We start from the raw sequence: 223,915 nt of genomic DNA on the forward strand, positions 1-223,915 counted from the left end.
CGCCGTGCGCCGGGAGGCTGCCGTCGCGCTGCGGAGGATTGGCCACCCCGATGCAGTCGCGCCCCTCATCCTGCTCCTCGGCGACGAGTCGGGCTTCGTCCGCATCGCCGCGGCAGAGGCGCTCTGTTCCCTCGGGGAGGTCGCGGTCGGCCCCCTCATCTCCGCTCTCGCCCATTCCAACCCCGAGATCCGCCAGCGGGCCGGACTCGCCCTCGCCGCGATCGGGACTCCCGCGGTCGAGCCCTTGATCGCGGCCCTCGGGCACGATGACCCGCTCGTCCGGCAGGGGGCGGCAGGCGTGCTCGGGAGGATCGGGGACCCCCGCGCGATCCCGGGCCTCATCCGGATCCTCGGCGACCCCGTGAGGCGGGTCCGGCAGGAGGGCGTAAAGGCCCTCTCGTCCCTCGGACCCCCCGCGGTACCCCCGCTCGTCACCGCGTTCCGCGAGGGCGACACGGTCGTGCGGAACTGCGCGATGGAGGCACTCTGGCTCGTCGGCGCCCCCGCCATCCGGCCCCTCCTCGAGCTCCTCGAGAGTCATAATCCGGACGTGCGGAAGAGGACGGCGGTCCTCCTCGGCGAGATGGGGGATCCCGCGGCGATCGACGCCCTCGCCCGCGTCCTCGCGGATCCCGTCCCGGCCGTGAGGAGGGAGGCCTTCGAGGCGCTCGAGAAGATCCGCAGGAGGCAGCAGGGGCCGCAGGCCCCTGCCCAGAGGGCCGAGAAGCCTGCCGCGGGAACTCCCGGCGAGGCCCAGGGCGGGAAGAAGAGGGGAGAGGACCTGTAAGGTCCCATCCCACCCGTCACGAGAGCGAGAAGACCGCGTCGGGTGCGACGTTCTTAATCCCGACCGCCCGGACGCGCACGAGGTACTCCCCCTCGTCCCAGCCCGTGGTGTCAAACGCGAACGAGAACGACCCGCGTGCGGCCCCCTTCTCCCACGCGACGGGGACTGTGCCGGAGATCCCGGAGGCCGGGAGTCCCGGCCCTCCCTTTCGCGTCGGATGGAACGGGACGGGCGTGACCTCGACGAGGAGGCGGGTTCCGGGCGAGAGGATCGTCTCCCCCGAGACGACGATGATATCGCCCCGCCGGTACGTCTTCCCGGGGACGAGGGGGTATGCCGCGCGCGCCTCCCCCCCTCTCTCCCCCGACGCGGTCCCGTTCGCGAGGTTATCCACGGGCCGCAGGGATTCCCCGGCGGGCGTGAGCGGCACCGGCACTCCCTCCCCCACCCCTCCCGGCTGCTCGCGCGCCGTGCAGCCCGAGAGGGCGAGCGCGAGGACCGCGAGGAGACAGGGGAGGACCCAAGGGGACCGGGAGTCTGCCATACACGCGGTGGGTGGGACCCAAAGCCCGATAATGTTTCCTCCCCGCCGGCCGGCGATACCCATAAGCCCGACGAAGTCCATATGGAGAGGAAGGCGCGGCCATGACGAGACATGAGGAGACGTCGCCGAGGGAGGAGATCGTCCTTTCCCTGAACGCGAAGTTCCCGGTCATGAAGAGGCTCTACGGCGTGAAGAAGGTGGGGATATTCGGCTCCCTCGCCCGCGGCGACATGGGGCCCGGAAGCGACGTGGACATCGAGGTCGAGTTCGAGCCGGGGATGGACACCTACGCAAACTACATCGGGCTCGCCCTGTACCTCGAGGAACTCCTCGGCAGGCGCGTGGACCTCGTCCTCTCCCGCGTCCTCGAGCAGTACCTCCGGCCCGAGCTCGGCGCAACGTACGCCGCGCTGAGCAGGGACAAGGTCTACCTCGGCAGGATCCTCGAGGAGATGGCGTTCCTCTCGCACCGGACGCGGGGCGTCGCACCGCGCGAATTCCAAAAAGACGAGACGCTGCGCCGCGCGGTCGCAAGGAGCCTCGAGGTCATCGGGGAGTCTGCAGCGAGGGTCTCGGAGCAGACGCGGCAGGACGCGCCGAAGGTACCATGGAGGGAACTTGAGGGTTTACGGTCGCACCTCATCCACCCGTACTTCTCGGTGGACTGGGGCATCGTCTGGAACGTCCTGAACGTGTACCTCCCCACGGTCGAGCCCCTCGTCCGGGCAGCGCACTCGCGCATCTCGTGACGCGGTGCGATCCCGCGCGGAAGCTCCCGGGCACCCCGGCCCTGCATCGTTTATTAATCCGCGGAGACGAACCTCTCTCCACGTAGGGATCCCGAGGGCACGCCCGCCGGCGGTGCCCGGGGGATACCATCCACGTGTCGGATGATCACCTCGTACAACCTGTCCCCGGTCCTGCGCGAGCTCCTGGAGTTCACGGAGAGGACGCTCGGCATCGAGGTCCAGCTCGTGAGGAGGACGGACGTTCCGCCGCAGGGCCTCCTCATCGACGAGTACACGTACGGGAAGGGGAAGAACGTCATCGCCTTCTCGAGCGCCCTCCTCGGCACGCTCAAGGACTACACGATATGCCGGAACTGCATCGAGCTCCTCGCCCGCGGCTGCGCGGCGCGCCGGGGGAACTACAGGCTCCTCTCCTTCACGCGGGAGAGCGCCCTTGCCGGCTGCCGCCAGATATACCTCGACATCCTGAAGGACGAGGGGACGCGGCACATGCCCGTCTGGCGGAAGAAACAGCTCGTCTTCCTCCTCTACATGCTCTTCCACGAGGTCTTCTCCGAGATGCCCCAGAGGCTCCTCGCCGACCTCGTCATCTCCCACCGGTTCCCCCTCTTCCGGAACGCCCAGGTCTACTTCCTCCTCAAGGAGAGTATGCGGGACATGCACGACCTCGTCCCGGTCAAGGAGTTCCTCCCCCAGCGGTACTTCGTGATGCACAACAGCATCTACTACGCCCGGGACATGCTCCTCGCCTACGTCCTCTCCGAGTACAAGCTCAACCCCGTGATCAACATCCCCGAGCTCCAGCGGTTCCGGAACCTCGACATCAAGGAGATGATGACGCACCGGTGGAGCAGGTCCCCGTGGTACCACACGAAGGTCGTCGGGGACGCCCTCTCCAACATGCTGAAGCGGACCATCACGATGGACTTCTCGATCGTCTTCTCCGAGGATTACTTCACCAGCCTCTACATCCTCTCGACCGACATTCCCCTCCGGTGGTGGGTGATGATGGGGATGCAGGACTGGTTCACGTGGGATACCCCCGAGGCGAGGAGGGAAGTCCTCGCGGCGCAGGCATCCATCGAGAAATACGTGAAGGAGGAGATATTCGGGCCCGACTGAATGGCACCGGGTCGCGGAATTCCCTGGAAAGACAGATTATCCCGCGACTCCCATACGTACTGGATTTCACATGAGGATCCCTGTAAGGGAGGTCACTCCCGACTGCGGGAGGGCCGAGGTCTGGGGATTCGTCCACGAGGTGCGCGACCTCGGCGGTCTCGTCTTCCTCCTCGTGAGGGACCGCACGGGCATCGTCCAGGTGACGGTCCCCAAGAAGAAGGTCGCACCGGAGATCCTCGAGGCGGCAAGGGGCGTCCCCCGCGAGTCCGTCGTCCGGGTGGCGGGAACCGTGAGGGCGATAGACAAGGCCCCCGGCGGCCGGGAGATCGTCCCCGACCTCTTCGAGGTCATCAGCAGGAGCGAGTCCCCCCTCCCCCTCGACGTGGCCGAGAAGGTCCCGGCGGAACTCGACACGCGCCTCGACGCGCGTTTCCTCGATGCCCGGAGGCCGCGCGTCGCCGCCGTGTTCCACGTGAGGAGCGCGGTCACGCGGGCCGTGCAGGAGTACCTCTACTCCGCCGGCTTCGTGAACATCACGACGCCCAAGATCGTCGCCGCGGCGACGGAGGGCGGGACGGAACTCTTCCCGATCGCGTACTTCGAGAAGGAGGCGTTCCTCAACCAGAGCCCCCAGCTCTACAAGCAGATGATGATCGGGGCGGGGTTCGAGAAGGTCTTCGAGATCGGGCCGATCTTCCGGGCCGAGGAGCACAACACGACGAAGCACCTCAACGAGGCGACGTCCGTCGACGTGGAGGTGGCGTACGCCGACCACCACGCCGTGATGGACCTCCTCGAGGACCTCGTGGTCACCGCCTACAGGACCGTCGAGAGGGAGTGCGGGCAGTTCCTCGAGGCGATGGAACTCGACTCCTTCACCGTCCCAAAAAAGCCGTTCCCGAGGATCTCCTACGAGGAGGCGATCGAGATCGCGAACAGGAGGTCGGGGGAGCCTGTCCGGTTCGGGGACGACATCGGGACGGCCGCGGAGAAGGCGATCGGCGAGGAGATCGGGGGACACTACTTCATCGTGGACTGGCCGACGGCGATCAAGCCCTACTACGCGATGCCCCACGAGGATGACCCGGCCCTCTGCAAGGCGTTCGACCTCATGCACCCGCGGATGGAGCTCTCCTCGGGGGCCCAGCGCATCCACGTGCAAGACCTGCTCGTCGCCCAGATAAGGGCAAAGGGGCTCAACCCCGAGAGTTTCTCGTTCTACCTCGCGCCGTTCCGCTACGGGATGCCGCCCCACGCGGGGTGGGGCCTAGGGATGGAGAGGCTCGTGATGACGATGCTCGACCTCCAAAACATCCGCGAGGCCGTCCTCTTCCCGCGGGACAGGCACCGCCTCGTCCCCTGACAATGCCCGACCCCTTCTCCCTCCTCCCCGTGCTCCCCACGACCGTCGTCGGGAGTTTCCCGGTCGCGGGGGGGAAGGGTATCCTCGGGTACCTCGCTCCCGCCCGGCAGGCGCTGCGCGTTGCCGTCGGTGCCCAGATCCGGGCGGGGATCGACATCATCTCGGACGGGCAGGTGAGGGGCGACATGGTCCGGTCGTTCACGTCCCGGATACCCGGGATCCGGGGATCCGACGTGGTGGGCCCGGTCCTCCCCCCGGACGGACCGATCACCGTGCCGGACGTCCGGTATGCCCTCTCGCGCCACAGGTTCGTGAAGGGCATCCTCACGGGCCCCACCACGCTCGCCTTCGGCCTTCGGATCGCGACGCCGGCCTACAGGGACAGGGCGGACCTCGCGATGGACCTCGCGAAGGTCCTCGCGGGCGAAGCCCGGGCGCTCGAGAGGGCGGGGGTCTGCATGATCCAGGTGGACGAGCCCGTCCTCTCGACCGGTGCCGCAGATCCCGCGGAGGCGCAGCGCGCGTTCTCGGTGGTCGCGGCGGGCGCTTCCGTCCCCGTCGCCCTCCACGTCTGCGGGGACCTCTCGTCCGTCATCGACGACCTATGGAAGTTCCCTGCCGACGTCCTCGATATCGAGTGCGCGAGGAGTCCCGGCAACCTCTCCCTCGTCTCGCCGGGGGACCTCGGGGGGCGGAGGGTCGCGGTGGGGTGCGTGGACTCTGCCGATCCCCGCGTCGAGGGGGTGGACGAGATAGAGGGGAGGATCCGGGCAGCGGTCGAGAGGCTCGGCGCGGACCGGCTCCTCATCGACCCCGACTGCGGCCTGCGGATGCTCCCGGTCGAGTCGGCAGAGGGAAAACTCGTGCACATGGTCCGGGCGGCAAGGAAGGTCAGGGAGGAACTCGAAGAGTGAGTCACTCGGGAGAGTGAGGTGCGGTCCCTGCCTAGATCACGCGGGACGTGGTCGAGAGCTCGATTCCCTTCTCCGTGATGTTGTAGGGGATGAGGCGCTTGGGGACCTGCGCGTTGCGGACCTTGTGGACGGCAAGCTGCCTCTCGATCTCGTTCATGATGATGATCTCCTTCAGCTCGATGATCACGTCCGCGGCCCGCATGATCCTGATCTCCTCCGCGACCGGGTGGAGGTCGCTGTAGAGGATGAAGAGGGCGTTTGCCTTCCGCTCCGAAACGTCCCTCTTCGCCCTCGAGAGGAGGGACAGGGCGGCATCGATCCCGTTCCTCGCGATGATCGTCGAGAGGGAGTCGAGGACCACCCTCTCCCCCTTCATCAGGGCCGGCAGTCCCTCGGGCGGGACGTCCCGCGCATCCGTCATCCCCGGTTCAGGGTCGGCGTCGATCATCAGGTACGTGCCGGGCGTGCCGTCCGCGGACCAGAACTGGCGGGCGAGGAGGTCGATCCCGGTGAGGGGGGAGCCCTGAACCACGATGATGCTCCCCGCGGGGAACCCCCCCTCCATCGCGAGGTCGAGACCCGAGATGCCCGTCGACCGCCTGTTCTCCCTGCCCACGGGAAATAACCTCGGAAGTAACTATTTCCTGTTCCCTCTCTTATATCCTTCCAGAAATCCGGCGCGCGTGACCCGGACTTCACCCGGGATACTGCTCCCGCAGGATCCGCCTGAGGAGCTTCCACCCGTGGACCCGGGGGAGCGCCCCGACCCTCACGAACCTGCGCGGGACCTTGTACCCCGCGAGCCTCTCGCGGCAGAATCCCGCGATCTCCTCGTCGCTCGCCTCCGCGCCCTCCCGGAGGACGATCGCTGCCGCGGGAATCTCCCCCCGCCTCTCGTCGGGGATGCCGAAGACCGCGGCGTCCGCGACCGCGGGGTGCTGGAGGATCACGTTCTCCACCTCGGTCGGGTAGATCTTCCACCCCGACATGTTGATCATGTCCTTCTTGCGGTCCGTGATGAAGAGGACTCCCCCCTCGTCCAGGTACCCGACGTCCCCCGTGAGGAACCACCCGTCCGGGAGGAACGCTTCACGGGTCTCCTCCTCCCTCCTCCAGTACCCGAGGGCGACCGAGGGGCCCCTCACCGCGACCTCGCCCTGCTCCCCCGGGGGGAGCACGACAGAGGGATCCCCGGTGTCCACGATCTTCACCTCCGTGTACCCCACGGGGACCCCGACGCTCCTGTAGCCCCGCGCGAGTTCCGGCCTCCCGGGGAGGGTCGCGGTGCCCGACCCGACCACGATCGTCTCGGAGAGCCCGTAGCAGTTCGCGATAGGTATCCCGTACCGCCTGTCGAACGCCTCCCAGACGGACGGGAGGAGCTGCCCCCCGCCGCTGATCATCACCCGGACGGAAGCGAGCGCCTCCTCTGTTCCGGGCGGCGCAGAGACGAGCCCGTGGATGACGGGGGGCATCGAGGAGAGGACCGTGATCGCATGTTCTCTCGCGAGCCTGAGGTACCCGGGCTCCGAGAACCGCTCCATGATCACCCACGTCCCCCCGGCCCGCAGGACAGCGATCCCCCACGAGACGCCGATGTGGCCCATGGGGTAGATCCCGAGGTACCTGTCGCCCGGGACGAGCGAGAGGACCTCGCGTTCCGCTTCGAGCGCGGCGAGCCAGTTCCCGTGCGTGAGGACCGCGCCCTTGGGCTTCCCGGTCGTCCCCGAGGTGTACTGGAGCTGGCAGGGATCGTCATGGCGGCAGGGGACCGGGGCCTCGCCGGGGCCGGGGTCCCTTTCCGCCATCCTCTCGAAGGAGAGGAGCCCTCGTGGAGGCTTCCCGGTGCACACGACGAGCGGGGGGAACGACGGCCAGTCGGAGAGCCGCCCCGCGATCTCCCACTCGCGCTCGCCGCAGATGAGGGCGCTTGCCCCCGAGTCCGAGATGACGTGGGCGAGTTCCTGCTCCCGGAGCGCCGCGTTCGCCGGGACGGCGATCCCCCCCGCCCGCCAGACGGCGAGGTAGCTCTCGAGGAACTCCGGGCACGAATCCATGTAGATGCAGACCCTGTCACCCTTCCCGACACCCTCCGCGCGGAGCGAGGAGGAGAGCGCGCGCACCCTCGAGGAGAGCTCGCCGTAGGTGTACCGCGCCCCGCCCGAGGGCCAGACGAGCGCGCACTTCCCGGGATCGCGCGCCCGATTCTCGAGGAAACACGAGATGTTGAACACCTGATAATCCCTCCCCGCGCGATTGCGGCCCGCGCCCGCGGCCCTCTCCTTTCCCCCCTCACTGGTACTCCGGGAGCTGGACCTCCCGCGGGAGTCCTCCCTTGAAGGACTGGCGGATCCGCTCGTAGTATTCCTTCAGGTGGGGGTTCATGGTGGGGTGGACCTTCGAGAGGCTCGCCTCGAAGTGGCGTTTCCCGACGGCAGAAACCCCCTCCCTCATCGCGAACACGCCCGCCTCCCTGCAGAGCGCCTCGATGTCGGATCCCACGTACCCCTCGGTGCGGGCTGCGAGCTCGGCGATGAGCGCGTCTACGGCCGGGTCCACCACGCGGAGCTTCCGGGCAGAGAGCTGCTCCACGAAGTACCGCCTGCACTCCGCCCGGGAGAGAGGCGGTTTCCCGGAGGGCTTCACCTTCTCGGAGACGTAGATGACCTCTCCCGGCGTCACCTCGCGGTCGCGCCCGAGTTCCTCGCAGACCGCGTCGATCCCCTCCTCTCCGAGGGGCCGGAGCCGCTCGACGAGGTCCCCCATCGCGGAGCCCTCGATCGGCATCCCCCTCATGTGGATGGCGAGGATCTTCTTCCTGTCCGCGAGGTTCGGTTCCCCGATGTAGACGAGCCGGTCGAACCTCCCGGGCCGGAGGAGCGCCGGGTCGACGAGGAGGGGCTGGTTCGTCGCCCCGAGGACGACCACGTCCTTCAGCTCCTGCAGGCCGTCGATCTCCGTCAGGATCTGGTTGAGGACGCTCTCCATGACGTGCGTGCCGACGTCGCTCCCGCGGGTCGGGGCGAGGGCATCCAGCTCGTCGAAGAAGATGATCGCGGGCGCCACCTGCCGGGCCTTCTTGAATATCTCCCGGACCGCCCTCTCGCTCTCGCCCACCCACTTGGAGAGGAGCTGCGGCCCTCTGATCGCGATGAAGTTCGCGCCACTCTCGTTCGCGACAGCCTTCGCGATCAGGGTCTTGCCCGTCCCCGGCGGGCCGTAGAGGAGGACGCCGCGGGGCGGCCGGATCCCGAGTTCCTCGTAGCGCTCTCGCTGCGTGAGGGGGTACTCGACCGCCTCCCGTATCTCCTGCTTCGCCTCGTCGAGGCCCCCGACGTCCTGCCACGTGACGTGCGAGACCTCGAGCATCACCTCCCTCATGGCACTCGGGCTCACGTCCCGCAGGGCGTCCCTGAAGTCCGCGGCCGTCACCACCATGGTCTCGAGGACCGACGCGGGAATCTCCTCCTCTTCGAGGTCGATCTCGGGGAGGTACCTCCGGAGGGCACGGATTCCCGCCTCCCTCGCGAGTGCCGCGAGGTCCGCGCCCACGAACCCGTGGGTCTGCTTGGCGAGCGCTTCAAGGTTCACGTCGGGCGCGAGCGGCATCCCCCGCGTGTGGATTTTCAGGATCTCCACCCTGTCAGGCTCCGTGGGGACGCCGATCTCGATCTCCCTGTCGAACCTTCCCGGTCTCCGGAGGGCCGGGTCTATCGCGTCGACCCTGTTCGTGGCGCCGATCACGACGACCTGTCCCCTCTCCTCGAGGCCGTCCATCATCGTGAGGAGCTGGGCGACGACCCTCCTCTCCACCTCCCCCGTCACCTCCTCGCGGCGCGGCGTGATGGAGTCGAGCTCGTCGATGAAAATGATAGAGGGCGCGTTCTGCTCCGCCTCGTCGAAGATCTCGCGGAGCTTCTGCTCGCTCTCGCCGTAGTACTTCGAGATGACCTCGGGGCCCGCGATCGAGATGAAGTGGGCCCCGCTCTCGCTCGCGACCGCCTTTGCGATCAGCGTCTTGCCCGTCCCCGGCGGGCCGTAGAGGAGGACCCCCTTTGGGGGCTCGATGCCGAGCCTCTGGAAGAGCTCGGGGTGCCGCATCGGGAGCTCGATCATCTCGCGCACCCGCTGGAGCTCGTCCTTCAGTCCCCCGATGTCCTCGTAGGATATCCTCTTTGCCCCCTCGACACCGGGTGCGGGTTTCTCAGAGAATTCGACCTTCGTGTTCTTCGTGATGATGACGGCATCCTCGGGTTCGATCTCCACGACCTTGAACGGGATGAACTGGGTCTGGAGGAAAGGAAGCCCGCTCGCGATCGGGACGATGTCGTTCTTCACCACGGGGAAGTCGATCAGCGAGTTGAGGACGTGGGGGGTGATATTGATGGGCACGTTCCTCGGGAGGTCCTCGGGGGGTGCGAGGACGACGCGTTTTGCCTCCACCTCGTCCTGTATCTTGGATATCTTGACCGTGTCCCCTATGCTCACGCCGGCGTTCATCCGCGTGAAGTTGTCGATCCGCACCTTGTTCTGGTTCCAGTCCTCCACGAGGGACCGCCAGACCTTTGCGACCGTTCTCCTCTTGCCTTCCACCGCGACGATATCCCCGGGAGATATCTTCAAGTAGAGCATCGTCTCGGGATCGAGCCTCGCCTTCCCGCCGCCCTGGTCCCCGGGATATGCACTGTCGACCTTCAGATGGATTTCAGGCATTAATTTAAAGGTGCATTACGCTGGGATTTATAAGTACGTATGCGTGTTCTCCTCTTCGATCCCATCCGCGGGGCTGCCGGTGACATGGTGTGCGGGGCGCTCCTTGACCTCGGCGCGGACGCGGGGACGGTGACGGCAGCCATGCGGTCCGTCGTCGGGGAACCCTCGATCCGCGTCGTGGAGAGGGCGGGTGTGAGGGCACTCTCGGTCGACACGCGGGCGACGGCGGAGAGCCGCACGCTGGACGAGGTCATCTCCCGCGTCAGGTCCGCCGAGGCCCCGCGGGCGGCGATCGAGATGGCGTGCAGGGTCTTTGCGCGCATCGCGGCAGCCGAGGAGGAGATCCACGGGAAGACCCCCCACTTCCACGAGGTGGGGGCCGACGACGCGGTCGCGGAGGTCGTCGGCGCGTGCACTGCCCTCGCGACCCTCGCGGTCGACGCGGTGGGGACGCTCCCGGTCCCCCTCGGCGGCGGGACGGTCGGGACCCACCACGGGACGTACCCCGTTCCCGCTCCCGCGACCCTCTCAATCCTCGAGGCCGCGGGGATCCCGGTCATCTACGGCCCGCCGGGCGAGGGGGAACTCTGCACCCCGACCGGCGCCGCCCTCCTCGCCGAGATGGTCACCCTTCCCGCCGGCTCCGTCCCCCGGGGGAGGGTCGTCTCGTCCGGTTACGGGGCCGGGGACAGGGACACCCCCTCGTGCCCGAACGTCCTGCGTGCCGTCCTCATCGAGGATCTCCCCGGCCCCCGCGACGACGCGGTCGACATCCTCGAGACGAACGTCGACGACGTGACCGCGGAGGAGATGGGGGCGTGCGCGGAGGCCCTGATGGCCGGGGGAGCCCGCGACGTCTCCATCGTCCCCTGCACCATGAAGAAGGGGAGGCCCGGCTGGCTCGTGCGCGTGGTCAGCGCGCCGTGGGACTCGGAGAGGCTCGCCGGGATCCTCGCCCGGGAGACGGGGACCCTCGGGGTGAGGTGCATCCCGAGCGCCCACCGCTTCGTGGCGGGGAGGGAGGAGAGGTCGGTCTCGATCTCCGTCGGCGGGAGGACGTATGAGATCCCGGTGAAGTGCGCCGTGCGGGAGGGGACCGTCTACTCCTGCAAGGCCGAGTTCGCGCGTGTCCACGAGGTGTCCCGGGCCACCTCGGTCCCCGTGCGGGAGATCGCCCGGCTCGCGGAAGGGGAGGCGTGGAGGCAGCTAGGCCGGAAGATCCCATGAGAGAGGCGGCCCGCGGGACAGGATCGGAAGTGCTCGACGCCCTCCTCGGGGGAGGACTCTCCCCCGGCATCCTCACGCAGGTCTACGGGGAGCCCGCGTCGGGGAAGAGCACGATCTGCGTGATGGCGGCCGTTACGTGCCTCCGCGAGGGGGGCCGGGTCATCTTCCTCGACAGCGAGGGGTTCTCCGCGGAGAGGTTCCGGCAGATCGCGGGGGACGACGCGGTCGCCCTCGCGGAGAACATCTTCCTCTTCGAGCCCGAGGACTTCTCGCAGCAGGCAGCGATGATCCGGAACTTCGAGCCGCTCCTCAGGGAGGGCGCGGGCCTCCTCGTCGTCGACTCCCTCACCGGGCTCTACAGGAGCCAGCTCGAGAGGGGGAGGGACGCGATGCAGAGGCTGACGGGGCAGGCCCTCCTCCTGCTCGGGTACGCCCGGAAGTACGCGGTGCCGGTCCTCGTCTCGAACCAGGTGTACATGGACCCCGAGAGGAACACGTTCGTAGGGCTCGGGGGGACGGCACTCGAGCACCTCTCCAAGGTGATCGTCCGGCTGGAGAGGAGGGGGCAGTTCCGGCGCGCGACGCTCGTCAAGCACAGGTCGAGGCCCGCCGGGGCATACTTCGACTTCGAGATCACGCGGCAGGGGATCCGGCCCCTCGGCCCCCTGCAGGAGGCAGGGAGTGGTGAAGGTGTCTAGGCGGGACACACGGAGGGATGCAGGCACGGGGGGACCCCACGTTTCCCGGTCCCTTCCCGCGTGGCTGGTCCTCCCCGTCCTCCTCGGCGTGCTGCTCCTCGCGGGGTGCCTCTCGGTCGCGCCCGGCGCGGGGGAGGCAAAGCCCGTGCCCCTCGGGGAGGGCGAGGAGTGGAAGACATTTCCCCTAAAGGACGTCCGCACGGGGGAGGTCATCTCCGTCGACGCGTTCGCCGGCAAGACGGTCGTCATCCACACGTTCACGGTCGCGTGCCCCGTCTGCACCCTGCAGCAGAGGGAGATCTCCACCGTGAAGGGCGCGCTCGGAGACGGGATCGTGGTGGTCGGGCTCGACATCGACCCGGGTGAGGACCCTGGAGTCCTCGCGGACCACGCCCGGAGGAACGGGTTCCACGGCTACTACGCCATCGCGCCGCCCCGCGTCACGCGGTCCCTCGTGGACCGGTTCGGCCCGGCGGTCGTTGCGCCGGCAACCGCCCCCGTGATCCTCGTCTGTCCCTCCGGCGAGGCGACGATACTCGAGAATGGCATTAAGTCCGCGGCCCGGCTCTCGGACGCGATCAGGACGGTGTGCTGACCGGTGGACGCACTCTCCGCGTGGACGATGGCGTTCCTCGCGGGGACCTCTGCCCCGCTCGCCTCCCCCTGCATGCTCCCCCTCTACCCCGGTTTCCTCTCCTACCTCGCGTCGAAGGGCGGCGGGGGATCCCGCGGGGTCCCGGTCCCCCTCCTCGGGGCCGCGGTCGCGGCGGGCGTCATCGCTTCCCTCCTCTCGTTCGGGGCCGCCTACACCCTCGTCCTCCGCGTGCCCCTCTCCCGGATCGTCCCCGTCCTCTCGCCTGTCGCCTTCGGCCTCCTCGCCGTCTTCTCCGTCCTCCTCGTCCTCGATGCCGATCTCTCCCGGTGGACCGGCGGGATCCCCATCCCCCGCGTCGGCCTGCCCGTCCCCGACGCGTTCCTCCTCGGGCTCTTCCTCGGCATCGTCATCCTCCCCTGCAACGCCGCGGCTGTCGTGGCCCTCCTCGCCATCGGGACGACCCTCGGGGACCTCCTGCTCAACACCGTCTCGTTCCTCTCGTTCGGGGCAGGGATGTCGCTCCCCCTCCTCGCCTTCGCCGCACTCCCCCCGCCCGTGACCGTCGGGATCGTGGGGTGGCTCGCCCGTCACAGGAGGGCCGTTCGCGCCGCCGCGGGTGTCCTCATGCTCGGGATAGCGGTGTATTCCCTCCTCGGTCTCGCCGGGGTCCCGGCAGCGTGAGGGAGAGAGGGGGGAAAAAGTGTCGCGGGAGCAGGCCTAGAACGTGATCTTCCCCGAAAAGACGGTGGTCGCGGGGCCTTCCATCCACGTCTCCCCGCCGAGGAGGATCGTGAGGGGGCCGCCCTCCGTCTCGACCTCCACGCGGTTCCCTGTCCGCCCGATGTGGTGGGCGACCGCCGCCGCGGCCGTCGCCCCCGTCCCGCACGAGAGCGTCTCGCCCTCCACGCCGCGCTCGTACGTCCTCACCCGGAGCGCGTTCTCCCCGGTCTGCGCGACGAAGTTGACGTTCGCCCCGCGGGGGAACGTCTGGTGGTACCGGATGGGCGGGGCGAGTTTCTGCACGTCGATCCCGTCGAGGTCCTCGACGAATACGACCGCGTGCGGGACACCCGTGTTGACGGCGTACACCGTGAACCCCCCGATCTCCTCCCGGTACTCGCCCTCCCCCGTCGCGGGGATCCGGGGCCTCTCGAACGAGGGGTCCGGCATCCTGATGTTCGCGTAGAACGTGTCGTCCCTGTACCCGCATTTCACGGGGATGGTCCCCGCGAGGGTCTCCACCGTGCACTCCTTCCGGATGTACCCCGTGTCGTAGGCGTGCTTCACGAGGCAACGGATGCCGTTCCCGCACATCTCGGCCTCGCTCCTGTCCGGCTGGAGGATGCGCATCCCGAGGTCGGCCTCCTTTCCCCGGGAGAGGTAGAGGACGCCGTCGCCCCCTATCCCGAAACGCCTGTGGCAGTAGATCTCGGCGAACTCCGCCTTCATGTCGTCGGGAATCACGATCCCCTCGTACTCGTCGATGAGGATGAAATCGTTCCCGTTCCCGTGCAGTTTCACGAAGTGGATCTCCAATCTCCTCACTCTCCTGGGGAGTGCCGCCCCCCCTCTCCCTTCCGGAAAGGGTGGGCGTGCGCGAAGTCCCCGACTTCCCACCCGAGGACGTCCCTGATGATGATGTACGCCATCTGCGGGGGGATCGCCCCCACCTCGGTCACGATGAGGTCGACGTACTCGGCGGGGGTGACGTCGAATGCGGGGTTCCTCGCCCGCACGTGCCGGAACTTCCCGGCGATCTCGGCCGGGAGGACCTCGGATGGGTCCCTCTCCTCGATCTGGATGTACTCCCCGAGGATCGTCCGGGGGGCGAACTTGTAGGTCTCCGCGGCGACCATCACCCTCGTCCTCGCCTCGTGGGCCGCGAGGGCGATCTGGGACGTCCCGATCTTGTTCACGACCGCGCCGTTGACCGCGATCGCGTCCGCCCCCACGACGACGAGGTCGACCTCGTGCATGAAGTGGCGGGCGGCGGAGTCGACGATGTAGTTCGTGGGTATCCCCGCCTCGTCGAGCGTCGCGATCGTGAGGAGGCCCTGGTTGCGCGGGCGCACCTCCGTCGCGAAGACCGAGATGTCCCTGCCGACCCTCCACGCCTCGAGGATGCACGCGAGTGCAGCCTCGGAGTTGCAGTGGGTGAGGAGGACGTCGCCGTCCCTGATGTGGCGGGCCCCGATCTCCCCTATCCTCGCGACGGCCTCCCCCGACGATGCGATGAATGACTCGCACGCCCCGACGAAAGCCTCCCTCGCCTCCCCCACGGACGAGTGCCCGGCCCGCAGTGCCGCCATGACCGTGTGGATCGCGTTCGGGAGCGAGACCGCCGTCGGCCTCGTGGAGAGGAGGATGGACGCGGCCTCCTCGAGCTTCTCCCTGAACTCGGCGACGGAGCGTGCCTGCACGGACGACGCGTGCTCCCGGAGGGCTGCGACGGCTGCCCGGGCGATCCGGCCCGCCCCCCTTATCTCCATGCTCTTTATCTTCTCCGCGGTCTCAGTGAGCATCGGTAGTACTCGAGTACTTCAGTGCCCACGGGCGTAAATAATTATGGACATCGCGGGGTGCCGTGCCATCCCATGTCGGTTGCCGTGGTCTTTGACAGTGCGGGGACACTCCTGCACACCTACAGGGTCGCAAAGAACGTGCTCACCGGGGAACTCCTCCCCGGCGTCGAGACCGTGAGCCTCACGTTCGAGTCCCCCGACCGCGTCCTCGTCGTCCTCCACGTCCGCAGCCGCGACGTGGTCGCGGCACCCGACGACGTCTCCCTCTCGGGGTTCCTGCGCGAGCAGAAGGTGGGGTTCGGGATCAGCTGCACGCGCGGGGTCATCGACGCCGACGACGTCGCCGGCATCCTCTACCATTCCCCCCACGGGAAGGTCGGGGACCTCAAGGACTGCATCCGGAACGTCTGGCAGGTCTGCAGGGAAGAGTCTGTCGTCACGCTGAACAGCGGGGTGATCCTGAACGTCTCGCTCCCGGGCATCGAGTTCGCGGTCACGACCGGCGGCCGCCCGTTCGAGGGTGCCCGCGAGACGATCAGCGCCCTCCACAGGATGGGGATCCCCGCCTTCATCGCGTCGGGCGACCGCGTCGAGAAACTCGAGAAGATGGCAGACCACCTCGGGATTCCCCGCGACAGGGTCTTTGGCGTCGCGACCCCCACCGTGAAGGCACGGATCGTCGAGGACCTCCGCGGGACGTACGACTGCGTCGTGATGGTCGGGGACGGGATCAATGACCTCCCCGCCATGAGGGCAGCAGACGTCGCGATCCTCTCGGTCGAGCAGCCGGGCGAGAGGCACCCGGACCTCTACGCGGCTGCCGACCACGTGGTGAAGAACGTGAGGGAGGTCGCGGGAATCGTCGGGAGACTCCGCGATTTGCGCGGGCCGTGCCGGGAGATTGGGTGATGCATGAAAAGAAATATGCACCCCGCGCCACATTCTCTAGTAAGAGGACTGTAAATGAAGCCCCTGATCACCGTGAAAGATCTTCGCATGGACTTCGACGGGAAGAAAGTCCTGAAGAATATCTCTTTTGAGATCTATGAAGGTGAGGTCCTGGGGATCATCGGGCGCAGCGGGGCAGGAAAGACCGTACTCATGCACCTTCTCAGGGGCGTGGAGCAACCACCCACCTCGGGGCATATCATCTACCATGTCGCCGTCTGCGACTCCTGCCCGTACATCGGGGTAGGGAGCATGGCAGGCGAGGCGTGTCCCACGTGCGGCGGGGTGCTCTCGGCACGGGACATCGACCTCTGGAACGAGGAGGACGAGGGGCTCCGTCGCCGGCTGATGCGGAGGACGGCGATCATGTTCCAGAGGACGTTTGCCCTGTACGGCAACGACAGGGTGATCGAGAACGTGCTCCACGCCCTCGACGACATCGACTATCCCCAGGACAAGGCGATCAACAGGGCAGCCGACCTCCTCGACCAGGTGAGGCTCTCGCACAGGATGATGCACATCGCCCGCGACCTCTCCGGCGGGGAGAAGCAGCGGGTCGTGCTCGCGAGGCAACTTGCAAAGGAGCCGTTCCTCCTCTTCGCGGACGAACCGACGGGGACCCTCGATCCCGAGACCGCCGACCTCGTCCACCGGATGCTGATCGAGGCGTGCGAGAGGAACCACATGGGAATGGTCGTCACGTCCCACTTCTCCCAGGTGATAAAGTCGGTCGCGGACAGGGCCATGCTCCTCGTGGACGGGTCCATCGCGATGCTCGGCTCGCCCGAGGAGGTCATCTCGAGGTTCATGGCGGACCTCTCCGACACGGAGACCTACCACGTCCCGGAGTTCGGCAAGGAGATCCTGATCGCGCGGGACGTGTACAAGCGCTACATCTCGGTCGACAGGGGGGTCGTGCGGGCGGTCAACGGTGTCTCGTTCGACGTCCGCGAGAAGGAGATATTCGGGATTATCGGCAAGAGCGGTGCGGGGAAGACGACGCTCTCGCGCATCATGGCGGGCGTCATCGAGCCCACGGCAGGGGAGATGATCATCAGGATCGGGGACGACGCCGTGGACATGACGAAGCCCGGCATCGAGAACAGGGGGAGGGCGAAGGGGTACATCGGGCTCCTCCACCAGGAATACGACCTCTACCCCCACAGGACCGTGCTCGACAACCTCACGGACGCGATCGGCCTCGAGTTCCCCAAGGAGCTCGCGATGAGGAAGGCCATCCTCACGCTCCGGATGGCAGGGTTCTCCGAGGAGAAGAGCAGGGAGATCCTCGACAGGTACCCGGGGCAGCTCTCCGAGGGGGAGCGCCACAGGGTCGCCCTCGCCCAGGTCCTCATCCGCGAGCCCCGCATGGTCATCCTCGACGAGCCGACGGGGACCATGGACCCCCTCACCAAGGTGGACGTGAAGCACTCGATCCTGCACGCGAGGGACGAGATGGAGGAGACGTTCATCGTGGTCTCCCACGACATCGACTTCGTGAGGGACATCTGCGACCGGCTCGCCCTCATGAGGGGGGGCAAGATCGTCGCCATCGGGAAGACCGCGGACGTCCTCTCGACCCTCACCGCGGAAGAACGGGAGGTCATGGGCCGGGCCGCGCCTGCGTGAGGGGCTGAGGACCGGATGATTACCCTCCTCGTCGACGGGGAGAGACGCCTCGCGAACGAAGGGGCGACGCTGCGAGACGTCCTCCCCGGGTGGGACTGGTCCTGTTCCGTCGGGGTGATCCGGGCAGGTGCGCGGGAATCGACCGAGACCGGGAGCATGAGGCTGGTCACCTCGGCAGGCGAGGTCGTCGTCGAGCTCCTGCCGGAGGGGCGCGCGCTCCTGCAGTCCCCCGATCTCCAGCTCCCGCTCCCGCTCCACTGGTCCGACAGGTACGCCGCGGCATTCGGCCCGTTCCCCTCCCGCTTCGTGCCCGCCCGGAAACCCCACCTCTACGAGCGCGGCGACCTCGTCCTCGGGTGCGGTGGCTACGACGCCGGCCGTTCCTACCTCGTCTTCTCCCGGCTCCGCCACGCCGCGGACCACGGGGCTGCCGCCGGCGGGGGGGTGATAGGGAGGGTCGTGTACGGGAGGGGGCTCATCGACAGGTGGACCTCCGGCGACCGGATCGAGCAGGTCGTCCCCGTCCTCAACTGGGCCGACACGAGCAGGTCTTTCTCGACGAACGACGGCTCCCTCCCCCTCGAGGACGGGATGGAGATCGTGACCCACGTCCGGGTCACGGCACACGGTTACGCGGGGGGGCGGGTCCACGCCACGGATGCCGCCGAGTCGGTGGAACACGTGCTCCTCGCCCTCGCGGGAAACAGGTTCGTCGTCGGGAGGGCGTCGAGCACCTACATAGAGGACGAGAGGATGGCGGGGACGCCCGTGCCGTTCGAGGTGAGGGCGCCCCGGCGCGAGGGGCACCTGATGGTCCGCACGAGGGGGAGGTCGTCCGGGGCACTCTACATCTACACGCGGGACGTCCCCGCGTCGGCTTCCCACACGCTCGCCGGCCAGGTCACCCACGGGATCGAGCTCGCGCGCCTCGCCCGCGCCGGGGAGACGATCCGGATCGAGGTCGAACCACCGCGCTTCGACCTCGTGGGTCTCTTCCTCTCCGAGGCAGAGGGGGTTGCTGCTTTCAGGGGGGTCGCTGTCACCGCCCGGGGAGAGGGCAAGGACCTCGTCGTGGTGGACCAGCAGCCCGCGACCACCCTCGAGGCACTCGCGGCGGGTTCCGTCACGCTCGAGGCTGTCCCCCTGGAGAAGATAATCGACATCGCCCTCGACGACGCCCACGCGCCGGAATCCTGCGCGGTCTTCCGGAAGCTCACGGGCCTTGACAGGCATAGGGTGGGCAGGATCCCCTTCTTCTTCCAGTTCGAGGATGTCTACCTCTTCAGGCCGCGTATTCCCCCCGGGACGCACATCATCCCCGAGAACCTCCCGGTCGACCGCGTGCTCCCCGGCACGCTCGCCATCACGAACGACTCGCGGAAGGGGGCGGGTCTCGTGGGCGTGAGGACCTCGGAGAACAGGGAGTTTGGTCCCACGTCCGAACCCTTCGAGGCAACGAACCTCATCGGGCGGGTCCTCGACCTTGGGAAGCTTTCCGCACTGAAGGAGAACGAGATCGCATTCATCAGGGAAGTGAGACCATGAAGGTGTATTCCCCCCGCTATACCGGCACCGTGACAAAGTACATCTTTGTCGAAACCCCCGAGATGACACCATCGGACCTTGCCATCCGGGCGTACGAGATCTCCCGGGGGGTGATGATCAAGGAGACGTGCTTCGGCCTCCAGGTGACCGGCAAGGAGGAGGATGTCGACCGCCTCGTCGCCGCTCTCCGGGCGATAGACCCCCTCCACATCTTCGTGAAGGACAGGGGTTTTCCCCCGGGGGACCCGCGCAGGTGCAGGGCGAACCTCGGCGGTGCCCGCCCCGGCTTCTTTGGCCACGAGTTCGAGCTGGGCCTCCTCCGGTTCATCTCGAGGGGGCTTGCCGCGCTCCCTTCCCGGGATCCCGGAGCGGTCCCCCGCCCGCCGGTTCCCCGGCGCGGCGAGAAGCTGGGTGCGTCACGCCTGAAGGAGATCATCGAGTCGTGGGGGTCCTGAAACGATGGCACGCGTCTTCATCTATCCCACGACGAGCCTCATCCTCTCCGACCTCGTCGCGAGGTTCGGCCACACCCCCCTCTCCGCCGCGATGCAGGTGCGGGAGATTGTCCAGACGCCCGGGCTCGAGTCGCCCCCCCTCCAGATCACGCCCGAGGACCCGAAAAAAGGCCTCCGGTGGGCCGCGGTCGAGGTCCCGTCCGGTGTCCGGGGGCGGATGGCAATCTACGGGCCGCTCCTCGAGAAAGCCGAGGCTGCCATCATCGTGAACAACGCGGACTTCTCGTTCGGCTGCATGGGGTGCGCGAGGACGAACGAGCTCCTCGCCTTCCTCATCCGGCGGAAGGGGATCCCGGTCCTCGACCTCGAGTACCCCTCCTCCGAGGAGGAGGGCATCGAGTTCGTGGCCGCGATCAAGAGGTTCCTCGACTCCCTGCCCGGGGGTGCGGGATGACGCGCGTCCGGATCGCCCAGCTCTCCTGCGGCCCCGAGTACAGCGGGGTTCAGAAGGAGATCGCGGATGCAGCAGCGGCCGTAGACGCAGAGGTCTTCTTCCCCGACATCAAGCTTTCCGATATAAGGAAATCGTTTGACGAGTTCGGCCTCATCGTGAGGAGCCCCGACCTCAAGCTCGCCATCGCGCGTGCCGTTGCGCTCGTCGAGGGGAAGGTGGAGGCAGACGCGGTCTTCATCGCGACCTGTTTCCGGTGCGCCGAGGCCGCGATCGTGCGCAACGAGCTCCGGCGGTACATCCACGAGAACTCGGACCTGCCCGTGGTGAGCTACTCCTTCACCGAGAGGACGACCGCCGGCACCCTCCTCACGCGGATGGAGGCGCTCACGACGATCGCTCGCAGGAGGGCACTCCTCGCCCGTGAGGTGCAGGAGGGCCTCACGATGGGCGTCGACTCGGGATCGAGCACCACGAAGGCCGTCGTGATGCGGGACAACAAGATCATCGGGACGGGGTGGGTCCCGACGACCGGCGTGATCAAGAGCGCAGAGGCGGCAGTCGAGGAGGCGCTCTCCACAGCGGGCGTCTCGCGGGACGAGATCCAGGCGGTCGGGACGACGGGGTACGGCAGGTTCCTCGTGGGCGAGCACCTCAAGGCCGATCTTATCCAGGAGGAACTCACGGTGAACTCCAAGGGCGCCGTCTTCCTCGCGGACTGCCAGCACGGTCCCTCGACCGTGATCGACATAGGGGGGATGGACAACAAGGCGATCAGCGTCCAGGACGGGATCCCGGGGACGTTCACGATGGGGGGTATCTGCGCGGGCGCGAGCGGCAGGTTCCTCGAGATGACGGCAAAAAGGCTCGGGGTGGACATCACGGAACTCGGTCCCCTCGCGATGAGGGGACTCTCCCGGAACGTCCCGATGAACAGCTACTGCATCGTCTTCGGGACGCAGAGCCTCGTCAACGCGCTCGCCGCGGGGAGCTCGCCCGAAGATGTCGCGGCCGCCGCCTGCCACAGCGTGGCCGAGCAGGTCTTCGAGCAGCAGCTGCAGGAAGTCGACATCAAGGAACCCGTCATCATGGTGGGCGGGACGTCGCTCATCCAGGGACTCGTCCGCGCCATGGGCGACCTCCTCCAGGTACCGATCACCGTCCCCCCGCACTCCCAGTACATCGGTGCCGTGGGCTCTGCCCTCCTCGCCTCGGGCTTCATCCGGAGGGAGTGATGGAGGCAGTCGAGTACTTCGAGGTGGAATGCCCCGAGCCCGCGGGGAGGGAGTACTACAGGAAGATCGCCGAGGTCGTCCTCCTCGACCACAACCTCCTGCGGGTCATCCACAAGCTCCACATCCTCATCGACCCGAGGGTCCCGATATTCATCGCGGCCGGCACCACGAGGAAACTCCCCGGCGTCGTGCGGGTGAGGGACTTCTCCGACGTGAGCGTGAAGGACGCGGACGTGACCATCTCGATCGCGGACGAGACGTACCTCGCGCCGCTCCTCCGCGTCCTCTGGGAGAAGTTCGGGAAGGACCGCGTGGACCAGCCCGACAGGTTCACGGTCGTCGTCACCCGCGGGGAGGGCGGGGAGGAGGCCGCGATCCCCGAGCTCGAGGTCTATGACCCGAGCGAGTCCATCTACAAGGACCTCATCTACGCCCTGCAGGTCATCCAGCCCGAGGGCTTCAAGGTGCGGAGGCATTACTACGGGAGGAACAGGTTCTCCCTCGTCGCGAGCGAGGACACGCTCCCCGAGGACATCGAGCGGACCGTTGCGGAGAAGTTCGCGCTGATGGGGGTGGAGGAGTGACGCACGTCCCCGTGACCTACAAGGGCGGCATTTACAGGCACGACGAGATCGTCGACCTGATCGAGGACCTCGGCGGGTACATCATCCAGAAACACGTCATCGCGCAGGAGGTCGTCCTCCAGGCCCTCGTCCCCCGCGAGGACATCGACCTCATCAGGAGGATAGGAAAGCCCCTCACCGGCGAGGTCACCCCCTCGCCCCTCGTGGGCACCGAGATCGCGGTCGTCTCCCCCTCGCTCGAGATCCACCACCTCCCCCACGCCTCCTGCGACGTCGCCGAGTACATCCGCCGGTTCGGGGCGAAGACCAACATGGTGGGGCTCGCGAGGGGGTTTGGCAAGAGGATCGCGCAGCTGAACGACGAGGAGAGGGACATCATCAACGAGCACGACCTCGCCGTCTACCTCCTCGGCGACTTCGAGGCCTGCATCGAGAGGAAGTTCCCGGTCCTCCGGAGGGGCATCGACGTCCCGATCGTCCTCTGCGGCGGCCCCCCCACGGAGGCACTCCGGAGAATAGTCGACCCCCCCGTCGAGGGGTACGTGGGGGGCATCGGGCGGTTCATGCACAGGACAAAGGAATCTGCGGAGATAGAGAAGCTCGAGGAGGTCGTCGCGGAGGTCACGCGCGTCCTCGACCGCCGGCGCGACGAGCTCGCGCGGGACCCGCTCTCGATCTCGCCCGCGCGCCTGATGGATATCATCGCGGAGAACGTGGAGGAGATCCATTCCGTCCTCTCACCTACCCCCCTCACCGTCCAGATGAGGGGGCTCCGGGTGAAGCTCCCCTACGACACGTTCGCACCGGTCATCCGGGGGATCGAGGTCGACTCGGGGGTCACTGTCGGAGACATCGCCGTGGTATCTCCCTCCCGCATGAGGGACTACATCCTCGTGCGCGTGAAACCGTTCTCCGAGACGAACCTCGTGCTCTGATCCCCGCCGGCCTGTGCCACCCTTCTCACGCAGTGAATATCTCCGCGAGCTCGTAGTGGTGGTAGTCCCTCGCGGGGAACGGCTGCGTCGCGAACTTCCACGTCTTCTGGGGGGCAAGGGAGTTCACGCTCGCGTAGGTGTTCCCGACGAGCTGGCCGTTCGCGTTGTAGAGGTTGAACTGGACGGTGATATGTCCGATCGTGGCCGGCTCGTCGTTCTTTATCTTCCCCGCGAGGATCTTCTCCCCGTCCCCGACCGTCTCCTCCCGCACCTCGATGATCGAGATCCGGGTGCGTGGTGATGGGCGGGTGAGGACGTACCCGTAAGGTGTCGCCACGAGGTGACGGGGAGCCTCTTCCCCGGCCCCGTAACCGGTCTCCACGAGGGGGACGGTTCGCCCGGAATCGGCCTGCGGGGGAGTCGTCGGCGCGGGCGACGGGATGCCGGGCGGCGGGGGCTCGGGAACGAGGTCCCTTGCCGATATGCACCCCGAAAGAGCGGCGGCCGCGAAAAGGATGAGCACGGTCACCGCGAGCGTTCCCATCCCCGGCGTCCCGGTGCGATTTCCCATGGAATATCTCCTCACCATGGATCTGGCTGGGGGATATATATAAACTCGGCCGCATTGCGGGGGGACCCCCGCGGGTCCCCGGGAGCGGGACGCGCACCCTTAAAGTAGGGCCCGGGCGGATATGTATCCCGGGCGAGCCATGACACGCGATGACCTTTTCGTATTCGAGCAGACACTGAAGGAGATCGTCTCGCGGGGCGGGGAAGAGACGGCACGCGAGTGGATGGAGAACATCGAGGCGGAGTACGGCCACGCCCCCCTCATATTCAAGCGGATGGCCGAGAGGCCCGAGGTCCTCATCTCGCACCTCCTCTACAAGGGAGCCGTGACGCGGACGAGCTCGCTCGACCCGAAATACGTCGAGCTGATCAGCATGGCCGTCGGCGCGGCGCTGCGGTGCCGGCACTGCACGAGCTACCACATGCAGGCAGCCGCGAAGAAGGGTGCGACGCGCGAGGAGATCCTCGAGGTCATCCTCCTCGCGGGGCTCATCTCGAACTCTTCCGTCCTCGCGAACGCGTACAGGATCTTCGACGAGAAGATGGCGGGATGCCTCCCGTGCCACTCGGAGGGGATCGAGGAGCGCGGTCGCTAGGCTCCCGCGCCAAAAACCTCTCTTTCCCGTTCCCGGCCACGAGGCACTTCTCGCTTTGCCCTACGAGGTCTCCCCTCCCGGCCGCGAGGAGGGCCTCCCGGACGAGCGCCCTGTTCCTTGGGTCCCAGTACTGGAGGAGGGCCCTCTGGATCCTCTTCTCCCTCCCGCGGGGAACGTGGACAGGCTCCATCGTGAACGGGTCGAGACCCGTGTGGTACATGCACGTGGAGACCGTCATCGGCGTCGGTGTGAAGTCCTGGACCTGCTCGACCCGGATGCGGTGGTCCCGCGCGAACTCCGCGAGGGCGATCATGTCGGCGACGGTGCAGCCGGGGTGTCCCGACATGAAGTAGGGGAGGATGTAGCTCTTCTTCCCCTTCCCCTCCTGCAGTCTCCCGAATTCCCCGCAGAACTCGAGGAACACGCCGATGCCGGGCTTCCCCATGAGGGAGAGCACGCGCGGCGAGACGTGCTCGGGGGCCACCTTGAGATGCCCCGGGACGTGGTACTCGCAGAGGTCCCGGAGGATGGAGTACCCGTCCGCGGCGAGGAGGTCGTGGCGGACCCCGGAGCTCACGAGGACCTTCCTCACCCCGGGGACCGCCGAGAGCCGGGAGAGGAGTTGCCGGAACGGCGCGTGCGAGGTGTGCAGGCGCGGGCAGGCGGGCGTGCACCTCCTCTCCGCGCAGGTCCCTTCTTTCTCCCACCTGTCGCACCTCATCCCGTACATGTTCGCGGTCGGTCCGCCCACGTCGGAGATCACCCCTGAGAAACCGCGGAGAGAGGCGAGGCGGCTTGCTTCCCGGACGAGCGACTCGATGCTCCTGCTCTGGATGATCCGCCCCTGGTGGTGCGCGATCGCGCAGAACGAGCAGCCGCCGAAGCATCCCCGGTGGCTGACGAGCGAGAAACGGACAGGCTCGAGCGCGGGGATGGGGAGGTCGTAGGAGGGGTGGGCCTCCCTCGCGAACGGGAGCTCGTAGATCGCGTCGAGGGCCTGCGGGGAGAGCGGCTTTGCGGGGGGATTCTGGACGATCACGCACTTAGGGTGCCTCTGGGCGACGGGCCTCCCGCGGAACGGGTCCTGTTCCCCGTAGTGGACGGCAAACGCGCGCGCGTACTCGCGGGGATCCTCCGCGACGACGGTGTACGGGGGGATCTCCACGAGGCCGGGATACCTCTCCTCCTCGAATTCCGCGGGGGAGACTTTCTCGACCGTCCCGGGAATCGGGCGGCCATCGCCGGGGAGGAGCCCTGCGGAGATCCTCCTTGCGATCTCCACGACCTGCGCCTCCCCCATCCCGAAGACGAGGATGTCTGCGGGCGCGTCCGCGAGCACCGACTGGCGGACCCTGTCCGACCAGTAGTCGTAGTGGGCAAACCGCCGCAGCGACGCTTCTATCCCCCCGAGGACGACCGGGACCTCCGGGAAGAGCGCGTGGAGCTTGTCCGCGTACACGAGTGCCGCACGGTCTGGCCGCGACGGTCTCCCCCCGGGGGAATACACGTCCGTCGAGCGCCTCTTCTTCGCCGGGGTGTAGTTGTTCACCATGGAATCGCAGGCGCCGGGCGCGACCGCGAAGAAGAGGCGGGGGGTACCGAGGGCGAGGAAGTCCGTGCTCCCCCGCCAGTCCGGCTGGGGGATGATCCCCACGGAGAACCCCGCGTCCCAGAGGACGCGGCCGATGACCGCCGCGGGGAAGGAGGGGTGGTCGACGTAGGCATCGCCGCTCACGATGACGACGTCGAACTCGTCGATGCCGAGTCTTCTTGCCTCCTCCATGCTGACGGGGAGGAAACGCGGCTGTTTCTTCCTCACCCTATCACCCGGGCCCTCCCGGGACGTGGCGGGGGAGGGAGAGCCCGGTGAGGGGATCGGGGACCCTTTCCGTCTCGATCCCCGCGACCTCGAGTATCACCGCCTCGACGACGACGTACACCTCGGCCGCGTCCCTCACGCACCCTGTCACCGCGCGCGTGCCCCGCCCGGCCCCCGCGTGGAGGTGGACGCGGGGTCTCCCCCCTTCCCACGAGATGGTCCCAAAGCCGACGATCTCCCAGCCGTCTCCGATCTCCTCGCGGTGGGGGACCGGCGGGAGGACCGGTTCCTCGGGCCCGGTCACGAGGCGGGCAGAACGGACTGCACCGAGGACGTGGACGAGGCCGCTGCGGATCTCCTTCTCTGCGATGCACGCTTCCAGCGCCGCGAGCAGGTCCTCGCCGTGGTCGACGCGGAGGAGGAAGACGCGCCCGACCCGGCCCTCAGCGATCTGCACGCGAATCCCTCCCGCGGCAGGTGGGGGGCACGGTCACCTCCCCCCCACGCCCCCGCCGCCGAAACCTCCTCCCCCGCCGAACGACCCGCCGCCGAAACCGCCGGCGCCCCCACCCCTCGAAGGAGGAGAGAACGCGAGCACGGGGACGAACGCCGCGGATAGGCCGCTCGCGAGCGGGACGCCTGCCTCGGGGAGAGGGACGTGCAGTTCCCTCATGGCCCGCTCGACCCTGTCCCCGACGCCGAGCGCGGTGCCGTACACGAGCCACTCCCCCCACATGGAGAGGTCCGCGGGGGCGTACTGCCTGATGAGGGCAAGGTCGGAGAGGAACCGCGCGAATGCATCCCACTCGAGCTTCTCCCTGTACCTGTCGTCCTTCCAGTGTCCAAAGAGGGTGGAGGGGAACGCGAGTGCGATCCCCGCCTGCACGACCGAGGCCCCGAAGAGGACCGCGGCCGGGACGAGGAGGTGGGCGAGGACGGGCACGGCGACGAGGACAACGACCGAGACCGCGCAGAGCGCGATCGCGACGAGGAGGAGGGGGATGACGTGGTCCCTCCCGTCGACGACGTACGCCGCGATGAGGCGGGGGTCGGTCTTCCGCGTCACCATCGTGAGGTCGCGCTGGTACTTGAGGAGGAGCTTCTCGACCGATGGGTCCCTCGTCGCCCTCCCCGCAAGCTCCCGCACGAATTCCGTGTCCACCTTCCCACCCACCCCGACCTCCTTGAGGAACGAGAGAACCTTCTGCTCGTACTCGTCGGCACCGGCCTTCGAGTGCACCGAGATCTCGATGTCCTTCCCGCCCGGTTTCTCCTTTACCGTGATGAACCCTCTCCTGTGGAGGTCGAGGAGTGTCGCGTAGAACCCGTCCTGGTCGAACGTCATGGGGTCCCCCTTGAAGAGGAGGTTGACTGCCCACGGTTTCATCCCCGGGTTCGGCGTGAAGCTCAGGTACTCCGGGACAGTGAACTCTCTCTCCCTCCCGTACCGGGCGTAGAGGAGGACGAGGACGACCGGCATCGCGACGACCGAAAGTACGCTCAGCGCGCGCAGCGTGGTTGCCGCGAGGAGGGGAATGATATCATAGGCAGGGTTTGCTGCCCGGATCTTCCCCGCGACGTCGTCCACAGGCACGGGAAAGCCGGGGATCCCGCCCATCTCCCCCGCCGGGAAGAGGACCTCTATCCCGAGGACCTCGTCGCCCGCGACGCTCCCCGCGACGACGACTGCCCCGCCATCCCGGGAGACGGACAGCCCCGGCGGGTGGGGGAAGACCTCGCGCGCGTACCGGGCGGGGACCCGGACCTCGACGTTGCGGAACGGGACGTGGCGGTCGACGAGGCGGAGGTTCAGGTGGGCATCGCGCGCGTCATGCTCCACGGGCGGGCTGAGGACGTACCGGTAAGTGACGGTGTAGGTCCCCCGCGGGAAGTAGGAAGGGTTGTAGATCCCCACCTCGTTCCGTTCTGCCCTCTCCCCGACGAACATCGCGTGGGCAGGGTTCCCGGAGCCGTGGAGGGTTACCTCCCCGAGCCTGTCCTTCACGTACCCCACGGTCCCGGCGGGGACGTCCATCCCGGTGAGCCTCACGTGCGGCACATCGAGAGGCGCGGTGGAGAGGGGGGCGTCCCAGTAACGGTAGAGCATCCGGTACTTCCCGCCCGCCTTCACCTCGTACGAGAAGACCTCGACGAAGGTTCCGTCCTCGTGGAGTGTCGCCCGGTAATCCGCGACCACGAGGTCCCCCTCGAGGAGGGCCGGGACGAGGAGCGAGATCCCGATTGCCACGCCGCCCACGACGGCTGCGATGGCCACGAGGAGGGCGAGGTCCCTCTTCTCGCTGTCGAGCACCATTGGTCGGGTCGGCTAGAACGCGATCCTCGGGGGGGTCTGGATCGCTTCCTCGAACTCGAGGTACTCGAGTTTCTGCAGGCCGAGGATGCGGGCGACGATGTTTGACGGGATGACGTCGCGGAGGGTGTTGTACTGCTGGGAGATGTTGTTGTAGGTGTACCTCTGCCGCGCGATTTCGTCCTCGACGCCCCTCACGGCCTCCATCAGGTTCATGACCGTGCTGTTCGTCTTGAGGTCGGGGTAGTTCTCGGCCACGGCAAAGAGCCTCCCGAGGAGCGACCGGGACTCCCTCTCGATCTGGTTGAGGTCTCCCGGCCCGGCCGTGCCGACGCTCGCCCGCATCGCCGTGACCTTCTCGAATGTCTCCCGCTCGAACGCCGCGTAGCTCTTAACCGCGCCGAGGAGCTGCTCGATCATGTCGAGACGTTTCTTCATCGCGACGCGTATCTGGCCGAGCGTGGCCTCCGAGGCGTTCTTCAGGGAGAAGAACCTGTTGTAGATCCCGACGAAGTAGAGGATGATTCCCACCACGACGAGGATTGCGACGAGCGCGATGATCCATGGGATGAGAGCGCCGAGTAGCATACCACACCTTTCGCCCCGCCGCATCATTAACCTCCCCTCCGGGGCGGCCGCAGGGCGAGGGGAATCGAGAATGGCGCCCGGGAGGAGAATGGGGGACGCGCCCCCGGTCACTCCGGGACGATCCTCCCCACCACGCGGAGCTTGCCCCCCTCGAGGTAGTGGATGAGGACCGGGGACCCGGGGGGGTAGACGAGGTCCCTTTCCGACCGGAACGTCACCTCGGGTCTCCTCCAGTCCCCGCTGTTGTTCACGTACGCGACCCTCGCGGGGACGAACTGCATCCAGTGGCCGAGGTGGACGACCATCTGCTCCCTCAGCGGGGCGGGCCAGTAGCGGACGAGTTCTGCCCTCCCGTGGTGGATCCCCGAGACCACGAGGGAGGGATCGTTCGAGAGGACGTCGCCGCGGTCGATTCCGTCCGCCTCGATGCCCTTGAGGGCGAGTCCGACCCTGTCCCCCGCGGACGCGGAAGGCACGTCGTCGTCGTGCTTCTGGATGGAGCGGACGTGCGCGGCCCTGTTTGCCGGGAGCACCCGGAGCTCGTCGTGGACCCTGACAGTACCCCTCGCGACGGTGCCGAGCACGACGGTTCCCACCCCTTTCACGGGGAAGCAGTGGTCGACCGGGACCGCCCCGTGCTTCCCTTCCCCGCCGGGGGCCCCCCTCGCGCCCGCGATCTCGAGGAAGGTCTCCCGGAGGAGGTTGTGGTCGTCGGGCTGGAGCGCGTAGTTCCCGACCACCGTGTCCCTGACGAGGGGGACGACCTGGTCCGGCGAGAGGTAATTCCGCAGGACGAGGACCCCCTCGCGCACGCCCGCGGCATGGAGCATGAGGACGCACTCCCCGAACGCGGGGGTGATCTCGTCGACGACGAGCAGGGCCATGTCCGCCATCGAGACAGCGTAGAAGAGCGACGAGATCCTCTCCGGGTACCTGCTCGGCTCGACGTAGGTGACCGTTGTCTGGTCGCGCTTCTGGTTGTAGAAGGTGATGTCGGATACCGTGCCCTTCTTCCCGAGGTGACCGGCGTACCCGGCAGGACCGATGACCGCGACGGTGAGGTTCGGCATGTGCGATACACTATGGAGGGGGAGACGACATCATGGTTTTTCCGCCGCGGGCACCGTGTTCTTCCCTGGGGAGCGCGGGGGAGGGGGGGAGAGGTACCCCTCGATGGTTCTCCTCTTCAGGAAGAGGGCGAGCAAGGCGAGGAGACCGGCGAGCGTGCACGCTTGAGCGACCCTGTAATCGAGGGGTTCAAACGTGAATTCGACCCTGTCCGTCTCCTCCCCGAGTGTGCCCGAGACCATGTTCCCGGCCGGTTCCGCGTCCCTGCCGTTGACCTTCCACCCGGGGTAGTAAGCGGTCTTCAGGACGGCAATGTCGCCTTTATTGAAATGCCCCCTCAGCACCACCCTGTCGGGCGCAAATTCGTCGATGCACCCCTCGACGAGAACCCCGCCCCTCAGCACGAAGGCGTTCGGCAGGACATGCTCCATCCTGTAGAGGGGGACGCCTGCGACGACCATGGGGGTTCCCGGAAGCTGGACCGGGGAGCCCTCGAGCGCCGCCGTGTCGACGACCCAGTCCACCGTCGCGTAGGTGACGTTCCCTACCCGGTAACTCACTCCCGGTGTCCCCTCCAGAAAGTACGCGTAGTAAGCCCGGACGGGGTGGAGGCCATTCTGTACGTACCAGTAGGTGAAATCGATGTGCTGGAACGGCCAGCCCGTGTCGAGGACCCAGACCTGCCCCTGTCTCTCCGACATCTCCGCGATCGCCGACGCAACTGTCTTTCCCGGGCTCTCCCCGAGCCGCGGGTCAGAGTCTGCGAGGAAGCCCGTGCAGCCCCAGAGGGTCACGAAAAACCCGGCGAGGAGGATGACGCAGAGGGGACTTTTCGCGAAGGCCCTGAACCCCTCGCGGTCGGCACCGTACATTACGAGGACGAAAACTCCCGCCATCACGAGGATCTTCGCGACGTTCAGGGGCTGGAGGACCGGGAAATTCTCCACGAGGACCACTGCCTCGATGAGGAGGGCGGAAGCGAGAAAGAGGATAAGGTTCCTCTGCGTTGCCCTACCCGAATAGAGCAGCGCGAGGAATCCCCCCACGAGGACGAGCGAGAGGATCGCCTCGGCAGGCGGGACCGTCTGGAATGGCAGTTCGAGCAGCTTCACGAGGAGGACTGTGGCAACCCCAAAGAGAACCCTCTTCTTGGCCGCGATGTCGGGAACGATCGCCCCGGACTGCCGGAAGGATGCACTCGCCTTCAGGAATCCTTCCACCGCGAGGAGGATGACGATGGGGACTACCGCGGCGAATATCCTCCCGGGGCAACGGAGGGACGCAAGGCCGGGGAGGAAGTGGATGAAGGAGAGGAGCGTGTTTCCCCCGTCTGCCCACAAGAAGGCGAGCACGATCGCGAAGAAACCGGGGACCGCGAGCGAACGGCGCCCGAGTACGAGCCCGAGAAGCGCGAAAATGCACAGGACCGCCCCGACGAGGACGATGCTCTCGTGCAGGCCGTAACGGGAATTGATCGTCGTTCCGAAGATGAAGGAACTCAGGTTCCGCTCGAGGAGACCGCCGCCCGAGAGGGGGTCGATCGGGTCGATCCTCACGATGGAGCCTGACACGAGGAGGGAGGGGATCCACTTAATCGCCGATAAAAGCCCGGCGAGCGCGATTCCCGCAAAGATGCAGAAAGATGCCTTCCTGTCGACCGTCTTTTCCCACAGGCCAAACAGGAAGAAGATTCCAAGGACCATCGCCGCGAAGATGACGTAGTACGTCGTCCCCGTGAAGACCAACAGCGTGGCGACAACAGCGAAACACGCGATATTTTTTATTTTGAGGTCCCGGAACAACGCCATTTTGAGAGAACAGGAGTAGAGGAGGGGCAGCCACGCGAGGGCAAAGAGGATGACTGTCTGGCCGAGCCTCGCGAGGACCGCCCCGGAGAACGCGTAGGAGAGGGAGAAGACGAGGAGTACCCTCTCGTCCCGGGTGACGAGGGTCCCGAGGGAGCGGAAAGAGAAGAACGCGATGACGACGTGGAGGAGGAGGACGAAGTTCATCACCGTGATGTCGCGGGTGACGAGGAAAAAGGGGAAAGAGAGCGGGTAGTAGAGATCGAGGATGGGCCCCGCGTAGTCGGGGAACCCCGTGATCCACATGTTGTTCCACAGGGCGCCGGGGTTTGCAGCGTGGAAATGGTAGGGCATGGAAAGCTGGAGGATGTCGTGGAACTGCGCGATGAAAGCCCTGCTCAGCACGAAGACCTGAGGGAAAAGGATGAATGCGAAGATGACGGGGATGACCAAATAAGGGAATTTCTCTAAATGGAGAGATCCGGGTCTATAAAATTTCAAGTCCATACCGGAGTCTTCACGCCGGTCACCGAGATAAGAATTCCCTTTTCGCCGGGCGATACGGGGATTTCGCGTGCGAGGTGTAAATGTCCATCGCAGAACCATTTCCGTACCCGCCTCTCTTCGGCGTGGACGGAAAAACACCTCGTTTCTCCCCCGGGAGGTATTCGTCGTTGGTATCCGGACTATATACCTGGGTCGGTGAGGAACCAATATATGTGGTACAAATCGGATAATAATATGGAATAGAGACGGTTTTTCTCATGGGAAGCGACCGCGCAGGAAAGATTATCCATTTTGTCCAGATTGGCCTTGCCATCGCGATCATTCTCGCGATCTTCTCGTTTATCTCTGCGTCTGAATTCCTCGCAATTATCGCCTCGATAGACCTCCGGTTCTTCCTCCTCGCGCTCGCCTGCTACTTCTGCAACAATCTCCTCATGGCCCTCAGGCTCAAGCGGCTCCTCGCGCACCAGGGGAGAAAAATCAGGTTTAAATTCGCGTTCTGGGCCCACATGGCAGGAATGGCCCTCTCTGATTTCACTCCCCTACGGAGTGGCTACCTCTATACTGCCGTGGTACTTGACAAGAGAGGAGTCCCCCTCGAGACAGGCACGGCAACGATCACGTCGACGTACATCTACGATCTCCTCTTCAAAATCTCGATCGCGCTCCTCGGACTATGGTACCTCTACGCGACCCTCATCTCCCCCGGACTGTTCGCGGTCACCGTGGTGTTTGTCACGTCCATCGCCGTGATCCTCGCCTTTTACTTCCTCGCGCTCTATCCCCCGCGAATGGTGCGCCATTTCGCCGAGAAGTGGCGGTTGGGTTCCAAATTGCTCGCGATAGGCGAGGAAGGCCGCAAAATCCAACAATTCGTTCCCTTCATCCTCTGCATCGCCCTGCTCGGCTGGCTCCTCCGCGGCCTGCAGTGGTTCTTCGTGGGCATGTCGCTCCACGTGGTATTCCGGGCCCCCTACGACGCATTCTTCCTCTCGCCGCTGCTCACACTCTTTTCCCTCGTCCCGCTCACTCCCGCAGGACTCGGCATCCAGGAAACAGCGATCATCACGTTCTTCTCTCTCATCGGGATACCGATTGCACTCTCGGCGACGTTCGCACTGGTGGTCCGGGGAGGCGAGATCCTCGTTGATGCGTGCGGGATTAAGGGATTTTTTGTCCGGTCACAGGATGAATCGGCATTGAAAGCCCATTACCAGGCATTCCCGGGCGATATTGACGAGAAGGCATACAATTCCAACCTCCTCGTCCAGCGTTATTTTCAACGCAGGAAGACCGAGATGATAGAAAAATCCCTCGATTCCCGTGGCGGGGTCCTCCTCGACCTCGGCTGTGGCAGCGGAGTCCAGATTGCCGCGGTGCGGAGAGAGTACAAGGGGGAGGTAATCGGAATCGACTTGAACAGGAATGCCTTGCTCTACGCGCGGGGGAAAAACATCCCGGGGGCATCCTTCATCCTCGCGAATGTCCACCATCTCCCAATCCGCGAGGGCTCCGTGAACCAGGTCATCTGCTCGGAGCTAATCGAGCACCTCCCGAGACCTGAAGCAGTCATAGGAGAGATCCGCAGGGTCCTCGTCCCCGGTGGGGAAGTCGTGATCACGACACCGAACGAGCGCTCGATCTGGGGTCTTTACGAGCTCTTGTGGGACGTTTTCGGGCACGGGAGGAACTACGGGGAAACCCACCTCCGATTCTTCTCGGTCCCCGAGTTGTCTTCGCTCTTCTCGGATTTTACCTCTCGTTCCTCCCGCACGATCTTCTTCCTCTCCCCCGTCTTCGCACTCACGAATTCCCCTGCCTTCCTCCGCGCGGGACTGAAAATCGACGAGTTCTTCGAGAGATGGGGATGGGGTGTCTCGATCGTCTTCCACGCGAGGAAATGAGGGAGGACTGGATCCCGGCCACGGCGAGGAGCACCCAACCTATAAATTTCGACGACGCGAAGGGAATGAGAGGATCATGAATTCCCGCGGGAGCATGAGAAGCGAGATACACGGTTTTTTAGCGAATCCGGGTAAATCGGGTGGACCCTGCGACTTGACGGTTCTCGTGCCGACATACAACGAGAGAGAGAACGTGGAATCGATTATTAGCGCGGTCAACCAAGTCTTCGCCCGGTCTGGCATCCGGGGCCATATCCTCGTCGTCGATGACAATTCGTCGGACGGGACGATCGACATCGTCAAGTCCCTCATCCCCCGCTACCGGAACTTAAGTCTCCTCGTGAGGCACGAGAACCACGGCCTCTCCCCGTCCCTCTACGATGGTTTCTCCCTCTCCCCGTCAGACTACATCCAGTGTATCGATTGCGACTTCTCGCACCCCCCCGAGCTCATCCCTGAGTTTTACCGGTGTCTCAAAGAAGAGAATAGGGATATCGTCATCGGAAGCCGCTATATCCCGGGCGGTGGATCGGTGAACTGGCCGCTCATCCGCAGGATCCTCTCATACGGTGCGGCAGTCCTCGGGCGGTTCGTCATCCCCGTTGTCCACGACTCGGGGAGCGGTTTTTTTGCCATCAACCGGAGGGTTCTGGAGGGTGCTTCCCTTGCCCCCCGGGGCTTCAGGATGGGATTCGAGATCCTCGGGAAAGGAAACTGGAATTCTGTCAAGGAGATCCCCTTCATCTTCCGGAACCGAAATCAGGGAAAGAGCAAGCTGAAGCCCCGGATCATCCTCCAATTCCTCATCCAGATAGTGGGCATCCTCCACTACAATTTCATCCTGGAGAGAAGCGGGAACATCGTCAGGGCGTGGAAGATGCACCTTTCTCGATCCCCCGCGCATCGTGAGCACGGGGATCTCCCGGGAGGGATTCCGCCGGGAGAGAAAAAGTAATGGGTATGACCCGGGCATACTCTGGTGATTTAAATGGGACGAAAGAGTAAATCAAGAGCATTTGAGAAGCCTGAACAATCTCCTTCGCGCGATGCCGTTGATGTCCCGGGAAGCTCTGTACAGGGGACAATAAAAATAATTTTCGCGGATTTTTGGCTCCCTGTACTTGCCGCACTCACGTTGGCCGGTGCAACACTCCGCTTCTATAAACTCGATTTCAATTCCCTGTGGCTCGACGAGGCCTTCACCTACAACGCTGCGAAGGGTTCGCTCGCGGAGATATGGAACACGATGGAGGTGGGGGATTTCCACCCGCCCCTCTTCCACTGGATCGAGCACTTCATGCTCGCACTCGGGAACTCCGAGTTCATCCTCCGACTCGTTCCCGCGATCGCGGGGATATGCACGATCCCGGTCTTCTACCTTGTGGGAAAGGAACTCGCGGACGAGAGGGTCGGCGTGATCGCGGCAGCACTGCTCGCATTCTCCCCCTTCCACATCTACTATTCACAGGAGGCATACTCCTACTCACTGGTGCTCCTCGTCTTTTCCATCCTCCTGTATTCCTACCTGCGCGTCCTCCGCACGGGTGAACGCCGGTTCTATATAGCGGTCGGGATACTCTCCGCCCTCGCGTTCTGGATCCATTTCTACACCGCGATTCCCGTCTCCTTCGTGTACATTCACGCCGTTCTCCACGCGTACTGGACGAGGGGATCCTTGAGCCTCGAATCACTGAAGGACGTGTTTTACTCGGGTCTTACCTTCGTCGTTCTCATCTCTCCCCTCATCCCTGTCGTCATCCAGCGCTATTTCACGCTGACCGCGAGGCCCCCGACGTACGGCGTGCTGGGACTCCCCCTGATAAGCGAGACGTTCACCAGGTTCTCGTCGTTTTCCCCCATTCTCGCCATCCTGTTCGTTGTCACCTTCGCGGCGGGGGCGTTATTCCTCTACCGCGAGAACAAGTCCACCTTCGTGCTCTGGGTGATCCTCATCTCCCTCCCCCTCCTCCTCTCCGTCGTGCTCTCTTCGAAGATGACGATGAACCCGCGGTACCTCATCTTCCTGCTCGCCGTGTTCTACCCCGGCATGGCATGCGCGTACCAGTGGACGAGAAGGTTTTCCACGAAAAAATGGGTCGTATTCTCCTTCATCGTGCTGTTTGCACTGTGCTATACTCCTACCCTGGTCTCGTACTACAGCGGGTACACGAAGGAGAACTGGCGTGACCTTGCCAAGATAATGGAGCAAAAGACTTATCCCGGCGACATCATCGTGCTCGTGCCGTCGTACCTCGAGCTGCCATTCAAATATTACTACAAGAATGAAACGGACGAGACCGTCCTCCTCGGCGCGAGCAGTGTGCGGGAACTGGAAAGGATAACCTATTTGCGGGGAAACAGAACGGTCTACTACATCATGACGGGAGATGTATGGGCAGCGAATCCGGAGGGCGATGTCGTGAGGTGGCTAGAGAAGAATGCAACCTACAAGGGGACACTCACCCAGATTCATGTCTTCTCTTCCCCCTGAATCATTTTTGGCCCCCTCAGCACCCGCAGCAGTTCCCGTTCGTCCCTGACGACCCGCGACGGGACCTCAAGCATCAGGTTCACGTGCTCATGTGGCCCCGCCCTCCTGAAGTCCGTCCGCAGTGCGACGACAGGGATTCCCCTCGCGCAGGCGTACCCCATCTCCCACGCTGTTCCCGAGTCCGCGTCCGCCCCGTCGATGATCGCGACGAGGACGTCGCTCCTCTCGATCTCGGCGCAGCACCGCGAGAATATCTCTCGCATCCCGTGCACGTCGCGGTGGCCACTGTCGTCGCCTGCCTCCTGAGGGAGGAAGACCGAGAAATAATGGGACACGAGGAGGTCCCGGATGTACGCATTGTACCGCCTCTCCGCGGCCGAGAAGAGCGGCGCGGCGAGGTACACGCGGTACCGGGAGAAGTCGGTGACGTCGATCGCCGGGATGTCGGAAAACATCCGGAGGAACACGCCCCTCCCCTCCCGGAGGGCGGGACCCGTCCCGTCCTCCCCGTAGTACGTCGTGTCCACGCCGCAGGTCGGCGACGAGTTGACCCCGACGATGCAGAGCGGGGGCCCGCGGGTCCTCACAATCTCCCTCACTTCCGCCGCGAGCCTCCCGAGGAGGGCGAGGAATTCCTCCCTGTTGAGCCTCTCGAGGAAAGTCCCCGGTTCCCTCTCCCTCCCGAGGAAGAGCGTTTCAGGGCAGGGCAAGTCGACGATCTCTATCCCGAACTCGCGGCACCTCTCCCGCGCCCGCTCGAATGCCCGCAGGTCGGATTCCCGCGTGATTCCCCTCGCCCTCAGGCCCGGGTCGCTGATGCAGGGGCAGGCCAGCACATACATTGATACAATGTGGCCCCGCAGGGATACATAGATGATCCGGATCCTCGCGTTCCGGGACGACAGCTGCGATCCGCGGAAATGCACCGTAAAAAGGCTCGAACGGGCTGGCCTCGCCACGGTCGTCCCGAGGATCTCCCGCCTGCCGCGAAACACCCTCCTCCTCGACCCCACCGCCGGAAAGGCCCTCTCCCCCGCCGACAGGGACAGGAGGACCCTCTCTGTCCTCGACTGCTCGTGGGAGGTGATCGACGGCATCGGGCTCTCCTCGTTCCGGTACCGGAGGGCCCTCCCATACCTCGTCGCGGCAAATCCCGTCAACTTCGGCAGGCCGTGGAAGCTCTCCTCCGTCGAGGCCATCGCCGCGGCGCTCGTCATCCTCGGCGAGAGGGAGCAGGCAGAGACAATCCTCAAGGTCATCCCGTGGGGTCCCCGCTTCCTCGAGCTGAACGCTGAGCCCCTCGCGCTCTACGCGAAGGCGCGTGACAGCAGCGAGATCATCGAAATACAGAGCCTCTTCTTCTGACGCGAAAGAGAATCCGTCCCGCAGGGTTCCCCTCGACAGGCGAACCACCCGCACCGCTCATTCCGTTCGGTCCGGCGCTGCCCTACCGCGTGGTGCCCTGCACCGCGAGCGATTCCCTCGCCCTCTTCCACCCCGAGATGTCCCTGAAAGACTCTATCGCCCCGACGATGTTTCCCTCCCCGTCGAAGAGGGGGGATGCCTTTGCCCAGATGTACCTCTCCGTGCCCCCCGCCGACCCCGGGATCGTTGCCTCGGCGTAGAGGCTGTCCCCGAACTTCCTCACGGACGGGTGGTTCCTCGCGAGCTCGTGCGCCGGCAGGCCGAGGATGTCGACGAGGACGGGCATCGTGCCCTTCAGGAACGAGAGGGCTTCCCTGTACCTGTCGGAGCCGAGCACTTCCTCCTTCCTCACACCCGAGAGGACTTCCATCGCCCGGTTCCACGCGATGACCCTCCTGTCCCTCCCGAGGATGAAGGTCGGGTCCGGCATGAATTCCGCGGCCTCCTGGATCTTCTCGTACGTCGTCCTGAGGGCCTTCTCCATGGCCTTCTGGGCAGTGATCTCCATGAAAACGCCGATGTAAGAGGCAGGCATGCCTGCCTCGTCCCTGACGAGCGTGAGGGACGACTGGAAGAACCGTGACTTCCCGTCCCCTACCCTGATGCGTATCTCGCCGTTCCACGCCCCAGAGCGGCTCACCTCCCGCCTTATCTCAGCGAGGGATGGCGTGAAATACCTCGTGAGGTTCCAGAACTCGCCCATGTGGTTCTCCTGCATGTCGCGCAGGTCCCTCGCACCGAAGAGGGAGAGGAAGACCTTGTTTGCGTACACGAGCCGATCGTCGGGGTCGAAGATCACGATGGCATTCGTCGCGGACTCTATCGCGGCGTTCCTGATGCGTATCTCGCGTTCGGCCTCGATCCTCTCGCTGATGTCCGTGAAGGAGGCCATCATCGCGATGGGATTCCCCTCCGCGTCCCGGACGAGGTTTGCGGTGTGGAACGCGTGGACGGTCCGCCCGTCGCCCCGCGGGATCAGGACTTCCCCGTTCCACTCGCCCCTCTCCAAAAGGAGCCTCGGGGCACCTTCCAACCTTTCGCCCGCTGTCCCGGCCGGAAAGAGCGTCCTGAGGGGCTGCCCGATGACCGCGTCGCCCAAGGGATCCCCAATCATTTTGAGGAACGCCGCATTCGCGTACGTGATGCGCCCGTCGAGGGTCGCGATGACGACGCCATTGACGGACGACGAGACGGCCATGTCGAGGACGCGGAGCCTCTCCTCGGAGAGCCTCTTTTCCGTGATGTCCCTCCCCACCCCCTGGTACTCGACGATCCTCCCGCTGCCGTCGAGAATTGCCCTGTGCGTCCAGAGATGCCACCTCGTCTCGCCCCCGGGGCAGACGACCCTGTGCTCGTGGGTCTCCACGTCCCGCCCGGGTCCGAGGGAGAGGATCCTTTCCCTCACCATCTCCCTGTCCTCGGGGTGGACGTACTCCAGTATGTCCTTCCCGGGTACCTCGCCGGCCACCCATCCCATGTACTTGCACAGCGCGCCGTTGGCGAAGGTGAGGCGGAAATCGGGGTCGAACCTGCAGATGAACTCTGTCTGATCCTCGACGATCGCCCTGTACCTCTCCTCGCTCATCCTGAGTCTCCTCTCGTATTCCCGCGGGAGGGTGACGTCCTCGAATATCAGGGTATACCCCCTCCTCCCGTCTTCAAAGACCGTGGGGACGACCTTGTACGCGAGCGTGCACTCCCTGCCCCGGATTTCGAACGATATCTCCTGCTTCTTCCCGGATGAGGAGTCGGCTGTCTGGATAGTCGCGGAGATCTCCCCAAGAGCGGGGATAACAAGCTCCCCGATGGCTGATCCCAGCACGTCCTCCCTCCTCGCCGAGAAGAAAGAGAGGAAGTTCTCGTTGACGTCGGTGACCCGCAGGTCCGCGTCGAGGATGAGGATGAGCTCGGTCGTGAACCGCAGGACGGAGGAGATAGGGACGCGCTGGGCGAGTGTGTAGACCTTCGCGTTCCCGTACACCCTCACTTCCACCTCGCCCGTGATGAGGAGGATCTCGAGGTACTTCGCCACGGAATTCCTGTTCATTTTCAGGGTGTGCGCGATGTCAGAGATCGTGAGGCCTTTGGGGCGGCTCTTCAGCAGCCTCTTGATTCTCGAGATCTTCTCCCGGTCGAGGATCATGGCAATGGTGTGATCGCACGCTGCCCCCTATAAATATATGCCCGCATTCCGTGCGGGACCCTGCCTCTCTCACGCGCCGGAAAAAGGCCGTGACACTTTTGGTCTCCGCGGGAGAACTTGTTCCCGGGAAATGACCGGGGGAGGCCTCCATCAAAAGGTATTTGCCACCCCGCGGGACATTCCTATCGATGGCGAGTCCCCCGCCGGCCGCAGAGATCCTCCTCGTCGAAGACAACCCCAACGACGTCGAACTCATCCTCCACGTCTTCCAGTGGTGCAACCTCTCTAACAGGGTCCACGTCGCGTGGAACGGGGAGGAGGCCCTCGACTACATCTTCGGGACAGGACCGTACGCGGGGAGGGATACCTGTCACCACCCGCAGGTCATTCTCCTCGACCTGAAACTCCCCAGAGTCGACGGGATCGAGGTGCTCAGGAGGCTGAAGAATGACCCGCGGACCCGGACGATTCCTGTCGTCGTCCTGACCTCTTCGAGGGAGGAGAGGGATATCGTGAGGAGCTACGACCTCGGCGTGAACAGCTACATCGTTAAGCCCGTGAAATTCGACGATTTTGTCTGCGTGATAAGGGAACTAGGGCTCTACTGGAAGACGATCAACCAGCCGCCTGTCGAGGAGAGGGGAGAGTGAAACACCCCCTCCTCTCAGTCCCCCCTCTTTCCCGCGAGTGGTCTGCCCGAGGGTCCGGCCCTCCCGGCGTGCTGGTCAGCAAAGAGGAGGTAGTATGCCGCAAGGCCCTTCCAGTCGCCCCACCTCCGGGCAAACTCCCTCGCCTGGCCGGGGGTGATGAGGTCCCCGAGGGAGTAGAACCGGGCAATCGCGCGCCGGATGCCGAGGTCGCCCGCCGGGATTACGTCCAGACGGTGCAAACCCCGGAGGAGGACGAACTCCGCCGTCCACCTCCCTATCCCCCTGATGCGGCACAGCTCGTCGATGACCACTCCCGGGTCATTCGGCCCCCTGTAGGCCTCTAGGTCGATCTCCCCCTCCCTCGCCGCCCGCGCGATCTCGAGGATATACCCCGCTTTCCGGAAGGAGAGCCCGCATTCCCGGAGATCCCGGGGAGATGCATCCGCAAAGTCCTCCGGGCGGGGGTACGCGTAGAACGTCCCCTGCGCCGTCCGCACCTCCTCCCCAAAACGCCTCACCACGCGGGACTCGACCTGCCTCGCGACCGGGGTCGCGATCTGCTGCTCGATGATTGAAGTCACGACGGCCTCAAAGACCGTCTCGGAGGAGATCATCCTCAGCCCGGAGAGGGCCTCTGTGAGCCTCGAGAGGACAGGGTCGCCAGCGACGGCACGGGAGAACGCGTCCAGGTCGTCACCGGTGTTCAGGAGGCGGGTCACGCACTCTTGGAGTTCCGCTTCGGATACCAGGGTGTCCCCTCCCGTGCCGAGGACATCCACCGCGAGGACGGCCTCCCCGTCCTGCCCAACGTCCCGTACCCTGATCGCAACAGGGGTTTCCCCCACCCGGACAACCTGCGAGAGGATACCACCGTGGTATTTCCGGACCGCCGGGTCCCCGGCGGAGAACACGCTGCAGATCAAGGCAAAATCGTAGGGGAGCTTGGGGTGGATGGAGAGGGGCATTCCAGGGTTGTACGGTGGATTGGGGGGGAGAAAAAGGTGCGGGATTCCCCGCGGGCCGTTTTGGGAACCTTTAATGCTCCCGGTTCCCACCCATCACGCATGATCAAAGTTGCCATCAATGGCTACGGGACGATAGGAAAGCGCGTCGCCGACGCCGTTGCTGCCCAGCCGGACATGGAGGTCATCGGCGTCTCGAAGACGAGGCCGAGCCACGAGGCCTTCATCGCGAGGGAGAAAGGGTACCCGCTCTACATCGCCGACATCTCGAAGAAGGCCGCGTTCGAGAAGGCCGGCCTCCCGGTCGCGGGGAGCGTGGAGGACATGCTCGCGCGCGCAGATATCGTCGTGGACGCGACACCGGGGGGGGTCGGCGAGAAGAACAAGCCACTCTACGAGAAGGCAGGGATCAAGGCCATCTGGCAGGGGGGAGAGGAGCACGAAGTCGCGGGTTTCTCCTTCAACGCCGACTGCAACTACGCCGACGCGATCGGGCGGCAGTTCGCCCGCGTCGTCTCGTGCAACACGACGGGGCTCTGCCGGATCATCAACGCGATGGACAGGAACTTCGGCGTGGAGAGGGTGAGGGCGGTGATGGTCCGCCGCGGCGGCGACCCCGCGGACATCAAGAGGGGGCCCATCGACGCGATCGTCCTCAACCCGGTCACGATCCCGAGCCACCACGGGCCCGACGTGCAGAGCGTCCTGCCCCACATCAACATCGTCACGCTCGCGATGGTCGTCCCGGTGACGATGATGCACATGCACGTCGTCCAGATGGACCTGAAAGAGGAGGCAACGCGCGAGGAGGTCATCAGGATCATCGAGCAGAATCCACGCCTCGGGCTGATCCGGAAGGCGACCGGGATCACGAGCACCGCCGAGCTGAAGGAGTACGCGATGGACCTCGGGAGGCCCCGGTCGGACCTCTGGGAGAACGGCATCTTCGAGGAGTCGATCTCCTGCATGGGCAGGGAACTCTACCTCTTCCAGGCGATCCACCAGGAGGCAGACGTCGTCGTCGAGAACATCGACTGCATCAGGGCGATGACGGGGACCGAGAAGGACCCGGCAAAGTCCATCGCGATGACGAACGAGGCACTGAACTTCCGCCCCATAAGGTAAAATTTTTCCCCGCGAGGGGGGGCTGGGGGACTCCCCCCGGGGTTTCACCAGGGGGTTGACCGGTGCGTCCCCCGATGGTCGCCGCGCCGTGGCCCCGGGGATCCAAGCGCCGGCTCCGCGCGGGAGGGCGGCCCCCGCACCGGCGTGCACGGGGGCGTGCCACACAAGCATTAACACCACGCGTTCCCCATTTTATGTGAATGGACGCGTACGCTCTGGCGACGAGGAACACCGTGGAGGTGGTCACGACCGACGAGCTTGTCGCCCTCCTCGGGAAGGAGAGAAAGAGGGTGTATGCCGGGTACGAGCCGAGCGGGGAGATCCACCTCGGCCACCTCGTGACGGTCAACAAGCTCATGGACCTAAAGGAGGCCGGGTTCGAGGTCACGGTCCTCCTCGCCGACCTCCACGCGTTCCTCAACAGGAAGGGGACGATGGAGGAGGTGAGCGCACTCGCCGAGTACAACAGGAAGTGCTTCGAGGCGCTCGGCCTCTCGGGCGTCCGCTACGTGAAGGGCTCCGACATCCAGCTCGACCGGGACTACGAGCTCCTGGTCCTCCGCCTCTCCCAGCAGATCACGCTGAACAGGGCGACGCGGAGCATGGACGAGGTGGGCAGGCAGATGGACAACCCCACGGTCTCCCAGATGATCTACCCGATCATGCAGATGGTGGACATCGCGAGGCTCGGCGTGGACGCGGCCGTGGGGGGGATCGACCAGAGGAAGATCCACATGCTCGCGAGGGAGTACCTCCCGTCCGTCGGGTACCCCGCACCGGTCTGCATCCACACGCCCATCCTCTGCGGCCTCGACGGGAAGAAGATGTCGTCGTCGAGCCACAACTACATCTCGGTCGCGGATTCCGCCGACGCGATTGAGAAGAAGTGCAGCAAGGCATTCTGCCCGCCGGAGTGCGAGGGCAACCCCATCCTCCAGATCATGCAGTACCACATCTTCCCGCGCGTCCCCCGCGTCGAGGTCCGCCGGCCTGAGAAGTTCGGCGGAGACCGGGAGTTCGAGAGCTACGCCGCCCTCGAGGAGGCGTACAGGAAGGGGGAGATCCACCCCCTCGACCTCAAGAAGACCGCTGCACGGTACCTCTCCGAGTTGCTCGCCGGGGTGCGGGACCGCATCGCGTAGGCCGGGGGGGGGGTGCGCACGTGAGCCTCGAGCGAATCCAGGACAGGTTCGACCGGAAGATCGCGGAACTCGGTGTCCGCGTCAAGGACGTCGACCAGCTGAAGGTGCGGGAGGACGTCTTTGACGAGATCACCCTGCTCTCCCTCTACCGCCTCGTCCACAAGGGCTGGCTCACCGCGATCGGGGGGTCCATCTCGACGGGGAAGGAGGCGAACGTCTTCTTCGGGGAGAGGGACGGGACCGACCTCGCGATCAAGATCTACCGGATTCGGACCGCGAATTTCAACGCGATGAGCGAGTACATCATCGGGGACAGGAGGTTTGCGGGGATACGCAGGACGCGCAAGGACATCGTCTTTGCGTGGACGAGGAAAGAGTACTCGAACCTCCTGCGGGCCCACGAGGCCGGTCTCTCCGTCCCGCGGCCGCTCGTGTGGGACAGGAACATCCTCGTCATGGAGTTCCTCGGGGAGGACGAGCGTCCCTACCCGCAGCTCCGCCTCGCGGACCTCGAGGATCCCGCGGGAGCATACCGGGAGATCCTCGACTTTATCCGCGTCCTCTACAGGGATGCAGGCCTCGTCCACGCAGACCTCTCCGAGTACAACATCCTCGCGGGCGACCGCCTCTACTTCATCGACATGGGCCAGGCAGTCACGCGGGATCATCCCCGGGCCCTGTCGTTCCTCGCCCGGGACATCGCCCAAATCAACAGGTTTTTCCGCTCGAAGTGCCCTCTCCGTGATGAGAGGGAGATATTCTCCGAAGTGACCGGAATCGTGCCGCAAGGAGAGGGGGCCGGGGACGCGGAGGGGGGAGATGCATGATCCAGGAACTGAAGGTGGCCCAGAACCGCATCGGGGTCCTGATAGGGAAAGGGGGGCAGGTGAAGAGGGAACTCGAGGAGAAGACGGGGACCAGGATCCAGATCGACAGCCAGGAAGGGACCGTGACCGTGGAAGGGGAGGATGCCCTCCCCTTCCTCAGGGCAGTCGAGGTCATCAACGCGATCAACAGGGGATTCTCGCCCGAGAGGGCATTCTGCCTCCTCGAGGACGAGGACCTCCTCCTCGAGGTGATCGACCTCTCGGGTGTCGCGGACACCCCGCGCCAGCTCGACAGGATCAGGGGGAGGATCATCGGCCGCGACGGCAGGGCGAGGGAGCAGATAGAGCACATGACGGACACGAAGGTCTCGGTCTTCGGCAAGACGATCGCGCTCATCGGGCTGCCCGAGAACCTGAAGGTCGCCCGCACGGCAATCGACATGCTGATCGAGGGTGCACCGCACGAGGCAGTCTTTGCATACCTCGAGAAGAAGCGACAGGAATCGAGGCAGAACCTCGTCGATTACTACTACTGATGGGCAGGGAGACCGCCCCCCCCCCACGGGCTGCAGTGCGCGGCGCGGGAGCATTTCCACTGGAGTGCAAGTCAGCGTTATACAGGGTGAATCGCGTGGGACTGGATTACATGGCATTCTTGGAGTGGAAATGAAGGGGTTCGCGATGAGGGTAGGAGACCTCCCCATCCCCGGGTACCTCCGCGAGATCTACGCCCGCCGCGGTATCGACGAGCTCTATCCCCCCCAGGCGGAATGCATCAGGAAGGGTCTCCTCGAGGGGAGGAACATCCTCCTCTCCGTGCCCACCGCGAGCGGAAAGACGCTCGTCGCCGAGATAGCGATGCACCACCACATCTCCCGCGGGGGAAAGTGCCTCTACATCGTCCCCCTGAAAGCCCTCGCGAGCGAGAAGTACGAGGAATTCTCGGGGAAGAATGTGAGGGTAGGGATCTCCACGGGGGACTTTGACCGGAGGGACGAGTACCTCGGGCGCAACGACATCATCGTGGCGACGAGCGAGAAAGTGGATTCACTCATCAGGAACAGGGCCCACTGGATCCCCTCCGTCACCCTCCTCGTCGTCGACGAGGTCCACCTCATCGACGAGCCGCGCAGGGGCCCGACGCTCGAGATGGTCATCGCGAAGATGAGGGCAAAGAACGCGAATCTCCAGATCATCGCCCTCTCGGCGACTATCGGGAACCCCGGGACCCTCGCCGGATGGCTCGGCGCAGAGGTGGTGTCCGGCACGTGGCGGCCCGTCGAGCTACGGCAGGGTATCTACTGTGACGGCAGGATACGCTTTGGGGAAGGGTGCAGGGAAGTCCCCGCCGTTTCACGGAACGAGGACGTGAACCTCGTGCTCGACACGGTCTCCTCGGGGGGGCAGTGCCTCGTCTTCGTCTCCTCGCGCAGGAATGCCGAGGCATTCGCAAAGAGGGCGGCCAGCGCCCTGAAATGCGCGGATGCCGCCCTAGGCGCGCTCGGGGACCAGATAAAGGGTGCGGCGGCGACAGCCGACGAGGAAGTCCTCGCGAGCTGCGTCGCGAGGGGTGCTGCGTTCCACCACGCGGGCCTCTCCCGCGAGGCACGCGCGCTCGTCGAGGACGGGTTCAGGAGGGGGCTCATCAAGTGCATCGCGTGCACCCCGACGCTCGCCGCGGGACTGAATCTCCCCGCGAGGCGCGTCATCGTCCGGGATTTCCGCAGGTACGAGGCCGGCCTCGGGATGGTCCCCATCCCCGCGCGCGAGTACCACCAGATGGCAGGCAGGGCGGGGAGACCGGGACTCGACCCCTACGGCGAGGCAATCCTCATCGCGGGCGACGAGGCAGAGGCAGGGCAGCTGAGGGAATACTACATTGAGTCCCCGCCGGAGAACGTGAACTCCCGGTGCGACAACGACTCCGTGCTCACGGCGCAGATCCTCTCGCTCGTCGCCTCGGGCTTTGCGCGGACACACGCCGACCTGTTGCAGTTCCTCTCCGGGACTTTCTACCACTACCAGCACGGGAAGAGACGCACGATGGGCGGCCTCGCAGAGAGGGCACTGCAATTCCTCGAGCGGGCGGGGATGATCACGAGGCTTGAAGACCACCTCGCCGCAACGGAGTATGGGAACCTCGTCTCCCTCCTCTACATCGACCCCCGCGGGGCGGAGGCGATCGTCTCGGGGATGTCCCGCGCGCGGGAATACTCGGACGTGGCCCTGCTCCAGCTCATCTGCACGACGCCGGATATGTTCTGCCTCTACGTCGGCCAGAGGGACCTGCCCCCCCTCGAGAGGTACCTGCTCGAATCCGGGGACGACCTGTGGGCGACGCTCGAGCCCGGGGAAGAGGAGACCTTCTTTAGGGCCCTCAAGACTGCCCTCGTGCTCGAGGATTGGATAGAGGAAAAGCCCCTCGACCTCATCTGCGAGAGGTTCTCGATCGGGGCCGGCGATCTCCACGCGCTCGTCGAGAGCAGCAACTGGCTCCTCCACGCCGCGGCGAGACTCTCTGCGCTCTACGCGCCGCGGTTCACGCGGGAGGTGCAGGTCCTCGAGACCCGCGTGAAGCACGGCGTGAAGCGCGAGCTCGTCCCCCTCGTCCAGGTACGCAACATCGGGAGGGTGAGGGCAAGGAGCCTCTACACCCACGGGATAAGGTCGCCGGAGGAGATCCTCGCCGCCGACCCGCGGGTCCTCGCGTCCATCCTCGGCCGGGGAGTTGCCCAGTCGGTCCTCCGTGAGCTCTCGGACGCCGGGCAGGGCAGGGAGGATGGCCCGGCGGAGGCCGGGGAGGCGGCCGGGGAATCCCCCGCGCAGTCCCGGCTCGATGCATTCCACGGGGGGACGTGACGTGGGAGACGGGGGAGACTGCGTTGTCCGGCAGGTGAGGGTCCTCGTCCGGGACGTCGGCGAATTCCTCGATGCCGTGGGGGAGATCGCGAACCGCACGGGGACGCACATCGTCTTCTTCGACGCGGACAAGGTGGCCGGGAGGGCCCACGTGGAATCTGCCCTCCGCCACGCATTCAGGGCGAGGGAGACAGGGTCGATGATCTCCTCGAGGGTCGAGGTGGAGGCCCTCCTCTACGCCGCAGGGACGCGCCAGATCGTCGAGGCGGTCAGGTTCGGGCTCCACGAGGGCGCAAACAGGGCATACCTCGCGCTCTGCCCCGGAAACGACGACGCGTGGCGGGAAATCGCGCCCCTCGTCTCCCCCGCCGACGACGAGGACTGGGATGCCCTCCCGCCGGAAAAGGTCGATCTCCTCTGCACCCTCTTCTCGATCTCCCCCCGCGAGCTCGAGGTGTGCGGGGCCGGGAAGGTGAGAGAACTCGTCCTCGAGAGGGTGGCACTCCTCGACGTGTACAAGTAGGTCCCCGCCGGGGAACAGGGCAAGGTGCTCCTCCTCGCCGGCCCCGTCTCTCCGCCGTCCCGCGACAGGGGGACAGCCCCTTGGCCCCGCTGCCGCGCGGGAACGGTGCATGTCTCCGCGGTGAGGAGCCCCGCGATCTCCCTCTCCCGGTTGCCGCCCGGGAAAGGTACCGGCGAGGGCCTTTTCGTGCCGGCAAAAATACTTTCGCCCGGGCGGGGCACCCGGGCAGCCGGGGAACCGGGAGGATTCAGCCGGGCTGGCCGCCCTCGCCCCTCCTGCGCGCGTGCGAGAGGAGGTGGCGGAGCTCGGGCAGGATGATCTCCCTCACGGCGAGTGTCACGGCAGCCGGTGAACCCGGGAGGCAGAAGACGACCCTCTCCCCGCACGTCCCGGCAAGGGCCCTCGAGAGGATCGCGGACGTCCCCACCTCCGCGGCGCTCTTCTGCCTGAAGAGCTCGCCGAAACCGTCGATGACCTTGTCGAGGAGCGGCGCGATTGCCTCGATTGTGCAGTCGTCGGGGGAGATCCCCGTTCCCCCGTTGAGGATGATGCAGTTGCAGTCGCCGATCGCGGCGTGGAATTCGCGCCTGATGGCAACGATGTCGTCCTTCACGATCGCGTAGTGGGCGACCGGGATGCCCTTTTCCGAGAGGAGCGAGAGGATCGCTCCCCCGCTCCTGTCCGTCTCGCGGGTCCGGGAACTGGAGACCGTGATCACCGCGGCCCTCGCATCCACCGGTCTTTCGTGTTCTCTCTTCATCGCTCACTGGATCGTCTCCCCGGATGGATAAACGATTTTCCCCCTCCCCCTGCACGGCGCCCGCGTGCCCGGCCAGTTCTCCCCCCCCCGCATGCTGGGGAGATCCGCCCCACGGGGGTGGAGAGGCCATCGCCACCAAGCCAGTTTTGCCCTCCCCCTCGCGAACCCCTTCGTTTCCACTGGAAGGCAGCAGCCCCCGGTTCCCCCCGCGTGTGGTGCCCTCTCCGAGTGGAGACTTCCAGTGGAAACCCGCCGCCGCGTCATTCCCCAACGAACGGTTCTCCTCGCTGGACTCAATTCCCGTGACCCCGCGGTGTGCACCGGTGATTGGCCCGATGGCGATATCCTCCGCCCCGCGGGAATCGCCGGTGGTGCTCGGCCATTTGCTGAACGCACGTGTCTAAGAGGTGTATCGGTTCTGCACGGTGGTAGACGAGTGGGCGCGTTGCCCCGCTCCACGGGGCGGCACCCCTTCGTTTCCACTGGAGATGGGAACACGGGTCTCCCGCCAGTCGCCTGGGAATATTGGATACTATAGATGGTAGTACTCGGTGCAATGATTCCCACGGAGAACGGGTGGATCCTATGGGACCGCATGGCTCTGCCCATAAAATTTAGACAGGTTATTATACCATGAAATTGTTAGCTCCCGCTGAATAGTTCACTGAAAATGAACTTCACGACGTGAAGTTCATCCCATTTTCCAGTGGAAACAAGGGGGTCTCCCCCCCGCGCATCCCGGTGGCCTCTGTGATCATGGGAGAATACCCGCGCTCGCGGGACAGAATGGCAAATGAACTGCATTTCCAGGGGAAAAGGGAAGTTTATCACCGTTCCAAACAGGTGATTTTTTGAGGGTTGACGGGATATGATGATATCCCGGGGCATGGGATGTCTGACGACGCGAGCGCACCACTGGGTCTTTTCAAGAAATACCTCGAGACAAACAGGATCTTCAAGAACCGCGAGGTCCTCCGGCACTCTTACCGGCCCCAGTTTCTCCCGCACAGGCGTCCCCAGATAGACCAGGTCGCCGCGATCCTCGCCCCCGCACTCCGGCACGAGACGCCCTCAAACATCCTCATCTACGGCAAGACGGGCACGGGCAAGACCGCCGTCGTCCGGTACGTGGGGGCCGAGCTCGAGGCCGCCGGGGCGCACATGGGCACGGTCTGCAGGGTCGTCCACCTCAACTGCGAGGTCATCGACACCCAGTACAGGGTCCTCGCGCAGATCTCCAAGACGCTCCTTGGGGAGGACGAGACCGGGAGCGACAGGACGAGGCCCCACATCCCCATGACAGGGTGGCCGACGGACCAGGTCTACACCGAGCTCAAGAACCAGCTTGAGAACATGGGGGGCGTCCTCGTGATCGTCCTCGACGAGATCGACAAGCTCGTCAAGAAGAGCGGCGACGAGACGCTCTACAACCTCTCCCGGATCAACTCCGACCTGAAGAGGTCGAAGGTGAGCATGATAGGGATCTCAAACGACCTCTCCTTCAAGGACTTCCTCGACCCCCGCGTCCTCTCCTCGCTCTCCGAGGAGGAACTCGTCTTTCCCCCCTACAATGCCCCCCAGCTCTGCGACATCCTCACGCAGCGCGCGGAGATGGCGTTCAACGACGGGGTCCTCGATGAAGGCGTCATCCCCCTCTGCGCCGCGCTCGCCGCGCAGGAACACGGGGACGCGCGCAGGGCGCTTGACCTCCTGCGGGTCTCCGGCGAGATCGCCGAGAGGGAGGAGGCCGACAGGGTGACCGAGGCCCACGTGAAGATGGCGCAGGCAAAGATAGAGACGGACTCGATGCTCGAGTGCATCGCCACGCTCCCGATGCAGAGCAAGGTCGTGCTCTACGCGATGCTCCTCCTCGACCAGATGGGCCACACGATCTTCACGAGCGGCGAGGTGAGCAGGATCTACAAGGAGATCGCCCCCGAGCTCGACCTCGACGTCCTCACGCACCGGAGGATCACCGACCTCATCTCGGAGCTGAACATGCTCGGTGTCATCAACACCCGCGTGGTGAGCCGGGGGAGGTACGGGAGGACAAAGGAGATGTGGTTCGATACGAATACACGGAAACTGTGGGAAGTGATCACCTCGGATGCCCGCCTCGACGCCCACCGGTTCACAAAGAAGAACATCCATTGGTCACAAAACCTCTTTAGGTGAACCACCCATGGACGAGAAAGACCTCCTCCTCCTCCAGCTCCTCGAGGAGAACAGCCGCCTGACCACCGAGGACCTCGCCGTCATGGCCGAGATGGCCCCGGAGGAGGTGGCGGCACGGGTCGAGAACCTCGAGAAGTCGGGGGTGATCCTGAGCTACACCGCGGTGATCGACTGGGAGAAGGCCGGGAACGGCGGGGTGTCTGCCATCATCGACCTGAAGGTGAACCCCGAGCGCGACTTCGGGTACGATCGGATCGCCCAGCGCATCGCCCGTTTCCGGCAGGTGCGGTCGCTTCGGCTCATCACGGGGGCGTACGACCTCCAGCTCATCGTGACGGGCAAGACCATGCAGGAGGTCGCCCGGTTCGTGTCCGAGTACATCGCCCCGATGGACAGGATCCGGGAGACCGCGACGCACATCATCATGAAGAGCTACAAGGAGAACGGCCGGACCTTCTCCGGGAAGGAAGAGGGCGAACGCATCCCCTACTCCCTGTGAGGCAACGATGAGGGACTTTGTCTCGAGGAGGGCGAGGGAGATACCCCCTTCCGGGATCCGCAGGTTCTTTGACCTCGCCCTCACCATGGAGGAGGTCATCTCGCTCGGGGTGGGGGAACCCGACTTCTCCACGCCGTGGAACATCTGCGAGGCGAGCATCTACTCCATCGAGCAGGGGAACACGTCCTACACCCCGAACCGCGGGATAAAGCCGCTGCGCGAGGCGCTCTCGCGCTGGCTCGCGGACCACTACCAGCTCTCGTACGACCCGGAGACCGAGATGATCATCACGACGGGCGTCTCGGAGGGACTCGACATCGCGATCAGGGCGGTCGTGGACCCGGGCGACGAGGTCCTCGTCGCGGAGCCCTGCTACGTCTCCTACTCCCCGTGCGTGACGCTCGCGGGGGGGCGCCCGGTTCCCGTCCCGTGCGTGGAGGAGGACGGGTTTAAACTCAACCCTGACAGGCTCGTGGAGAAGGTCTCCGCGAAGAGCAAGGCCCTCGTGATGAACTTCCCGAATAACCCGACGGGCGCCGTGATGCGGAGGGAGGATCTCAAGGGTGTCGCGGACGTCGTCTGCGACCACGACCTCCTCCTCATCAGCGACGAGGTGTACTCCGAGCTCACGTACACCGGAACGCACGTCGCGGCGGCGACCGTGGGGGACCTCGCGGAGCGGACCATCACCCTGAACGGGTTCTCGAAGGCGTACGCGATGACGGGCTGGAGGATAGGCTACCTGTGCGCGCCGGAGCCCATCTGCGACGCTGCGCTGAAGATCCACCAGTACGTGATGCTCTGCGCCCCGGTCATGGGGCAGGTCGCCGCGCTCGAGGGGATACGGAGGGGAGAGGAGGAGAAGGACAGGATGGTCCGGGAGTACAGGGTGCGCAGGAACCTCTTCGTCGAGGGCCTCAACCGCATCGGCCTGCGGTGTCACCGCCCCGAGGGCGCATTCTACGCGTTCCCCTCGGTCGAGGATACCGGGCTCTCGGACCAGGAATTCGCCGAGCAGCTCCTGCTCGAGGAACACGTGGCAGTCGTCCCGGGCAACGTCTTTGGGACCGGCGGGGAAGGACACGTCCGGTGCGCGTACGCGGTCTCGCGCGAGAACCTCGCGCAGGCCCTCCAGCGGATGGAGAGGTTCGTCTCGGGGAGGGAGTGGGAGGCCCGCCCTCCCCTCGCCCGCGCGGCCGGCCGGGTGCCGGGCCGCCACTAGGTGCGGTCGTCCCTGCACAGGGGAGAGGACCCCGCGGGCCGGGACCCGCGGGTCCACGATAGGATTTTATCCGGTCTCCGGGGTTATAGTACATGGTTGTACCATGAGCTGCACCATAGTCGTGGGCGGTTTTTTTGGTGACGAGGGGAAGGGAAAGATAGTCGCGCACCTCGCGTACCGCGACCACCCCACCATCATCTCGCGGGGAGGGGTGGGGCCGAACGCGGGGCACACGGTGAAGGTGGGCGAGAAGGAGTACGGCGTGCGGATGGTCCCCTCCGGGTTCGTGTACCCGGGCGCACGCCTCATGATCGGGACGGGTGTCCTCGTCGACCCGGCGGTCTTCTCGCGCGAGGTGGAGATGCTCGGCGTCTCGGGGAGGATATTCGTGGACAACAGGTGCGCCATCATCGAGCAGGGCCACGTGGAGAGGGACAGGTCAAGCGCCCATCTCGCGAAGACCATCGGGAGCACGGGGAGCGGGTGTGGCCCGGCGAATGCAGACCGCGTCCTCCGCGTGGCGAAGCTCGCGAGGGACGTCCCCGAGCTCGCCCCGTACCTCGCGGACGTCCCCTACGAGATCAATACCGCCCTCGACCGTGGTGAGAACGTCCTCCTCGAGGGGACGCAGGGATTCGGGATCTCGCTCTACTACGGGACGTACCCGTACGTGACGAGCAAGGACACGTCGGCGTCGCAGGTCGCCGCGGACAACGGCGTCGGGCCCACCCGCGTGGACGAGGTCGTCGTCGTCTTCAAGGCCTACCCGACGAGGGTGGGGGAGGGGCCGTTCTCGACCGAGATGGACCGCGAGGTCTCCGACCGCCTCGGGATAAGGGAGTTTGGGACCGTGACGCACAGGCAGAGGAGGATCGGCCAGTGGGACGGGAAGATGGCACGGTACTCCGCGATGGTGAACGGCTGCACGCAGGCGGCGATCACGGGGATAGACCGGGTGGACAGGGAGTGTTTCGGGGTGACGGAGTACGGGAAGCTCACGAAAAAGGCCCGCGACTTCATCGAGCAGGCAGAGCAGGACATCGGGCGCCCGATCACGCTCATCTCGACCGGCCCGGACGTCTCGCAGGTCATCGACATCAGGGGTGAAGTGTGAGGCGCTCGCTCCTCCCGATCCTCTGCTGCCCTGTCTGCAAGGGGGACCTCACGCTCCACGTCAGGGTCGAGGACGAGAACGAGATCCTCGAGGGGGTCCTCCACTGTCCCGCCTGTTCCGTGGATTACCCGATAGAGGACGGGATCCCCGACCTCCTCCCGAGGGAAGGGAAGTCCTGACCGGGCAACCGCGCCGTGTCCCGGCCCGGGATGATCGCGCGCCGCCGCGTGCCGCAAGAGGGTCTGTCCTGAGGTTTCCCCGCCGATTCCGCCCATGCTCCTTTCGCGCGCCGCCACGATCCCGCTCGCCCTCCTCGTCGACAGGGTGACCGGCGACCCCCGCTCGCGGTTCCACCCCGTCGCCCTCCTCGGGAGGTTCATCGCGCTGTGGGGGGATCCCCGCCACTATCCCCGCGGATTCCAGAGGGCCGCGGGGGCCGCCATGTGGGGGGTGACGGCAGCGCTCTTCTCCGCACCGTTCCTCCTCGCCGAGGTCCTCCTCCCGGGGCTCTCCGTCCTGCTCGTCTCCCCCTTCCTCCTCAAGGTCTGCCTCGCGTGGCGTTCGCTCGAGGAGCATGCCGGGGAAGTGGAGCGGGCGCTCTCCGCGGGCATCGAGAGGGGGAGGGAGCAGGTGAGGTACATGGTGAGCAGGGAGACGCGCGACCTCACGGAGGAGCAGGTCAGGTCGGCCGCCTACGAGTCGCTCGCGGAGAACGTCGTGGACAGCGTCGTATCCCCCCTCTTCTACTACGCCCTCCTCGGCCTCCCGGGCGCCGCGGTCTACCGCGCGGCAAACACGATGGACGCGATGCTCGGCTACCGCGACGAGAGGGAAAGGATCGGCTGGTTTTCGGCGCGGGCCGACGACGTCCTGAATTACGTCCCTGCCCGCCTCGCGGCTGCAGTCCTCCTCGCGTACTTCGCGGCGAGGGGACGGTTCCGGCCGGCGTGGGAGTGCCTCCGGCGCGACGGGAAGAAGCGTCCCGGCTTCAACGGGGGCCTGCCCATGGCGGCCATCGCGGGGGGGTGCGGCATCCGCTTCGAGAAGCCCGGAGCGTACACGATCGGGCCGGGGGGGAGGCCTCTCGTAGAGGCCTCGGCCGATATCATCGCCGCGTCACGCGCCTGCATCGCGGGGAGCGCCCTCCTCGCGGTGGCGATACCAATATTTTTGGGTCTCGCGGTCCAATTCATATAGACATATGAAGCTCGAGGAATTGAGGCACGGCACCGAGCTCCTGAAACGCGGCTTCGCATCCATGCAGAAGGGAGGGGTGATCATGGATGTGGTCAACGCGGAACAGGCGCGCATCGCCGAGGAGGCCGGGGCCGTCGCGGTCATGGCACTCGAACGCGTCCCCGCGGACATCAGGAAGGCGGGGGGCGTTGCCCGCATGGCAGACCCTGCCATCATCCTCGAGATCATGGACGCGGTCTCCATCCCCGTGATGGCGAAGGTCCGGATCGGCCACTTCGTCGAGGCCCAGATCCTCGAGGCGATCGGCGTCGACATGATCGACGAGAGCGAGGTCCTGACCCCGGCAGACGAGGAGTACCACATCGACAAGAAGGCATTCTCGGTCCCCTTCGTCTGCGGGGCGCGTGACCTCGGCGAGGCGCTCCGCCGGATCCACGAGGGCGCGGCGATGATACGGACGAAGGGGGAGGCGGGGACCGGCAACGTCGTCGAGGCCGTCCGCCACATGCGCAACATCATGGGCGAGATACGGGCGCTGCAGGGCAAGACCCCGCAGGAGATCGTGGCGAGGGCAAGGGAGCTCGAGGCACCCCCCGACCTCCTCCTCGAGACGGTGAGGATGGGCCGGCTGCCGGTCGTCAACTTCTCCGCGGGCGGGATCGCGACGCCTGCGGACGCCGCCCTGATGATGCAGATGGGGGCAGACGGCGTCTTCGTGGGGTCAGGGATATTCCACTCGAGCAACCCGGAGAGGATGGCGCGCGCGATCGTCGAGGCGGTCACCCACTACGACGACCCGGTGGTGCTCGCCGAGGTGAGCAAGGGGCTGGGCCAGCCCATGAAGGGGATCGACGTCCATACCCTCCGCGAGGAAGAGGTGCTCCAGTACCGTGGGCGTTAGACTCGGGGTGCTGGCCCTCCAGGGGGACGTGAGCGAGCACATCCGGGGGTTCGAACGGGCACTCCGGGACGCGGGTATCCCGGACGGGACCGTCGTTCCCGTGCGGAGGCCCAGCGACCTCGGGGGGCTCTGCGGCATCGCGATCCCGGGCGGGGAGTCCACGACCATCTCCCGGCTCATCGAGAAGAACGGGCTCTTCGACCCCCTCGCCCACTTCGACGGCGGGGTGTTCGCGACGTGCGCCGGGATGGTGCTCGCCGCGACGCGGGTGGACGACCCCCGCGTGAGGCCGCTCGGCCTCATCGAGATGACGGTGAGGCGGAACGCCTTCGGCCGCCAGAGGGAGTCATTCGAGGCCGATATCCCGGTCAGCGGGCTCGACCGCCCCTACCGCGCGTACTTCATCAGGGCACCGGTGGCAACCGGCGTCGGCCCCGGCGTCGAGGTCCTCGCGCGGGTCGACGAGGGGATCGTCGCCGTGAGGAAGGGCAAGCACGTCGCGCTCTCGTTCCACCCCGAGCTCGGGGAGGACACGAGGGTCCACGGGATTTTCCTCGAGGGCCTCGGGATACTGGAGTGACTCCCGGTCGCTGGAAATCCGCTCATTTTCTGGTTTCCATCGTCTGGTCGATGATCGTGTAGCTCTCCCCGGAGAGGGAGGTGACCGTCACGACGACGCGGTCTTCTCTTCTCCTTTATTGTGTTTTTCACCGCGTGGAGGGTGAGAGCTTGGGAAATCTCGGTATTGCCTGATTCGAAAAGAGTTCCCTCGCCCGGGAAAAAAAGATGTTTACCCGATGAACAACGGCGCGAAGACCACCGAGACGATGGCCATCAGCTTGAGGAGGATGTTGAGGGCAGGTCCCGCCGTGTCCTTGAACGGGTCGCCGACCGTGTCCCCGGTGACCGCCGCCTTGTGCGCGGCAGAGCCCTTCCCGCCGAGATGGCCCTGCTCGATGTACTTCTTCGCGTTGTCCCACGCGCCGCCCGTGTTTGCCATCATCACGGCCACGATGAAGCCGCTCGCGATCGACCCGACGAGCAGGCCGGCAAGCGCGTGCGTGCCGAGGACGAGGCCGACGAGGAGCGGCGCGGCGATCGCGAGCATTCCCGGGGCGACCATCTGCCGGAGGGCGGCATTCGTGGAGATCGTGATGCAGGCCCCGTAGTCAGGGTCCGCCTTCCTCTCCATGAGGCCGGGGATCTCCTTGAACTGGCGCCGGACCTCCTGGACAATGAATCCCGCGGCCTTCCCCACGGCCGTCATCGCGAAGGAGCAGAAAAGGAACGGGAGCATGGCGCCGATCAGGACGCCGACGAAGACGACCGGCTCGAGCATGTTCACGATCTCGAGCTTCACCGCCTGCGAGTACGCCGCGAAGAGTCCCAGCGCGGTGAGCGCGGCCCCGCCGATCGCGAAGCCCTTCCCTATAGCGGCTGTGGTGTTCCCGACGGCGTCCAGCGTGTCGGTGATCCCGCGCACCTCCTTGGGCTGGTGGGACATCTCGGCGATCCCTCCCGCGTTGTCCGCGACGGGCCCGTACGCGTCGACCGAGAGCGTGATCCCGAGGGTCGCGAGCATCCCGACACCGGCGATCGCGACGCCGTAGAGCCCTGCCTGCTGGGCCGCGACCAGGATGGCGGTGACCACGATCACGACGGGGAAGAGAGTGCTCTCGAACCCGACGGCAAGGCCGGTGATGATGTTCGTCGCGGCACCGGTCTCGCTCGCCCGCGCGATCCGCTGGGTGGGCGACCGCTCGTACGACGTGTAGAACTCGGTCACGAGCCCTATGAGGAATCCCGCGACGAGACCGGCGACGGTCGCGACGAACACGCCGAGGTACTGGGGCCCGAGGAGCGTCGTCACGAGGTAGTACACGGCCGCCACGGTGAGGAGGAGGCTCACGAATGTCCCGGTATTGAATGCCTTGTGGATCGCGCCGCTCTCGTTCTTCTCGCTCCGCACGAAGAAGCTCCCGATGATGGACGCGATGATCCCGAGGGCCGCGATCATCATCGGCAGGAGGATGAGGTTGAGGGATTCGACTCCCACGAACCGGGCTGCCGCGACTGCAGAAACCCCCATCAGCATCGTCGCGACGATCGACCCCACGTAGGACTCGTAGAGGTCGGCGCCCATCCCCGCGATGTCCCCCACGTTGTCCCCCACGTTGTCCGCGATGACCGCCGGGTTCCTCGGGTCGTCCTCCGGGATGCCCGCCTCTATCTTCCCGACGAGGTCGGCACCGACGTCCGCGGCCTTCGTGAATATTCCGCCGCCGACGCGTGCGAAGAGGGCGATGGAACTCGCACCGAGCGAGAAGCCGGAGAGGATGCTGACGATCTCGGGGAGGTCGAGGGGCGTGAGGGCAGAGAGGCCAAGGAAGAGGACGGAGAGCCCGAGGAGTCCGAGCCCAACGACTGTCAGTCCCATCACGGTCCCGGAGGCATAAGAGACCCGGAATGCCCGCGCCATCCCCTCGCGCGCGGCGTTCGTCGTCCGGACGTTGGCCATCGTGGCCGCCGACATCCCGATGAACCCCGCGGTCGCGGAGAGGGTCGCACCCACGACGAACGCGAGTGAAGTGAGGGGGTGGATCCCGGGGATGAGGTACAGCACGAGGGCGAGGGCAGTCACGAAGACAGCGATCGCCTTGTACTGGTTCTTCAGGTACACCATCGACCCCAGCCGGATCGCACCGGCGATCTTCTGCATCAGCTCTGTCCCTGTGCCCTCCCGCTTCATGAGGAAGAACGAGTACCCGGCAAAGACGAGGCCGAGAATGGCACAGGCAGGAACAATCAGGATCATATCCATACAGTCGAACCTCCGGAAAATTCTCGTGAATCTCTACGCACTCTCTCGTTGCGCCTGAGATCAATTGGTCGCCGGGGATAAAAAGCAGGCTGATATCAGGTGAAGTCGAGGAGCCGGTACCCGAGCGTCTGGAGGTCGAGGAGGACTGCCTTCCCGGGCGTGGGAGTGATGTTCACCTGTTTCTGGAACGTCGTCTGGCCCTGCCACGTCCCGGCGTTGACGCAGAGGACCCCCCTGTACTCCGCGACGCCCGCGATGTGGATGTGGCCGCAGTGGAGAACCTCGGGGATAGGGTCGATGACGAGCGCGTCCTCCCTCCCCGGCGCGAGCGGGGTCCTCTTCCCGTAGGTGGGCGCGAGGTGGCGCCTCTGGAGCATGCCGACCATGACGGGCGCGGCATTCTCGTAGCTCGCCCCCGGGAGCATGCCGATGTAATCATCGAGCGACCTCCCGTGGTACATGAGGACCCTCACCCCCTGGAGGCTGACCATCGCGGGGTTCTCGACGAGGATGCAGTTTTTCGGGAATTTCGCGGCGAATTCGGGGGGGATCGCGGGCTGCGGCTCTGCCTGCCGGACGACGTCGTGGTTGCCGGGGGAGACGACGATCTTCATCCTCCGGGGGAGGTCCCGGAGCATCGACCCGAGGACCTCGTACTGCTCGTGGATGTTCTTGATCGTGAGTTCCCGCTCCTGGTTCGGGTAGACCCCGATCCCGTCGACGAGGTCCCCCGCGACGAGGAGGTACGAGACCTCCGCGTCCGCGAGCCAGTCGGCGAAGCGGTTCCAGGTCTCCTCGAGGAAGGTGTTGCTCCCCACGTGGATGTCCGAGATCAGGACCGCCTGGCCCGGCCTCTCGCTCCTGAACGGCGCGTGCGAGAGGGGGATATCGGGCCGGAAGAGCTGCTCGGCGAAGAAGAGGCGGCCGTCGGAGGAGAGCGTCCCCCGGACACCGATCACCTCGTCGGGGACGAGCGTCTCGGCATCGGCATACTGGGGCCTGTCCTTGTGGAAGAGGACCTGGATGGAGGACGTCGGGTCCTCCACCTCCACCATCCGGTGGCCGTTCGCCGTCTGCCTGTTCTCGACGACGAGGCCCATGATGGAGCAGACCTCCTGCCGGTACCGGGCACCCTTCTTCAGCGCCTCTATGGGCATCGGGGCCATCCTCGCGCGGATGCACTCGCCGAGGCGCATGTACCGGTCGCGGAAGTACGCGGCGTAATCCGCGACTCCCGCGGCACCGCGGGATGTCCCCGCCGCGCCCCTGATTACCTCGCACTCCGGGTCGGTGAGGAACCGGTTCCCGTCGCGCTCCTGGGAGAAACCGGGGATGTGCCGGACGGAGACCACGACGGTATCGCCGGGCACGTTCGCGATGATCCGGTCGATGAGGCCGGGGTCGTCCTTCTCCGCGATGTAGCGCACGACCTCCGGGTGGACCTGGAGTTTCGTCTGGAGGAAGCGCTGGACGATCGTCGCCGCATCGAGCATCGATCATATATCGGCAAACCCCGATATTGGGTTTTCCTCTCCCCCGGCCGCGGGATACGGGGCCCCTTCCAATCCATTATCATGGGGCGGGGAGAAACATCTCAGGGTCCTTGGGATGCCGCGACAGGGAGAGTCCGGGGAGGAACCCGGCTGGATCCAGAAGTTTCTCTCGAGCGAGAACCCGTGGATCTCGCTCGCCCGCGAGCTCGCGTGGGTGGCCGGAGTCGTGGGAGGGATTGCCCTCGCCCTCTTCCTCGTCTCGGGCACGTGGCCGGCGGTCGTCACGATCGAGTCAGAGAGCATGGTCCCCCACATGCACGTGGGGGACCTCGTCTTCGTGGTGAGTGCCGACCGGTTCGGCGAACTCCAGACGTGGGAGACCGGGAAGGCAACGGGGTACACGAAGTTCGGCGACTACGGGGACATCCTCATCTACCGGCCGAACGACGCCCCCAACCCGCCGGTCTCCATCCCGTTCGTCACGCGGGGGGTCCACCCGATCATCCACAGGGCGATGGAGAGGGTCGAGGAGGGCGAGCCCATCCCGAAGTACTTCAACCTCTACCGCGGCCAGGCGACCCCCGCCGAGTACGTCCCCGCGACCATCCGGAATAACAGCCTCGTCCTTTCGGACGGAACGGTGGTCACCCGCGAGAACGCGGATCCCCGCGTGGGGTACGTCGTCTCGACGGGCCTGAAGAGCCCCCACGCCGGGTACATCACGAAGGGGGACAACAACCTCGTGAGCGACCAGGCAGGGTTCCTCTCCTCCGTCTCGGGCGAGGTCATCATGCCCGTCCGGGATGACTGGGTCGTGGGAAAGGCCCTCTTCTCGGTCCCCCTCCTCGGGTACCTCCCCCTCCACATCGTCCCTGTCGCAATCATCCTCATCGCGCTCATGGTCATCTGGGAGTACTACGCGAGGAAGAAGGAGGGGGAGCCCGGCAGGGCCCAGGGGAAACCGCGGGGGAAGAAGAGGGGGTGAGGGGGCCCCGGGACCTCCGGGCGGGACACGGGGGTATCACTCCCGTCCCGCGGGAAAATCCTGGCTTGCGGGTACAATCCGGGTGGGGATTTTTTCCAAGCCGCAGCGGTCCCCCGCGCCGCGACTTCCCTTCACGAGAGGATGTCGAGGGCCTCTTTCCCGGTCATCCCCTCCCGGACTCCCAGCCTCCGGGCGCTTTCGTTCGCCTCCTTCACGATCCCGGCGAGGAGGTCGCCGACCGAAGAGATCGACGGCCCGGAGGATGGCCGGACACGCGCCGCGGGGTACCCGAACCTGTCGAGCGCCGCGACGTCCACGGCGCCGCACCCGACCATCCCTTTCTTCGCGACCACGCCGACGAGGTTCACGGGCCCGAGGGGGATCACGAAACCCTCGCCCGCCGAGTTCCTCAAGGGGACACGCTCCGTCTCCATGTCCAGTTGTAGGGAAGGCGAACAGAAGAATCCCTCGTGGTGGGTTTTATATACTGCACGTTCCCAGTCTGTTGAGAAGGGATGTCCCCCGATAGCATGCCCGTCCCCCGGCACCTCGAGGGGAGGGAGCTTGCGACCCTCCTCGACGACGTGCTCGGCGGGTACAGGCTCTCCGTCGGAGAGGCGGCAGCCCTCTTCCGGGTGACGGGGAGGGACGTCTGGCGGGTCGCGGAGGCCGCCGACGAGAAGAGGTCCCGCGTGGTGGGCGACGTCGTCACGTACGTGCGGAACCAGAACATCAACGTCACCAACCTCTGCGTCAACTCCTGCGGGTTCTGCGGTTTCTCGCGGAAACCGGGGGACCCGGACGCCTACTTCTACTCCCTCGAGACCGTTAGGAGGAAGGCTGCAGAGGCCCTCGCGCGGAACGTGACGGAGATCTGCACGGTCTCCGGCCTCCACCCCGATTTTGACGCGGGGTCCTACGTGGCTATCCTCTCGGCCATCAGGGAGGGGGCGCCCGGCGTGCACATCCACGCGAGCAACCCGATGGAGGTCGCGTACGGGGCGAGGAAGAGCGGGATATCGACCGCGGAGATGCTCAGGATGATGAAGGACGCGGGCCTCGGCTCCCTCTGCGGGACGGCCGCGGAGATCCTCGTCGACGAGGTGCGGAAGGTCATCTGCCCGGGGAAGATCCCGAGCGCGGAGTGGGAGAGGATCATCAGGGAGGCGCACGGCCTCGGGATCCCATCCACGGCGACGATCATGTACGGGCACTGCGAGACCGAGGAGGACAGGGCCCGGCACCTCGGGATCCTGCGCAGGATACAGGACGAGACGGGGGGGTTCACGGAGTTCGTCCCCTTGAGTTACATCCACCACAAGACGCCCCTCTACAGGGGGGGCCTCGCGCGTGCGGGCGCGACGGGGCGGGAGGACATCCTCATGATCGCGGTGGGCCGCCTCTTCCTCGACAACATCCCGCACGTGCAGGTCTCGTGGGTGAAGCTCGGCGTGAAGATGGCAGAGCTCGGCCTCCTCTCGGGGGGAGACGACCTCGGGGGCACGATGTTTGAGGAGAGCATCTCGAAGGGGGCGGGGGCGAGCGGCACGGATTACCTCGACCCCGCCGAAATGCGGCGGATCGCGGAGGATGCCGGGCGGACGCTCCGGCAGAGGACGACCCTCTACGCGACACTCCCGGACAGGTAAGGGACAGGGAGAGTCCCCGGACCCGCGGCTGGCCGTGGGAAAAAATACGGGATTTTTCAATCGGGAGGCTTGAGGAGCTGCACTATCTTCTCCCCGAGTTCGTGCGCCCGCTTGAGCCCCCGTTTGTCCTTCTCGATGTCCCCCTCGAGGTAGCCCCTGCCCTTCACCCACCCGAGGTACGAGAACTCGTGGGAGTTGAGGAACCCCTCGAGCGTCTCGATGGTCCTGTCACCCCCCTTGTTCGCGCAGACCGCGACCGCGACCGCCTTCCGGCCGGCAAGCTTCCTCTTGTGGTAGAGGGAGTAGCTCCTGTCGATGAAGTTCTTGAGGTGCCCGGAGACGTCGTAGTAGTACGTGGGGGAGCCGATGACGAGGACCTCGCATTCGAGGACCTTCTCCATGATCCCGCTCCAGTCGTCGTTCTTCACGACGCACCAGTCGTGCTCCTTGCACTTCTCGCACCCAAGGCAGGGCTTTATCTCCTTCCCGGCGAGCGAGATGAACTCGGTCTCTATCCCCGCCCTCTCGCACGGCTCGAGCACGGCCCTTATCAGGCGCGCGGTGTTCCCGTTCTTCCGCATGCTCCCCGAGAGTCCAAGGACACTCATGGTCTAACTGTCACCCTTCGGGGTTTTGATGTTTTTGCTCAGGACGGGGAGGGAGAGCGCGCGCGCGGCCTTGCCGATCGATTCCCCGGGATCGGCGGGCGAGAAGAAGAGGTGGGACCGGCACCTGCAGTCGCTGCACCCGAATCCCGGGACCGGCTCGCCGGGGAGGAGGGATGCGATGCGGCACTCCGCGCGGACGCGGGCCGGAAAGCAGTACACCGCCCGCAGCGAGAACGAGGGGCTGCAGAGGAGGTAATCGATGTGCCACCGCGTGCGCCCCTCCCCCCTCTCCGCGAGCCTCACGTGCCGGGCCACCCGCGAGAGTCCCGCCGGGCCGAGCGCCGAGCCGACGTACACGTAGTACCCCGCCGGGAACAGGACCTCCCCGAGGGCACCCACCCTCACCGTGCAGCCGTCGCAGGAGAGGACGAGGCAGTAGGTCCCCTCACTCGCGTGTGACGCGGAGGAGTTCCCGCGCGGCAAGGACGTGCCGCCTCCCGCCCCTCTCCACGGGGGACCCGTGGCCCGGGTAGAGCCCCTCGACGTCGAGCGCGGAGAGTTTCTCGAGAGAGCTCTCGAGCGCCGCCCTGCTCCCGCCGGGGAAGTCGTACCTCCCGAAACCGCCGTCCGCAAAGACGGTGTCCCCCGAGATGAGTGCGCCCTCCTCCTCGTGGAGGAGGCAGATGCTGCCCGGCGTGTGCCCGGGCGTGTGGATGACGAGGAGGTCGCCGACGCGGTCCCCCTCCGAGAGGACGCGGTCCGGGGGGCGCATCGGTGCCCGCGCACCGAAGTGGAGCGAGAGGGAGAGGGCATCGCTCGTGAGTCCGGGGGCATCCTCCCGGTGGATGTGCACGCGGGCCCTGCACATCCGCGCGATCGCGTCGACGTGCGCGATGTGGTCGTAGTGGCAGTGGGTGAGGACGATGTCGTGGATGGACGCCCTGTACTTCTCGAGCGCTGTCGGGAGGACGCCGGCATCCACGAGGACGTGGCCGACGAGGTACGAGTTGCCGAGGAACCCCCCGCCGGGAATCCACCGGACTGGCATGGTAGAATAATTAGGGTCTCCCACCAAGATGTCTGTTATGCCCAGTCTCATCCGCGAGTGCCTCTCGGGGGTCCCCGGGCTGGTGGAGGAGGTGGCGAGGAGGGAGGGGATCAACCCCCGTGTCGCCGCCCGGTCCGTGGCGAGGGGGAGACTGGTGATCCCGGCGAATCCCTCCCGCGAGCACAGGGTGTGCGGGATCGGCGAGGGGTGCAGGGTGAAGGTGAACGTGAACGTCGGGACCTCGGGGCCCGTGTGCGACATCGGGCTCGAGGAGGCGAAGGCGAGGGCAGCCATCGAGAACGGCGCCGACACCCTGATGGACCTCTCGACCGGGGGCGACCTTCGCGCAGTCCGCAGGATGGTCCTCTCCCTCGGCGTCCCGGTCGGGACCGTCCCCATCTACGAGGCCGTCCGCCGCGCGGGGAACGCCGCCGACGTGGACGCAGACCTCCTCTTCTCGGTGATAAGGGAGCACTGCAGGGACGGGGTGGACTTCATGACCCTCCACTGCGGGGTGAACAGGGAGGCACTCGCCGCGCTCCGGTCCGACCCGCGGATCATGCCCGTCGTCTCGAGGGGCGGGGCGTTCCACGTCGCGATGATGGTCCAGACCGGGGAGGAGAACCCCCTGTACGCCGAGTTCGACTACCTCCTCGAGATCCTCCTCGAGCACGGCGTCGTCGCGAGCCTTGGGGACGGGATGCGGCCGGGATGCCTCCAGGACGCGGAGAGGCACGCGAAGACCGTCGAGTACCTGACCCTCGGGAGGCTTGCCGCTCGCGCCCTCGAGGCGGGCGTGCAGCGGATGATCGAGGGCCCGGGGCACATCCCGCTCCCCCAGGTCCCCTGCAACGTCCGCACCATCAAGGAGCTCTCGGACGACGCACCACTTTACCTGCTCGGGCCCATCGTGACGGACATCGCCCCGGGGTACGACCACGTCGTCTCAGCGATCGGCGGCGCGGTTGCCGCGATGCACGGCGCGGACTTCCTCTGCATGGTCTCGCCGAGCGAGCACCTCGCGCTGCCCAAGGTGGAGGACATCGTCGAGGGGACGAGGGTCGCGCGGATCGCGGCGCACGTCGGGGACATCTCGAGGCACAGGGAGGGTTTCAAGGCGGCGAGGGAACTCCAGATGGCCGAGGCGAGGCAGAGGCTCGACTGGGAGTCCATGTTCTCCCTCGCCCTCTTCGGCGACCACGCGCGGGAGATCCACGGCCGCGACGGCGAGATCGAGACCTGCACGATATGCGGGGAGCTCTGCGCCGTGCGGCTCGTGAGGGAGCTGTTCGGGAAGAAGGGAGGGTAGGACCCCCGGCCGAGCATTTCGCCCGCGGGGACCGGGGCCCTCCTCACCCCGGGGACCGGCGTTCCCCGAGGAGCGAGAGGATACGGATCGCGAGGAGGGCCGCGTTCTCCCCGTTGTCCACGCCGACGCACGCGACCGGGACGCCCTTTGGCATCTGGACGATCGAGAGGAGGGCATCCAGCCCCCCGAGGAGCTTCCCGCTCACGGGGACCCCGATGACGGGCCGCTTCGTCCGGGCCGCGACGGCGCCGGGGAGGGCAGCGGAGAGCCCGGCGACCGCGATGAAGACCTTGCAGTCGCAGCCGCGGACGTACTCGTCGAGGAGCTCGGGGTCCCTGTGGGCCGAGATGACGCGGGCCTCCCACGAGATGCCGTGCGCGTTGAGGACCTCCGTGACCTTCTGGACGACCGCCGCGTCAGAGGCCGACCCGGAGAGAATCGAGACGTCGACCATGGGAATTCGCCATCCACACTTATATGCCCGGGTTGTAAAAATACTAGTGGGCTGGTTTTATGGAAAAAGAACCTCTCCTGATGCTCCCGGGACCCGTGCCCGTTCCGGAGCGGGTCCGCGCGGCGATGGTCAGGCAGGCCATCAACCACCGGGGACCGGAGTTCTCGGCCGCGTACGCGGACTGCGTGCGCATCCTCAAGTCGGCTTTCGGGACGGCAAACGACCTCTTCGTGATAAGCGGGTCGGGGACGGCGGCGATGGAGGCCGCGGTGGGCAATTTCGCGAGGGGGAGGAAGATCGCCTGCCTCGTGAACGGGAAATTCGGGGAACGGCTCCAGAAGATCGCGCAGCGGTACGGGACCGTGACCGAGATCGCGTCCCCGTGGGGAACCCCCCTCGACCTCGGGCGGCTTGAAGAGGCCCTCGGCGCGGGCGCGGAGGTCGTCACACTCGTCCACAACGAGACATCGGCGGGCATCAAGAACCCCGCCGAGAAGGTCGGGAGGCTCTGCAGGAGGCACGACGCCCTCCTCGTCATGGACGGCATCACGTCGGTCGGGGGGGACGAGGTGAGGGCGGACGAGTGGGGCGTGGACGTCCTCGTGACGGGGTCCCAGAAGTGCCTCGCGGCGCCGGCAGGCCTCTCCGCGATCTCGGTGAGCGCGAGGGCGTGGGAGAGGATGACCGAGCCGCGGCCGTTCTACCTTGACCTCGCGGCGTACAGGAAGAGCGCGGCGGGGAAGATCATGGAGACGCCGTACACCCCGGCCGTCCCCCTCTTCCTCGCCCTCCGCGAGGCCTGCCTCCTCATCGAGGAGGAGGGGCTCGCCGCCCGCATCGCCCGGCACAGGCGCCTCGCGGACGCCGTGAGGGCCGCGGCGAGGGCGTGGGGCATCTCCCTCTTCCCGAGGCTGGACGCGGACCACGCGTACTCGAACACCGTGACCGCCCTCTCCTACCCGCCGGGCGTGGATGACAGCGCGTTCCGCGCGGCGGTCAAGAAGATGGGGATAGAGGTCGCGGGCGGGCAGGACCACCTCAAGGGGAAGATCTTCCGGATCGGGACGATGGGCGCGGTGGGCGCGCCCGAGATCCTCGCGACGCTCGCGGCGGTCCAGTTCGCCCTCCGCAGGAATGGTTTTGCACCCGAGGGCGACGGGGTGATGGCGGCGGCAGAGGTCCTCGGATGAAGATCGGGATCGCGGACACGACATTTGCCCGGGTGAACATGGGGAGCATCGCGATCGACGAGATCCGCCGCCACGCGAGCGTCGCCGTCGAGCGGGTCACGGTGCCCGGCATCAAGGACCTCCCGGTCGCGTGCAAGAAGCTCATCGAGGAGAGGAAGTGCGACATCGTGATCGCCCTCGGGATGCCGGGGGGGAAGGAGAAGGACAGGATGTGCGCGCACGAGGCCTCCCTCGGCCTGATCGCGTGCCAGCTCATGACGAACACGCACGTCATCGAGGTCTTCGTCCACGAGGACGAGGCCTCCGACGAGCGCGAGCTCGCGTGGCTCGCGGAGAGGAGGACGCGGGAGCACGCGGTCAACGCGGTGAAACTCCTGCTCCGGCCCGGGGACCTCGTCAGGGAGGCGGGGACGGGCCAGAGGCAGGGGTTCCCGGACGCGGGGCCGGCCCGGCCGTGACGGCCCGCGGGACGGGATACGGTTATCACTCCGCAGAATCGAGATAGTGAGAGGAGAAGAGAATGGGAATCCGCCTTGGTTTCGTGGTCTCGGAGTTCAACCGGGACATCACATACATGATGGAAGTGGAAGCGCGGGAGCACGCTGAATTCCTCGGCGCGGAGGTCGTCGAGTGCCGGTACGTCCCCGGGACGTACGACATCCCCCTCGCCGTGAAGAAGATGCTGAAAGCAGGGGGAGTGGACGCCGTCGTCACCATCGGGTGCGTGATCGAGGGCGCGACGCAGCACGACGAGATCGTCGTCCAGCACGCCGCGAGGAAGATCATCGACCTCTCGCTCGAGTTCGAGAAACCCGTGACCCTCGGGATCTCGGGTCCGGGCATGACGCGGCTCGAGGCCCACGAGCGCATCGACTACGCGAAGAGGGCGGTCGAGTCCGCGGTCAAGATGGTCCAGAGATTGGGATGAGGGAGCTCTCCCGCAAGCTCGCAGGGATACCCCCCTCGGCGACGATCGAGATCTCGAACCTCGCGCGGCAGATGGAGAAGAGGGGGATCCCGGTCATCTCGCTCTCCATCGGGGAACCGGACTTTGACACCCCCCGCCACATCAAGGACGCCTGCATAAAGGCCCTCCTCGACGGCGAGACCCATTACGCCCCGAGCAACGGCATCCCCGAGCTCCTCGAGGCCATCGCGGCAAAGATAGCGAGGGAGAACGGTTTTTCGTGCACGCCGGACGAGGTCATCGTGACGTGTGGGGCAAAGGACGCGATCTACGACGCGATGGAGGCTGTCCTGAACCCGGGCGAGGAGGTGATCATCCTCGACCCCGCGTGGGTCTCGTACGAGCCCTGCGTCGTGATCGCGGGGGGAAAGCCGGTCCACCACTCCCTCGACCAGGAGACGTTCCAGGTCGACGACAGCATCCTCGAGCGCGTCTCGCCCCGGACGAAGATGGTCATCGTGAACACGCCGTCGAACCCAAGCGGCGCGGTCCTCGACAGGAAGTCGCTCTCCCTCATCGCGGACATGTGCGCGGACTACGACCTCATCGCCCTCTCCGACGAGATATACGAGAAGCTCACCTACGGGAAACCCCACGTCTCCCTCGCGTCGATCGGGGACATGGCCGAGAGGACGATCACGGTGAACGGGTTCTCGAAGGCCTACGCGATGACCGGGTGGAGGCTCGGGTACGCCGTTGCCCCCCTCCCCATCATCCGGCAGATGTCGAAGGTCCAGCAGCACTCCGTGAGCCACCCGACGACGTTCGCGATGTACGGGGGCGTCGCGGCCCTCACGTCCGACCAGTCGTGCGTGGAGGAGATGAGGAGGGAGTTCCAGAGGAGGCGCGACTTCCTCGCGGGGGAACTCCGGCTGATGGGGTACAGGACCGCACCCGCGGACGGTGCCTTCTACGTCTTCGTCCGCGTGGAGGGTGACGACATGGAGGTCGCGCGGCGCTGGCTCGAGGACCTCCACATCGCCGTCACCCCCGGGAGCGCGTTCCACGCGCCGGGCTGGGAGAGGATCTCGTACGCGACCTCGATGGCAAACCTCGAGGAGGCGGTCCGCAGGTTCCGCCGGGCCTCCTGACCCTCCCGCGACGCCGGGAGTGGGCCACGCGCGGTGCACTGCGGGGGAAAGACCACGGAGTCCCCCCCCCGCGTTCGCGAGGCGCGCGGGTGACGGGAGGGGAGCACGGGGGAGAGTGCCGGCAGGCAGAGAGGGATTGATGGATCGGAAAATGCAGGGGGCTCGGCAGATATGGTGAGGGAATGGTCGTGCATCCTCCTCTGTGCGGCATGCATCGCGGGAGGCCTTGCTGCGGGGTTTCTCTGGGCGAGTGCGGGGAGTGCGGGGCCGACAGGGACACACTCTTCCAGGTCTCCACGATCGGGGCGCTCATGGAGGGCGACTACCGTGGCCACGTGACGTTTGGGGAGCTGAAAGGACACGGGGACTTCGGGATCGGGACGTTCGAGGCCCTCGACGGGGAGATGGTCGCGGTCGACGGGAGGTACTGGCAGGTCACTGCGGACGGGTGCGTCCACCCCGTGACGGACGGGATGGAAACACCGTTCGCGGCGGTCACGTTCTTCGAGCCCGACATCGCCTTCACCATCCCGCGGGCGGAGAACTACAGCGACTTTTCGCGGCAGGTGAGAGAGGCCCTCCCCTCGGAGAACATGACGTACGCCGTCAGGGTCAGGGGCGAGTTCCTCCGCGTGCTGGCACGGAGCGTTCCCCGGCAGGGGGAACCGTACCCCCGCCTCGCCGACGCGGTGAAGAACCAGTCGGTCTTCCCGATCAACGGGACGAGGGGGGTCGCGGCAGGGTTCTACGTGCCGGAGTACGCGGGCGCGCTCAACGTCCCGGGATTCCACCTCCACTACATCGCGGACGACGGGACGAGGGGCGGGCACGTCCTCGACCTCTCGGCGGAAGGCGTGACCGTCGAGCTGGACGAGACACCGCGGTTCTGCCTTATTCTCGGGGGAGACGGCGGGGATGGGGGGAAGATCCCCCCTCCCGTTCGAGGAGAAGTTGAAAGAATCGAAAAAAGCGGTTGATTGGCCGAAAAATTCTCTCTCTCCCTCCCGTTCGGGCAAGGATCGAAAGATATTTTGTGTTTTGGGCGAAAAGACGAGGGAGGGAAGCATTCGGGGGCGACCGCCGCCGAGGAGCCGGATTCGGGGCCGCGTGCCGGGGGTGGCGGGAGAGGGGAATCCCGTGAGCCGCAACGGACGGTGGTGCGGGTGAGGACGATATACCGCGAGACGCAGGGGAGGCTGGAAGAGATCGGGACGCACGAGGAGGGCACGTGGATCAACCTCGTCAACCCCACGCCCGCCGAGATCGAGGAGACCGTCTCGTGGTTCCAGATCCCCCCAGATTTCCTGACCGACCCCCTCGACGTCGACGAGCGGGCCCGCGTGGAACGGGAGGAGGGGAGCATCCTCATCGTCCTGCGCACGCCCCACCGCGAACCCCCCGGGGCCGACATCCCCTACACCACTCTCCCGCTCGGGATCATCCTCACGCACAACGTGACGATCACCGTCTGCCTCACCGAGGTCGATCTCATCGCCGAGTTCCTCGAGGGGAAGGTGAGGAATTTCTCTCCCGCGAAACAGGGGAGGTTCGTCCTCCTCCTCTTCTACAGGAACACGCTCCTCTACATGCGGTACCTCCGGGACATCAACAGGATGACGGCGCAGGTCGAGCGGGCGCTCTACCGCGCGCTGAAGAACGAGGAGCTCATCCACCTCCTGAACCTCGAAAAAAGCCTCGTGTACTTCGTCACGTCGCTCCGGTCCAACGCCCTCATGCTCGAGAAGTTCAACGCGATCGCCTGCATCCGGATGAGCGAGGAAGACAGGGACCTCTTCGAGGACATGGTCATCGAGAACAAGCAGGCCCTCGAGATGGCCAACATCTACTCGAGCATCCTCTCGGACATGATGGACGCGTTCGCGTCGGTCATCTCGAACAACCTCAACGTCATCATGAAGCTCCTCACGACCGTCACGATCATCCTCATGATCCCGACACTTGTCGCGAGCGTGTACGGGATGAACGTCGAGCTCCCGTTCCAGCACACCCCATACGCGTTCCTCTTCACGATGGTCGTCTCCTTCATCCTCTCCGCGATAGGAATCGTCATCTTCTGGCGCAAGGAACTCATCTGAGCCCGCGGGATCCGGGAAAGCGCATATACGGGTGGAACGCGAGTACGTACCATGAAATCCGTCGCCGACCTCCTGTTCTCGCCGGGGCGCTTCTTTGCCGAGGGAGAGGGGAGAGAGCCGGGTCTCCTCGTGCCCGGCCTGATCGCGGTGGCCGGGGCATCCGTCTCGGCACTCGCCGCGTACGCGATGTCCCCCCTCTACCGGGAGATGTTCGCACCCGCGGGTGCGGGGGAAGAGATGGGCATGGTCATCGGGGTGGCCGGGGCAGTCGGCGCGTTCGCGTTCTTCATCCTCGTCTGGTGGGTCCTCATGGCCTGCGCGTTCCACGTCGTCTCCATCCCCCTCGGGGGGCAGGGGAAGTTCTCCGGCACCCTCGCGGCGACGGGGTACGGGCTCCTGCCCGTTGTCGTGGGGAACGCCATCTCCTTCGCCGTGCTCCTCGCCACGCTCCCCTCCATCGCCGTGCCGGCCGTGAGGAACGTCCGAGACCCTTCAATCGTGCAGGAGGCAATCGCCGGGCTCCAGAGGGACCCCGCGATGCAGCAGTACACGCTCGCTGCCACGGTGATCTCGGTCATATTCCTCGCGTGGAGTGCGAATATCTGGATCTTCGGCGTGGGACACGCCCGGAAACTCAAGACGAGGGACGCGGTCGTCACGGTCCTCGTGCCGGCGGGCATCATGGCCGCGTTTTCCATCGGCTCCTACGTGACAGGGGCCCTCGCGGCCGGGGGGTCGTAGGGAGCATGCCGCGCGCCGCCACTGCCGCCGCCATCGCCGTCGCCGTCACCCTCCTCCTCGCCGTCCCGCTCGCGGCCGCCGCCGAGCAGGTGCAGGCGGGGACCACGGGCGCCGCGCAGGTGATGGTCACGAACGTCACCGTCAGCCCCGAGGTCTTCATGCCGGGCGATTCCGGCACGATCACGGTGGAGGTCGTGAACAACGGGGCCCAAAGCGTCGCGATACGCCGGGCGACGCTCTACGACGAGAAGATCCGCGTCGCGTCGCTCCCGTACGAGACCACGATGTACCTCGGCGCGGGGAACAGGATGCGTTTCACCTTCACGGTGAGGGCTTCCGTCCCCGAGGGGATCTACTACCCGGTCTTCTCGCTCGACTTCCGCGACGCGGGCTACCTCCGGTACCCCGTGAAGCTCCGCGTCCAGGACCAGCCCCTCGCGCTCGCGGTCCTCTCGAAGCCCGACGTCTTCGAGGGGGAGAAGAGGGAGAAGGTCGAGATCCTCGTGGGGAACCCCCGCGACAACACCCTCTCCGGGATCACGGTCACCCCCACGGGGGAGGGGATCGACGCGACCCCCTCGCAGGCGTTCGTCGGGTCGCTCGCCCCCGACCAGTCCCAGAAGGTCACGTTCCTGGTCACGCCCCGGTCCTCGGCGACGCTCGAGTTCCGCGCCGACTACTACAACGGGATCAACCCCCACACCGAGGCGATCAGGGTCCCGGTCACCGTGGGGAGGAGCAAGCTCCGCGCCGAGCCGGTCATCTCGAACGTCCGCGTGGAGAGGTCGGGCACGACCTACACGCTCACGGGTGACGTCACGAACGCGGGCCTCGAGCCCGCAAACGCCGTGATCGTCACGGTGGGGGAGGGGGCGGTCCCCCGGGACCCCTACCGGCAGTACGTCGTGGGGACGCTCCAGCCCGACGATTTCGCCGGTTTCGAGGTGACATTCTCGGCCGCGGGCAACGAGACCCGCGTCCCCGTCGTGGTCACCCACAAGGATACCGACGGGAACACCTACACCACGGTCTTCCCCGTCGACCTCCCGGCCGCCGGGTCCCGCGCGGAGGGGGAGGGCCCGGGGCAGGGATTCCCGTACCTTGTCGCGGGAGTGATCGCGGCGTCCGCGGCGGTCGTCTGCGGGGCGGTGTGGTATTCCTGGAGAAGGCGATGAGCGGGGGAGGGGCACGTGACCCGGTCATCAGGTTCCGGGACGTGACCAAGGTCTACCCGCTCCCGGCCGGCGACGTGGTCGCGCTCGACCACGTGACCCTCGACGTCGAGCCCGGGGACTTCATCGCGGTCATGGGACCTTCCGGGTCGGGCAAGTCGACCCTCCTCAACCTCATGGGCTGCATGGACACCCCCACCTCCGGGTACCTCGGGATCAAGGGCAGGGACGTGGGGAGCATGTCCGACGACGAGCTCACGGTCCTCCGCAGGGACCACATCGGGTTCATCTTCCAGCAGTTCAACCTCATCCCCCTCCTCACGGCGCTCGAGAACGTGGCGTACCCCTACGTCCTGAAGACCGGGATCCGCGACTGCACCGCGCACTGCGCGGAAGTCCTCAGGGCAATGGACCTCGACCCGTCCCTCTACTCGCACAGGCCGGCGGAGCTCTCGGGGGGGCAGCAGCAGCGCGTCGCGATCGCCCGCGCCCTCGTGAACGATCCCGAGATCCTCCTCGCCGACGAGCCGACGGGGAACCTCGACACGCGGACGGGCTCGGCCATCATGGAACTCCTCAAGGAGCTGAACGAGGACCGCGGGAAGACCATCGTCATGGTCACCCACGACCCGAACGTCGCCCGGTTCGCCCACCGGACGATACGGCTCGTGGACGGGAGGATCGCGTGAGCGGGAGGTGACGGGGTTTCCCATGCAGGTCTCGCTCTTCTTCGACTTCGCGAGGAGGAACCTCCGGCGCCACTGGCTCCGGTCCCTCCTTGCCATCGTCGGGATCGTCATCGGCGTGACCGCGATCGTCTCGATGGGCATCCTCGGCAACAGTCTCGTGCTCGCGATCTCCGACAGCCTCTCTGCCGTGGGGGACAGCATCATCGTGGTGCCCCACGCGGGAGGGGGCCCCATGATGACCTACGCGGCGAGCGAGGGGATCACGGAGCGCCAGCTCGAACAGATCCGGAGGGCGGTCTCCCCCAACCCCACGATCCCCGTGTACTCGGGGAGCGCGCGGATGAGGATAGGCGCGGAGGACACCGTCGGGGTGGTGTACGGCCTGCGCCCCGACGACATCCCCACCCTCCTCGAGGTGGAGGAGGGCACGTACCTCAGGGGGAGCTCGGGGGCGATGGCGGGTGCCCGGTTCGCGAGGGAGCACGACCTGCGGGTCGGCTCGCGCATCACCGTGAAGGACAAGGGCACCCTGCGCGTCGTCGGGATCATCAGGGAGAGGGGGATGGGCTTTGACATCAACCCTGACTACGGCATCGTCGTGGACAGCGGGTGGTACAAGCAGGCATTCGACAAGGAGGACTACGACCTCGTCATCGTGAAGGTGCGGGACCTCCCGCGGATAGGGGCGGTCAAGGAGGCGATCGAGAAGCAGCTCAACCGCCGGGAGACGGTCGTGGATGCCATCGATACGAGGGCGATCCTCGAGACGATACTGGACACATTCGGGAGGATATCGATGTTCACCACCGCGATCGGCGGGATCTCGCTCATCGTCGCGGGCGTGAGCATCCTCAACATCATGATGATGTCGGTGACGGAGAGGACGAAGGAGATTGGTATCCTCCGGAGCATCGGGACGCGCAGGAACGAGATCCTCGCCATGTTCCTCTTCGAGGCCCTCATCCTCGGGATCGTCGGGAGCACCATCGGGGGGGTGGCGAGCATCTTCGGCGGGTACGCCGTGAGCGTCCTCATGATCCGGACGGCCGAATACCTCTTCGTCCCCTCGAGCATGGTCCACGTCCTCTACGGCGTCGGGTTCGGGGTGGGAACGAGCCTCCTCTCCGGCCTCTACCCCGCGTGGAAGGCCGCGAACCTGAACCCGATAGAGGCGCTGCGGCACGAGTGAGGTATCTCCCCGTGGCCGGCCCGCGAAACCGCCCTCACCGGCCCACGAGGAGGGCCCTCGTCCTCGTGTAGGAGAGGAGCGCCTCCGACCCGTTCTCGCGCCCGAGCCCCGACGACTTCACCCCGCCGAAGGGGATCTCGGGCGGGAGGCTCAAGTGGCGGTTGACCCAGACGACCCCTGCCCTTACCCGGGCGAAGACCTCGCGGGCGACATTGAGGTCACGGGTCCAGACGGAGGCGCCGAGGCCAAAGCGCGTCTCGTTCGCGTGCCGGATGGCGGTATCGAGGTCGTGGACCGGCATGACGGGCAGGACGGGGCCGAAGACCTCCTCGCGGAGGAGCGCGGACTCCGGGTGCAGGTCGGTGACGACCGTGGGGGCGAAGAACGAGCCCCTGTCGTACGCGGGGCCGCGGAGGGGTCCCCCTCCCGTCACGACGATTCCCTCCCCCTTCCGCCTGAACTCCTCCACGAGGGCCGCGATCGCGGCACGCTGTTCCTGCCCGCAGAGCGGGCCCATCTCGACACCCTCGTCGAGGCCGTTTCCCACGCGGAGGGCCGCGACCCGCGCCGCGAGCCTCCTGAGGAACTCCGGGAATATCGCCTCGTGGACGAAGAGGCGCTTGACCGCGGTGCAGGTCTGGCCGGCGTTGTAGAACCGCCCGCGCACCGCCCCCGCGACCGCGCTCCCGATATCGGCGTCCTTCCAGACGATCATCGGGTCCGAACCCCCGAGCTCGAGCGTGAGCTCCTTGAGGGTGCCGGCGGCGAGCTCCCGGACCCGCAGGCCGGTCGCGACGTTGCCCGTGAAGGAGACCTTCGCGATCTCCGGGTGGCGGACGATCGCTTCCCCGACGACTTCCCCCCTCCCGGTGACGACGTTGAGGACTCCGGGGGGGAGGCCCGCCTCCTCGAGCGTCCGCGCGAGCGTGATGGCAGAGAGGGGCGTCCGTGCCGCCGGCTTGAGGACGAGCGTGTTGCCGGCGAGGAGGGCCGGGGCAACCTTCCACGCCATGAGGAGGGCCGGCATGTTCCACGGGATGATGGCCCCGCAGACGCCGAGGGGCTCCCGCGCGACGACCGCGTCGCCGGTCTCCCCGAGCGGGACGTACTCGCCGGTCAGCGTGCCCGAGATCGCGGCGTAGTACTCGAGGACGTGGGCAAACCCCCTGACCTCGTCCGTGGACTCCCGCAGGGGCTTTCCCTGCTCCGCGGTGAGGAGGCGGGCTATCTCCCCGTGTCTCTCCCGCACGAGGGACGCGCCCCGGAGGAGGATCTGGCCGCGCTCGCGTGCCATGCGGGAGGCCCACCCCGGAAAGGCATCGGCGGCCGCCTCGACCGCGTCGTCGACGTCGTCCCCCGTCCCCTCCGGCACCCTCTCGATCTCCTCGCCCGTGGCCGGGTTCGTGACCTCCATCCACCGGTCGTCGGCACCGGCCACGTCCCTGCCGCCGATTCTCATCTGCATGATGCAGGGGTGGCGACCTTCACCATATTATACCTTGAGCAATGCCTCGAGCAATATCGGGCGCGGCGGCGCGGGAGGGAGGCCGACCTCACTTCCCCGCGAGCAGTCCCGCGAGCAGTCCCGCGAGCCTCCGCACCACCGGGGAGGGATCGGAGAGGAGAGGGGGGAGGACCGATCCCGCGCCGGCCTCGCGGACCTCGCGCGCGTAGCCGGCCCCGGCGAGCCACGCGAGGGAGCGGAGCGCGGCGATCCTCGTTGCATCGTCGGCGTCCCGGCAGGCGGAGAGGAGGAGGGGGATCCCCCCCGCGGAGATGAATGCCGGCGCCGCGTTGTCCGTCGACGAGAGGAAGGCGGGGAGCCGGGAGAGGAGCCTCCGCTTCGAGACGCGGTCGTTCCCCTCGATCGCCCTCTCGAGGCCGCAGGCGACCTGTTCCCCCTCCCCGCCGGGAAAGCCGTCCCCGGTCATCTCCCTCCCGGTTCCCTGCCGCGGGAGATAAGGCTTCCCTTTATGTGCGGGGAACGCGAGTCTGGGAGGGAGGTTACGGCATGAGAATCGGGATCATGGCAGACTCACACGACCACGTCCCGCGCATCCGGGAGGCGGTGGGGGTATTCGCCCGGGAGGGGGTGGACCTCGTCCTCCACGCGGGCGATTTCATCGCGCCGTTCGTCATCCCGGAGATCGCGAGGGTCGGCGTCCCCGTCGTGGGGGTCTTCGGGAACAACGACGGCGACTGCCCCCTCCTCCTCTCCCGCAGCAGGGAACAGGGGAACGTCGAGATCAGGGGGTACTTCGCGGAACTGGAGTACGGCGGCAGGAGGATCGCGCTGCTCCACGGGCACGACAGGGAGAGGCTCGCGGAGTGCATGGAGTCGGGCCACTACGACGTGGTGGTCCACGGGCACACGCACCAGTACGGGATCGGGTCCGCGGGCAAAACTCTCTCCGTCAACCCCGGGGAATTGTGCGGCTACCTCACGGGGAACCCGACCGTCGCGATCTACGAGACCGGGAGCGGGACCGCGCGGATTGTCCCCCTCTAGGGGGGAGGGGAGACGAGGTCCCGCAGGCATTCCCCCATCCCCGAGAGGATCCTCCCGACCATCGCCGGTCGAACACCGTCTCCGCAGAAACCCGAGGCGAGGGTGAGCGTGTCCCGGTAGGTGCTCGCCGCGACGGAGAAACCGGGCGGGTATTCCACGGGCGGGAGGAGGTACGCGTACCGGGCCGAGAGTTCCCCGAAGTCGGCGCACTCGCCGGGGATCACCCCCGCGTTCGAGAAGAACGGGTTCCTCGGGTAGTTCCCCGAGAGCGAGGCCCTCTTCCGCTCCTCGAGGATCTCGCGCACCCTGGAGAACCCCTCCGAGAACATCTCGCCGAGCCGGATCGCGGCACCGAGGGGTGCGCGGAGCCCCTTCTTCTCGGCCATCGCGCGGTGCGCGAGGTCGGCGTGGGCAGCCGGGGGGAGGGTCCCGTCCGCGGGGAGCCTCACCTCGAAGGCGACCGAGAGATTTGCGACTGGGAGGAGGCGGACGGTCGGTGCGAGCCTGCGCAGGTCGGCAGAGACGAGGACCGGGTATTCCTTCCCCTCCCCGTGCGGGATCTCGCGCGCGACGCTCCGGAAGAACGCGGAGAGGAGGAGGTCGTTGACGGTCATCCCGCGGGAGCGGGCGTACTTCCGGATCTCCAGGAAGAGGCCGGGTCCGATGCGCGCCGTCGCGTGGCGGGGGGACCGGGCATTCTCCGGGGTGCAGGGGATCCCCCATTCCGCCGTCCCCTCGCCGCAGGCCCTCCGCGCCGCCTCGCGCTCCGCGGGTGTGAACGCGGAGAGGACGGGTGCAAAGGACCTGTCAGGCAGGTCCAAACCTCGTGCCCTCGCCGCGCCGCCTCCCTCCCTGTAAAACTGCGCGAGGAGGGCCGCGGTCTCCTTCACGCCGCAGGCGTCGGACGCCGCGTGGTTCACGGAGAGGACGAGCACGTCCTCTCCCCCGCGGACGAGCGTGAGCCGGGCCTGCGGACCGGTGCGGGGGTCGATGCGCGTGCGGGAGGGCACGGTGCCGGCGGCACTTCCCGCGTCGCGTGCCCGGACGAGGGAGAAATAGGCACGGGGGGAGAGCCGGGGGATCTCCTCCCAGAATGGTTCCTCCGCGTCGACGAACCGGGAACGGAGGACGGGCTCCGCCTCGAGCACGTCCCCCATTGCCCGGGAGAGCCTCGCCTCGTCCAGCCTCCCCGGCAACTCCGCGACGAGGTGGATCATCTGGTCCCAGATGGTGGAGAGCAGGAAGTCCCACTGGTCGTTGACAGGCGCGGGGAACCTCCGACCCCCGGCGCGCCCCATCTCCGCGTGCATCTCCCTCCTCCCCCGTGCAGGCAGGAATTATGGGCAGGGGAAGGGAAAAATGTTCTTTTCCCCGGGGAACCGGGGATCCCGGGCGGGACAAACGGGGGCAGCCCGAGGGGGAGCACTCCAATTGTCTGTGCAACGTGGAATTTTACAATACAACAATGTATATAATTATACAAAACCCAGTCTTAACCCATGAAGACGAAGATCCTCCTCGACGAGGACCAGATGCCACGGCAGTGGTACAATATCCTGCCGGACCTCCCGTCGCCCCTCGATCCCCCGCTCCACCCGGCGACGGGAAAACCTGTCACGCCGGACGACCTTAAACCCATCTTCCCGATGGAACTCATCAGGCAGGAGATGAGCGACAGGAGGCAGGTCGAGATGCCGCAGGAGGTGAGGGAGATCCTCCTCCTCTGGAGACCGACACCCCTCTTCCGTGCCCACCGCCTCGAGAGGCACCTCAAGACACCGGCGCGCATCTACTACAAGTACGAGGGGGTGAGCCCTCCCGGGAGCCACAAGCCGAACACCGCTGTTGCTCAGGCGTACTACAACATGAAGGAGGGCATCGAGCGGATCGCGACCGAGACCGGCGCCGGGCAGTGGGGGTCGGCGCTCGCGTTCGCGACGCAGCTCTTCGGTCTCGCGTGCACGATCTACATGGTCCGCTCGAGTTACGCCCAGAAACCCTACCGGAAGTCGATGATGCAGGTCTGGGGTGCCGAGTGCATCCCGAGCCCCAGCACGAGGACGAGGGCAGGGCGCGCGGTGCTCGAGAGGGACCCCGAGACGACGGGGAGCCTCGGGATCGCCATCTCCGAGGCGGTCGAGGACGCGGCGACCCACCCCGACACCAACTACTCGCTCGGCTCGGTCCTGAACCACGTCTGCCTCCACCAGACCGTGATCGGCCTCGAGTGCAGGGAGCAGCTCGCGACCGTGGACGAGTACCCCGACGTCGTGATCGGGTGCGTGGGCGGCGGCTCGAACTTCGCCGGGATCTCCTTCCCGTTCGCCGCGGACAAGATCAAGGGGAGGAGGAAGGATCTCGACATCGTCGCCGTGGAACCTGCCTCGTGCCCGACGCTCACGAAGGGGCTCTACACCTACGACTACGGGGACGTCGCGGGCCTAACCCCGCTCCTCAAGATGTTCACGCTCGGCCACGACTTCGTCCCGCCGTCCATCCACGCGGGGGGCCTCCGGTACCACGGGGACTCCCCCATCGTCTCCCGCCTCGTGCACGACGGGGTGATGAGGGCGGTCGCGTACCACCAGACCGAGGTCTTCGAGGCCGCGCAGACCTTCGCCCGCACCGAGGGGATCATCGTCGCGCCGGAGACATCGCACGCGGTGAAGGCGGCGATCGACGTGGCCCTCGCCTGCAGGGAGAAAAGGGAGGAAAAGACGATCCTCTTCAACTGCTCGGGCCACGGGAACTTCGACATGGCCGCGTACGACGCGTTCTACGCCGGCCAGCTCGTGGACTACGAGTACCCTGCCGACCTCATCAGGGAGTCCCTCTCCCGCATCCCGAAGGTGCCCGGGAGCTAAAAGGCGATATCGCCCCGGTGAACGGGGCACGAGATACCTTTTTTCCCGAAGGAGGGGAGGTAGCGCGATGCTCCGCGTCATCGGTTTCCTCGTGAACCCCGTCGCGGGGATGGGAGGATCGGTAGGCCTCAAAGGGACGGACGGGCTCGTCGAGGAGGCAATCGCCCGCGGGGCCGAACCGCGGGCACCGCGGCGCGCCGAGGAGGCAGTCCGCCACCTCGCGGGACTCCCCCTCCACTTCCTCACGTGCGCGGGGCAGATGGGCGAGGAGCCCCTCTCCCGCGCGGGAATCGCAAGCTACGAGGTCGTGCACGTGCCCGCGGGCCCAAGGACGGACGCGGGGGACACGGTCGCAGCATGCCGCGCATTCGCGGGGAGGGGGGTCGACCTCGTCCTCTTCTGCGGGGGGGACGGGACCGCCCGCGACATCTACTCGGTCGTCGGCGACCGCACCCCGATCCTCGGCATCCCCGCGGGCGTGAAGATGTACTCCTCTGTCTTCGCGATCACGCCGGAGGCGGCCGCGACGATCGTCCGCGAGGGAGTGTCGGGCGAAAGGGAGTTCCACGTCCGCGACGCCGAGGTGATCGACGTCGACGAGGAGGCGTACCGGAGGGGAGAGTTTGCGACACGGCTCTTTGGGGTCGCGAGGACGCCGTACCGGCCCGGGCTCTCGCAGATGGCAAAGCAGGTCTTCGAGGACCCGGACGAGGAGAGGGCGAAGGGGGAGATCGCCCGGTTCCTCCGCGAGGTCATCGAGGGGACGCCCGACATCCTCTACATCCTCGGCCCCGGCGGGACGACGGCGGCAATCGCAGCGGAGCTCGGGCTCGAAAAGACCCTGCTAGGGTTCGACGCCGTGAAGGCAGGGAGGCTCGTCGGGACCGACCTCGACGAGAGGGGTATCTGCTCCCTCCTCACGCGGTACCCCCAGGCGAGGCTCGTCGTGAGCGTGCTCGGGTCGCAGGGGGCGGTACTCGGGCGCGGGACCCAGCAGGTGTCGCCCCGCGTTCTCCGGGCGATAGGGAAGGAGAACGTCATCGTCGTCGCGACGCCGCGCAAGCTCGCCGAGACACCCCGCGTCTTCGTCGACACGGGGGACCCCGAACTCGACCGCGAGTTCGGGCCTACCATCAGGGTCGTCACGGGGTACAGGGTCGCCCGCCGCGTGGGGGTGGCGGCGGTCCCCGCGGGCATGGGGTGAATCCCGGGCCCCGTTCCCCGTCCCGAGGCCGCGGTCTTTCGGCGGTAGACCTCCCGGGAAAATATTTTTTTAACACCCGTGACGTTCCTTCCAGAAAGGAGAGGGGAACGGAGGGCATGGAGCGGAAGGGATCGGGGGGAGCAGGGGAAGGGCTCCCCGAGGCCCGCGAGAGGAACCTCGAGCCCGGCGACCACGTGGCAGTCCTCCTCGGCGATCCCTCCGGGATCGCACCCGTCACGGAGAGCATCCTCGGGAGGTGCGGGGAGAAGGGGTGGTACCCCATCTACATCTCCCGCTTCCCCGAGAGGAACCCCGCGATCTTCGCGGGGGATTCTGTGCGCGCGGAGATCGCGGGCCGTGCCTGCGTCCTCTCGCACGGCGATCCCCTCTTCCACAGCCAGCTTGCAACCGTCGAGGCCGCGCGGGCGTTCTTCGGGCAGAAGGCGCGGGAGGCCGCGGCGGCCGGGTACTCCGCGGTCTGCATCGTCCGGGAGGTCCCGCCCCTCGCGACCCACAAGTCAGAACGGAGTCTCGTGAGCGACCTCGCGGACCTAAAACCGCTCTTTGACGAGGGATCCCTCGTCCTCGTCTGCATCTACAGGATGGGGGAGACCCCCGCGGCAACGCTTCTCAACGTCCTGCGGACGCACCCCCTCGTCGTGCTCGACGGGAGGATCATCAGGAACTTCTTCTACATCCCCGCGTCGGACGCGCAGCGCTACAACCTCCCGTCCCTCGAGCTCCAGCACTGGCTCGACACCCTCCGGGAGATCTCCCGCCAGACCGAGATCCTCCGCGAGAGCGAGGCACGGTACCGGGACCTGCTCGAGAACGCGAGCGACCTCGTCCAGAGCGTGGATGCGAACGGCCGTTTCCTCTTCGTGAACAGGACGTGGAGGGAGAGGCTCGGGTACACGCGGGAGGACCTCGAACGCATCACGCTCTTTGACGTCGTCGCCCCCGAGTCCCTTTCGCACTGCAGGGAACTCTTCGCCCGGGTTACCTCGGGGGAGGACGTCGGCACTTTCGAGGCGGTCTTCCGGGCGAAGTCCGGGGAGAGGGTGTACGTCGAGGGGAGGGCAAACTGCCTGATGGTCGGGGGCAAGCCCCGGTACACGCGCGGGATATTCAGGGACATCACCGCGAGGAAGAAGGGCAGAGACGCCGGCCCGTGACCCCGCACATGCCCTGCGGGACATCCCGCGGGGTCTTATGAGGGAGGACCGACAACTTCTCCCGGGATGGAGCACGTGCGGAAGGCTTTCGACGACGCGGCGGCGCGGTACGACAGCACGCGGAAGTACATCATCCCCGACATGGACGGGTTCTACGGCGCGGCGGTCTGGGCCGCGGACTGGCCGGCGGAAGACCCGGCCGTCCTCGACATCGGCGCGGGAACGGGCCTCCTCTCCGCGATGATCGTCGAGAAATTCCCGGTGGCGAGGGTGACCCTCCTCGACATCTCGGACCGGATGCTCGAGGTCGCGAGGGCCCGGTTCTCCGGCAACCCCCGCGTCCGGTTCGTGGTCGCGGACTACAGCAGGGAGGAGCTCCCCGGGGTGTTCGACATCGTATGCTCTGCCCTCTCCATCCACCACCTCGACCACGCCCAGAAGAGGGATCTCTTCGCGAGGATCCACGCGGCCCTCGTCCCCGGCGGGATATTCGTGAACGCGGACCAGGTGGAACCCCCATGCGACTGGCTCTCCCGGAAGTACCGGGAGTACTGGGACTCCCACCTCGCGGGGGCACCCATCGACCCGGCAGAGGTGGAGGCGGCGAGGGCCCGGAGGGAGGCCCTCGACCAAAACGCGCCGCTCCTCGACCAGGTCCGTTGGCTCGGGGAAGCCGGGTTCTCCTGCGTCGACGTCGTGTACAAGAACAGGACTTTCTGCGTCTTCGTGGCGAGGAAGGGGGAGTGAGGGAGCGGGTGGCCGGGAGCCCTGCATCCCAGCTGCCCCGCAACACGCGCCCACGCACTTTCGTGCAGCAATGTATAAATAGTTACATCGAGGAACATAATAATACATGAAGGACGAGACGAGCAGCCACCGGGTGATGCCGGTGGACTGGGGATCGCCGCCGGCACGGCGGCACGCAAAGAGCGCCACGAGAGGCGCGTTCTAGGAAATTCCTCTCCTGCGGGGTGCGAGTTCCACCTCGAGACGGCCGAGATCCCGCTGCCGGCAGCCGACCCGTTCACGCTCTATTCTGCCATCGGGAAGGGGGGCGGCTGCATCCTCGAATCCGTGGAGGGGATCCCGCGGAGGGCCGTCCGGTCGTTCGTCTGCCCCGCGCCTCCGGTCGCGATCGCGCAGGGGGATACCGTCACGTACACGGGCGACCGGGCCATCATCGAGCGGCTCGAGATCCCGCAGGCCCGGGACCCGGTCGCGCTCCTGCGGGACCTCTGCGGGCAGATCCGGTGCACGGCCGTGCCGGGGTGCGGTTTTGCGGGGGGATTCATCGGGTACATCGCGTACGATGCCGTCACCGCTCTCTCCGGGGGCAGGGTGGACGCGGGGAGGGACAGGTACCTCGCGCGGTTCATGCTCTGCACCCGGGGGGTCGTGTACGACCACGTGGCCGGTTCCTGCACCCTCTTCGAGAATGTGCTTGTCCCGCCGGGGGGCGTAAGAGGGGATGCGGTGGGGGAGGCAAGGGAGAACCTCCTCTCCCTCCGGGAGGAGGTGGAAGCGGTCACCCCGCGGCAGGAGGGGGGGATCCCTCCCCCGGGAGACCTGCCCCCCCTCGCGTCGCACCCGGACCGCGAGGGGTACACCGGGGCCGTCGAGAGGGCGCTCCGGTACATCAGGGAAGGCGACATCTTCCAGGTCGTCCTCTCCCGGAAGGTCACGTGCCCCTCGCGTGCCGACCCCCTCTCCCTCTACGGGGCGATGAGGGCGATCAACCCCTCCCCCTACCTCTACTGCTTCCGGTTCGACGACGAGGCGGTCATCGGGTCGAGCCCTGAGATGCTGGTCCGCGTGGAGGGCCGGGAGGTCAGGACGGTCCCCATCGCGGGGACGAGGCCGAGGGGCAGGGACACCGCGGAGGACGACGCCCTCGCCATGGACCTCCTCTCCGACCAGAAGGAGAGGGCCGAGCACCTGATGCTCGTCGACCTCGCGAGGAACGACGTCGGGAAGGTCGCGGCGTTCGGGTCGGTCGAGGTCCCGGTCTTCATGGAGGTGGAACGGTTCTCCCACGTCCAGCACATCATCTCGGCCGTCCGCGGGACGCTCCGGGAGGGGTGCGACCGGTTCGACGCCCTCGCCGCGTGTTTCCCCGCGGGCACGGTGAGCGGGGCGCCCAAGGAGAGGGCCATGCAGATCATCGCGGAGCTCGAGGGGCACCCGAGGGGCCTGTACGCGGGCGCGGTCGGGTACGCGGCGTTCTGCGGCCCGCTCGAGTTCGCGATCGCGATCAGGACGCTCGTCGCGAGGGAGGGGAGGATCGAGTTCTCGGCCGGCGCGGGGATCGTCGCCGACTCTTTGCCCGAGAGGGAGTTCGAGGAGACGGAAGCAAAGGCACGCGCCATGGTCGAGGCGATCCGCCGCGCGGGGGTGGCGGGATGAGGGTCGTCATCGTGGACTGCTTCGACAGCTTCACCTACAACCTCCACCAGATGGTGGGGGCGCTCGGCGCAACGCCGGTCACCCTCACGTCGGACTGTTCCCTCGCGGAGATTGCCCGCGCGGCGCCCGACAGGATCATCCTCTCGCCGGGGCCCGGGAGGCCCGAGGACGCGGGCGTCGTCCTCGAGGTCATCGGGGAATTCGCGGGGGAGGTCCCGATCCTCGGCGTGTGCCTCGGCCACCAGGCGATCGTCCACGCGTTCGGGGGTACGATCGAGAGGCTGGAGACCCCCGTCCACGGCAAGACGAGCAGGATCCGCCATTCCGGCAGGGGGATCCTCGCGGGGATCGAAAGCCCCCTCGTCGCCACGCGGTACCACTCTCTCGCCGCGCCCGCGAGTGGCCTCCCGCCCGCGCTCGAGGTCACCGCCGTCTCCGAGGACGACGGGTGCGTGATGGGGGTGATGCACAGGGACATGCCGATCTTTGGGCTCCAGTTCCACCCCGAGAGCATCATGACGAGGGACGGGCACAAGATCGTCGCCAACTTCCTTGGGGGAGGGGGTGCCCGGTGAGGGAGGCACTCAGACTCATCGCCGCGGGGAGAACCCTCCCGCCCGAGGTTGCCCGCAGCGCGATGGAGCAGATCGTCACGGGCGGGGCCTCGCCGGCGTTGGCGGCCGCATTCCTCGCGGCGCTCCGGACGCGAGGGGAGACGCCCGGGGAGATCGCCGCGTTCTGCAGCGTCCTCTCGGAGCACGCGGTCAGGATCTCCCCGCAGGTGAGCGGCACGCTCACCGACACGTGCGGGACGGGGGGCGACGGCGCATCCACGTTCAACGTCAGCACGGCGGCCGCGATCGTCGCCGCGGCGGCGGGCGTCCCGGTCGTGAAGCACGGGAACCGGGCGGTGAGCAGCAGGTGCGGGTCCGCCGACGTCCTCGAGGCCCTCGGGGTCACCGTCGACCTCCCCCCGTCGGCCGTCTGCCGGCTCGTGGAGGAGATCGGGATCGGTTTCCTCTTCGCGCCCGCGTTCCACCCCGCGTTCCGGAACGTCGCGGCAGTCCGGCGGGAACTCGGCATCGAGACGGTCTTCAACATCCTCGGCCCCCTCCTCAACCCGGCGGGGGCGCCCGCGCGGCTGCTCGGCGTCTCCTCCCCCTCCCTCGTAGGACCCGTCGCAGAAGCCCTCCGCCTCATGGGCGTCCGGCGGGCACTCGTCGTGCACGGGTCGGGCATCGACGAGATCACCGTTACCGGCGAGACCCTCGTTGCCGAACTCGATGGCGGGCGGATCGAGCACTACGCGGTCTCGCCCCCGGACCTCGGCATCCCGGTGTACTCGCCCGGGGAGATCCGCGGGGGAGGGAGGGAAGAGAACGCGCGGATCGTCACCGACGTGCTCGGGGGGCGCGGGAAGGCCGCTGCCCGCGCCATCGTCGCGGTGAACGCGGGTGCCGCGCTGTACGTCGCGGGGGAGGCAACGGACATCGGCGACGGGACCGAGCGCGCCGTGGACGCGATCGCGTCCGGCATGGCCCGGGAAAAGCTCGGCGCGCTCGTCGATCTCTCCGGGAGGGCAGCATGATCCTCGACGCGATCGTCGCGGCCACCGCCGAGCGGGTCGCGCAGCTCCCGCGGGTGGAAACGGACACCGCGCACGCGCCGCGCGCGGCGCGGGGATTTTACGACGTGGTCCGGCGCGAGCCCGGGAAAAACGCGGTCATCGCCGAGGTGAAGTCCGCATCTCCATCCCGGGGGGTGCTCCGCGGGGACCTCGATCCCCGCGGCTTTGCCCTCGCCATGGTCTCGTCGGGATGCGCCGCCCTCTCGGTCATCACGGAACCCCGGTTCTTTCGCGGGAGCACGTCGCACCTCGCCGCGGTCCGGGCTGCGGTTCCCGTGCCGATCCTCCGGAAGGACTTCGTCATCGACCCGCGGCAGGTCGCGGAGAGCCGGGCGCTCGGTGCGGATGCGGTCCTCCTGATCGCGTCCCTCCTCGGGGAGAGGCTCCCCGACTATGTCGAGCTTTCGCGGGCGCACGGGCTCGAGCCGCTCGTCGAGGTCCACACCGCGGGGGAGCTCGAGCGCGCGCTCTCCACGGGGACGCGGATGGTCGGCATCAACAACAGGAACCTCTCGGACATGCGCGTGGACCTCTCCGTTACCGCGCGGCTCGCGCCCCGCGCGCGCGAGGCGGGGTGCCGCGTCGTCTCCGAGAGCGGGTACACGTGGCCCTGCGACGTCCGGAGGTTCCGGGACAGTGTGGACGGGTTCCTGATCGGCTCCTCGATAGTCCGCGCCCGGGACCCGCGGAAGAAGCTGGAGGGATTCCTATTCGCGTGAAGATCTGCGGGATCACGACGCCGGGGGACGCCCGGCTCGCGGAGGAGGCGGGGGCAGACGCGGTCGGCGTCGTGCTCTTCTCCGACTCGCCGCGCTGCGTGAGCCCCGCCGTTGCCCGGGAGATCTTCTCCGCCCTCGGCCCGTTCGTGACGCGGGTCTGCGTCTCGACGACGCGCTCCCGCCGGGACCTCGGGGAGATCCTCGACCTGAATCCCGATGCCGTCCAGATCTCCCTCCCCCTCGCGGAGGAGCTCCCGGTCCGGACGATCGGCATCCACGACGGGACCGGCCCGCTGCCCGCCCACGTCGATGCCATCGTGCTGGACGCGAGCAGGGGCACGGGCAGGCTGTTTGATCCCGCGCTCGCCGCGAGGATCGCGGGGGAGAGCCCGGTTCCGGTTATCCTCGCCGGCGGACTCACGCCGGGGAACGTCGCGGAGGCGGTCAGGCGCGTCCGACCCTACGGCGTGGACGTCTCGAGCGGCGTCGAGTCATCGGTGGGGAGGAAAGACCCCGGGCTCGTCAGCGCGTTCGTCCGCAGGGCGAAGGAGGCACTCCATGCCTGACCCCTCGCGGTTCGGGGTGTACGGGGGCCGGTTCGTGCCCGAGACCCTCATGGCCGCGCTCGACGAGCTCGAGGGGGCGTTCCGGACGATAGTCCCCGGCAGGGAGTTCCGCGAGGAACTCGGGTTCTACCTCCACGAGTACGCGGGGAGGCCAACCCCCCTCACCTTCTGCAGGAACCTCTCCCGGGACTTCGGCTGCAGGGTGTACCTCAAGAGGGAGGACCTCCTCCACTCCGGGGCCCACAAGCTGAACAATGCCCTCGGGCAGGGACTCCTCGCGAAGTTCATGGGGAAGAGGCGGCTCGTCGCGGAGACGGGGGCCGGCCAGCACGGCGTCGCGACGGCGATTGCGGGGGCGGTGCTCGGGATGGAGGTCGAGGTCTACATGGGGACCGAGGACATCCGGCGGCAGGCCCTCAACGTGGCGAGGATGGAGATGCTCGGCGCCCGCGTCATCCCGGTCGCGACGGGCTCCCGCACGCTCAAGGACGCGATCAACGAGGCCCTGCGCGACTGGGTCGCGAACGTCCAGACGACCCACTACCTTATAGGATCCGTGGTCGGTCCCCACCCGTTCCCCACGATGGTCAGGGACTTCCAGACGGTGATAGGGACCGAGACGAGGGAGCAGATCCTCGGGAAGGAGGGGAGGCTCCCCGACGCGATCGTCGCGTGCGTCGGCGGGGGATCGAACGCGATCGGCATCTTCACCCCTTTCCTCGGGGAGGCAACGAAACTCTACGGTGCCGAGGCGGGGGGCGAAGGACCGGGGGGGAAGCACGGGGCGACACTCTGCCGGGGACGGCCCGGCGTGCTCCACGGGACGTACACGTACCTCATCCAGGACGCTTTCGGCCAAATCCTCGAGTCGCACTCCATCTCGGCCGGCCTCGATTACCCGGGTGTCGGGCCCGAGCACAGCTTCCTGCGCGACTGCGGGAGGGTGGAGTACCGCCCCGTGACGGACAGGGAGGCCATCGACGCGTTCCTCCACCTCTCGCGGGCGGAGGGGATCATCCCTGCCCTCGAGTCGGCCCACGCGGTCGCGCTCGCGGAGAAGGTCGCGGGGGACCTCGCCGCGGACGACATCCTCGTCGTCAACCTCTCGGGCCGCGGTGACAAGGACGTCGCGCAGGTCGCGGAGATCACGGGGGGTGCCCGGTGACCACGCGCCTTGGGGAGGCATTCTCCTCCGCGGGGAGGCCCCTCCTCGTCGCGTGCCTCGTCGCGGGTGACCCCTCCCCCGAAGCAACGCCCGCGCTCATGCGCGCGGCAGCGGCAGCGGGTGCCGACGCCATCGAGCTCGTGATGCCCCATTCCGACCCCGTCGCGGACGGCCCGGTGATGCAGAGGGCGATGCAGCGCGCCCTCTCGGCCGGAACGACCCCGGACACCCTCTTTGCCATCGTCCAGGAGTTCCGGGCAGGGTCGGAGGTGCCGGTCGTGATCCTCACGTACGCGAACATCCCCGTCCAGAGGGGGATCGGGACGTTCTACAGGGACGCGGCACGCGCGGGCGCCGACGCGGTCGCCGTCGCGGACGTCCCGCTCGAGGAGGCGGGTCCTTTCTGCAGGGCGGCACGCGAGGCAGGGGTCGACCCCGTCCTCTTCGCGAGCGTGACGACGTCGGGAGATCGCCTGCGGCGGATCGCGGCATGCGCCGGCGGTTTCCTGTATCTCGTCTCGGTCCTCGGGGTCACGGGCGTCAGGGAAGGTGTCGACCCGCGCATCCCTCGACTCGTCGGGGAGGCAAAGGCCGTCTCGGGCATCCCCGTGGTCGCGGGTTTCGGGATAGGGGCTCCCGCCCACGTCCGGGCGTTCGCGGAAGCCGGCGTGGACGGGGTCATCGTCGGGTCGGCCATCGTCGCCGAGGTCGAGAGGACCCTCGGGGACCCGGACCTTGTGGCAGGTGCCGTGGGGGCAAAGGTGAGTGAACTTGCGCGGGCCCTGGGGGACCAGCCCCCCGGGTGAGGCGCGGGAGCGGACCGTCAGCCACCCCCGTCCCGGCGCCCACACCCCCTCTCGGCGGGCAGGGGGAGGGCGGGCGCGGGCGGGGTGTGCCCGCGGAAGAACGACCTGTCCGTGAATATCTTCCCGTGCGGGGCCACGGATCGCCCGCGGAGACGGCCGGCAAGGACGAGGATGTCGGGGGAACAGATGGTATCCCGGAAGGAACCGGCAGACCAGTCCCTGTACACGCGGGTGTTCTCGTACCCGCACCGGAAAGATTGATGCTCCCGGCCGCGTCACCATTGCACCGGTGCCACAGGAAGCCTGCTTCAACCGGTTCTGGAGTGATATCGTGCTCAAGAACAGCACGCCGGAAGAGTGCGATGCGGAGGTGAAAAAAAAGTGCCGTGAGTATTACCTCGTATCCCCGGGATACCTCTTCCGCGGCGTTCCCCTGAAGCTGCCCTGTCCCATGCTCCTTGGGATCAAGGTGAAGAAGAAGAGACTCCTCGTCCCGTACAGGAAACCCTGCTACGGGCTCTCCCTGTACGCAATCGAGACCGACGAGGAGGAGATAGGGGAGATCCGGAGGACTCTCGCGGGCTCGTAGGGTGCCGTGGCCGGCAGCCGGGGAAAGGCTCATGGCAACCCTCGGACCAGAACGATCCCATAACGACAGATGGAGCGAACCCTCTTCAGCAAGTACCCGCTCTCTACCTACCTCGTGGTCTCGATCTTCTGCATCCTGATCGTCGCGGTCGCCGGACTCGTCTTCATAAGCTACGTCTCGATGGAACGGACACTCTCCGAGAACGCGCGGTTCGTCCAGCTCCAGACCGAGAATAGCATCGATGCCGTTTTCAAGGCGAGGGAGGAGGCGTACCTCGTCCTCGAGAGGAGCCTCGACGAGAGGATGGAGGCTGCATTCGTCCCGTTCCTCGCCGAGTACGAGAGGGCGGGGGGAGATCCCGCCCGCATGGACCTCGCCCGCGTGAAGAGGGATATCGGGGGCGACATGGAGCTCTACGTCATCGACCAGAACGCCACGATCGTCGCGACGACGTATCCCCCCGAGCTCGGGCTCCGTTTCGGGGACTACGCCCCCTACTTCGTCGAGTATCTCACCCGTATCCGCCTCTCGGAGGGTTACTTCCCCGACAAGATCGTGAGCGAGAAATCGACGGGCGCGATGAGGAAGTTCGCCTACATGCCTGCGCCCGACCACGCCCACGTCCTCGAGATGGGCCTGCCCGTAAGGCTCCCCGAAGACCCCGCATTCAGGTACCTCGACAGGGACATCGTGATGGAGGTCGAGAAGTCGAACCCCTACCTCGTGGGAGTGAGGATCTTCGACACCACTCTCCGGGAGAAGGTCGGCGGGAACACCGTCGAGGTGACCGATCCCGAGCTCAGGGAGAGGCTCGAGAGCGTGCGCAGCACCCGCCGCACGCTGGAGGTCTCCGATCCGCGTTCCGGGAACACGACGAGGTACCTCTTCGTCGACCTACGGGACGAGAGGACCGGGTCCGACGTGAGCCGTATCATCGAGCTTTCCTACACGATGCTCCCCGTCAAAAAGACGCTCGAGGGCGCCCTCCTCTCCCACGTCATCGTCGGCTTCGCATTCCTCCTCGGCTGCGCCTCCCTTGCCTTCTTCACGATAAGGAAGTTCACAGGCCCGATCAGGAGGATGGAGAGGGATCTTGACATCATCGCAGGCGGCAATCTCGATCACCCCGTCACACGCCCCCTGGGCAGGGATCTCCTCCACCTCGAGGAGAGCATCACGAGGATGGGCTCCCGGCTGAAGGAGACCCTCGTCGAGGTGAGGAAGAGCGAGGAGAACTACAGGGAACTCGTCGAGGGTTCAAACAGCATCATCATGCGGTGCGCCCCGGACGGGACCATCCTGTTCATGAACCGCTTCGGGCTCGAATTCTTCGGGTACGGCGAGGACGAGATCGCGGGCAAATCGATCACGGAGGCGATCTCCGGCCCGGCAGCGCGAGCGGGGGAGGGGGGCATGCTCCCCTTCTTCCGACTGTCCGAGTGCCCGATGCGGACGCGGGACGGGAGGGAGGTGTGGGTGGCGTGGACCCACAGGATTGTCGGGCGCGAGGGGGGGAGGCCCGCCGAGATCCTCTCCATCGGGACCGACATCTCCCGCCAGAAGGAGGCAGAGAGGGAGATACAGGAGCTCAACGCCCGGCTCGAGCAGAAGGTCGAGGAGAGGACGTCGCAGCTCATCGAGACGATCCGGAACCTCGAGTCATTCACGTACTCCGTCTCGCACGATCTCCGCGCCCCGCTCCGGGCCATCTCCGGGTACTCCTCGATCCTCCTCTCGGGCCTCCAGGACATTCCCCCCCGCGAGAGGCAGTACCTCGAGCGTATCCAGAGGAGCGCAAACGAGATGGGGGACCTGATCGACGACCTCCTCACCTACTCGCGGATCGGGGGAACAGCGCTCCACAGGAAGGTCGTCGACCCGGGCGGGATCGTGAACGAGGTCCTCTCGGGGTTCCATGGCGAGATCCAGAGGTACCGTGCCGAGGTGAGGGTCGGGGAGATGCCGCCCTGCAGTGCCGACCCGGGGCTCCTCAAGCAGGTCTACCACAACCTGATAGGAAACGCGCTCAAGTTCTCGCGGACGCGGGAGAGGCCCCTCGTCGAGGTGGGGGCATTCGTCCGCGACGGTGTCCCGGTGTACTACGTGAGGGACAACGGGATAGGGTTCGACATGCGGTACGCGGAGAAGATCTTCGGGGTCTTCGAGAGGCTCTGCGACACCGGGCAGTACGAGGGCACGGGGGTCGGCCTCGCCATCGCGAGGAGGATCGTCGAGCTGCACGGCGGGGAGATCTGGGCAGAGTCGGAGCCCGGCCGCGGGGCGACATTCTCCTTCACCCTCGGGCCCGCGGGCGGGGGAGGCTGAATTCCCGCCGCGGTCCCTTTTTTAGTAACCGCTCGCGTAGTAGTACCCGTTCTCCTCGCGCACGCGCACGGGCACCCCGAAGAGGTCCTGCAGGTTCCCTTCCGTCAGCACGTCCTCCTTCCTCCCGTCCATCGCGATCCTCCCCTCCCTCATCAGGATGACGCGCGAGATCTCGGGGATGATGTCGTGGAGGGCGTGGGTGACCATGATGATCCCGACGCCCTCGCGCGCGACCCTCCGGATCGTGTCCCGGAACGTGTGGAGCGCGGAGAGGTCGAGGCTCGTCGTGGGCTCGTCGAGGATGAGCGTGCGGGGACCGTGGACGAGGGCCCTCCCGATGAGGAACCGGCGCGCCTCCCCGGGGGAGAGGCTGTCCATCGTGCGGTCGGCGAGGTGGGAGATCCCGAGGAACTCCATTGTCCTCTCCGCCCTCTCCCGCATCTCGGGCGTGACCTCGTGGCGGAAGAGCCCGATGCTCGAGAAGAACCCCGAGAGGACGACGTCGCGCCCCCGGATCCCCCGCGAGAACCGGAGCTGCAGGTCGGGGGAGACGATGCCGAGCGACGACCGGAGCGAGAAGACGTCCCACGTCTCGCGGCCGCGGAACCGGAAGACGACGTCGTCCGTCCCGCCCGCGGCAGGGTAGAGCTCCCGGGCAAACGTCCTCACGAGGGTCGACTTCCCCGAGCCGTTCGGCCCGAGGATGGCGACGTGCTCGCCCTCGCGGATCGTGAGGGTGATCCTGTGGAGGACTACCCTGTCCCCCCGCACCACGCTCACGTTGGCGCACTCGATGAGGGGCGGCTGCGTGCGAGAGTCTCTCTCCTGCGTGCGCGATCACCCGCCTGCAACGGAAATCTCCTCCCCCCGCGGTCTTCCCGCGGGGGAGCGTGCCACGTGCGGGGGGTTCCCGGGCCAGCGTCCACGCCGTCCACGCCCCCGCGGCGGCACACGGATGCACCTGAATATATCTGCCCCGCCGCACATCAGGGTATGGGAGGAATCTCCCGGGAGCGATCGTGGCACCGGAGGGGGAGAGGGTCGCGGCGGCGGAACTCGCGGGGAGGATGCGCAGGTTCCGGGAACGGATGGACCTCGTGCACCCCGGGTGGGAGCTCTCCGTGTTCTTCGGGAGGGTCAACCTCTACTACTTCACGGGGACGATCCAGGACGGGATGCTCCTCGTGCCGCGGGACGGCCGGGAGGAGTTCTGGGTGCGGAGGAGCTACCGGCGGGCGCTCGCCGAGTCGGAGTTCCCCGTCATCCTCCCGATGGAGTCGTTCCGGGATGCGGCCGTGAGTCTCCCCCGCATCCCCAAGACCGCCCACATCGAGGCAAACGTCGTCCCTGTCGGCCTCCTCGAGAGATTCAGGAAGTACTTCCCCGTCCGGAAAACCCTCGGCCTTGATCCGGAGGTGGCGTGGGTCAGGGCGAGGAAGACCCCGTACGAGATCTCGCTCCTCCGGAGGGCAGGGGAGATCCACAGGCTCGTCCTCGAGGAGGACGTCCCCGCCCTCCTGCGCGAGGGGATGAGCGAGGCCGCCCTCGCGACCGGGGTCTACGGGCGGATGGTCTCCCGCGGGCACGAGGGGATCGTCCGTTTCGGGAGCTTCAACACGGAGATCGAGGTGGGGCAGGTCGCGTTCGGGGAGAACTCGCTCTACCCCACGTGCTTCAACGGGCCCGGCGGGTGCAGGGGGATGGGGCCCGCCGCCCCCGTCCTCGGCGACCCGGCCCGGAAGCTCGCGCGCGGCGACCTCGTCTTCATCGACAACGCGTGCATGGTGGGCGGTTACCAGACGGACAAGACGATGACCTACGTCTTCTGCGGCTCGCTCCCGCGGGACGCCCGGGAGGTCCACGAGCGGTGCGTGGAGATCGCGGGGGAGATGGCCTCGATGCTCGTCCCGGGGGCGGTCCCCTCCCGGATCTACTCCGAGGTCACCGGGGGACTCGAGCCGGAGTTCCTCGAGCACTTCATGGGCGACCACAGGCCGCGGGTCCGCTTCCTCGGCCACGGCGTGGGGCTCGTGGTGGACGAGCCCCCTGTCATCGCCCCCGGGTTCGACGAGCCACTCGAGGAGGGCATGGCGATCGCCCTCGAGCCGAAGTATGCCTTCCCGGGGGTGGGCCTGCTCGGCGTCGAGGACACGTACCTCGTGACGCCGCGCGGCGGGGTGAGCATCACCGGGGAGAATCCCGGCCCCGTGGAAGTGGGATGAACACCGGCGGGGCGCAGGCCCACCGGTTTGCGATGGACTCCGCGGGGAGTCCCCGTCGCGCCACCCAGTAAATTTTATACGACAATATGTAAAAACTACTTGACATGCGCGTGCAGGGAAACGGCCATGGACGGGGGAACGGTGCGGGAGGAAAGGGAAGGGGGGAAATGCTCCGGCTCTCCATCCTCCCGCTCGCAATCGTCCTCGTGTGCGCGGCGTGGGTCTCCGCGGGAACCGCGGGGGAGAGGGCGGCATCCTTCGTCGGGGTGACCTCGGTATCGCTCGAGCCCACGGTCTTCTCAGGCGGGGATTCGGGGACGATAACCGTGCAGGTGAAGAACAGCGGCCAGGATCCCGTCCCGATCGCCCGGGCCGAGATCCTCTCCGGCGATGTCTCGGTCCTGAATTACCAGACGTACGACTCGGTCGGGGTGCTCGGGCCCGGGAACACGATGACGTTCACGTTCCACGTGAGGGCGGGCGAGAGGGACGGCATCTTCTTCCCGATGTTCTACCTCGACTTCACGGAGGCAGGGAGCCTCCGGTACCCCGTCGCGCTCGAGGTCGATTCGACGCCCGTTTCCCTGAGCGTCGTGGACGCACCGGGGTCCCTCTCGCCCGGCACGAAGAACAGGATCACGCTCTCCGTGAACAATCCACGGAGGAATGCCGTGAACAGCGTGGCGGTCACCCTGCGGGGCGAGGGGATCCGGACGACGCAGGAGAGTATCTTCATCGGGACGCTCCGCCCCGACGAGTCGAGGAACGTGACCTTCGAGGTCTGGGCGGAGCGCGACACGGAACTCGTCTTTTCCGCCTCCTACCGGAACGGTCCGAACCTCCACCGCGCCGACCTCTCGTTCCCGGTGACCGTGGGCGGGAGGGAGACGGCGGCCGACCTCGTCGTGAACAACGTGCGCGTGACGGTGAACGGTCCCCTCGTCACGGTCACCGGCGACGTGACCAACGCGGGACTGGAGGTCGCGAAGGCCGTCAAGGTGACCGCGGGGAGCCCCGCGGTCCCCGCGGAACCGAACCCGGTCTACGTGGTCGGTGCACTCGAGCCGGACGATTTCTCGAGCTTCGAGGTCACCTGCACCGCCCGGCGGGGGGATTCCATCCCGCTCCTCATCCAGTACCGTGACACCGAGGGGAACTCGTTCGAGAAGGTGACCACGGTCTCCCTCGAGCGGGGCGTCACGGGAGCTCCCGGGACGGGGAACGTGCAGGGGAATTCCGCCTCGACTTCCGGCCAGCGCAGGATGGGGGAATTCTTCGGCTTCGGGAGCGGCATAGGGAAGGTGCCTGTCGCCGAGATCGCGGCCGTTGTCGTCGCCGCCGTCCTCGTCCTCGTCGCGTGGAGGAAAGGGTACATCGCGAGGCTTGCCGGGTTCTTCCGGGACCGAAGACAGGGATGAGGACGCGTGGCGGGGGACCCGATCATCCGGCTCGTGGACGTGACGAAGGTCTATTCCCTCCCCGCGGGCGACGTCGTTGCCCTTGACCGGGTCTCGATGGAGATCGGGCAGGGGGAGTTCGTCGCCATCATGGGCCCCTCGGGGTCGGGCAAGACGACCCTCCTCAACCAGCTGGGCTGCCTCGACCGGCCGACGTCGGGGGACCTCTTCATCTGCGGCCGGAACGCGCGGGAGATGACCGACAGGGAACTCACGGACCTGAGGCTGCGTGCAATCGGGTACGTCTTCCAGCGGTTCAACCTCATCCCGCTCCTCTCGGCGTACGAGAACGTCGAGTTCCCGCACCTCCTGAAGCACAGGCGGCCGGACACCTCGGGCCGCATATGGGATCTCCTCGCCGCGGTGGGGATAGACAGGGAGACGGCGAGGCGCAGGCCCGAGGAACTCTCCGGCGGGCAGCAGCAGCGCGTCGCGATTGCCCGGGCGCTCGTCAACGACCCGCAGATCCTCCTCTGCGACGAGCCGACGGGGAACCTCGACTCCGTGACCGGCCAGCAGATCATGGGAGTGCTCTCGGAGCTCCACCGGGCCGGGAGGACGGTCGTGGTCGTCACGCACGACCCGGGCGTCGCGAAGTACGCGGGGAGGATCGTGAGGGTGAGGGACGGGAGGGTGACATGAGGGACGTCGTCTTTTCGCTCGCCATCCGGAGCATCCGGATCCACCTCCTCCGATCGGTCCTCGCAGCGCTCGGGATCGTGATCGGGGTCGTCGCCATCTCCTCCATGGGGATGATGGGCGCGAACATGACGCTCTCCGTGAAGGACGAGCTCTCGAGGATGGCAAACGTCGTGGTCATCACGGCGGCATCGGGCCCCGAGGGCGGAGGGTTCAGGGGGCCCGGCGGGGGCGCGGCCGGAGAGAAGCTCACCGAGGCGGAGTTCCGGGAGATCCAGAGGGTCGCGGAGAAGTACGGCCTCGTGTACGCCGTTTACAGGGAGTCCGACGCGATCCGCGTGGGGGAGAAGGAGGGGAGGGCGACCGTCTACGGCCTCGACGAGGAGGTCATGCGCCGGGTTTTTTCCCTCTCGGAGGGTGACTTCCCCAAGACCACGGGCTCCGTTGTCGTCGGTCCCGTCCTCGCGGAACGCTACGACCTCGCGGTCGGGAAGAGGATAAAGATCGGGGACGAGGAGAACGGGCACGTCGCGACCGTGCGCGTCGCCGGTATCCTCGAGGAGAGGGGGATGTCGCCCGACGTCAACTCCGACACGGCGATCGTGATGGGCGAGAAGCTCTTCACGGGGATCTACGGGAACGAGGGGGAGTACTCGCAGGTGAACCTCGTCCTTTCCGATGTCAACGAGTCGGCGAGGGCAAGGGAGGAGATCCTCGGGAAGATGAACAGGAAGAAGACGACCGTGAACGTGCAGGACAGCAGCCGCATGCGCGAGAGCATCGTCTCCACGCTCGGGACGATGACCACGTTCGTGATGGCGATCGCGGGGATCTCCCTGCTCGTCGCCGCGACCTCGATCTTCAATGTGATGATGATGTCCGTCACCGAGAGGGTGAGGGAGATAGGGATCATGAGGAGCATCGGTGCCCAGAAGTCCGAGATACGCAGGATGTTCCTGTACGAGAGCCTCGTCCTCGGCGTGGTCGGGTCCGGGATAGGGGCAGTCCTCTCCCTCCTGATCGGGTGGGTGGTCGTCCTCGCGATGGTGGGGAAGACCGATTACTTCTTCCTCCCCGAGAGCCTCTCGTACATCCCGTTCGCGGTCCTCGTCGGCACGGGGGTGTGCGTCCTCTCCGGCCTCTACCCGGCGTGGCGCGCGGCAGACCTCGACCCCGTCGAGGCACTGCGGGCGGAGTGAGAGGGGCTGCCGGAGGGACGGGACGGACCCGCGATACCATAAAGCCGTCCTCGGGCGATCCTCCCGCAGGACCAGTGCCCGCGGAGGATTCCCTTGGAGTTCATCCCCTCTGTCACCCTCCTCATCCTCGTCTCCCTCGCGTTCCTCTACGCCGGGTGGAAGTTCCGCGTGCCGAGCGTCGTGTGTTTCCTCGCGGTGGGGGTCCTCGTCGGCCCGTTTGGCCTCGGGGCCATCCGGGACAGTGCCCTCGTCGGGACGTTCGGGGAGATCGGGGTCATCCTCCTCCTCTTCACGATCGGCCTCGAACTCTCCGTCGAGGACATCGCGCGGTACTGGCGGGTCATCCTCCTCGGCGGCACCATGCAGGTCTGCACGACCATCGTCGTCATCGCCTCGATCACGTCCGTCCTCGGCTTCCCCTTCAACGAGGCCGTCTTCTTCGGGTTCCTCGTCTCCCTCTCGAGCACCGCGATCGTGATGAGGGTCCTGCAGGAGCGCGGCGAGGTCGAGAGCCTCGAGGGCACGACCCTCCTCGGCATCCTCGTCTTCCAGGACCTCGCGATCATCCCGATGATCCTCATCACCCCCCTCCTGATGGGGAGGGAAGGGCCGTCCTACGAGCACCTCCCCCTCGGTGTCGCGAAGGTCGTCCTCATCCTCGCGGCCATCGTGATCGCCGCGGTGTGGCTGATCCCCGCGCTCCTCGACAGGGTGGCGAGGGAGAGGAACAGGGAACTCTTCCTCCTTTCCATCGCGGCGATATGCTTTGCGGTCGCGACCCTCACGAGCGCGGCGGGGCTCTCCCTCTCCCTCGGCGCGTTCATCGCCGGGCTCGTGGTGGGGGAATCCGAGTACTCCCTCGCCGCTCTCTCCGACATCCTCCCCTTCAGGGACCTCTTCGCGGGCATCTTCTTCCTCTCCGTGGGGATGCTCCTTGACGTGCGCGTCCTGCTCGCGCACTTCCCCGTCGTCGCCTCGGTCATCCTCACCATCTTCTCGGTCAAGTTCCTGACGGGCTGGCTCTCGGTCGCGTCGATAGGGCTGCCGCCACGCGTCGCGGTCCTCGCGGGCCTCTCCCTCTGCCAGATCGGGGAGTTCTCCTTCGTCCTCGCGAATGCGGGCCTCGGATCCGGCCTCATCACGCTCTCCACGTACCAGGTCTTCCTCTCGGGCGCGGTTGTCACGATGGCCGCGACCCCGTTCCTGATGGGGGCCGCGGGACCGGTCACGCGCCTCCTCTCCCGGGGGCGGCCGGCGGGCTTGGGAATGGGGGAGGACGAGGGGGGGATGGGTCCCCCCGCCGGGCAGGCGAACCACGCGGTGATCGCCGGTCTCGGGATGGCGGGCGAGGCCGTCGCGAGGGCCGCCGAGATCGCGGGGGTGCCCTGCCACGCGATCGCCCTCGACCCGGGGGCGGCCGGGGTGGGAGGCGAGGGGCTCTCCTTCACGTACGGGGACGCGACGAGGGAAGAGGTTCTCCTCCACGCCGGGATAGACCGTGCCGCGTTCCTCTTCGTCGCGCTCCCGGAGGAGAGGCAGGCCGAGATCGTCATCAGGAAGGCCCGGAGGCTCTCGCCCGCGATCCGCATCGTCGCCCTCGCGGACTCCCCGGGAGAGGCGGCAGCGCTGCGGGAGGCAGGTGCACACGAGGCGATCTCGTCGGGATTCGAGGGGGCGCTCCGCCTCTTCTCGCGTGCCCTTTCGCTCTTCGGCCTCGAAGAGGGGGTGATAGGACCCCTCGTCTCCCGCATCCGGGCTCACCTGCACCGCGCGTTCTCTGCCCCGGCGGGGGAAGGCCCCCTCCCCGGGGAGAGGAGACTTTTGGACCCCCGCATCTTCCGCGCCGCGGTGGGGGAGGGGTCAGCCGCGTGCGGGAGGCCGTTGCGGGAGGTGGAGGCAGCGCTCCCTCCGGGGGTTGCGGTCGTCGGGATCGAACGGGGGGGAAAGATCCTCGGCGACATCCCCGGCGACCTCCCCCTCGCCCCGGGGGACACGCTCGTTTTCTTCGGCCCGCCGGGGCGCGCGGCGGAGGTCAGGACCCTCGTCACGGGCCCGGGGTGAGGGACTCCCCCGCCTGCAGGTTCCTCCCGGCAATCCTCTCCCTCACCCTCGCCCACGTCTCGGTAGCGAGGAAGCTCTCCTCCATCGCGTCCACGAGGCGCCGGAAGAGTGCCATGGGGAAGGCCATGGAGAGGGAGCCGGGAGGGACGCAGGGCCGCGCCGAGGGGTCGAACATCCCGAGCACCGCCCGCGGGTCCTCCCTCCCCGCCTCGAGGAGGGGGTAGGAGACGACCGTGCTGCACCCCGAGCCAAAAGGGCAGGTGACACCGTGGAGGTCGGCACGGTCGAAGTTCGCGAGGGTGAAGAGGCCGGAGAGCGCGTCGCCCCCCGCGAAGAATACCACGACGTCGGGGGAGTCATCCTCGCCGAGGCGGTCCCACCTCCGGAAGAGGTACTTCCGGTTCCCGGCCGGGAGGAATCGACTCTGGGACGCGAACGCGTCGACGAGTTCCGGGGACCTCTTGTACCTCTCCCCCCTCACGGAGCCCGGCTTCCCCGTCGAGAGGAAGGAGCGGAAGTCCGGGTCCCTCTCGCGCGCGTACCCGAGGGAGTACCGCGCGCCGCCGCAGGAGAGGGAGCCTTCGCCGACGAGGAGGTCCCGGCCACGCCTCACGCGGGCAAGGTCGCAGATGACGCACCGCCACCTCCCCGGAGGAGGCGACTCCGCGAGGCCCGTCTCCCGCGAGGTGAGTTCGAAGGTGACCGGGAGCTCGCAGGAGGGGAAGAACCTCCCCCACAGCTCCGCGAAGCGATCGCGGAATTCCGTGTCCACGTCTGTCCCCCCGCGCGTGCCGGTGCGGGACCGGTCACTCCTCCCCCATCCACCCCATCCGCACATACCAGTCGTACTCGTGGGGCCACCTCTCCCTGTTGTGGAGGACGAGCGCGCGGAAGTACTCGCGCCTCTCGCGCAGCATCCTCTCCTGCTCGGGGAACGAGATCTCTCCCCGGATCGCCGTGACGAGCCTCTCCCCTAGCTTTCTCGCCTCTCCCTCCGCCCTCCCGAGCGCGGAGGGGTCCCGCCCGACCGCGACGCCGACCCCGCCGACCGCGACGGCGCCGAGGGCGTTGAGGACGTGGTTGAGGTACTCGACCACCCTGTCGTGGTTGCTCCCGCCCGCGGTGCAGACCGAGCACCCGAACTTCCCGGTAAACATCCTGCAGTGGACGGCATCGGCCATCCTGTCAAAGACCGCCTTCAACGGCGCGGGGACCGAGTCGATGTAGTTCGGTGCCCCGAGCACGAGCCCGTCTGCGCCCATCATCCTCTCGAAGAGCTCGGGGAAGTCGTCGTCGATGACGCACTCTCCCGTCGCGTAGCACGTCCCGCACGCCCTGCAGTACCCGATGCGGAGGGAATAGACGTCCACGAGCCCGGTCGCCGCGCCGCGTTCTTCCGCGCCCCGGAGCACTGCCCTGACGAGCCGGAGAGTGCTGCTCTCCTCGCCCCGGGGGCTCGCGATCAACCCGAGGACCTTTTCTGCCATGGCACCAGTCACTCCACCCGTGACGTGGGGACCGGCCGGGATAAACCTGCCGGTCTCCCGCGGGGCAGGCGACCTAGCGGGCTACCTGAAGAAGAGGACCTTCTTCACGTCCTCTACCGTCAGGCCGTTGTCCATCCCGAGCCCGTACATCACCTGGACTGCCTTCTCGTCGATGAAAGAGAGCGTGGTCACGTTGTTCCCGGCGTGGAAGAAGATGCTGTCAGGGTACCGGTAGGAGTCACCCTTGAAGCCGAGTGCGTAGAGGAGGGCCCGGAGGAGGTAGTGCGTCCTCTGGTCGCCCTCCATTTGGTCGTTGAGGTAGATGTCGTACCCCTTCACCTTCGCGCAGGTCGAATCCCCGCACGGGAACTCCCTGTTCAGCCACCCCGGTTCCGACGTGGTGTCGATTGCCCGCAGCCCCTCGGGCGGGAGGAACTTGATCCGGATATCCCCGGACGTGCCGGTCTTCGTGTTCTCGAAGAGCCGGTTTGACTGCGAGAGCGCGTTGAACTTCCTGATGAACGCCTCGACCGCCTCCCTGTCGGAGGGACGACCCGCATTCAGCGAGACGGTCGTTCTCTTCGCGGAGAGGGGGAGGCGCTCGAGGAAGAGGTTCCCGCCGCCGAACGCGACGTCGATGAAGTGGAGGTTAATCTCCTCTGTCGACGTCACCGGGGAGAAGGTCGCCTGCGGGGTTTCCGCGGGGGTCACGGGCGTTCCCGTCGCCGGTGGCATTGCGGGCGTGGTCCCGGCGGGTGGCGGGGTCGCCTCCGGGACGGGAGCCCGGTGCGCGGCCGGTTCCGTAACGCAGCCCGCGGCCGCGAGGAGCAGGATGGAGAGGGTAGCGAGGACGGGAAAAATGGCCTGCGTTCGCATGTACATTCTTCCCGGGAGGGAGACAATAAGGGTTGCCACGGGCCTTCCCGGCCGGCGGTCCGGGCAACCGGTCGTCTCCCATGATCACCCGTATATGCGATGAGAGCATACGGGTAGTGCACGCGGGCGACCGGGTCGTTCCCGCAGAGGAGTTGCAGGCCTATTAACCAGAGGAAGGCAGACAGGGAAGAGGAGACCGTCGTCGACACGGCGGCGCCCGGGGGAGAGCAGGTCATCAGGGTGCGCCTCCCGCAGAAGCGGAACAGGGAGCAGTTCGCGGTCGCCGAGCTGATGCTCGGGTCAAACCACATCAGGGTCCGGTGCATCGACGGGGTGACCCGGATGGGACGAATCAAGGGGAAGATGAAGAAGAGGGCGTGGATAAGGGAGGGAGACACCCTCATCGTCACGCCGTGGAGTTTCCAGGACGACAAGTGCGATATCTCCTACCGGTACACGAAGCCGCAGGTCGACTGGCTCCGGAGGAACCACTACCTCTGACATCCCTTTTTCCAGGCGTTCCCCGGACTTTTCACCCGGGGGATTTCGCGGTTCCCCGCGCACCGCCGCGCACGTGCAGGCGCGCGGGAAAAAGAGTTTTTCGAGGGTTTTTCCCTCACGAACTGCACGCCGCGCGGGGACGCGGCGGTTTCATCAGGACGAGTGCGAGGGCAAAGCCGAGGAGCGCGAGGATGAAGACGTAGGGGAACACCCCCATGTAGGACCCGGTCGTGGTCTTGATGTACCCCGCGAGCTGCGGCCCCGCGATGGCCCCCGCCCCGTAGGCGAGGAAGACGACCCCGTAGCAGCGGGGGTAGTCGGACGTCCCGAAGAACGAGGCGGTCGCGGTCGGCGCGATGGCGAGCCACCCGCCGAGGCATCCCCAGAGGACCGCGAACGCGGCGATGTACACGGGGACCGACGGCGCCTGCCAGAGGGCGACCGCCGCCGCCGCGACGAGGACGAAGGAGAGGAGCGCTGTCTTCCGCGGCGTGATCCGGTCGGTGAGGGCACCGAAGAGGGGCCTCCCGCCCCCGTTGAAGATCGCGAAGAACCCCACGAGGACGGTCGCGAGGCCCGCCTCGACCCCGATCTCGGTCCCGACCGGTTTCGCGATCGAGATCGCCATCAGCCCGGCGAGGCACCCGATGAAGTAGCAGGACCAGAGCCCGTAGAAGGAGGGGCTCTTGAGCATCGCGGACCTGTCGCACTCGCACGCAGCCTGCCCCGCCCCCGGCGCGGGCGGTGTCCACCCCGCAGGACTCCAGCCGGGGTCCGGGAACCGGAGCGGGAGGGCGAGGAGGGTGATGAGGACGACGAACGCGATCCCGAAGGCGCGGAACGTGTTCATCACGCCGACGGCATCGATGAGGTAGCCGGCGATGTTCGCGGTGAGGAACGCCGAGAAACCGAAACCGAGCAGGGTCAGGCCCACGGCGGTCCCCCTCCTGTCGGGGAACCACCTCGCCGCGACCGCGACCGGGACACCGTACGCGATCCCCACGCCGATCCCGCCGACGACCCCGTACACGACGTACAGCATCCAGACCGAGGTGACCGTGGATGCGAGCAGCCAGCCGAGTCCCGTGAGGGCACCCCCGACGAGGGTGACCTTCCGCGGGCCGAGCGTCTCGATGAACCTGCCCGCGAGCGGCATCGCGAGCGCGAAGAAAGCGAGGAAAACCGAGAACGGCATCAGCACGTCGTTCGCCGTGACCGGCAGGCCGAGCTCTCGGGTGAAGTACGCGGTGAGGGGCGCAACGAAGACGCTCCAGGAGTAGATGGTCCCGAGGCAGAGGTTGATGACGAGCCCGCAGGCGACGAGGACCCAGCGTCCCCGCTCCGCGGGCATCCCGAGGAGAGTGGTGGCATCCGGCATGGGGGGGCCTTCCGCGAGGAAAAAAGGGGGTTTACTCCTCCAGAGTGGAGATGTCCCCCGGGTCGATGCCGAGTTCCTTTGCCTTCAGCACGCGGCGCATGATCTTCCCCGACCGGGTCTTGGGGAGCCTGTCGACGAACTCGATCTCGGAGGGCATCGCGATCGGCCCGAGGGTCATGCGCACGTGGTAGGTGAGGTCGCTCTTGAGCTTCTCGCTCGGCGTGTGGCCGACGCGGAGGATGACGAACGCCTTGATGACGTTGCCCTTCACGGGGTCGGGCTTCCCGATGACGGCAGCCTCCGCGACAGCCTGGTGCGAGACGAGCGCGCTCTCCACCTCGGCGGTCCCGATGTTGTGCCCCGCGACGATGATGATGTCGTCGGCCCTCCCGATGATCATGATGTACTCGTCCGTCTTGCTCTTGACGGCGAGGTCGCCGGCCGTGTAGCAGTCAGGGATCGTGTACCAGTACGTGCGGTACCTCTCGTCGTTCTTGTAGACCGTGCGGAACATTGCGGGCCACGGCCTCCTGATGACGAGGAATCCACCGTTCCCGGGCGGGACCGGTTTCCCGGTCTTGTCCACGACGTCCGCGACGACACCGGGGATCGCCTTCCCCGCGAACCCCGGGCGCATGGGTTCGCCCACCATCGTGGTGATCATGTGCATCCCGGTCTCGGTCTGCCACCACGTGTCTACGATGGGGCACTTCTGCTTCCCGATCACCCTGTAGAACCACTCGAATGCCTCGGGGTTGAGGGGTTCGCCGACCGACCCGAGGACGCGGAGCGACGAGAGGTCGTACCTGTTCGGCCACTCGTCGCCGAACTTCATGAACATCCGGATCGCCGTGGGCGCGGTGTAGAAGATGGTGACGCCGAGGTCCTCGACGATCTTCCAGAATGCACCGGGGTCGGGGTAGTCGGGGACCGCCTCGGCGATGACGACCGTCGCGCCGACGGCGAGCGGCCCGTAGACCACGTAGCTGTGCCCCGTGATCCAGCCGGTGTCGGCGGTGCACCAGTAGACGTCGGTGTCCTTTATGTCAAAGACGTGCTGCGCGGTGTAGCCCGTGCCGACCATGTATCCGCCGCAGGTGTGGACGATCCCCTTCGGGGCCCCCGTCGACCCGCTCGTGTAGAGGATGAAGAGCGGGTCTTCGGCGTCCATCACCTCGGGCTCGCAGGCCGAGGAGACCCCCTCCATGATCTCGTAGTAGTCAAGCTCCATCTCCCTGTGGAGTTCGACGGGCTGGTGCTTCTCGCGCCGGAGGACGATGACCTTCTCCACGCTCGGCGCGTTGATGATGGCCTCCTCGACGATGGTCTTGAGCGGGATAGTCTTCCCCCGCCGGATCGTGATGTCCGCGGTGATCACGACCTTGGCCTCTGCGTCCCTGATCCGCATGTTCAGGGCGGAGACGCCGAACCCGCCGAACACCACGCTGTGGATCGCCCCGATGCGGGCGCATGCGAGCATGGCGATGACCTGCTCGGGGACGAGGGGCATGTAGATGCAGACGCGGTCCCCCTTCGAGACACCGATCTTCTTGAGGGCGTTTGCGAACCGGCACACCTCCGCGTGGAGTTTCTTGTAGGTGAAGATCCTCTCCTCGCCGTCCTCGCCCCTCCAGATGAGCGCCACCTTGTTCCGCCTGTGGTTGGCCACGTGGCGGTCGAGGCAGTTGACAGTGATGTTGAGCTTCGCGTTGACGAACCACTTCGCGTACGGGTAGTTCCACTCGAGGACCTTGTCCCACTTCTTCATCCACTCGAAGTGGTGGGCCTGCTTCTCCCAGAACCCCTCGGGGTCGGCGAGAAACTCGGCGTATGCCTTCTTGTAGTCCTTCGTCCAGGCGTTCTGCTTGTACGAGGGATCCGGGACGTAGACCTTCTCGGCGTCGACCAGAGGCACCTCAAACGATTCAGCCATTTTATCGCACCTTTCCGTTTCGACTCATTCGATCAGCCGTCGTGAATGACTCCATGGTGCAGGCCGGGACACCCCGTCCTGCCATACTCTCTCCTGTTGCACGTGCTCTCCCATAAGGAGGGGTGTCGGCCCGGGCGTCCCGGGAGGACACCCCACGGACCAGAAAACCCGGAAGTTCCTTCTCTTTCCGGCGGATACGCGCCCTCCCCCCTCTTCCCGTTGTTTGTTAACGATTAATCATTATAATTATTAAAGATTGTGAATCGCGCGGACGGCCCGGGGAAAATGGCCGCGGAGACCCGCCGATACGGTTGCGGGCACGTGAAAAGCACGGGAAAAAGAAGGATTAACACCTGCGGGGGAGAACGTGTACCCATGGATGTCGCGATCATCGGGGCTTCCGGGTACACGGGGGGCGAGCTCATCCGCCTCCTCCTCGCGCACCCGCACGTGCGGGTGACCTGCGCCACCTCGCGGAAGCTCGCGGGAAAACCGGTCGATTCCGTCCACCCCCACCTGAAGGGGCTGATAGACCTCGCGTTCACCAACCCCGCGCCGGGGGACATCGACGCGGACTTCGCGTTCCTCGCGGTCCCCCACACCGCCGCGATGGCGTACGCGCGCCCCCTCCTCTCGAGGGGGATGAAGGTGGTGGACCTCTCCGCCGACTACAGGCTGCCGAAGGACGTGTACGAGAAAGTGTACGGCGTCACCCACACGGACTACTTCCCCGCCCCGTACGGCATCCCCGAGATCCACAGGGAGTCCTACAGGAACGCGGACTTCGTGAGCAATCCCGGGTGCTTCCCTACCGGCGCGACACTCGCCGTGGCACCGCTCGCACGGTTCGCCCACACGGTGATCTTCGACTCGAAGACGGGGGTCTCGGGGGCAGGGGACAACCCGTCCGCGACGACCCACTACCCGAACGTCGCGGACAACGTCAACCCGTACAAGTGGACGACGCACAGGCACCTCGCCGAGATGAGGCAGGAACTCTCGGCCCTCGGGTCCCGCGCGAAGTGCTACTTCACGCCCCACCTCGTCCCGGTCAACAGGGGCATCCTCACGACGGCCCATGTCCTCCTCGGGGAGCCCATGGGGCAGGAGGAGGTGGACGCCCTCTACCGCGAGTACTACGCGGGGGAGTTCTTCGTCCGGCTCCAGAACCCCGTGCTCGCAGCCGTCAGGGGGACGAACTTCTGCGATATCCGCGCGGAGAGCGAGGGGGAGAGGGTCGTCGTCGTCTCTGCCATCGACAACCTCGGGAAGGGCGCGAGCGGCCAGGCCATCCAGAACATGAACATCATGTGCGGATTTTCGGAGAAAGATGGCCTCGCCGGCGCGGGACTCCTCCCGTGAGGGAGAGAAGGGCATGCGCGTCCGCGACGTGATGACGCGGGACCCGGTGACCATACAGGCCGGGGAACCGGTCCGGAAGGCAGCCGCGCTCCTGCGGGAGCACAGGGTCGGCGGCCTCCCGGTGGTGGAGGGGGAGAGGCTCGTCGGCATGGTCACGGAGTCCGACATCCTCCGGCTCCTCAAGACGGAGGAGATTTCGGGGGACCTCTGGCTCCCCTCGCCGCTCGAGGTGATCGAGGTCCCCATAAGGGAGCTCGTGAACTGGGAGAAGACGCGCCACGCGCTCGCCGCGGTCGGGGACCGGGAGGTGCGGGAGATCATGAGCCATCCCGCGGTGACCGTCCGGGAGGACGACGACATCGAGGAGGCCGCGTCCCTCATGGTCGAGAGGAGGATCGGGCGGCTCCCGGTGGTGAGGGGGGACCGGCTCGTCGGCATCGTGGCCCGCTCCGACATCATCCGCGGCATCGCGCGGCCGGGACCCACGGAGGGTGACGCGTGAGGAGCATCTGCGGAGTCGGCGGAGTCTCGGCGTGGGGCGTGAAGGAGGGGAAGTTCGGGCTCGCCCTGATACGGGCCGAGGGCGAGGCCGCCGGAGTCTTCACCTCGAACCTGATGAAGGCACCCCCCGTCCGGCTCATGGAGGAGAGGATACGGCGCGGGAGGCTCGCCGCCGTGGTCGCGAACAGCGGGTGCGCGAACGCGTACACGGGGCGGAGGGGCCTAGAGGACGCGCGGGAGATGGCGGCGATCGCCGGCGAGGCACTGGGCGTGGACGCCGATGAGGTGGGGGTCGCGAGCACCGGCGTCATCGGAAGGTACCTCGACCTCCCCCTGATCCGCGACCAGTGCCGCCGCGTCGCGCCCCTCCTCTCGCGGAGCGAGGAGGCCGAGACCCGCGCGGCCCGGGCCATCATGACGACCGACCTCTCCGAGAAGCACGCGCTCGTCCGGGGGGAGGGCTTCTCGGTGGGCGGGATCGCGAAGGGGTCGGGGATGATCGCGCCGAACATGGGGACGATGCTCGCGTTCGTCTACACGGACGCCGAGGTCCCCCGCGAAACGCTGCGCGATGCCCTCCGGAGTGCCGCCCGCCGGACGTTCAACAGGGTCGTCGTGGACGGCGACACGAGCACGAACGACATCGCGCTCTGCACGGCGACGGGGGAGACAGGACGGGTCCCGGCCGGCGAGTTCTCCCGCGCTCTCGAGGAGTGCTGCCGGTCGCTCGCCATCCAGATCGCGATGGACGGCGAGGGCGCAACGAAGCTCATCGAGGTCCGCGTGAGGGGGGCACCGGGCGAGGATGAGGCCGCGGCGGTGGCGCGGACCATCGTCTCCTCGCCGCTCGTGAAGACCGCGGTCTACGGTGCCGACCCCAACTGGGGGAGGGTGATCGCGGCCGCGGGGCGGGCGGGCGTCGCGTTCGACCCCGACCACGTCGACCTCTGGATGGGGGACGGGAACGAGTCCGTCCCCCTCGTGAGGGACGGCCAGATCGTGGTCGACCTCGCGAGGGCAAAGGCCCTCATGCAGGGGAAGAAGGTCACGTTCGAGCTCGACCTCTCCTGCGGCAGCGGCGAGGCGACGGCGTGGGGCTGCGACCTCACGGAGAAGTACGTGGAGATCAACGGGAGGTACACGACATGAGGCGTGAGGACGTCCTGATGGAGGCACTCCCCTACATCCGGGAGTTCCACGGGAAGACGATGGTCATCAAGCTCGGCGGGCACGCGATGGTCGACCCGGCCATCCTCGAGACGGCGATACGGGACGCGGTCCTCCTCAAGCTCGTCGGGATACGGCTCGTCCTCGTCCACGGCGGGGGACCCGAGATCACCGAGAAGATGAAGGCTTTGGGCAAGGAACCGCGGTTCGTCGCGGGCCTGCGCGTGACCGACGAGGAGACCCTCGAGATCGCCCAGATGGTCCTCGTCGGCAAGATCAACAGCAACATCGTCTCGCTCATCGCGAAGTGCGGCGGTCAGGGGGTCGGGATATCGGGCAACGACGGGAGCCTCATCATCGCCCGGAAGATGGACCCCCAGCGCGTCCGCGTGGGCGGGGAGGAGAGGGAGGTCGACCTCGGCCACGTCGGCGAGATCGAGGAGATCAACCCCGCGATCCTCCACACACTCCTCGACAGCGGCTACATCCCCGTCGTCGCCCCGATCGCCATCGACCGGAACGGGCAGAACCTCAACATCAACGCGGACACCGCGGCGGGGGAGATCGCGATCGCCCTGCGCGCCTACAAGCTCATCAACATGACCGACGTGGACGGCATCATGGACGCCTCGCGGACTCAGGTCTACCGCCGCCTCGCCGCCGCGGAGGCAGAGGGCCTCATGGAGAAGGGCATCGTCTCGGAGGGGATGATCCCGAAGGTGGCCTCGATCGTGAGGGCTGTCCGCAACGGCGTCCTGTTCGGGCACGTGATCAACGGGAACGTTCCCCACAACCTCATCCTCGAGATGTTCACCGACGAGGGCGTGGGGACGATGATCACGCGGGAAGGGTAGTGGGCGGGGGGGCAGGGAACTCCCCCGAGGGATCTCCCCTCACGGGAGGTTCCCGTCGCCCTGGCACTCCCTCTGCTTCTCCTCGCTCATCGCGATGAGGATGGAGAATACCTTCTGCACGGAGACCGGGTCGATCCCCTTCTCCACGGCGTAGTTGAACGTTTTCTCGAGCACCTCGTGCGTCCGCTTCTCGTCGTGGACGGGCAGGCCCTCGGCCATCTTCACCTGGGCCATGCGTGCGGCCAGTTGCTGCCTCCTCGCGATAAGGTCGATGATCTCCTCGTCGATCCTGTTGATCTCGGCCCGGAGTGCGTCGATGGGCATACATTCTACCTACGGGGAGCCCGGAGATTTAAAGGTGGTGGCACGGCACCCCCAAAGGGCATAAGTCACGGCGTTCCTATATATGAGCGGGAATTGCATGCTCGAGAGAATCACCCGCCGGGAGAGGTCGGACCTCCTCGTCGCGTGGATCGCGATATCCATCGCGTTCTCACTCATCTTCGTCAGGGGGGGAGCAACGATCGAGGCGTTCCTCGTCTTCCTCCTCGTCTCCATGCTCACCGTGGGGATAGGGTTCATCCTCCACGAGATGGCCCACAAGTTCACGGCGATGCGGTACGGGTTCTGGGCCGAGTTCCGGAAGGACAACATCATGCTCCTCGTCGCGGTCGCCATGGCGGCGCTCGTCGGCGTCGTCTTCGCCGCGCCGGGCGCGACCGTCATCTACGGGACCTCCATCACGAGGGAACAGAACGGGAAGATCTCCGCTGCGGGACCGGCGGTGAACCTCCTCCTCTGCGGGGTCTTCGCGCTCCTCGCGCTCTCCGGGGGGACCCTCGCGTCGCCCCTCGTCGCGCTCGTCGGGGCGGTCGGTCTCCAGGTGAACGCGATGATCGCAGCATTCAACATGCTCCCCGTGAGCGTGCTCGACGGGCGGAAGATCCTCGCGTGGAACCCGGCGGTCTTCGCGGTCATGATCGTCGCGGCGTTCGGGATACTGGCCGGAACCTACCTCCTCCCCCTCATCTGATTTTTCTCAGCGTCGCGGGCAAAATACGGAACCGTTAAATAATAAATTAAATAAAATTGCTAAAAATAAAATAAATTTGAATGGTGGTACTGCGTGCACATCATGGAAGGATTCCTCCCGCTCCACTGGGCGGCGTTCTGGTGGGCAATCGCCGTCCCGTGCGTGGGACTCGGCGTGTACCGTCTGAGGCAGGCGCTCTCGGCAGATCGTGAGGCCCTCCCCCTCCTCGGCGTGACGGGCGGGTTCATCTTCATCCTCTCGTCCCTCAAGCTCCCGTCCGTCACGGGGAGCTGCTCCCACCCCACCGGGACGGGGCTCTCGGCGGTCTGCTTCGGCCCCTTCGTGACGTCGGTCATCTGCACGATCGTCCTCCTCTTCCAGAGCCTCTTCCTCGCCCACGGGGGGCTCTCCACTCTGGGTGCGAACATCGTCTCGATGGGTGTCGCGGGCCCGCTCGCGGGCTGGGCGATCTACCGGGCGCTGAAGGACACGCCCGTTGGCATGTACCTCACCGTCTTCCTCGCATCCTCGCTGGCCGACATCGTGACCTACGTCGTGACATCCCTCGAGCTTGCCCTCGCCTACCCCGCGGAGGTCGGCGGGATCGCGTCGTCCTTCACGGTCTTCCTCGCGATATTCGCGGTCACGCAGGTCCCCCTCGCGATCGTGGAGGGGGTCGTCCTCGCGCTCGTCTTCAAGTACATCGTGGCCCTGAAACCCGGGATCCTCCTCAGGCTGCGTGTTTTCCCCGAGGAGAAGATCCGGGCGGCGGGTGGTGCAGCATGAAGGGGGGATACACGCTCGAGATCCTCGCGGTCGTCGCGGTGGTCTCGTTCTGCGTCCTCTTCCTCGTCACCGGCCCGGCGCCCGGGGAGGCAGAGTTCTCCGGGACGGACACGGTAGGGTCCGCGAAGGTATCGGAGCTCTCCGGAATCCCCCTCGAGGAGTTCCACCCGCTCGTTCCCCAGTGGGAACCGCCGAGCGGGGAGGTCGAGTCGGGCCTCTTCGCGCTCCAGGCAGCGGCCGGCGGGATCGTCGTCGGCTGGGTCTTCGGCTACTGGAAGGGCCAGAAGAGAGCGGATAACTGAAAGGAGACACGGCACCGACCCACATGCACGAGGAACTCCTCGAGGACGTCGCCCACAGGAGCGCGCTGCGCGAGACGCACACGGTACTCAAGCTCGCGACGGGAGCGGGGGCGATCCTCCTCTGCCTCCTCTCCCCCGGCTTCCTCGCGCCCCTCTTCGTCGCCGCGGTCCTGCTCCTCGCACTCGTCCTCCTCGCGCGGGTGGACCCCCACGCGCTCGGGCACGCGTTCGCGGCACCGGCCCTCTTTGCCCTCTTCTCAATCCCCGTCATCGTCCTCGTCTCCGGGGGCACAGAGGTCTTCTGGGAGTGGCGGCCGCTCCCGTGGCTCTCCCTCTCCCTCTCCCGGGACGGGATCAACCACGGTGTCCTCGTCCTCTCCCGTTTCGCGGGGGGGATGTCCGGACTCGCATTCATCGCGCTCACCACCCCTGCAACCGACCTCTTCTCCGTGATGCGGCGGGCACGCGTGCCTGCGGAGGTCGTCGACCTCGCGATGATCATCTACAGGGCGATCTTCGTGATCATGGCGCAGGCAGTCCAGGTCTACCGCGCGCAGGTCATGCGCCTCGGGTACGGGTCTTTCCGGGAATCGGTCAGGTCGTTTGCGACGCTCTGCGGCGCGGTATTCATCGCCTCCTACGAGGCGGGCGAGGACCTCGTCAGGGCGATGGAGGCGCGGTGCTACGACGGCAAGTTCGCGGTCTCCGGGGGGGACAGGCCCCCCCGCGGGAGAGAGATCGCCGCGGTGGCCCTCTTCTTTGCCGCTGCCGGGGCCCTCGCGGTCTCCACGGCGCACGTTTCGGTCCTCTAGGGGGGGGTCAGGCAGTGGGACGCGTCATCCTCGAGGCAAGGGACGTCCGGTACAAGTACCCAGGCGGGGTGGAGGCGATCAGGGGGATCAGCTTCCACGTCTGGAGGGGCGAGAAGGTCGCGGTCGTTGGGCCGAACGGGGCCGGGAAATCCACGCTCCTCCTGATGCTCAACGGGATGGTGAGGCCGGACGAGGGCCTCATCCTCTTTGATAACAGTCCCATCAGCTACGAGAGGACAGCCCTCCGCGAGCTCCGCAGGAAGGTCGGTTTCGTGATGCAGAACCCCGACCGCCAGATCATCTCCCCGACCGTGTACCAGGACGTGGCGTTCGGGCCCGTGAACCTCGGCTACAGCGAGGAGCAGGTGAGGGAGGCCGTGGAGAGGGCTCTCGCGCAGGTCGGGCTCACGGGGTTTGAGCGGCGCCCGCCCCACCAGCTCTCCGGGGGGGAGAAGAAGAGGGTCGCGATCGCCGGCGTCCTCGCGATGGACCCCGACGTCCTCGTCCTCGACGAGCCCACCACCGGGCTCGATCCCTCGGGCTCCGAGGACATCATGGAACTCCTCGACGAACTCCACCACCAGGGCAAGACCGTGATCATCTCGACGCACGACATCGAGCTCGCGTATCCATGGGCGGAGAGGGCAATCCTGCTCACGAAGGGGAGGATACTCCAGGAGGACGTCCCAGAGGTCGCGTTCGGGGATCCCGAGCTCGTGCGGAAGGCAAAGCTCTCGGTGCCGGTCCTCCTCGAGCTCTACCTCGAGATGGAGAAGAGGGGCTACTGCCTCCCCCGCCGGAAACCAAAGACAGTCCTCGACATGCTCCACGCGATCGACGTCGCCTACGCGAACAGGTTCTGCGCGGAAAAACCCGGGACCATCACCCTCTACGACGTTGACTCCCCCTGCCCTGTCAGCATCTCGGAGTGGAAGGCGCGCAACCCGCGGGTCATGGTCGGCGCGATGGGTACAAGGGCAAAGGCGCGCGTCTCGGAGGAGAAGGTCCCGCTCGACTTCTCGCACGGGGTCATCGACAAGTGCATCCTGCGCGCGCTCCTCGGCGAGGATACCCTCATCGTCACGACCGGGAGCATGGTCGGGCGTGTCCGGGAGAGGGTCCAGGAGTTCTCGCGGGAGTACGGGATCGAGATAGACCTCAGGACGGCGCGGGACACCGGGTGATTCACCCACCGGCCCGCAGGGAGGCCTCGTCTCACTGCGCGTCTCCCCGGCCCGCCTCTTCCCCGCGGAGGCGCCGGATCACCCCGACGACCTTCCTCCCCTTCTCCCTCGCTTCCGAGAGAGCCGTCGGGTGTCCCCTGATGCCCCCGTACCTGTCCATCTCGTTCGCGATGATGTTGTCGTAGTACTCGAACCCGAGCGTGTTGAAGAACGCGGTGATGGCGGGGAATGCCGCGTCAAAGACGTTGTCCCACGAGAGTCCCGCGGTCGAGATGAAGATCCCCTTGTGCCTGCGTATGTGGTCGTCCGGGAAGTACATGGTCTTGAGGACGAACTTCCTCGCCCACAGGTACTGGGCGCGGTCGATCAGCCCCTTCAGCTCGGCGGTGATCCCCATGCTGTAGATGGGGGACGCGACGGCGAGGCAGTCCGAGGCGAGGATCCGCTCAAAGAGCGGGATCGCGTCGTCCGCGAGGATGCAGTTCCCGCTCCTGTGGCACGCGTTGCACCCCCTGCAGGGTGAGTATGAGAGCTCCCGAAGGATGACCTTCTCGACCCCGGCCCCCGCCTCCCGCGTGCCGTCGAGGAACGCGTCGAGGAGGGTCTCCGTGTTCCCGTGCCTGCGGGGACTCCCCGAGAGCCCGATCACCTTCACCGGCACGTCACGTCCCCCGCCTCTGCGCGAGGTCTGCGATTACTTCCCTGCCCAGCCGCTCGGCATCCTCCCGGGCGGTGGGGTGGGAGAGGATCGCACCCTTCTCGTCCACGCCGTTCACCATGAGGTACCGGATATCCTTGTCGGGGATCTCGACCACGTGGAAGAAGCACTTCACCGTGGGGATGGCACCGTCAAAGACGTGGTCCCACTTCTGCCCCGCCGTGGAGAGGAAGACCCCTATCCTCTTGCCCTTCCGCTCGGGGGGGACGACGGGGAGGCGCAGCACGTACTTCCTCGAGCGGAAGACCTGGAACCTGTCGATCAGCGCTTTTGCCTGCGCGCAGATCCCCATGCAGAAGATGGGTGCAGCGAGGACGATGCAGTCGGCGGCGACGATCCTATCGTGGAGATAATCCATCCCGTCGCGCTGGACGCACATGTTCAGCCTCTCGCACGCGTTGCAGCCCCTGCAGGGGTTGACGTTTGCGTCCGCGAGGACGACCTTCTCAACCGCGACCCCCCCCTCCCGTGCCATCGCACCGAGGACCCAGTCAAGGAGCGTCTCGGAGTTACCTCCGCGTCGCGGGCTCCCGGCAAAAGCGAGGACTTTCAGATCCATGGATGTGCCCTAGGTCTTCCCGGGCAAAAAACGTGTCCAATGGGAGCGGCCGGGTGCGTTCGAAAAAGGAGGAGGGGGGCCTACAGCTTCTTGAAGCAGAGGTACCAGTCCTTGCACTCGTACCCCTCGGAGAGGCGCCTGTCCATCTCCTCCTTGTTCCTCGGCGCGGGCACGACGACCTTGTCCCCTGGCTGCCAGTTCGCGGGCGTCGCGACGCCGTACTTGTCGGTCGTCTGAAGCGACTTTATGAGCCTGACGATCTCGGGCATGTACCGCCCCGCGGTGAGCGGGTAGTAGATCATCGCCCTGAGAATCCCCCTGTCGTCGATGAAGAAGACGGCCCTGACGGCGGCGGTGCTGCTCTGGCCGGGGTGGATCATCCCGTACATCTTCGCGACCTTCATGTCGAGGTCCGCGATGATCGGGAAGGTGATGTCGACCCCCATCTTCTCCTTGATGTTGCGGATCCACGCGAGGTGGGAGTGGACCGAGTCGACGGAGAGACCTATCAACTGGACGTTGAGGGACTCGAGTTCCCCTGCGATCTGGGAGAACGCGATGAACTCTGTCGTGCACACCGGCGTGAAGTCCGCCGGGTGCGAGAAGAGGACGACCCACTTGCCCCGGAAATCGGAGAGCCTCAAGGTCCCCGCGGTCGTGAGTGCCTCGAAATCGGGCGCGGGTTCACCGAGGATCGGCATCGGCCCTTGCTCGCAGGACACCGCCCCTCACTCCCCCATGACCTCGTCGAGCTGTGCCTTGCCGTACACGTAGGCGGGCATCCCGGCGAGGAGGAATGCGACGCGCAGGGCTTCTTCGACCTCCTTCTTCGTGATCCCGAGGTTCTTTGCACCCGCAAGCTGCGCCCGCACCGCGTGCTGGTCGCGCAGCGACGCCGCGATCGCGATCGCGATCAGCTTCTTCGTCTTGCGGGTGAGAGCCCCGTCGTCCCAGATGTGCCCCTCGAGTTTCAGCACCATCTCGTACATCTGGGGGTCCTTCTCGGCGAGCTCCCTGAAGAACTTCGGGACCTTGCCGATCATCCGCTCGAGGTCCTTTGTATCCTTGGCCATACCGCGATCACTTCACGAGCTTCATGGGCTGCCCGCAGCAGACGAGTTCCCCGCCGCCGACCTCCTTCACGACGACGACGTTGCCGCAGATCTCGCACTCGAAGACTTCTCCCACCTTCGATACGTTCACCATCTCTCTCATCTCCTCTCTTTCACGTGGTCTTTCCCGCCAGCCTGTCCCCGGGCGCGGGGTGTACCGTGACACCCCCCGTGCCCCAAAGCGCGCTCCCGTTCCGCGTGCTCCCCGCTGCGTGCAGGAGCGGAAAAACAAAGTTTAGATGTTGCTCTTCCCGCGCTTCGGCGGATTCATCGCGTCTTCCGGCGTCTTTATGTCCGGACGGATGTGGGTCATGGGGAAGCACTGGTACTGCTCGCACGCGCACTGGGGGCATTTCCTTAGGTCCTGTTCCGCCTTGTCGAGAACGAGTTCACGCCCGCAGTCCAGGCAGACGTACTTTCCGGGCCCGACTTTCTGCCCTGCTCTTACCGTGTCGGTCAGAGATATCACCATCTGCTAAATGGGAGGAGAGATTATTAATGGTTTTGTTCCCGCCCTCCCGGGTGGATAACGGGTTTTCTGCCGTTCACGTCCGCGTGCGCCCCGCTGCAACCCGCGTCTCCGGCCTGACCACCGCCGTTTATCAGGGGCGGCGCGAATCTCATTTCCATGCGACCGCGTGTCGTCGGCCTCCTCGGGAGTCCCCTCCCCGGAGGGAACACGGCGAAGCTCCTCGACCGTGCCCTCTCGGGCGCACGGGACGCGGGCTGCGACGTTCAGCGCATCGACGTCCCGAACCTCGCCTTCCGCCCGTGCAGGGAGATATTCTACTGCCGCGAGCACGAGACGTGCGCCATGAAGGACGACATGGGCCCCATGTACAGGACGTTCGCGGAGCTGGACGGCCTGGTCGTGGCGTCGCCGGTGATGACGATGGGGATTCCGGGCGCGCTCAAGTCGTTCATGGACCGGTTCCAGGTCTTCTTCATGGCGAAGTACGTGAGGGGAAGGCCGCTCGTCCCGGAGGAGAAGAGGGCCCTCCGCCGCGGCCTCTACATCGGGATCGCGGGGATGAACGTCCCGTACGTCTTCGACGGCGCGAAGCTCTCGGTCAAGGCCTTCTTCGCGATCGTGGACGTGAAGTACGGGGACGAACTCCTCGTCCCCGACATGGACACCATACGGGACATCGGGACGCGCCCCGAGATCCTCGACGCCGCGTACCGCAAGGGGTTCCACCTCGGCAAGCTCCTCGCAGGGGAGGTGCCCTGACCACCTCCCGGCCTCCCTTCAGAGGTCCCCCCTCTCACGGAGGCTCGTGTAGCCCGAACGGGCGACGATGAGGTGGTCAAGGAGCCTGATCCCGAGGATCTCCCCCGCCTCCCGCAGCTGCCGCGTGATCGCGAGGTCCTGCGGGCTCGGCTCGAGGGATCCCGAGGGGTGGTTGTGGACGCAGACGATCGCCGCGGCCCGGTCCGTGATCGCGTCGGCGAAGACCTCGCGGGGGTGGACGAGGCTCTGGGTGAGGAGACCGACCGTGATCGTCCTCTTCTCGATCACCTCGTGGGCGCCGTTGAGGGTGATGCAGACGAAGTGCTCCTGGTTCTTCCTCGCGAGGTCCGAGACGAGCGGGAAGACGTCGGCGGGGGACTGGATGCGGATCCGGGCCTCCTCCTCCCTCCGGGCGTACCGGCGGGCGAGCTCGAGGGCCGCGAGGATCTGGGCGGCCTTGCCCGGTCCCATCCCCTTCAGGCGCACGAGGTCGTCGTAGGAGATCTCCCCGTTCTTCCTCGAGAAGAGGGCGGCGATGTCCTTTGCGAGCGAGAAGACGTCCCGCTCGGGCGTGCCGTGCCCGATGATCGCGGCGATCAGCTCGTGGTCCGAGAGGGCCCGGGCGCCCTTCTCCGCGATCTTCTCCCTCGGGCGGTCGCACGCGGCAAGATCCCTCATCCGCTTCATGGGACAGCAGGGAGATTACTGGGACCCGGGGGAGAAAAATCCGGCAGATCCGATCCCTGCCCGCCGCGGGGCCGGCGTCGCGAAGGATACGTTTTTCCCCGGCCTCCCCCGATATATCACCATGGCGACAATGGAGAATGCCATGGAGGCCTTCGCGGGCGAATCGCAGGCGAACAGGAAGTACGCCGCGTTCGCCGAGCAGGCCGAGGCGGAAGGGTACAAGAATATCGCCCGGCTCTTCCGGGCGGCATCCGAGGCAGAAGCGATCCACGCGAAGAAACTCCTCAAGGCGATAGGGAAGATTGGCACCACGAAGGAGAACCTCGCCGCCGCGGTCTCGGGGGAGACGCACGAGTACACCGAGATGTACCCCTCGTTCCTGAAGGAGGCCGAGGCGGAGAAGAAGAGCGACGTCGCCCTCGTCTTCACGTACGCGATGAAGGCGGAGGAAGTCCACGCGGCGCTCTACAAGGAGGCCCTCAATAACCTCGCCCACGGGCAGGACATGTCGAACCGGACCGTGTACATCTGCCCGGTCTGCGGGAACGTCTTCCTCGGCAACCCCCCCGAGAAGTGCCCCATCTGCATGGCCGTGAGGAAGGTCTTCAAGGTCGTGGAGTGAGGGGTCATCCTTTTTTCCTTTTCCGCGTGTTCCCCGCCGCCGCTGCGGCGTGCCTGAAAGAGACTTTTATGAGGGATTCGTCCCTAAACCCCGGGTATGCCGAGGAGGGTCACTGTCTACTACACCGAGAACTGCCCCTACTGCCGCATGGTGAAGGCGTACCTCGACCGGCACGGCGTCGACTACATGGCAATCGACGTCGGTGCAGACAGGGAACAGGCAAAGAAGATGGTCGAGATCTCGGGCCAGTACGGGGTCCCCGTCGTCACGGTCGACGGCGAGGTCATCGTCGGGTTCGACGCGCAGCGGCTTGACGCGCTCTTCGGTGCGGGGAGGGGCGGGGATGCGTACGACGTCCTCATCGTCGGCGCGGGACCGGCCGGACTGACCGCCGCCGTGTACTGCTCCCGCAAGATGCTCCGCACCGCCATCGTCTCGGAGAACATCGGGGGGCAGGCGCTCGAGAGCTGGGCGATCGAGAACTACATGGGGTACAGGATGGTCTCGGGCGCGGAGCTGATGCAGAAGTTCGAGGAGCAGGTGAGGAGCCACCAGAACATCCACATGGACCTTGACCGCGTCGTCTCCCTCGGCCGCGAGGGGGATGGATTCGTGGCCCGCACGGCGACGGGGAGGACGTACACGGCGAGGGCAGTCATCCTCGCGCAGGGGAAGAGACCGAGGAAGCTCGGCGTCGAGGGGGAGGAGAGGTACCTCGGGAGGGGGCTCTCGGTCTGCTCCACGTGCGACGGACCCCTCTTCCGGGGGAAGGTTGTCGCGGTCGTCGGCGGGGGGAACTCCGCGCTCCAGACGGCGATCGAGATGAGCAGGATCGCACGGGAAGTCCACCTGATCGTCAGGAGCACGATAAAGGCCGACCCCGTCTACGTGGCCCAGTACAGGGAGAGGGAGAACATCGTCACCCACCTCAACCACACGGTCGCGGCCCTCCACGGGAACGGGATGCTGACCGGGATCACGATCAGGGACGCAAAGAGCGGGGAGGAGACGACCCTCCCCCTCGACGGCGTCTTCGCGGAGATCGGCTGGGTCCCGAACACGGAGTTCCTCGGGGACCTCGTCCCGCTCAACGAGCAGGGGGAGGTGATCGTGGACATCAACTGCGCGACGGCGACGCCCGGGGTATTCGCGGCGGGGGACGTGACGAACATCAGGACGAAGCAGATCATCACGGCGGCCGGGGAGGGTGCGAAGGCTGCCCTCGAGGCCTACGCCTACCTCACCCGGTGAACCCCGCCCTCACCCTTTCCCAAAGAGGACGATCCTGTTCGTGTTCGTGCCCCGGGCGTTGTTGTCCACGCCCCAGATGTGCGAGGTCTTCGTGAAGCGCTGGGTGTTGACGAGGATCCCCTCGCACGAGAAACCCGCCCGGACACCGAGCGGGACGACGACCTCGTCGAGGGGGAGTGTTCCCCGGCGGATCTCCCCCACCTCGAACGCGACGTAACCCCCGTCGCGCGTGACCCTGAAGAGCTCGAGGAACGTCTGCTGCATCACCCGCCTCCACTCGGAAAGCGACCTCGTGACGGTCATCCGCCTCTCGGTCTCCTCCGTGTCGATCCCGCAGAACCAGCAGCGCAGCCAGTTGTCCTTCGAGTACTGGACCACGTCGAGGAAGGGCGGCGACGTGACGGTGAGCTGGACGGAGCAGTCCGGGATGCAGGGTGTCTCCCGCGCGTCGCACGAGAGGAAGAGACCGCACTCCCCCGCGCGCCGGAGCCGCGCACTCTCCTCGGCCGTCACGTTCCGGACGAGGGACCGCGTCTTTTTCACGATGATCTCCCGCGTGTCCCTGTACTCCGGGACGAGGCCGTACTTCCTGTTGATTGCCGCCTGCCTCTCGGGCGAGACCGCCTGGTTGGGGGGGAGCGTGTAGACCGAGAAGAATCCCGGAGAGTGGCCGGTGAGCCTGTTCGTCGCGACCATCCTTATCCACTCGTCGAGGGGGTCCATCGTGCCCTCCCTCTCCCGCGAGAGGAGGTAGGCCCGGAGCGCGCGGATCTCCCTCTCGGTGTCGGGGTGGTAGAACACGGAGAGGTCCGGCGTGCCCCCGTCCTCCACGCTGCACTCCGGTATCTCCGCGAGCCGCGCGGAGACAGATCCGGGGTCGGGGACGAAGAACCGCGGGCGCGTGAGGATCCGGGAGAGGGGGTTGATGTCGTTTGCGGCGACCCTGCGCCCCCGGAGGCCCGCCTCGATCACCGTCGTCCCGCGCCCCGAGAACGGGTCGTACACGAGGTCTCCCTCCCGCGAGAACCTCTCGATGAAGAAGGCAGGGAGCTGGGGCTTGAAACACCCCCTGTACGAGATCTCGTGGATCGAGGACGCCTGCCTCTGCCCCGCAGTCCAGAACTCCCCGTGGATCCTCGCGACGCGGATCCCATAGACCTCGAGCTGCTCGGTCGCGGTCGCGCCCTCGCCGAGGATTGAAGCGACCGTGGAGCCACCCGCACTCATCTAAGGTGGATTGGGAACGCGCGGTCTTGAACTTTCCATGGGGGGCAGTCCGTCCCGGAGGCATGATATACCGCGGGGCCACAGGATCTCAAGTCCATGAATGAGCAGGCGAGGAAGATCGTCCACCTCTCCTTCGGTGTAGCGATCTCGGCGGCAATACTCCTCCTGCCGGCGGGGCAGGCCGAAATGATCCTCGCCGCCGGCCTCGTCGCGGGCCTCGCCCTCGCGGAGCTCGTGAGGGCCGGGTACCGCGTCCCGCTCGTCTCCTCCCTCGTCGACCGCCTCGAGCGGGAAGGCGAGTTCCCGGGGAAGGGGGCGGCGTACTTCGTCGCGAGCGCACTCGCGTGCACGGTATTCTTCCCGCCGGCCGTCGCGGCCGCGGGGGTCCTCTCCCTCTCCGTCCTCGACGCGGTCTCCGCACTCGCGGGGAGGGCGTTTGGGAGGGTGAGGATTTGGGGGGCAAAGACACTGGAGGGATCGCTCGCGGGAATCGCGGCGAACACCGCGGTCCTCTCCCTCATCATCGGACCCGGGACGGCGTTCCTCGTCTCGGTGGTCGCGGGGACCGTGGAGCTCCTCGCTCCGGTCGACGACAACCTCCTCGTCCCCCCCGCGGCGTGCACCTGCCTCTCCCTCCTCCCGCCCTGAAAGGCCGCACTTTCCCCCCGCGATCCCATTGTTTATCCGCGGCGCGGGCGAAGGAATCCATGGATGGGACTGGGGAAGGCGGCGTACCTCAGGGCGATCACGAGGCCGGTCGTGGCGCGGTCCTGCCCCGCGGGCAGGACGATGGAGGGGGCGACACCGCCCGCGATCTTCGTCGGGAGCTGGAATTACCCGAAGGTCTTCGCGGGGCCCCTCGTCGCGCCCGTGCGGGGAGAATGCGGGATCATGGACACCCCGGAAGCGTGGATCCCGGCGGGGTGGACGCAGGAGGACATCCTCGCCTGCAGGCTCTCGCTCGTCAGGGGAAAGAGGTTCCACGATGTGACGCGCGTCGAGGACCCCTTCGCGGTCAGGCTGCAGGAGATCGCCCTCTCCTCGACCTCCCCGGGGGGCGAGGTCTCTTTCTCGAGGCCCCCCTCCGGGGTATCCCTCTCCGAGGAGCACGCCCCGCACGGGCCGAGCGCGCCGCTCGAGGACTTCAGGGTGGAGTGCGGCCGGTTCGATCCCCTCCTCGAGCGCTGCTTCCACGACGGCGACCTCCCTGCCGCGGAGGCGATCGTCTCCCTCCACGAGAGGGGGGTCCCGTTCTCCCGGATAGAAAAGGCCCTCTCGGCCGGGGCTCTCGGGGAAAGGCGCAAGAGGCGGCTCGTTCCCACGCGCTGGGCGATAACTGCATGCGACTCTGTCCTCGCGGACCACTTCCTCCGGCAGGTGCGGCGCAACAGGGTCATCGACGCGGTGAGGGTCCACGAGTTCTCGAGCCTCCACAACCACTACGCGGTCATCCTCCTTCCCACGCCGTGGGAGTACGAGTGGATAGAGGCATTCGTGAGGATCAGGGGGCAGGAGGAGGTCGTCTTCTCAGACCACGAGGGACCGCGGGGAAAACAGGAATATTCCTGCGTCGGCGGCTGCTACTACTCGTGCAAGATGGCCGTCCTCGAGGCCCTCGCCGCGTCGGGCCTCCAGGCGGGGGCGATCGTCCTGCGGGAGGCGCGGACAGGCTACGTGCCGCTCGGCGTCTTCAACGTCCGGGAGAATGTCCGGCAGGCGATGCAGCAGCCGTACAGGGAATTCGAGGACCTGCAGGGTGCCCTTCGGGACGTCTCCTCGCGGATGGTCCTCCCCGCGAACCGGTACATCGCGGAGAGCAGGCTGCTTTCAGACCGGCTGAGGGACCGCCAGGCAACCCTCGACAGGTTCACGTGAGGGGGGTCTCCCGGCGGCCCGCACGTGGGGGGACGCGCCTCTCCGCGGCCACCCCCACCCGCATCCTCCCGGGCCCGGGTCCCATGGGGAGGAGGAGGGCGCGGGTGGTGTGCCTGAGGGGGATTTGCCGCCGGGCGGCAAGTGAAATGGCAACGAAGATTCCTGAGTCGTCACTCACGTCTTTTCCGCGATGTCGACCCGGGCGGGCAGGTGTCCCTCGGGGAACCTGTACATCCCCACCGGAACGACGATATCGAACCGTGCCCCCCTGCCGTATTCGCCCGTTTCGCGGATGGAGATCTCCGTGATGGAGAGGATCTCGCGGACGAGGAAGAGGGAGCGGTTCTTCTTCCCCAGCGCGTCCTTCTCGAAGATGAGGCTCTTTTTCTCCTCGGGGATTCCCGCGCCGTCGTCCTCGAAGAAGATCGTCAGCCCCTGTTCGGATTCCCGGCACGACAGCGAGATCTCCGTCGCACCCGCGCCGTGCGCGATCACGTTCTCGATGAGGAAGTAAAAGACCTTCTCGAGGAGGGGATCGGCGTATATTTCGAGGCCCCTCACGTCGATCCGGTGCGAAATCCCCCGCATGTCGATGTGCGAGGCGGCGAGGAGGAACGTGAATGTGACGTCCTGCCACGCGGGGGGGTTCTGGCCGAGGCTCTGGAAGATCCTTGCGAATTCGAGTGTCTTCTCGAGGGACTGGAGCAGGGTCCCCATCTTTTCGAGGTACCTGTCCCTGTGCGGTTCGTGGTGGTCCTTTGCGGCGAGGTCGACGTACCCGGAGAGCGAGTAGAGGATATTCTGGATATCCTCGAAGGTTATCGCGTTCAGGATATTCAGCTTCTTCGTTGCGCGGTGGAGGGCTTCCTCCGCGAGGACCTGGTCGGTTATGTCCTCGGATATGCCGAGGAGGTAGCGCGGTTCTCCCTTGGTGTCGGGGACGGCGATCTTCTTTGTGTGGAGGATCCTCGTCCCCCTGTGTTTCGTGTGGATGCTCTCCCGCGGGATGTCGAGGATCTTGTTCCCGTCGAGGACCTCCCGGTCTTTCTCCCTGAAGAATGCCGCCTCGTGCGGGGGGAAAAAGTCGAAATCGGTCTTCCCGTACATCTCCTCCCTCGAATACCCGAGCAGCTGCTCGGCCGCCCTGTTGAAGCGGACGAAGGAGAGGTCCCTTGCGTCCTTCACGAATACCATGTCCGGGATATTCTCGATGATGGCATTCAGGAAGGTTTCGCTCTCGGAGAGGCGCTTCTCTACCCGGCACTTCTCGGCGATCTCGTTCTCGAGATCACGCATCTTCTTCTCGAGTTTCCGGAAGAGGACCTCGTTGTACTGGCGCAGTATCTCCATCTCCTCGCCGAGCGGCCTTGCAGGGGGCGGAGCGCGTTTCTCGCGGTACCTCTGGAGCACGTCGAGGATCAGCCGGGCGAGAACCTCTGTCTTCTGCGGTTTCACGATGAAGAGGTCGGCCCCGAGGCTCATCGCGAACTTCTCGTCGCGGGGATCGGTGTACGTCGCGGTGTAGAAGACGAACGGGATGTCCCTGAGCGTTTCGTCCGCCTTCCACCTCCTGCAGAGTTCAAAGCCGTCCATGACGGGCATCAGGATATCCGAAATGACCATGTCGGGAGGGTTTTTCCGCGCCATCTCGAGTGCGGTGGCCCCGTTCCTCGCGGAGGTGACGGTGTAGCCTTCGCCCCGGAGTACCGTCTCGAGGAGGTATAGGTTCCGCGCGTTGTCGTCGACGATCAGGATGGTGGTCATCCGGGTTCACCACGGGCTCCCTTCATGTGCAGGTATCCGTCAATCTGGTCCGCGAAGGTCATGGGATTGATCGGTTTCTCGATGTACCCGTTGCAGCCGGCAGCGAGGGCCTTCTCGCGGTCGCCCACCATCGCGTACGAGGTGAGGGCGACGATGGGGATATCCCCGAGGTCCGGGCGCGAGCGCATCTCCCTCGCAGTGTCGTACCCGCTCATGCCCGGTAACTGGATGTCGAGGAGGACGAGGTCGGGCCTGTGCGAGGCCGCGAGCTCCACGCCCTCCCTCCCGTCGCGCGCCCGCATCACCTCGTGGCCGCGTGCACGCAGGATGAAGCTCACGAGGTAGAAGTTCTGGTCGTTGTCCTCGATGTAGAGGATCTTCACGGCGACACCCCCTTCCCCGTGGGTATCGTGAAGGAGAAGGTGCTCCCCTTCCCCGGTTCGCTCTCGACCCGGATTGTCCCTCCCATCATCTCCACGAGTCTCTTTGATATCGAGAGGCCAAGCCCCGTGCCCCCGTACTGCCGCGTGAGTCCCGTGTCGACCTGGCTGAAAGGCTTGAATATCTCCTCCAAGTCCTCGGGCCTTATCCCGATTCCCGTGTCGCTCACGGCGACGTGGACGAACGGCCCCTCCCGCGTGCACCGGACGCGGACGTGTCCCGACTCGGTGAACTTCACCGCGTTCGAGAGGAGGTTGAGGAGAACCTGTTCCACGCGGCGCCTGTCGCCCACGACCTCACCCACGTCCGGCGCCACCTCGGCCTCGAGGGAGAGGCCCTTTGCCTCTGCCTGCGGCCTCATGGATTTCACGACTTTCCCTATGGCATCCTCCATGGCAAAGGGTTCGCGGGCGAGGGTCAGCTGGCCCGCCTCGATCTTCGAGATATCGAGGACGTCGTTGATGAGGGCGAGGAGGTGCTCGGCACTCTGGGAGATGATCTCGAGTTGTTTCCTCTGCTCCTCGTTCAGCGGCCCCGCGAGACCCTGCAGGAGGACGCCGGAGAATCCGATGATGGAGTTGAGCGGCGTGCGCAGTTCGTGGGACATCGTCGCGAGGAATACCGACTTCAGCCTGTCGGCAGACTCCGCGGCCTCCTTCGCGCGCTCGAGTTCGCGGGTTCTCTCGGCGACGAGGTCCTCGAGGTGGTCGCGGTACTCCGAGAGCTCCCTCAAGGCCTGCTGCCGCGCCCGGTCCACATCCCTTATCTTCTCGACCATGGCCTTGAAGGAACGGCTGAGTATCCCGATCTCGCCCGACTCTGCCGGCTCGATCTCCTGTTCGAGGTCACCCGTCTCGGCGATCTTCCTGCTCACGGCGGTCAGGTCGGTCAGGGGCCCGATGACAGTGTGGTTGAGCACGACGATCGTGATCGCGCTGAGCAGCAGGAGGGCGAGGAGGACGAAGGTGAGGATATTCCAGACCGAATCGTTGATCTTTTGCTCGACGAATCCCGGCGGGATGACCATCGCGATCTTCCACCCGAGTTCCGGGGACGTGAGGTGGACGAGGTACCTCCCATTGGAGACGAGGATTCCCCTGTCCTGTGCGAGGAATGCACCCGCCTGGTCCCCGAGGATGTCGCTCACGTGCGTGAAGAGGCGTTCCCTGTCCCGCGACGCGAGGACCGTCCCGTTCCCGTCGGTGAGGATCATCTCCCTGCCGTCGCCGAGGTCGAAGCCCGATATGTAGTCCGTCAGGTTCGCGAGGGTTATGTCGGCCCCGACGACGCCGTAAACGTGACCCTCCGCGTCGAGGAGCGCCGTCACTATCCCGATGTTCACGTCGGGCGTCGTCACCGCCCTGTAGGGTTCCGTCACCACCACCTCGCCGGGGTGCTCCTTCGCGAGGATGTACCAGGGCCGGACGCGCGGGTCGTACGCGGTCGGCCTCGCACGGGGGTAGGAACGGACGAATGTCCCGGTCTCACGCCCCATGTAGACAGAGCTGACATACGGGTGGGTCTGCTGGTACGCACGCATGATATCGATGATCTTCTGCTCCCTCTCCCCGATGGAGTACTGGAAGGTCTCCTCGGATGCGTTCAGGAACGAGGTGAACCCCGTGTCATCGGGGGTGCGGACATCCTCGTTGACAGAGAGCTCGTGGACATCGTACTTGACGCTCCTCACGAAGCCCGAGAGGGCAAAGTCGATGTGCTGGAGCTGGCTGATCGATTCGTTCGTGATCCTGTCGAGGTTCTGGCTGTGGAGGGTCGCGGGGAGGACTCCGCCGATGAGTACCAGCACGAGGAACGCGATTGCGAGGTAGAGGAGGACGACCCTTGACTGGAGTTTCACGTTGAGCGAGCGGTATCCGTCCGGGGTGATATAGCTTGTTTTTCCCCGCGTTCCCGCGGGGAGCGGGCAGCCGGGCAGCGGGAAAGACTCCCCTCACGCGGGCTTCTCCCCCGCGAGCGGCAGGGAGAGGGAGACGGTCGTCCCCTCCCCCGGCCCCCCGGGGAGAACCCCCCCCCATGCGTCTCTCTATCCCTTCTTCCTGTCCTTCTCCCTGTACCCCTCGAGGAGGAGGGAGGTCACGTTCCGCACCGGCCTGCCCGTGTGCTCCGAGAGGTGGAACTCGCAGAACGGGCAGGAGCTCACCACGATGTCGGCGCCCGTCTTCTCGATCTCCCTGCGCCTGTTCTCCGCGAGGGCGGCCGCGACCTGCGGCATCCCGGACCGGACCCCGCCGCCCGACCCGCAGCACACGGCCGGCATCTCGACGAGGTCCGCGACCTGCGTGATGAGCGCGCGGGGCTGGTCCCGTATCCCCTGCCCGCGGAGGAGGTGGCAGGGATCGTGGTAGGTGACCCTCACCGGGAGCCGCGCCGGCGGCTCGATCCCGAACTTCGTGAGGACCTCGTTGATGTCCATGACGCGGAACGGCGTCCTGTAGTCGTTCTTCAGGGTTGACCCGCACCCCGCGCACATCGTGAGGACCGTGTCGATGCCCCGGAAGACGAACGCATCGACGTTCCTCTTTTGGAGGGTGTCGAGGAAGTCGATCTGCCCGGTGCGGATGAGGGGTGACCCGCAGCAGACCTGTTCCCTCGGGATGACGACCCGGATCCCGTTCCTCTTCAGGACCTCCATCGCGTCGCGGGCGGTCTGTGGGAGGCGGCCGTTGTACATGCAGCCCACGAAGAACCCGACCGTCGCTTTCGCCGGGCCCTCGGGCTCGATGACCTCGGGTGCATCCTCGAGGAACGTCGGGCCCGTCCGGACGATGCTCCTCCCCGTCTCGCGGACCAGCCGGGCGACCTCCTGGTGGCGGGGGAGGGTGAGCCCCCTCCTGTTCGCGAGCGCCCGCAGTTTCTCGATCGCCTTGCCGGGGATCTCGATCTCCTTCGGGCAGACCTTCCAGCAGGCCTGGCACGACGTGCAGGCGAAGAGACCGCGCGAGACCGCCTCGGTGACGCGGTCGCCCGTGTCCCTCGGGTCTAGCGCGAGCCGCATCTCCTGCCGCATCGCCGTCGGGCCGTCGAAAGCCGCGACGTCCATCGCGGGGCAGACCGAGACGCAGCAGAGGCACTCGATGCAGCTGCGCAGCGGTTTTAGGAGCGCGACCCTCTCCCCCTCGGGGACGATCCCCTCGCCGCTCGGCCGGATCCGGGGGAGTTTCTCGAGGAACGGCTCGAGGTCGACGACGAGGTCCTTCTTCACCGGGAGGTCGAGCGGCTCGATGGTCATCCCGTCGGCCGCCTCCACCATGCACGCGAGGCCGGGCTCGCCGTTGATGCGGACGGCGCAGCTCCCGCACTGCCCCGCGCCGCAGCAGGAGCGGAAGGAGAGCGTCGGGTCGACCTCGTCGTGGATCGCCTGCAGGACGTGGAGGACGCGAGCCCCCTCGTTCACCTCCACCGCGTAGTTCTGGAAGTGCGGTTTCTCGTCGGTCTCCGGGTCGAACCGGAAGACCCTCACGTGGATCTTCCTCATGCCCTCACCACCGACTCGATCCCGGAGCGCGCGAGTGACTGGTACGTGTGGCCGTAGGGGGACGTCCGCGCGTCCCACGTCTGGACGATGTCCCTGCGGACGTGCGCCCCCCTGCTCTCCTTCCGGAGGAGCGCACCCCGGACGATGAGTGTCGCGGAGAGGAGCATGTTCCGGGCCGTCCAGCACTCGGCGAGGTTCCCCGGTGACTTCGCGAGGAGCCGGAGCGACGAGAGGTGCTCGATGACGCCAAGCGCCTGCTGCAGTCCCTTCTCGGTCCTGAATATCCCCGCGCCCTCCCACATCGCGGCCTTCAGCGACCGCACGACGGTGGCGGGGAGGACCTCGCCCTCGTAGAACGCGTGGAGTTTCTCCTCCACTGCCGCGATGGCCTCCGTCGGGACGCGGATGTCCCGCCGCGGGGACTTCCCCGCCGATTCGCCGGCCCGCTTCCCGAAGACCTGCGTGTCGGCGAGGGCGTTCCCCCCGAGCCGGTTTGCCCCGTGGACGCCCCCCGTCACCTCGCCGCAGGCGTAGAGGCCCGGGAGCGTGGTTCCCGCGTCCGGCGCGATGCGCAGGCCCCCCATGACGTGGTGGGCGGTCGGCGCGACCTCCATCGGTTCCTCCCTGATGTCGACGCCGAACTTGAGGAACTGCTCGAGCATCACGGGGAGCTTCTCCTCGATCTGCCTCCTCGGGAGGTGGGTCACGTCGAGGTACACCCCGCCCCGCGGCGTGCCCCTCCCCTCGAGGATCTCGGTCGCGATCGCCCTCGCGACGACGTCCCGCGTGGAGAGCTCCATCTTCTCCGGGTCGTACCGCGCCATGAATCGCTCGCCGAGGGCGTTCTTCAGGATCCCCCCTTCACCCCTCACCGCCTCGGTGATGAGCCGGCCCCGCGCGTCGTACGGGTAGACGGCGCCCGTCGGGTGGAACTGGACCATCTCCATGTCGATGAGCTCGGCGCCCGCCCGGTACCCCATCGCGAACCCGTCGCCCGTGCCGCTCGCGGAGTTCGTGGAGATGTCGTACACCTGCGTCCCGCCGCCCGTCGCGAGGACCGTCGCGTCCGCCCGGATCGCGACGAGTTCGCCGTGCTCGTCGAGGCAGACAGCCCCGGCGACGCGGTCACCGTCCCGCACGAGGTCAAGCGCCGCCACCTCGTTCTCGACCGCCACGTCAGTCGAGGCCAGCCGCTCGAGGAGCGTCATCATCATCTCGTGGCCGGTCCTGTCCCCCGCGTAGCACGTCCGGGGGAAACTCTGGCCCCCAAACGGCCTCTGGGCCACCTCGCAGCAGTCGGTCACGTCAAAGACCGCACCCCACGCGAGGAGGTCCCTGATCCTCGCGGGGGCTTCCTCGACGAGGATCCTGACGAGTTCCGGGTCGTTGAGGTACGCCCCTCCCCTCATCGTGTCCTCGTAGTGCGTCTCGCAGGAGTCCACTTCCCTCAGGACCGCGTTGTACCCGCCCTCCGCCATGGGGGTGCACCCCCCCTTCCCGGCGATGGTCTTCGAGACGAGGATGGTCTCCCCGTACCCCGAGGCCTCTATCGCGGCCCTGACCCCCGCCCCGCCGCTCCCGATGACGAGGACGTGGCAGTCCAGAATCTCGGCTGACCGCATCTTCTTATAATGTGGGCTTCATACGTACATAAAAGAGATTGTAAAGGACAGCGTGAGCCTAAAATGAGGTTTTTGATGAAGTTTGGGGGCACTTCCGTCGCCGACGGCGGGAGTGTCTCCCGGGTGGTGGACATCGTCGAGTCCTGCTACCGTGCAGGAAACGAGGTCGCGGTCGTCGTTTCTGCGCAGAGGGGGGTGACCGACCAGCTCATCGCGATCGCGGAGGAGCTCGCAAATGCCCCCGGCCCCGACGAGATCGAGCAGTTCATCAACTCCCTGCGTGTCCGGCACGGGAGGGTCCTCCTCGAGGCAGCCCCGGACTACGCCGACGAGGTGGGGATCGCCCTCGAGGAGCAGCTTGACAACCTCGAGAACATCCTCTCCGCGGTGCACAACCTGCGGGAGCTCACCCCGCGTTCACGGGACTACATCCTCACCTTCGGCGAGCGGCTCAACAGCCTCGTCGTCTCGGCAGCGCTCCGGCAGCGGGGGATCCCCACGGCGGTCCTCGACGGGTGCGAGGCGGGCATCGTGACCACGCCCACGCACGGCGAGGCAGTGGCGATCCCCGCGTCCGAGCAGAAGATAAAGAGCCGCGTCCTCCCCCTCCTCGCGAGCACCGTCCCCGTCATCATGGGGTTCATGGGATGCACCGAGAAGGGGATCGTGACGACCCTCGGGAGGTCGGGGTCGGACTACACGGCCGCGCTCGTGGGCGCGGCGATCGACGCCGACGAGATCGTGATATGGACCGACGTGGACGGCATCATGACCTCTGACCCCCGCATCATCCCGGACGCGCGCGTGATTCCCGTGATCTCGTACCACGAGGTGATGGAGCTCTCCTACTTCGGGGCAAAGGTGATGCACCCGCGGTCCATCGAGCCCGCGATGAGGAAGAACATCCTCGTCCGGGTGAAGAACACGTTCAACCCCGACCACCCCGGGACCCTCATCGTGCGCGACCAGAAGAAGGACAACCGGGTCGTGAAGGCCCTCACCTACATCGAGAAGGTCGCGCTCGTGAACATCTGCGGCGCCCAGATGATCGGGAGGCCGGGCGTCGCGAAGGCGATCTTCTCTGCCCTCGCGGACAGGGACATCAACGTGATGATGATCTCGCAGGGGTCATCCGAAGCCAACATCTCGCTCGTCATCGACGAGACGCAGGAGGACGCGGCGAAGGAAGCACTCCTCCCCCTCGTCTCCGAGGGGCGGGTCCGGGAGGTGACCACGAACAGCGACGTCTGCGCCGTCGCGGTGGTGGGTGCCGGCATGGCGGGCGCGAGGGGCACCGGGGGGAGGATTTTCACCGCCCTCGGCAACGGCGGCGTCAACGTGATGATGATCTCGCAGGGCTCGTCCGAGCTGAACATCTCCTTCGTGGTGAAGAAGGAGGACGGCCGAAAGGCGGTCCGCATCCTCCACGACGAGTTCCGGCTCTCCGAGGAGGACAATGGGTAAGGAGGTGCCGAGGACCTACAGGGACGCGGGCGTCGACATCGACCTCGAGGCCCGGGCCGTCGCCGCCCTCGTCGCGAAACTCACGTTCCGGCGAGAGGGACGGTTCCGGAAGGTCTCCCCGCCGGGGCACTTCGCCGGCTACGTCGAGTGCGGCAGCCACGTCCTCGCGCTCACCGTCGACGGCGTCGGGACGAAGATGAAGGTCGCCGAGAGGCTCCGGGACTGGACGACGGTCGGCATCGACTGCATCGCGATGAATGCAAACGACCTCTACGTGATGAACATCGAACCCGTCGCATTCGTGGACTACATCGCGGCGGACGCGCTCTCCGAGGAGCAGATGGCGCAGATCGGGATCGGTCTCAACGAGGGGGCGAGGCAGGCGAACGTGGACATCGTGGGCGGGGAGACGGCCACCCTGAAAGGTCTCGTCACCGGCATCGACCTCGCGGGGACGTGCCTGGGTATCCAGAGGAGGGAGAGGGTGATCTCCGGCGAGAGGATCGTGCCGGGTGACGTCATCGTCGGCGTGCCATCGTCGGGGATCCACAGCAACGGGCTCTCCCTCGCCCGGCGGATAGTCGACGCGCGGGACGCGTGGGAGGAGCGGATCGCCCCGGGGAAGACGATCGGGCAAGAACTCCTCGTCCCGACCCGCATCTACGCCGAGGCGCTCGAGGTCGCGGCCCGGACCGAGGTCCACGGCATGTGCCACATCACGGGGGGAGGCCTCCTCAACCTCACGCGGCTCTCGCGCCACGGGTTCGAGGTGACCGACCCGCTCCCCCCGCACGGGATCTTCGCGTGGCTCCAGAGGGAGGGGGGCATCGGCACCGCCGAGATGTACCGGACGTTCAACATGGGCATGGGGTACGCGTACATCGTGCCGGACGAATCCGCCGACGAGGTTCTCTCCCTCGTCCCAGGGAGCAGGGTCGTGGGAGAGGTCTCGGCGGAGCCGGGGGTCAGGGTCAGGGGGATACCCGTCCGCTGAACAACACGCGGAAAAGTGGGCGGGCCGTTTTTCAGGGAGGACGCCGCGGGCTCCTTCCTCGCCTTCCCCCGCCTTTTTGCGGGTCCCGGGTCACCCCCCGTCCTCGGCGGGTTCAAGGACGAGGGGAGAGACGACCGCCCGGTCGTCGAGGATGGCGGAGTTGCCCGTCGGGTCGTCGATGATGATCGTGACGGGGAACCTCCCCTCCTTTGCGTCCGCGATCCTCTCGCGGAGTGCACGTGCCCGGGCCTCCTCCCCCTCGTCCTCGGCCCAGAGGATGATGCTCTCGACGACCCTCTCGACCCGGGCGAGGATACCCTCCACGTTCGAGACGAACCCCTCGCACGCGGGGCCGGGCGCGATCTCGACGCCGAGCTCGGGGATCGTGATGGTCCCGCTCATGCTCCGCACGACGCGCGCGGAGAGGTCGTCGACGGAGAGGACCGAGAATTCCCACCGGGAGGGCTCCGCGTTCTTCATGAGGGAGGTGTCGACGAAGCGGAAGCCGCAGGTGGGGCAGCGCGTGCTCACGATGAGGAGCCCGAAAAAGTAAGGGATATCTTCGACCTCGTATATGTATTCGATTTCCGCGCTGCAGACAGGGCAGGGACCGGGGACGACCCTGCGCACGGGCTCAGGCAGATCCACCGATCTTTTCCCTCGATATCTTGACGGAGTTTGGCGTGATCACGACGTAGCGCTGGTCGCCAAGGCCGATGATGTCGCCGTTGACGTCCTTTGCGACCTCCTTGAAGTCCTTGAGGACACGCTCGTACATGACCTTGTCCGCCTTCAGCTTCGCGATGTCCACGATCACGATGTTGCCGTTGTAGATCTCGTCCTTGATGCGGGGGCTGTCCTTGATGTCCCCCACCGACGCGATCTTGACGTAGAGTGCGGGTGCCCCCTCTTCCTCTGCCTCGAGGGCCTCGAGGTCGAGGTCCATGTACTCGTCCTCGGTCGAGGGAGTGCTCTTCCCAAGCAGGGTCTCCAGGAACTTCACCATGGGAAAAAGTGTCTGTTGTGCGTTACTTAATAGTATCTGTCATCGCGGCAGGTTTTCCTCCCCCGCGGCCGGGATTTCCCGTCCCGGGAGAGGAGTGCGGCCGGATGCGGCGGCGTCCCTAGAACTCGAGGTTCCAGATCTCGTCCCCGACGTGGTGGAGCGTCTTGACGACCTTGCCTGCCGTCTTCTCCCGGATCCCCGCCGCGTCGAGGAGTGCGATCCCAACGGCGAGGGGCTTTCCGTGCCGCTCCTCCACGACCTGCACCGGCCGCCCCTCCCGCACGTCGTCGGAGACCGCGGTCACCCCCGGCCTCATCACGTCCGCGCCCTTCGCGATGAAGGGGACTGCCCCCGCGTCCACGACGACCCTCCTCTCGGGGAACGGGTGGTCGAGGAGGCCGCGGAGGGTCGGGAAGACGATTCCCCCCGTCTCCATGAGGAGAGGGCGTTTCCTGATGAGGTACAGGGTGACGTCCCCGTCGGTCTCGACGATCTCGATCCCCTCGACCGGGAAGAGTTCCGCGGAGGCTCCTATCTCGGCCTGCAGCCTCTCCCGCAACTCCTCTGCCTGCGACCGCCGCAGGGTATGGCGCTTCCTCGGCGTGATCCTGGCCATCTCTCCCCTCTCCCCACATGTGGGGAAGTCCGAGCACAAAATACCCGCACCCGCGGGCGGGAGGGGGTGCACGGTCCCCTCCGCTGCAGCACATTTATGTATCGGGGTTGCGCACATATATTACTCCAAACCGAGAGTACACAGGGTACGATCATGACCAAACGGCCGTTGGATATTTTGGACCAGGTGCTGAACCGGCAGCCTGTCATCGTATCCCTCAAGGGCGGAAGGGAACTCCGCGGGGTCCTGCAGGGCTATGATGTGCACATGAACCTCGTCCTTGACAGGGCAGAGGAGATCGAGGGGGGCCAGTCGCGCAGCGTCGGGACCCTCATCGTGCGTGGGGACAACGTGATATACATCTCGCCCTCCAAAGAACAATAGATGGGTGAAAGGTGAGCCATGTCGAAGGGAACGCCATCGATGGGGAAGCGGCAGAAAAAGGTGCACATCGCGTGCCGCCGGTGCGGGAGGACATCCTACCACGTGCGCCACAAGGTCTGTTCTTCCTGTGGATTCGGGAGAAGCGCGAGGATACGCAGTTACAAGTGGACGATGAAACGGCCGAAGATCCCGACCCACTGACCGAGACACCATGTGCGGCATCGTTGGCATCAGGGATGCCACCGGGGTCTCCTTTTCTCTCTACTACGCGCTCTACGCGCTCCAGCACCGGGGCCAGGAGAGCGCGGGGATCTCCACGTTCGACGGCGTGCGCCTCCACAAGCACAAGGGACAGGGGCTCGTCGCCGAGGTCTTCGACTCCTCCATCCTCTCCTCCCTCGAGGGGAACGTGGGGATAGGGCACGTCCGCTACCCGACAACGGGTGCGAACAAGCCCGAGAACGCCCAGCCGTTCAACTTCACCCACCGTGACCGCATCATCTCGATCGCCCACAACGGGAACCTCGTCAACAGCCGCCAGCTCCGCGAGGAGTACGAGCGGCGCGGCCAGATCTTCTGCTCGACGACGGACACGGAGCTCATCGCCAAGGTCCTCACGGAAGAGCTGAGCGCGTCGGGGTCCGTCGAGGACGCCGTCCACAGGTGCATGAGGGTCCTGCGCGGGTCGTACTCGGTCGTGATGATGGTCGACGGGGTGCTGTACGGGTTCCGTGATCCCCTCGGGATAAAGCCCCTTTGCATCGGGAGGACGGAACAGGGGCTGATGATCGCGTCCGAGAGCGTGGCCGTGGACGCGCTCGGGGGGACGTTCCTGCGGGACGTCGCGCCGGGGGAGCTCGTCTGCATCGACGGCGAGGGGATGCGGAGCATGCAGATCGCGAGGGCATCCCGCAGGGCGCACTGTATATTCGAGTACATCTACTTCGCGAGGGCGGACGCCGTCCTCGACGGGGCGCTCGTGTACGACGTGAGGCTGCGGATCGGCGGGAAACTCCACGAGGAGGCGCCCGTCCCGGCGGACTCCGTCTGCCCCGTCCCCGACTCGGGGACCGCGTACGCGATAGGATACGCCGCGAGGTCCGGCATCCCGTTCATGGAGAGCCTCCTCAAGAACAGGTACATGGGCAGGACCTTCATCATGTCCACGCAGCACGAGAGGGAGAGGGCGGTCCGGATGAAGCTCAACCCCATCCGGAGGCACCTCGACGGCGCGTCCGTCGTGCTCGTGGACGACAGCATCGTCCGCGGGACGACCTCCCGCCGCATCATTGGGATCATGCGGGACGCGGGGGCCCGCGAGGTCCACGTGCGGATAGGGTCCCCGCGGATCGTCGCCCCGTGTTACCTCGGCGTGGACATGCCCACGCGGGAGGAGCTCGTCGCGCACGGGAGGGACGAGGAGGAAGTGCGCAGGCACATCACCGCGACCTCCCTCCACCACGTCTCGATCGGTGCCCTCGTCGAGGCGATCGGGATAGGGAGGGAGAACCTCTGCACGGGCTGCCTCACGGGCTGCTACCCTGTCGAGATCCCGGGGGAGGTCTCGAGGCCCCCGCCCGTCGATTTCCTCGACGGGACGTACCAGACCCGGCTCGAGCGGTTCGGGACGTGAGCGGGGGAAAACCGGAAAAACGCGGAATCCATGCGAAAAGGGCGGGTGTTCCCATAGCGAGGGATGGATTTGAACCATCGATCTACGGGTTATGAGCCCGTCGGGATATCCTGACTACCCCACCTCGCTTCTCCTCGATCTTGTGGGAATCTAATTTCGCAATCTGCAGAGATATAGTTTACCCCCACGGCATTCCCGGGCGGGGCGGTTTCTCGGCCGGGAACGGGGAATCGATTATCTGGCCGGTGCGCGAAAGGATGGTACATGGACGACGAGGAACTGCAGCGCATCAGGGAGAAGAAACTGCGGGAACTGGCAGAACGCCTCAGCGGGAGGGCGGAGAAGAAGGAGCCCGCCCGGGTCATCACCGTCGGGGAATCGAATTTCAGGGAGGTCCTCTCCGCGCACCGCAACCTCGCGGTCGACTTCTGGGCCGAGTGGTGCGGGCCGTGCCGGATGGTCGCCCCCGTCATCGAGGAACTCGCCGTCGAACTCGCGGGCTCGGTCACGTTCGCGAAGTGCAACACGGACCACAATCCCCGGCTCGCCGCACGCTTCGCGATCTCGGCCATCCCGACCATCCTCCTCTTCCGTGGGGGATCGCTCGTCGACAGGGTCGTCGGGGCGTACCCTAAGGACGCGCTGCGGGCACGCCTCGCGAGGGCTTTCAGCCTTTCCACGTGATACTGCGTCCCCGGTGCCCCCCCTCCCCCACGGGCACCCCCCTCCCGCCGCACGACCATATCCCTATTAATCCCCCGCCCCCACCTCTCACTGCATGGCAAGACCCCGCATCATCGTCGCCCTCTCGGGCGCGAGCGGAATCGTGTACGGGATCCGCCTCCTCGAGGCGGCCCGCGAGGCAGGGATCGAGACGGACCTCGTCATGTCCGAGAACGCGGCCGGGATGGTCAGGATCGAGACCTCGCTCGACCCTTCCCAGGTCACCGCGCTCGCGACGAGGGTCCACGACAACCACGATTTCACTTCTCCCCTCGCGTCCGGGAGCACGAGGCACATGGGGATGGTCGTCGTCCCCTGCAGCATGAAGACCCTTTCCGGGATCGCCTGCGGGTTCTCCGGCAACCTCCTCCTCCGGGCCGCGGACTGCACGCTGAAGGAACGCCGGCCCCTCGTCCTCGTCCCCCGCGAGACGCCGCTCTCCCCCATCCACCTCCGGAACATGCTCGCCCTCGCGGAGGCGGGGGCGGTCATCCTGCCCGCCTGCCCGGGGTTCTACCACCGGCCCAAGGACATCAAGGGACTCGTCGACCACGTCGTCGGGAAGGTCTTCGACATCCTCGGGATCGACCACCACCTCTACAGGAGGTGGAGGGAGGGCGAGGACCTCCCCCCCGGGAAACCCACGGGGTGACGCGCGCCGTGGCGGGAGGTGGACGCGAGGGAGGGGGCGTGCCCGGCCTGCCCGGGGATTTCTTCTCCCGGCCCGCCTTCCTCTCCCTCACCATCGGGATCCCGTTCTGCACGTTCAAGTTCCTCTTCGGGGCGACGGCGCTCCGGCTGGGGTCGGAGGGAGGGATGTTCCCCCTCGCTGCCGCGGGGACCGCGGTCGTCGCGTGGGCAGTCGCCGACCTCCTCATGAACGCGGGCAAGGCCGTGCTCGACGCCCTCGGGAGAGAGGCCCCGTTCGAGTACTGCACGCTCGCGCAGGCAGGGGCAATCCTCGGTCTCCCTGCCGTCTTCCTCGCGGCAGACACCCTGTTCACGTTCCTCATCATCTGCGCGATGCTCTGGTCCGGGTGGATCGCCCTCCTCCCGCCCGCCGGGACCACCGCGTGGTACGCGGCGACCACCTTAAACCTCGTCTCCCTCTCCCTCGTGAACCTCTACGCGGAGGCGAGGAGGGCAAGGCAGGAGACCGCGCCGCCCGGGTGAGGGAACCGCCCTTGCCCGCCGGGGCGGAGCCCACGGGTTAATGTGGTACTCGGGAGAGACGAGATTGTGCGCACAGGAGTGCAGGTCCCGGAAAGCCCGCTCCCCGTCGACCACCCGGTCGCGAAGGTCATCCTCCCGTTCCTCCTCGGCGGGCTGTATTTCGGTTTCTGCGTCCTCCTCCTCCCCCGGGAGACCGCGCTCCTCCTCGGCGCCCTCATGCTCGCGTACGTCGTCCCGCCGGCGGGCAAGGAGTCTGTCATCCCCCTCGGGATCGCGCTCGGCCTCCCGTGGTGGCTGATAGGGACCTCGATCGCCCTGATGGACGTCCTCGCCGGTCTCTTCATGGCCCTGAACTTCGAGGTGGCGTTCCGCGTCCCCCTCCTCGGCGCCTGGATCGAGAGGTTCCTGGGCCGGGGGAACGATTACCTCGCCCGCCGCCCGTGGCTCGCGCGGTTCTGCTTTGCGGGCGTCGTCCTCTTCGTGATGTTCCCCCTCCAGGGCTCCGGCGGGATCGGGGCGACGCTGCTCGGGAGGCTGCTCGGGATGGGGAGGTGGGATATCTTCTTCGCGATCGTCCTCGGCGCGTTCCTCGGCTGTTTCCTGATCGCGCTCGGGTCGGCGTTCGTGTGGGAGATCATCGTCGCGAACCCCGCGACCGGCGTCACCGTCGCAGCCGCGATCATCGCGACTTTCGTGGCCGCGTACCTGGCCTACAGGTGGAGAATCGCGCGGGGGACGGGGCAGGACCGGAAGTGAGGGTCCCCGCCACGGCCGGTTCCCCACGGGAAAGTCCCCGGGGAAAAAGGGGTATCGGGTCAGGCAGGGGTCCTTGCCGTCCCGCACCGCCCGTGGAGGGCCTGGAGGGCGAGGATCACCGCGGCCGAGACCGGGAGTGCGACCACGAGGGGGTCCATCGCGCTCCACGGGAAGGAAAGGACGCTCGCCTTGCCTAACAGGGCGGGGGCAAGGCCGAAGACCGCGGAGTACCGGGAATTCACGAAGAGCGCCCACGCAAACCAGATGAGCGCGCCGGAGACGAGGCTCGCCTTCGCGGCGAGGGGGCTGGGGTCCCTGCAGGAGACTGCCACCGCGAAGACGGGAAGGAACGCGGACGCGCACAGCCCCATGAACATCGCGGTCGCAATCGCGATGATGCTCCCCGGCATCAGGAACGCGACGACCACGCTCGCCACGATCATGACGAGGACACCCGCCTGGTTTGCCTTGAGCGAGAGCGCGCACTCCCGTCCCCGCCCCCAGAGGTCGCAGACGAGCGCGGTCCCCATGGTGTGGAAGAGGGAGGAGAGCGTCGACATTGCCGCGGCGAGGAGGGTGACCATGAAGATCACGGTGAACCACTCGGGCGTCGCGAGGTTGATGAAGAGCGGGATCACCGCGTCCACGTTCCCGCCCGCGGCCGCGATCGCGATCTTGCCCTGCGTCTCGTGGAAGTAGACGTTCGTGAGCGCGCCGACCGTGAAGGCGACGCCCGTCATCATCAGGATGAACGGCCCCCCGACGAGGACTGCCCTGTGGAGGGAACGGTTGTCCTTTGCAGTCATGAAGCGGACCACGAGCTGGGGCTGGGCGAGGACGCCGATCCCCACGCCGAGGACGAGCGTCGTCACGAGCGTGTACCATATCGGCGACCCGAACTCGGGCATCACTGTCCAGCCACGCATCCCCTGTTCTGCGAGCTTCTGGGGGACCATGTCTGCCATCGCGGTGAGGGCGGTGTGCGCCGCCGTGACGCCGCCGAGGATGGTGTACGTGATGACGAGGAGGAACGTCATCCCGACGAGCATGATCGCCCCCTGCACCGCGTCCGTGTACATAACGGCGATGAGGCCGCCGAAGATCACGTAGATCGCCACGATCGCGGCGAACCCGACGAGGGCCGCGGCGTAGGAGATGCCGAGCGTCTCCTTGATGAACTGCGCGCCCCCTATCAGCACGGCCGCGGAGTAGAGGGGCATCCCCACGACGATGACGAGGCCTGAGACGACCTGCATGAACGTGGAAGAGTAGATCTTCCCCATCAGGTCGGGGAACGTGACGGCCCGCAGGCGCTGCCCCACCTCGCGCGTCCTCTTGCCGAAGACGACGAAGGCGACGAGGATGCCGACCCCGATGTTGAAGACCGTGAGCCAGATAAGGCCCATCCCGAGGTTCGCGGCCTGCCCCCCGAAGCCGACGATCGCGGAGGTGGAGATGAACGTTGCCCCGTAGGAGAGCGCGATGACGGCCGGGTGGGCTTTCCGCCCGGCGACGAGGTAGTCCTCGGCCTCCCGCGTCTTCTTGTACCCCACGTACCCGAGGCAGAGGATGACGACGAGGTAGGCGAGGGTGACGGCGGCGACGAGGACGATGTTGACCGCCACCCCTCACTCACCCCCGTTGTTCCAGTTGAGGTAGCCGTACACGACGCAGGAGAACGCGAGCGCTATGCAGAGCAGATACGCAATCCAGATCTGTGGGTCAGGAATTCCGAGCATGGGAGAAACCTCCGGGAAAATTCCAAGGGATGGTGCCGCTACACGGGGACCGAGGAGAAATCCGGTCCCCTACCTAAAGAGGAAGAAGAACACGCCGGCGCCGCAAGGCACGGAACGGGGAACTGGCGTCCGGGTCATCCCTTGGATCATTGTGAGGGGAGATCCCCTATTTATGGTTTTTTCTTTCGCGCAGCGCAAGGGCTAACCCCCCTCCGGGAGACTACTGGGATCGACGGATGGCCCGCGGGATATTCTTCGGCCTCCACGAGGCCCTGCGAGACGTGCTCTCCCACCGGCTCGGGTGGTCGGAGCTCCGCGAGGTGCAGGAGAGGACGGTCCGGGCGGCCGCGACCGGGAAGGACGTCCTCGTCATCGCCCCCACGGCGGGGGGGAAGACGGAAGCCGCCCTCATCCCCGTCGTCGATGCCATCCTCAAGGAGGGGAGGCAGGGCGTCGCGTGCGTGTACATCTCGCCCCTCAAGGCCCTGATCAACGACCAGCAGGAACGGTTCCTCTCGTTCTGCGTCCCGGCGGGCCTCGAGCTCCGGGTCTGGCACGGGGACGTCGCGAGGGGGGACAGGTCGTGGGAGGACGGGGAACCCCCCCACGTCCTCATGATCACGCCCGAGTCGCTCGAGGTCCTCATGGGGGAGGGAGGGGCCGCGCGGGACCTCTCGCGCACGCGGTTCGTCGTCGTGGACGAGCTCCACTCGTTCGTCGAGTCCGAGAGGGGCGCGCACCTCCGCGTCCTCCTCGACCGCCTCGACGCGCTCGCGGGATCCCCCGTCCAGAAGATCGGGCTCTCCGCGACGGTGGGGAACCCTTCCGCCGTGCTCGCGTGGCTCTCGGGGCCGGGCAGGGAGGGGGAACTCGTGGAGGTGGTCCAGCCCCCGCGGGGGAAGAAGTTCTCGTTCCACGTGCACGAAGGCCCGCGGGAGAGGGTGGAGGCGATCGCGGGCCTCGTCGCGGGGAGGAAGGCCCTCGTCTTTGTGAACAGCCGCGCGGAGGCCGAGGAGCTCGGGAAGGCACTCCGCGGGCGCGTGGAACACCTCTTCGTCCACCACTCGTCGCTCTCCCCCGGGATGCGGCGCGCAGCCGAGGAGTCCCTCGCCGGGGAGGGGAGCGCGTGCATCATCTGCACGAGCACCCTCGAGCTGGGCATCGACATCGGCGACCTCGACATCGTCGTCCAGTCGGGGGCGCCCCCCTCCGTCGCGTCGTTCCTCCAGAGGATGGGGAGGAGCGGGAGGCGCGGGGGGACGCCGTACGTGGCATTCGTCCTCTCCAGTCCGCGCGACCTCCTCGTCTGCGCCGCGGTCATCGAGAGCGCGGGGAGGAAAGAGATAGAACCCCTCGTCCCGGTGAAGAGGCCGTACAACGTGCTCGCCCAGCAGGTCCTGCTCGCGGTCCAGAGGTACAGGCGGACGACGCTCGCCCGCCTCGAGAGGGAGATCGGGACGCTCAACGCGTTCCGCGGGCTCCCGCGGGGGTCACTGCGGGAGCTCGTCTCCTCCCTCGAGGGAGGGGGATTCCTCGTCAGGGACGGCGAGTTCCTCATGGCAGGCCCCCGCCTCGAGAGGACGTTCGGGCGGTCGCAGGGGAGGGAGCTCTACTCGGTCATCGCGGGGGGGAGCGAGGTCCGCGCGGTGACGCCCGACGGGGAACAGGTCGGGAGGCTCGATTCACGGTTCGTCCGGGCCCGGGGGCGCGAGGGGTTCTCGCTCGGGGGAATGGAGTGGAGGCTCGCGGGGAACGACGAGGAGCACGGGCTCGTCGTCGTCGTCCCGGGCGGCGGGGCGGGAGGGAGTACCTTCTGGCGGGGCGGCGGGGAAGCAGGACTCTCGGGGACGGTGTGCCGCGCGGTGCAGCAGATCATCGCCCGGCAAAAGTCGGTCCTCCCCCTCGGGCCGCGGGAGGGGGAGGCGGTCGCATCCTGCATCGCGGCGTTCCCCCCGCTCCACCCCCGGGGGATCCACGTCTTTGAGTCCGTCCCCGCGCTGGGGAGGAGGAAGGTGGACGTGACCGCCCTCACGTTCCTCTCCCGGCGGAGGAACGCCCTCCTCGCGGTCCTCGCGAAGTCCGTGCTCGGGGAGAGAACGCATGTCCGCTACGACGACGTCTCCCTCGCGTTCCCCCGTCTCGGACCCCCCGGGTCCGCGGAGAGGGTGCTTTCCGCGTTCCGGGAGGTGCAGGAGATGACACCCCGCGAGATGGGGGAGACCGTCCCCGTCCCCCGCCCGTCGGCGTGGAAGTTCGGGACTGCCCTCCCCCCCGCGTTCCTCCGCGAGATGGCGGCGTACGACCTGTGGCAGGTGGAGGAGTTCGCGCGGGAGTTCCGGGACCTCCCCCTGTACCTCGTCCCCCCGCCCGGCGCCGGGCAGGAACCGTGAGCACTCCCGCCGGGGGGCCCGGCGCCCCTCACGCCGCGAGTTTCTTGATGAGCCGGGCGACGTTCTCCGCGAAGACCCGCACGGTGGCGATACCCTCGGCGTCCTTCCAGCACTCGCCCGGGTCCCTGCCAAAGACGATGTTCCAGTACGTGGACCCCGGGACGATCATGTTGTTGATGAGGAAGAACATGAGCATCTCCTGTATCGTCGCGGTGTGGCCGCCCCTCCGCGCGACCGCGATCGGTCCCCCGACCTTCCACGAGAGGAACCGGTCCGTCGAGCGGGAGACCATGCCGATCCTCTGGAGCGCCGCCATCACGTCCCCCCGGGCGGTCCCGAAGTAGACGGGCGAGGCGACGATGAACCCCTCGGCACCCCTGACCTTCTCGATGATCTCCGTGAGCCCGTCCTCAAGGACGCACGTGCCCTCGGCGGCGCACCTGTAGCACGCCGTGCAGGATTCCACCTTCCTCCCCGCGAGGGAGACGATTTCTGCCTCTAGGCCGTTCTCCCTGATGACCCGTGCGCACTCCTCCACGACCTGCGCGGTATTTCCTTGAGGCCGCGGGCTGCCGCAGAGCAAGACAACCTTCATGCGTATCCCGGAATGTTGTGGGTTCTCCCGCCTATTATAGGGAAGTGCGGGGGACCGCCGCGTGCCCGCGGAACTGGGAATATACATTCTTATCGTACCCCGCACAACCTTTGAGAGACATCGCGGCCGGGACAGCCCGCCGGTGCGAGGGAGAGAGGACACGGGAAGGGAGGAGAGGGCCGACGTGACGGAGAGACAGCCGGAAGCGAGCAGAACTGAGCTCGCGTTCGAGGCACAAAGGGAAGAGAAGGCGAGGGAACTGCGGGCGAGGGGGATCGACCCGTACCCGTACACCTTCGCGGGGAGGCAGACGGTCGCGTCCGTCCGGGAGAGGGCGGCCAACGCCGGGCACGAGAGGGGAACCGAGGTCTTCCGCGTCGCGGGGAGGCTCTCCACGATCAGGAACCACGGCAAGACGGTCTTTGCGGACCTGCAGGACGAGACCGGGAGGATCCAGCTCTACATCCGGAAGAACGACCTAGGGGACGCGAAGTTCTCCCTCTTCCTCGAGTGCCTCGAGCGGGGGGACATCGTCGGCGCCGAGGGCCCGGCATTCAGGACGAAGGTCGGGGAACTCTCGCTCTGGGTCACGGACGTCACGGTCCTCGCGAAAGCGCTCTGCTCGCTCCCCGAGAAGTTCCACGGCCTCCGGGACGTGGAGAAACGCTACAGGCAGCGGTATGTCGACCTGATCGTCAACCCCGACGTCCGCGAGACGTTCAGGACGAGGAGCAGGGTCATTTCGGCGATCCGGAAGTACCTCAACGACCGCGGGTTCCTCGAGTTCGAGACGCCCATCCTCCAGCCCGTGTACGGCGGCGCGAACGCCCGGCCCTTCACCACGTTCCACAACTACCTCCGGCAGACGCTTTTCCTGCGGATCGCGCCCGAGCTGTACCTCAAGAGGCTCGTCGTCGGGGGGTTCGAGAAGGTCTACGAGGTCGCCCGGAACTTCCGGAACGAGGACATCGACACCCAGCACAACCCCGAGTTCACGATGGTCGAGATCTACGAGGCGTACCGCGACTACACCGACATGATGGCCCTCTGCGAGGGTCTCCTCTCCTCTGTCACGGCAGAGATCCACGGGGAGACCACCGTCCCGTTCGGGGAGACGACGCTCGACCTCACCCCCCCGTTCCGGAGGATGACGATGGACGGCGCCGTGCGGGAGATCGCGGGGATCGACGTGTGGACCCACGACCTCGGGGAGCTGCGGGCGATCGCGAGGGAGAAGGGGATCGAGGAGTGGGAGAGCCCAAGGAACCACCGCGAGATGCTCGTCCTCCTCTTCGAGAACCTCGTCGAGGACGAACTCGTCCAGCCCACGTTCATCCACGATTTCCCCGTCGAGAACTCGCCGCTCGCGAAGAAGCACCGGGCGCGGGAAGGGTTCACCGAGAGGTTCGAGCTCTTCGTTGCCGGGATGGAGATCGCAAACGGCTTCTCGGAGCTGAACGACCCCGTCGACCAGCTCTCGAGGTTCCGGCTGCAGGAGGAGAAGCGGAGGGCAGGTGACCTCGAGGCCCAGATGCTCGACTACGACTTCATCAATGCCCTCGGCCACGGGATGCCCCCGACCGGGGGAGTCGGGATCGGGATAGACCGCCTCGTGATGATCCTCGTAAACAGGCCCTCCATCAAGGAAGTCATCCTCTTCCCGCAGATGAAGAGCGGCGGGGAGCGGAGGGACGAACCCGGGACCGAAGGGTAGGAACACTTCTCGGCGATCCGGAAGAACGATCAATCTTTTTTTTTTTTTAACCGCCTGCGGCAGGTGGGAAAAAGAGAAGGTGGGTTTTCCACGTCGCCGCGGGAACGGCGTTCAGACGAGGGCGTTCGTGATCCCAATGACACCGGACTGGATGATGACGGCCGTCGCGATGATGACCCCGGCCATCTCCAGCGCGACCGCTACGTTGCCCTTCTTGATCTCCTCGAACTCCTCGACGCCCTTCGTGAGCTTGTCGAGGATGTTGAGGGCGAGGTAGATCGCAGCGATCGCGAGGACTATCCCGAGGACGAGCTGGATGAAGGCGACGCCGACGGCGACCATCCCGTCCATCGAGAGGATCCCGACCTCGAGCGCCTTGGAGATCCCGACCGAGATGCCCGAGATCCCCGACTGAACGACGAGCGCGATGGCGAAGAATATCGACGCGATGATGATACCCACCGCGGCGTTCCCCTTGGCAAGCTCCTTCTGCTCCTCAAGTCCCTTCGTCACGCGGGAGAAGACGGAAAACCCGATGTAGAGCGCGACAACTGCCAGGATGATGGCAATTATCAGCTGCACGAGACCGATTGCGGCATTTGCAAGCATCATATGATTCACCTGGGGTTTTTCCCAATTTTTGTCATCCCTTGAGATAAATATATCGGCAAAAAACAGGAAATCCGACCCTTTTTCCACCCAAGCGGGGAGAAAATGCCGTCCGTGCCGCGATCTCGCGGGGACGGGGAATCACCCTGTCTCCCCGGCGTCCCGGTTGGACGTGAGCGCCCGTCGCTCGCGTCCCCACCGTGGAAAAAAGGGAAAAATCCGGCCGCTCGTGGGAAATGTTTATAAACATGGAAAAGAGAGGGGTTAAAAAGGAATCTGGTCAGACTCCACCCATTTCCCCGTCATGGAGGTCCACGCGGCCCGCGGGAGCGATCCCGCCGGTGGATAGGGCGATCTCCCGCGGGCAGCCTGCCACGTCCGGGCCCAAATGGAGGCGAAATCCATGAGATCGAGCAATAGAGATGTATCGATACCTGTCATTGCAGTTGTCCTCCTCGTCCTCGCCGTGATGCCGACATCGGCAGTAACCGTCCCGTCAGTCGACGTGTCGGGCCTGCCGCTCGTCTTCATCCAGAACGAGGGACAGGTGGACGGGAGCATCCTCTACCACGCGAATACCCCCACGCACGCAATCGCGTTCCTGCAGGACTCGGTGGTGTGCACGGTCGGGGAGAAAGAAGACCCGCCGTCGGCCGTCACGATCGCCCTCGAGGGGCAATCCCCGGCGGCGGTGATCGCGGGCGAGGAGAGACTCGGCGGGACCGCGAACTTCCTCGTCGGGAACGATCCCGCACGCTGGGTGAGGAATGCACCGACGTACGCGAGGGTCGCGTACAGGAACGTCCTGCCCGGCGTGGACATCGTCTACTACGGCACGCAGGGAGTCCTCAAGCGCGACATCGTCCTCGCGCCGGGAGTCGACCCCGCCGCCATCCGGTTCCGGTATTCCGGCCAGGAGTCCCTCTCCGTGGACATGGCTGGTGACCTCGTCATCGCGACACCCGCCGGGACGATCAGGGAAGCCGCACCGGCCTGCTACCAGGAGCGAGGGGGGGTGAAAATCCCCGTCCCGTGCCGCTACGTTCTCTCCGGCGACTCGGTGGTCGGCTTCGCGGTGGGACCGCACGATCCCTCCCTCCCCCTCGTGATCGACCCGACCCTTGACTTCTCCACGTACCTTGGAGGTGAATGGGAGGACAGGGGCTTTGCCGTCGCCGTCGATTCGTCCGGGAGCACGTACGTGACGGGCGGCACCCAGTCGATCAATTTCCCGTTCCCCTCGTGGAAACCGCGGTACCAGGAGGTCCCGAAGGGCGGCCTCGACGTCTTCGTCGCGAAGATTGAACCGGACGGGCTCACCCTCAACTACTCGACGTACATCGGCGGGTACTACGACGACGTCGGGCATGGCATCGCGGTGAACGGGTCGGGGTACGCGTACGTCACGGGCTACACGCTCTCCCCTGATTACCCGGTCGTGAGGGCGTTCCAGGAGAACAAGAGCGCGGGCTGCACGTTCTGCTCCGACGCGGACGCCTTCATCTCTGTGCTGACCCCCGAGGGGGAGGACCTCGAGTTCTCCTCGTTCCTCGGCGGGAACCTGACGGACATCGGCCAGGCGATCGCGCTCAACAGCACCGGGTTTGCCGTCCTCGCGGGGTACACGGGGTCGCCCGACTTCCCGATAGTCCCGGGGGCGTACGACCCGGTGCTGAACGGGACGTGGGACGCGTTCGTGTCCGGCGTCTCGTACGATGGCTCGGTCTCCGCGCTCGAATTCTCCACGTACCTCGGGGGGAGCAGGGCCGACAAGGCATTCGGCATCGCGGTAGGACCCGCCACGGACGACATCTACGTGACCGGGTTCACCCAGTCGAGCGACTTCCCGGTGAAATCGTGGAGGCAGAGGTACCTCTTCGGCTCGCAGGACGCGTTCGTGACCCGCCTCACGCCCGATGCGAACGATACCGTCTTCTCGACGTACCACGGCGGTTCTGCCGAGGAGTGCGGGAACGCGATCGCGGTGGACGCGGCGGGAGCAGCCTACGTGACAGGTTTCACGCGCTCGATGGACTTCCCGAAGGGGCCGATAGGCTCCACGTTCCAGATCAACCTGAAAGGCCTCCAGGACGCCTTCCTCACGAAGTTCAACCCGGCGGGCAACACCCTCAACTTCTCGACCTTCCTCGGCGGGTCGCTCGTCGAGGAAGGCAAGGGCATCGCGCTCGACGCGGGCGGCACCATCTTCGTGGCAGGGTACACGGACTCCCTCGACTTCCCGGTGAAGAACGCGGTCCAGTCCTCCCTCACCGCGTACACGTACGACGCGTTCGTCACGCGGTTCTTCCCCAACGGGACGGCCCTCGTGTACTCGACGTTCCTCGGCGGCCGGCTCGACGACAGGGCGATGGGGATCGCCCTTTGGGACTCCAACGCGACGGTCGTGGGCTGGTCCGAGTCGCCCAACTTCCCGGTGAAGAACGCGGTCCAGGCCAACTTCGGCGGGGTATCGGACGCGTTCGTCGCCCGCATCACGTCCGTCCCGCCGACCGCGAACTTCACGGCCGAGGCCAACGGCGTCGAGAATTACACCCTCATCAAGGGCCTCCCGCCCCTCCGCGTCAACTTCACCGACCTCTCGACCGGCGAACCGACATCGTGGCTGTGGCTCCTCGGCGACGGCAACACCTCCACGCAGCAGCACCCGAGCCATACCTACTACACCGGGAATTGGACGGTCAACCTCACGGTGAGCAACAGCGAGGGCAGCAGCCACATGGGCAAGTACCACTACATCCAGGTCTGTGCCCCGCTCATCGTGAACTTCTCCGCGAACGTCTCGGGCACGGAGTGCTCCTTCTGCCAGGGGAAGGTCCCCTTCGACGTGAACTTCACGGACCTCACGAACGACGCGCCAATCGCGTGGAACTGGAGCTTCGGCGACGGGAACTACAGTGCGGACCAGCACCCCAACTGGACGTATAACGTCCCCGGGCTCTACAACGTCACGCTGACCGCGACGAACGAGTGCGGGAGCAACAGCACGACGAAGTACGCCCTCGTCGAGGCGGGTGACGTCCCGGCCGCGAACTTCACCGCGAACGTGACGTTCGGCATCGCGCCGCTCGCCGTCCAGTTCACGGACCTCTCCACGGCGATCCCCGCGGTCTCCACGTGGAACTGGACCTTCGGCGACGGGTCTCCCAACGGGACCGCCCAGAATCCTGTCCACGTCTACACGGCGGCGGGGAACTACACCGTGAACCTGACCGTAGGGAATATCCACGGCGACAGCACGCTCTCCCGGGTCGACTACATCAGGGTCGGCGAGGTCCCCGTCGCGAACTTCACGGCAGACCCCGTGATCGGCGTCGAGCCGCTCAACGTGACGTTCACGGACCTCTCGACGGGGTTCCCCGCGTGGTGGTTCTGGACATTCGGCGATGGCCAGACGGAGAACAGGACGAGCAACCTCACGTTCAACCACACGTACCTCTCCGCCGGGAACTACACGGTCTCGCTCACGGTCGGCAACGAGTTCGGGACGAGCACGAAGACGAGGGCGCGGTACATCTACGTGCAGGGCAACGCGACGACGGTGAACCTCACGTTCGTCCCCTCGTCCGTCGTCATCCCCACGAACGCGACCACCGGAATGAGGCTCGTGCTCGAGAGGACGGACAGGGGGCTCTCCGGGTACAACGTCACGATCTCCTTTGCAAACGCGTCCGCGGCAGACATCGTGACGTTCTCGAGGCCGGCGTGGCTCAACCAGAGCTTCGTCCTCAACGGGACGGTTCCCGCGCCCTCGATCTGGGTGAAGGCGTCGGACATCGACGATGTCATCAGGCCCGGCGCGACGGACGTCGACCTCGCGCTCTTCAACTGCACGGGCAGGACCCCGATGGCAACGATCCTCAACGTGACCGTCACGCAGTTCGACACGGACACGGGGGACCCCATCCACACGTGGGTCAACGTGGCGGCTGTCCAGGTGGTCGTCCTCCTGCCCCTGCCGGGGCACGCGAACCCGCCCACCGACCCGTTCCACGACGGGGTCTTCTGGGACGTGAACGGGAACGGCCGCATCGACTTCGACGACGTCGTCCAGTACTTCCTGTACCTCGAGTGGATACAGGAGAACGAGCCCGTGGTCCTCTTCGACTACAACGGGAACGGCCGCATCGACTTCGACGACCTGTACATCCTCTTCACGATGGTCTAAGGGTGAGAGAAATGGAAACGAGAACATTGTTCGGGCTCGGGGTGTTCGTGGTCCTCGCCTGCATCCTCGCCGTCCCCGCGACGGCAACGACGGTCACCGTGATATCGGCCGCGATCCCCGCGGCCGGCGCGAGCGTGAACGTCTCGGTCGTCGCCGACTACTTCCCCGACGGGCTCTCCGGCTACATCATGAACGCATCCGTCTCCGACCCCGCGGTCGCGGAGATCACGGGGGTCTCGTTCCCCGCGTGGGCCGGGCTGAGCGCCCACTCGCCCCTCCCGGCGGCGGAGGTCTCCCTCCGCACGAGTGACCTCTCCCTCGGCGTCTCGGCGGGTGCGAGGAACGTGACGCTCGTCTCCCTCACGGTCAGGGGCAAGGCGGCGGGATCGACCGTCCTCACGCTCTCCGTCCGGCAGATGGACCCCGACGGGCCGGGGAGCCCAATCACCCCCACGATCGTCCCGGGGACGATCACGGTCGGCGGCACGCCGACGACGGTCCCGACGACGACGCCGGCAACGACCGTGACGACGGCACCACCCACCACGGTCCCGACGACGACCGTCCCGACCACGGCACTCCCGACGACGGTCCCGACGACGATACCGGCAACGACCGTGACAACCACACCCCCCACCACGGTTCCGACGACGACCCCCGCGACCACGGTGACGACGGCATCCCCGACGACGGTGCCCCCGCAGGAACCCGCGTACATCACGGTCTTCTCGTACCCGCTGGGGGGTTCGGTCTCCATCGACGGGACGAGTGTCGGGACGACCCCCCTCCAGGACTACCCCGTCGCGCCCGGGACGCACACCCTCACCGCCACGTACCCCGGTTACAGGGACTACACGACGGTGGTGACGCTCGCTCCCGGCGAGCACAAGAGCCTGCCGCTCATCATCTTCACCCGGTCGATGCCTGTCGTGACGACGTTCCCCACGGGGATCCCGACGGCCACCGCGACCGCGACGAGGACCGCGACGGCCACGGCCACGGCCACGCTGACAGCGACCTCGCCCACCCCCACGCCGACGGGAACGGCCGGGACGGGTGCACTCAAGGTCACGACGTTCCCGTCCGGTACCGCGATCTTCCTCGACAGCCAGCCGCGGGGAACCACGCCCGCGACGATCACCGGGATCCCCGCGGGTGACCACGAGCTCAGGCTCGTGAAGCAGGGGTACAAGACGAGCGTCCGGACGGTGAGGATAGAGGCGGGGAAGACGACCGTCCTCCCGTTCATCGTCCTTGCGCCCGAGAAGTTCTTCTTCTAGCCCGCACCTTTTTTTCCCTTATATCTTTTCCCGGGGGGCGGCCCTTCCCCTTGTCAGTCCCCCGCGGCGCGCTCCGCGGCGACGATGCACTGGCCAAACGAGATGCACCCGTCGCCGAGCGGGAACTCCCGGTTCATCGAGAAGGCGAGCCCCGCGCGGGTCACCTCGGCCCGGATGGTCTCGCGGATGGCCTTGTTGTACGCGACGCCGCCGGAGAGGACGACGAGCGGGATCCCCCTCTCCTCCGCGGCGTGGACGGCGAGACCCGCGATCCCCCTCGCGAGGTTGAACTGGAACGACGCGGCGACCGACCGGAGATCGTCCCTGTCCCTCGCCCTCCCCGCCTCGAGGAGCGCACGCCGCACGAGCGCCCGCGTGGAGAGGACCTCCCTGCCCCCCGACTTCTCGTAGGAGAGGTCCCACGGGACGGCCCTCCCCCCCGCGGCGAACGACTCGAGTTTCATGGCCGGCTCGCCGTCGTACGTCCTCTCGCGGCAGACCCCGAGCAGGGCGGAGACGGCATCGAGGACCCTCCCCGTGCTCGACGTGAGGACGACGTTCACGTTCCGAGAGAGCTGCGCCTCGAGGACACCGATCTCGAAGTCGGTCCAGCCCCGCGAGGCGAGGATCTTCGCGACCTCGGGGCAGGGGCAGATCCCGTAGAGCATCCTCTCGGGGAACCGGGTGGCGAGGTCCCCGCCGGGCATCGGGACCTGCTCGAGGTGCGCGACCCTCTCGTAGCCCGCGGGCGACCCCGCGAAGACCTCTCCCCCCCAGACAGTCCCGTCCGTCCCGTACCCGACCCCGTCGATCGCGATCCCCACGCACTCCTCCCGCGTGGCAGCCGCGATGTGGGCCTCGTGGTGCTGGACGGGCACGGGTGCCGCGCCCCACCGGTCAGCGAGCTCCCGCGCGTGGCGGGTCGAGAGGAACCGGGGGTGGGCGTCGTGGGCGACGACCTCGAACCCCTCCCCAAGGAGCCTGCACAGGGTCGCGACCGTCTCCTTCAGGTACGCGTAGGTCTGGGGGTTGCGCACGTTCCCCACGTGGGGGGAGGTCGTGGTGAACCCGTCACGGTACACCGTCACGTTCACGTTCAGCTCCGGGCCGACCGCGAGGATCGACCTCTCCCCGAGGTCGATGCGGGTCCGCTTGGGCGCGTACCCCCGGGAGAGTCGGATGATGAAGCCGTCCCTGACGACCGAGTCGTCGCAGCGGTTCACGATCGCGCGGTCGTGGGTGAGGAAGAAGTCGGCGTGCCCGTGGAGCTTTGCCATCGCGGCATCTATCTCCGTGATCATCGGGTAGCCCGGGAGGTTTGCGCTCGTCATGATGAGGAGGGGGTGGGAGAGGTACGAGAAGAGGAGGGCGTGGAGGCCCGTGTACGGGAACATGCACCCGATCGTGTGGAGGTTCGAGATCGCCGCGTGCGCGTCGGGATCCCTCTTCTCGAGGACGACGATCGGCCGCTCGTGGCCGCGGAGGAGCCCGAGCTCCTCGGGGGAGACGACCGCGATCCGCCCGACGTAATCGGGCCTCACCATGACGGCAAACGGCTGCTCCTGCCTGCCGAGCCGGCGCTTCAGCTCGCCCGCGATCTCTTCCGTGCACGCGAGGTGGAAGCCCCCCACGCCCCTGATCGCCACGATCGCGCCCGCGTCAAGGAGCCTCGCGGTCTCGCGGACGACGTCCTTTGCGGGGACCTCGTTTCCCGCGGAGTCGAGGAGCCGCAGGGACGGCCCGCAGGCTGCGCACGCGATCGTCTGGGCGTGGTGCCTCCTGCTCGCGGAGTCGCTGTACTCGGCGGCACAGGCGGGACACGGGGGGAACGCGGCCATGGACGTCCTCTCCCTGTCGTAGGGGAGGTCGCGGATGATGCTGTAGCGGGGACCGCAGTTGACGCACGAGGTGCACCAGTAACCCTCGTACCTCCCCCCCGGCGAGAAGATGTCGGAGAGGCACTCGTCGCACGTCGCGATGTCGGGCGGGATCATGCCGGAGAGCGAGCCCCTGTCGCTCTCGATGATGGAGAAGGAACCCGGGAACGGGCCGGGATCGGGGAGGACCTCCACGCTGTCGACCCGGGCCATCGGGGGTCCCCGCGAGACGGCCTCGAGGAACTCCTCGAACCTCTCGCCGCAGGCCCGGATCTCGACCTCGCTCCCCCTGTTCTGCACGGAGCCGACGATCCCGAGCCTCGTCGCGGCGGCATACACGAATGGCCGGAAACCCACCCCCTGCACGATTCCGCGGATTTTAATCCGTCCACTCCTGCGCGTGCCGTTCAAACAAAGATTTATTGATTTCCCGAGCCATATAATAGGTAGGGTTTTCGCAGTGACCGGGCACATAAGGATAGTCAACGATCCCGTCGACCTCGTCCCCCTCCTCATCACTTTTCACAACGCGACGTACAAGAAGATCTACGACCTCCTGACGCACGCGTGGATGACGGAAGAGGAGCTCTGTGCCCGTGTCCCGGGGGAAGACGTGAGCAGTTGCCTCGCCATCCTCAAAAAAGGGAGTCTCGTGGAGGAGAAGTGGAGGATGCCGGTCCCCGGCCAGAAGCCGTCCAAGGAGTACAGGGCGACGTACAACAAGTTCAGGGCGAGTTTCCAGTGCAATTTCTCCGATCTCGCCGATCTCCTCTTCGTGGCGGTCTCCAACGACGAGTACTTGAGGGAACTCGTGGAGAAGGTGGAGGGAGAACTCCGGTCCGGGAACACCTCGATCAACGACATCGCGCGGAAGTTCGGGGTCAACCCGATCTTCATCAGGGGGCTTGCGAAGCGCATCCCCCACCTCGACCTGAAGGGGCAGGGGCTGGTCCTCCTTGACGGCGAGCGACACTGACCCCCTCTCGGCACTCCTGCGCAGCAAGAGGGAGGTCACGAGGCTCCAGATCCTCGTCGAGATCGCGGAGCACCAGCCGGCGATCCGCCAGCAGGAGATCGCGAGGAAGATGGGCGTGACGCCGCAGGCGGTCTCGGAGTACATAAGGGAACTCACCGACGAGGGGATGGTCACGGCCCACGGGAGGGGCCACTACACCGTGACGAGGTCCGGGATAGAGTGGGTCCTCGCGCAGGCAGAGACGCTCGAAGCGTACGCCCGCCACATCCGGAGGGACGTGATCCAGCAGGTCTCCACGTGGACGGCACTCGCGGCGACCGATCTCGAGGAAGGGGAGCGGGTCGGCGTGTACATGCAGGACGGCTTCCTCTACGCGTCCCGCGAGCCGAGGAGCGCGATGGGGACCGTGACGCGGGATGCCCGCGCCGGGGAGGACGTGGGCGTCGCCCGCCTCTCGGGCCTCATCGACCACACCGAGGGCGTCGTCCACGTCTGCAAGGTCCCCCGCGTCGAGAAGGGGGGTTCCCAGCGCGTGGAGAGAGATGCCCTCGCCGGGCTCGTTCGGGACGTAAAGGTCGTCGCGGCGGTCGGGCTCGAGGCGTACGTCGCCCTCGAGAAGGTCGGGAGGAAGCCCGACATGTTCTTCGGCGCCCGCGAGGGAGTGATCGAGGCGGCATTCCACGGCCTTGACTGCGTCATCGTCATCGTGGACGAGGAATTCACGGATTTCCTGAAGAGACTGGAGGCAGCAGGGCTCTCCTACACGATCCACGACCTCTCGACCCCATGAACATCCTCGTCGTGCCCCAGAAGGGTGATTACAGGATCCTCTTCCTCGACAACCTGAAGGTCGTCGCCACGGGGATCGCCGAGATCGAGGAGACGGAGAAGGGTTTCCGGCCGGGGAGGTACAGGCTCCGCTGGGGGGAGAAGAAGCAGTTCCGGCACACACCCTCAAAGGAGCTCGTGGTCTCGCTCCGGAAGGGCTCGGTGTACCTCGCGAGGGAGGACGAGGTCTTCGAGGGGTTCCTCCGCGACTTCCAGATCCCCTACTCCCACGCGGAGGTCTGCCGGATCTGCCTGATGGAGGACAGGGTGACCCCCCTCTCGCGGAAGGACAGCGTCCGGTACACGACGGGCGAGCGCATCTGCTTCGAGTGCGGAAAGCGGGAGTTGCGCAGGGAGCTCGCCGCGATGGGGAAGGTCGGGCGGAGCGCGCTCGGCCATCTCGAGGAGCTCCTCGCGTCGCTCCGGGACGTCGAGAAGGTCCTCGCGTCGGTCCGGCCCGGAAAGTCCCGGATATCCCAGGCCCTCTTCGACCGGCTCGAGGCGCACCCCGTGCAGGAGACGCAGGCCCTCGTCGAGCTCCCCCTCCCCCGCGAGTTCGTGGAGGCGTCCGGCGTCGAGAGGCTCATGCCCGTCCAGCAGATGGCAGTCGACGCAGGCCTCCTCCACGGCAGGCACCTCCTCATCGTCTCGGCAACTGCGAGCGGGAAGACGTTCATCGGCGAGATGGCGGGACTGAAGAACTTCCTCGAGGGGCGCGGGCACTGCCTCTTCCTCGTCCCGCTCGTCGCCCTCGCCGTCCAGAAGTACCAGCGGTTCGAGGAGCGTTACGGGAAGATCGCGGGCGTCGGGCTCCTCGTCGGGCAGGCCCGGATCAACATCCCCGAGAACCGGCCCGTCGGGGACAGGAACATCAGGGCCCCGCTCGTGGTGGGGACCTACGAGGGGGTGGACCACTTCATCCGCACCGGCGGGCGCCTCCCGCCCATCGGGACCGTCGTCATCGACGAGGTCCAGACGCTCGTCGACCCCGAGCGCGGCCACAGGCTCGACGGGCTGATCGCCCGGCTCAAGTACCTCTTCCCGCGGGCCCAGTTCCTGTATCTCTCCGCGACTGTCGGTGTCCCCAAGGCCCTCGCGAAGAAGCTCGGGGCGACCCTCGTCCGGTACGACGACCGGCCCGTCCCGCTCGAGCGGTACCTCCTCTTCACCGAGAACAGGCAGAAGATCCCGACGATAAAGCGGCTCTGCGCGCAGGAGTACGCGCACGTCTCCTCGAAGGGCTACCACGGGCAGTCGATCGTCTTCACGAACTCCCGGGCGAGGACGCACGTGATCGCCGATGCCCTCGGCCCCGGCTACGCCGCGTACCACGCCGGGCTCTCCACGCAGGAGAAACGCGAGATCGAGGCCCGGTTCCTCTCGGGGAAGATCAAGGCCGTCGTCACCACCGCGGCGCTCGGGGCAGGCGTCGACTTCCCCGCATCGCAGGTCATCTTCGACTCGCTCGCGATGGGCATCAACTGGCTCACGGTGCAGGAGTTCTCCCAGATGTCGGGGAGGGCGGGGAGGCCCGACTTCCACGACCTCGGGAAGGTCGTGGTCCTCGCGGAGCCCGGTGCGTCCTACTCGCGGGCGGGGTCGATGACAGAAGAGGAGGTCGCGATGAAGCTCCTGCGGGGGGAGATGGAGGAGGTCGCTCCCGAGCACGACGTCGAGCAGAGCTCGGAAGAGTACGTGGCGAACGCCGTCGTGTGCGGGGGGAGGCTCTCTGACCTCGAGAGGATCAACGCGACCATGGTGGGATCCATGGAACCGGTCCTCGACCTCCTCGTGGAGAAGGGCCTCGTCTCGGTCGAGGACGGGAGGGTCGTCCTCTCCCCCCTCGCCCGCGTGATGGCAGAGCACTTCATCGGGGTCGAGCGCCTCGCCGAGATCCGGAGGCTCGCGGCGGAGGTCTCCGATCCCCTCGACATCGTGGCGGAACTCGCCTGTGCCGAGAGCGAGAGGAGGCGGGAGGCGGAGAGGGAGGGGAGGAAGGCGGGGAAGCGGGGGAAGGGGGAGTAGCCCTGCGGGATCGCCCCACCCTTTAAATACATCCGGCACGATATCCTTCCCCACCGCTGCGGGAGTCCCATGATCTCTGTCCTCTACGTGGACGACGAGCCCTCGCTGCTCGACGTCACGAAACACCTCCTCGAGCATACCCGGCAGATATCCGTGGATACCGCGGTCTCCGCCGCGGAGGGCCTCGAGATGATCGCGCAGCACCGCTACGATGTCGTGGTGTCCGACTACCAGATGCCCGGGATGGACGGGATCGGGTTCCTTCGGGCGATCAGGGAACTGGGACTCGATGTCCCGTTCATCATCTTCACCGGGAAGGGCCGGGAGGAGGTCGCCGTCTCCGCGTTCGAGAGCGGTGCCGATTTCTACGTCCAGAAGGGCGGGGACGTCCGGGCCCAGTTCGCGGAGCTGGAGCGGAAGATCACCCTCGCCCACGAGCTCCACGTGGAACGGGAGGCAAGGAGGGAGCAGGAAGAGAGGCTCCGCCAGATCGTCGATTTCCTCCCCGACGCGACGTTTGCCATCGACACGGGGGGGCGGGTCATCATCTGGAACCGCGCGATGGAGAAGATGACGGGGATCGGGGCACGCGAGATCCTCGGGAAGGGAGACTTCGAGTATTCCCTCCCGTTCTACGGGGAGCGGCGCCCCATCCTCATCGACCTCGCCCTGCGGGATGACGGGGAGATACGGGGGAAGTACGCGTACGTGAGGAGGGAAGGCGACAGCCTCGTCGCGGAGACGTTCATCCCCCACCTCGGGGGTGGAGAGGGTGCGTACCTCTGGGGGATCGCGACGACCCTCCGCGACACGGGGGGCCGGATCATCGGCGCGATAGAGTCCATCCGCGACATCTCAACGTGGAAGGCGGCCGAAGCGGAGCTGGTCAGGAAGAACGAGGAACTCCAGCGAGCGTACGGGGTATTGGCGGCGGGAGGCGAGGAACTCCGGCAGAACCTCGCCGAGGTAGAGAGGAGCCACAGGCGCCTCGAGGGGAGCGAGAGGAGGTTCCGCCAGCTCTTCGAGGCGATGCACGAGGGGCTCGCCCTCCACCGGCTCGTTTGCGACGGGGAGGGGAGGCCTGCCGAGTACAGGATCCTCGCCGTGAACCAGGCCTTCGAGAGGATTCTCGGGCTCCGGCGGGAAGACGTCGTCGGGAAGCTCTCCTGCGAGGCATACGGCGTCGACACGCCGCCGTTCCTCGGGACCTACGCGGAGGTGGCAGAGAGCGGGATCCCGTGCTCGTTCGAGGCGTATTACCCGCCCCTCCGGCGCCACTTCCGGATCTCTGTCTACAGCCCGGCAAAGAACCACTTCGCGACCGTCTTTGAGGACATCACCGAGAGTGTCCTCGCCGAGAGGGAAAAGGTCGTCGCAGAAAAGAGGCTGCGCGATACCATCCGCCTCTCGCGCGTGGGATTCTGGGAATACGGCCTCCGGGAGGAGAGGGTCACGTGGTCCCCCGAGCTGCGCGAGATCCTCGGGTGGGACCCGGGGGTCCCCGCTCCCCCTCCCGCGGACCTCCCGCGGTTCTTCACCCCGGAGGGTTACGAGACCTTCGCGCGGGCCGTCGGGAGAGCCGCGCGCGACGGCGAATCCTACGACCTCGAGCTCGAGATGGTCCGGGCAGACGGGGTGAAGATATGGGCGAGGGCAGTCGGCGGGCCGGTCCGCGGCGCGGACGGCTCCATCTCGGGGGTCCACGGGACCTTCCAGGACATCACGGAGGAAAAGAACGTACGGGAAGCCCTCAAGAGGGCAAACCGCGAGCTCTCGCTCCTCTCCCGGATCACGCGGCACGACATCCAGAACAGCGTGATGGCCGCGAGGGGACTCCTCGAGATGATGGAAGGGGAAACTCCCGAAGGGCAGTGGGCCTGCCGGGCGAGGCTCGGGGAAGTGATCGACCGCATCAGCCGGCAGATCCAGTTCACGAGGGAGTACGAGAGACTGGGGCAGCAGGAGCCCGCGTGGCAGCCCCTCGACGGGATCCTCGGGGGAATCGCGGTGCCGGCGAGAATCCGGTTCGAGAGGGGTCAAAGTCACGCCGAGGTCTTCGCGAGTCCCCTCCTCCCCAAGGTATTCGAGAACCTCCTCGACAACTCGCTGCGCCATGCCGGGCCCGGCCTCACGGCGGTGCGGGTCTCCTGCGGGAGGGACGGCGACGACCTCCTCGTCGCGTGGGAGGACGACGGCGTCGGTATCCCCGGGGAGGAGAAGGAGCGGATATTCGAGTACAAGTACGGGAAGAACACGGGCCTCGGCCTCTTCCTCGTGCGCGAGATCCTCGCGGCCACCGGGATCTCCGTCCGCGAGACGGGCACGCCGGGGAGGGAGGCGCGGTTCGAGATACGGGTTCCCCACCGGCTCTGGCGGCCGGAGGCCGGCCACGGGTGAAGGGGTGATCCCGCCCCCCTCTCTCAGCCCCTCTCGAGCTCGCAGACCCACCTGTCGTAGATGGGGTCGCGGGGGTTCTCGGAGATGCCCGCCGCAAAACCGCGGCTCTCCCCCCAGGACCCGAGGAGCTCTGCCTCGCGCCTCGTCCCGACCGTGATCAGGCAGTAGTCCGCGAGGGCGAGGAGGGCATCGGTGATTGCCTCCCACGTCCCCTCGTTGAACGTGTTGATCTCCCCGAACATGAGGCCGAGTCCCGCGTCCGCCCGCCCGCAGTAGTGCTCCGCGAGGCACCCGTCGATGCACATCGTCCTCTCGGGCAGCAGCCTCCCCCGCGAGAGGCCGAGGGAGAGGAGAGAAGGGTCGTTGTCGTAGGCGAGGGGGATGATCCCCCTCTCCCTGAGGAGGAGGGACCCTAGTCCCGACCCGCAGCACGAGTCGAGGCAGGAGGAGAACGCCCTCCCCTCCCAGTACTCCGCGAGGAGGTCCCTTGCCTCCGCGACGCGGTCGGGGTTGAGGTCCTCGAGCGCGGGCGTCACGTTCCGTGCAAGGTCGAGGCTGTAGTACTCCCTCACGGCATCCTCGAAGACCGCCCTCTGCTCCTGGAATATCTCCCCCGGGAACTCCTCGAAGTGCTCGACGAGGGCGAGCGTCGGCTCCCGCAGGTGGAACGAGCCCATCACCCACCCATCGCCCGTGTGGAAGGCGATGGCGAGGGGGTCTTCGTCCTCGTCGACGAGCATCCTCGACTCGTCCGCGGGGACGTTCTCGAGCCATACTGTGTACGCGTCGTCCGTGAGGTCGGAGAACGTGGGCTCGATGCAGCGGAGGCCGGGGAGTTCCATCACGCGTTCGAGGAGGGTCCGGGGTTCTCGTGAAACGTTCTCCATGGCGGAATCAGGCCCCGTACTTCGGTGCGCGGTCGAGGAGGTCGAGGAGGATGGGCAAGAGGTCAAGGCCGCGTATCCTGTGGAGGGCCCCCTCCGCGCACGATATCTCGTCGAACGCCGTCACCCTGTCTGTCCTCACGCCCTCCCCCGCGATGGCGACCGGGACGGGGTCGGCGCTGTGGTCCCGGACGGCGCACGGCGTGGAATGGTCGGCGCAGACGACGAGGAGGGTGCCGGGCAGCCGCGCGATGGGCGCGAGCGCGCTGTCTACCCTCTCGATGAATGCCATCTTGGCCCGCGAGTCGCCGTCGTGCCCGGCCTCGTCCGCGCCCTTGACGTTGAGGAGGACGAAGTCCACCGACGCGAGGGCATCCTTTGCGGCCCTGACCTTCGCGTGGATGTCGGTGTCGACCGAGCCCGTCGCTCCCGGGACGTCGATGCGCGTGAGCCCTACGGCCGTCCCTATCCCCGCGATCAGCGCGGCCGCGGAAATCACGCTCCCCGAGAGCCCGTACTTCTCGCGGAACGGCTCGAAGTGCCCCATCCTCCCCGCGCCCCGCACGAGGATGGTGTTTGCGGGCGGCAGTCCCCGCGCCGCCCGCTCCCTGTTGATCGGGTGGTCGCGGAGGATCCCCTCCGCCTGCCGGACGAACTCCGCGAGGGCGGCGGCCGTCCTCCGGTCCGCGTCGTCCCCTGTCTTCGCCCCGAAGGGGAGGGGGGCGACGCCCTCCTTCTTGGGGTCGTTCGAGGTGACGGAGACCCCGAGCCCCTCGCCGCGGAACGCGAGGGCAGCCCTGTGCCCCGCGCCGGAGCGGAAGGAGAACTGGATGCCGAGTCCGGAGAGGTCGACCCCCTCCTCCACCGCCCGGGAGAGCGGCTCCGTCCCGTGTATCCTGCCCGCCCGACGGTCGACGACGCGGCCCTCCGCGTCGAGGGTCGCGTAGTTGCACCGGAAACCGATCATCCCCGGTTCCATCCGGATCCCGCAGCCCTCCGCCTCGAGCGGCCCCCTCCCCGTGTAGTATCTCCGCGGGTCGTAGCCGAGGAGGCTCAGGTGCGCCGTGTCCGACCCCGGCCTGATCCCGGGGGCGATCGTGTCCATGATGCCGCAGATGCCCTCGCGCGCGATCCCGTCGAGGACCGGGGTGAGGGCCGCCTGGAGGGGAGTCCTGTTCCCGAGCTCCGGGCAGGGGCGGTCGGAGAGGCCGTCGAGGACGAGGAAGAGGATCTTGCGCGCCGTCATCTGGAGGGAATGTAGTACCCCGCCCCACATATGTTTCACCTTCCCGCGGGGCGGGCGCGGGGTGGCCACGGAAAACGGGGGGAAGGTGGATTGGGCGCTGCCCGCCGCACTCTCACGTGACCTTCGCGGCCACGAGCTTGGACTTTATCACCTCGACCCGCCGGACCGGGAAGATCGGCTTTACCGCCTTGAATGCCTCGCGGGAGAAGTCGCCGTTCACGATCATGCTCACGATCCCGTTCATGTCGGCCTCCGAGGCCATCTTTCGCACGAGCTGGGTGATGGTGCTCCTTATCTCGTGGACCTGGGAGAGGTTTGCGCGCGTGAGCGTGAAGCACGTGACGGTGAGGGCGATGTTCTTCCCGTCCTTCGTGACGATGGGGATGTGGCAGTCGATGCGCGACGTACGCCTCTTGATCATCGACCGGAGGTAGTCCCGGGTCACCTCGTGCCCCACGAACTCGGTGTAGGCCGAGTCGCCCGCCACCTGCGCGATCTTGAACCGCATCTTCACGTTCTGCTTCGCGTAGTCGTTGATGATCTCCCCGAGCGTCGTCTGCATCACGCGCCCGACCACGTTCTGCGGGTCGTTTGCGATCGTGTCCCCGATGTAGGTCTTCCCGAGGACTTCCGGTGCGAACACCTTGTACCAGCTCTTGGCTTTCCAGCCTTCGACTCTCCTTCCTGATTGTTTCTTCTTCACCATTCTCTCACCAGTTTCCCTGTGCAGGTTTTCGGCAACTCCGCTCCCCCGGGTGGATCGCCGCTTTTCCTCTCGCATCCCGGGACGAGCCTGCAGATCTCCTCCGCGATCGCGAGGTTCATCAGGTAGTCGTCCACCGACGCGATCACGGACCGGAGCGACGTTCCCCGAATCTCCGTCACCACGAACCCGTCGCGGCAGTGCGTCCGCATCGACAGGAGGTTGTCCGGCGAGAGGGCCGCGGCGACGCAGGCGGCCCGTTCGTGCCGGGTCCTTATCTCCCCCTCGATCTCCATCACGCGGCCACCGCCCTCCGCAGCGCGTCCACGAACTGGGGGAGCCTCGCGGCGGGGACCGTCGCCCCCGCCCTCCGCGCGTGGCCGCCCCCGAATCCTCCCACCTGGACCGCCGCGCTGTGGACGTGCTCGCCGAGCTCGACGTCGCGGCCCCGTGCCGCCCGTACCGAGACGAACGCGAGCTCGTCCACCCTCGATGCGACGGCGACGACCGGGTCCCTGCACTCGACGTCCCTTGCGAGTGCATCCGCGACGTCGCTCGCGAGCGAGGGGTCGTCCACCTCCACGAGGCCGCCCCTGTCGCCGCCCCGGAGCGCTGCCGCGAGGGCGCCGATCACCCTGAGCCTGTGCTCCACCGCGCAGCCGAACGCCTCGTCGAGGCAGGCGGCAGACCGCAGGCAGAGAGAGGCGGCAAGACCCCCCCGGCCGGACTTCCCGCAGGCGTCGACCACCGCGGTGAGCGTGTGGGCGTCCGGGATGACCTCGCGCTCGAGGCTGTAGCAGTCCCCGTACACGGACTCGAGGGTCTCGGCCGGCGCGTAGGGCGCCACCCTGATGACGAGCAGCGAGAGGAGCCTCGCGAGCGAGACTTCCCCGTCGGCTGCAGCCTTCTCGAGGATGTCGGAGACCGCCTCCTCGTTCCCGCTCACCTCGTGGAGGTAGGGGTTGAGTGCCGCGTAGAGCCGCTCGTGATCATCCCTCCCCGAGAGGAGGAGCCCCTTTCCCGGCGAGACGAGGCCGAGGGCCACGGCATCGTTGAAGATGGCGAGGTTCTGCCCGGAAAGCTCCTGCCGGTCGCCGATGATGCCGAGCATCACGAGGCCCGAAAGGTCGCGGTTTTCCCCGAGGGACTGCGCGACGAGGAACGCGGTCCCCGCGGAGGAGAGCTCGCGTTCCCCGTCGATCCCGTGGAGCCGGGGGTTGACGTGGAGGTCGCCGCGGAACCGGGGGATGTGGTGGTCGACCACCATGACGTCCTCCGGGAGGTCGGCCATCCCGGACCCGAGATCGCAGAGGAGCGTCGGCGTCTCCTGCGGGAGTGCCGCGGGGCTCACGTGGGGGACGGCGCGGAGCCTGAACCGTATCCCGCGCCTGTAGAGCGCCGTGCAGACGATGGCGCCAGCGGCGATGCCGTCGGCGTCGTGGTGCGCGTACACCTCCACGAACTCCTGCCGGGCGAGGTGCCCGGCGAGGCGTGCTGCAGCCTCCGCGAGGGTCATGCGACGTTACCGCGACAGCAGGATCTCGGCGCTCTCCGGCTTGTAGCTCCAGTCCTTCGGCAGGCGGCCCGTGCGCGTGTAGTACTTGACGAGGCGCCGGACCTTCGACTCCGTGAGCTGGAGCTGCCTCTTATTGTGCAGGTCGTTCTTGTTCGCGGCCACGTGCTTGCGCAGCCCGAGTGCCTTCGCGATGAGGTTGCGGAGGTCCTCGGGGATCTCGGACTCCAGTCCGTTCTCCCTGAGGATCTGCCCGATCCGCTTCCCCGTGACGAGTTTCACGTCGGGGACCCCGTGGCGGTCGCGAAGGATCATCCCGATCTGGCTCGCGGAGAGGCCTTCCCTGCGCATGTCGACGATGAGCTTCTCGATGGCCGCGACATCGCGGTTCGCCCACGACGGGGGCTCCTTCCTGAACGGCCGGACCGACCCCGAGTGTCCCTTCCGCCGCGCGTGTATCCTTGCCATAGTCTTTCCGTCACCTCCGAGATACCCAAATGTAAATCCGAAAAGAGCCATTGGCTGGCTCCCTGTAATCCCAGGAGGCCCGCGCCGCGGGCCGGTGCAGGGCATTCCCCGCACGTCGGACTTACATCTGCCAGCACTACGAGAAGTGCTTCTTAAAAATGGTGGCGGGACGCTCTTAATGGTATCGCGGACTTGGGGGCGATTGCCCGTACCGGTTGACGAGCCGGATCAGCGCGGAGAAAGCCTCGATCTCGAGGGAGAGGACCTCGTTCCGCTCCATGCCCATGCTCGTCTCGCCGTCCGCGGTGAGGGTCTCGGGACCCCTCACGACGGTCCTTTTCACCCCGTCCCGCGAGAGGACGGCTTCTGCCTCCCTGTCGTGGACGAACGCCCTGCCCGGTATCACGACGAGGGGTTCGAGCGCGGATGGGTCGAGGGACCGGAGGTCATCGACCGTGATGAGGCACGCGATGTCCTTCTCGACGGGGACGACCCGCGCCCCGTCCCCGCACTGCGAGAGGATGGAGCGGATGAACGGGGCGGCAATCCTGCCCGTGACGATGCTCGCTCGCCCGGTGAGGCGCGGGAGCTTCGCGACGAGCTCCGGCTCGGATGCGAGGGCGAACGGCGAGCCGATCGCGGGGTCCCAGAGGGGCGTCCCGCTCACCTTCATCCTGCACCTCCGCGAGAGGGCTGTCACCATGTCGCGGAACTCCCCGACCTCCTGCACGGGGTGGCCGGGGATGATCGGCGCGTTGCCGAGGATGAGCCCCTGGTCCGCCCTGTTCGCAAACCGCATCAGGATGAGGCCCTTTGCACCCCTCTCCTCGAGCCACCCGCACGTCTCCTCGAGGACGGGGCCGTCGTTGACGCCCGGGAGAACGACGCAGGCAGCGTACACGTCGATCTTTTCGCACAGCCTCTCGAGGACGGCGAGGGATGCTCCCGGTGTCGGGTCGTGCATGTACCGCTTCCGCAGCTCCGGCCGGACGGAGAAGACCGTGAAGGAGATCTCGGCGAGGCCCGCGTCGACGAGGAAGTCCGCGATCCCGGGGTCGTCGAAGCCCTTGCCACTCGTGTACCCGATGTGGAGTGGTGCCTCCATGCTCGAGAGGAGTTCGAAGAGGTCGCGGAAGCGGGGGTAGCAGCTAGGGTCCCCGCCGCCGCTCACGGTGACGCGGCTCACCTCGTCCGGGATCGACTGGAGCCGGACGAGGACGTCGTCGGCGATATCGCGGAGATCCCTAAAACCCCTGTAGTACTCGCGGACGCTCCTGCTGCAGTAGTCGCAGCCTTTCCGGTAGGGGGGACAGTAGCGGCAGCCCAAAGGGGCTGTTTCCTTCACGTGCCTGAAGTAGCAGTACTCGCAGAACCCCCGGCAGTCGACACCGGGGCGTCCCCCGATGTCGACGGTGAGATGGGCCATTGTCTCGTACCGATCTCTCCTCCGGGCGGAAAATCCCTTTGGATGGGGGCGAGGGTCGGGCGGGAACAGCGGCAGTGTCGTTGCCCTCCCCGCGGATGGAGATGTCTCCCGTGCCGGCGGATCACCGCGGGATTGAAGGTATCCCGGGGGGAAATTCACTCTCAATTAGGGGCATCCGGCCATCCTTCGCCTGCATTTGATCTCGTGCGGCGTGTACCTTCCTCACCGCGGGGTGCGCCACGCGCGAGGACGCAAGGCCGCCCTCTCCTTCCCCTGCCCCCCTCAGCGCCCGGTGGGATGTCCTCCCGGGGGACGCGACTCCGGTTGGGTACGACGTCCCCGGCCCGTGCAGTGCGGACGTCCGGGCCGGCCGTTCCCGCGTTCCACCCGGAGACCGGCACGCACGTCTATGCCTTCGCGGGGGCCCGTCCCCACGGGACATACCAGTACTTGTTCCCCGTGGGCCGGGGGGGGAAGCTCGCGTGCCCGCGCCCCTTCTTGGGGGATACGGTCTCGCGGAGGCCGGGACGGTGCCGGAGCGGCTCCTCGGGGGGCGGGTGTGCACTCTCCCACGGGCAGTGGGCGGGGGGCAATCCGTCGAGAGGACCAGAGGGAGTATCACCTCTCCCCGCGAGATCCATGGTGGTGCGATGCGGTGCACGGGGGACGGCGGGAAGTGGTCGCGAGGATATTCGAACGCGGGGGAAGGCACCGTCGAGGGTATGGAGTGCGTCCTGCGTGGAAAAGGGAGGTGGCCGGGCAGGGCCGTCCCCGCGGGGAGGACAGGCACTGATGCGGAGCCGGGAGATCCTCCACAGGCTCCTCCACGATCCACGGTATTCCCTCGCCGACGCCGAGGTGTGGTACGTCGACCGCGGTGCCCCGGGGGACGTGAGCCGGGCGGCGGGGAGCGAGATCGTCTCGGTCGGGCCCTTCGCGTTCCGGGTGGCGACGGTGACCGGGACGAAGGACATCCCCCACCACAGGATCGTCCGTATCCTCCACCGGGGCGAGGTCCTCTGGGAGCGGGGGGCGAGGCGGGAGGGGCCGTGAGGCAGGACGGCCACGGGCGAGATGTTGGGCCATTCGACGCCCGGCGCCACATTTTTCAGCAACGGGCTGCAATATTCTATGGCGCCCCAGTGGCTTAGCCGGCAGAGCGGCTGACTTGTAATCAGCAGGTCCCGTGTTCAAATCACGGCTGGGGCTTTTCACGCCGGAATCTCGCTTGGGATCAGTCAGAAGACGAGCGGTTTTGATGCGGGAACATGATGCGGGACCCCTTGTCCCCGCGAGATGATACGATTTTGGACGAACGATTTTTCGAGAACACTCCACGTATCCCCCTGCCCTCTCCCTCTCTCTTCCCCGCACGGGGTTTGTGGGAGTTCACACAGACGTGACGAAAATGCATTTGCCGAGAACGACAGGAAGGGATGGGATCAGAGCGTGTCCGGGACGGGCCGGTTGGACGCGGACGGGCTGGGAACAGCTTTCACTTCCCCATTTTCACCAGGAACCGGTTCTCGGCAATCTCGTCCCACGAGACCTTGTACCCCTGTCGCGAGAAGGGGGAGCACGTGTTGTCCACCTGCTCGCGTGTCGCGTAGAACGTCACGGCCTCCCCCTCCCGGAGCTTGCCGAGCAGGATCTTCAGCGTGATCATCAGGTTGGTGCATGTCAGTTCAGTGAAATCGTGCGCTCCGTCATTCTCCATTCAAATCCCCCTACTCAGAAGAACAAAACGCGCATGGCAGGTCCTTTCGAATTACCCGGGTCCCTCGGGAAGAGGATCCCGGCCAGTGCCTCGTTCGTGATCTCCCGGACACCCGAACACGCGGTGCTGACTCCCCTCTCGCGTGCCGAGGGGAGGTGCACGAAGTAGGAGAGGGCAGGGATGTCGTTCGTGGCCGCGATCATTTCCTGTACATTGAAGAGTCGCCCGCCATCGGGCACTTCGTGGGTCCCGTGCAGGGCACAGACGCCGTCCTCGATGAAGATGACGGTCGTCTCGATTCCATCCATGGCCGCGGCGATTGCGAGGGAGAGCCCCCCGAACGTCCACTCGGAGCAGTACGGGGTGTGCGTGATGAACACGGTCAGGCGGGGGGCCCCCTCTCCCCCGCACCCCGGGGGTATGGTCCACCCCGCCATATGCGAAACGATAGGGTGGAAAGCGGAAAAACGGGAGAGGATCTTGTTCAGGGGTCGTATCTCGATCTCCTGGATGCAGGACGCAGGCTCGCAGAAACCCGTCCCGGGATTCGGCTGGTAGTACCCCCGCGCCGTCGCGCACCGCGAACATGCCGAAAACCACGGGTCCCGGCAGGACTGGACAGTATGCGCGGAGAGGGCGGAGACCCCCTTCCCGATGTTCTCGAACTCGGATGGGCGCTGCCCGTCGTGGAGGACATGGACGCCGTCGAGGTAGCAGTAGAGCTCGGGGTTCAGGCCCGCGTCGACGGCGCGGGAGAGGAACCGGAGCATGTAGACCGGGACCCTGCTCATGTAGGGGGGATAGCACAGGAGGAACGCAGCACCCCTCGTCCCTGCCCACTCATCCTCGATCGCGGAGACGAGTGCACCCCAGAAGGGGAAACGGCCGTCGGGGCATGACACCCGGACCTCCTCGGCACCCGGGGATATGGAACCGTGGAGGCCGTGCAGCCGGAGCTCGTCTGCATCCACGATGACCTCAAGGGAGGGCATCCGCGAGAGGGTGACCCAGACGGGACGGGTCCGGGCGTCCGCGAGGCTGTAGAGGGCATCGCCCGTGAGGAAGAACTTCAGAGACCACCCCCCGTCCTGAGAGAGTGCCCCCGTTCCTGCCGCACCGATCACTCCCGCGAGCCACTCCATGCGTTCCCTGCAGAGGGACTCACAGAAGAGGAATGTCGATGCCGGCACGGGGATCATGCCCCCAGACCAAGGCTTTTTGCGAGGGAGACGACCCACCCCGAGATGAAGGCGGCGAAGAGAGGGGACGCGACACACATCCCGAGGAGGAAGAACCCCGCCTTGTAATTCCCCTCGGACGCCATCACGGCCTGACGGAGGGGGCACCCGCCGAGGAGGACGCAGATAAACCCGACGAGGAAGCCGGAGAGCACGGCCAGGAAGAGGGATGCTGCGGGGCCGAGCCCCGCGGGGGCTCCCGGCACGGGGACGAGGAACCCGCTCGTGAGTGCCCAGGGGAAGTGCTCCATTGCCGCGGGGGTGAGGATCCAGAAGGCGAGGGAGCCGAGGAACGAGAAGATGATCAGGGCGACGTACCCCGAGAGTATCCGCGTGTGGCGGAAGAGGAAGAAGTCCCTGAACCCCCCTATGGAGCAGAAACCGGAGCGCTGGGCGAGGTACCCGGCGAGGATACCGAGGAGGAGGGTCAGCGCGGGCACCGCGTAGACCGCGATCTCCCTCGGGAAGAGACCGGCCGCCATCAGGACGCCTCCCGTTCGGCCTTCTTGAGCAGCAGGACCGTGCCCGCGATGACACCGAGGGCCATTGCCCCGATGAAGATCAGGGCGATGAAGTCTCCGTAGCCCGCCCGGAGCGCTGCCCGGTAAGGACACCCCCCGAAGAGCATCGCGAGGACGAAGACGGAAAATCCCCCCGCGAAGGAGACGAGGTACTCTCTCGCATTCCCTCTCCGCACAACGTGCTCCCGGTTGACGCGTGCGGAGACGTGTGCACCGATCAGGACACCGGCGACGCTCATCACGGGGAGGACGGCATTCTTCGAGATTGGTGCGAGTGCGAGGGCAGTCCCGGCGAGAATATTGGTCATGCCGTTCACGAGGTCACGCGTGTGGCACGCGACGCAGAACCCGTAGGCCTCCGGACCCCCTGCGGTTATGAGGAGCGATTGCATGAGTGCAGCAAGAATTCCAATCACAGCACCGAGAAACGCGGGATGCCGGGCGAGGGGGGATGCGTGGCGGCACACGGCGTCACGCAGGCTGCATATTCCCATGAGTTGGTACATTTCGGCATTTCACACGATAATATTTTGGGGGAATTTATGCACTTATGCGACACAAAATACAGAAAGAACCACGATAAATAAAAATAATATATTTGAAAAACCGAATATACGCATATGGTTGCGGGAGCGATCAACGATTTCTCTGCTGCCGGACAGTTTTTCCTCGTCATCACACTGGAGCTTGTCCTCCTCTTCGTGGGAGTGAGCTTCCTCGTGGGGCTCATCAGGGAATACCTCCCCGAGGAGAGGATACGCCGGGCGCTCTCGTCCCGGCACAGGGTCACGGGGACGGCGATCGGTGCATTCTTCGGTGCCCTCACGCCCTTTTGCTCCTGCTCCACGATCCCCGTGCTCGCCGGTCTCCTCAACTCCCGCGTCCCGTTCGGTGCGTGCATGGCATTCCTCCTCGCATCCCCGCTCCTGAACCCGGTCATCGTTTTCATGGTGCTGGCATTCTTCGGGCCAATCCCCACGCTCCTCTACGGCACAGTCACGTTTGGCATCGCGGTCGCATCGGGCATTATCCTCGAGGACAGGAATTTCATCCGGTTCGTGAAGCCCCTCGGACTCGGAAAGACCCTGCTGCCACAGGGTACGGGATCGGGGTGTTGTGCCGACAACTCCGTTCTCCCGGAAAGTGGGCATGCGGGCTGCTGTCCGGGAGCTGCGGGCACGGCCACACAGGCAGCCGGGTGCGGGTGTTCGTGCAGTGCCGCAGGGACCCCCGCGGACACGTGGGCCGGCGCCACCCACGCGCGCAGGATGAGGTCCGCCCTCGGTTTCTCCCTCCGCATCTTCCGCCAGGTACTCCCGTACCTCATCCTCGGGGCAGCGGCCGGGGCATTCATCTATGGGTTCGTGCCCGAAGACCTGATTGTCTCCCTCGCGGGTCCGGAAAACCCCCTTGCCATTCCGGCCGCTGCAGTTATCGGAATTCCCATGTACATCCGGGCTGAGACAATCATTCCCGTCAGTGCGGTCCTCCTCGCGAAGGGAATGGGGCTTGGTGCCGTCATGGCACTCATCATCGGGGGGGCGGGGGCAAGCATTCCCGAGGTGACCCTTCTTGCATCCATCTTCGAGAGGAGGCTCGTCGCGACGTTCGTTGCAGTCGTCCTCGGTGTGGCCATCAGCACGGGGGTCGTCCTGCAGCTCATGCAGACGGCAGGTGTCCTTGGATGAGGGGAACCGAATTTATCTCCGGTCACCAATCTGGTTTGTGCATGACTGGGAAGAGAGGCCAGCACCGCGTATTCCCCCTGTCCCGGTATACCACCATCCTCAGGGCGCTATCCGATGAGACGAGGCTTGGGATATACCTCCTCCTCGGCAACGGGGAGCTCTGCGTCTGCCACATCCAGGCCGCCCTCGGGACGACGCAGACGAAGGTCTCCCGCCACCTCGGGATTCTCCGGAACGCCGGCCTCGTCACGGCCCGGAGGGAGGGTCTCTGGGTGTATTACAGGAGGGCCGATCCGGCACCCGCATCGGTCCGAGCGTTTGTCAGGGAGCTTGCGCGGCTCCTTGACAGGGACCCGGTCATCTCCGTCCCGGCGGAGAATGAGGGGCAGTGTGGATGCAGAGAGGGTGAGCAAGACCATGGGAAAGAGGCTCGTCATTGAGTGGAAGCACATCGGAGACGATGTGAGGGGCACGTGCGAGCGGTGCAGCGAAACGGGCGACGCGATCCGCGAGGTCCTCCGGGACCTCGGTCCGTACTTCACGGAGAAGAACGTGTCGCCGGAGTTCCGCGAGACAGTCCTCCCCGGGGAGGAGATCGCATTCTCGAACACGGTTACCATCAACGGGAGGCCGATCGAGGAGTACCTGGGGGGATCGGAGGTGATTCACACCCCGTGTCAATCCTGCGCGTGTCTCACGGGAGAGGACGAGGCATACTGTCGTGCAATCGTGCATGGCGGGAACCGCTACGAGGCTATCCCGCCCGACCTGATCAGGCGTGCGTTCGTCGCCGCCGTGGAGAGAGACGGCCCGACGTGCGGGTGCGACTGCGGGTGCGGGGAAGGGGGCGAGTGCCCGTGAGCGGCAAGACACGCGGCCGGGGGCAGGCTCCCTCCGGGATTGTGGAGTGACCATCCGTGGAGAGGAAGAAGGACGTCCTCTTCGTCTGCACGCACAACGCTGCCCGGTCCCAGATGGCCGAGGGGTATCTGCGGGCGCGCTACGGCGACCGGTACAACGCCTACTCGGCGGGGACGACGGCATCGTCGGTCAATCCCCTCGCGGTCGAGGCGATGAGGGAGATCGGCATCGACATCACGGGCCAGCGTTCCAAGACCCTCGCGGAATTCGCCGGGAGGGAGATGGACATCGTGGTGACCGTGTGCGACTCCGCGCGTGCGACCTGCCCCTTCTTCCCGTGGGCACGCGAGACGGTCCACGTCTCGATCCCCGACCCCGCGGGGGGCACGATAGAGACGTTCCGGAAGGTCCGGGACGAGATCGTGGCGTGGATCGACCGGTACTTTGGGGGAGAGGGACCTCCGGGAGGGCGCGAGGCCTAGGTACGGGAGAGACCATCCGCCCCCGCATCGGTTACCCGACACGGATCTTTCTGTGGGTATTATAGCGGGGGGAGTGAGAGATACTTTGCATGGGATCCCATGAAGGGCGCATCCTTTGGCGGAGAGGGATCCTCTATTCCCTCCTCATCTGTCTCTCGTTTGCTGTTCTTTCCGCAGCCGCCGCGAACGTTCCCACCGTGATCGTCGCGGACTACAGGGTCACGCCCCCGGTCCTCGTCCCGGGCGAGGAGGGGATCGTGACCGTTGTCGTGAGGAACACGGCGGACCAGGCGACCCTCACGAGCTCGTACCGGTCGGACACGACCGCGACGACCACGAGCCTTTCCATCAACGCCCCTATCGAGAGCATAACGCTAGTGGGGAGGGGGATCGAGGTATTGAGCAGCGGGTATTCGAGGATCGGGGAGATCGGGCCGGGGCAGTCGATGCCGTTCTCGTTCCTCGTGCGGGCACCGCGGGAGCCCGGGGTCTACTTCCCCGAGGTCTGGATCCGCGTCGCCGAGGGAAAGAGCCTCAAGTACCCGGTGCCGGTGAACGTGAACAGCGACGTCTTCGTCCCCGAGAGGGTGCGGATCACCGTCGAGAAACAGCTGCCGTGGAGCGTTGCCCCGGGCGAGGACTTCTCGGCATCGGTCGTGCTCGCGAACACGGGCAGGGTCCCGGCGAGCAACGTCCGCGTCACGGTCGAGACGCAGGAGGCGAGGATCGTGCCGAGGACCCCCGGGACGATCCACATCGCGCGGCTCGGGGCCGGGGAGCAGAGGGCGATCGCGATGGAGTTCTCGACCGACAAGAAAATATCCCCGGGCCTGCGCCCCGTCACCCTCACCATCGAGTACACGGAACCGGACGGCTCGACCCATGTCCAGCGTGAAGTCCTCGGGGTCTACGTGAGGGGGAGGGCGCGGCTCGACGTCTCGCAGGTGACCACGGAGCCGGTCAGGATCAGGGAGGGCGACCTCTTCGCGCTCGTCATCCGGATCGAGAATACCGGCACGGGCGACGCGAAGTCCGTGGACGCGAGGATCGAGGTCCCGCTCAGCGGGACGAAGGAGGCGTTCGTTGGGAAGATCGAGCCCGGGAACGACGCGCCCGCCCCATTCGTCCTCCAGGCAGACCGCGCGGGGGATATCCCCTGCAGGTTGACCATCAACTACGAGGACGACTACGGGAAGGGCCAGGTGGAGCAGGAGATCCGGCTCTACGTCATCGGCTCGGGGGGAATCCCCGCCGCCGCTATGGTCCTCATCGTTCTTTTCGCGGCGGGAGCGGGGGCCCTCTGGTACCACGCGAAGATGCGAAAGGGACGGGAGAATGCTTGAAGAATCGAAGGTTGCCCTCTTCCTCGCCTCGCGGCTGATCTCCCGCGGGAACAAGGGGCCGCTCGTCCTGACCATCCTGATCATCGGGATGGTCTTCGTGAACCTCGTCTTCCTCCCCTCCATCATCACGGGGGTCGCGGTCCTCTTCAACCAGCAGAGCATCGACTACAGTTACGGCAATATCGTGATCGAGCCGAGGAAGGACGAGGTGTACATCACCGGCGTTGCCGAGCTCAAGAGGAAACTCGAGCGGATACCCGGGGTCACGGGGGTCTCCCCGCGGTACGTGACGGGTGCGACAATCGTGTACAAGGGCAACAGGATCACGCCCGCCCTCTACGCGGTCGACCCCGCCGACGAGCAGAAGGTCCTGAAGATCGGGACGAAGGTCCAGAGAGGGGAGTACCTCTCGGGCGGGGACTCGGGCCAGATCGTCCTCGGCTACAGGATCGCGGGGACCGGGAACGAGCGCGACGCGACCCCCTCCCTCGGCGGCGTGGACGTCGGGAAGGTGGTCGAGGTGACGTTCCCGAACGGCGAGACACGCCCGTTCCGCGTGAAGGGGATCGTGCGGTCCGGCTCGTTCAGCGCGGACTCCGCGGCCTTCGTCACGAGGGAGGACTACGAGGAGATCCTCGGGATCGCGGACCGGGCCCACCAGGTCCTCGTCCGGACGGCGGAGACGGGGAGGGAGGAAGAGATGCGCACGACCCTCCTCTCCTACGGCGTGCGCGAGAAGATATGGACGTGGGAGGAGAAGTCGGCGGGATTCCTCAACCAGATCGTGGGGAGCTTTGCGATCATCAACTTCATCGGGACGGTCGTGAGCCTCGTCATCGCGGTCGTGGTCATCTTCATCGTGGTCTTCATCAACACCGTGTACCGGCGGAGGCAGATAGGGATCCTGAAGGCAATCGGCATCGACCGCGGGATCATCATCAAGTCGTACATCTTCCAGGCGCTCTTCATCTTCGCGGCGGGGTCGCTCTGCGGGTCCGGGTTCCTCCTCCTCATCCTCAGGGTCCTCGAGTCGAACCCCATCGTCTTCCCCGGGGGACCGGTCGCGCCGGTCGTGGACGCCGCCCTCGTCGCGCGGTCGCTCGCGAGCCTCTTCGCCGTCTCGCTCGTCGCGGGGTACGTCCCGGCGTGGATGACGACGCGGGAGGAGATCCTCTCCGCGATCAGGGGTTGACATGATCGTCGCGCGCGACCTCGTGAAGGTCTACGGGACGGGGCCCACGCAGGTGCGGGCGCTGCGGGGGGTCTCGGTCGAGATCCGGAGGGGTGAGTTCGTCGGCATCATGGGGCCGAGCGGGAGCGGGAAGTCGACCCTCCTCCACATGTTCGGCCTCCTCGACCGGCCGACGAGCGGGTCGCTCTCGGTAGACGGGGTCGACGTCGGGCGGCTCGGCGAGCGGGAGAGGACCCGTTTCCGCCTCTTCCGGCTCGGGTACGTCTTCCAGGACTACGCGCTCATCCCCGAGCTCACGGCGAAGGAGAACGTGTACCTCCCGTCCATGGTCCGCGGGATGACGCCGGGGGAGTGCACCCGCGCCTGCACCGAGATCCTCGGGCTCGTCGGGCTCGGCGACAGGGTCCACCACCTCCCGGGGCAGCTCTCCGGGGGGGAGCAGCAGAGGGTCGCCATCGCCCGGGCCCTCGTCCACAGGCCCGCCCTCCTCCTCGCGGACGAGCCCTGCGCGAACCTCGACACGCAGAACTCGAGGGTCATCCTCGACCTCTTCAGGAAACTGAATAGGGAGCTCGGCCAGACGATCGTGATGGTCTCCCACGAGGAGTGGCACAAGCAATACTTTGACAGGACCCTCGAGATGAGGGACGGGCTCATCGAGGGCGAGGAGGAAGGTGGGGCGGCCGGAAAGTGACATCCTCCCCGCCGGGGAAGGCGGGGGCGAGCCTCCGCTCGAGGAGCGCGAGGAGGACGTCTGACGCGAGCGCGATTCCCACCGCGGGGACGATCCCCGCGAGGATCTCGGGCACGTGGAACCGCGCGACCACCTCCCGGACGGCAACGTACACCTCGTCGGGGTCCCACCGGTCGGCAGGCTTCCTCGCGGTCAGGCGGGCGCAGACGGCGCGCTCGTGTAGTCCACGTACGCGTCGACGATCCCGGCCTTCGTGGCCTCGTAGAGGCCCGCGTTGTTCATCCCCGACCGGACCTCCGTCTCGTTATCCTCCTGTTTGAGGAGGAGGGCGACCATCTCGCCGAGGATGTACTGCCCGTTGAACAGCATCACGCCGATCACGATGGTCCGCGGTGGCGCGGTGCTGGTCACCGTGCATCCGGCAGAGGCGAGGGCGTACGCGACGAGGATGCACGCCGGGGCGTTGAACAGGCGTCTCATTACGTGGGGGGCGAAACCCTTGTAATGAATAGATTTCAGTGATGGTCCGGCGAGGCCGCTCCCGCGTCGTTCAGAGTGTGGCGAGGAACTCCTCCGCCCTCCCGAGGAGTGCGGCGCGGACCTCCCCCGGCATGCGCGCGGCCCGCGAGGCGAGGGGGGCGAAGCGGGGGTTTTTCGAGAGGAGGTCCCTGTGGACCCAGGCGAACCGCCAGAAGAGCGCGTCCCAGACCTCGCACCAGTCGCCCCGCGAAAAATCGCTCATCCGGAGGAGGTAGCGGGATCCCGAGACGTAGGGCTTCGTGCTCATCAGGCCGCCGTCGGCAAACTGGCTCATCCCGAAGACGTTGGGGACCATCACCCAGTCGTACGCGTCGATGAAGAGCGCGGAGAACCACTCGTACACCGACCGGGGGGAGAACCCGCAGAGGAGCATGAAGTTCCCGAGGACCATCAGCCGCTCGATGTGGTGGCAGTAACCGTGCGCGAGGACCCTGCGGACGACGGTGTCGACGGGGTCGATCCCCGTTCTGCCGGTCCAGAAAGAGGGGGGGATATCCCGCGAGTGCCCGAGCACGTTTGCGGCCCGCTGCCTCTCGCCCGCGACCTCGTACACCCCCCGGACGAACTCGCGCCACCCGACGACCTGCCGGACGAACCCTTCGAGCGAGGCGAGGGGGACGTCCTCCTCCCGCGCGTGCGAGAGCGTCCACTCGACCACGTGCCGGGGGGAGAGCAGCCCGCAGTTGAGGAGCGGGCTTGCGGCCGAGTGGAAGAGGAAGGTCTCCTCCCGGGAGATCGCGTCCTGGTACGGCCCAAAGAGGGCGAGCCGGCGCGAGAGGAAGTCCCGGAACCACCGCTCCGCGTCGTCGTGCGTGACCGGCCAGCAGAAACCCGAGGTGTCGCCCGGGGCGCCCGGGAAATTCTCGCGGACGTATTCGATCGCCTCCCCGACGTAGGCGTTCCGGCGGGGGGTCCACGGCCGCGGCACCCCTGTCCCGGCGGGGAGGGGCTCCCTGTTGTAGACATCGAAGGTCCAGCGTCCCCCCGCGGGCCGCCCGTCCTCGCCGACGAGGATGCCGAGGCGCTTCCTCTGGGCGATGTAGAAGGGGGTGAGCGAGTACCTCTCCATTGCCCCGAAGACCGAGTGGACGTACTCCTCGTCGCAGAGGAACATCGGGGTCTCGTGGACCACCGCGCGGATGCCCGCCACGCTGCATGCCTCCGCGATCTCGCGGGCGAGCCCGCGCTCCACCGGGTCGCAGAGGTGGATCTCCCGGACGCCGGCGCGGGCGAGGTCGCGGAGGTAGTCGCTCGTCGTCCCCGCGGCGGCAGAATCGATGTACTTCACGTGGTAGCCATTCCCCTCGAGCGCGTCGCGGTACGCCCGCATCGACGCCCTGTGGAAGACGAGCTTCTGGGCGCAGAACCGGAGCCTCCGGAAGAACCACGGGTCCTCGACGAGGACGACGTCCCTTCCCGGGGAGAGCGCGGGGCTCCCGGCGAAGAGCTGGTGGGGGAGGACGAGGGTGACAGACCCCTCCCCGCCGGGCGCGCGGGGGACAGTCATCGCCGGGGACCGTCCCCGAACATGTCCCTCCCCCTGTCGGTGATCTCGTCGGGCAGGCTCCCCAGCGCGGGCGGGAAGGGGGCAAAGAAGGTCTGGTCCACGAGGCTCTCCTCGCGGAAGCGTATCACCCACGAGCGGAGGAGGTCGCGGGGCTCCGCGAGGCGCGCGGTCCCCTCCCTGTAGCGTGCGATCAGGCGGAGACAGTGATCCCTCTCCCCCCTCGTCACGCGGTCCCTGAAGTGCCCGAGGACGTGGAGGAGGACGTTGACGTTCTGGGTGTACCGGGGGACCCGCGCGAGCGCCTCGCAGAGCATCGCGCGGTACGCGCCGAAGAGGGCCTCCCGGTCCACCGACCCCCTCACGGAAAGGAGCCTCCCCATCCTCCGCGCGAGGTCCTGGCTGTGCGCGAGGAGGAGGAGCTTGTTCTCCGCGTGGAACGCGACGAGCCTCCCGGGGTCGCCCGCCTGCTCGACCTCGCGGAACGAGGCGAGCGTGAAGATGCGGGTGAGGAAGTGGTCGCGAATCCTCCCGTTCCGGAGCCTCTGCTCGTCCTCGACGGGGAGGAGGGGGAACCTCCGCAGGACCTCGCGCGCGAAGAGGCCTACCGCCCTGCCGCTCGCCGCGGACCTCCCGGGGCCGGGGTAGACCTTCACGTTCCTCGGCCCGGACGTGGGCGACCCCCCTTTCAGGATGAACCCGTCGACCGGCGGGAGTCCCCCGAGGAACTCCGCCGTGAACCGCACCATCGCGTCCGTCACGTCCCTCCCCGTCGCGGGCTGGACGAGGCGGTCGGCCTCCCCGACCCGCACGAGCCGGACCGCCGGCCGGGGGACGCCAAGGCCGATCTCGACCTCCGGGCAGACGGGGATGCACTCCGCGTGCTCCTTAAGGAGGGCGACCTCCCGCGACGGGATGCGCGACCCGTCGTACCGGCAGGGATCGAACTCGATGCAGCGGCTGACGACGACGCGGGGGCGGGCAAAGGTCCTCTCCGTAATACCTGCCACGACTGTCACCTCTGCGGGGCTGCGACATCAAGGTTTTTCCGGGGGGGAGAAGTTCATCCCTGCCGGGGGCGAGGTACGGGAGAGAGAAAGGGGACGCGGGAGTCCCCGGGCGAGGTACATTCCCATGCACGACGCCGGCGCAGACGCGTTCCTCGGGGCGATCCTCGCGCTCGGCGGGGACCGCCGGTGGGAGGTCGACAGGGCGGCGGTGAGGCGGGACGTGACGGCGTACGCTGTCCGGTCGCCGGACGGAGAGGACCTCGTCTTCTCCCTCCCGGTCGTCGTCCGCAGGCAGATCCTCTCCGAGTTTTCGCTCGACCCGCGGGGATCGGCGGGGGCCGTCGCCCTCGTGATCGAGCGCGCGAAGGAGAGGGCGCGGACGGACCGGGCACTCGGTCCGCTCGCCGGGCGGGGCACGCGCTCCCCCCACCGTTTCGCGGCGTGGAGCGAACCGTATACAATCGTTTCGTCGCCCGCGGCGCTCGCGTCCCACATCTGGCACGCGGGCGGGCACAACCGTGCCGGCCCGGCCGGGATCCACCTCGTCGTGGCAGGGGCGGTCCCCTGCCCGGACGGGCCCCCGCCCCGGGCGGCGCGGGAGTTTGCGGGGACCGTCGAAGAGTACTGCGGGGCGATCGCGGACGTCGCGTTCTCGGTCCCTGACCGCGAGATCGAGGCGGCATGGCTTCTTGCCCTCGACCAGGAGATCCTCAGGGAGAAACTCCCCGGCCTCGGCCTCGTCTCCTTCGTCGGGGACGGGTCGCGGCTCGCGCGCACCCTCACGCGGCACAGGTGCATCCCCCGCGTCGCAGGGCCCAAGGAAGGCGTCTCCGTCCCCTTCGCGTGCCCCGAAGCGCTCTCGCCCGTCGAGGTCGAGCTCCCGGCGAGCAACCGCACGGCAACAGGCCTGGGGATACGGAGGCGAGAGGTCTTCGCCGTCGCGGGCTCGAACGCCGAGGGGAAGACGACGTTCCTCGAGGGGATTCTCTCCGGCGTGGACACGCACGCCGCGGGGGACGGGAGGGAGATGGTCGTCACCGTGCCAGGCGCCTGCACCGCGGAGGCAACGCAGGCCGTCCTCTCGGGGGCGGACGTGAGCATGTTCTTCTCCCGGCTCCCCCCCGGGATGGGCGGGACCGTGCACGCCGCGTCAGGCCTCGGGAGCGGCTCGGTGAGCATGGCGTATCAGGTCCAGCGGGCGATCTCGCGCGGGTGCCCCCTCCTCCTCGTCGACGAGGACAGGTCCGCACCCAACCTCCTCGTGCGGAGCGCGCTGCAGGGCGACGGCGTCACCCCCCTCTCCGAGATCGTCTCCCGCCACCGCGGGAGGCTCGGGGACACCGCGCTCGTCATCGCGGCCTGCGCGATGGACACGCTCGTCGCCCACGCGGACAGGATCATGGTCCTCGAGGGGCACGCCGCGCGGGCCGTCGACAGGGAGAGGTTCCGGCGGGAGGTTGCCCTCGCCCTCGAGCGGGCCGCCGCGGAACTGCGGGGAGGGCCGCGGGTGGCGCGGGCGGACGGGTCTGTAGACGGGCTGCACGCGGCGGGGGAAAGACCCGGTCCGCGGGGATGAGGTTATGGCGTGGGAAGTCTTCGACGCGCACGCGGGCGAGTACGACACGTGGTTCGACGCGCACCGCGACGAGTTCCTCGCCGAGCTTGCCCGCGTCCGCGAGGCCGTCCCCCCGGGACTCTCCCCCTCGGCCGAGGTGGGGGCAGGGTCGGGGAGGTTTGCCGCGGCGCTCGGTGTGGACCTCGGGGTCGAGCCGTCCCGCGCGCTCGCCCGGATGGCGAGGGCGAGGGGTATCCAGGTGGTGCGGGGGACCGGGGAAGCACTCCCCCTCCGGTCGTCCTCCCTCGCCCTCGTCCTCCTCGTGACGGTCGATTGCTTCCTCGACGACCCCCACCGCGCGCTCCGCGAGTGCCACCGCGCCCTCTCTCCCGGCGGGCTCCTCGTCCTCGCGTTCATCGAGAGGGGCGGGCCGATCCACGAGAGGTACCTCCACGCGCCCGGCAAGCACCGGTTCCTCTCGCGGGCGCGGTTCTACGCAAGGGAGGAGGTCCTCGCGATGGTGACCGGCGCGGGGTTCCGCGCGGAGCGGGTCGACCCTCGGGCAGGATTCTGCGTGCTCTCCGCGCGGAGGGTGTGAGGGAGGGATTTCCCCGGGAATGGCGGGGGTGAGGTTTTTCAGCGGGGAGGACCCACACGGTCAGGGGATTCCATGACGCTGCGGGAAGTCACGGTGATCCAGCACGCGGAGAACGAGGGGAGCGGGTACCTCGGGGAGATCGCCCGCGGGATGGGATTTTTGATGCGGTGCGTCCCCCTCCACGAGACGGGGGAGATCCCCCCGGTCACGTCCACGCACCTCGTCCTGCTTGGCGGCCCGATGAGTGTCAACGACGAGCGGGAATACCCATGGCTCGCCGCGGAGAAGAGTCTGGTCCGCGGGTGGATCGCGGCAGGCCGCCCCGTCCTCGGGATCTGCCTTGGCGCGCAGCTGATCGCCTCTGCACTCGGCGCCGCGGTCCGGCCCTGCGAGCCCGAGATCGGGTGGTCTTTCGTCACCCGCACGCGGCAGGATTTCCTGCCCGGACTCCCCGCGACGTTCCCGGTCTTCCAGATGCACGGCGAGACTTTCGACCTGCCGGCGGGAGCAGAACGCGTGTTCCGCGGGGAAAAGGTGAGGAACCAGGGACTACGCGTGGGCAGTGCACTCGGCCTCCAGTTCCACGTCGAGATCACTGCCGGGATGGTGGAGGACTGGGTGTCGGACCTCCCGCGCGGGGAACGGGAGGAACAGCGCGAACTGACCGCGCGGTACATCCCGGAGAGCCATGCCGCCTGCAGGGTCATCGCGGAGAAGTTCTTCTCCGCGCCGGGCACGGGCTTTTCGTGGGGGTAGGGAATTCCCGTTCTCTATATTCTATACATTTTACTATATTGTTTTAGAGTAAATTCTATAATAGTGGCGGGCATCTCCTCATGTGTGAACGCGTGGGGATCGGAGGGACACCTGTTCACGGTGACGAGCGTGAAAAAAATCGGGGGATGGATGTCTTCGCGTGAACATCACCCAGGGGGAGATGCACAGTGCATCTCGCCAGTCCGAAATTTTCCCTAGGACCCTATATATAGATTTTCTTTCCCGGGGCAGAAAGATGGCAGAACCGGGAATTCTCGAACGGTACAAGAAACTCTGCTACGTTCTCGGGAGGGGGCTCGACCGCTCGCCGAACCCCACCATCGCCCGGATGCTCTACCAGGTGGACGCCGAGATGACGCCCGGGATGTTCATGTCCCTCTGGATGGGGACGACCGTCCTTTCCGGCGCGGTCATGCTCTGCGCGGGGCTGATCCTCTTTGTCGCGCCTTTCAGCCCGTTCCGGCTGGAAGAGCCCCTCGCGTACGTCGCCCTCTTCCCCGCGATCGGGGTCTGCGGGGTGGGGCTCGGCTTCCCGTTCTTTCTCCAGGCGCAGATCTCGAACAAGAAGATGGACATCGAGAGGAAGCTCCCCTACGCCCTCTCGTTCATGTCGATCCTCGCGAGCTCCGGCGCGACGCCGCTCGACACCATCCGCCGGGTGGCGAGGGAGGACTACGGGCACATCTCGAACGAGTTCAAGAAGGTCCTCTTCCGCACGGACGTGCTCGGGGAAGACCTCGTCACCGCGATGCACTCCCTCGTGAACAACACGCCCTCCGAGATATTCCGCGACATCTGCATCGACATCACGAATATCATCTACAGCGGGGGCGGCCTGAAGGGCTACCTCGAGGGCAAGTCCAAGGAACTGATGGCCATCCGCCGGCAGATCTACAAGGAGTTCGTCGAGTCCCTCGCGGTCTTCGGGGAAGGGTACCTCGGGGGCGTCGTCATGATCATGACCCTCTCGGTCCTCGGGATCGTCATCTCCGGCGCGCTCGGGATCGAGCTCGGCCCCCTCACCCCGCGGCAGATGTTCGACCTCCTCGTGTACGTCCTCATCCCCGTCATCAACATCGTCTTCCTCCAGATGCTCGCGGTGAAGTACTCGACCACGCCCTGATCCGCCATGAAGGAATTCCTCGAAGCCCTGTACCTGAAGTACGACGTCCGGCGCGAGTACTTCACCATCGGCCTCCCGGTCGCGGTCGCGGTCCTCCTCGTCGCGGCCTCGCTCCTCACCGGTTTTGCCGCGCTCCCCGGGCAGGAGAAGAAGGCAGAGGTCTCGGACCGGCAGAAGGCCTACGAGGAGTTCCTCAAGCAGATGGAGGGAGAGGAGGGCGGGGAATCGACAGGGGTGACGCTGCCCGTCACATCCGAGGAACAGCAGCCCGAGGCGAAACCCGTCGGCATAGACCACGTCCTCGTCATCGCGACCCTCGTCGCGATCACGCCCTACGCTCTCGACGTCACCCTCGAGAAGCGGCGGACGCGCCGGAAGGAGGAGCTGTACTGCGAGTTCCTCTTCAAGCTCTCCGAGCTGATGCGGGGCGGCCTTGACCCCATCAAGTCCGTGCGCGAGCTCTCAAAGACGGACCTCGGGATCCTCACGCCCCACGTCCGGCTCGCCGCGACCGCGCTCGCCTACGGCAAGTCCTTCGAGGAGGCGATGAGGGCGATGACGAGGACGCTGAAGAGCGAGCTCATCGCGCGCTACACCCTCCTCGTGGTCGAGGCCTCGTACAGCGGCGGGTCGACGGCCGACCTCATCCTCAAGGCCTCCGAGGACATGCGCAGCCTCATCGGGATCGAGAGGGAGAAGGAGGGGAACCTCGCCCAGTACACGTTCATCTTCTACTTCGCGCAGGGGATCATCTTCTTCATCGTCCTCACGCTCACGACGTCCCTCCTCCCCTTCCTCCAGGACCTCGGCGCGGTCTCGTTCCTCGGCAAGGGCAACCAGCTCAAGGACCTCGACTTCACGGCGGGGTTCTTCCACCTCGTGATGGTGAACGCGTTCTTCGGGGGGCTCATCATCGGGAAAATAAGCGAGGGCGAGGCCCGCCACGGGCTCAAGCACTCCGCGGTCCTCATGGCCGCGGGCTACGTCGCCTGCGTGACGCTCCTCATCCCCGCCGCGCAGGGGCCGCCGCCGGGGGAGGTCACCATTAAGGTGATCTCGGGCGCCGGGCAGAAGGGCTACCCCGGGCTCCCGCTCCCGGAAGAGGTGGTCGTCGCGGTCCTCGACAAGGAGGGCAAACCGAGGGAGAACGCGGAGGTCCGGTTCTCGATCGGCCCGTCGGGCACCGTGAAGCCAGACTCGGGGAGGACGGGAGCGGACGGGAGGATCTCCGCGAGGGTCATCCTCGGGCAGGAGGAGGGGGCGTATTCGCTCTCCGTGACCTGCGAGGGCGTCACGGCGACCGTTCCCTTCGTCGCGAGGGGGGAGTGAGCGATGGTTACGGATTCGCGTGACCGGAATTGTACGTGGGAGAGGGCGATCGCGCTCACCCTCTGCGCGCTTTCGCTCGCGCTCGCGGCGGCGTGCGGACCGGCCGCGGCAGACGTGAATACGTGGCAGATACGCGTCGAGCCGGAGGAGATCGTCGGGAACGAGACGCGCGTCACCGTGACCGCGTTCATGGACATCTACTCGGGGGGCCCCTACACGTTCTCCCGCGACAACCAGCTCGTCATGAGGACCGACCTCGAGGAGGCCGTGTGGCTCCCCGTCCTCCTCTACGACGGGATACGCAAAGACCTCCCCGCGCGGAGGGGGAAGGCCGTCACGTTCACCGCGTGGGAGCTCTCCTACCCCTCGGGGAAGGGTGAGTCGCTGAAGGTGACGCTCACCGGCTGGGCGCCGGTCGTGGACGCCGACGGGGAGAGGACCATGCTGTGGCTCGCCGAGGAGTCCCCAAACGGCGTCGTCAACCACACGGAGAAGAGGAGGGCAGCGACGGTCCTCTTCCGGCCGGGCGCGACGAGGAAGGAACCCCCGGCGGTCCCGGCGGGGACCCTCCACGTGAGCTCGGACCCGCCCGGCGCGGAGGTCACCCTCGGCGGGGAGAAGAAGGGCAAGACCCCCGTCACCGTGGAGGTCGTCCCCGCCGGCGAGCACCCCCTCACCCTCACCCTCCCGGGGTACCACCCCGCGGTCCTGAACGTCACGGTCGTCCCCCGCGAGGCGGTGAGGGTCTCTGTCCGTCTCGTCCCCGGCGCGGGACCCGCGGGTGGTGCCCTCCGCGTCGCGTCCGTCCCCGGGGGCGCAACCCTCATCCTCGACGGCGTGGAGAGGGGGAAGACCCCCCTCTCGGTCGACGCAATCGAGCCCGGGACGCACGTGGTCAGGCTCGAACTGGAGGGATTCGAACCATACGAGGGGAACGTCCCTGTCACCGCAGGCGGGGTAGTCGTCCACTCCGTCGCCCTCACCCCGCTCGCCGCGGTGCACAGCGCGGGGCTCTCGGCGCCCGGGTTGGCCGGGGGAGAGGTGTGCGAGGGGCCGGCTGCCGTGACGGTGACCTCGGATCCCCGCGGGGCGAAGGTCACCCTCGACGGGGAGTTCGTGGGACTCACGCCGGTCAGGCTCGCGCAGGTCCCGCCGGGGCCGCATTCGGTGACGGTAACGTTCCCCTTCTTCTCGGCCTACGCGGAAGAGTTCGTGCTCGGTCCCTGCGGGGAGGAGGCCATCCACCACGCCTTCGGCCTCGGGGACCTCCGCCTCCCGGGCCCCGACATCCTCGCGCCGCTGTTCTCCGGCCTGAAGATCCCCCCGTTTTCGCCCGGAGACGGCGGGACGGGGAAGGGAGAAAAACCTGCCGCGGCGTTCGAGAGGGAGAGGGCGTACGAGGACCTCCTTAGGCAGATGGGCAGCGAGGGGGAGTGAAGTGACCGTGCCGAGATCCCGCGCACCCACCGCGGTGCTCGCCCTCGCCCTCGCGGTCTCCTGCCTCCTCTCCGCCGGGTGCCTCCGGCAGGGGGAGGAGACGGGAACCGCGGGGGGAAACGCCTCGCTCGAGATCGCTCGGCACCTCGGCGTCCACGGTGATAGCGCGTTCCTCGTCCTGGGGGAGGCGCGGAACACCGGCGATGTGCCGGTCGAGAAGGCGGTACTCGTCGTCGATTTCCTCGACGCGGACAAAAAGAGGGTCGGGTCGCGGGCGGTCGCGGCACCCGGGCCGATCCCCGCCGGCGGGTCGTGGGAGTTCGAGGTCACGCTCGAGGGCCCGAGGGCAGGGGACGTCAGGTTCTACACGGTGAGGGCGCTGTACCGTTGAGAAAGAGTGAAAACGGGGAGGGAATGCCCGCCGCTCCCCCCCCCCGGGGCGCTCCCCGACGGAACCCGTCACTACCCGAGCCTCTCCCTCGTGTCGATGAGGAGCCCCTCGTCCGTCACGTTGAAGGGGATCATCCTGTCGGGCGGGATGTACCCCCGCATCTTCATGACGTGGATGTACCTCTTCACCCGTTCGCCTTCCTGCACGGCGAGGAACCGTATCACGCCGTCGGCGGTGGCGCGGAGGAGCTGCTCGTGGGGGGAGGGGAGGACTCCCATGTCCGAGACGAGGAGGAAGGTCCTCCCCTCGCGAGCCATCTTCCGCATGGCCCAGAGGGAGGACTGCACCTGCGGGATGTCTAGGCCGAGGAGCATCGAGGAGACGGGGTCGAGGACGCAGAGGTCGGCGGTGCAGTACTCCAGGGACGGCCCGACGGCGTGGCAGTCCCCGACGATGGAGAAGTTCGGCGCGGGCTGCATCCCGTAGCGCGCCATCTGGGAGAGGATGTCCTCCCTGTAGTGGGACGTCAGGTACACGACCTTCCTGCCCTCGCGGGAAGTCTCCACCGCGATCTTCTGGGCGAGGAAATCCTTCATGCAGCCCGTGTCCTCCTCGAGGACGATGAGGGCCTTCTCCGGGACCCGCTCGAGGCCGCCTCCGAGAAACATCGCGGTACCATTGGGGAGGGGGACGACATAATCCCTCTTTTGCCCGCGCGGGAGGGGCGCGGGCTCTCCCGGCAGGACCAGTCCGGAAAATGGACTGCGATAAACAAATAGCGTCTCCATCGGGTTACGGTGCTACCCGCGATAAGAAAAAAAAAAATTAGGTAAAATGAAAATATTGCAAAATTTTAAGAATAAAGAGAAAAAATGAAAAAACAAGAGGATATATACGATGGATGACGTCGAGGACGCAGCAGGGGGGATATTCTATGCGCCGGGCATCATCGCCACCCTCCCGGCCATCGCGGTCCTCGCCGATTACGCCCTCACGTTCCTCCTCTCGGGGGGGAGGGAGGTCATCCTCGCCTACGAGGCGAGTCCCCTCCTCCGGTTCGCGGTGGCGCACGACCTCGTGCCCCTCTACACACTCGGGATCGTCGCGTTCTACTACGTCGCGTCAAACCTCGTCCTCTCGCTCCTCCATGGTTCCGACCTCTACCCCACCGGCGTCGCCCTCGTGGCCCTCGTCAGCCTCACGCACTTCCTCGGGGGATTCTCGTGGTATGTCCGGGATCCCCTCTACTCGGACACTATCGTCGGCCTCTCGCTGATGTGCGTGCTCATCGCCCTCTTCCTCTTCGCGTACTCGGTCTCGAGGGGACTGTGGCGTCCCGCGGGATCGGGGGGAGATAGCCCGCCTCCCCGTTCGGAAAAAGAATCGTATTGAAACGGCGGATCGGGAATCGGGCGCGTGAATTCCGGAAATTGTCCCGTGGGAAAACCGGTAATTTTTTCTCTGGAGAGGAAAATTACGAGTGATCTGCGATGGCCCACGATCCTCCTGCGCACAGGGTTCTTGAGAACGTATCCGACGACGAGAACCTCAAGAAGAAAATAGAACAGTACATGGAGATGCGCGTGAAAAACATCCGCAAGTGCCACTTCAATTACAGGAGACGGCGCTGACTGCCCGTTCCAAATCTCCCGATCCCCCTCCTCTCGTGCCCATCCCTTGCTTTCCGCAGGATTGCCACGGTACCTCACGCTCTATAGATTCATGCTCTGTAGATGTATGTGTCCCGGAGGGAAATGACACTGAACACCACGATCTCTGTTTTTCAACCCTCCCCCACTTGAGAAAAATCCATAAGAACTGTACCCGAAGGGAGATCACCGGGTCAACAGGGTGATCGTGCCCCGTGACAGATGCCAGCAGCACTCCCCCGCGGGGGAAGGGATCCCTCGTCTGCAGGTTCGCCGCGAACAGGATCCTCCCCCTCCTCGAAGCCGCGCTCAGGGAGGCAGAGGGCGTGCGGAAGGGGGATGACATCGAGTACCTCCACCGCATGCGGGTCGCCTCCCGGCGGATGCGGGCCTGCCTCCGGACGTTCCGCCCGTTCCTCGGCGAGAAGCGCTTCAGGAAGGTCTTCCGGAGGACGAGGGAGATCACGAGGGCCCTCTCGCGGGCGCGGGACTCCGACGTCCAGATCGCGTTCCTGAAGAAACTCCGGAAGCGCGAGGCAAAGCGCCTCGGGATCGCGCAGGGAGAGTGGAGCGGGGAGGAGGTCCCCCCGATCTTCGAGGCGATCCGGTTCCTCCTCCAGAAGCTGCGCAGGGAGCGGGAGAAACTCCAGGCAGACGTGGTCTCTGCCCTCGGCAGGTTCGAGGAGGAGGTCCCCCCGGTCATCAGGGAGGCGTTCAGGGGCATCTCGCCCCTGCCTGCCCACCCGAAGAGGCGGGCGCACGCCCCGAGCACGGTCCACGCCCTCGCCGCGGAGCAGGTGGGCAGGGCACTGCGCGCCCTCCTCGCGTACGCGCCCGTCGTGCACGTCCCCGAGGCGGTCGCCGACCACCACGCGATGCGCATCGCCGCAAAGAACCTGAGGTACACGATGGAGATCTTCGCGCCCCTCTACAGGCTCGGCCTCCGGAAGTACATCGCCCGGGTCGCCGACCTCCAGGGTATCCTCGGGGACCTCCACGACACCGACGTCTGGATCGACACGGTGACCACCCTCCTCCTGAAGGAACGGTCGCGCCCGCTCTCTCCGGGCGACCCCTCGCGCCCGGGACCCCGCGCGATCCAGGGACTCAGGGAGTTCCAGAGGGAGCGCGAGCGCGAGAGGGAGCGGATTTACAGGAACTTCGTCCGCACGTGGGACAGTCTCTGCGCGGCAGGGTTCTGGAACGACCTCAAGGCGGAGATCCTCACCGGATACAAGGCGGCCTACGCGCCCGGCGGCCACGTCCCCGACGGGGAGAAGGAGGCGGCAGTCCTCTCGTTCGCCTCCCGGTCCACGGGGGATATCGCCCACCCGCGCCACGTCGCGGCCCTCGCGCTCTCGCTCTTCGACCAGCTCCGGGACCTCCACCGTCTCCCCGCCGGGGAGAGGGTACTCCTCTGGTACGGTTCCCTCCTCCACGACGCGGGCCTCGGGCGCGGGAGGAAGGGGCACGCGGAGGCCGGCGCGTACCTCGTCTACGGGGCAGAGGACCTCCCCCTCACCGTGCGCGAGCGCGCGGTCGCGGGACTCCTCGCCAGGGTCCACCGCGGGAAGGGCAGTGAGGCGGAGTCCGGGTACCTCGCACTCGTCTCCCCCGAGGAGCAGCGGGCCGCACTCGTGCTCGCCGGGATCCTCCGGGTGGCAGACGGCCTCGACTGCACCCGCGGGGGGAAGGTCCGGGAGGTGAGGTGCGAGGTCGCGCCTGGATCGGTGACGGTCCGCGCGGCCGGGTGCCCCGACTGCGAAGAGGAGGTGGCGACGGCCGCAAAGAGGGCGGACCTCCTCGGGAATGTGCTTGGTATCGCGGTGCGCGTGGCCGGAGAGGGGGAGAGCACCGCGCCCGGCGCCCCCGGTTCCAGCCCTCCTCCCTCGTCCGGAACCTGAGGGCGAAGGAAAGGAGGAGCGGGGAGAACGCAAAACCCAAGGAGGAGTTTCCCGTCGGCGGGGAGGGACTTGGAGATCTTCGCAGGGCAGGTCCCCACTGCACCTTCGGGGGCCGCGGGCGCGCCCGCGATGAGAGCGGCGAGGACAGTCTGGGACGTGACCCCGCATTCCCCGGGATCGCGGAGGATGTCCATCCCCCTCCCTCCCGGGGAGTGCCATCGAGAGCCCGCACCCGAGCGGGATTCCCTCAACCGCGACGCCCGCGTTGGAGGGCGAGGTGTCGAGGCCCGTGGAGCAACCAACCTCGGGGACGATGACGGTCGTCGCGACAAGGACGAGGAAGATCGCTCCTCCCACCTCGATGTACGGCCGGAGTGACATGGTCCGTCTCTCCCCTCGCGGCAGGATGACCGCAACGTTCCCCCGTGCGTGTCAATAGGACTCCGTAGTCTCCATTGCCATGGTATTTGTGCGCGCGCGTCCCACGGTATTCCCATGTGCCGGTCGGAGGGGAGACGGTGAGGTTCCGCGAGATGCCGGTTGCGCTCCGGGTCATCCTCCTCCTCGGGGTCGTCAGCCTCTGCGGGGACATCGTGTACGAGGGGGCGCGGTCTGTCTCCGGCCCGTTCCTCCTCGCGCTGGGGGCCTCGGCGTTCACGGTCGCGTGGGTCGCGGGCCTCGGCGAGTTCATCGGGTACGCGGTCCGCCTCGCGTCAGGCTACCTCGCGGACAGGACGGGCAGGTACTGGACGCTCGCGACCGCGGGGTACCTGATGGTCGGCGCGATCCCCCTCCTCGTCTTCGCGGGATCGTGGCAGGTCGCCGTCGTCCTCCTCCTCGCCGAGCGGCTGGGGAAGGCGATCCGGTCGCCCGCGAAGGACGCGATCCTCTCGCACGCCGCGCACCGGGTGGGGAGGGGGTGGGGATTCGGGATCCACGAGGCGATGGACCAGGTCGGCGCGGTCGCGGGACCGCTCGCCTTCTCCGCGTCGATCGCCCTTTACGGCGGGTACGGGGAGGGATTTGCCCTCATGGCCGTCCCGTTCGTCCTGCTCGTTGCGGCCCTCGCGCTTGCCCGGCGGAGTGTCACCGACCCCGCGTCGCTCGAGGCGCCGGCAGCTGCGGCGGTGGCCGGCGATGAGCGGTTCCCGCGGGTGATGCTCCCCTACGGCGTCTTCACCGCGCTCACGATGGCGGGTTTCCTCGTCTTCCCGCTGGTCGCTTTCCACCTCGGCGCGACGGGAACAGTCCCCGAGGTCCAGATACCCGTCTTCTACGCCGTCGCGATGGCGACCGACGCGCTCTGCGGGCTCCTCCTCGGGAGGCTGTATGACAGGGCGGGCCTGCCCGTCCTCGTCCTCGTCCCGCTCGTGAACATCCCCATCGCGCCCCTCGCGTTCTCCGGCGGTTACTGGGGGGCGCTCGCCGCCGCGGTCCTCTGGGGGATCTCGATGGGTGGGCAGGAGACCGTGCTGCGGGCGGCCCTCGCGGACCTCACGTCGGTCCGGAAGCGGGGATTCGCCTACGGCGTCTTCAACACGATCTACGGCGGGGCCTGGTTCGCGGGGAGCGTTGCCTGCGGGGCGCTCTACGACGCGGCCCTCTCCCTCCTCTTTTCCTACTGCACCGCGATGCAGGCCGCCGCGCTCGGCGCATTCGTCTGGCTGAAGAGAACGGCAGGAGCGAGGGAACCGGCAGGAGAGTGAAGTGCCCCGCCATGCCGCTGTGGCGCAGAATGCACGGGGCATCGCGCGTCCCGTTCGGGCAGGCGCGGGGAGGAGACCTGTGGGGGAGCGTTGTCGGCTGGGAACGCCGGCCGGGATCCCGCAGGTGCTTTCGCCTCGATAGTGGTCTATTCCCTCTATATTCCCATGTACGAAAATCTATATCCCGTCCTGCCCACTGTTTTCCCGGACATCATGCAGCCCCAGGGATCCAGAGAGCCAGACACCAGTCCCCTAAAACTGCAGTGTGGCCCCCGGGTCACTGCTGATGCGCCGTCTCCACGCGGAGGAGAGAGCGGGACCTGCCAGACTCACCATGCCCTTTTTCACCACCCCCTTTCATCTCTCGCACTCTCGTCGTCACCGGAGTTCCGGCTCGTCGCCGGGATGACGGTGATGATGCTCCTCCTCCTCGGGACCGTCGTCTCGTTGTACACCGGCCGGATCCCGTTGATCTTCAGGAGCTCGTTCTTCACGGCCGCCTGGTGCGTCTGCCGGTTCATCTCCTCCTTCTGCATCTGGGAGACCATCACGGCGAGGCCCGCAGCCGCGGTCACGGTGACGAGGATGAGCATCAGGGTGCCGACGATGACCGAGACGGCGCGCTCGTCTCTCTCCGCGGGGCGATACATCCTGCGATCCCCTTCGATGCACGGAAATAAATAGATTTATTCTATACACTATATTGATATCGGATAAATATAGAGAAAGGGAGGCCCCGGAAAATTTCATCACCTCTCCCGCGTGTCATCTCTCCCGATGGATCTCTACATCGTGCGCCACGGGAAGGCAGGGAAGAGGGTCGGGGACCCCTCTGCGGACAGCGAGCGGACCCTCATGAAGGGGGGGAGGAAGGAGGTCCGCGCCGTCGCGAAGTGGCTCTCGGCCACCGCTCCCCCGCCGGACTGGATCGCGACGAGCCCTCTCCCCCGCGCGAGGGAGACCGCGGAGATCGTCGCGGGGAAGTGGGGGATCCCCGGGGAAGTCGAGGAGTGGGACGAGCTCTTTCCCGGGCACGAGCCATCCGCGGTCCTTTCCCGGGTCTCCCGGATGCCCGCGGGGAGCACGGGGGCGATCGTCGGGCACGAGCCCCAGCTCTCCGGCATCCTCTCGCTCCTCGTCTGCGGGAACTGGACCCTCCGCGTTGCGCTCGCGAAGGGCGGTGTTGCCCGCGTCGCGGGTATCGACCCGGACGGCGGGACGTCGGGGACGCTCGAGTGGCTCGTCTCTCCCTCCCTCCTGTGCGGGGAATGACGGGACGGCGGCCGCGGGGCAAAGGGGGTCCGGCCGCTAGTTACCCCGCCCCGCCCTCCACGACCGCACCGTCCGGATGAGGTCCTCGGGCCTCTCGTGGACGACCGCCACCGCCCCCGCGTACACGGCCCCGGTCTCCCCGTCGAGGGTGATCCGGTCCCCCTCGTAGAGGACGGTATCCCGGAACCTGCAGGCCCTCCGTGCCATGTCGATCCGGAGGTCCCTGCACGCGACGATGCAGACCTTCCCCAACTGGCGGGCGACGACGGCCGCGTGGGAGGTCCGGGCACCGCGCGCGGTGAGGATCCCGAGGGACGCGTCGATCCCCTGGATGTCGTCGGGGGTCGCCGTCTCCCGGACGAGGATCGCGTCCTTCCCCTCCTGCGAGAACTGGACGGCCCTGTCGGCGGAGAGGGCGATCATCCCGCACGCGACCCCGAGCGACGCCGAGACCCCGACCGCGACAGGCGGCTCCGTCGCCCGGACCCGCCGCAGCACGATCCCCTCGACGTCGATCCCCTCGAGCATCCGGAGCGCCTCCTCCCGCGTCACGATCCCCTCCCTCTCCATGTCGACCGCGATGCGGAGCGCGGCGTAGGGTGCCCGTTTCCCCGCCCTGCTCTGGAGAATATAGAGCGATCCCTCCTGTATCGTGAACTCGATGTCCTGCATGTCGCGGAACTCCCGCTCGAGGAGGGAGGCGATCCCCTGCAGCGCCGCGTGCTCCGCGGGGAGGCGGCGGCGGAACTCCTCCTGCGTCACGCCGCTCCCCTCGCCCGAGACGACGTCCTCGCCCTGCGCCCCGAACTTGAAGTCGACGAGGAGCCCCGGTTCCCCCGTCCACGGGTTCCGGGAGAAGGCGACGCCCGCCCCGGACGCGGCCCCGAGGTTCCCAAAGACCATCGCCTGCACGGTCACCGCGGTCCCCCGTGCATCCGTGATGCGGTGGATCCGGCGGTACTGCTCCGCCCGGGGGTTCATCCACGAGGCGAGGACCGCTTCTGTCGCGCGCGCCAGCTGCTCGTACACGTCGTCGGGGAACCGCCGCCCCTCCTTCCGCTGGAAGACCCTCTCGAACTGGGACGCGATCTCCTGCAGGGAGGCGAAATCGAGCGCCGCCTCGTCCGCGACCCCCTCGCGGTCCATGTACTCGCGCACGATCTCCCTGTAGGTCCGGTGGTCGTGCCCGCAAACCGTCGTCGCGAACTGCTCGATGAACCGCCTGTACGAGTCCCACGCGAAGCGCGGGTTGCCGCTCTGGAGGACGAGCCCCCGCACCGTCTCGCGCGTGAGCCCGACGTTGAGGACCGTGTCCATCACGCCCGGCATCGTGACGGGCGCACCCGACCGGACCGAGACGAGGAGGGGCCGGCGCGAGCTCCCGAACGCGAGGCCCATCGATTTCTCGATCCACTGCATCCCGGTCCGCAGGAGGTCGGGGACGTCGGCAGGGAGCCTCCTATCCTCCCTGAAGTACTCCTCGCAGACCGAGACGTGGAGCGAGAACCCGGGGGGAACCGGGATCCCGATGTTCGCCATCGCCGCGACGATGGAGGCCTTGTTCCCGAACTCCGCGGCCGGGACGTGCGCCGTGATCCCCGGCCCGAAGACCACCATCCGGGGGCATTCTCCTGCCATCGCGCTCCCCCCCCCTCACCTGTTCATCCGCTCGAGGATCCTGTCCCTCATGGTCATCGCCGCGCGCATGAGGGAGTTCGTCGCCTCCTCGATGTTCGCCGAGATCTCGAGCGCGAGCCGGAACTCCTTGAAATTCGTGCTCTTCTCGTAGATCACCCTCTCCGTGTTCCGCAGGGCATCGTCCGCGAGCCGCTCGATGCTGTACACCTCGTCGACGGCCTTGAGGAACTCCTGCAGGTCCTCGCGCAGGTTCGTCCTGTGGTAGTCCTGCGCCGCGACGAGTGCCCGGAGGTAGCTCCGACAGCCCTTGAGGGAGAGGTGGGCCATCTTCGCGATCTCCTCGAGGACCGGCTGGGCGTCGGGGTTGCGGGGGACGAGGGTCGTGTAGAAGACCGCCTCCTCGAGGAAGTCCGCGACGTCGTCGGCGATGAAGATGAGGTCGGCGTAGTAGGCCGCGTCCTCGATCCTCGCGGAGAGCGCCCTCACCTTGTTCACGATCTCGTCGGCCTGCCGCTCCCACTTCTTCGCCCTCCTCGCGTTCCGCGCGATCCCCTCCGGGTCGCCCCCCTGCTGGATGGAGAGGAGCGACTCCTGGAGGACCGCCCCTATCTCGATCGCGTAGCTCACGTGGGTCGCGCAGAGGTCCATCACGTTCTCCTGCGCGGAGCGGAAGTACTGGAGGAGCTCTGCCCTGATCTCGTCCTTCAGGAGGTGGACGGACGTCCCGGAGAGGAGGCCGCGGGACGCGACCTCGAGGACGAAGTGGAGGAACTGGATGGTCTTCTCGAGGCCGATGACCTGGTAGAGAGGCTCGCCGTACCGGAGGGACGCACCCGCCGCCATCTCGAGGGCCTCGTAGATGAGCCGGTCGCCCCCGAGCTCGAGGAACGCGATGTGCCCCAGTTCCCTCTCCGCGGCCCACCGGAGGATCCCGATCGCCTCGCTGTTCGGGACGAAGTTGCGCAGCCGCTTCCTCGCCCTGTTCCAGTCGATGAGGAAGACGATCCGCGACCCGAGGAACTCGAGGAATGTGTCCAGTTCCCGCGTGTCGGCCGCCCGGAACGTCCCGACCGAGAGGTGGTACACGTTCTTCTCCATCTTCCTCCCCGCCGCCCTCGTGAGCGTGTCAGCCCACTCGACTGGGTACGCGTCAAAGAGGCTCTGGAAGAACTGGAGACGCTGGATGTGGATGTCCGTGTACGTGATGTGGACGACGAGCCCCTCGACCGTGACGACGAGGACGTGGGCGTCGGTGAGGCCGATGTCGTTCTGGATCACGAGCTTCCCCCCCGAGAGCGTGGCCGTCGTCCCGAGGCCGGGGTGCCCGAACCGCAGGGGAGAGGTCCGGTTGACGCCGGCCATGAACGCCCGCACCCGCGGCCTCTCCGCGTCTGTGAGGAGGTACGTCTTCGCGCCGTCGATATTCTCGGTGCAGAGCCGCGCCTGGAGCTCGTTGAGCGCCCGGTGGAGGTCCATCACGAGGAGGTGGAGGCTGTCCCTCCCCCCTGCCCTGTCGCCCCTCGTGAGGGAGTCGATCGTGCTCCCCCGGATCGTCCCCGATTCCCCGGCGGGGAGCTCCCGGAGGAGGGCATCGAGCCTCTCCCGGAAGGGGGTGCCCTTCGCGTCCCGCGAGTCCGCGAGGGGTGCCATCATCTCCTCCATGGACCTGCGCACGAGCGCGAGGATCTCGTCGAGCATGGGGACGTGGTACAGGTCCTCGCCGACCTTCCGCGTCCCCTCGGTCACGGTGTCGAGGAGGGGGTTGTCTATCCCGGAGAGCTCGCGCTCCTTGCGCAGGTTGCTGTGCTCGACGTCGGGCTGGTCGGCGTGGCTCCGCGCGTTCTGCAGGAGGGTGAAGCAGTACTTCACCCTCTCGTTCGCGGCGAGGGCCGCGTTCACGATCGACGGGACGAGCAGGTCGCCCTGTCCCAGTTCCTGGATAATCTGGCTCTTCTCTGTCATCCGCTCCCTGCCCTGAGGACGGCGTGGTCTTCAGGCGTCACCTCTCCCTCTCCCCGAGGGGGTATAAGAGCCTTTACCCGTTTCCACGCCGCGGGATATGGAAGCATCTCCGGGGATGCACGGAGACTCTATAGGCCGGCGTGCAGGGATGCCATCCCCCGGTCTTCAGGCACCGCCCCCTTCCCCCGCGGGCTCCCGCGGGGAACGGACGACGACCCGGAGTTCCCTCTGGAACGTCCTCTCGAAGTCCTTCCTGTGGAGCTCGAGGCCCCAGAGCTCGAGCGCGCAGCCGTCCGCCGCGAGGAGCTCGATGACCGCGGTGTTCCGGTCGCCGGGCCGGATGCGCGCGTCCCGTATCACGCCGGTGTGGCTCCGGTCGAGGCTGTTTGCGAGGCAGAGGAGATTTGCGAGGATCCGGACGGCCTCCCGCGCCGGGGGATCGAGCTCCGCGATCTGCCGGGCGTGCTTCTGGGAGAGGTACTTCCTGTGGTACCGCGCCACGTACGCGATCATCGCGATCTCCTGCTCCGAGAAGCCGAGGAGCGCGCCGTTGCGGATGATGTAGTACGAGTGCATCTCGTGGTTCTCGTACGAGAGGTACGTCCCGACGTCGTGGAGGATCGCCGCGTACTGGAGGATCTCCCTCATGTCGGGCCCGAGATCGTGGAGGCCCGCCTCCCTCGCGCTGTCAAAGAGGGCGAGCGCGAGCCGGACGATCGTGTTCGCGTGGGACTCGTCCACCCGGAAGAGCCGGGCGAGCCGCACCACGCTCGTGTGCCTGACCGGCATCCGGTGGAACGTGGGGAGCCCCTCCTCCCTGCGCAGGTAGTCGACGAGCAGCCCGTCCCGGAGCCCGCGGTCGGAGGCCCGGATCTCGGAGAGGCCGAACGCCTCCATCAGCGCCTCGAGGATCGCCGCGCCCCCGACGATGATGTCGGCCCGCTCGGGGTTCATCCCCGGGATCTCCTTCCGCTCCTCCGTCGTCGCTGCCCGGAGAATCCCGATCAGGCGGCGGAGGTCGGTGAGGGTGAGGGGGGTGCCGTTCTCCCTCGGGTTGCCGTTGGAAAAGACCTTGTGCGCCATCGCGGCGAGGTTCTCGATCGTCCCCGAGCTCCCCACGCCGAGCTCGATCCTGTACGCCCGCGCCGCCTGGGCGACCTCTATCAGCCTCTCGTCGATGTACGCCCTCATGGCAGCGTAGGTCTTTTTGCCCACGCGCCCGTCCCTCTCGGCGGGGAAGATCGTGCTCACCCGCAGCGCCCCGAGCTTCAGGCTGTCGAGGAAGAAGAACTCGTGCTGGTTGCCTATCGCGATCTCCGTGCTCCCGCCCCCGATGTCGATGAAGACCGCCGTCTTCTCCCCTAGCGACATCCCGCTGGAGACGCCGAGGTACGTGAGCCTCGCCTCCTCCTTCCCCGGGATGACCCGGACGTCGAGTCCCGCCTCCCGCTTCACCCTCTCGATCAGGACGTTCCGGTTCCTCGCCTCCCTCGTTGCCGCGGTCGCGACCGCGACGATCTCCCGCGCGCCAAACGACCGCGCGAGCTCCGCGAAGTGCCTGCAGACGAGGACGGTCCTCTCAATCGCGTCGGCCCGCAGCTCGCCGCTCCCCGAGAACTCCCCCTCGCCCAGCCGCACGTGCTCCTTCTGCCGCGAGAGGACCGTGAACATGTAGTCGGGACTTATCCGGACGACGAGGACGCGCACGGAATTCGTGCCGATGTCGATGAACCCGACGACCTTCTCGCGCGGGGTGCCGGGCGCCGCCGCCGGCGCGGGGAGCGTGGCCGGTCCCGCCTCAAAGGCCATTGGGTCCGCGTCAGTTCCCATGGTGCTGCCACGACCCCCTGTGCGAGAGGAGCCACTCCTGCGAATTGACGGGCTCCTCGCCCTCCCCGGGCACGACCTTCCTGTACGTCCCGTCGGGGAGGAGCTCCCACGCCTTCTGGTTGTCCCGGACGTGGAGGGAGAGGAACGTCCCGAGGATCACCTCCTTCAGGGCCGGGTCCCGGACCGGGAAGAGGATCTCGACCCTCCTGTCGAGGTTCCTCGGCCGGAGGTCGGCGCTCCCGAGGAGGACCTCGTCCTCGCCCCCGTTGCGGAAGTGGTAGATCCGGGCGTGCTCGAGGAACCTCCCCACGATGGACGTCACCCTGATGTTCTCGGAGACGCCCGGGATCCCCGGCCGGAGGCAGCAGATCCCCCGGACGTCGAGCCTCACGCGGACGCCCGCCATCGAGGCCCTGTAGAGCCACTGGATCACCTCCTTGTCCTCTATGCCGTTCACCTTGAACGTGAGCGCCCCGTCGCCGTGCGCCTCGTGCCGCTCTATCTCCCTGCGTATCCTCGCGATGAGCCCTTCCCGCATGGTGATCGGGGCGACGAGGATGGACCGGAACCTCCGGACCCTCGAGTACCCCGTGAGCATGTTGAAGAGGTCGGTCACGTCCGCCCCTATCGCGGGGTCGGTCGTGAAGAAACCGATGTCCGCGTACGACCGCGCGGTCGTCGCGTTGTAGTTCCCGCTGCTCATGTGGACGTACCGGACGATCTCGTCGCCCTCCCTCCTGATCACCATGCAGACCTTCCCGTGGACCTTCAGCCCGTGGAGGCCGTACACGATGTGGACCCCCGCCCGCTCCAGCGCCCGCGCCCAGAGGATGTTCCTCTCCTCGTCGAACCTCGCCTTCAGCTCGACGACCGCGGCGACCTGCTTGCCGTTCTGCCGCGCCTCGATGAGGGAGTCGATGAGGGGCGACCGCGCGTCGATCCGGTAGAGCGTGATCTTGATCGCGAGGACGTCGGGATCGGTTGCCGCCTGCTCGAGGAACGTGATCACCGGGATGAAGCTCTCGTACGGGTGGTAGAGGATGACCTCGCGCCGCCGCAGTGCGGTGAAGATGTTCTTCTCGAGCGAGAAGACGGGGGGGACGGCGGGGAGGAACGGGGGGTCGCGCAGGTCGGGCCTCTGGATACCCACGAGTTCCATGAAGTCGGCGAACCCGAGGGGACCGGGCAGGGAGAAGACGAGGGACTCGGGGAGGTCGAGCTTGTGGGCGATCGTCCCGCAGATGTCCCGCGGCGCCCTCTCGTCGATCTCGAGCCGGATGGGGAAGCCCATCCTCCGCGCCTCCATGCTCTCCTCGACCGCGACGAGGAGGTCGGAGGCCTCGTCCTCGCGGATCTCGATGTCCGCGTCGCGCGTGACGCGGAAGGGGTAGACCGCGACGACCGGCAGGCCGCAGAAGAGGAGGTCGAGGTTCGAGGCGACGAGGTCCTCGAGGAGGACGAACTCGGCCTTCCCCGTGCCGTCAGCCACGCCGCGCTCCCTTACCGGGACGAACCGCGAGAAGAGGGAGACCGGGACCTTGATGCGCGAGAAAAGCCTGCCTTTTTTGGGGTCCTGCAGGACGACGGCGAGGTTGAGGGAGAGGTTGGAGATGAAGGGGAAGGGGTGCGTCGCGTCGAACGCGAGCGGGGTGAGGACGGGCGCGATCTTCCTCTCGAACCTCTCCCTCAGCCCCGCCCTGTCCTGCTCCGGGAGGTCCGCGTACCGGCGGATGAATATCCCCTCCGACTCGAGGGCGGGAACGAGCCTCCCGTGCCAGCAGGAGATGAACTCCCGCGAGAGCCTGTCGACGAACTCCCGGACCACCGAAAGCTGCTCCCCCGGGGAGAGCCCGTCGGGGGGGCGCTCGAGGGCACCGGCCTTCTGCTGCCGCCGCAGGCCCGAGACGCGGATCATGAAGAACTCGTCGAGGTTGCTCCCCGCGAGCGAGAGGAACTTCACCCTCTCGAGGAGGGGGTGGGACTCGTCGCACGCCTCCGCGAGCACGCGCGATGTGAACTCGAGCCAGCTCACCTCTCGGTTGATGAAGAGGGAGGGGTCGTCGAGGGAGATTCCCCGCGCGCCGCCCTTCTCGCTCCTTTTCCCCCGCACGCCCCCGCTCACTCCCCGCGGCCTCCGGAGATAATGGAAGAGAAATCTCCCCCGGGGCTGATAAATGGCTCCCTTTCGCTCAAGGGTCCCCCTCCTCCCGCCGCGGCAGGGGCCAGAACGTCCGCTCGACGAAGACCCATATCTCGTCGCGGAGAGCCCGGAACCGCCCGACGACGAGGGAAGGATCCGCCTCGCACTCCTGCGGCGTCACGAACGGCCGGTGGATGACCCGGATGCCGTGGAGGGGGAGGGTGCACCTGTACTTGACGTCGTCGCAGAGGGTCACCACGTAGTCAAACGTCCGGTCCCGCAGTTCCATCACGGAGCGCGACCTGTGCCGCGAGATGTCGATGCCCCTCTCCGCCATCACGGTGCGGGCGAGCGGGTGGAGCCCCGAGGGCGCGATCCCCGCGGACGTGACGTCGTACACGTCCCCGTAGAGGTGCCGGAGGATCCCTTCTGCCATAGGGGACCTGACCGAGTTGTAGGCGCAGACGAAGACGACGGATCTCTTCGCATTCCCCTCCCCGGGGAGGGAGTGCCCCCCTCCCCGCATCCCTACCCGAACCTCCCCGTGATGTAGTTCTCGGTGATGGGGTTCTGCGGGGACTCGAAGATCTGCGTGGTCTCCACGAACTCGAGCATCTCCCCGAGGTACATGAACCCCGTGTAGTCGCTCACGCGGGATGCCTGCTGCATGTTGTGCGTCACGATGATGACGCAGTAGTTCTGTTTCAGCTCGTTGATCAGGGCCTCGATCTTCGCGGTGGCGAGGGGGTCGAGCGCCGAGCAGGGCTCGTCCATGAGGATGACCTCGGGGTCCACCGCGAGCGTCCGCGCGATGCAGAGGCGCTGCTGCTGGCCGCCCGAGAGGCTCATCGCGGACTGGTGGAGCCGGTCCTTCACCTCGTCCCAGAGTGCCGCCTTCCGCAGGCTCCTCTCGACGATCCGGTTGAGCTCCCCCCTGTCCTTCACGCCGTGGATCCGCGGGCCGTACGCGACGTTCTCGAAGATGGACTTCGGGAAGGGGTTCGGCTTCTGGAAGACCATCCCGATGCGCCGCCGGATCTCGACGGGGTCGACCTTCTTGCCGTAGATGTTCTCGCCGTGGAACTCGACGGTCCCCGTGATCCTGCACCCCTCCACGAGGTCGTTCATCCTATTGAAGCACCGGATCAGGGTCGACTTCCCGCAGCCCGAGGGCCCGATGAGCGCGGTGACCTTCCGGTCGAGGACGTCCATGTTCACCTTCTTGAGCGCCTGCTGCTCGCCGTAGAAGAGGTCAAGATCCCTCACCCTGATGATCGGCGACCCGGTCACGCGGGCACCCCCTGCGGGCTCGCCTGCCCGCGACAGGGAACGCCGCTTCCCGTCCCGGCACCGCGAACGGGACGGCCACGGGGGATGGAGCGAAAGAGGGGAATCCGCATTCTTGGGAATAAATAAAGGATTGTTTTCTTATACCGTTTTCCGAAGAAAAATATATGCCTACATATACTCTATGTAATAAAATAGAGTGATATAGTCACGCCCCGCGGATGTGGAGGAGATGGAGATCCGGAAGGTCCAGATCACGGGGGGGTCGTCGTACGTGATCACCCTCCCCAAGGAGTGGGTCATGGCCCAGAAGATTGGGAAGAACGAGCCGCTGGGACTGGTCGTCCAGAGCGACGGGACGCTCCTCGTCACGAAGGAGATCCACGAGAAGCCCATCTCGCGGACGAAGAAGATCGACGTCACGGCGGTCAACGACCCCAAGTACCTCTTCCGCCTCCTGATCGGGATCTACATCGCGGGGTTCACGACGATCGAGCTCTCCTCAAAGGCCCGCCTCCCCCCGTCGATCGGGCTGATCGTCCGGGACTTCACCCAGATGACGATAGGCCCCGAGATCGTCGAGGAGACCGACAACCGGATCGTCCTGCGCGACCTCCTCAACCCGATGGAGATGCCCTTTGACAACACCCTCAAGCGGATGTACGTGATCGTGAAGAACATGCACCTCGACGCGATGGCCGCGACCGAAACGGGGAACGCGACGCTCGCGGAGGAGATCATCTCGAGGGACAGCGACGTGGACAGGCTCCACTGGCTGATTTCGCGCCAGACCAGCATCGCGCTGAAGAATCCCGAGATAGCGCGGAGGATGGGGACGAATGCCCACGCGGTCATGAACGCGTACATCATCAGCCGCATCATCGAGAGAATCGGGGACCACGCCGTCCGGTGGGCAGAGAGCCTCCTTGGGATGGCGGGCCACGCGCTCGACAAGCCCACCCTCTCGCAGATGCGGGAGGCGAGCAGGCTCGCCCTCTCCCTCTTTGACCGGAGCATCACCGCGTACTTCAAGGCGGACATCAGGGAGTCCCACCAGAACATCGAGCAGGTCGAGCGCCTCGAGGAGCTCTGCAACGAGCTGAACAGGATCGCGATGGGCCACGAGCCGGAGGTCACGGTCGCGGTCCGCTCCATCACCGAGAGCATCCGCCGCTCCGGCGAGTACGCGGGGGACATCTCCGAGGCCGTGATGAACTTCCTCGTCGAGGAAAAGGTGTAGGGCCTCTATAATTTCTATATATTACACACGATAGCATTATATTTTCCCGCCCTTTACAATAGAGGCATGGCATTTCCCGCCATTGGATGGGGCAAGGAGAGGGGAAGGGGGACGGTGAGCCGGCCGTCCCTCCTCTCGGGACTCCGGGGGCTCTTATCGAGGAGGGAGGAGCCGCCGCGGAAGCCCTGCCCGCGGTGCGGGACGGGCAACCCGCGGGAGGTCTTCTACTGCAAGGAGTGCGGGTTCCGGTACCCGGACAGCGTTCCCGCCGCGGTGGTGACACCGCCTTCCCGGCCGGAGGTCCCGCGGGACGAGGAGAAGAAGGGGTACCTCGAGCAGGGGAACGCGTTCTTCAGGGCAGGCCAGTACGAGAGGGCGGTCGAGATGTACGACAGGGCGCTCTCGATCGATGGCGCCTACGCGAAGGCATGGCACAACAGGGCCCTCGCCCTCCAAAAACTGGGGAGGATGGAGGAGGCGGCAGAGTCGAGGGCACGGTTCCTCGCGCTCCGGGGGAAGGGAGAGGAGAGGGAGGGATCCCGCGTTCTCAGCCGGTCCCGGACGGCTCGCGCTGCCACGCCCACGGGGCGAGTCTCCCCTGCGCCGTGTACTCAAAGAGCCTGTTCGTGAAGGCGACCTCGGAGCGCGGAGACCCCTCGAGGATCCCCGCGACGCGGACGAGCTCCTCGGCCAGCGCGCGGTCCGCCGTCCTCACGAGGAAACGCGCGTTCCCGACCCTGATGACCGGGTACTCGTCCGCCCGCGGTTCCGCCGCGGGGTGCGCCGCGCCGCGGGTCCACCTCCCGCGCGGGGGTGCGCGACTCCCCTCCCTGTCGAGGCCCACCTGCAGTTCTCGCATGAAGGGGACTTGCTCCCTTGCTATATAAAAGTTTACAAGAATAAATATATTCTCTATATATAATTCCCACAAATATATATCTTTAGGGTGTCTGGGCGTGCAGACCGCGACCCTGATATCCGTGTCCCGCGCCGGAGATGCCCTTTACAGGGCCGGTTCGAGAGTAATATATAAATACTCTCCGTGCCCCTATTCAAATGAGGTGATCAAGGTGGCAGATTTACCTCTTGCAGCAGTTGTCAGGATTGCGAAGAAGAGCGGTGCAGAACGCGTGGGAAGCGACGCCGCGACTGCACTCGTCGCAAAGTCTGAAGAATACCTCGCCGAACTCGTCAAGAAGGCGACGAAGTTCGCGATGCACGCCGGGAGAAAGACCATCAAGGAAGAGGACGTCGAGCTCGCGGCAAAAGAGATCTAGGGGCTCTCCCATCCTCCTTACTCCATCTGTCCGACAGGGGAACACACACCAACAGTCCTTTTTTCCGGGCGAAAACCCGGTGAGGCCCGCACGGCGAGGGGGAGGCCTCTCCCGCGCGGCACCGAACCGTAATGCCCCGCGGGGAGAGAAATTACGGGGAGAGGTGGCCGTGGTGTGACTGTCACGACGTGGTTCTGTCCCCGGTGCTCGCACGAGTCCCCCCGGCCGGTGGAGGTGTGCCCGGCGTGCGGGCACGGCACCGCCTCCGATTCCCCCCTCGCGCACGAGGAGAGGCTGGTCTCTGCCGTCTCACCCCCCGTTCGGGAGCACAGGATGATCGCGATTCGAGGTCCCCGGGAGGATTCGTTCCCAAAGGGCCGTCCCCGCCCTCGCGGGGGTGATCCGGGGGGAGACGGACTCCCACGTCGTCTGCAAGGCGGCGCGGGCGACGCGTTGCGGGGCAGAAATTTTATCGTGTCCTGCACGAGAATTTACGGATACACTCGGGTGATGGAGTTCACCTTCTAACCGCAGGCCCTGCAGATCCCTCTCCTGCTGATAACTCCTACTCTTGATTCGCGACTGGAAGAACGAGACCCACAGGAAGGAGTATCATGCACGGCCAGGTTCCGGAACGAGCGCCCGACCCGCCCGCGGCGGGTCCCGTTTCCCCCCCGTCTCCCCCACAACTCCCCGACCTCCTTTGCAGTGCCGTCTCCCTCCTCCGCGACCTTGGGCCCGCGATGGAGCCGCAGGAGAGGGCACTCTCCCACCTCGTGGAGAGGCTCGCGGCGGGGAGGTTCCAGCTTGCCGTCCTCGGGCAGTTCAAGCGGGGGAAGAGCACGCTCCTCAACGCGATGCTCGGGGAAGACATCCTCCCAAGCTCCGTCATCCCGCTCACCGCGATCCCGACGTTCATCCGGCACGGGGAGGAGCGTGCCGTCCACGTCCACTTCGAGGGGAGCGGCGAGGAGAAGGTCATCCCCTGCACCTCGCCCGCGGAGATGAACCGTGTCCTCCTCGTGTACGTCTCCGAGGAGGCAAACCCGAGGAACAGGCTCGGGATCGCGACCGTCGAGATCACCCACCCCGCGCCCATCCTGCGGGACGTCGTCCTCGTCGACACGCCGGGGATAGGCTCGACGCACCGGCACAACACCGAGATGACGCTCAACTTCCTCCCCCAGTGCGACGCGGCGCTCTTCATCGTCTCGGCCGATCCCCCGATCACCGAGGTCGAGTGCGACTTCCTCGCCCACGTCCGGGAGAAGGTCGCGCGGCTCTTCTTCGTGCTGAACAAGGTCGACTACCTGACGCCGCGGGAGAGGGAGGAGGTGATTGCGTTCCTCCGCAGGGTCCTCGCCGAGAAGGCGGGGATCGCGGGGGACGTCACGGTCTTTCCGGTCTCCGCGAGGCAGGCGCTCGCCGCCCGGATTGCGGGGGACGAGGCGCTCCTCTCCGAGAGCGGACTTCCCGCCATCACCGCCCACCTCGTCGACTTCCTCGCCCGCGAGAAGACCCGCGTCCTCTCCGAGGCGGTGCGGAAGAAGGCGCTCGACGTGCTCCACGACGTCTCGCTCCGCGTCGGCCTCGAGGAAAAGTCGCTCGGGATGCCGATCTCCGACCTCGAGAGGAGGCTTGCCCTCTTCGCGGCGAAGGTCGCGGAGGCGGAGCGGCAGAGGCAGCAGACGCAGGATCTCCTCGCCGGGGACCACAGGAGGGTCGTCTCCCTCCTCGAGGAGGAGTGCGCGCGGCTGCGGGAGGACGCGGAGAGGCACCTCTCGGCCGTCGCGGCCGGTGCGATCCCGCCCGGGGGGGACCCCGATGCCCGGGCCGTCGAGAACGCGATCGCGGCGGAGATCCCGGTCTACTTCGAGCACGCCCTCGGCGAGGTCACCGCGCGGTTCGACCGCGAGATGATCGCGGTCCTCTCGGCCCACCGCGAGAGGGCCGACGCCCTCGCCGAGTCAGTCAGGGTCGCGGCATCGGCGATCTTCGAGATTCCCCACCACCCGCCCTCGGCGGGTTCCCCGATCGTCCTCGCCCGCGAGCCCTACTGGGTCTCGCGCAGGACGTGGTCAGGGATGCTCGGCATGATCTCGCCCGACCTCGTCGACCGCGCACTCCCCCGGTCCCTGCGGGAGAAGAGACTCCGCGACAGGGTCGCACGCGAGATCCACGCGCTCGTCGTCCAGAACGTCGAGAACCTCCGGTGGGCGACCCTCCAGAACATCGACGCCGCGTTCCGCGTCTTCTCGCGGGAGATCGACGAGGAGTTCGCCCGGACGATCGACGCGACGCGGGGGGCGATCGAGGCAGCCTACCGGCAGAGGAGGGAGAGGGCGGGGGAGGTGGAGGGGCGGCTCCGCACCCTCCGGGACGCGTCCCGCGCCCTCGGCGACCTCGTCGCCGCCCTCTCCCCCGCCCCCCCGTGAATATGATGGCGCGCGGGACAGCGGTCGCCCGGGGCGGGGAGACTCCCGCCATCCTCGCCCGCGCCGCGGGGTACGCGAGGGAGCGCCGGTGCCCCTCCGGGGGGTACTGCTTCTTCCGGCTGGATGAGCCGAACGCCGCGGACACGTGCTTTGCGCTCCACGTCCTCTCCCTCGCGGGCGAAATACCCGGCGACCACGAGACGGTGCGGTTCCTCCACGAACTGCAGGCACCGGACGGGTCGTACCCCTCCCTCGCCGCGGCTCTCTATGCGGGGGGAGCGCTCGGGCTGCTCGGGGCCCGCCCGCGCCGCGACCCTTCCGCGTACATCCTCCGGTCACTCCCGGTCCCCGACCCGCGGACGCGCGTTGCGGAGTCGCTCTCAATCTTCGAGCCCCTCCACGCGTGGGCGTCCCTCGTCGCGGTGCACGGAATCGAGCTTTCGCGGGAGACGAGGGAGAGGGTCGCGTCGGCCGTCCTCTCGTTCCGGTCGGGGGACGGGGGATTCGGGTTCCCGACGGCAACCCTCCCTGACACGCGGATGGCGGCAGAGATCCTCGCGGCGGTCTGCGGGGAGGACGCCGTCCCGGACGTCGCGGGATTCCTCGCGTCCTGCGCCGACGCCTCGTTTGGGTTCCTCCCGCGGCCGGGGTCGAGGCCCGCGTACCTCGAGCACGTGCACGCCGGCATCCGCCTCTCCCTCCTCCTCGGGGAGGGCCCGCGCTGGGGGGAGGCGTGCAGGGACTTCGTCCTCCGGTGCGCCCACCCGTCGGGCGGTTTCTCCCGCTCGATCTTTGGCGGCATCCCCACGCTCGAGGCGACGGCGCGGGCAGCGGAGTCCCTCGCCCTCCTCGACGCTATCTCCCGGGGCAGATGGGATTATGCGGGAATCGCACCGTACATGTGAGGGGAGGAGACCATTGGCTGACACACGGATAGAGCGGATCTTCGCCCGCGAGATCCTCGACTCCCGCGGGAACCCGACGGTCGAGGTGGACGTCCGTCTCGCGTGCGGCGCGGCGGGGAGGGCGGCGAGCCCCTCGGGAGCATCGACGGGGACCCACGAGGCCGTCGAGCTGCGGGACGGCGAGAAGGACCGGTACCGCGGGAAGGGAGTGCGGCGGGCGGTCGCCAACGTGAACGGGAAGATCGCCCCCGCTCTCGCGGGGATGGACGCCGCGGACCAGCGGGCGGTCGACGGCAGGATGATTGCGCTCGACGGGACGGGCAACAAGGCCTCCCTCGGGGCAAACGCCATCCTCGCGGTCTCGATGGCGGTCGCGAGGGCCGCGGCGGCGGCACGGGGGGAGAGCCTCTGGCGGTACCTCGGGGAACCCGGGAAGGCCGTGATGCCCGTCCCGATGATGAACATCATGAACGGCGGCGTCCACGCGAACTGGCAGGGCCCCGACTTCCAGGAGTACATGATCGTCCCGTACGGCGCCCCGAGCTTCTCCGAGGCTCTCCGGTACGGGAGCGAGACCTACCACACGCTGAAGGAGATCCTCAAGGCGGAGGGCTACAGCACGGGGATCGGCGACGAGGGGGGCTTTGCGCCGGCGGTCAGGTCGAACGAGGAACCGCTCGCGCTCATGGCCCGCGCGATCGAGGAGGCGGGCTACACGCCGGGCCGGGAGATCGGCTTTGCGCTCGACCCTGCCTCGAGCGGGTTTTGCGAGGGCGGCCGCTACGTGCTCAGGACGGAGGGGAGGGAGCTCTCCTCCGGCGAGATGGTCGACTACTACGCCGAGCTCGTCTCCCGCTACCCGGTCGTCGTGATCGAGGACGGCCTCTCCGAGGACGACTGGGAGGGCTGGAAGGAGCTCACCCGCAGGCTCGGGGACCGGGTCGAGCTCGTCGGCGACGACCTCTTCGTGACGAACGTCTCGCGGATCGCGAGGGGGATCGCAGAAGGGGTCGCAAACGCGGTCCTCATCAAGCCCAACCAGGTGGGGACGGTGACGGAGACGGTCGCGGCCGTCGCGCTCGCGCACTCCCGCGGCTGGGGCGCGATGGTCTCGCACAGGAGCGGCGAGACGGTGGACACGTTCATCTCCGACTTCTCGGTCGCGATGGGCACGGGGCACCTCAAGACCGGTGCCCCCGCGCGGGGCGAGCGCGTCGAGAAGTACAACCAGCTCCTCAGGATCGAGGAGGAGATGGGGACGGGGGCCCGCTACGCCGGGAGGAAGGCATTCGTCAGGTGACGGGGTCTCCCGCGGCGGCGACGTCGTGAATCGCGGGAATAACGGGGCGCGGGTCCTCGCGGGGGCGCTCCAGTACATCGACGCGCTCCTCTCCCGCACCGAGGAGGCGCTCGGGGAGGAGACCCGCGGCCACGCTGCCTTCCGGCACTACGTCCCGGACATCCCCGCGGCGAGCCGCGAGAGGCTGTGCCTCGGCGTGCGGGCGCTCCGGGAACGCCTCGCGGAGGAGGTGGACCGGCTCGGCATCCCCCCCGACACGGGCGCGGTCCCCACCTCCCGGGCTGTCCGGGCGAATCTCGCCGCGGTAGAGATCACGCTGGAAGAGCTCTCTCGGCGGGACTGGGGCGACCTCGGGTGGCCGCCGTCGGAAACGGAAGGCCTCCTGCGTGCCGTCGCGTTGCTCCGGGAGGAGGCGAGGGCGCTCTCCACGTCGCTCCCGCGGGACGGGGACGAAGGAGATAAGAGCGGGGGGGACAAACCTCCCCCTGAGCGTGAGGAGGACGATGGCGGACGATACCTGGGCAGAGATCGCGCGCGAGCTCGATGATCCCGAGGACCAGCAGGACCCGTGGGAGACGAGGGGCGACCCCTGGGTCGCGAACGTGTACAAGGACCTCTTCACCCGGCGCCAGGAGAGGGCGTAAAACGGGCCGGATGCATCCCGGGAGCACCGGATCGCGGGTCCCGCGAGTCTTGTGTTAACTTTTACCCGCCGGTGCACGGGAGACGCGGGGGGAGGGTGCACCGTCCGTGTCCCCGGGAGATCCCCGGCAGTTCCCTGTCGCTCAATCGTTCCTCCTCGCGGATTCCCACGCCTCCTCCCGGAGCACGTCCTGGACGATGATGATCGCGATCCCGACACCGAGGGAGACTGCGATCAGCATCTGCGGGACGGAGGTGGTGACGATCTCCACCGCCGCCGGGAACGGCCGGATGAGCGCGAGCCCGATACCGGCGTGGAGGCACTCCATGAGGACGCCAAGCCCGATCGCGGGGACGATGCCGATGATCCGCCCCCCCCTTGAACCTGTGCACGAGCCCCGCGATCAGCCCGGAGAGGACCGTGGCGAGGGAACAGGCGACGCAGGAGATCCCGCCCAGCGCGAGGCGGTGCAGCCCGCCGACGAGCCCGACGGCGAGCCCGGCGTAGGGGCCCGCGACGAGCCCCGCGACGATGGGGGAGAGATCCCGGATGTTGGTGATGGCCCCAAAAACCCCCTGGATCCCGATGTACGTCCCGAATATGGAGAATGCACCGAAGATCCCAATGAAAATGGAGTGATCCTGGAACGTTCCTTTCTTGACGATCACGTTCCTGACGGGCCCTAATTTCGTGGCGATCTCCATGAAGACGAAGATGAAGATCTCCGTTGCCGCAAAGAGCGTCAGGTAATCCCCGATCATGCTGTGGGTCATGCCGGCCGCGGACAAGGGGAACCATTCCGGGAATCTGTACCAAGGGAGATGGCCGGTCCACGGCTTATAGTCACCGGGATTGTCCCGGCCCGCTGGGGGGCAGGAACCGTTGCCGAGGGGAGCGAGGGGACCCGCATACCTTCATCATCCACGAAAGAGAACACGGGATCCATGGGGCTTGTCATCGCTGTCGACCTCGGGGCGACCCGGACGCGTGCGGCGGTCTTCCGGGACGGCTCGCGGGCAGGGGAGAAGGTCGAGGAGAAGACGCCCTCCGGCACGCCCGACCCCGCCGCCCTCGTCTCGTTCCTCGCGCGCATCGCGCGCAAGGCCGCGAAGGGCACCCGGGGGGAGATCGGCGCGATAGGGCTCTCGGTCGCGGGCCCGGTCGACATCCGCCGGGGAATCCTGAAGAACCCGCCGAACATGGCGGTCCGCGACGTCCCCCTCTGCGATGCCCTCTCGCGGGAGTTCGGCGTCCCGGTCCGGATGGTCAACGACTGCCACGCGGGGCTCCTCGGCGAGCTTTCCGCGGGTGCCGCCCGCGGGAGGGACAACGTCGTGTACGTCACCCTCTCGACCGGGATAGGCGGCGGCGTCTACGAGAACGGGAGGGTCCTCCTCGGCAGGTCGGGCAGCGCGGTCGAGATCGGCCACCTCCACGTGGACGATACCTACGACCTCTCCTGCAGCTGCGGCCACCGCGGCCACTGGGAGGCCTACTCCTCGGGGAGGTTCCTCCCCTCGTTCTTTTCCCAGTGGTGCCGCTACCACGGGAGACCGCACTGGGGACCCGGGAATGCCCGCGACATCTTCGCGTCCGCCCGGCATGGGGACGACGACGTCCTCCGGTTCGTCCGCGACCTCGTCCGGATCAATGCCCGCGGCGTCTCGGACGTCATCGTCGCGTACGACCCCGAGCTCGTCGTCTTCGATGGGTCGGTGGTGCGGCACAATGCAGACCTCCTCCTCGACCCGCTCCCCTCCGAGGTCGACAGGTTCCTCGACGTCCCGGAGATGGTCCTCTCGGGCCTCGGCGGGGACGCCCCGCTCGTCGGGGCGGCGATCATCGCGGAGGGGTACGCGACGCCGTACGGGGACTTCGGCGTGGTCTAGGGGGACGCGCCGCGCGTCGGGGAGGACCGGCAGGGGGCGGGAAGGGAAATACTCCATCGCTTTTCGCACGCGATCCAAAAGGGAGTGCTGCGGGTGGGATCCGAACCCACGACCTCCAGATATCTCAGATGATGGGCGTTTGTCTCCTGCTCAAAACCCTATGAGTCTGGCGCCCTAACCAGCTAGGCCACCGCAGCGCAACGGAAAGTGCATAATAGTGACGCGGTGCACGCTCTTAAAGGTTCTGTTTCCGCGGTAAAAAGCGTCGGGGGTTTTTCCCGCTCACTTCCCCCCCTGCCCGTGGAGGTAGGCGGCGACGGCCCCCGCGATGGCCGCGACCTGCTTGCCCTGCCGGAGGGACGCGGCGAGCGTCTGCATCCGCGCCTCCTCCTCGCGGACGTACCGGGGGAGCGTCTTTGTCATGTGCTCCTCCTCGAGGAAGTGGGTGTGCGTCTCGCCCCGGACGAAGTGCGGGTTGTGCATGATCGCGTGGTGGAGGGGGAGCGTCGTCTTCACCCCGATGATGACGTACTCGTAGATCGCCCTCCGCATCCGGGCGATCGCCTCGTTCCGGTCGGCACCCCACGCGCAGAGCTTCGCGATCATCGAGTCGTACGTCGGCGGGATGGAGTACCCCATGTGGATCCCCGAGTCGACGCGGATGCCGGGGCCGCCGGGCGAGCGGTACTTGAGGATCTTGCCCGGGTCCGCGGTGAAGTTGTTGAGCGGGTCCTCGGCGTTGATCCGGCACTCGATCGCGTGGCCCCGGATCGTGACGTCCTCCTGGTCGAACGGGAGCGCCTCGCCCGCCGCGACCGCGATCTGGAGCTTCACGAGGTCCCTGCCCGTGATGAGTTCCGTCACCGTGTGCTCCACCTGCAGGCGCGTGTTCATCTCCATGAAGTAGTAGTTCCCGTCGGCGTACAGGAACTCGACCGTCCCCGCGTTCGTGTAGTCCGAGGCCCTCGCGACCGCGATCGCGGAGGCCGCCATCCGCTCGCGCAGCTCGGGCGTCATGATCGGGCAGGGGGCCTCCTCCACGAGCTTCTGGTGGCGCCTCTGGATCGAGCACTCGCGGTCGTAGAGGTGGAGGACGTGGCCATGCTCGTCGGCGATGACCTGGAACTCGATGTGCCGCGGTTTCTCGAGGTACTTCTCGATGAAGACCGTCGGGTCCCCGAACGCCGACTGGGCCAATCGCTGCCCCGCCTCGATCGCGGACCGGAGCTGGGATTCGTCCCTCGCGATCTGCATGCCGATCCCCCCGCCCCCGGCGCTCGCCTTCACGATGACGGGGTACCCGATCCCGGCCGCGACCTCGCACGCCTCGTCCGGGTCCGAGATCCCGCCCTCGGTTCCCGGGAGTACGGGGACGCCCGCCCTGCGCATCATCTGCTTGGACTCGACCTTGGACCCCATCGCCCGGATGGACTTCCACGAGGGCCCGATGAAGACGATCCCCTCCTCCTCGCAGAGCTTCGCGAACCTGTGGTTCTCGGCGAGGAACCCGTAGCCGGGGTGGATCGCCTCGGCCCCGGACTTCCGGGCGATGTCCACGATCCGCTCCATGTTGAGGTAGCTCTTCGCAGGCGGCGCCTCGCCGACGAGGAACGCCTCGTCCGCGTACTTCACGTGGAGGGCTTCCGCGTCCACGGTCGAGTAGATCGCGACCGTCTCTATCCCGAGCTCCCTGCAGGCCCGCATCACCCGGATCGCGATCTCCCCGCGGTTCGCGACGAGGATCTTCTCGAAGTACGTCACTTTACCACCATGAGCACGTCCCCGCTCTGGACCACGTCGCCCTGGTCGACGAAGATCTCCTCCACCTTCCCGTCGACGGGGCTGTGGATCGGGTTCTCCATCTTCATCGCCTCGAGCACGAGGAGGGTGTCGCCCTTCTTCACGCGGGCACCCCTGCTCGCGAGGATCTTGAGGACCATTCCCTGCATGTGAGCCTTTATCCCGCCGGGGATGTCGCCCCGCGGGATCTTCCCCTGCGGGGAGGGCATCGCCTGGACGATCGCGCTCCCCCCGACCGAGAGGATCCGCACCGAGAAGACCTCGCCGTCCACCTCGACCTCCATCGCGTGCGGGAGCGCCGGGACCGCGGGCGCGGCCTGTTTCTTTGCCGGGATCTCCTCGGGCTTCTTCTCGCCCCGGAGGAAGGCGGGGGCGATCGCCGGGTACAGGATGTAGGTGAGGACGTCCTCCTCCTTCCTGACGAAGCCCTCGGCGATGGCCTGTGCCCGCATCTTCTCGTAGGCGGGCTCGAGGAGGTCTGCCGGCCGCACCGTGATCACGGGCTCGTCCCCGATGATCTTCTTCTTAATCTCCTCGGGGATCGGCCCCGGCGGCCGCCCGTAAAGGCCGCGGACGTAGTCCTTCACCTCGTTCGTGACGTTCCTGTACCGCTCGCCCCCGAGGATGACGTTGAAGACCGCCTGCGTCCCCACGATCTGGGAGGTCGGGGTGACGAGCGGCGGGTACCCGAGGTCGCGCCGCACCCGCGGGATCTCCTCGAAGACCGCCTCGAGCTTGTCGAGCGCGTCCTGCTCCTTCAACTGGGAGACGAGGTTCGAGATCATCCCGCCGGGCAGCTGGTAGAGGAGGACGTCGGAATCGATCCGCTCGGAGATGGGGTCGAGGATCCCCGCGTACTTCTCCCGGATCCTCTGGCACTCGTTCCGGACGGCCCGCAGCTTGTGCAGGTCAATCCCGGTGTCCCTCGGCGTGCCCGAAAGCGACGCGACCACGCTCTCGGTCGGGGGCTGGGAAGTCCCCATCGAGAACGGCGACATCGCGGTGTCGAGGATGTCGACCCCCGCCTCGATCGCGGCCTGGTAGCTCATCGGCGCGATCCCGCTCGTGCAGTGGCAGTGGAGGTCGAGCGGGAGGTCGACCCTCTCCTTGATCCGCGTCACGAGGTCGTGCGCCGCCGCCGGCATGATGAGGCCCGCCATGTCCTTGATGCATATGGAGTCGCAGTCGAGGGCGGCGAGCTCCTCTGCCATCTGCGCGAAGAGCTCGTTTGAGTGGACGGGGCTCGTCGTGTAGCATATCGTGCCCTGGAGGTGGGCCCCCGTCTCCTTCACCCGCTTCATCGCCCGCGTCATGTTCCGTATGTCGTTGAGTGCGTCAAAGACGCGGAAGATGTCCACGCCGTTCCTGTGGGCCGCGTCCACGAACCTGTCCACGACGTCGTCGGGGTAGTGGCGGTACCCTACGAGGTTCTGGCCCCGGAGGAGCATCTGGACCGGCGTCCTGCGCAGCTCCTCTTTCAGCATCCTGAGGCGGTCCCACGGGTCCTCCGCGAGGTAACGGATGGCCGAGTCGAACGTCGCCCCGCCCCACGCCTCGACGGAGAAGAACCCGACGTCGTCGATGAGGCGCGCGAGCGTGAGCATGTCCTCTGTCCGCATGCGCGTCGCGATTAGGGACTGGTGGGCGTCCCGCAGCGTCGTGTCGGTGATGGCAACTTTTCCTGCGCGTGGCATCAGGGGAACCTCCGGGCCTCGGGCGAGCTTCCGGGCAGGGCAGGAGCTAAACCTCTCAATCCTTCATTGCGATAGTATAAAAAATTCTCCGATTGGTAAAAACGCCGCGATCCCGGCGGCGAGCGCGGCCGCCGCGAGGATGACGTCGCCGCGGGTCGTCTCGAACCGGGCGCAGGCAGACCCGCCCCGCGTGTAGCCCCTCGCGACGAGGATATCGGCCTGCTCCGGTGCCCTCGCGAGCGTCTCCCACAGGAGGCCGGTCGCGACGGGCCCGACGGCGCGGATGCCCCACGGGATCCCCTTCTGGGAGAGTGCCCACCGGTACCGCGTCACCTCGTCTTTCAGGTGGGCGAGGCCCGAGAGGGCGATCTCCCCCGCAAGGCCGCAGTCAAAGCCGGTCCCCTCCCCGAGCAGCCACGTCGCGACCCCGAGGAACTCGCCGGGCCCATGGTGCTGGAATGCGTAGACCGCGACGAGGAGGACGGCCGCGAGCCGGGTGCTGTAGGAGACCCACTCCCCGCCCGTCGCGAGGAGGACGAGCGCGACCACGGGGAGCGGCGAGAAGACGAGGAGCGGCCAGCGGGACCTCCACAGGCGGAGGGGCCCGGAGACCGTGCACGCCCACCAGAGGAGCGCGAGGAGGGCGCCGTGGACCGACGCGAAGGCGGCGGCCGAGAGGACGGCTACCGAGAGGAGCCGGAGCCGCGGGTCCTTCACCCTCCCCTCCCCCCCTCTCCCCCGCCCCCGCGGCGGTCCCGCCGGCAGAGCGTGTGCCCCGAAAACTCCCACGCGCTGTCGGCCCGGGGGAGGAAGTGCCGCTCGTGGGTGCAGACGACCGCGATCCGGGCCCCGCCGCCCCGCACTGCCTCGAGCGCGCGGCAGAGCCACGCCTTCCCCGGGCAGTCGAGCCCGCTGTAGGGCTCGTCGAGGACGAGGAGGTCGTCGCCGCGGAGGAGGATGCAGGCGAGGAGGAACCGCTTCAGCTCGCCGCGGGAGAGGGACAGGGGATCCCTCCCCCCCGTGACCGGGAGCCCGGCGAGGGAGAGCGCCGCAGTCGCGTCCACCCCGAACGATCCCGCCTCCTCGCGGAGGGATCTCTCCGTGACGTGCCACTCGGGGAACGGGAAGAGGATCGAGGACCGCGCGATCCCCTCCCGCCGGACGGCCCCCTCGTCCGGGGGCAGGATCCCCGCCGCGACGAGCGCGACCGTCGTCTTCCCCGCCCCGACGGGCCCCGTCACGAGGTGGATGCCGGCCGGGAAGACGGCGGATGCCCGGATCGTGACGTCCCCGCGCCGCACGGCCACCCGGTCAAGGACGAGCTCCATCCTCCCCCCTCCACGACGGCGGGAACCAGCACGTCCCCTCGAGGGCGGGGAAGACCGAATCCGGCCTCCCCGCGTGGAGGACGCGGCCGGCCCCGAGGAAGACCACGAAGTCCGCGGACGCGGCGATCTCCATGTCCTGCGTGCACCACACGGCGTGCCGGGCACCGGAGCCCCTGATGCACGCCCTCGCCCTCTCCACGGTCCCCGCGTCGAGGTGGGAGTCCCACTCGTCCAGCACGAGGAGCGCGGGGCGGGCGGCGATCGCGGCCGCGAGGGCGCAGAGGACCTGTTCCCCGCCCGAGAGGTCCCGTACCTGCCGGGAGAGGAGGTGCCCGATCCCCGCGGCGGCCGCGGCGCGGGAGACCTCGCGTTCCACCTCGCTGCACGGGGCATGGCGGAACATGAGCGGGGAGGCGACCTCCATGGAGACGGTGGGGAAGAGGAAGTTCCTCCCGGGGAACTCGTGGACGAACCCCCGGGGGACCGCCGCCGGCGGCACGCCGTCGACGAGGACCGATCCCCTCTCCGGCACGCGGATCCCGGCGAGGAGGCGGAGCAGCGTCGTCTTCCCGCTCCCGTTCTCCCCCGTGACGACCGAGAGGCCCGGGGGGATCTCGAGCCGGGGGATCGAGAGGATCCCGTGGGAGAGGCCCTCGACCACGATCACGGCCCGCCGACACCCCCCGGTCGCCCGCCCGCGGCGCGGGAGACCCTCCCCGCGATCGCGTACGCGGCGGCCGCCTTGACGACGTCTCCCGGGACGAAGGGGACGGCCCCCACGAGGACGGCGGCGGGGAGCGGCATCCCGGTGGAAGAGGAGAGCCACGCGACCCCGCAGGCGTAGACGAGCGCGGTCCCCGCGGCGAGCCCCGCCACCCTGACCCACCCGCGCCCCGACTCGAAGCAGAGCCCCGAGACGAGCGCGGCGGGGAGGAACCCCGCGAGGTACCCCCCCGTCGGCCCGAGGAAGACCCCGATCCCCGCCGCGCCGTTGTGGAAGACGGGGAACCCGAGCGCCCCGAGGAGGAGGTAGAGGGAGACAGGGACGACCGCGTGCCTCCCCATGGTCCCCGCCGAGAGGAAGAGGGCGAGGGTCTGGAGGGTGAGGGGGACGGGCACGAAGGGGACCGAGACCCACGATCCCGCGGCGAGGAGCGCGGCAAACGTCCCTGCCCTCGCGACGAAGAGTGCCCTCTCACGTCCCTGCAGCATCGTCAACCGGGAAAATTTTCGCGGTTGACGAATTAATCCTGCCGCTGGATGCAGTCCCCCGCGATGACGCGCTCTATCTTGCCGTTGTCCTTCCGGACGAGGAGGGCGCCGTACTCGTCGATGTCGATCGCCTCGCCCTCGAAGCTCGACTTCAGGGTGGTGATCTGGACCCTCCGCTCGAGCGTGCAGGAGAGGCTCTTCCACTCCCGGATGATCGACTCGTACTCGCCCGCCTCGAGGAGCATGTACCGGCTCTCGAACTCCCGCAGCACCCTCGCGAGGAGGGCGGAGCGGTCGATGTCGTGGCCCACCTCCATGCTCACCGACGTGACGGCCTGGGGGACCTGCGAGAGCTCTTCGGGAGAGACGTTCGCGTCGATCCCGATCCCGAGGAGGGCGTAGTGGACCTGGTCTGCCTCGGCGGAGATCTCGAGGAGGAGGCCCGCGACCTTCTTGTCCCCGATGTACACGTCGTTGGGCCACTTGATCAGGGCACCGACGTCGTACTCCTTGTTGAGCGCCCGGGCCACCGCGATGGATCCCGCCATCGTGATCATGAAGACCCTGTCGATGGGGATCGCGGGGTGGAGGATGACCGTCACCCATATCCCGCCCCGCGGCGAGATCCACGAGCGGCCGAGCCTCCCCATGCCGCCCGTCTGCTGCTCGGCGATGATGACCGTCCCGTGGAGGGCAGCCGCGTCCTCCTCGCGGAGCATCTGTTTCGCGACCCAGTTCGTCGAGACCGTGCTCTCGTAGTACCGCATCGACCTGCCCATGACCTTCGTCCGGAGCTTCTTGTGGACCTCGTAGGGAAGCAGCCTGCTGCTCCCCTTCTTCAGGCGGTACCCCTCGCGGTGCGAGACCTGGATGTCGTAGCCCATGTTGATGAGTTCCTTGATGTGCTTCCAGACCGCGGAGCGGGATATCCCGAGGACGTTGCTTATCTTCTCGCCGGTGACGGGACCGTCGCTCGTCTCGAGCACCTCGAGCACACGGAACGCTGCCTCGTGCATGGCGTTTACCTTCTCGCGGGGACCTGCTCGGTGGGGAGGGGGCAGGGATCCTTCCCGCAGACCTGTCTTAATATCTCCGACTGGTGCTCCATCAGGGTGGCAAGATCGAAGATCCCCGTGATGTCCACGACACCGATGGCACCGAGGACACCGCCGGAAGAGTCCCGCACGGGCGCGACGATGACGGGGACACCCCTGTACGCGCCCGTCTTCGGCGTCGTCTTGATAAGCCTGTTCTCCCTGATGACGTCCTCGAGCACGGGGCCCGTGTAGTTCCTGTCCACGACTGTCCCGTTCTCTATCCGTATCCCCGGCCTGCTCGCGGACCGCGCCGTGATGGGGAGCCTGTGGAGGATCTCGTGGAGCGCGAGCCCGACCGGCTCGAGGTCTTCCGGCCCGGACTCCGCGGAGATGACGTAGCGGTTCATGGGCAGATCCTTACCCTGATCCGTGGACTTCGGTCACAATAATGTTTCCGACGCTCCCGCGCAGAATTGCCTGATAAATGCCGCAGAAGGGTATTCGTGGACAGACGTGACGATCGCCTCGCCGCTGCCCACCGTGCACCGGAGGATGACGGGGCCGTCGGGGTTCCTCGCGACCACCTCGCAGTCGTGCTCCGGGAAGAACCCGTCGCACGCGAGGGTGGAAGGGTCGTACCCTGCAAAGAGGGAGGCGCAGGCGTGGCCCGCGACGCACTCGACACCCCCCTCCCTCTCCCTGTGGGTGTATGCCACGCGGAACGGGAGCCAGTCGTACGCGTCGCCCCTGTCCATCCCCGGCGAGAAGACGAGCAATCTCCCCCCATTCGAGAGGAACCTTTGGATCCGCGCCGAGGATGCCCGGAGCGCCGGCAGGAGGCGGGAGTATGCGGGGTTCCCGAACCCCGCGGGGACGACGAGGACCGCGAACCTCCCGCGGAAGAATGGTGCAGCGAGGAGCGCGGGGGTGACCTTCTCGCAGCAGGCCCCGCACCCGTCGAGGAACCGCGCAAAGACGGTCTCGCCGTCCCAGAGGAGACCGATCCTCGGGGTCACCCCTTGATCACCGCCAGCGGCTCGAGGCGCGCGACGAGGCGTGAGATGCCGACCTCGTGGACGACGCGCACGACCTCCCCGCTCGGCTTGTACACGTCGGGGGCCTCGTCGGCGAGGGAGGCGTCGCCCGGCGCCCTCACCGCGATCCCCCTCCTCTCGAGCCCCTCGCGGATCTCCCTGCCCGTGATCTTCCTCTTCGCCTGCGTCCTGCTCATCACCCTCCCCGCCCCGTGGCACGTGCTGCCGAATGTCTTCTCCATCGCGGTTTCTGTCCCCCGGAGGACGAAGGAGGGCGTCCCCATGCTGCCCGGGATGATGACCGGCTGGCCCGTCCGCGCGTAGGCGTCCGGAATCCCCGGGGAACCGGGGCCGAATGCCCTCGTCGCCCCCTTCCGGTGGACGCAGAGCTTCATCCTCTTCCCGTCGACGACGTGCTCCTCGACCTTCGCGACGTTGTGGGCGACGTCGTACACGAGCCGCATCTCCTTCTCCGGCACGCGGTACATCTCGGCGAGGACCTTCCTCGTCCTGTGCATGATCACCTGCCTGTTCGCCCACGCGTAGTTGGCCGACGCGGCCATCGCCCCGAAGTACGCCCTCCCCTCCGGCGACTCGAGGGGCGCGCACGCGAGCTGGCGGTCGGGGAGGGAGATCCCGTACTTCTTCGTCGCCGCCTCGAGGACGCGGAGGTGGTCCGTGCAGACCTGGTGGCCGAGTCCCCGCGAACCGCAGTGGACCATGATGCAAACCTGGCCGGGGTGGAGTCCGAACGCGGCGGCGGTCTCCTGGTCGTACACCTCCCTCACGACCTGGACCTCGAGGAAGTGGTTGCCCGAGCCGAGCGTCCCGCTCTGCGGCAGGCCCCGGGACCGCGCCTTCGCGGAGACCGCGGAGGGGTCGGCACCCTCCATCCTCCCGCCCTCCTCGCAGAACGCCGTGTCCTCGTCCCTCCCGAAGCCCTTCCTGACCGCCCACCGCGCGCCTTCGAGGAGGGTCTCGTCAAGCTCCCTCTCCGAGATCCTGAAGCTGCTCTTCCCCCCGACGCCGGTCGGGATCTCGCGGTAGAGCCGGTCGGCGAGTTCCCTCCGGTTCGTGACGTCCGCTTCCCGCAGCGGCGTGGACATGAGCCGGACCCCGCAGTTGATGTCGAACCCGACGCCGCCGGGGGAGATCACGCCGCCGTCGAAGGAGAACGCGGCGACACCCCCGATCGGGAACCCGTACCCCCAGTGGATGTCGGGCATGGCGAGCGACCTCTTCACGATGCCGGGCATCGTCGCCACGTTCGCGAGCTGCCGGACTGCCCCCTCCTCGAGTGTCCCGGCGAGGGCCTCGGAGAGGTAGAAGACGCCGGGGACCCTCATCCCAGGGACGTACCCCACCGGGACCTGCCATTCGTACGGACCGAGGTTCTGTATCCCGGGGAACATGGTTGCCTCACACATCAAAGATGACGTCGAGGGTATATGAATCATCGTCACGCGAAATCGAGAGGCCGGAGAAGGAGATTCCCTTCACCTCCCTCCCCCCGCCGTGCTTCTCCGGGGAGTAGGGCTCGCCGGAGAGCGTCCCGCGGACCCTCGTCTCCCCGACCGTCACGGATGCCCCCGAGAAGACGAGCCCCTCCACGTCGGAGAGGAAGAGGACCTCGGAGAGGAACGCGTGGACGAGGGACTCGGGGTCGTGCCCCTCTGCCTCGATCTCCCGCGTCTCCCCGTCCTCGCCGGGCCTCCCGTACATCACGGTCATGAGCGCCCGCACCGCCTCCGCGTAGAGTTCCGGGAGGGTGGGGGCCCTGATCCTGAACCGCGCGTCCGCGGTGTGCTCCAGCTCCTCAAAACTCATGGTCCGGGGATTCCCCGTCCCCGTCGAAGAGGAAGGAGGGGATCATCCCCCTGTGGATGGCGTGGATGTACCGCGCCTGGTGGACCGAGACGAAGATCGTCCTCTCCCTCACCCTGACGGGGATGTCGGTGGGTTTTGGGGGTTTTATGGTGACGGGGAGGAGGATGGGACCCCCGCAGGATGTGCAGACGCGGAAGTCGCACCCCCTCCTCTCGACGTAGTCTGCCACGTCCTCGGTGACCGGGATCTCCTCGGGGAGGGGACAGGCATTGGGTCGTATGTACATGATTCTCTCCACATCGACGGGGAAGGGGAAAAAAATTGTGAAGCGCGGGCGCCCCTATGCGGGGCCGACGAGCCGGGCGACGAGGTCGACGTACTGCTCCTTGAGCTGGTAGATGCTGTGCGTCCCCTCCCTGTTCTTCTTCACGTGGAGGATCCCTATTCGCGAGGCGACGATCCCCACCATCGCGGCCACCGAGTGGTAGCTGATGGAGAAGTGCCTGTTGAGGATCTCGCAGATCTTCGCGATCGTGAGGCTCTTCATCCGGAGGAAGATCTTCAGCATCGCACGCCGGATCCCGGTCTGGTCACGCGAGAGGTATACCCGCAGGCGGTTCTCGATGACTGCCTTGATCTCGTGCGGAGATCTCATGAAGTGGTACTCACCGTAATTTTTATATAAGGATTTCTCTTCTTCCCGGCGAAAATCCGTGGCGGAACGCGGGATCGGGCAGGCGGCAGGGGAGAGTGCGGGCAAAGGGGAGAGCAACGGCGGATTTTTCCCGCGGGGAGGGCACGTGCGCCCTCTCCGAAGGATTTTACCCCTCCCTCGCCAAGTACTGGGTCATGGGATTCGTCGTTTACGACGTGAACAGGTACACTCCCCGGCAGATGGTGGTCGTCCCGATCGTCATCCTGGCCGCGAGCCTCGTCCTCCTCGGTGTCACAACGCTCGAGACGGGGATGCCGGTCAGGGCGGGGATCGACTTCTCCGGGGGGACTGCCGTCACGCTCTTCACAACCGACTCGGCCGAGCAGATCAGGGCCGCCTTCTCCTCCTACCCCCTCCTCTCCGTCGGGGAAGGGGTGAACAACGGGAAGTACCTGAAGTTCGGGCCCATGGACGACGCGAGCCTGCAGGCGCTCGCCGCGGAGATAGGCGCGAGGTACCCCGACGCGAAGATCGACCAGATAGGGGCGGCATTCGGCGAGACGCTCCAGCGGCAGGCACTGCTCGCCCTCGTCATCTCCTTCGTCGGGATGACGGTCGTCGTCTTCCTCGCGTT

Annotated in this window: 227 protein-coding genes, 3 tRNA genes and 1 riboswitch (2 of these 231 only partly in view); of the genes, 134 read left to right on the forward strand and 96 right to left on the reverse strand. The window is 66.8% G+C overall.

Annotated elements, in window-relative coordinates:
* Positions 1–787, forward strand: the 3' portion of a protein-coding gene (locus QFX32_04485; GenBank protein ID MDI9633297.1) for a HEAT repeat domain-containing protein. Its footprint begins 479 nt before the window's first position; the window shows 787 of its 1,266 coding nt (coding positions 480–1,266); the start codon falls outside the window, past its left edge; its stop codon occupies positions 785–787.
* 16 nt (positions 788–803) lie between these two features.
* On the opposite strand, the gene QFX32_04490 is transcribed toward QFX32_04485, so the two are convergent.
* Complete coding sequence (locus QFX32_04490) at positions 804–1,331, reverse strand: hypothetical protein (GenBank protein ID MDI9633298.1); 528 nt, start codon at positions 1,329–1,331, stop codon at positions 804–806.
* A 101-nt stretch (positions 1,332–1,432) separates the two neighbouring features.
* Here QFX32_04490 and QFX32_04495 point away from each other — a divergent pair, with 101 nt between their 5' ends.
* The 4 genes from QFX32_04495 (at position 1,433) to QFX32_04510 (ending at position 5,479) form a co-directional block, all read left to right on the forward strand.
* Entirely contained in the window at positions 1,433–2,080 is a 648-nt protein-coding gene (locus QFX32_04495; GenBank protein MDI9633299.1) for a DUF86 domain-containing protein, read from the forward strand.
* A 141-nt stretch (positions 2,081–2,221) separates the two neighbouring features.
* Entirely contained in the window at positions 2,222–3,202 is a 981-nt protein-coding gene (locus tag QFX32_04500; GenBank protein MDI9633300.1) for a hypothetical protein, read from the forward strand.
* Positions 3,203–3,272: 70 nt separating this feature from the next.
* The gene (gene aspS, locus QFX32_04505; protein ID MDI9633301.1) at positions 3,273–4,565 is read left to right on the forward strand and encodes an aspartate--tRNA(Asn) ligase; all 1,293 of its coding nucleotides are present in this window, start codon (positions 3,273–3,275) and stop codon (positions 4,563–4,565) included.
* Between the two features lie 2 nt (positions 4,566–4,567).
* A complete protein-coding gene (locus tag QFX32_04510) occupies positions 4,568–5,479 on the forward strand; it encodes a methionine synthase (GenBank protein MDI9633302.1) in 912 nt (303 codons plus the stop codon).
* 31 nt (positions 5,480–5,510) lie between these two features.
* Here the strand turns inward: QFX32_04510 and QFX32_04515 are convergent, their stop codons facing one another.
* The 3 genes from QFX32_04515 to QFX32_04525 all read right to left on the reverse strand — a co-directional run bounded on the left by QFX32_04515 (position 5,511) and on the right by QFX32_04525 (position 10,192).
* Positions 5,511–6,095, reverse strand: a complete 585-nt coding sequence (locus QFX32_04515) for an ATPase domain-containing protein (protein MDI9633303.1) — start codon at positions 6,093–6,095, stop codon at positions 5,511–5,513.
* A gap of 79 nt (positions 6,096–6,174) precedes the next feature.
* Positions 6,175–7,713: a class I adenylate-forming enzyme family protein gene (locus QFX32_04520; GenBank protein MDI9633304.1), complete on the reverse strand. Its 1,539-nt coding sequence runs from the start codon at positions 7,711–7,713 to the stop codon at positions 6,175–6,177.
* Between the two features lie 58 nt (positions 7,714–7,771).
* A complete protein-coding gene (locus QFX32_04525; protein ID MDI9633305.1) occupies positions 7,772–10,192 on the reverse strand; it encodes a CDC48 family AAA ATPase in 2,421 nt (806 codons plus the stop codon).
* Between the two features lie 39 nt (positions 10,193–10,231).
* Here QFX32_04525 and larC point away from each other — a divergent pair, with 39 nt between their 5' ends.
* From larC to QFX32_04545, 4 genes are read left to right on the forward strand one after another with little or no spacing between them, the layout of a single operon-like run.
* Positions 10,232–11,419, forward strand: coding sequence for a nickel pincer cofactor biosynthesis protein LarC (gene larC / locus QFX32_04530; protein MDI9633306.1), 1,188 nt, complete (start codon positions 10,232–10,234; stop codon positions 11,417–11,419).
* Positions 11,416–12,117, forward strand: a complete 702-nt coding sequence (radB, locus tag QFX32_04535) for a DNA repair and recombination protein RadB (GenBank protein MDI9633307.1) — start codon at positions 11,416–11,418, stop codon at positions 12,115–12,117. The genes larC and radB overlap by 4 nt, the downstream gene beginning before the upstream one ends.
* Complete coding sequence (locus tag QFX32_04540) at positions 12,104–12,712, forward strand: hypothetical protein (GenBank protein MDI9633308.1); 609 nt, start codon at positions 12,104–12,106, stop codon at positions 12,710–12,712. The genes radB and QFX32_04540 overlap by 14 nt, the downstream gene beginning before the upstream one ends.
* Positions 12,713–12,715: 3 nt before the next feature.
* Positions 12,716–13,393, forward strand: a complete 678-nt coding sequence (locus QFX32_04545) for a cytochrome c biogenesis protein CcdA (GenBank protein ID MDI9633309.1) — start codon at positions 12,716–12,718, stop codon at positions 13,391–13,393.
* A gap of 36 nt (positions 13,394–13,429) precedes the next feature.
* Here QFX32_04545 and dapF read toward each other — a convergent pair whose 3' ends face one another.
* Together dapF and QFX32_04555 are read right to left on the reverse strand one after the other, a co-directional pair.
* Positions 13,430–14,248 (reverse strand): diaminopimelate epimerase, encoded by an 819-nt coding sequence (dapF, locus tag QFX32_04550; protein ID MDI9633310.1) that lies wholly within the window; start codon positions 14,246–14,248, stop codon positions 13,430–13,432.
* Between the two features lie 5 nt (positions 14,249–14,253).
* On the reverse strand, positions 14,254–15,234 hold the full coding sequence (locus tag QFX32_04555) for a ribose 1,5-bisphosphate isomerase (GenBank protein MDI9633311.1): 981 nt from the start codon (positions 15,232–15,234) through the stop codon (positions 14,254–14,256).
* A gap of 72 nt (positions 15,235–15,306) precedes the next feature.
* Here QFX32_04555 and QFX32_04560 point away from each other — a divergent pair, with 72 nt between their 5' ends.
* From QFX32_04560 to QFX32_04595, 8 genes are read left to right on the forward strand one after another with little or no spacing between them, the layout of a single operon-like run.
* Positions 15,307–16,143, forward strand: a complete 837-nt coding sequence (locus QFX32_04560) for an HAD-IC family P-type ATPase (GenBank protein ID MDI9633312.1) — start codon at positions 15,307–15,309, stop codon at positions 16,141–16,143.
* A 54-nt stretch (positions 16,144–16,197) separates the two neighbouring features.
* Positions 16,198–17,811: a methyl coenzyme M reductase system, component A2 gene (gene atwA, locus QFX32_04565; protein MDI9633313.1), complete on the forward strand. Its 1,614-nt coding sequence runs from the start codon at positions 16,198–16,200 to the stop codon at positions 17,809–17,811.
* A 15-nt stretch (positions 17,812–17,826) separates the two neighbouring features.
* Positions 17,827–19,356 carry a methanogenesis marker 3 protein gene (locus tag QFX32_04570; GenBank protein ID MDI9633314.1) on the forward strand — a complete coding sequence of 510 codons (1,530 nt, stop codon included), beginning with the start codon at positions 17,827–17,829 and terminating at the stop codon, positions 19,354–19,356.
* On the forward strand, positions 19,353–19,811 hold the full coding sequence (locus tag QFX32_04575; GenBank protein MDI9633315.1) for a methanogenesis marker 6 protein: 459 nt from the start codon (positions 19,353–19,355) through the stop codon (positions 19,809–19,811). Before QFX32_04570 ends, QFX32_04575 begins: the two co-directional genes overlap by 4 nt.
* A gap of 4 nt (positions 19,812–19,815) precedes the next feature.
* Positions 19,816–20,265 carry a methanogenesis marker 5 protein gene (locus QFX32_04580; protein MDI9633316.1) on the forward strand — a complete coding sequence of 150 codons (450 nt, stop codon included), beginning with the start codon at positions 19,816–19,818 and terminating at the stop codon, positions 20,263–20,265.
* The gene (locus QFX32_04585) at positions 20,262–21,497 is read left to right on the forward strand and encodes a methanogenesis marker 15 protein (protein ID MDI9633317.1); all 1,236 of its coding nucleotides are present in this window, start codon (positions 20,262–20,264) and stop codon (positions 21,495–21,497) included. Before QFX32_04580 ends, QFX32_04585 begins: the two co-directional genes overlap by 4 nt.
* Positions 21,497–22,081 (forward strand): methanogenesis marker 17 protein, encoded by a 585-nt coding sequence (locus QFX32_04590; GenBank protein MDI9633318.1) that lies wholly within the window; start codon positions 21,497–21,499, stop codon positions 22,079–22,081. Before QFX32_04585 ends, QFX32_04590 begins: the two co-directional genes overlap by 1 nt.
* A complete protein-coding gene (locus QFX32_04595; GenBank protein ID MDI9633319.1) occupies positions 22,078–23,016 on the forward strand; it encodes a methanogenesis marker 7 protein in 939 nt (312 codons plus the stop codon). Before QFX32_04590 ends, QFX32_04595 begins: the two co-directional genes overlap by 4 nt.
* 25 nt (positions 23,017–23,041) lie before the next feature.
* Here QFX32_04595 and QFX32_04600 read toward each other — a convergent pair whose 3' ends face one another.
* Positions 23,042–23,587 (reverse strand): FxLYD domain-containing protein, encoded by a 546-nt coding sequence (locus QFX32_04600; protein MDI9633320.1) that lies wholly within the window; start codon positions 23,585–23,587, stop codon positions 23,042–23,044.
* Positions 23,588–23,726: 139 nt separating this feature from the next.
* Between QFX32_04600 and QFX32_04605 the strand changes: the two genes are divergently transcribed.
* Entirely contained in the window at positions 23,727–24,182 is a 456-nt protein-coding gene (locus QFX32_04605; protein MDI9633321.1) for a carboxymuconolactone decarboxylase family protein, read from the forward strand.
* On the opposite strand, the gene QFX32_04610 is transcribed toward QFX32_04605, so the two are convergent.
* From QFX32_04610 to QFX32_04635, 6 genes are all read right to left on the reverse strand, one after another.
* A complete protein-coding gene (locus tag QFX32_04610) occupies positions 24,076–26,001 on the reverse strand; it encodes a YgiQ family radical SAM protein (protein MDI9633322.1) in 1,926 nt (641 codons plus the stop codon). The genes QFX32_04605 and QFX32_04610 overlap by 107 nt on opposite strands.
* A gap of 4 nt (positions 26,002–26,005) precedes the next feature.
* Entirely contained in the window at positions 26,006–26,458 is a 453-nt protein-coding gene (locus QFX32_04615; protein ID MDI9633323.1) for a DNA-binding protein, read from the reverse strand.
* Positions 26,459–26,491: 33 nt separating this feature from the next.
* Positions 26,492–28,315, reverse strand: coding sequence for a DUF2207 domain-containing protein (locus QFX32_04620; GenBank protein ID MDI9633324.1), 1,824 nt, complete (start codon positions 28,313–28,315; stop codon positions 26,492–26,494).
* Positions 28,316–28,327: 12 nt separating this feature from the next.
* A complete protein-coding gene (locus QFX32_04625; GenBank protein ID MDI9633325.1) occupies positions 28,328–28,900 on the reverse strand; it encodes a LemA family protein in 573 nt (190 codons plus the stop codon).
* Positions 28,901–29,007: 107 nt separating this feature from the next.
* Entirely contained in the window at positions 29,008–29,970 is a 963-nt protein-coding gene (locus tag QFX32_04630; GenBank protein MDI9633326.1) for an EF-Tu/IF-2/RF-3 family GTPase, read from the reverse strand.
* A gap of 30 nt (positions 29,971–30,000) precedes the next feature.
* Complete coding sequence (locus QFX32_04635; protein MDI9633327.1) at positions 30,001–32,226, reverse strand: hypothetical protein; 2,226 nt, start codon at positions 32,224–32,226, stop codon at positions 30,001–30,003.
* Between the two features lie 311 nt (positions 32,227–32,537).
* Between QFX32_04635 and QFX32_04640 the strand changes: the two genes are divergently transcribed.
* The 3 genes from QFX32_04640 to QFX32_04650 all read left to right on the forward strand — a co-directional run bounded on the left by QFX32_04640 (position 32,538) and on the right by QFX32_04650 (position 36,675).
* Positions 32,538–34,184, forward strand: coding sequence for a flippase-like domain-containing protein (locus QFX32_04640; protein ID MDI9633328.1), 1,647 nt, complete (start codon positions 32,538–32,540; stop codon positions 34,182–34,184).
* Positions 34,185–34,338: 154 nt separating this feature from the next.
* Entirely contained in the window at positions 34,339–35,139 is an 801-nt protein-coding gene (locus QFX32_04645) for a polyprenol monophosphomannose synthase (protein ID MDI9633329.1), read from the forward strand.
* Positions 35,140–35,319: 180 nt separating this feature from the next.
* Positions 35,320–36,675: a glycosyltransferase family 39 protein gene (locus QFX32_04650; protein MDI9633330.1), complete on the forward strand. Its 1,356-nt coding sequence runs from the start codon at positions 35,320–35,322 to the stop codon at positions 36,673–36,675.
* Here the strand turns inward: QFX32_04650 and QFX32_04655 are convergent.
* On the reverse strand, positions 36,654–37,517 hold the full coding sequence (locus QFX32_04655) for a nucleoside 2-deoxyribosyltransferase (protein ID MDI9633331.1): 864 nt from the start codon (positions 37,515–37,517) through the stop codon (positions 36,654–36,656). The genes QFX32_04650 and QFX32_04655 overlap by 22 nt on opposite strands.
* A gap of 31 nt (positions 37,518–37,548) precedes the next feature.
* On the opposite strand from QFX32_04655, the gene QFX32_04660 reads away from it, so the two are divergent.
* The gene (locus QFX32_04660; GenBank protein MDI9633332.1) at positions 37,549–38,040 is read left to right on the forward strand and encodes a DUF367 family protein; all 492 of its coding nucleotides are present in this window, start codon (positions 37,549–37,551) and stop codon (positions 38,038–38,040) included.
* A gap of 82 nt (positions 38,041–38,122) precedes the next feature.
* Here the strand turns inward: QFX32_04660 and QFX32_04665 are convergent, their stop codons facing one another.
* Positions 38,123–40,243: a PAS domain S-box protein gene (locus QFX32_04665; GenBank protein ID MDI9633333.1), complete on the reverse strand. Its 2,121-nt coding sequence runs from the start codon at positions 40,241–40,243 to the stop codon at positions 38,123–38,125.
* Between the two features lie 188 nt (positions 40,244–40,431).
* Here QFX32_04665 and QFX32_04670 point away from each other — a divergent pair, with 188 nt between their 5' ends.
* The gene (locus QFX32_04670) at positions 40,432–40,893 is read left to right on the forward strand and encodes a response regulator (GenBank protein MDI9633334.1); all 462 of its coding nucleotides are present in this window, start codon (positions 40,432–40,434) and stop codon (positions 40,891–40,893) included.
* Positions 40,894–40,907: 14 nt separating this feature from the next.
* On the opposite strand, the gene QFX32_04675 is transcribed toward QFX32_04670, so the two are convergent.
* On the reverse strand, positions 40,908–41,858 hold the full coding sequence (locus QFX32_04675; protein MDI9633335.1) for a DNA-3-methyladenine glycosylase: 951 nt from the start codon (positions 41,856–41,858) through the stop codon (positions 40,908–40,910).
* A gap of 99 nt (positions 41,859–41,957) precedes the next feature.
* Here QFX32_04675 and QFX32_04680 point away from each other — a divergent pair, with 99 nt between their 5' ends.
* From QFX32_04680 to cgi121, 6 genes are all read left to right on the forward strand, one after another.
* Complete coding sequence (locus tag QFX32_04680) at positions 41,958–42,980, forward strand: type II glyceraldehyde-3-phosphate dehydrogenase (protein MDI9633336.1); 1,023 nt, start codon at positions 41,958–41,960, stop codon at positions 42,978–42,980.
* 200 nt (positions 42,981–43,180) lie between these two features.
* Positions 43,181–44,122, forward strand: coding sequence for a tyrosine--tRNA ligase (locus QFX32_04685; GenBank protein ID MDI9633337.1), 942 nt, complete (start codon positions 43,181–43,183; stop codon positions 44,120–44,122).
* A gap of 20 nt (positions 44,123–44,142) precedes the next feature.
* Complete coding sequence (locus tag QFX32_04690; GenBank protein ID MDI9633338.1) at positions 44,143–44,949, forward strand: serine protein kinase RIO; 807 nt, start codon at positions 44,143–44,145, stop codon at positions 44,947–44,949.
* Positions 44,946–45,485: a KH domain-containing protein gene (locus QFX32_04695; GenBank protein MDI9633339.1), complete on the forward strand. Its 540-nt coding sequence runs from the start codon at positions 44,946–44,948 to the stop codon at positions 45,483–45,485. Before QFX32_04690 ends, QFX32_04695 begins: the two co-directional genes overlap by 4 nt.
* Positions 45,486–45,615: 130 nt before the next feature.
* Positions 45,616–47,808: an ATP-dependent DNA helicase gene (locus QFX32_04700; protein MDI9633340.1), complete on the forward strand. Its 2,193-nt coding sequence runs from the start codon at positions 45,616–45,618 to the stop codon at positions 47,806–47,808.
* A 1-nt stretch (position 47,809) separates the two neighbouring features.
* The gene (gene cgi121 / locus QFX32_04705) at positions 47,810–48,331 is read left to right on the forward strand and encodes a KEOPS complex subunit Cgi121 (protein MDI9633341.1); all 522 of its coding nucleotides are present in this window, start codon (positions 47,810–47,812) and stop codon (positions 48,329–48,331) included.
* A gap of 247 nt (positions 48,332–48,578) precedes the next feature.
* On the opposite strand, the gene QFX32_04710 is transcribed toward cgi121, so the two are convergent.
* The gene (locus QFX32_04710) at positions 48,579–49,091 is read right to left on the reverse strand and encodes a MogA/MoaB family molybdenum cofactor biosynthesis protein (protein ID MDI9633342.1); all 513 of its coding nucleotides are present in this window, start codon (positions 49,089–49,091) and stop codon (positions 48,579–48,581) included.
* Between the two features lie 891 nt (positions 49,092–49,982).
* Between QFX32_04710 and QFX32_04715 the strand changes: the two genes are divergently transcribed.
* From QFX32_04715 to pdxT, 8 genes are all read left to right on the forward strand, one after another.
* The gene (locus tag QFX32_04715) at positions 49,983–51,266 is read left to right on the forward strand and encodes an ORC1-type DNA replication protein (protein MDI9633343.1); all 1,284 of its coding nucleotides are present in this window, start codon (positions 49,983–49,985) and stop codon (positions 51,264–51,266) included.
* A gap of 7 nt (positions 51,267–51,273) precedes the next feature.
* Positions 51,274–51,765 (forward strand): Lrp/AsnC family transcriptional regulator, encoded by a 492-nt coding sequence (locus QFX32_04720; GenBank protein ID MDI9633344.1) that lies wholly within the window; start codon positions 51,274–51,276, stop codon positions 51,763–51,765.
* Positions 51,766–51,772: 7 nt separating this feature from the next.
* Positions 51,773–52,987 (forward strand): aminotransferase class I/II-fold pyridoxal phosphate-dependent enzyme, encoded by a 1,215-nt coding sequence (locus QFX32_04725; protein ID MDI9633345.1) that lies wholly within the window; start codon positions 51,773–51,775, stop codon positions 52,985–52,987.
* Positions 52,988–53,090: 103 nt separating this feature from the next.
* Positions 53,091–54,101, forward strand: coding sequence for an adenylosuccinate synthetase (locus QFX32_04730; GenBank protein ID MDI9633346.1), 1,011 nt, complete (start codon positions 53,091–53,093; stop codon positions 54,099–54,101).
* The gene (locus tag QFX32_04735; protein ID MDI9633347.1) at positions 54,098–54,280 is read left to right on the forward strand and encodes a methytransferase partner Trm112; all 183 of its coding nucleotides are present in this window, start codon (positions 54,098–54,100) and stop codon (positions 54,278–54,280) included. Before QFX32_04730 ends, QFX32_04735 begins: the two co-directional genes overlap by 4 nt.
* A 94-nt stretch (positions 54,281–54,374) precedes the next feature.
* Complete coding sequence (gene cbiB, locus QFX32_04740) at positions 54,375–55,298, forward strand: adenosylcobinamide-phosphate synthase CbiB (GenBank protein ID MDI9633348.1); 924 nt, start codon at positions 54,375–54,377, stop codon at positions 55,296–55,298.
* Between the two features lie 4 nt (positions 55,299–55,302).
* On the forward strand, positions 55,303–56,199 hold the full coding sequence (pdxS, locus tag QFX32_04745) for a pyridoxal 5'-phosphate synthase lyase subunit PdxS (protein MDI9633349.1): 897 nt from the start codon (positions 55,303–55,305) through the stop codon (positions 56,197–56,199).
* Positions 56,189–56,779: a pyridoxal 5'-phosphate synthase glutaminase subunit PdxT gene (gene pdxT, locus QFX32_04750; protein MDI9633350.1), complete on the forward strand. Its 591-nt coding sequence runs from the start codon at positions 56,189–56,191 to the stop codon at positions 56,777–56,779. Before pdxS ends, pdxT begins: the two co-directional genes overlap by 11 nt.
* Before the next feature lie 210 nt (positions 56,780–56,989).
* On the opposite strand, the gene QFX32_04755 is transcribed toward pdxT, so the two are convergent.
* Together QFX32_04755 and QFX32_04760 are read right to left on the reverse strand one after the other, a co-directional pair.
* Entirely contained in the window at positions 56,990–59,020 is a 2,031-nt protein-coding gene (locus tag QFX32_04755) for a sodium-translocating pyrophosphatase (GenBank protein ID MDI9633351.1), read from the reverse strand.
* A gap of 95 nt (positions 59,021–59,115) precedes the next feature.
* Positions 59,116–60,513, reverse strand: coding sequence for a DNA-directed DNA polymerase II small subunit (locus QFX32_04760; GenBank protein ID MDI9633352.1), 1,398 nt, complete (start codon positions 60,511–60,513; stop codon positions 59,116–59,118).
* A gap of 115 nt (positions 60,514–60,628) precedes the next feature.
* Here QFX32_04760 and QFX32_04765 point away from each other — a divergent pair, with 115 nt between their 5' ends.
* Complete coding sequence (locus tag QFX32_04765) at positions 60,629–61,498, forward strand: S26 family signal peptidase (GenBank protein MDI9633353.1); 870 nt, start codon at positions 60,629–60,631, stop codon at positions 61,496–61,498.
* Positions 61,499–61,629: 131 nt separating this feature from the next.
* Here the strand turns inward: QFX32_04765 and QFX32_04770 are convergent, their stop codons facing one another.
* Positions 61,630–61,932 (reverse strand): YunC family protein, encoded by a 303-nt coding sequence (locus tag QFX32_04770; protein ID MDI9633354.1) that lies wholly within the window; start codon positions 61,930–61,932, stop codon positions 61,630–61,632.
* Positions 61,933–62,013: 81 nt separating this feature from the next.
* Between QFX32_04770 and cofH the strand changes: the two genes are divergently transcribed.
* On the forward strand, positions 62,014–63,147 hold the full coding sequence (gene cofH / locus QFX32_04775; protein ID MDI9633355.1) for a 5-amino-6-(D-ribitylamino)uracil--L-tyrosine 4-hydroxyphenyl transferase CofH: 1,134 nt from the start codon (positions 62,014–62,016) through the stop codon (positions 63,145–63,147).
* Between the two features lie 56 nt (positions 63,148–63,203).
* Here cofH and QFX32_04780 read toward each other — a convergent pair whose 3' ends face one another.
* From QFX32_04780 to QFX32_04790, 3 genes are read right to left on the reverse strand one after another with little or no spacing between them, the layout of a single operon-like run.
* Positions 63,204–63,755, reverse strand: coding sequence for a flavodoxin family protein (locus QFX32_04780; GenBank protein MDI9633356.1), 552 nt, complete (start codon positions 63,753–63,755; stop codon positions 63,204–63,206).
* Between the two features lie 3 nt (positions 63,756–63,758).
* Positions 63,759–64,238: a GIY-YIG nuclease family protein gene (locus QFX32_04785; protein ID MDI9633357.1), complete on the reverse strand. Its 480-nt coding sequence runs from the start codon at positions 64,236–64,238 to the stop codon at positions 63,759–63,761.
* Complete coding sequence (locus tag QFX32_04790) at positions 64,201–64,803, reverse strand: MBL fold metallo-hydrolase (protein ID MDI9633358.1); 603 nt, start codon at positions 64,801–64,803, stop codon at positions 64,201–64,203. Before QFX32_04790 ends, QFX32_04785 begins: the two co-directional genes overlap by 38 nt.
* 28 nt (positions 64,804–64,831) lie before the next feature.
* Here QFX32_04790 and thiC point away from each other — a divergent pair, with 28 nt between their 5' ends.
* Complete coding sequence (gene thiC, locus QFX32_04795) at positions 64,832–66,112, forward strand: phosphomethylpyrimidine synthase ThiC (GenBank protein MDI9633359.1); 1,281 nt, start codon at positions 64,832–64,834, stop codon at positions 66,110–66,112.
* Between the two features lie 43 nt (positions 66,113–66,155).
* On the opposite strand, the gene purE is transcribed toward thiC, so the two are convergent.
* Entirely contained in the window at positions 66,156–66,566 is a 411-nt protein-coding gene (gene purE / locus QFX32_04800) for a 5-(carboxyamino)imidazole ribonucleotide mutase (GenBank protein MDI9633360.1), read from the reverse strand.
* Positions 66,567–66,625: 59 nt separating this feature from the next.
* Between purE and QFX32_04805 the strand changes: the two genes are divergently transcribed.
* The 10 genes from QFX32_04805 to QFX32_04850 all read left to right on the forward strand — a co-directional run bounded on the left by QFX32_04805 (position 66,626) and on the right by QFX32_04850 (position 75,701).
* Positions 66,626–67,756: an alanine--glyoxylate aminotransferase family protein gene (locus QFX32_04805; protein ID MDI9633361.1), complete on the forward strand. Its 1,131-nt coding sequence runs from the start codon at positions 66,626–66,628 to the stop codon at positions 67,754–67,756.
* Positions 67,753–68,214, forward strand: coding sequence for a riboflavin synthase (ribC, locus tag QFX32_04810; protein MDI9633362.1), 462 nt, complete (start codon positions 67,753–67,755; stop codon positions 68,212–68,214). The genes QFX32_04805 and ribC overlap by 4 nt, the downstream gene beginning before the upstream one ends.
* Positions 68,215–68,276: 62 nt before the next feature.
* A complete protein-coding gene (gene ribH / locus QFX32_04815; GenBank protein ID MDI9633363.1) occupies positions 68,277–68,684 on the forward strand; it encodes a 6,7-dimethyl-8-ribityllumazine synthase in 408 nt (135 codons plus the stop codon).
* Positions 68,681–69,814, forward strand: a complete 1,134-nt coding sequence (locus QFX32_04820) for a pyridoxal phosphate-dependent aminotransferase (protein MDI9633364.1) — start codon at positions 68,681–68,683, stop codon at positions 69,812–69,814. Before ribH ends, QFX32_04820 begins: the two co-directional genes overlap by 4 nt.
* Before the next feature lie 209 nt (positions 69,815–70,023).
* Positions 70,024–70,791 (forward strand): acetolactate decarboxylase, encoded by a 768-nt coding sequence (gene budA / locus QFX32_04825; protein MDI9633365.1) that lies wholly within the window; start codon positions 70,024–70,026, stop codon positions 70,789–70,791.
* A gap of 186 nt (positions 70,792–70,977) precedes the next feature.
* The gene (locus QFX32_04830; GenBank protein ID MDI9633366.1) at positions 70,978–71,910 is read left to right on the forward strand and encodes a magnesium transporter CorA family protein; all 933 of its coding nucleotides are present in this window, start codon (positions 70,978–70,980) and stop codon (positions 71,908–71,910) included.
* A gap of 51 nt (positions 71,911–71,961) precedes the next feature.
* The gene (locus QFX32_04835) at positions 71,962–72,651 is read left to right on the forward strand and encodes a Yip1 family protein (protein ID MDI9633367.1); all 690 of its coding nucleotides are present in this window, start codon (positions 71,962–71,964) and stop codon (positions 72,649–72,651) included.
* 5 nt (positions 72,652–72,656) lie between these two features.
* The gene (locus tag QFX32_04840; protein MDI9633368.1) at positions 72,657–73,826 is read left to right on the forward strand and encodes a hypothetical protein; all 1,170 of its coding nucleotides are present in this window, start codon (positions 72,657–72,659) and stop codon (positions 73,824–73,826) included.
* Positions 73,823–74,512: an ABC transporter ATP-binding protein gene (locus QFX32_04845; protein ID MDI9633369.1), complete on the forward strand. Its 690-nt coding sequence runs from the start codon at positions 73,823–73,825 to the stop codon at positions 74,510–74,512. The genes QFX32_04840 and QFX32_04845 overlap by 4 nt, the downstream gene beginning before the upstream one ends.
* 22 nt (positions 74,513–74,534) lie before the next feature.
* Complete coding sequence (locus tag QFX32_04850; protein ID MDI9633370.1) at positions 74,535–75,701, forward strand: ABC transporter permease; 1,167 nt, start codon at positions 74,535–74,537, stop codon at positions 75,699–75,701.
* A 34-nt stretch (positions 75,702–75,735) separates the two neighbouring features.
* Here QFX32_04850 and QFX32_04855 read toward each other — a convergent pair whose 3' ends face one another.
* On the reverse strand, positions 75,736–77,166 hold the full coding sequence (locus QFX32_04855) for an aldehyde dehydrogenase family protein (GenBank protein MDI9633371.1): 1,431 nt from the start codon (positions 77,164–77,166) through the stop codon (positions 75,736–75,738).
* An 88-nt stretch (positions 77,167–77,254) separates the two neighbouring features.
* The gene (locus QFX32_04860; protein ID MDI9633372.1) at positions 77,255–77,632 is read right to left on the reverse strand and encodes a hypothetical protein; all 378 of its coding nucleotides are present in this window, start codon (positions 77,630–77,632) and stop codon (positions 77,255–77,257) included.
* An 80-nt stretch (positions 77,633–77,712) separates the two neighbouring features.
* On the opposite strand from QFX32_04860, the gene QFX32_04865 reads away from it, so the two are divergent.
* A complete protein-coding gene (locus tag QFX32_04865) occupies positions 77,713–78,210 on the forward strand; it encodes a metallophosphoesterase (GenBank protein ID MDI9633373.1) in 498 nt (165 codons plus the stop codon).
* Here QFX32_04865 and QFX32_04870 read toward each other — a convergent pair.
* Complete coding sequence (locus tag QFX32_04870) at positions 78,207–79,520, reverse strand: hypothetical protein (protein MDI9633374.1); 1,314 nt, start codon at positions 79,518–79,520, stop codon at positions 78,207–78,209. The two genes, QFX32_04865 and QFX32_04870, sit on opposite strands and share 4 nt — an antisense overlap.
* 189 nt (positions 79,521–79,709) lie before the next feature.
* Here QFX32_04870 and QFX32_04875 point away from each other — a divergent pair, with 189 nt between their 5' ends.
* From QFX32_04875 to trpA, 11 genes are all read left to right on the forward strand, one after another.
* Entirely contained in the window at positions 79,710–81,074 is a 1,365-nt protein-coding gene (locus tag QFX32_04875; GenBank protein ID MDI9633375.1) for a TrpB-like pyridoxal phosphate-dependent enzyme, read from the forward strand.
* Positions 81,075–81,141: 67 nt separating this feature from the next.
* The gene (locus tag QFX32_04880; protein MDI9633376.1) at positions 81,142–82,278 is read left to right on the forward strand and encodes an ATP-NAD kinase family protein; all 1,137 of its coding nucleotides are present in this window, start codon (positions 81,142–81,144) and stop codon (positions 82,276–82,278) included.
* A gap of 116 nt (positions 82,279–82,394) precedes the next feature.
* The gene (locus tag QFX32_04885) at positions 82,395–83,453 is read left to right on the forward strand and encodes a PAS domain S-box protein (GenBank protein MDI9633377.1); all 1,059 of its coding nucleotides are present in this window, start codon (positions 82,395–82,397) and stop codon (positions 83,451–83,453) included.
* Positions 83,454–83,519: 66 nt separating this feature from the next.
* Entirely contained in the window at positions 83,520–84,200 is a 681-nt protein-coding gene (locus QFX32_04890) for a methyltransferase domain-containing protein (protein ID MDI9633378.1), read from the forward strand.
* Between the two features lie 258 nt (positions 84,201–84,458).
* Positions 84,459–85,856, forward strand: coding sequence for an anthranilate synthase component I family protein (locus tag QFX32_04895; protein MDI9633379.1), 1,398 nt, complete (start codon positions 84,459–84,461; stop codon positions 85,854–85,856).
* Positions 85,853–86,431 (forward strand): aminodeoxychorismate/anthranilate synthase component II, encoded by a 579-nt coding sequence (locus tag QFX32_04900; protein MDI9633380.1) that lies wholly within the window; start codon positions 85,853–85,855, stop codon positions 86,429–86,431. The genes QFX32_04895 and QFX32_04900 overlap by 4 nt, the downstream gene beginning before the upstream one ends.
* A complete protein-coding gene (gene trpD / locus QFX32_04905; GenBank protein MDI9633381.1) occupies positions 86,428–87,444 on the forward strand; it encodes an anthranilate phosphoribosyltransferase in 1,017 nt (338 codons plus the stop codon). The genes QFX32_04900 and trpD overlap by 4 nt, the downstream gene beginning before the upstream one ends.
* A complete protein-coding gene (locus QFX32_04910; protein MDI9633382.1) occupies positions 87,441–88,202 on the forward strand; it encodes an indole-3-glycerol phosphate synthase TrpC in 762 nt (253 codons plus the stop codon). The genes trpD and QFX32_04910 overlap by 4 nt, the downstream gene beginning before the upstream one ends.
* Positions 88,199–88,768: a phosphoribosylanthranilate isomerase gene (locus tag QFX32_04915; GenBank protein ID MDI9633383.1), complete on the forward strand. Its 570-nt coding sequence runs from the start codon at positions 88,199–88,201 to the stop codon at positions 88,766–88,768. Before QFX32_04910 ends, QFX32_04915 begins: the two co-directional genes overlap by 4 nt.
* Complete coding sequence (gene trpB / locus QFX32_04920) at positions 88,761–89,933, forward strand: tryptophan synthase subunit beta (GenBank protein MDI9633384.1); 1,173 nt, start codon at positions 88,761–88,763, stop codon at positions 89,931–89,933. Before QFX32_04915 ends, trpB begins: the two co-directional genes overlap by 8 nt.
* Positions 89,930–90,739, forward strand: a complete 810-nt coding sequence (gene trpA, locus QFX32_04925) for a tryptophan synthase subunit alpha (GenBank protein ID MDI9633385.1) — start codon at positions 89,930–89,932, stop codon at positions 90,737–90,739. Before trpB ends, trpA begins: the two co-directional genes overlap by 4 nt.
* A 17-nt stretch (positions 90,740–90,756) precedes the next feature.
* Here the strand turns inward: trpA and QFX32_04930 are convergent, their stop codons facing one another.
* Positions 90,757–90,966: a hypothetical protein gene (locus QFX32_04930; protein ID MDI9633386.1), complete on the reverse strand. Its 210-nt coding sequence runs from the start codon at positions 90,964–90,966 to the stop codon at positions 90,757–90,759.
* Positions 90,967–91,028: 62 nt separating this feature from the next.
* Between QFX32_04930 and QFX32_04935 the strand changes: the two genes are divergently transcribed.
* Both QFX32_04935 and QFX32_04940 read left to right on the forward strand, forming a co-directional pair.
* Entirely contained in the window at positions 91,029–91,328 is a 300-nt protein-coding gene (locus QFX32_04935) for a DUF1894 domain-containing protein (protein MDI9633387.1), read from the forward strand.
* A gap of 69 nt (positions 91,329–91,397) precedes the next feature.
* The gene (locus QFX32_04940) at positions 91,398–93,653 is read left to right on the forward strand and encodes an ATP-binding protein (GenBank protein MDI9633388.1); all 2,256 of its coding nucleotides are present in this window, start codon (positions 91,398–91,400) and stop codon (positions 93,651–93,653) included.
* A 21-nt stretch (positions 93,654–93,674) separates the two neighbouring features.
* On the opposite strand, the gene QFX32_04945 is transcribed toward QFX32_04940, so the two are convergent.
* Positions 93,675–94,424 carry an ATP-binding cassette domain-containing protein gene (locus tag QFX32_04945; protein MDI9633389.1) on the reverse strand — a complete coding sequence of 250 codons (750 nt, stop codon included), beginning with the start codon at positions 94,422–94,424 and terminating at the stop codon, positions 93,675–93,677.
* 296 nt (positions 94,425–94,720) lie between these two features.
* Between QFX32_04945 and QFX32_04950 the strand changes: the two genes are divergently transcribed.
* The 5 genes from QFX32_04950 (at position 94,721) to QFX32_04970 (ending at position 101,231) form a co-directional block, all read left to right on the forward strand.
* A complete protein-coding gene (locus QFX32_04950; GenBank protein ID MDI9633390.1) occupies positions 94,721–95,875 on the forward strand; it encodes a Xaa-Pro peptidase family protein in 1,155 nt (384 codons plus the stop codon).
* A gap of 167 nt (positions 95,876–96,042) precedes the next feature.
* Complete coding sequence (locus QFX32_04955; protein ID MDI9633391.1) at positions 96,043–97,293, forward strand: hypothetical protein; 1,251 nt, start codon at positions 96,043–96,045, stop codon at positions 97,291–97,293.
* 6 nt (positions 97,294–97,299) lie between these two features.
* Positions 97,300–97,974, forward strand: coding sequence for an ABC transporter ATP-binding protein (locus tag QFX32_04960; protein MDI9633392.1), 675 nt, complete (start codon positions 97,300–97,302; stop codon positions 97,972–97,974).
* Positions 97,971–99,170 carry an ABC transporter permease gene (locus QFX32_04965; protein MDI9633393.1) on the forward strand — a complete coding sequence of 400 codons (1,200 nt, stop codon included), beginning with the start codon at positions 97,971–97,973 and terminating at the stop codon, positions 99,168–99,170. The genes QFX32_04960 and QFX32_04965 overlap by 4 nt, the downstream gene beginning before the upstream one ends.
* Positions 99,171–99,263: 93 nt before the next feature.
* On the forward strand, positions 99,264–101,231 hold the full coding sequence (locus tag QFX32_04970) for a cation:proton antiporter (GenBank protein ID MDI9633394.1): 1,968 nt from the start codon (positions 99,264–99,266) through the stop codon (positions 101,229–101,231).
* Here QFX32_04970 and QFX32_04975 read toward each other — a convergent pair.
* The 3 genes from QFX32_04975 to QFX32_04985 all read right to left on the reverse strand — a co-directional run bounded on the left by QFX32_04975 (position 101,215) and on the right by QFX32_04985 (position 103,600).
* Positions 101,215–102,003, reverse strand: a complete 789-nt coding sequence (locus tag QFX32_04975) for a DUF169 domain-containing protein (protein ID MDI9633395.1) — start codon at positions 102,001–102,003, stop codon at positions 101,215–101,217. The genes QFX32_04970 and QFX32_04975 overlap by 17 nt on opposite strands.
* Positions 102,004–102,037: 34 nt before the next feature.
* Positions 102,038–102,718, reverse strand: coding sequence for an NAD(P)H-dependent oxidoreductase (locus QFX32_04980; protein ID MDI9633396.1), 681 nt, complete (start codon positions 102,716–102,718; stop codon positions 102,038–102,040).
* A gap of 81 nt (positions 102,719–102,799) precedes the next feature.
* Entirely contained in the window at positions 102,800–103,600 is an 801-nt protein-coding gene (locus tag QFX32_04985) for a hypothetical protein (GenBank protein MDI9633397.1), read from the reverse strand.
* A 156-nt stretch (positions 103,601–103,756) separates the two neighbouring features.
* Here QFX32_04985 and eif1A point away from each other — a divergent pair, with 156 nt between their 5' ends.
* Positions 103,757–104,095, forward strand: a complete 339-nt coding sequence (gene eif1A / locus QFX32_04990; protein MDI9633398.1) for a translation initiation factor eIF-1A — start codon at positions 103,757–103,759, stop codon at positions 104,093–104,095.
* 115 nt (positions 104,096–104,210) lie between these two features.
* On the opposite strand, the gene QFX32_04995 is transcribed toward eif1A, so the two are convergent.
* Complete coding sequence (locus QFX32_04995; GenBank protein ID MDI9633399.1) at positions 104,211–105,473, reverse strand: OFA family MFS transporter; 1,263 nt, start codon at positions 105,471–105,473, stop codon at positions 104,211–104,213.
* 31 nt (positions 105,474–105,504) lie between these two features.
* Complete coding sequence (gene acs / locus QFX32_05000) at positions 105,505–107,406, reverse strand: acetate--CoA ligase (GenBank protein ID MDI9633400.1); 1,902 nt, start codon at positions 107,404–107,406, stop codon at positions 105,505–105,507.
* Between the two features lie 375 nt (positions 107,407–107,781).
* On the opposite strand from acs, the gene argC reads away from it, so the two are divergent.
* The 4 genes from argC to argB are packed head-to-tail and all read left to right on the forward strand — an operon-like array spanning position 107,782 to position 111,290.
* On the forward strand, positions 107,782–108,768 hold the full coding sequence (gene argC, locus QFX32_05005; GenBank protein ID MDI9633401.1) for an N-acetyl-gamma-glutamyl-phosphate reductase: 987 nt from the start codon (positions 107,782–107,784) through the stop codon (positions 108,766–108,768).
* A 13-nt stretch (positions 108,769–108,781) separates the two neighbouring features.
* A complete protein-coding gene (locus tag QFX32_05010) occupies positions 108,782–109,270 on the forward strand; it encodes a CBS domain-containing protein (GenBank protein ID MDI9633402.1) in 489 nt (162 codons plus the stop codon).
* The gene (argJ, locus tag QFX32_05015; protein ID MDI9633403.1) at positions 109,267–110,418 is read left to right on the forward strand and encodes a bifunctional glutamate N-acetyltransferase/amino-acid acetyltransferase ArgJ; all 1,152 of its coding nucleotides are present in this window, start codon (positions 109,267–109,269) and stop codon (positions 110,416–110,418) included. Before QFX32_05010 ends, argJ begins: the two co-directional genes overlap by 4 nt.
* Positions 110,415–111,290, forward strand: a complete 876-nt coding sequence (gene argB / locus QFX32_05020; GenBank protein ID MDI9633404.1) for an acetylglutamate kinase — start codon at positions 110,415–110,417, stop codon at positions 111,288–111,290. The genes argJ and argB overlap by 4 nt, the downstream gene beginning before the upstream one ends.
* Before the next feature lie 39 nt (positions 111,291–111,329).
* Here argB and QFX32_05025 read toward each other — a convergent pair whose 3' ends face one another.
* The gene (locus QFX32_05025) at positions 111,330–111,614 is read right to left on the reverse strand and encodes a chorismate mutase (GenBank protein ID MDI9633405.1); all 285 of its coding nucleotides are present in this window, start codon (positions 111,612–111,614) and stop codon (positions 111,330–111,332) included.
* A gap of 97 nt (positions 111,615–111,711) precedes the next feature.
* On the opposite strand from QFX32_05025, the gene QFX32_05030 reads away from it, so the two are divergent.
* The 5 genes from QFX32_05030 to QFX32_05050 all read left to right on the forward strand — a co-directional run bounded on the left by QFX32_05030 (position 111,712) and on the right by QFX32_05050 (position 115,407).
* Positions 111,712–112,323: a peptidase M50 gene (locus QFX32_05030; GenBank protein MDI9633406.1), complete on the forward strand. Its 612-nt coding sequence runs from the start codon at positions 111,712–111,714 to the stop codon at positions 112,321–112,323.
* 93 nt (positions 112,324–112,416) lie between these two features.
* A complete protein-coding gene (locus tag QFX32_05035) occupies positions 112,417–113,109 on the forward strand; it encodes an energy-coupling factor ABC transporter permease (protein MDI9633407.1) in 693 nt (230 codons plus the stop codon).
* On the forward strand, positions 113,106–113,411 hold the full coding sequence (locus QFX32_05040; GenBank protein MDI9633408.1) for a cobalt transport protein CbiN: 306 nt from the start codon (positions 113,106–113,108) through the stop codon (positions 113,409–113,411). Before QFX32_05035 ends, QFX32_05040 begins: the two co-directional genes overlap by 4 nt.
* 23 nt (positions 113,412–113,434) lie before the next feature.
* A complete protein-coding gene (gene cbiQ / locus QFX32_05045; GenBank protein MDI9633409.1) occupies positions 113,435–114,223 on the forward strand; it encodes a cobalt ECF transporter T component CbiQ in 789 nt (262 codons plus the stop codon).
* Between the two features lie 14 nt (positions 114,224–114,237).
* Positions 114,238–115,407 carry an ATP-binding cassette domain-containing protein gene (locus QFX32_05050; GenBank protein MDI9633410.1) on the forward strand — a complete coding sequence of 390 codons (1,170 nt, stop codon included), beginning with the start codon at positions 114,238–114,240 and terminating at the stop codon, positions 115,405–115,407.
* 31 nt (positions 115,408–115,438) lie between these two features.
* Here QFX32_05050 and QFX32_05055 read toward each other — a convergent pair whose 3' ends face one another.
* The 6 genes from QFX32_05055 to QFX32_05080 form a co-directional block, all read right to left on the reverse strand.
* A complete protein-coding gene (locus tag QFX32_05055) occupies positions 115,439–116,068 on the reverse strand; it encodes a flavodoxin family protein (GenBank protein MDI9633411.1) in 630 nt (209 codons plus the stop codon).
* Between the two features lies 1 nt (position 116,069).
* Positions 116,070–116,684, reverse strand: a complete 615-nt coding sequence (locus tag QFX32_05060) for an NAD(P)H-dependent oxidoreductase (protein ID MDI9633412.1) — start codon at positions 116,682–116,684, stop codon at positions 116,070–116,072.
* Between the two features lie 80 nt (positions 116,685–116,764).
* Positions 116,765–117,385 (reverse strand): peroxiredoxin, encoded by a 621-nt coding sequence (locus QFX32_05065; GenBank protein ID MDI9633413.1) that lies wholly within the window; start codon positions 117,383–117,385, stop codon positions 116,765–116,767.
* A 27-nt stretch (positions 117,386–117,412) separates the two neighbouring features.
* Positions 117,413–117,757: a carboxymuconolactone decarboxylase family protein gene (locus QFX32_05070; GenBank protein MDI9633414.1), complete on the reverse strand. Its 345-nt coding sequence runs from the start codon at positions 117,755–117,757 to the stop codon at positions 117,413–117,415.
* Positions 117,758–117,764: 7 nt separating this feature from the next.
* Entirely contained in the window at positions 117,765–117,890 is a 126-nt protein-coding gene (locus QFX32_05075; GenBank protein MDI9633415.1) for a desulfoferrodoxin FeS4 iron-binding domain-containing protein, read from the reverse strand.
* Positions 117,891–118,031: 141 nt separating this feature from the next.
* On the reverse strand, positions 118,032–118,268 hold the full coding sequence (locus QFX32_05080) for a hypothetical protein (protein ID MDI9633416.1): 237 nt from the start codon (positions 118,266–118,268) through the stop codon (positions 118,032–118,034).
* Positions 118,269–118,424: 156 nt separating this feature from the next.
* Here QFX32_05080 and QFX32_05085 point away from each other — a divergent pair, with 156 nt between their 5' ends.
* A complete protein-coding gene (locus QFX32_05085; GenBank protein ID MDI9633417.1) occupies positions 118,425–119,027 on the forward strand; it encodes a flavodoxin family protein in 603 nt (200 codons plus the stop codon).
* A gap of 18 nt (positions 119,028–119,045) precedes the next feature.
* Here the strand turns inward: QFX32_05085 and radC are convergent, their stop codons facing one another.
* Positions 119,046–119,714, reverse strand: a complete 669-nt coding sequence (gene radC, locus QFX32_05090; GenBank protein ID MDI9633418.1) for a DNA repair protein RadC — start codon at positions 119,712–119,714, stop codon at positions 119,046–119,048.
* 121 nt (positions 119,715–119,835) lie between these two features.
* On the opposite strand from radC, the gene QFX32_05095 reads away from it, so the two are divergent.
* Both QFX32_05095 and QFX32_05100 read left to right on the forward strand, forming a co-directional pair.
* Positions 119,836–120,336, forward strand: coding sequence for a rubrerythrin family protein (locus QFX32_05095; GenBank protein MDI9633419.1), 501 nt, complete (start codon positions 119,836–119,838; stop codon positions 120,334–120,336).
* Between the two features lie 96 nt (positions 120,337–120,432).
* Complete coding sequence (locus tag QFX32_05100) at positions 120,433–121,587, forward strand: FAD-dependent oxidoreductase (protein ID MDI9633420.1); 1,155 nt, start codon at positions 120,433–120,435, stop codon at positions 121,585–121,587.
* A 9-nt stretch (positions 121,588–121,596) separates the two neighbouring features.
* Here QFX32_05100 and QFX32_05105 read toward each other — a convergent pair whose 3' ends face one another.
* Entirely contained in the window at positions 121,597–122,814 is a 1,218-nt protein-coding gene (locus tag QFX32_05105) for a DNA methyltransferase (protein ID MDI9633421.1), read from the reverse strand.
* A gap of 96 nt (positions 122,815–122,910) precedes the next feature.
* Between QFX32_05105 and QFX32_05110 the strand changes: the two genes are divergently transcribed.
* Positions 122,911–123,462: a hypothetical protein gene (locus QFX32_05110; GenBank protein MDI9633422.1), complete on the forward strand. Its 552-nt coding sequence runs from the start codon at positions 122,911–122,913 to the stop codon at positions 123,460–123,462.
* Between the two features lie 63 nt (positions 123,463–123,525).
* The gene (locus QFX32_05115; GenBank protein ID MDI9633423.1) at positions 123,526–124,689 is read left to right on the forward strand and encodes a hypothetical protein; all 1,164 of its coding nucleotides are present in this window, start codon (positions 123,526–123,528) and stop codon (positions 124,687–124,689) included.
* Here the strand turns inward: QFX32_05115 and QFX32_05120 are convergent.
* The 6 genes from QFX32_05120 to QFX32_05145 form a co-directional block, all read right to left on the reverse strand.
* Entirely contained in the window at positions 124,682–124,867 is a 186-nt protein-coding gene (locus tag QFX32_05120) for a hypothetical protein (GenBank protein MDI9633424.1), read from the reverse strand. The genes QFX32_05115 and QFX32_05120 overlap by 8 nt on opposite strands.
* Positions 124,864–126,453 (reverse strand): response regulator, encoded by a 1,590-nt coding sequence (locus QFX32_05125; GenBank protein ID MDI9633425.1) that lies wholly within the window; start codon positions 126,451–126,453, stop codon positions 124,864–124,866. Before QFX32_05125 ends, QFX32_05120 begins: the two co-directional genes overlap by 4 nt.
* Positions 126,450–126,836: a response regulator gene (locus QFX32_05130; protein ID MDI9633426.1), complete on the reverse strand. Its 387-nt coding sequence runs from the start codon at positions 126,834–126,836 to the stop codon at positions 126,450–126,452. Before QFX32_05130 ends, QFX32_05125 begins: the two co-directional genes overlap by 4 nt.
* Positions 126,833–128,752, reverse strand: coding sequence for an ATP-binding protein (locus QFX32_05135; protein ID MDI9633427.1), 1,920 nt, complete (start codon positions 128,750–128,752; stop codon positions 126,833–126,835). The genes QFX32_05130 and QFX32_05135 overlap by 4 nt, the downstream gene beginning before the upstream one ends.
* A 186-nt stretch (positions 128,753–128,938) precedes the next feature.
* Positions 128,939–130,390 carry a succinate dehydrogenase/fumarate reductase iron-sulfur subunit gene (locus tag QFX32_05140; GenBank protein ID MDI9633428.1) on the reverse strand — a complete coding sequence of 484 codons (1,452 nt, stop codon included), beginning with the start codon at positions 130,388–130,390 and terminating at the stop codon, positions 128,939–128,941.
* Complete coding sequence (locus tag QFX32_05145) at positions 130,387–132,012, reverse strand: fumarate reductase subunit A (protein MDI9633429.1); 1,626 nt, start codon at positions 132,010–132,012, stop codon at positions 130,387–130,389. The genes QFX32_05140 and QFX32_05145 overlap by 4 nt, the downstream gene beginning before the upstream one ends.
* Positions 132,013–132,087: 75 nt before the next feature.
* On the opposite strand from QFX32_05145, the gene QFX32_05150 reads away from it, so the two are divergent.
* Together QFX32_05150 and purM are read left to right on the forward strand one after the other, a co-directional pair.
* The gene (locus tag QFX32_05150) at positions 132,088–133,476 is read left to right on the forward strand and encodes an aspartate kinase (GenBank protein MDI9633430.1); all 1,389 of its coding nucleotides are present in this window, start codon (positions 132,088–132,090) and stop codon (positions 133,474–133,476) included.
* A complete protein-coding gene (purM, locus tag QFX32_05155; protein ID MDI9633431.1) occupies positions 133,469–134,470 on the forward strand; it encodes a phosphoribosylformylglycinamidine cyclo-ligase in 1,002 nt (333 codons plus the stop codon). Before QFX32_05150 ends, purM begins: the two co-directional genes overlap by 8 nt.
* Before the next feature lie 90 nt (positions 134,471–134,560).
* Here the strand turns inward: purM and QFX32_05160 are convergent, their stop codons facing one another.
* From QFX32_05160 to QFX32_05170, 3 genes are all read right to left on the reverse strand, one after another.
* Positions 134,561–135,100, reverse strand: coding sequence for a ZPR1 zinc finger domain-containing protein (locus QFX32_05160; protein MDI9633432.1), 540 nt, complete (start codon positions 135,098–135,100; stop codon positions 134,561–134,563).
* Between the two features lie 4 nt (positions 135,101–135,104).
* Positions 135,105–135,476 carry a cell division protein SepF gene (sepF, locus tag QFX32_05165; GenBank protein MDI9633433.1) on the reverse strand — a complete coding sequence of 124 codons (372 nt, stop codon included), beginning with the start codon at positions 135,474–135,476 and terminating at the stop codon, positions 135,105–135,107.
* Positions 135,477–135,594: 118 nt separating this feature from the next.
* Positions 135,595–136,092, reverse strand: coding sequence for an RNA-binding protein (locus QFX32_05170; GenBank protein MDI9633434.1), 498 nt, complete (start codon positions 136,090–136,092; stop codon positions 135,595–135,597).
* 153 nt (positions 136,093–136,245) lie between these two features.
* Between QFX32_05170 and QFX32_05175 the strand changes: the two genes are divergently transcribed.
* From QFX32_05175 to purF, 3 genes are read left to right on the forward strand one after another with little or no spacing between them, the layout of a single operon-like run.
* Positions 136,246–136,476 carry an RNA-binding protein gene (locus tag QFX32_05175; GenBank protein MDI9633435.1) on the forward strand — a complete coding sequence of 77 codons (231 nt, stop codon included), beginning with the start codon at positions 136,246–136,248 and terminating at the stop codon, positions 136,474–136,476.
* 18 nt (positions 136,477–136,494) lie between these two features.
* A complete protein-coding gene (locus tag QFX32_05180; GenBank protein MDI9633436.1) occupies positions 136,495–136,677 on the forward strand; it encodes a 50S ribosomal protein L37e in 183 nt (60 codons plus the stop codon).
* 10 nt (positions 136,678–136,687) lie between these two features.
* Entirely contained in the window at positions 136,688–138,109 is a 1,422-nt protein-coding gene (gene purF / locus QFX32_05185) for an amidophosphoribosyltransferase (protein ID MDI9633437.1), read from the forward strand.
* A gap of 54 nt (positions 138,110–138,163) precedes the next feature.
* Here purF and QFX32_05190 read toward each other — a convergent pair.
* Positions 138,164–138,238: transfer RNA gene (locus QFX32_05190), tRNA-Met, on the reverse strand.
* A gap of 135 nt (positions 138,239–138,373) precedes the next feature.
* Here QFX32_05190 and trxA point away from each other — a divergent pair.
* From trxA to QFX32_05210, 4 genes are all read left to right on the forward strand, one after another.
* The gene (gene trxA, locus QFX32_05195) at positions 138,374–138,793 is read left to right on the forward strand and encodes a thioredoxin (GenBank protein MDI9633438.1); all 420 of its coding nucleotides are present in this window, start codon (positions 138,374–138,376) and stop codon (positions 138,791–138,793) included.
* 94 nt (positions 138,794–138,887) lie between these two features.
* Positions 138,888–139,484, forward strand: coding sequence for a UbiX family flavin prenyltransferase (locus QFX32_05200; GenBank protein MDI9633439.1), 597 nt, complete (start codon positions 138,888–138,890; stop codon positions 139,482–139,484).
* Between the two features lie 8 nt (positions 139,485–139,492).
* Positions 139,493–140,005 (forward strand): hypothetical protein, encoded by a 513-nt coding sequence (locus QFX32_05205; protein MDI9633440.1) that lies wholly within the window; start codon positions 139,493–139,495, stop codon positions 140,003–140,005.
* A 66-nt stretch (positions 140,006–140,071) separates the two neighbouring features.
* The gene (locus QFX32_05210; GenBank protein MDI9633441.1) at positions 140,072–140,761 is read left to right on the forward strand and encodes a small multi-drug export protein; all 690 of its coding nucleotides are present in this window, start codon (positions 140,072–140,074) and stop codon (positions 140,759–140,761) included.
* Positions 140,762–140,820: 59 nt separating this feature from the next.
* Here QFX32_05210 and QFX32_05215 read toward each other — a convergent pair whose 3' ends face one another.
* Positions 140,821–142,386: a sodium:solute symporter family protein gene (locus QFX32_05215; protein MDI9633442.1), complete on the reverse strand. Its 1,566-nt coding sequence runs from the start codon at positions 142,384–142,386 to the stop codon at positions 140,821–140,823.
* Between the two features lie 350 nt (positions 142,387–142,736).
* On the opposite strand from QFX32_05215, the gene QFX32_05220 reads away from it, so the two are divergent.
* Positions 142,737–144,890, forward strand: a complete 2,154-nt coding sequence (locus tag QFX32_05220) for a DEAD/DEAH box helicase (GenBank protein MDI9633443.1) — start codon at positions 142,737–142,739, stop codon at positions 144,888–144,890.
* 28 nt (positions 144,891–144,918) lie between these two features.
* On the opposite strand, the gene QFX32_05225 is transcribed toward QFX32_05220, so the two are convergent.
* Positions 144,919–145,485 carry a flavodoxin family protein gene (locus tag QFX32_05225; GenBank protein MDI9633444.1) on the reverse strand — a complete coding sequence of 189 codons (567 nt, stop codon included), beginning with the start codon at positions 145,483–145,485 and terminating at the stop codon, positions 144,919–144,921.
* A 184-nt stretch (positions 145,486–145,669) separates the two neighbouring features.
* Between QFX32_05225 and lysS the strand changes: the two genes are divergently transcribed.
* A complete protein-coding gene (lysS, locus tag QFX32_05230; GenBank protein MDI9633445.1) occupies positions 145,670–147,199 on the forward strand; it encodes a lysine--tRNA ligase in 1,530 nt (509 codons plus the stop codon).
* 111 nt (positions 147,200–147,310) lie between these two features.
* Here lysS and QFX32_05235 read toward each other — a convergent pair whose 3' ends face one another.
* Complete coding sequence (locus tag QFX32_05235; protein ID MDI9633446.1) at positions 147,311–147,808, reverse strand: DUF350 domain-containing protein; 498 nt, start codon at positions 147,806–147,808, stop codon at positions 147,311–147,313.
* 403 nt (positions 147,809–148,211) lie between these two features.
* Here QFX32_05235 and QFX32_05240 point away from each other — a divergent pair, with 403 nt between their 5' ends.
* Positions 148,212–151,994: a PKD domain-containing protein gene (locus tag QFX32_05240; GenBank protein MDI9633447.1), complete on the forward strand. Its 3,783-nt coding sequence runs from the start codon at positions 148,212–148,214 to the stop codon at positions 151,992–151,994.
* An 11-nt stretch (positions 151,995–152,005) separates the two neighbouring features.
* Positions 152,006–153,274 carry a PEGA domain-containing protein gene (locus QFX32_05245; protein MDI9633448.1) on the forward strand — a complete coding sequence of 423 codons (1,269 nt, stop codon included), beginning with the start codon at positions 152,006–152,008 and terminating at the stop codon, positions 153,272–153,274.
* 53 nt (positions 153,275–153,327) lie between these two features.
* Here QFX32_05245 and hypF read toward each other — a convergent pair whose 3' ends face one another.
* Positions 153,328–155,562: a carbamoyltransferase HypF gene (hypF, locus tag QFX32_05250; GenBank protein MDI9633449.1), complete on the reverse strand. Its 2,235-nt coding sequence runs from the start codon at positions 155,560–155,562 to the stop codon at positions 153,328–153,330.
* A 49-nt stretch (positions 155,563–155,611) separates the two neighbouring features.
* Between hypF and QFX32_05255 the strand changes: the two genes are divergently transcribed.
* The 4 genes from QFX32_05255 to QFX32_05270 all read left to right on the forward strand — a co-directional run bounded on the left by QFX32_05255 (position 155,612) and on the right by QFX32_05270 (position 161,377).
* A complete protein-coding gene (locus QFX32_05255; protein MDI9633450.1) occupies positions 155,612–156,127 on the forward strand; it encodes an ArsR family transcriptional regulator in 516 nt (171 codons plus the stop codon).
* Positions 156,108–156,917, forward strand: a complete 810-nt coding sequence (locus QFX32_05260; GenBank protein ID MDI9633451.1) for a winged helix-turn-helix transcriptional regulator — start codon at positions 156,108–156,110, stop codon at positions 156,915–156,917. The genes QFX32_05255 and QFX32_05260 overlap by 20 nt, the downstream gene beginning before the upstream one ends.
* Positions 156,914–158,980, forward strand: a complete 2,067-nt coding sequence (locus tag QFX32_05265) for a DEAD/DEAH box helicase (GenBank protein ID MDI9633452.1) — start codon at positions 156,914–156,916, stop codon at positions 158,978–158,980. Before QFX32_05260 ends, QFX32_05265 begins: the two co-directional genes overlap by 4 nt.
* Before the next feature lie 69 nt (positions 158,981–159,049).
* Positions 159,050–161,377, forward strand: a complete 2,328-nt coding sequence (locus QFX32_05270; GenBank protein MDI9633453.1) for a PAS domain S-box protein — start codon at positions 159,050–159,052, stop codon at positions 161,375–161,377.
* Positions 161,378–161,400: 23 nt separating this feature from the next.
* Here the strand turns inward: QFX32_05270 and QFX32_05275 are convergent, their stop codons facing one another.
* From QFX32_05275 to mmp10, 7 genes are all read right to left on the reverse strand, one after another.
* Positions 161,401–162,219 carry a hypothetical protein gene (locus QFX32_05275; protein ID MDI9633454.1) on the reverse strand — a complete coding sequence of 273 codons (819 nt, stop codon included), beginning with the start codon at positions 162,217–162,219 and terminating at the stop codon, positions 161,401–161,403.
* A gap of 52 nt (positions 162,220–162,271) precedes the next feature.
* A complete protein-coding gene (locus QFX32_05280) occupies positions 162,272–163,537 on the reverse strand; it encodes a 2,3-bisphosphoglycerate-independent phosphoglycerate mutase (GenBank protein MDI9633455.1) in 1,266 nt (421 codons plus the stop codon).
* An 82-nt stretch (positions 163,538–163,619) separates the two neighbouring features.
* Positions 163,620–164,213, reverse strand: a complete 594-nt coding sequence (locus QFX32_05285) for a 30S ribosomal protein S3ae (protein ID MDI9633456.1) — start codon at positions 164,211–164,213, stop codon at positions 163,620–163,622.
* Positions 164,207–164,506: a KEOPS complex subunit Pcc1 gene (locus tag QFX32_05290; GenBank protein ID MDI9633457.1), complete on the reverse strand. Its 300-nt coding sequence runs from the start codon at positions 164,504–164,506 to the stop codon at positions 164,207–164,209. The genes QFX32_05285 and QFX32_05290 overlap by 7 nt, the downstream gene beginning before the upstream one ends.
* A complete protein-coding gene (locus tag QFX32_05295) occupies positions 164,506–165,726 on the reverse strand; it encodes a DHH family phosphoesterase (protein MDI9633458.1) in 1,221 nt (406 codons plus the stop codon). Before QFX32_05295 ends, QFX32_05290 begins: the two co-directional genes overlap by 1 nt.
* A gap of 6 nt (positions 165,727–165,732) precedes the next feature.
* Positions 165,733–166,191: a 30S ribosomal protein S15 gene (locus tag QFX32_05300; protein ID MDI9633459.1), complete on the reverse strand. Its 459-nt coding sequence runs from the start codon at positions 166,189–166,191 to the stop codon at positions 165,733–165,735.
* A 175-nt stretch (positions 166,192–166,366) separates the two neighbouring features.
* On the reverse strand, positions 166,367–167,617 hold the full coding sequence (gene mmp10 / locus QFX32_05305) for a methyl coenzyme M reductase-arginine methyltransferase Mmp10 (protein ID MDI9633460.1): 1,251 nt from the start codon (positions 167,615–167,617) through the stop codon (positions 166,367–166,369).
* 738 nt (positions 167,618–168,355) lie between these two features.
* Between mmp10 and QFX32_05310 the strand changes: the two genes are divergently transcribed.
* Complete coding sequence (locus QFX32_05310; protein ID MDI9633461.1) at positions 168,356–168,670, forward strand: DUF504 domain-containing protein; 315 nt, start codon at positions 168,356–168,358, stop codon at positions 168,668–168,670.
* An 83-nt stretch (positions 168,671–168,753) separates the two neighbouring features.
* Positions 168,754–168,826 (forward strand) — tRNA-Thr (locus QFX32_05315).
* A gap of 286 nt (positions 168,827–169,112) precedes the next feature.
* Here the strand turns inward: QFX32_05315 and QFX32_05320 are convergent.
* From QFX32_05320 to QFX32_05335, 4 genes are read right to left on the reverse strand one after another with little or no spacing between them, the layout of a single operon-like run.
* The gene (locus tag QFX32_05320; protein MDI9633462.1) at positions 169,113–169,334 is read right to left on the reverse strand and encodes a hypothetical protein; all 222 of its coding nucleotides are present in this window, start codon (positions 169,332–169,334) and stop codon (positions 169,113–169,115) included.
* A 14-nt stretch (positions 169,335–169,348) separates the two neighbouring features.
* Complete coding sequence (locus QFX32_05325; GenBank protein MDI9633463.1) at positions 169,349–170,533, reverse strand: hypothetical protein; 1,185 nt, start codon at positions 170,531–170,533, stop codon at positions 169,349–169,351.
* The gene (locus QFX32_05330) at positions 170,530–171,054 is read right to left on the reverse strand and encodes a YeeE/YedE thiosulfate transporter family protein (protein MDI9633464.1); all 525 of its coding nucleotides are present in this window, start codon (positions 171,052–171,054) and stop codon (positions 170,530–170,532) included. Before QFX32_05330 ends, QFX32_05325 begins: the two co-directional genes overlap by 4 nt.
* Complete coding sequence (locus QFX32_05335) at positions 171,054–171,587, reverse strand: YeeE/YedE thiosulfate transporter family protein (GenBank protein MDI9633465.1); 534 nt, start codon at positions 171,585–171,587, stop codon at positions 171,054–171,056. Before QFX32_05335 ends, QFX32_05330 begins: the two co-directional genes overlap by 1 nt.
* A gap of 126 nt (positions 171,588–171,713) precedes the next feature.
* Here QFX32_05335 and QFX32_05340 point away from each other — a divergent pair, with 126 nt between their 5' ends.
* The 7 genes from QFX32_05340 to QFX32_05370 all read left to right on the forward strand — a co-directional run bounded on the left by QFX32_05340 (position 171,714) and on the right by QFX32_05370 (position 177,353).
* Positions 171,714–172,781: a permease gene (locus tag QFX32_05340; protein ID MDI9633466.1), complete on the forward strand. Its 1,068-nt coding sequence runs from the start codon at positions 171,714–171,716 to the stop codon at positions 172,779–172,781.
* Positions 172,782–172,822: 41 nt separating this feature from the next.
* Complete coding sequence (locus QFX32_05345) at positions 172,823–173,221, forward strand: metalloregulator ArsR/SmtB family transcription factor (GenBank protein ID MDI9633467.1); 399 nt, start codon at positions 172,823–172,825, stop codon at positions 173,219–173,221.
* On the forward strand, positions 173,199–173,642 hold the full coding sequence (locus QFX32_05350) for a DUF2703 domain-containing protein (protein ID MDI9633468.1): 444 nt from the start codon (positions 173,199–173,201) through the stop codon (positions 173,640–173,642). The genes QFX32_05345 and QFX32_05350 overlap by 23 nt, the downstream gene beginning before the upstream one ends.
* Positions 173,643–173,698: 56 nt before the next feature.
* The gene (locus QFX32_05355; protein MDI9633469.1) at positions 173,699–174,124 is read left to right on the forward strand and encodes an arsenate reductase ArsC; all 426 of its coding nucleotides are present in this window, start codon (positions 173,699–173,701) and stop codon (positions 174,122–174,124) included.
* Positions 174,125–174,213: 89 nt separating this feature from the next.
* A complete protein-coding gene (locus QFX32_05360) occupies positions 174,214–175,467 on the forward strand; it encodes an S-layer protein (GenBank protein MDI9633470.1) in 1,254 nt (417 codons plus the stop codon).
* The gene (locus QFX32_05365; protein ID MDI9633471.1) at positions 175,460–176,659 is read left to right on the forward strand and encodes an FtsX-like permease family protein; all 1,200 of its coding nucleotides are present in this window, start codon (positions 175,460–175,462) and stop codon (positions 176,657–176,659) included. The genes QFX32_05360 and QFX32_05365 overlap by 8 nt, the downstream gene beginning before the upstream one ends.
* 1 nt (position 176,660) lies before the next feature.
* Positions 176,661–177,353 (forward strand): ABC transporter ATP-binding protein, encoded by a 693-nt coding sequence (locus tag QFX32_05370; protein MDI9633472.1) that lies wholly within the window; start codon positions 176,661–176,663, stop codon positions 177,351–177,353.
* Here QFX32_05370 and QFX32_05375 read toward each other — a convergent pair.
* From QFX32_05375 to QFX32_05390, 4 genes are all read right to left on the reverse strand, one after another.
* A complete protein-coding gene (locus QFX32_05375; GenBank protein ID MDI9633473.1) occupies positions 177,313–177,507 on the reverse strand; it encodes a hypothetical protein in 195 nt (64 codons plus the stop codon). The two genes, QFX32_05370 and QFX32_05375, sit on opposite strands and share 41 nt — an antisense overlap.
* Before the next feature lie 38 nt (positions 177,508–177,545).
* On the reverse strand, positions 177,546–177,833 hold the full coding sequence (locus QFX32_05380) for a glycine betaine ABC transporter substrate-binding protein (protein ID MDI9633474.1): 288 nt from the start codon (positions 177,831–177,833) through the stop codon (positions 177,546–177,548).
* A gap of 70 nt (positions 177,834–177,903) precedes the next feature.
* On the reverse strand, positions 177,904–179,400 hold the full coding sequence (locus QFX32_05385) for a cryptochrome/photolyase family protein (protein MDI9633475.1): 1,497 nt from the start codon (positions 179,398–179,400) through the stop codon (positions 177,904–177,906).
* Positions 179,397–180,407, reverse strand: coding sequence for a DUF523 and DUF1722 domain-containing protein (locus QFX32_05390; protein ID MDI9633476.1), 1,011 nt, complete (start codon positions 180,405–180,407; stop codon positions 179,397–179,399). Before QFX32_05390 ends, QFX32_05385 begins: the two co-directional genes overlap by 4 nt.
* A gap of 124 nt (positions 180,408–180,531) precedes the next feature.
* On the opposite strand from QFX32_05390, the gene QFX32_05395 reads away from it, so the two are divergent.
* From QFX32_05395 to QFX32_05425, 7 genes are all read left to right on the forward strand, one after another.
* A complete protein-coding gene (locus tag QFX32_05395; GenBank protein ID MDI9633477.1) occupies positions 180,532–181,983 on the forward strand; it encodes an ABC-ATPase domain-containing protein in 1,452 nt (483 codons plus the stop codon).
* 4 nt (positions 181,984–181,987) lie between these two features.
* The gene (locus QFX32_05400; protein ID MDI9633478.1) at positions 181,988–182,560 is read left to right on the forward strand and encodes a methyltransferase domain-containing protein; all 573 of its coding nucleotides are present in this window, start codon (positions 181,988–181,990) and stop codon (positions 182,558–182,560) included.
* Between the two features lie 72 nt (positions 182,561–182,632).
* The gene (locus tag QFX32_05405; GenBank protein MDI9633479.1) at positions 182,633–183,316 is read left to right on the forward strand and encodes a type 1 glutamine amidotransferase; all 684 of its coding nucleotides are present in this window, start codon (positions 182,633–182,635) and stop codon (positions 183,314–183,316) included.
* Positions 183,317–183,572: 256 nt separating this feature from the next.
* Positions 183,573–184,460 (forward strand): type II secretion system F family protein, encoded by an 888-nt coding sequence (locus QFX32_05410; protein MDI9633480.1) that lies wholly within the window; start codon positions 183,573–183,575, stop codon positions 184,458–184,460.
* Positions 184,461–184,466: 6 nt separating this feature from the next.
* Positions 184,467–185,789: a type II secretion system F family protein gene (locus QFX32_05415; protein ID MDI9633481.1), complete on the forward strand. Its 1,323-nt coding sequence runs from the start codon at positions 184,467–184,469 to the stop codon at positions 185,787–185,789.
* Between the two features lie 3 nt (positions 185,790–185,792).
* On the forward strand, positions 185,793–187,226 hold the full coding sequence (locus QFX32_05420) for a PEGA domain-containing protein (GenBank protein MDI9633482.1): 1,434 nt from the start codon (positions 185,793–185,795) through the stop codon (positions 187,224–187,226).
* Between the two features lies 1 nt (position 187,227).
* A complete protein-coding gene (locus QFX32_05425) occupies positions 187,228–187,617 on the forward strand; it encodes an FxLYD domain-containing protein (protein ID MDI9633483.1) in 390 nt (129 codons plus the stop codon).
* Between the two features lie 71 nt (positions 187,618–187,688).
* Here the strand turns inward: QFX32_05425 and QFX32_05430 are convergent, their stop codons facing one another.
* On the reverse strand, positions 187,689–188,285 hold the full coding sequence (locus QFX32_05430; protein ID MDI9633484.1) for an RAD55 family ATPase: 597 nt from the start codon (positions 188,283–188,285) through the stop codon (positions 187,689–187,691).
* Between the two features lie 229 nt (positions 188,286–188,514).
* Here QFX32_05430 and QFX32_05435 point away from each other — a divergent pair, with 229 nt between their 5' ends.
* The 5 genes from QFX32_05435 to QFX32_05455 all read left to right on the forward strand — a co-directional run bounded on the left by QFX32_05435 (position 188,515) and on the right by QFX32_05455 (position 192,876).
* Positions 188,515–189,009: a hypothetical protein gene (locus tag QFX32_05435; GenBank protein ID MDI9633485.1), complete on the forward strand. Its 495-nt coding sequence runs from the start codon at positions 188,515–188,517 to the stop codon at positions 189,007–189,009.
* Between the two features lie 98 nt (positions 189,010–189,107).
* Positions 189,108–189,248 (forward strand): hypothetical protein, encoded by a 141-nt coding sequence (locus QFX32_05440; protein ID MDI9633486.1) that lies wholly within the window; start codon positions 189,108–189,110, stop codon positions 189,246–189,248.
* Between the two features lie 233 nt (positions 189,249–189,481).
* Complete coding sequence (locus tag QFX32_05445) at positions 189,482–191,170, forward strand: CHAD domain-containing protein (GenBank protein ID MDI9633487.1); 1,689 nt, start codon at positions 189,482–189,484, stop codon at positions 191,168–191,170.
* A 69-nt stretch (positions 191,171–191,239) separates the two neighbouring features.
* A complete protein-coding gene (locus tag QFX32_05450) occupies positions 191,240–191,548 on the forward strand; it encodes a hypothetical protein (GenBank protein ID MDI9633488.1) in 309 nt (102 codons plus the stop codon).
* A 140-nt stretch (positions 191,549–191,688) separates the two neighbouring features.
* A complete protein-coding gene (locus QFX32_05455) occupies positions 191,689–192,876 on the forward strand; it encodes an MFS transporter (GenBank protein MDI9633489.1) in 1,188 nt (395 codons plus the stop codon).
* Between the two features lie 344 nt (positions 192,877–193,220).
* Here the strand turns inward: QFX32_05455 and QFX32_05460 are convergent, their stop codons facing one another.
* The gene (locus tag QFX32_05460; protein MDI9633490.1) at positions 193,221–193,526 is read right to left on the reverse strand and encodes a hypothetical protein; all 306 of its coding nucleotides are present in this window, start codon (positions 193,524–193,526) and stop codon (positions 193,221–193,223) included.
* Between the two features lie 127 nt (positions 193,527–193,653).
* On the opposite strand from QFX32_05460, the gene sixA reads away from it, so the two are divergent.
* Positions 193,654–194,148 carry a phosphohistidine phosphatase SixA gene (gene sixA, locus QFX32_05465; GenBank protein MDI9633491.1) on the forward strand — a complete coding sequence of 165 codons (495 nt, stop codon included), beginning with the start codon at positions 193,654–193,656 and terminating at the stop codon, positions 194,146–194,148.
* A gap of 36 nt (positions 194,149–194,184) precedes the next feature.
* Here the strand turns inward: sixA and QFX32_05470 are convergent, their stop codons facing one another.
* The 6 genes from QFX32_05470 to pstB all read right to left on the reverse strand — a co-directional run bounded on the left by QFX32_05470 (position 194,185) and on the right by pstB (position 203,008).
* Positions 194,185–195,786, reverse strand: a complete 1,602-nt coding sequence (locus tag QFX32_05470; protein MDI9633492.1) for a PEP/pyruvate-binding domain-containing protein — start codon at positions 195,784–195,786, stop codon at positions 194,185–194,187.
* Positions 195,787–195,801: 15 nt separating this feature from the next.
* Positions 195,802–197,748, reverse strand: a complete 1,947-nt coding sequence (locus tag QFX32_05475) for a DUF47 family protein (GenBank protein MDI9633493.1) — start codon at positions 197,746–197,748, stop codon at positions 195,802–195,804.
* A 165-nt stretch (positions 197,749–197,913) separates the two neighbouring features.
* Complete coding sequence (locus tag QFX32_05480) at positions 197,914–199,578, reverse strand: Ppx/GppA phosphatase family protein (GenBank protein ID MDI9633494.1); 1,665 nt, start codon at positions 199,576–199,578, stop codon at positions 197,914–197,916.
* On the reverse strand, positions 199,568–201,688 hold the full coding sequence (gene ppk1, locus QFX32_05485) for a polyphosphate kinase 1 (GenBank protein ID MDI9633495.1): 2,121 nt from the start codon (positions 201,686–201,688) through the stop codon (positions 199,568–199,570). The genes QFX32_05480 and ppk1 overlap by 11 nt, the downstream gene beginning before the upstream one ends.
* Before the next feature lie 79 nt (positions 201,689–201,767).
* The gene (locus QFX32_05490) at positions 201,768–202,244 is read right to left on the reverse strand and encodes an arsenate reductase ArsC (protein MDI9633496.1); all 477 of its coding nucleotides are present in this window, start codon (positions 202,242–202,244) and stop codon (positions 201,768–201,770) included.
* Between the two features lie 2 nt (positions 202,245–202,246).
* Positions 202,247–203,008 carry a phosphate ABC transporter ATP-binding protein PstB gene (gene pstB, locus QFX32_05495; GenBank protein MDI9633497.1) on the reverse strand — a complete coding sequence of 254 codons (762 nt, stop codon included), beginning with the start codon at positions 203,006–203,008 and terminating at the stop codon, positions 202,247–202,249.
* 229 nt (positions 203,009–203,237) lie between these two features.
* Here pstB and QFX32_05500 point away from each other — a divergent pair, with 229 nt between their 5' ends.
* Together QFX32_05500 and QFX32_05505 are read left to right on the forward strand one after the other, a co-directional pair.
* Entirely contained in the window at positions 203,238–204,245 is a 1,008-nt protein-coding gene (locus QFX32_05500; protein MDI9633498.1) for a PhoU domain-containing protein, read from the forward strand.
* A gap of 66 nt (positions 204,246–204,311) precedes the next feature.
* A complete protein-coding gene (locus QFX32_05505; protein ID MDI9633499.1) occupies positions 204,312–204,875 on the forward strand; it encodes a tetratricopeptide repeat protein in 564 nt (187 codons plus the stop codon).
* Here QFX32_05505 and QFX32_05510 read toward each other — a convergent pair.
* Entirely contained in the window at positions 204,793–205,104 is a 312-nt protein-coding gene (locus QFX32_05510; protein ID MDI9633500.1) for a hypothetical protein, read from the reverse strand. The two genes, QFX32_05505 and QFX32_05510, sit on opposite strands and share 83 nt — an antisense overlap.
* Before the next feature lie 211 nt (positions 205,105–205,315).
* Between QFX32_05510 and QFX32_05515 the strand changes: the two genes are divergently transcribed.
* The 6 genes from QFX32_05515 (at position 205,316) to QFX32_05540 (ending at position 210,806) form a co-directional block, all read left to right on the forward strand.
* Complete coding sequence (locus QFX32_05515; protein ID MDI9633501.1) at positions 205,316–205,522, forward strand: NFYB/HAP3 family transcription factor subunit; 207 nt, start codon at positions 205,316–205,318, stop codon at positions 205,520–205,522.
* A 497-nt stretch (positions 205,523–206,019) separates the two neighbouring features.
* Positions 206,020–206,097, forward strand: a riboswitch (Fluoride riboswitch).
* Between the two features lie 39 nt (positions 206,098–206,136).
* Positions 206,137–207,957: a dynamin family protein gene (locus QFX32_05520; protein MDI9633502.1), complete on the forward strand. Its 1,821-nt coding sequence runs from the start codon at positions 206,137–206,139 to the stop codon at positions 207,955–207,957.
* A gap of 5 nt (positions 207,958–207,962) precedes the next feature.
* A complete protein-coding gene (locus QFX32_05525; GenBank protein ID MDI9633503.1) occupies positions 207,963–208,862 on the forward strand; it encodes a prenyltransferase/squalene oxidase repeat-containing protein in 900 nt (299 codons plus the stop codon).
* Positions 208,863–208,875: 13 nt separating this feature from the next.
* Positions 208,876–210,162, forward strand: a complete 1,287-nt coding sequence (gene eno, locus QFX32_05530; GenBank protein MDI9633504.1) for a phosphopyruvate hydratase — start codon at positions 208,876–208,878, stop codon at positions 210,160–210,162.
* 25 nt (positions 210,163–210,187) lie between these two features.
* Positions 210,188–210,709: a hypothetical protein gene (locus QFX32_05535; protein MDI9633505.1), complete on the forward strand. Its 522-nt coding sequence runs from the start codon at positions 210,188–210,190 to the stop codon at positions 210,707–210,709.
* A complete protein-coding gene (locus QFX32_05540; GenBank protein ID MDI9633506.1) occupies positions 210,666–210,806 on the forward strand; it encodes a hypothetical protein in 141 nt (46 codons plus the stop codon). The genes QFX32_05535 and QFX32_05540 overlap by 44 nt, the downstream gene beginning before the upstream one ends.
* A gap of 141 nt (positions 210,807–210,947) precedes the next feature.
* Here the strand turns inward: QFX32_05540 and QFX32_05545 are convergent, their stop codons facing one another.
* A complete protein-coding gene (locus QFX32_05545; GenBank protein ID MDI9633507.1) occupies positions 210,948–211,163 on the reverse strand; it encodes a LytS/YhcK type 5TM receptor domain-containing protein in 216 nt (71 codons plus the stop codon).
* A gap of 20 nt (positions 211,164–211,183) precedes the next feature.
* Between QFX32_05545 and QFX32_05550 the strand changes: the two genes are divergently transcribed.
* Both QFX32_05550 and QFX32_05555 read left to right on the forward strand, forming a co-directional pair.
* Positions 211,184–211,312, forward strand: coding sequence for a hypothetical protein (locus QFX32_05550; protein MDI9633508.1), 129 nt, complete (start codon positions 211,184–211,186; stop codon positions 211,310–211,312).
* 437 nt (positions 211,313–211,749) lie between these two features.
* Positions 211,750–212,694 carry an ROK family protein gene (locus QFX32_05555; protein ID MDI9633509.1) on the forward strand — a complete coding sequence of 315 codons (945 nt, stop codon included), beginning with the start codon at positions 211,750–211,752 and terminating at the stop codon, positions 212,692–212,694.
* 85 nt (positions 212,695–212,779) lie between these two features.
* On the opposite strand, the gene QFX32_05560 is transcribed toward QFX32_05555, so the two are convergent.
* The 14 genes from QFX32_05560 to QFX32_05625 form a co-directional block, all read right to left on the reverse strand.
* Positions 212,780–212,891, reverse strand: a tRNA-Met gene (locus tag QFX32_05560).
* An 85-nt stretch (positions 212,892–212,976) separates the two neighbouring features.
* Positions 212,977–214,455 (reverse strand): acetyl-CoA carboxylase biotin carboxylase subunit, encoded by a 1,479-nt coding sequence (locus tag QFX32_05565; GenBank protein MDI9633510.1) that lies wholly within the window; start codon positions 214,453–214,455, stop codon positions 212,977–212,979.
* On the reverse strand, positions 214,452–216,188 hold the full coding sequence (gene oadA / locus QFX32_05570; GenBank protein ID MDI9633511.1) for a sodium-extruding oxaloacetate decarboxylase subunit alpha: 1,737 nt from the start codon (positions 216,186–216,188) through the stop codon (positions 214,452–214,454). Before oadA ends, QFX32_05565 begins: the two co-directional genes overlap by 4 nt.
* 63 nt (positions 216,189–216,251) lie before the next feature.
* Positions 216,252–216,905 (reverse strand): hypothetical protein, encoded by a 654-nt coding sequence (locus QFX32_05575; protein ID MDI9633512.1) that lies wholly within the window; start codon positions 216,903–216,905, stop codon positions 216,252–216,254.
* On the reverse strand, positions 216,902–217,516 hold the full coding sequence (locus QFX32_05580; GenBank protein ID MDI9633513.1) for an ATP-binding cassette domain-containing protein: 615 nt from the start codon (positions 217,514–217,516) through the stop codon (positions 216,902–216,904). Before QFX32_05580 ends, QFX32_05575 begins: the two co-directional genes overlap by 4 nt.
* Entirely contained in the window at positions 217,500–218,183 is a 684-nt protein-coding gene (locus tag QFX32_05585) for an energy-coupling factor ABC transporter ATP-binding protein (GenBank protein MDI9633514.1), read from the reverse strand. Before QFX32_05585 ends, QFX32_05580 begins: the two co-directional genes overlap by 17 nt.
* Positions 218,180–218,728, reverse strand: coding sequence for a biotin transporter BioY (locus tag QFX32_05590; protein MDI9633515.1), 549 nt, complete (start codon positions 218,726–218,728; stop codon positions 218,180–218,182). The genes QFX32_05585 and QFX32_05590 overlap by 4 nt, the downstream gene beginning before the upstream one ends.
* A 32-nt stretch (positions 218,729–218,760) precedes the next feature.
* On the reverse strand, positions 218,761–219,744 hold the full coding sequence (locus QFX32_05595) for a biotin--[acetyl-CoA-carboxylase] ligase (protein MDI9633516.1): 984 nt from the start codon (positions 219,742–219,744) through the stop codon (positions 218,761–218,763).
* Positions 219,745–219,749: 5 nt separating this feature from the next.
* Entirely contained in the window at positions 219,750–220,172 is a 423-nt protein-coding gene (locus QFX32_05600) for a DUF2111 domain-containing protein (GenBank protein ID MDI9633517.1), read from the reverse strand.
* Positions 220,173–220,205: 33 nt separating this feature from the next.
* Positions 220,206–220,781, reverse strand: a complete 576-nt coding sequence (locus QFX32_05605) for a hypothetical protein (protein ID MDI9633518.1) — start codon at positions 220,779–220,781, stop codon at positions 220,206–220,208.
* Positions 220,778–222,211: an RtcB family protein gene (locus QFX32_05610; protein ID MDI9633519.1), complete on the reverse strand. Its 1,434-nt coding sequence runs from the start codon at positions 222,209–222,211 to the stop codon at positions 220,778–220,780. Before QFX32_05610 ends, QFX32_05605 begins: the two co-directional genes overlap by 4 nt.
* A gap of 7 nt (positions 222,212–222,218) precedes the next feature.
* Positions 222,219–222,626, reverse strand: coding sequence for an archease (locus tag QFX32_05615; protein MDI9633520.1), 408 nt, complete (start codon positions 222,624–222,626; stop codon positions 222,219–222,221).
* Positions 222,616–222,912 (reverse strand): hypothetical protein, encoded by a 297-nt coding sequence (locus QFX32_05620; GenBank protein MDI9633521.1) that lies wholly within the window; start codon positions 222,910–222,912, stop codon positions 222,616–222,618. The genes QFX32_05615 and QFX32_05620 overlap by 11 nt, the downstream gene beginning before the upstream one ends.
* 54 nt (positions 222,913–222,966) lie before the next feature.
* Positions 222,967–223,281 carry a DUF2551 domain-containing protein gene (locus QFX32_05625; GenBank protein ID MDI9633522.1) on the reverse strand — a complete coding sequence of 105 codons (315 nt, stop codon included), beginning with the start codon at positions 223,279–223,281 and terminating at the stop codon, positions 222,967–222,969.
* 194 nt (positions 223,282–223,475) lie between these two features.
* On the opposite strand from QFX32_05625, the gene QFX32_05630 reads away from it, so the two are divergent.
* Positions 223,476–223,915, forward strand: the 5' portion of a protein-coding gene (locus QFX32_05630; GenBank protein MDI9633523.1) for a protein translocase subunit SecF. It continues 415 nt past the right edge of the window; the window shows 440 of its 855 coding nt (coding positions 1–440); the start codon lies at positions 223,476–223,478; the stop codon falls past the right edge of the window.

Source organism: Methanolinea sp. (assembly GCA_030055515.1).
Taxonomy (GTDB): Archaea; Halobacteriota; Methanomicrobia; order Methanomicrobiales; family Methanospirillaceae; genus Methanolinea_A.

What these genes read in the sequence shown, in the direction of transcription:
- QFX32_05070 (MDI9633414.1), bottom strand. Translation starts at nt 117,757, where the DNA reads ATGGCCAAGGATACAAAGGACCTCGAGCGGATGATCGGCAAGGTCCCG.
- QFX32_04700 (MDI9633340.1), top strand. Translation starts at nt 45,616, where the DNA reads ATGAAGGGGTTCGCGATGAGGGTAGGAGACCTCCCCATCCCCGGGTAC.
- QFX32_05060 (MDI9633412.1), bottom strand. Translation starts at nt 116,684, where the DNA reads ATGGATCTGAAAGTCCTCGCTTTTGCCGGGAGCCCGCGACGCGGAGGT.
- QFX32_05405 (MDI9633479.1), top strand. Translation starts at nt 182,633, where the DNA reads ATGACGCTGCGGGAAGTCACGGTGATCCAGCACGCGGAGAACGAGGGG.
- QFX32_05235 (MDI9633446.1), bottom strand. Translation starts at nt 147,808, where the DNA reads ATGCTTGCAAATGCCGCAATCGGTCTCGTGCAGCTGATAATTGCCATC.
- cbiQ (MDI9633409.1), top strand. Translation starts at nt 113,435, where the DNA reads ATGCACGAGGAACTCCTCGAGGACGTCGCCCACAGGAGCGCGCTGCGC.
- QFX32_05180 (MDI9633436.1), top strand. Translation starts at nt 136,495, where the DNA reads ATGTCGAAGGGAACGCCATCGATGGGGAAGCGGCAGAAAAAGGTGCAC.
- argC (MDI9633401.1), top strand. Translation starts at nt 107,782, where the DNA reads ATGGATGTCGCGATCATCGGGGCTTCCGGGTACACGGGGGGCGAGCTC.
- QFX32_04580 (MDI9633316.1), top strand. Translation starts at nt 19,816, where the DNA reads ATGGCACGCGTCTTCATCTATCCCACGACGAGCCTCATCCTCTCCGAC.
- cofH (MDI9633355.1), top strand. Translation starts at nt 62,014, where the DNA reads ATGTCCCCCGATAGCATGCCCGTCCCCCGGCACCTCGAGGGGAGGGAG.
- QFX32_04555 (MDI9633311.1), bottom strand. Translation starts at nt 15,234, where the DNA reads ATGCTCACTGAGACCGCGGAGAAGATAAAGAGCATGGAGATAAGGGGG.
- QFX32_04590 (MDI9633318.1), top strand. Translation starts at nt 21,497, where the DNA reads ATGGAGGCAGTCGAGTACTTCGAGGTGGAATGCCCCGAGCCCGCGGGG.
- QFX32_05200 (MDI9633439.1), top strand. Translation starts at nt 138,888, where the DNA reads ATGGCAAGACCCCGCATCATCGTCGCCCTCTCGGGCGCGAGCGGAATC.
- QFX32_05615 (MDI9633520.1), bottom strand. Translation starts at nt 222,626, where the DNA reads ATGAGTTTTGAGGAGCTGGAGCACACCGCGGACGCGCGGTTCAGGATC.
- pdxS (MDI9633349.1), top strand. Translation starts at nt 55,303, where the DNA reads ATGAAGCTCGAGGAATTGAGGCACGGCACCGAGCTCCTGAAACGCGGC.
- QFX32_04880 (MDI9633376.1), top strand. Translation starts at nt 81,142, where the DNA reads ATGCTCCGCGTCATCGGTTTCCTCGTGAACCCCGTCGCGGGGATGGGA.
- cbiB (MDI9633348.1), top strand. Translation starts at nt 54,375, where the DNA reads ATGCTCCTTTCGCGCGCCGCCACGATCCCGCTCGCCCTCCTCGTCGAC.
- QFX32_05145 (MDI9633429.1), bottom strand. Translation starts at nt 132,012, where the DNA reads ATGCGGTCAGCCGAGATTCTGGACTGCCACGTCCTCGTCATCGGGAGC.
- QFX32_05330 (MDI9633464.1), bottom strand. Translation starts at nt 171,054, where the DNA reads ATGGCGGCCGGTCTCTTCCCGAGGGAGATCGCGGTCTACGCGGTGCCC.
- QFX32_05270 (MDI9633453.1), top strand. Translation starts at nt 159,050, where the DNA reads ATGATCTCTGTCCTCTACGTGGACGACGAGCCCTCGCTGCTCGACGTC.
- QFX32_05430 (MDI9633484.1), bottom strand. Translation starts at nt 188,285, where the DNA reads ATGTTTCTCGGAGGCGGCCTCGAGCGGGTCCCGGAGAAGGCCCTCATC.
- QFX32_04725 (MDI9633345.1), top strand. Translation starts at nt 51,773, where the DNA reads ATGAGGGACTTTGTCTCGAGGAGGGCGAGGGAGATACCCCCTTCCGGG.
- QFX32_04835 (MDI9633367.1), top strand. Translation starts at nt 71,962, where the DNA reads ATGAAATCCGTCGCCGACCTCCTGTTCTCGCCGGGGCGCTTCTTTGCC.
- QFX32_04730 (MDI9633346.1), top strand. Translation starts at nt 53,091, where the DNA reads ATGAGCTGCACCATAGTCGTGGGCGGTTTTTTTGGTGACGAGGGGAAG.
- QFX32_05100 (MDI9633420.1), top strand. Translation starts at nt 120,433, where the DNA reads ATGCCGAGGAGGGTCACTGTCTACTACACCGAGAACTGCCCCTACTGC.
- QFX32_05225 (MDI9633444.1), bottom strand. Translation starts at nt 145,485, where the DNA reads ATGAAGGTTGTCTTGCTCTGCGGCAGCCCGCGGCCTCAAGGAAATACC.
- QFX32_04575 (MDI9633315.1), top strand. Translation starts at nt 19,353, where the DNA reads ATGAAGGTGTATTCCCCCCGCTATACCGGCACCGTGACAAAGTACATC.
- QFX32_04600 (MDI9633320.1), bottom strand. Translation starts at nt 23,587, where the DNA reads ATGGGAAATCGCACCGGGACGCCGGGGATGGGAACGCTCGCGGTGACC.
- QFX32_05105 (MDI9633421.1), bottom strand. Translation starts at nt 122,814, where the DNA reads ATGAGTGCGGGTGGCTCCACGGTCGCTTCAATCCTCGGCGAGGGCGCG.
- QFX32_05490 (MDI9633496.1), bottom strand. Translation starts at nt 202,244, where the DNA reads ATGCGGGGAGGGGGGCACTCCCTCCCCGGGGAGGGGAATGCGAAGAGA.
- QFX32_04570 (MDI9633314.1), top strand. Translation starts at nt 17,827, where the DNA reads ATGATTACCCTCCTCGTCGACGGGGAGAGACGCCTCGCGAACGAAGGG.
- QFX32_04865 (MDI9633373.1), top strand. Translation starts at nt 77,713, where the DNA reads ATGAGAATCGGGATCATGGCAGACTCACACGACCACGTCCCGCGCATC.
- QFX32_05085 (MDI9633417.1), top strand. Translation starts at nt 118,425, where the DNA reads ATGCGACCGCGTGTCGTCGGCCTCCTCGGGAGTCCCCTCCCCGGAGGG.
- QFX32_04955 (MDI9633391.1), top strand. Translation starts at nt 96,043, where the DNA reads ATGCTCCGGCTCTCCATCCTCCCGCTCGCAATCGTCCTCGTGTGCGCG.
- sixA (MDI9633491.1), top strand. Translation starts at nt 193,654, where the DNA reads ATGGATCTCTACATCGTGCGCCACGGGAAGGCAGGGAAGAGGGTCGGG.
- QFX32_04675 (MDI9633335.1), bottom strand. Translation starts at nt 41,858, where the DNA reads ATGCCCCTCTCCATCCACCCCAAGCTCCCCTACGATTTTGCCTTGATC.
- QFX32_05395 (MDI9633477.1), top strand. Translation starts at nt 180,532, where the DNA reads ATGCACGACGCCGGCGCAGACGCGTTCCTCGGGGCGATCCTCGCGCTC.
- QFX32_05170 (MDI9633434.1), bottom strand. Translation starts at nt 136,092, where the DNA reads ATGGCCAGGATCACGCCGAGGAAGCGCCATACCCTGCGGCGGTCGCAG.
- QFX32_05110 (MDI9633422.1), top strand. Translation starts at nt 122,911, where the DNA reads ATGAATGAGCAGGCGAGGAAGATCGTCCACCTCTCCTTCGGTGTAGCG.
- sepF (MDI9633433.1), bottom strand. Translation starts at nt 135,476, where the DNA reads ATGGTGAAGTTCCTGGAGACCCTGCTTGGGAAGAGCACTCCCTCGACC.
- QFX32_04790 (MDI9633358.1), bottom strand. Translation starts at nt 64,803, where the DNA reads ATGCCAGTCCGGTGGATTCCCGGCGGGGGGTTCCTCGGCAACTCGTAC.
- QFX32_05415 (MDI9633481.1), top strand. Translation starts at nt 184,467, where the DNA reads ATGAAGGAATTCCTCGAAGCCCTGTACCTGAAGTACGACGTCCGGCGC.
- QFX32_04910 (MDI9633382.1), top strand. Translation starts at nt 87,441, where the DNA reads ATGATCCTCGACGCGATCGTCGCGGCCACCGCCGAGCGGGTCGCGCAG.
- QFX32_05400 (MDI9633478.1), top strand. Translation starts at nt 181,988, where the DNA reads ATGGCGTGGGAAGTCTTCGACGCGCACGCGGGCGAGTACGACACGTGG.
- QFX32_04490 (MDI9633298.1), bottom strand. Translation starts at nt 1,331, where the DNA reads ATGGCAGACTCCCGGTCCCCTTGGGTCCTCCCCTGTCTCCTCGCGGTC.
- QFX32_04840 (MDI9633368.1), top strand. Translation starts at nt 72,657, where the DNA reads ATGCCGCGCGCCGCCACTGCCGCCGCCATCGCCGTCGCCGTCACCCTC.
- QFX32_04655 (MDI9633331.1), bottom strand. Translation starts at nt 37,517, where the DNA reads ATGTATGTGCTGGCCTGCCCCTGCATCAGCGACCCGGGCCTGAGGGCG.
- radC (MDI9633418.1), bottom strand. Translation starts at nt 119,714, where the DNA reads ATGAAGCGGATGAGGGATCTTGCCGCGTGCGACCGCCCGAGGGAGAAG.
- QFX32_04770 (MDI9633354.1), bottom strand. Translation starts at nt 61,932, where the DNA reads ATGGAGACGGAGCGTGTCCCCTTGAGGAACTCGGCGGGCGAGGGTTTC.
- QFX32_05620 (MDI9633521.1), bottom strand. Translation starts at nt 222,912, where the DNA reads ATGTACATACGACCCAATGCCTGTCCCCTCCCCGAGGAGATCCCGGTC.
- QFX32_05475 (MDI9633493.1), bottom strand. Translation starts at nt 197,748, where the DNA reads ATGACAGAGAAGAGCCAGATTATCCAGGAACTGGGACAGGGCGACCTG.
- QFX32_05500 (MDI9633498.1), top strand. Translation starts at nt 203,238, where the DNA reads ATGGAGATCCGGAAGGTCCAGATCACGGGGGGGTCGTCGTACGTGATC.
- QFX32_05290 (MDI9633457.1), bottom strand. Translation starts at nt 164,506, where the DNA reads ATGGAGATCGAGGGGGAGATAAGGACCCGGCACGAACGGGCCGCCTGC.
- QFX32_04710 (MDI9633342.1), bottom strand. Translation starts at nt 49,091, where the DNA reads ATGAAGAGAGAACACGAAAGACCGGTGGATGCGAGGGCCGCGGTGATC.
- QFX32_05520 (MDI9633502.1), top strand. Translation starts at nt 206,137, where the DNA reads ATGCACGGCCAGGTTCCGGAACGAGCGCCCGACCCGCCCGCGGCGGGT.
- QFX32_04605 (MDI9633321.1), top strand. Translation starts at nt 23,727, where the DNA reads ATGACACGCGATGACCTTTTCGTATTCGAGCAGACACTGAAGGAGATC.
- purM (MDI9633431.1), top strand. Translation starts at nt 133,469, where the DNA reads ATGGGTAAGGAGGTGCCGAGGACCTACAGGGACGCGGGCGTCGACATC.
- QFX32_05625 (MDI9633522.1), bottom strand. Translation starts at nt 223,281, where the DNA reads ATGAGATCTCCGCACGAGATCAAGGCAGTCATCGAGAACCGCCTGCGG.
- QFX32_04560 (MDI9633312.1), top strand. Translation starts at nt 15,307, where the DNA reads ATGTCGGTTGCCGTGGTCTTTGACAGTGCGGGGACACTCCTGCACACC.
- QFX32_04720 (MDI9633344.1), top strand. Translation starts at nt 51,274, where the DNA reads ATGGACGAGAAAGACCTCCTCCTCCTCCAGCTCCTCGAGGAGAACAGC.
- QFX32_05340 (MDI9633466.1), top strand. Translation starts at nt 171,714, where the DNA reads ATGGTTGCGGGAGCGATCAACGATTTCTCTGCTGCCGGACAGTTTTTC.
- QFX32_04630 (MDI9633326.1), bottom strand. Translation starts at nt 29,970, where the DNA reads ATGCCGAACCTCACCGTCGCGGTCATCGGTCCTGCCGGGTACGCCGGT.
- QFX32_04685 (MDI9633337.1), top strand. Translation starts at nt 43,181, where the DNA reads ATGGACGCGTACGCTCTGGCGACGAGGAACACCGTGGAGGTGGTCACG.
- QFX32_05610 (MDI9633519.1), bottom strand. Translation starts at nt 222,211, where the DNA reads ATGTTCCCCGGGATACAGAACCTCGGTCCGTACGAATGGCAGGTCCCG.
- QFX32_04805 (MDI9633361.1), top strand. Translation starts at nt 66,626, where the DNA reads ATGGAAAAAGAACCTCTCCTGATGCTCCCGGGACCCGTGCCCGTTCCG.
- QFX32_05380 (MDI9633474.1), bottom strand. Translation starts at nt 177,833, where the DNA reads ATGAGACGCCTGTTCAACGCCCCGGCGTGCATCCTCGTCGCGTACGCC.
- QFX32_04695 (MDI9633339.1), top strand. Translation starts at nt 44,946, where the DNA reads ATGATCCAGGAACTGAAGGTGGCCCAGAACCGCATCGGGGTCCTGATA.
- QFX32_05370 (MDI9633472.1), top strand. Translation starts at nt 176,661, where the DNA reads ATGATCGTCGCGCGCGACCTCGTGAAGGTCTACGGGACGGGGCCCACG.
- QFX32_05410 (MDI9633480.1), top strand. Translation starts at nt 183,573, where the DNA reads ATGGCAGAACCGGGAATTCTCGAACGGTACAAGAAACTCTGCTACGTT.
- QFX32_05365 (MDI9633471.1), top strand. Translation starts at nt 175,460, where the DNA reads ATGCTTGAAGAATCGAAGGTTGCCCTCTTCCTCGCCTCGCGGCTGATC.
- QFX32_05420 (MDI9633482.1), top strand. Translation starts at nt 185,793, where the DNA reads ATGGTTACGGATTCGCGTGACCGGAATTGTACGTGGGAGAGGGCGATC.
- QFX32_05595 (MDI9633516.1), bottom strand. Translation starts at nt 219,744, where the DNA reads ATGCACGAGGCAGCGTTCCGTGTGCTCGAGGTGCTCGAGACGAGCGAC.
- QFX32_04950 (MDI9633390.1), top strand. Translation starts at nt 94,721, where the DNA reads ATGCGCAGGTTCCGGGAACGGATGGACCTCGTGCACCCCGGGTGGGAG.
- QFX32_05265 (MDI9633452.1), top strand. Translation starts at nt 156,914, where the DNA reads ATGAACATCCTCGTCGTGCCCCAGAAGGGTGATTACAGGATCCTCTTC.
- QFX32_05325 (MDI9633463.1), bottom strand. Translation starts at nt 170,533, where the DNA reads ATGATCCCCGTGCCGGCATCGACATTCCTCTTCTGTGAGTCCCTCTGC.
- thiC (MDI9633359.1), top strand. Translation starts at nt 64,832, where the DNA reads ATGTCTGTTATGCCCAGTCTCATCCGCGAGTGCCTCTCGGGGGTCCCC.
- radB (MDI9633307.1), top strand. Translation starts at nt 11,416, where the DNA reads ATGAGAGAGGCGGCCCGCGGGACAGGATCGGAAGTGCTCGACGCCCTC.
- QFX32_05095 (MDI9633419.1), top strand. Translation starts at nt 119,836, where the DNA reads ATGGCGACAATGGAGAATGCCATGGAGGCCTTCGCGGGCGAATCGCAG.
- QFX32_04510 (MDI9633302.1), top strand. Translation starts at nt 4,568, where the DNA reads ATGCCCGACCCCTTCTCCCTCCTCCCCGTGCTCCCCACGACCGTCGTC.
- QFX32_05600 (MDI9633517.1), bottom strand. Translation starts at nt 220,172, where the DNA reads ATGAACCGCTACGTCATCTCCGCGGAGTCCGGGCCGGAAGACCTCGAG.
- QFX32_05540 (MDI9633506.1), top strand. Translation starts at nt 210,666, where the DNA reads ATGGCGGACGATACCTGGGCAGAGATCGCGCGCGAGCTCGATGATCCC.
- QFX32_04660 (MDI9633332.1), top strand. Translation starts at nt 37,549, where the DNA reads ATGATCCGGATCCTCGCGTTCCGGGACGACAGCTGCGATCCGCGGAAA.
- QFX32_04670 (MDI9633334.1), top strand. Translation starts at nt 40,432, where the DNA reads ATGGCGAGTCCCCCGCCGGCCGCAGAGATCCTCCTCGTCGAAGACAAC.
- QFX32_05295 (MDI9633458.1), bottom strand. Translation starts at nt 165,726, where the DNA reads ATGACCCTCGCGGAGGCTGCAGCACGCCTCGCCGGGCACCTCGCCCGG.
- QFX32_04640 (MDI9633328.1), top strand. Translation starts at nt 32,538, where the DNA reads ATGGGAAGCGACCGCGCAGGAAAGATTATCCATTTTGTCCAGATTGGC.
- QFX32_04860 (MDI9633372.1), bottom strand. Translation starts at nt 77,632, where the DNA reads ATGACCGGGGACGGCTTTCCCGGCGGGGAGGGGGAACAGGTCGCCTGC.
- QFX32_05505 (MDI9633499.1), top strand. Translation starts at nt 204,312, where the DNA reads ATGGCATTTCCCGCCATTGGATGGGGCAAGGAGAGGGGAAGGGGGACG.
- QFX32_05065 (MDI9633413.1), bottom strand. Translation starts at nt 117,385, where the DNA reads ATGCCGATCCTCGGTGAACCCGCGCCCGATTTCGAGGCACTCACGACC.
- QFX32_05140 (MDI9633428.1), bottom strand. Translation starts at nt 130,390, where the DNA reads ATGAGGAAGATCCACGTGAGGGTCTTCCGGTTCGACCCGGAGACCGAC.
- QFX32_05345 (MDI9633467.1), top strand. Translation starts at nt 172,823, where the DNA reads ATGACTGGGAAGAGAGGCCAGCACCGCGTATTCCCCCTGTCCCGGTAT.
- QFX32_05385 (MDI9633475.1), bottom strand. Translation starts at nt 179,400, where the DNA reads ATGACTGTCCCCCGCGCGCCCGGCGGGGAGGGGTCTGTCACCCTCGTC.
- purF (MDI9633437.1), top strand. Translation starts at nt 136,688, where the DNA reads ATGTGCGGCATCGTTGGCATCAGGGATGCCACCGGGGTCTCCTTTTCT.
- QFX32_05435 (MDI9633485.1), top strand. Translation starts at nt 188,515, where the DNA reads ATGGATGACGTCGAGGACGCAGCAGGGGGGATATTCTATGCGCCGGGC.
- QFX32_05335 (MDI9633465.1), bottom strand. Translation starts at nt 171,587, where the DNA reads ATGGGAATATGCAGCCTGCGTGACGCCGTGTGCCGCCACGCATCCCCC.
- QFX32_05460 (MDI9633490.1), bottom strand. Translation starts at nt 193,526, where the DNA reads ATGTATCGCCCCGCGGAGAGAGACGAGCGCGCCGTCTCGGTCATCGTC.
- acs (MDI9633400.1), bottom strand. Translation starts at nt 107,406, where the DNA reads ATGGCTGAATCGTTTGAGGTGCCTCTGGTCGACGCCGAGAAGGTCTAC.
- QFX32_05040 (MDI9633408.1), top strand. Translation starts at nt 113,106, where the DNA reads ATGAAGGGGGGATACACGCTCGAGATCCTCGCGGTCGTCGCGGTGGTC.
- QFX32_04985 (MDI9633397.1), bottom strand. Translation starts at nt 103,600, where the DNA reads ATGTACATGCGAACGCAGGCCATTTTTCCCGTCCTCGCTACCCTCTCC.
- QFX32_05480 (MDI9633494.1), bottom strand. Translation starts at nt 199,578, where the DNA reads ATGGGAACTGACGCGGACCCAATGGCCTTTGAGGCGGGACCGGCCACG.
- QFX32_04845 (MDI9633369.1), top strand. Translation starts at nt 73,823, where the DNA reads ATGAGCGGGGGAGGGGCACGTGACCCGGTCATCAGGTTCCGGGACGTG.
- QFX32_05275 (MDI9633454.1), bottom strand. Translation starts at nt 162,219, where the DNA reads ATGGAACTCCCCGGCCTCCGCTGCATCGAGCCCACGTTCTCCGACCTC.
- QFX32_04780 (MDI9633356.1), bottom strand. Translation starts at nt 63,755, where the DNA reads ATGAGTGTCCTTGGACTCTCGGGGAGCATGCGGAAGAACGGGAACACC.
- QFX32_05555 (MDI9633509.1), top strand. Translation starts at nt 211,750, where the DNA reads ATGGGGCTTGTCATCGCTGTCGACCTCGGGGCGACCCGGACGCGTGCG.
- QFX32_04875 (MDI9633375.1), top strand. Translation starts at nt 79,710, where the DNA reads ATGAAGACGAAGATCCTCCTCGACGAGGACCAGATGCCACGGCAGTGG.
- QFX32_05300 (MDI9633459.1), bottom strand. Translation starts at nt 166,191, where the DNA reads ATGGCAAGGATACACGCGCGGCGGAAGGGACACTCGGGGTCGGTCCGG.
- aspS (MDI9633301.1), top strand. Translation starts at nt 3,273, where the DNA reads ATGAGGATCCCTGTAAGGGAGGTCACTCCCGACTGCGGGAGGGCCGAG.
- QFX32_05220 (MDI9633443.1), top strand. Translation starts at nt 142,737, where the DNA reads ATGGCCCGCGGGATATTCTTCGGCCTCCACGAGGCCCTGCGAGACGTG.
- QFX32_05030 (MDI9633406.1), top strand. Translation starts at nt 111,712, where the DNA reads ATGCTCGAGAGAATCACCCGCCGGGAGAGGTCGGACCTCCTCGTCGCG.
- QFX32_05590 (MDI9633515.1), bottom strand. Translation starts at nt 218,728, where the DNA reads ATGCTGCAGGGACGTGAGAGGGCACTCTTCGTCGCGAGGGCAGGGACG.
- larC (MDI9633306.1), top strand. Translation starts at nt 10,232, where the DNA reads ATGCGTGTTCTCCTCTTCGATCCCATCCGCGGGGCTGCCGGTGACATG.
- QFX32_05580 (MDI9633513.1), bottom strand. Translation starts at nt 217,516, where the DNA reads ATGGAGCTCGTCCTTGACCGGGTGGCCGTGCGGCGCGGGGACGTCACG.
- QFX32_05360 (MDI9633470.1), top strand. Translation starts at nt 174,214, where the DNA reads ATGGGATCCCATGAAGGGCGCATCCTTTGGCGGAGAGGGATCCTCTAT.
- QFX32_05280 (MDI9633455.1), bottom strand. Translation starts at nt 163,537, where the DNA reads ATGTGGGGCGGGGTACTACATTCCCTCCAGATGACGGCGCGCAAGATC.
- QFX32_04900 (MDI9633380.1), top strand. Translation starts at nt 85,853, where the DNA reads ATGAGGGTCGTCATCGTGGACTGCTTCGACAGCTTCACCTACAACCTC.
- mmp10 (MDI9633460.1), bottom strand. Translation starts at nt 167,617, where the DNA reads ATGGCCCATCTCACCGTCGACATCGGGGGACGCCCCGGTGTCGACTGC.
- QFX32_05525 (MDI9633503.1), top strand. Translation starts at nt 207,963, where the DNA reads ATGGCGCGCGGGACAGCGGTCGCCCGGGGCGGGGAGACTCCCGCCATC.
- budA (MDI9633365.1), top strand. Translation starts at nt 70,024, where the DNA reads ATGCATCGCGGGAGGCCTTGCTGCGGGGTTTCTCTGGGCGAGTGCGGG.
- QFX32_04755 (MDI9633351.1), bottom strand. Translation starts at nt 59,020, where the DNA reads ATGGATATGATCCTGATTGTTCCTGCCTGTGCCATTCTCGGCCTCGTC.
- QFX32_04680 (MDI9633336.1), top strand. Translation starts at nt 41,958, where the DNA reads ATGATCAAAGTTGCCATCAATGGCTACGGGACGATAGGAAAGCGCGTC.
- argB (MDI9633404.1), top strand. Translation starts at nt 110,415, where the DNA reads ATGAGGCGTGAGGACGTCCTGATGGAGGCACTCCCCTACATCCGGGAG.
- QFX32_05440 (MDI9633486.1), top strand. Translation starts at nt 189,108, where the DNA reads ATGGCCCACGATCCTCCTGCGCACAGGGTTCTTGAGAACGTATCCGAC.
- QFX32_05470 (MDI9633492.1), bottom strand. Translation starts at nt 195,786, where the DNA reads ATGGCAGGAGAATGCCCCCGGATGGTGGTCTTCGGGCCGGGGATCACG.
- QFX32_05175 (MDI9633435.1), top strand. Translation starts at nt 136,246, where the DNA reads ATGACCAAACGGCCGTTGGATATTTTGGACCAGGTGCTGAACCGGCAG.
- QFX32_04995 (MDI9633399.1), bottom strand. Translation starts at nt 105,473, where the DNA reads ATGCCGGATGCCACCACTCTCCTCGGGATGCCCGCGGAGCGGGGACGC.
- QFX32_04940 (MDI9633388.1), top strand. Translation starts at nt 91,398, where the DNA reads ATGGAGCGAACCCTCTTCAGCAAGTACCCGCTCTCTACCTACCTCGTG.
- QFX32_04620 (MDI9633324.1), bottom strand. Translation starts at nt 28,315, where the DNA reads ATGGTGCTCGACAGCGAGAAGAGGGACCTCGCCCTCCTCGTGGCCATC.
- QFX32_04495 (MDI9633299.1), top strand. Translation starts at nt 1,433, where the DNA reads ATGACGAGACATGAGGAGACGTCGCCGAGGGAGGAGATCGTCCTTTCC.
- QFX32_04525 (MDI9633305.1), bottom strand. Translation starts at nt 10,192, where the DNA reads ATGCCTGAAATCCATCTGAAGGTCGACAGTGCATATCCCGGGGACCAG.
- QFX32_05010 (MDI9633402.1), top strand. Translation starts at nt 108,782, where the DNA reads ATGCGCGTCCGCGACGTGATGACGCGGGACCCGGTGACCATACAGGCC.
- QFX32_04585 (MDI9633317.1), top strand. Translation starts at nt 20,262, where the DNA reads ATGACGCGCGTCCGGATCGCCCAGCTCTCCTGCGGCCCCGAGTACAGC.
- QFX32_05115 (MDI9633423.1), top strand. Translation starts at nt 123,526, where the DNA reads ATGGGACTGGGGAAGGCGGCGTACCTCAGGGCGATCACGAGGCCGGTC.
- QFX32_05510 (MDI9633500.1), bottom strand. Translation starts at nt 205,104, where the DNA reads ATGCGAGAACTGCAGGTGGGCCTCGACAGGGAGGGGAGTCGCGCACCC.
- atwA (MDI9633313.1), top strand. Translation starts at nt 16,198, where the DNA reads ATGAAGCCCCTGATCACCGTGAAAGATCTTCGCATGGACTTCGACGGG.
- QFX32_04890 (MDI9633378.1), top strand. Translation starts at nt 83,520, where the DNA reads ATGGAGCACGTGCGGAAGGCTTTCGACGACGCGGCGGCGCGGTACGAC.
- purE (MDI9633360.1), bottom strand. Translation starts at nt 66,566, where the DNA reads ATGGTCGACGTCTCGATTCTCTCCGGGTCGGCCTCTGACGCGGCGGTC.
- ribC (MDI9633362.1), top strand. Translation starts at nt 67,753, where the DNA reads ATGAAGATCGGGATCGCGGACACGACATTTGCCCGGGTGAACATGGGG.
- QFX32_04980 (MDI9633396.1), bottom strand. Translation starts at nt 102,718, where the DNA reads ATGGCAGAAAAGGTCCTCGGGTTGATCGCGAGCCCCCGGGGCGAGGAG.
- QFX32_05245 (MDI9633448.1), top strand. Translation starts at nt 152,006, where the DNA reads ATGGAAACGAGAACATTGTTCGGGCTCGGGGTGTTCGTGGTCCTCGCC.
- QFX32_04765 (MDI9633353.1), top strand. Translation starts at nt 60,629, where the DNA reads ATGCCGCGACAGGGAGAGTCCGGGGAGGAACCCGGCTGGATCCAGAAG.
- QFX32_04850 (MDI9633370.1), top strand. Translation starts at nt 74,535, where the DNA reads ATGCAGGTCTCGCTCTTCTTCGACTTCGCGAGGAGGAACCTCCGGCGC.
- QFX32_04820 (MDI9633364.1), top strand. Translation starts at nt 68,681, where the DNA reads ATGAGGGAGCTCTCCCGCAAGCTCGCAGGGATACCCCCCTCGGCGACG.
- QFX32_05285 (MDI9633456.1), bottom strand. Translation starts at nt 164,213, where the DNA reads ATGGTGAAGAAGAAACAATCAGGAAGGAGAGTCGAAGGCTGGAAAGCC.
- QFX32_04760 (MDI9633352.1), bottom strand. Translation starts at nt 60,513, where the DNA reads ATGCTCGATGCGGCGACGATCGTCCAGCGCTTCCTCCAGACGAAACTC.
- trpB (MDI9633384.1), top strand. Translation starts at nt 88,761, where the DNA reads ATGCCTGACCCCTCGCGGTTCGGGGTGTACGGGGGCCGGTTCGTGCCC.
- QFX32_05350 (MDI9633468.1), top strand. Translation starts at nt 173,199, where the DNA reads ATGGGAAAGAGGCTCGTCATTGAGTGGAAGCACATCGGAGACGATGTG.
- QFX32_04500 (MDI9633300.1), top strand. Translation starts at nt 2,222, where the DNA reads ATGATCACCTCGTACAACCTGTCCCCGGTCCTGCGCGAGCTCCTGGAG.
- QFX32_05125 (MDI9633425.1), bottom strand. Translation starts at nt 126,453, where the DNA reads ATGACCACCATCCTGATCGTCGACGACAACGCGCGGAACCTATACCTC.
- QFX32_04885 (MDI9633377.1), top strand. Translation starts at nt 82,395, where the DNA reads ATGGAGCGGAAGGGATCGGGGGGAGCAGGGGAAGGGCTCCCCGAGGCC.
- QFX32_04870 (MDI9633374.1), bottom strand. Translation starts at nt 79,520, where the DNA reads ATGCACGCGGAGATGGGGCGCGCCGGGGGTCGGAGGTTCCCCGCGCCT.
- QFX32_04715 (MDI9633343.1), top strand. Translation starts at nt 49,983, where the DNA reads ATGTCTGACGACGCGAGCGCACCACTGGGTCTTTTCAAGAAATACCTC.
- trxA (MDI9633438.1), top strand. Translation starts at nt 138,374, where the DNA reads ATGGACGACGAGGAACTGCAGCGCATCAGGGAGAAGAAACTGCGGGAA.
- QFX32_05080 (MDI9633416.1), bottom strand. Translation starts at nt 118,268, where the DNA reads ATGGTGATATCTCTGACCGACACGGTAAGAGCAGGGCAGAAAGTCGGG.
- QFX32_04665 (MDI9633333.1), bottom strand. Translation starts at nt 40,243, where the DNA reads ATGATCCTCGACCGGGAGAAGATCTCGAGAATCAAGAGGCTGCTGAAG.
- oadA (MDI9633511.1), bottom strand. Translation starts at nt 216,188, where the DNA reads ATGCCACGCGCAGGAAAAGTTGCCATCACCGACACGACGCTGCGGGAC.
- QFX32_05025 (MDI9633405.1), bottom strand. Translation starts at nt 111,614, where the DNA reads ATGCCCATCGACGCACTCCGGGCCGAGATCAACAGGATCGACGAGGAG.
- QFX32_05320 (MDI9633462.1), bottom strand. Translation starts at nt 169,334, where the DNA reads ATGGAGAATGACGGAGCGCACGATTTCACTGAACTGACATGCACCAAC.
- QFX32_04855 (MDI9633371.1), bottom strand. Translation starts at nt 77,166, where the DNA reads ATGCAGATGAGAATCGGCGGCAGGGACGTGGCCGGTGCCGACGACCGG.
- QFX32_05075 (MDI9633415.1), bottom strand. Translation starts at nt 117,890, where the DNA reads ATGGTGAACGTATCGAAGGTGGGAGAAGTCTTCGAGTGCGAGATCTGC.
- QFX32_05240 (MDI9633447.1), top strand. Translation starts at nt 148,212, where the DNA reads ATGAGATCGAGCAATAGAGATGTATCGATACCTGTCATTGCAGTTGTC.
- QFX32_04965 (MDI9633393.1), top strand. Translation starts at nt 97,971, where the DNA reads ATGAGGGACGTCGTCTTTTCGCTCGCCATCCGGAGCATCCGGATCCAC.
- QFX32_04625 (MDI9633325.1), bottom strand. Translation starts at nt 28,900, where the DNA reads ATGCTACTCGGCGCTCTCATCCCATGGATCATCGCGCTCGTCGCAATC.
- QFX32_05150 (MDI9633430.1), top strand. Translation starts at nt 132,088, where the DNA reads ATGAAGTTTGGGGGCACTTCCGTCGCCGACGGCGGGAGTGTCTCCCGG.
- ribH (MDI9633363.1), top strand. Translation starts at nt 68,277, where the DNA reads ATGGGAATCCGCCTTGGTTTCGTGGTCTCGGAGTTCAACCGGGACATC.